Consider the following 227,614-nt stretch of genomic DNA (forward strand, 5'->3'; position numbering starts at 1 on the left):
GTGCAGCATCAGCACGATCTCGCCGTCGCGCGGACCTTCGTCGAGGTAGCTCATCGCGATGCCAGGACGGACATCGAAACGACGCGGCTGGAAGGGATAGTCGGGGAAAGCGTGGGGCTGGGTCATGCGACGACTCGGTGGGGCCCGCGGTCGGGCCGGCCGGGCAAAGGACGCCATTATCCGCTGTGGCGACGCCATGGCGTACGTCAACACGCCGACACGATCGGTCTGCCCGTGACGGGAGGCCCCCGTCGCCGCGCAGGCAGGCGCGGCGGGACCGCGCATCGAGAAAGTCACACGCACTGCGAGACGCTCCGGAACTCGCCCACGCTCTACGCATAACGTAGAGTCTGCCGGAACAACCACGCAGTCGCCATCATCCCGGGGAGCCCGCGACCAGTGACTCGCATTGACCACGCTTCCTGCCATTTCGGTATTCGCCAAGCGCCTGAAGCAGGCCCGCGAAGCGCGCGGGCTGTCGCAGCGCGAACTCGGCGACCACATCGGGCTGGGCAAGCAGGTGGGTAGCACCCGCATCAATCGCTACGAGCAGCAGAAGTCGCGCTGCGACATGGACACGGCGGCGCAGATCGCGAAGGAGCTGGGCGTGCCGCTGGCATTCCTGTTCGCCGAGTCCGACACGCTCGCCGAGATGATCCTGGCGTTCTCCAAGCTCACCAAGGGTGACCAGGGCAAACTGCTGGCCGAGCTCAAGAAGAAGATCGCCGCGAAAGCGGAGAAGTGAGCCACGCCCGTGACGGCCGCGCGCCGGCAAGCGTCACCAGGCAATCGATCGAAGGAGCCGCAGCGATGATCTGTCGCATCTGGCATGGCCGCACCTCACGCCGACAGGCCGACGCATACGCGCGCTTCCTCGAACAGCGCGCGATCCCCGACTACCGCTCGGTCGCCGGCAACCTCGACGTCGCGATCCTGCGCCGCGACGAGGGCGACGTGACGCACTTCCTGACCGTCACGCGATGGATTTCGGAAGACGCGATCCGAGCGTTCGCCGGCGACGACCTGCTCAAGGCGAAGTACTACCCGGAAGACGCGGAGTTCCTGCTGGAGTTCGAGCCGCAGGTCCTGCATTTCGAAATCCTTGCCGAGGCGCACGCGAGCGGCTGAGGGACTGTCACTGTTTTTTGCAGCGCAAAAGAAAAAGCCCGGCAATGCCGGGCTTCTCATTCGATCGATTGCGCGGCCTTACCAGACCACTTCCGCCATCGAGCAGTTCAGGCCGGAGCCGATGCCGAGCAGGGCGATGCGGGTGCCCTTCTTCAGGCGGCCGCCTTCGCGCAGCTTGGACAGCACGATCGGCACCGAGGCCGGACCGATGTTGCCGTGCTCGCCGAAGATGGTCAGCACCTTCTTCGGGTCGATGCGGAACGCCTTGAGGAAGGCCTGCGTGTGCGCCTTGCTGACCTGGTGGATAACGAACTCGTCGAGTTCCTCGACCGCCCAGCCGAGTGCGGCACGTGCGGCGGCGAAGGTCTTCTGGCCGAGCTTGAGGCCTTCGATCAGCAGCATGCGGCCGTCGGCGATCATGCGGTCGTGGTGCAGGTCGCCTCGGCACAGCTGGTTCCACTCGGTGGCCGAGCGGGTGACGCTGCCACGGTAGCGCGGGGCACCTGGGGCGAGTTCGCTGCGCGCCAGCACCATCGCGGCGGCACCGCTGCCCAGCGTCAGCGTCGCCATCTCGTCGCGGAACTGTTCTTCGGTGACGTCGTCACGGCTGAGGCGCTCGAGGGTCTTCTCGTACGCGAGGTCGGCGGTCTCGCCGTTGACGACCAGCGCATAGTCGATCTCGCCGCGCTCGATCATGCGGCTGGCGATGTCCATGCCGTTGAGGAACGCAAGACAGGCGTTGGCCACGTCGAAGTTCTGGCAGGTATCGGGCAGTCGCAGGTTGCCCGACACGATGGAGGCGGTGGACGGCTCCAGGTAGTCGCGGCTGACCGAGGTGCTGACCAGCAGTCCGACGCGGTCGGCATCGATGCCGGCATCGGCCAGCGCCTTCACGCCGGCCAGTGTGGCGGCGTCGGACGCGCGAACTTCGCCGTCCCACAGGCGGCGCTCGCGAACGCCGGCCACTTCTTCCAGCACGTTGTACTTGATGCCCAGGCGGTCGAGCGTGGGCTTCAAGCGCGAATGAATCTCTTCGGACGTGAGTCGCCGCGGCGCGTCGATATGAGCCAGGCCTGCGATGGCGACGTGTTGGAACAGCATGAGGGCAGTCCGGAGACGAAAGAACACGTGATTTTAACGCGTTATGGCCCCCGGCCGCCATTCGGTGGCGTGTGGTTCGCGGGGCGCGGCCGACCAAAAAAGCACGTGACTGCCTCGTCCACGCGCCTCATTCGCGCGGACGGGCTTTTCAATCAAAGGCTTAGAGGCGGCAGGGACGGCCTGATCAGCGACTGACCGGATAGGTCTGGGCCGCGCCCGACGCGGCGCGCGCGGGACCGGCCGGGCCAATTCGCGCGGAGCAGCGCCAGGCGGAGAAGCGCTGCTCGCCGTCCGCGGGTTCGGCCAGCGGCTGGATCGTGTCTGCCTGCAGGCCCGGGGCTTCGTTACGGGCGAGCGTTTCCAGCTCCTCGCGAACGCGCAGCGGATTGCGATCGTAGAACGCGACGCTGTCCTTCACCGACACCACCACTTCGCCACGCTTCTCGCAGCCGGCCGGCGCGCTGCTGCCGTCGATCACGCGCACCGACGATGCGCCGGGCGCCATGTGCACCCACGTGCAGCCTGTCGACACCGACAGCACGGAAACCACGATCACGGCCCACATCGAATGACGCATCACCCTACCCCGCTGTGCTTCGCGGACACGACGCCCGCACGAAGAAATGTCGGGCGCGATTGTAAAGCCACAGGACGTGGGCCCGACCGCCGCAGTTGTGAACGGCGTCGCGTGAACGCCGTCTGAGTTTCTGCAATCAGTGGCTGCCCGCGACCGCCTTGCCGTCGGCGTCGAGCACCTGTACCTCGCCCAGTTTCAGCGCGCGCACCGGCGCTTCGATCTGCTTGAGGTCGCCGACCACCACCCACGTCAGCGCCTGCGGATCGATCGTCGCGGCCGCGGCCTTCACCTGCTCGGTCGTCATCGCTTCGACCTCGGCCTTGCGCTTGAACACGTAGTCATCGGGCCGGTCGTACCTGACGATGCCGCTGATGGTGCCCAGCACCGCTGCGGCGGTCTCGTACGAACCGGGCAGGCCGCGGATCTCGGTGGCCTGGATCTTCGCGACCTCCGCCGCGGTCGGCGGTGCCTTGCCGCTGGCGTAGGCGGTGATTTCGCTCTGCAGTTCCTTCAGCGAATCGGCGGTCTTGTCGATCTGCACCGGCGCGAACGCCATCCACGGCCGCTGGCCCAACGCGTTGGACGTGAAGCTGTAAGCGCCGTAGGCCCAGTGCTTGCTCTCACGCAGGTTCATGTTGAGGCGCGAGGAGAACTCGCCGCCGAGCACGGAGTTGGCGAAGTCGAACTTGACCGCGCCGGCGTCCTTCGTCGACGGCACGACTTCGCCGGCAAAGATGTTCGCCTGCACCGCTCCGGGCTGGTCGATCAGGAACACGCGCGGCTTGGCCGGGCGCGACACCGCGCCGATCTGCGGCTGTGCCGGCGCATCGCCGGTGCCACTCCAGTCGCCGAGGTGCTTGTCGAGCAGCGGCACGATCTCCTTCAGCGTGGTATCGCCGACCACGACCAGCGTCGCGCCCTGCGGTCGCACCCAGTCGCGGTGGAAGGCGACCAGATCTTCGCGCGTCAGCGATCCGATCGAAGCCTCGGTGCCGCTGCCGCTGAACGGCATCGAATAGGCATGGCTGTCGCCGTACAGCAGCGGCGGCAGCACGCGCAGCGCCGCACCGTTGGGACGCGCCTTCTCCTGCTTGATGCCGGCGATCCAGGTCGCCTTGACGCGGTCGATCTCCTTCTGGTCGAAGCGCGGCGAGCGCAGCATCGTCGCGAACAGCTCGATCGAAGGCACCAGGTTTTCCTTCAGCGCCGACAGGTAGGCCTTGCCGCCGTCGAGCGACGCACCGGCACCGAGGCTGGCGCCCAGCGATTCGGCGCGGTCGCCGAACGCGAGCGCATCGAGGCTGCCCGAGCCCTCGTCCATCATGCCCATCGCAAAACTCGACGTGCCGAGCTTGCGTCCCTGGTCGGCACTGAAGCCGCCCTTGAACTCGTAGCTCATCTGCACGACCGGGATGTCGTGGCGCTCGGCCAGGATCAGCTGCGTGCCGTTCTTCAGCATCGCGCGTTGCATCGACGGGAACTTGAGCTCCGGGAAGGTCGTGGTCTGCGGTACGCCCTTGCTGCGGTCGATGGTGGTCGGCGTCGTCGTGTACTTGGCATCGACCGGCGGCAGCGTCAGCGGCGCCGGCGTCACGGAGGGATCTTCCGGAATGACCGTGCGCGGGCCCGGCACCACCACCAGCGTGTGGCTGCCCTTGCCCAGCCACTGGTTGCCGACCGCGCGGATGTCGCCTGCGGTGGCGGTTTCGATGGTCTTCAGGCTGTCGCGGAAGCAACCTGGATTGCCGGTGTAGACCGTGCACTCGGCCAGCACGTCGGCCTTGCCGCCGAAGCCACCGATGCGTTCGATGCCGCGCACGAAGCCGGCCTTGAACACGGTGCGTGCCTGCTCCAGTTCGGTCTTGCCCGGGCCTTCCTTCAGCAGCCGCTGCAATTCCTCGTCGATGACCGCCTCGACCTTCGCCGGGTCGACGCCCTGCTTCACGTCGGCGGTGATGACGAAGTTGGAGCCGAGCTGCATGCCATAGGCGCCGGCGGAGACGCTGTCGACCAGCTTGTCTTCATGCAGCAGGCGGCGGTCCAGGCGCGAGGACCGGCTGCCGCCGAGCACCTGCGCGAACAGCTGCAGCTTGTCGAGCTCGGCGGTACCGGTCTCGGCTACGTTCCACACGCGGTGCACGCGCGACTGCGGCACCTGGTCGGTCATCGTGCTGCGGCTGGACTTGGCCATCGGTGCGACGTCGATCTTCGGCTGCGCCATCGTCGGCGTCGCCGGAATGTCGCCGAAGTAGCGCGCGACCTTGTCCTTCGCCGTGGCGACGTCGATGTCGCCGGCCAGCACCAGCACCGCGTTGTTGGGGCCGTACCAGGTGCGGAACCAGCCCTTCACGTCGTCCAGCGAGGCCGCGTTGAGGTCGGCCATCGAGCCGATGGTGCTGTGGTGGTACGGATGGACCTTCGGGTAGATCGCCTTGTTGAGCTCGTCCCACGCCTGGCCGTACGGCTGGTTCTCGCCTTCGCGCTTTTCGTTCTGGACCACGCCGCGCTGCTCGTCCAGCGTCTTCTGGTCGATCGCGCCGAGCAGGTGGCCCATGCGGTCGGACTCCATCCACAGCGCCATGTCGAGCGCGGTGGTGGGCACGTTCTGGAAGTAGTTGGTGCGGTCGTTGTTGGTCGTGCCGTTCTGGTCGGTGGTGCCGACCAGCTCGAACGGCTCGAAGAACTCGCCGCGGTGGTTCTCGGAGCCGTTGAACATCAGGTGTTCGAACAGGTGCGCGAAACCGGTGCGGCCGGCCGGCTCGTCCTTGCTGCCGACGTGGTACCAGAGGTTCACCGCCACGATCGGCGCCTTGCGGTCGGTGTGCACCACCACGCGCAGGCCGTTGGGCAGCGTGAACTCCTCGTAGGGAATGTCGACCGCGGTCGCCGCGGCGGCCCAGGCGGGCGTGGGCAGGAATGCGGTGCCCTGCGAGCTGGCGAGGGCAAGGGCGAGCAGGGCGGCGCGCGGGCGGTGCAGGGCGGACATGGTCGGGCTCCGGGGTGCTATAGCGGGCGGAACTGCCGAGTCCCAGCCGATCCAGCATCCTAGTCGCGTGCGGCGGCAGCGGCACTAGGCCACAAGTCCCAGCGGGCCGAAGCTGCCGGTTCGCTGCGCCTGATCCGTCCTTACACTGTGCGCCGTCCGGCAACCCAATCCACTATCAGGAGATCCGCGATGAGCCCAGCCCACCGACCGCGCCGCGTTCTGGTGACCGGCGCCAGCCGCGGCATCGGTCTGGAGTTCGTCCGCCAGCTGCTCGCGCGGGGCGACCACGTCATCGCCACCGCCCGCCATCCGGGCCGCGCGCAGGCGCTGAACCACCTGGCCGGCGAGCATCCCGGCCGGCTGCACGTGCTGCCGCTGGACGTGGCCGATCCGAAGTCACACGCCGAACTCGTGCGCGAGCTGCCGCTGGTGCTCGATGGCGACGGGGCGCGCCTGAACCTGCTGATCAACAACGCCGGCGTGCTGCATTCGGGCGAACGCTTCGGGCACGTGCCGTTGGCGCAGATGGACGACAGCCTGCGCACCAACGTCACCGGGCCGTTCCTGCTGACACAGACGCTGGCCGAGCACCTGGCCGATGGCGCGGTGGTGGCGAACCTGTCCTCGATCCTCGGCTCGATCGCGCGCGTCGATGGCTTCCACACGCCCAGCTATGCCATCTCCAAGGCGGCGCAGAACATGGCCACCGTGCTGCTGGCGCAGGGGCTGTCCGAGCGCGGCATCGTCGTGCTCGCGCTGCATCCGGGCTGGGTGCAGACCGACATGGGCGGCGACGGCGCGCAGATCGCAGCGGAACAGTCGGTCGCGGGCCTGCTCAAGGTGATCGGCAACGCCACCCAGGCCGACAGCGGCCATTACATCGACTGGCAGGGCGCGCCGCTGCCATGGTGATCTGACCGCATGTTCGACGTCGTCCTGTTCCAGCCCGAGATTCCGCCCAATACCGGCAACGTGATCCGGCTGTGCGCCAATACCGGCGCGCGCCTGCACCTCGTCCGTCCACTCGGCTTCACGCTGGAGGACCGCCAGCTCAAGCGCGCGGGCCTCGACTATCACGAATACGCCGCGCTGCAGGTGCACGACGACCTCGACACGGCGCTCGCCGCCATCGAACTCGCCAACGGCGTGCCTGCGCGCCTGTTCGCGCTGAGCACGCGCGGCAGCACGCGCTTCGACACGCCCCACTACGCCGCCGGCGATGTGTTCCTGTTCGGCCCGGAAACCCGCGGCCTGCCCGCCGAGGTGCTCGAGCGCGTGCCGCAGGCGCAGCGCCTGCGGCTGCCGATGCGACCCGACAATCGCAGCCTCAACCTGTCCAATGCGGTCGCGGTGGTGGTGTTCGAGGCGTGGCGCCAACACGGCTTCGCGGGTGGTGCCTGAGGCCCTGAGCGTGCATTTGCCGCGGGTCGAAATACGGGAGTACGTTGGCGGCCACAGCCGGGTGGCTCCCGGCGCCGGAGCACCGCATGGTGCATCGCGATACCCGAGCGGACGAGGTGCAGCCGCAATGGCTGTGGCAGGCCAGTCCGGACAGCCTGCTGTTCATCGTCGACGGCAGGATCGCCGACGCCAATGACGCCGCGGCCCGGCTCTTTGGTGCCGCGTCGGGCGCCGCACTGGCCGGGTTTCATATTGCGGATCCGCGGCTGTCTCCTCCGGCGCAGCCGGATGGCGACGACAGCCACACATTGGCCGACCGTGTCCTGGCACTAGTGCTGGGAACGCCGGATCCGCGGGCGCCAGTTGCCTTGCCGGCGGCGATGTCCGCACGCGTCGAGGACGGCGCGCTGCGCTTTCATTGGCTGCACCTGCGCGGCGGATCGCAGCCGTTCCTCGCCGAGATCGTGATGAAGGCGGTGCAGACGCCGGATCGCGAAGGCGTCCTCGCGGTCGTGCGCGACATCACCGAAAGCCGCCTCGCCGAAGAAGCGCTCAAGGAGAGCGAGGCCTACAACAAGCTGCTGTTCCAGGATTCGCGCCGCGCAATGGTGGTCCACGATCCGTCGCGCGAAGGCTTCATCGACTGCAACGATGCTGCGATCCGGATCTACGGCTACACCTGCCGCGAGGAGGTGCTCGGCAAGATGCCGATCGACGTGTCTGCACCGATCCAATACAACGGCGTCGACTCGCGCACGCTGATCGAACAGCACGATACGACCGCCCTGTCGGAAGGCGGCGATACCTTCGAGTGGCGGCACCAGCGCCCCGATGGCGAGATCTGGGACGCGCTGGTGCACCTGATGCGGTTCAATTGGCGCGGCCGCGAGCTGCTGCAGTTCACGCTGGAGGACATCACCGACCGGCGCCGCGCGCAGAAGCGCGTGCTGTTCCACCACAAGGTGGTCGAGAACGCCGGTCCGATGTTCTGGATCGACCCGCGCGATCGCGCCATCGTCTATGCCAATCCCGCCGCGCTCCACCACCTGAACCTGCCGGAGGAGGCTGTCGTCGGACACGACATCCTCGAGTTCGATCCGGACTTCCCACCCGAGCGCCTGACGCCGACGGTCGAGCAACTGCGCGACACGCAGCAGCCCCTTACGTTCGAGACGCGTCACCGGCGCTGCGATGGCAGCCTGCTCGACGTCGAGGTGACCGCATCCCTTGCGGAGGATGAAGAGCGCACGCTCATCGTCACCTCGGTCAAGGACATCACCGGACGCAAGCGCAGCGAGGCGGCGTTGCGATTGAGCGAAGAGCGCAAGAACCTGGCGATCGAAGGCGGCGACCTGGGAACCTGGCAGTTCCAGACGGACACGCGCACGCTGATCTGCTCCGACCGGCAGATCGCGATGCTCGGCCTGCCACCGGGCACGCAGCCGACCCTCGGCCTGTTCTACAGCCTGATCCATCCCGACGATCTCGGCGGCATCCGCGAGGTTATTCGGCAGGCCGCTCCTTCCTATGCCATCGAGTATCGCGTGCAGTGGCCGGACGGCACGCAGCACTGGCTGGTGACGCGCGGGCGCCCCTCGCATGACGCCGGCGGGAGGACCGTGGCGGTAAACGGCACCACGCAGGACATCACCGAGCTGATCCAGGCACGCGAGGCCCTGCAGCAGGCCAAGGCCGACGCCGACGCCGCCAACGCGGCGAAGAGCCAGTTCCTGGCGAACATGAGCCACGAGATCCGCACGCCGATGAACGCCATCATGGGCATGCTGCACCTGGCGATGAAGGGCCGCTCCGAGCAGGAGCAGCGCGATTATCTGGGCAAGATCCAGCGCGCGGGCGAGCACCTGCTCAGCGTGATCAACGACATCCTCGACTTCTCCAGGATCGAGGCGGGCAAGCTGACCGTGGAACGCGCGCCATTCGCGCTGTCGCAACTGCTGGACGACGTCGCCAACGTGGTCGCCGGCAAGGCGGCAGACAAGGGCCTTGGGCTTTCCTTCGACGTCGCCGCCGATGTCCCGGCCGAGCTGGTCGGCGACCGCCTGCGCCTGGGCCAGGTGCTGATCAATTTCGCGACCAATGCGGTGAAGTTCACCGAGCGGGGCGAGATCAGCATCGCCGTCGGGACGCGTGCGCAACAAGGCGACGAGTGGCTGCTGCATTTTTCCGTCCACGACACCGGCATCGGCCTGGACGACGTCCAGATCGGGCAGATCTTCGACTCGTTCGTGCAGGGCGACAGTTCGATGACACGGCGTCATGGCGGCACCGGCCTGGGCCTGGCCATCTCCAAGCATCTTGCGCAGCTGATGGGCGGCGAAGTCGGCGTCGACAGTGCACCCGGACAGGGCAGCACGTTCTGGTTCACCGCACGCGTCAGACGACCGCGAGTTTGGGCGCACCTGGCCGCGATGCCACAGCCGCAACCGCCATCCGCGGAAGCGATCGCGCGCATCGAAGGCGCGCGCGTGCTGCTGGCGGAGGACAACGTATTCAACCAGGAAGTCGTGCTGGCGTTGCTGGGCGATGCCGGCCTGGTGGTCGAGGTCGCCGACGACGGCGAAGCCGCATTGCAGATGGCGCGTTCGCGGCACTACGACGCAGTGCTGATGGACATGCGCATGCCGGTCATGGACGGCCTGGCCGTCACTCGTGAACTGCGCCGCACAACCGGACTCTCCGCGTTGCCGATCATCGCGCTGACCGCCAACGCCATGGACGAGGATCGCCAGCGTTGCATGGAAGCCGGCATGAACGACTTCGTCGCCAAGCCTTTCGATCCCGACGAGTTGTGGCGCGTGCTGCTGAAATGCATCCGCGCAGGCACCGAGCACGCTGGTGGCCGAGACACGTGACAGGGCGCTCAGATGCCTAACGGAAGCGGCCGGAACAGCGCCTCGCAGCCCAGACACATCGGAGGCCCTGTCAGCCGCCCAGCTCCACCTGCTCGCACGCCGCGTTTCGGGCGCGCGCCAGCGCCTGTTCGCGCTTCTTCTTCACCAGGAGGGCGTGCATCATTTCCGTGGACAGACCATGCAGCACCAGCCGGAAACCCGCCCGCAGCGTCGACATGGGAACCAGCGGGTGCCGATTGTTCACAAGCAGCATCGGCGTCGGATCGTTGAGAATCCTGCTTGCGTATATGGCGATGGTCTCGTCCACCTGCAACGAGTTGGTGGCTCGCCAGAAATCGTTGTCGGTGAGGAACAACTGATAGACCGGGGTATACAGCTCGATCGCGGTTTGCAGATCAATGACGTTGGTCCAGCGGTCGGGCATGGACTGCAGCGGCAATGGTCCGTCGGTGATGGCGGAGAAGTCGGGTGCGACCACAGGTTCGACCTGCCTGCCTTGGGCGCGCAACTCGCGATTGAGATAGATCACGAAGTTGAAGAGGTTGAGGTCGTGCTTGAGGAACGCATCGTCCTTGATCTGGTCCAGCCCGGTCAGCCGCATGTCGTTCAGGGGCGGGATCTTCGCGTCGGGGACGTTGGCCGCAACGAAGGCCAGTATCTCGGCCCCAAGGTTGAAGTGGCGCAGGATCAGCCAGTTCGCATTTGGACTGACGAAATGCTTCAGGCTCCAGGCCAGGAAGCGGTGCAGGACGCGGGATGACGTCACCGACGAAGGCATGATGATCTTCAGCAGTTGCACCAGCACGATGCAAGTCCGCGCCAGGGGCCGCACCACGGGCAACAGGAACTGCCGCGATCGCGAGGATGAATCCTCGAGCCATGCGCGCTTTACGTCCTCGTCTATGGGGATGCTGCTGTCCAGATAGATGGCCAGCCACGGATTGGGGTCGCGCGGGTCGTGGGCATCGGCGAGGAAATCGGGAACCTTCTTCAAAGCACGCACTCCATCTGCAACGCATAGAGGTCTGCGACGGCTCGGGCCGTGGCCAGTATGTCGGCGCACGCGTCCTCTCCGCCGATCGCCACCACCATTTCGACCGCCGCCAGCCAGCGCTGCAGATGATGCTCGTCGTTCTCCCCGTGGTAGCGAAGGAAGTTCAGCTGGTGTTCTTCCAGGCCGGCCTGTTGCCGCAGCACCGGGAGCAGTGCGGGGATGATTCGTTGTCCGGTGCCCTCGATGATGTAGATGCCACCCAGCAGTCCGACCGGGTTGAGCATGCCGGCGCGAGCATGCATGTAGGCGTTCAATGCCTCGCCCCCGGAATTGCGGCGCAGCGCTCCGACGTGGCTGGCGGTGCCGCCTGCATTCCGATAGTCGTCGAACAGTACCCGGTAATCGAACTGCTCCTCACCGGCGTGATGGAGGATAAGTTCGCGCAGGCCTGCGTACTGCCCTTCGAGGTTATCCACTGCCCGGCGCATCCACAGCGTCCCCTCCCTGACCTGGGGCGTCCAGCATTCCATCCAGCGGCGATAGTCGTCGATGGTCAGTGTTCCTGCGGATACCTTCTGCACGAACTTCGTCCGCCACATGCGCGAGCGGTAGTGGTGCCAGACCTCCGCCAGATCCCGCAGCAGGCGAGCCGTCGGGCCGGTCTCCGTCTGGGCGGCTTCATGGGGCGGCGGCGCTACCCGCGTTTCGGGCAAACGCAGCGGTTCCGGGTCCGCGTGCGGTGCCGCAGGATCGGTCTCGACCTCGAGCATCAGGAACGACACGGTGAACCGCCCCGACTCCGGAACGAAGCACAGGATCTTCTGCCCGGGTTCGAGCGTGGTCTCCCTGAGAAAGTCGGCCAGCATGATGAAAATGGACGCGGCGCCAGTATTGCCGCGCTTCGTCAGGTTGCTGTACCAGCGATCCTGCGGAATCCTCAGTCCCGCCGCTTCCATCAAGTCGTCGACGACGCCGCGGAACTTCTCCGAGGAGTAGTGGCACAGGAAATGGTCGACCGAGGCGGGATCGATGCTGCCCGCGTTCACCAGTTGCACGTACTCGTGTATGCCGACATCGAACAGGTTTGGCAGCAGCCTGAGGTTCTGCCTCAGCAGGAACGCGCCTTCGCGCTCCGCGTCGGCCAGAGAATCGTAGTCCAGGTAGGAGCGCGTGACGTCATCGTCCGAATGACCGATCTGCATGCAAACCGGGTAGTCGCCGCTGAAGGACTTCATGTGGACCCACTTCAGGCGCAATGCGAGCCCGTTGGCCCCGGGTTTGTCGCCCAGCAGCATCGCGCCGGCGCCGTCGGACAGCATCCAGCGCAGGAAATGCGAGTCGAAATCGGCGTCGTAGCCGTTGGGCGCGAAGCGCGACCGTTTGAACATCCGCGAAGGAAACTCACTGGTCGCCACAAGCGCCTTGCGGTGGTGCCCCAATGCGACGGCCGCGGCAGCATGCTTGAGCGCGGTCACGCCAGCGGCGCACACGCCCTGATGGCTGCTGGTTTCCATGGGCTGCGCCGCCAGCTCCCCCTGCAGCATGTTGGCGAAACCGGGCATGCCGACGTCGCCGCCGGATGTGCCGGTGCACAGCATGGAGACTTCTCCCAGGCCTATGCCTGCCCTGTCCAGGCAATCGCGAACCGCGTGGGCCGCCATCGCCGAGGAGGAATGCCGGGTCTGGCCCTGCTCGTCGATGGCGTAATGCCGTGTCTGGATTCCGTTATCGCCCAACACACGGGCCTTGATCCTCGCCGACTGCCTGTTGAGTGGTGCGATGTAATCGTCGATGCGCTCGTTTCCGACCGGCGCGCCGGGCAGGAAAGCGCCAAGGCCAAGCAGGTAGACATTGTCGTACTCGACGGGCTTGCAGAAGTCGTTGTTCACGAATCGGAATCCAGGTTGGCCGGTTCTGTTGGTTGGCTGCGGAATCGGCGGGCGACCAGCGAAAGAAGAAAGACGCGAATCAGGTACCAGGCAAAGCTTGGCTCGTTCAGGGCGGGCGACATTCTCGACACAAGCGACGCATGGACCGCCGGAAGCTCGCTCCAGTGCACGTCTGGCGAGTGGTGATGCGCGGTGTGGTAGCCGATGTTGAAGAAGAGAGGATTGATCAGGCCGAGGAAGTTTCGCGAGTGGTCGAACTCGGAATCGCCGCGCGCGTGTGCGTGCTGCAGGTAGTTGGAGGCCAGGAGCCAGAACATGGCGGCGAGCTGCGGGAAGAGCACGACGTACAGCGCCGCCTTCCAATCGATAACCAGGGCCAGCACGTCGATGCCGACCAGGAGAGCGTAATGGGCGACGATGCAGGCGAAATCACGCGGATCGTTCCGGAACGATGCCATTACGCGAGCCGCGATGTGGGGACGCGCGGCAATGGCGAACTCGATGGGATGGATCAACAGCCCCCACAGGTTGTTTCCGGCGCGAAAACGATCGGTCCTGGTCACGTCGTCAGGGCCGTTGTGGTAACGATGGTGGTTGTCGACATGCATCGTCTGGAACACGTAACCGGGGTGCCCCTGGAAGAGCGTGAACCACACGTCGGTCGCCGCGTTCAGGGCGCGCATTCGCCAGAGCGGGCGATGGGCATGGTTGTGATGCATCACGCTCACCGTCAAGGACAGCAGCAGGCTCAGGACGAAGAGCCATGGATGGAATGCGCCCAGCGTCCAGTGCGCAACGGCAACCATCGTCACCAACCCCATGCCGGCCAGGGTTCGCATGTCCGCGGGATGCGCGAGCCAGGTCACCGTCTTGCCGCCTCCCTGGCCACTCTATGCAGCGACGCCTGCACCTCGATCAATGCGTTGATCAGTCCGGTGCTGCGGTACGGGATGCCGGCCGCCCGGCATTCGCGCTCGATGGCGGGCTGCATGGCACGCACGGCAGACCGGTCCAGCGCCGGGTAGAGGTGGTGCTCGATCTGCAGGTTGAGCCCACCCAGCAGGTAAGCACCCACTCGATTGGTACGGATGTTACGGGTGTGCGCGATCTGCCACGCCCTGCCGGCTCGGGACTCGGACGCCAGCGGCATTCCCAGATGGTTGGTGCTGAAAGCCAAGCCCATGTAGAGCCCGGACAATGCCTGGCCCGCCGCGATGAACCAGACGGCCTGGGCGCCCAGCACCTCCCACGCCGCTGCCCAGGTAAGCACGTGATGCAGACACAACGTCAGCACTTCGGGGACGCGCTGCCGCCACGGCAGGCGCACGGCAGCCAGCATGCCGAGCCATTGGAAGTAGATACGGGCGAACGCGGTGACCGGCCAGAACAGCCATGCCTGGCACGCGACGAACCATCGCTGCGGGCCTACCAGCGCACGCGCGGTGTCGCGATCGTAGGCGAACAGGGAGTACAGGTCCGGATCGCTGCCCGCGATGTGCGTATGCCGGTGGTGGCGATGGTGCTTTTGTCGCCACCACCTCAGCGAAACGCCCAGCAGGAGGTTCCAGCACAACGATCCGACAGTGCCGCGCCAATGGCGCGGCAGTGGCACCTGCCCATGTTCGAAGTCATGACCGAGGAAGCCGATCTGTACCGAGGCAAAGGCGTATACCGCGGCAGCGGTTAGCCACCAGACGGCATTCTCGAACAGACCGGCCAGACCGATCGACAGGAACAGCAGGCCGGCATGGGCCAGCAGCAGGATCGACCACTGCACGGCTTGGCGATCGGGTCGCCCGGACTTGTGCGACCCAGCCTGCGTCGTCGCCTCGTCGCACTCCATGCGGTTGTCGCCCCATCCATGATCGCCGCGAGCTTACGCAATGGCTTCGCCGTAGAGGAAGAGGAAGCCTGCCACGTCTCGAATCATGGCGCGTGGGAGGCGTGGTTGACAGCAGAGCGCGACGTGCCCGTGGATACACGGGGGGACCCGCACGACGCATCCGAGCACTGCGGCCCTCAGCTACCTGCAAAGCGCCTGGGCGGTGATGAACCGCGACCGGACCATGCCGATTCACAATAGTTCCTGTACTGAGCGGTTCAGACTTCAGGTTAAATTTGGGTTAGCTCCGGATACTGGCCTCCACCGAGCGGCACTCCCCCGAGCCGCCGGAACAAAAAACCAAGAGGCCAAGAACCTTATGAAGCGCTTCCCCGTTCGTTCCACGCTTGCTGCCCTGACCCTGCTTGCCGCCCTGCCGTTCGCCGCCTCCGCGGCCGAGGGCGTGTCCTACACCTACGTCGAAGGCGGCTACGCGGCCACCAACCTCGACGGCGGCGCCGACGCCGACGGCTGGACGATTGGCGGCTCCGGTGCGATCGCGCCGAACTTCCACGTCTTCGGCAGCTACACCGGCCAGGAAGTCGATGGTTTCGCGACCCCGTTCGGCCGTGCCAACGGCTATGACGTCGACCAGTGGCGCCTGGGCCTGGGCTACAACCACGAACTGAACTCGCAGGTCGACCTGCTGACGCGCGTCGCCTACGAGAAGTTCGAATCCGATGCTTTCTCTGTCGGCAACGAGTTCTTCGCTGGCGAAGACGTCGATGGCTGGAGCGTCGAGGCCGGCGTGCGCGCTGCGCTCACCCCGAACTTCGAGGGCTACGCCCTGGCCGGTTACGAGGACTACGACCACGGCATCGACGGCGAGTTTTACGGCCGCCTCGGCGCGCAGGTGAAGTTCAACCAGACCTGGGGCATCTCCGGCGACGTCAAGTTCGTCGACAGCGATACCCAGTACTTCATCGGTCCGCGCGTCAGCTTCTGATACGCACCGACGCTTCGCGATTTCTCTCTCTCCCCCGAATCGCGATGCAGAGCCCGGCTTCGGCCGGGCTCTTTTTTTTGTACCGATACCGCAGACGGCATGCCGCCGATTGATCCAGAATGGGCGCGCCGGCCTTGCCGCCGGCCGCCGCTGCAGCGGATCGCGCACGGCGCGCCACCACAGAATCCAGGGGACACGATGAAGAAGCACCTTGCGCTGGCCGTCGCGCTGGCAGTCGCACCGTTTGCCGTGTACGCCGACGAGATCAGCTACACCTACGTCGAAGGCGGCTACGCGCAGCTGAACCAGGACGCTCCGCTGATCGAGAATGGCGTCGAACTCGACGACATCGAGGCGGCGGGCTTCTTCATCGGCGGATCGGCCGCGGTGAGCGACGACTTCCACGTGTTCGGCGGCTACCGCAGCGGCAACGACGACGTGCGCGTCACCGTGTTCGGCGTGGACGCCGGCGACATCGATACCGACCTGAGCCAGTTCAACATCGGCTTCGGTTACCACCACAGCATCAGCGACCGCACCGACCTGGTGACCGAGCTGAGCTACATCAGCACCGAGGTCGATGCCGAAGGCGGCGGTGAAAGCAGCAGCAGCGACGGCGACGACGTCCGCGTCTCGGTTGGCGTTCGCCACATGATGGCCGACAGCTTCGAAGGCTGGATCAAGGGCCATTACAGCGACGGCGATTTCTACGACGGCACCTTCAGCGCCAGCCTCGGTGGCCAGTTCAAGTTCAACCCGACCTGGGGCGTCGTCGGTGAGCTGGAGTTCGGCGACGACACGTCGATTTTCACGATCGGCGCGCGCGCGAGCTTCTGAGCGACGCGGGCAAGTAAAAAAAAGCCCGGCAAATGCCGGGCTTTTTTTTGTGGCCAGATGCGGCCGGATCAACCGAACAGGCCGCTCGGATATTCCGGCTTCTGCTCGCGCGCCATCAGCAGGCGCAGGCCTTCGGCGGGGGTGATCTCGCCATGCAGCACCTGCTGCACGGCGCTGGAGATCGGCAGTTCGACGCCGTTGCGCTGCGCCTGGCGCATCACCTCGTCGACGGTCTGCACCGATTCGACCACCTGGCCGATCTCGCGCACCGCGTCCTCGATCGACTGGCCACGGCCGAGCGCCAAGCCGAGACGACGGTTGCGCGACAGGTCGCCGGTGCAGGTCAGCACCAGATCGCCGAGCCCGGCCAAGCCCATCAGCGTCTCGGCCTTGCCGCCGATGGCGTGGTTGAGCCGCAGCATCTCGTTGAGTCCGCGCGTGATCAGGCCGGCGCGTGCGTTGAGGCCGAGCTGCATGCCGTCGGCGACGCCGGTGGCGACCGCCAATACGTTCTTCATCGCGCCGCCGAGTTCGGCGCCGAGCATGTCGTTGCCGGTGTAGGCGCGGAACGCGGGGCCGTGCAGCACATCGGCGACGAGCTTGGCGAAGTCGCCTTCGCAACCGTGCACGGTGAGCGCGGTGGGCAGCCCCTGCGCCACTTCCTTGGCGAACGAAGGCCCGGTGACGACGGCCAGCGGCACGTCCTCGCCCAGTACTTCCTCGGCGACTTCGTGCAGGAAGCGGCCGCTTCCGGGCTCGAAGCCCTTGGTCGCCCAGGCCACGCCGGCCCCCGCGGGACGGTGCGGTGCAAGGTCGCGCAGGGTTTCGGCGAACGCATGCGACGGCACCACCACCAGCACCAGGCCGGCGTCCTTCAGGGCGCCGGCGAAGTCGGTGGTGGCGCGCAGCGATGCGGGCAGCGCGATATCCGGCAGGTAGCGCGGATTCTCATGGCGCTGATCGATGGCCGCGACGATGTTGGCGTCGCGGCCCCACAGCACGGTGGGATGACCGTGCCGTGCGATCAGGGCCGCCAGCGCGGTGCCCCAGGAGCCCGCGCCGAGTACGGCCACCTTCACGGGTGCAGTCGCTTCCATGCGGAGGCGATCAGGCGTTGCCGGCGGTCTCGGCGTCGGCCAGCTGGCCCTGCTGCGAGCGCTGGCGCAGGCCTTCGGCGTAGAGCGCGTCGAAGTTGATCGGCTGCAGGAAGAACGGCGGGAAGCCGCCGGCCTGGATCAGGTCGCTGACGAGCTGGCGCGCGTAGGGATACAGCACGTTCGGGCAATGGGTGCCGAGCATGACGTCGAGCGTCTGCGCGTCGAAACCGGCCAGGCCGAACACGCCGGCCTGCTTCACTTCGACCAGGTACATCGACTTGTCGCCGGCGTTGCAGGTCAGGGTGATGCCGAGCACGACTTCGTAGGCGTTGTCGTTGAGACGCTGAACGCTCTGGTTGAGGTTCATCTGCAGCTGCGGCTGCATCTGCTCGTTGAACACCGCCGGAGCGCCGGGCACTTCGAAGGAAACGTCCTTGACGTAGATCTTCTCGACGGTGAATGCCGGGCCGGTGGCTTCAGGCGTGGCGGCAGCGCCGTTGACGTTTTCTTCGGACATCTCTCTGACTCCAGGCAAATACGGAAAGGTTTCGATTATGGCACGCAGCGTTGCGGCGGCCGTCCATTCAGAAAAGCGCGGTCCAGCGCGTCGTGCGGCTGTTTCGCGATCCCCTCATGGACTCAGTTGGGGCACCTCGGCGGCGATCAAGGAGCCCGGCGCACACCGGGCTCCGGCCAACCGGATTCAGGCGCGACCCTTCACCAACGGCAGGTCGGCCTGCTGCCAGGCTTGGACGCCGCCCTCGAGCCAGTAGACCTTCTCGAAGCCGGCCTTCTTCAGGCGCTTGGCGGCATCGCCCGAGGCCTGGCCGTTGCGGCAGACGACCACCACCGGCAGCGATTTGGCGCTGGCGAGCAGCTTGTTTTCCGGGTCGAACTGGCTGGGCTGCACCGACTTGCTGCCGGCGATGTGGCCCTTCTCGAAATCGCCGCTCGCCGACAGGTCGACGACCAGCGCGTTGTCGCGGTTGATCAGGCCGGTCAGCTCGGCCGGGCGCAGGGCCTTGTAGCCACGGAACAGGCGCGCGATCTCGGTATAGACCAGGGCCACGGTCAGACCGGCCAGGGCCAGCGAGAGATAGAGATGGCGCTCGGCGAAAGCCAGCAGGTCTTGAAGGGTCACGGCGTCACGGCTGCGGAAACGGGGGCGGGATTGTCGCCCAGTGCCCGCGGCGGCGCAAAAGGCGCGCCGTCGGAAGGCTTACTGGCCAGCCCAGAGATCGGGCAGGCCGCTGGTCACCCACCAGGTCTTGGCCTCGGCGTCCCAGCGCCAGACCTCCCGGTAGCGCACGGTGCGCTCGGCCTGCGTGTAGCGGTTGATCACGCCGATCTCGATGTCGCGGGCGGCCTGGCCGCCCTTGAGGTCGACGCTGGCGCCGCGGTCGCGGTACGAGGAGATCTGCACCTGGCGGTAGCGCTCGAAATCCAGGTCGGACACCGGGCGTTCGGCGCGGATCTTCGGGTCGACCAGGTTCCAGGCGCCCTCGAAATCGCCCCAGCGCACCGCGCCCGAGAAGTCGTACTGCAGCCGGGTCAGGGCATCGGACTTGCGCCCGGCGACCGCCGAGCCGGCCAGCACCAGCAGGCACAGCAACACGACGAACCTGCGCAACGCAGGGGTCAACAGGCGCATGGCGGTATCCGAATGGACAAGGTCAGCGCCATCCTAGCTCAGGCCTTGGCGATGGCCACGTAACGCGCGGTGAACTCGGTCGCAATGCCGCCATCGGGCAACAGCGCCCGCGCGACCAGGCTGGTACGGGCACGGCCGCGCTCGCGCAGGGTGGCGATGAAGCCGGGCCAGCCCGCGTCCGGCGCCAGTTCGGCATGGACCTCGAGATCGCCGAACAGCGGCGCGAGGTAGCGGATCTGGCTGTCGGCGACGAACACCTCGGCCTGCAACCCGGCCGCCTCGACATGCAGCGACACCAGTCCCCACGAGGCCAGCGTCATCATCGACGCCAGGCTGCCGCCGAACGCGCAGCCTTTGTCGTTGACGTGCAGTGCCAGCGGCGCGCGCAGTTGCAGGCGGTGGCCGTCATACCCGGCGATTTCGACCTGCATCGCCGCTACCGGCGGCATCGACTGGTAATGATGGTGGAGGCGTTCGAGGGCGTCTTCGTGGGTCATGCGGCCGGGACATCGCTGGGGAAGTCGCACGGGGCGGCTATGCTGGAGGCATGCAGGCCCGCGTGACGACACAGCACGGATGGTACGTGATCTCGCTGCGACCGAGCGGCGGGCACGATGCGATGCGCCGCGCGGCGGCACGCCACGGCGCCGGCCTGATCGCGCTGTCGCCGTGGAGACTGCAACACCGCGACGGCCCCGCCGACATCGCGGCACTCGGCACAGCGCTCGCGGCGCCCAAGGTCATCTTCACCAGTCCCAATGCGGTCGCCGCCGCGCGGTCGTTGCGGCCATTGCAAGCACTCTCAGGCCAGCAGTGGTTCGCCGTCGGCGCCGGCACCGCTGCGGCGCTGCGGCGCGCCGGCATTCGCGACGTGCACGCCCCACAACGCATGGACAGCGAAGGCCTGCTCGACCTGCCCGGGCTGTCCGGTCTCGACGGCATCGATGTCGGCTTCGTCAGCGCGCCTGGCGGACGCGGCGTGCTGGTGCCATCGCTGCAGGCGCGCGGTGCGCGCGTCCACCGCGCCGACGTTTACGAGCGCGTCGCGGTGCCGCCCTCGCCGCAGGCCGTGGCGCGACTGCAGTCCCTGCCCGCGCCCGCCGTGCTGGCGTTGTCGAGCGGCGAGGCCTTGCAACACCTGGTCGATACGCTGCCTGCCGTGGCCCTGGCTGCGCTGCGCCAGGCGACCGTCGCCGCGGCCAGCGATCGCCTGGCCGGCCTGGCGCGCGAACTCGGATTCCAGCGGGTCGTGCTCGCGCGCGGCCCGCGTCCGGCCGACCTCGTCGCGGCGGCGGCCAGTACCCGGACGTGACCACGGTCGCATCCGGTAGCATGGGCCCGTCCCGCTCCCCACGTGATGCCGTGTCCACGACACCCGACCCGACCGCTGCGAACGCTTCGGCCTCTTCCTCGCGCCGCTCCGGTGCGGGGCTGTGGCTGATCCTTCTGGTGCTGCTTGCCGGCGCCGGATTCTGGGGATGGAAGCAATGGCAGTCGCGCCACCAGCGCGAAACCGCAGAAGCCGACATCGAGCAGCAACTGGGCGCGATCGACCAGCGCATAGAAGCCCTCCGCCGCGATCAGCGCGCGCAAGGGCAGCGCCTGCAGCAGGCCGACGCCACCAACCGCGTCGTGCGTGACGAACTGCTCGGCATCGGCCAGCGCGCGGCGCTGGTCGAGGACACGGTCAACAAGCTGTCCGATCCCGACCGCCATGGCGCACAGGCGCTGCGGCTGGACGAGACCGAACTGCTGCTGACGATGGCGCAGCAGCGTCTGGCGATCGCCGGCGATCTCGACGGCGCGCGGCGTGCCTACGTGCTGGCCGGACAGGTGCTCGACGGCGTCGACGATCCGGCCTACCTCAGCCTGCGGCAGACGCTGCAGCAGGAACGCGCCGGACTGGACGCACTCGGCAGCGAACCGCGCGTGCAGGCGATGGCGGAACTGGATGCCTTCGCGCGGGAAGTAAGCGCCGCACCCCAGCAACCGGCCACGACCGTGCCTGCGCAGGCGCCCTGGTGGCGCCGTGCGTTCGGCAGCCTGATCGACGTTCGCCCCAGTGATCGCGCCGTCGCGGTGCAGCCTGCCGACCGCATTGCCGCGGTGGCGGGCCTGCAACTGGAGATTTCCCTCGCCCGTGCCGCGGCCGAGCGTCGCGACGACGAGGGGTTTCGCGCCGCGCTCGGCCGCGCCGATGGCTGGCTGACCCGGCTGTCGCCCGAGTCGCCGGAGCTGCAGCGCCAGCGCGCGCGCCTGAAATCGATCGCAGCGCGACCGCTTTCACTGACGATTCCGACCCTGGGAAGCACACTGCAGCAGCTGCGCCAGTTGCGCGCGGCCCACTGACGGAGGCTGCATGAACCTCTTCCGCAACCTGCTGTTCTGGATCGTGCTGGCGCTGGCCGGTGCCCTGCTGGCGCAGTTGCTGCTGCAGGACCCGGGTTATGTGCTGGTCCGCTACGGCGGCAACGACTACACCACCAACGTACCCAAGGCGTTCGCGCTGGTACTGGCCGCGGCGGTCGTTGCATGGCTGCTGTGGAAAGTCTTGAGCCTCCCGTTCGTCGCGCTGCGCCGCCACCGCAAGAAGCAGGCGCGCGCACGCCTGGTCGACGGATTGGATGCCCTGCACCAGGGCCAGTACAGCCGCGCCGAAAAGCAGCTGGCACTGGCTGCCGAGCAACGCGACGTCGCCACCGTCGCGCGCGTCGGCGCAGTGCAGGCGGCGCTGGCACGTGGCGACGACGCCGGTGTGCAACGCCAGCTCGATGCGCTTTCCCGTGATTCCGCTTCGGCGCATGCGGTCGCCGCTGCCGAGGCCGCGCTGGCGCAGGGCCGTGCCGCCGATGCGCTGGCCGCACTCGATGTGCCTGCTGCCTCGCCGCTGCCTCCGCGCGGACTGGCGCTGCGCGCACAGGCGCTGGCCGCGCTCGGCCGCGCCGACGAGGCGTATGGCCTGCTCGGCGCGCTGCGTCAGCAGCAGGCGCTGCCGGCCGCGCGCCTGACCGAACTGGAAGCGCAATGGGCCGCAGCGTCGCTGCGCCAGGCCGCCGATGCCAACGTGCTCGCCGACCGCTGGGAGGCGCTGCCGAAACCGCTGCGCAACGATCCCGCCTCGGTGGCCGCCTACGCCGAACGCGCCGCCGCGATGCGCTGGGAAGAAGCGGCCGCGCGCAGCATCGAGCAGGCACTGGACTCGCGCTGGGACGAATCGCTCGCCGCACTCTATGGCCGCCTGCCGATCGGCCGCCTCGATTCGCGCCGCGCCAATGCCGAGCGCTGGCTGCAGGCGCACCCGGGCAGCCCTGCGCTGCTGGTGACGCTGGCGCAGCTCGCACGCGCGCAGGGGCAGTCGTCGCAGGCGGAGAGCTTCCTGCATCGCGCGGTCGCGCAGGGCGCGCACAGCGAGGCCTGGGAAGAACTCGGCCACGTCTTCGCCCAGGCCGGCGACCAGGCCAATGCCCGCCTGTGCTACCTCAACGCGCTGCGCGCCGCGCGTGGCGAAGCGACGCAGGAACTGCCGGGGCGCGACCTGCGCCAGAAGATCTTCGACGAAGCCGTCGTCGAAGAACGCGACGAGCACGGCGTGCCGCGACTGCGCGGCTGATGCGGCACGTCGCGCCGCTCGACCCGGACGCTCCGGCTGCGCGGGCACTGATCGGCGGCCTCAACGCGCACCTGTCGGCGCTGTACGGAATGCAACGCGATCTCGAGCGCGGCGTCGCGGCATTGAAGCAGGCCGGCGTCTGTTTCCTCGGCGCGTTCGTGGCCGGCCAGCCGGTCGCCTGCGGCGCGGTGCGGATGCGCGACGACGACGGCACCTACGGCGAGATCAAGTCGGTATTCGTCGTGCCGGAGCATCGCGGCCAGGGACATTCGCGGGCGATCATGCATGCGCTGGAAGCACACCTGATCGAGCGCCGCATCGACCTCGCACGCCTGATGACCGGCACCGCGCAACCCGAGGCCATCGCGTTGTACACGCGGCTGGGCTACGCGCTGCGTTCGCCTTACGGCGTTCACACCGCCGACGAGGCGACGGTGTTCATGGAGAAGCGGCTGGTTAGACCCTGCCGCTGATCACCTCGCGCTTGACGCCCCGCCACAGGCGCACGCCTGCGACGAGCCCCGCCAACACCAGCCACAGCGGCCACAGCGTCGCCAGCGCGACCAGGACGGCGAGCAGGCCGTGCCAGCCCGTGCTGAGCGAATGTCCGAGACGGGTGAAGAAGCCAGGCTGATCGCGATGCAGTGCGTCGTCGAGGTCCGGCTGCTGGGTGCGGGTCACCTTCTGTGCCTGATGCATCGACAGCTCGATGGTCGCCAAGGCGATGCGGTCCTCGAGTTGTCGGGTCACGAGGGTGGCTTCGTCGCGCTGGGCCTGGGCATCGGCCACTGCTTCTACGGCGTGGACCTTCGCCCCCGTCTTGCCGGGCTCGGCCGCTACCGTCGTCAGGGCCTGCTGCGCCTGCTGCTGGCGCAGGTAGGCCAGTTGCTGGGCCATCAGCTCAAGCTGGGCATCGACGGCCCGACGATCCAGGAACTCGACGTGGCGCGACAGCGCACGCATGAACTCCTGCGCACGCTCGCTGGGTATGCGCACCTGCAGGTCGCCGCGGGTGGTGTAACTGGACAGCTCGATGCGCCAGCCATCGCCGCTATCGCGCTGGCGCGTGTCCTCGATCTCGTTGCGGATGTCGTTGCGGGCGACATAGCCCCCCAGGCGTGCGACGAGATCTTCGATCTCCAGCGCCGAACGGAACACATCCTGCACGCGGAACTCGACGCGGGCCGTGCGGATGAAGCGCCTGTCCGCGGAGCCCTGCGTCAGCACCGCCGACGCCAGCTGCGAAGCGGCGTCGGGAGCGGGCGCGCCAGCGGAAGGGGCCGCGGCCGGCGATTCCGCCGCAGACTGGGACATGGCGTCGGCTGCCTCCTTGTTGCTGCAGGCTGTCGCAAACAGCAGCAATCCGCAGGCGAGCGTGCCCGTCCAGGTCCTGACTCCCATCCCCACCTCCTGTGTGCGGTCGCGGGCCGAACCCCCTTCAGCCACCGCGCCGTGCCGGTGGACTGTATAGCAGGCCGTCAGGGATGCGGGCGATCGCGCGGCGCGATCAACGCTCCAGGATCGCCACCACGCCCATGCCGCCGGCGGTGCAGATCGACACCAGGCAGCGGCCGCCGCCACGCTGCTTCAGCTCCTTCGCCGCGGTGGCGACAATGCGCGCACCGGTCGCGGCGAACGGATGGCCGGCAGCGAGCGAGGAGCCGTTCGGATTGATCTTGGCGACGTCGATGCGGCCCATCGGCGCGTCGAGGCCGAGACGGTTCTTGCAGTACTCCTCGCTCTCCCACGCGCGCAGCGTGCACAGCACCTGCGCGGCGAAGGCTTCGTGGATCTCGTAGAAGTCGAAGTCCTGCAGCGTCAGGCCGTTGCGCGCGAGCATCTCCGGCACCGCGACGGTTGGCGCCATCAGCAGGCCTTCGCCGTGGACGAAGTCGACCGCCGCGACGTGCGCATCGCGCAGGTAGCAGAGCACTTCGTGGCCGCGCGAGCGCGCCCATTCGTCCGATGCCAGCAGGCAGGCGGATGCGCCATCGGTCAGCGGCGTGGAATTGGCCGCGGTCAGCGTGCCGCGTCCGGAAGTCTTGTCGAACGCGGGCTTCAGCGAGGCCAGCTTCTCCAGCGTGCTGTCGGGGCGCAGGATGTTGTCGCGGGCCACGCCGCGGAAGCTCACCACCAGGTCGTCGAAGAAGCCGCGGTCGTAGGCGGCGGCGAGCTTCTTGTGCGAGGACAGCGCCCACTCGTCCTGCGAGTCGCGCGAGATGTTCCACTGCTTGGCCATGTCCTCGCAGTGGTCGCCCATCGATTTGCCGGTACGCGGTTCGGCCACACCCGGGAACTCGGGCTTCAGCTCGCGGAAATGGAAACCCTTGAACGCAGCCAGCTTGTCGCGCGGCGTCTTGGCGCGGGCGGCTTCGAGGAGGCGGCGGCGCAGCTTCTGGCCGTAGACGATCGGCACGTCGGACGTCGTATCGGAACCGCCGCCGATGCCGACCTCGATCTGGCCGGTCGCGATCTTGTTGCCGATGTGCACGATCGAGTCGAGCGAGGTGCCGCAGGCGCGCTGCAGCGTGATGCCCGGCGTCAGCGGCGACAGGCCCGAGGACAGGGCGGCCTCGCGGCCGAGGTTCCAGTCGCTGGAGTGCTTGATGACCGCGCCCATCGCCACTTCGCCGAGCTGCTGGCCGTGCAGGCCGTACTTCTCGACCAGGGCACCCAGGGTCCGGACCGACATGCCGAGGTTGCCGACATCCGCATAGGCCGTGTTCTGGCGGCAAAACGGAATGCGGACGCCGCCTAGCACGGCGACGGGACGGGCTGGACGCATCAGTGCACCTCGAAGGAACCTGGGGGAGTTGCCGGGACCGTAACGACCGCCGGGCATAATGGACGAAGTGTAGCGCCGCCTTCGCGAGCGACCAAACGCCACCGTATCCATGAGCTTCGCCGACAGCACCGCCCCCGCCCCGACCGCCACGCTGCACGTGCTCGGCGCCCTCGCGCTCGAGCTGCGCGGTGACGCGCCGGTCGACCGCCACGCCCTGTCGCAGGGCGAGGTTGGCGCGCTTGCGGCGCTGATCGCCCGCGATCTTGCCGGCTTCGCGCCGGAAGCCTCCTCGCTGGACCTGGTCACGGTGGGTGCCCACTACGACCCGGTCGAGCTGCTCCGCCCGGGCTGGCCGCTGCACCGCGAGCTGGACCAGCTGGCGGCACGCGCCCCGGGTCGGACCGAGGCGCGGGTCATCGCCTTCGGCGCCCACGAGGAGCGCCTGCCGGGCACTCTCACCCCCTCGCCCGACTACGCCGGTGGCCCGCTGCGGCTGGTGCCGTTCGTGCTCGGCGGCAACGCCGAGGCCGCCGCCCGAGTCGGCGATGTGTTCGAGCGCGAACTGCTCGAGCGCGGCATGGCCGGCGCCGACACCGCGCTCGCCGCGCAGGAGGCGTTCGGCCTGCGAGTCGAGCATGCGCGCTACCTGACGGTGCACGACCTCGCCGCGATGATGGCGATGCAGTACGACCACGCCGGCCTTTCGCCGCTGTGGCCGCTGCTGGAAACCGCGTTGCTGCAACCCGAGGGCGAGGAATGGCTGGACGCGCCGCCCGAGCCGCTGGTGCACTACGTCGCCGGCGAGGCACGCATTGCGATGTTCGAGCCACGCGCATGGAAGGCCCGCTACGCCACCGAGGCGCCCTGCGACACCGCCGAATGCCGGGAGAAGCTGGAGCGCCAGCACCAGCACTTCCAGGCCCGCCAGCGGCAGATCGCCGCGGTGCTCGGCGCGCACGGGATCCCAGTGAACTTCGTGCACGCGATCGACGACAACCGGGCCGTGCTGGATTGACCAACGTCCTCTTCATCTGCAGCCAGAACCGGCTGCGCAGCCCGACTGCGGAACAGGTGTTCGCCGAATGGCCGGGCGTCGAGACCGCGTCGGCCGGGATCAATGTCGGCGCCGACAACCCGGTCACGCCGGAACTGCTGCAGTGGGCCGACCTGATCTTCGTGATGGAACGCGCGCACCGCTCGAAGCTGTCGGCGCGCTTCCAGCCGCACCTTGCCGGCAAGCGCATCGTCTGCCTCGACATCCCCGATGATTACGAGTTCATGGACGCGGAACTGGTCCGGCTGCTCGAAAGCAAGGTGCCGCGGCACCTGCGCTGACCGCCCGTTGCGTCACTTCGAACGATCGAACTCCGCCTCGCGGATGGCATAGCCCGCATCGACCATCCCCAGCGCGTCGTAGGTGCGGTGGGCGTTGTCGTTGTCGCGCTCGACATACAGGCGCAGGCCAACCACACCGCGTGTGCCGCGAGCGAGCGTCTCGACGTGCCGGTACAGCGCGGCGAACACGCCGCGGCGGCGGTGCTCGGGCGGCACGTACACGCTCTGGATCCACCACCACTCGCCGTCGCGCCAGTCGCTCCATTCGCGCGTCAGCATCAGCGTGCCGACCGGCGCCGCGATCGTTTCGCGGCCGGCGACGCCGGCTTCGTCCATCGCGATGAAGTAGCGCGCCCTGGCCGGATCGGCGATGCCTGCGGCGACGCCCCGGCGTACCGTGCCGGGATCGAGCCGCTTGTGCTCGGTCTCCCACGCCATCGCTTCCGCCCACACCGCAAGCATCTCGGTGTCGTGGGCGTGGGCTTCGCGGATGCGCAAATGAGTGGTGGTCATGGACGACATCCTGGTGTTTCACGCTGGGTAGCCCGCTCATCCTTCGACTTCGGCGCTTCGCACCTACGCTCAGGACGAACGGTGAAACGGCTGGTCGCACAGTGCGAGCTGCCGCAGCCTGCAAGTATTGCCGCAAACCAGCACCGTTCGTCCTGAGCGTAGCGCAGCGGAGTCGAAGGATGAGCGGGTGGCGAGAACCGCATCACTGCGTGACAGTGATGACCCCGCATGCCACGCGCCCGCCGGCATTGCCGGTCGGCTGCGTCTTGTAGTCGTCCGGCGAGGCGTGGACGATCACCGCCTTGCCTGCCACGTCGTTGGCTGCACCTCCGCCGAGCGTCACGCCCTGGGCATGCACGCTGACCTTCGCGATGCCATCGGCGTTGGCGCTGATGTTGTCCATGTCGCCGCCGTGGTGCGCACCGCTGTCGACCTTGCCGTGCGGTGCACCGGCCGGATTGAAATGCCCACCGGCGCTGCTGGCATCGGCCGCGCTGCAGTCACCCTTCTCGTGGATGTGGATCGCATGCACGCTGTTCGGTGCCAGGCCGCCGATTTCGCCGGTGAGATGCACGCCATCGCCCATCGGCTTCACGGTGAGCCGTCCGCTGACCAGGCTGGCCGACGCGGAGGAGAGGTTGACGACAGCGGCCTTGGCGGTCGAAGCAGCGGGCGGCGGCGCCTTGGTCTTGGGCGCGGAACTGCAGGCGGACAGGGCCAGGATCGTGGCGGCGGCGAGCAGTGCGGTCTTCATCCGGGATCTCCTTGTGTCCGGCAATGCCTATCGGTTCGGTATACCTGATCGCGAGCGCGCAGGTTATTCCCGTCGTGGTCACACGGCGGTGAACAGTCAGTGGCGCTTGCGACCGGGGCCGAGCTTGCGGGTCAGTGTGTTGCGCCCCAGCCCGAGCCGTGCCGCGGCTTCGCTGCGGCGGCCACCGGTATGTTCCAGGGCCGCCTCGAACAACGCGTGCTCGAAGCGTTCGAGTGCCTGCGCATGCAGGCCGTCGTTGCCCAGTGCCAGCTGCTCGCGCGCCCACGCCGCCAGATGCGCATCCCACTCGCCTTCGCCTGCGGCCACCGCCGCTTGCCGCGACGGCGACACCGTCGTGTCGAGCACATCGTCCAGGTCGGCACGGCCGATGCTGTCGCCGGGCGCGAGCGCAGCCAGGCGCCAACACAGGTTCTCCAACTGGCGCACGTTGCCGGGCCAGTCGTAGGCGAGCAGGCGTTCGATCGCGGGCGGCGACAACCGCTTGGCGGGCGCGTCGAAGCGCACCGCAGCGGCGGCAAGGAAGCGCTCGGCCAGACGGGGAATGTCCTCGCGCCGCTCGCGCAGCGGAGGCAGGCGCAGGCGCACCACGTCGAGCCGATGCAGGAGGTCGGCGCGGAAGCGCCCGTCGGCAACGAGGCTTTCCAGGTCCTGGTGCGTCGCGGCGATCACGCGCACATCGACGCGTATCAGCTCACGTCCACCGACGCGGAAGAACTCGCCTTCGGCCAGCACGCGCAGCAGCCGTGTCTGCAGCGGCAACGGCATGTCGCCGATCTCGTCGAGGAACAGCGTGCCGCCGTCGGCCTGTTCGAAGCGGCCGTGGTGGCGGCGCGTCGCACCGGTGAAGGCACCCGCCTCGTGGCCGAACAGCTCGCTTTCCAGCAGCTCGGCGGGAATCGCCGCGGTGTTCAGCGCGACGAACGGCTTGCGCGAGCGTGGCGACTCGCGATGCAGCGCGCGCGCGACCAGTTCCTTGCCGGTGCCGGTTTCGCCGGTGATGAGCACCGACAGCGGCGCCTGCGCCAGGCGGCCGATCGCACGGAACAGCGTCCGCATCGCAGGCGCGTCACCGATCAGCGCATCGGCCTGCGTCGCGGCCTCCTCGCGCGGCGGTGACGGCGACTGCTGCTGTACTTCGCCCAGCGTGCGCGCGGCCAATGCGACCGCGTCGTCGAGATCGAAGGGCTTGGACAGGAACTCGTGCGCGCCGCCCCGGAATGCGCCCGCGGTGCTGGCGACATCGGTGTAGGCGCTCATCACGATCACCGGCAGGCGCGGCAGCCGCGCCTTGATCCTGTCGAGCAGCGCGAGGCCGCCCGTGTCCGGCATGCGCACGTCGGTGAACAACAGGTCCGGGGGCGCGCGATCGTCTAGCGCGGCCAGCGCATCGCGCGCGCTTTCGAAGCCATCGACGGCATAGCCCGCCTCGCGCAGCGCGGTGGCGAGCACGAAGCGGACGCTGCGGTCGTCGTCGACCACCCAGATGCGGGCCTGCTCAACCGCCATGCGCGATGCCTCCTTCGTCCTGCAGCGCCAGCGGCAGCAGCAGCGTGAATACCGTGTGTCCCGGCCGCGAGCGATAGGCCAGCGAGCCGCGGTGCTCGCGCGCGACCTGCTGCGCCAGCGCTAGACCGAGACCACTGCCCTCGGCGCGGCCCGACACCAGCGGCAGGAACAGCTGTTCGGCCAGTGCATCCGGCACGCCGCGCCCGTCGTCGACGATCTCCAGCCGCAGCGCGATCGGATGCACGACGTCGGCGATGCGCACTGCGTGCTCGGCGCGCGTGCGCAGCGTGATGTGGGTCGCGCCGGCTTCGATGGCGTTTCGCACCAGGTTCCACACTGCCTGCATCAGGCGATCGGCATCGCCGTCGAACTCGGGCAGGCTCGGGTCGTAATCGCGTAGCAGGCGCACAGCCCACCCGGCCTCGCTCTCGGCCAACCGCAACACGCGTTCGAGCACGGCATGGATGTTCAGCGATGCATGCGCGCGCGGCGGCGCCGGCGTCAGCAACTGGTCGACGAGTGCGGTGAGGCGCTCGACTTCGCTGCCGATCATCGACACGAGTTCGCGCGCATCGCCGCCGTCGCGGTCGACGCGGCGCGCGAGCAGTTGCGCGGCGCCCTTCAAGCCAGCCAGCGGATTGCGCAGTTCGTGTGCCAGCCCTTTCAGCGAGGCCGACAGCGCGGACGGAAGCAACAGAGCCGGGTCGTCGCCGGGGAACTCGTCGACCGGATGAGCTTCCATCAGCCAGCCGCCGTCCTCGCGCCGGCTCAGCCACAGGTCGGCGAAGCATTCCTCGCCATCGCTGTAGCGCAACCGGCAGCGGCGCAGCCGCAACGGCGCGCTGCCGTCGGAGGCGCGGGCCAGCGCCTCGGCCAGGCGGCCGTCGCCGGAATCCAGCCCGGCCAGTGGCCAGCCGAGCAGGCGCCGGGCGCTGACGCCGAGCCAGCGCGAAAAAGCGGTGTTGCAGCCCGCGATCACACCCTGACCGTCACTCCAGGCCAGCGGCGTGGTCAGGGTGTCGGCATCGGGCGCGAGCGCGGTCATTGCACCATCGTAGTGCAAAGAACCGTGAGCGCGGCGCTGTACCGCCCCTTTTGGCACCAACTGGATGCATGGCGCCATCAGCGCTGGTCTCGTGAACTCTCCCCGGTCGCGCAGGGTCGGTCCTGCCCGGCCGTTCCGTGTCCGGCCGCGAGGACGCCCGCGATGCCGGCCGCCCCCCTGCTGCACGACCATCCGGCGATCCGCATCAGGCCCAGCGCCGGAATTGGCGGCTTGCATCAGGTGGTGGCCACGGCACGATGCGGGCGTCGACGCTCTCTACGGCTTGGACGAACTCGGCGTCGTGCTTGAGTTGAATCTCGACGGTATTGCGACCTACAGCGCCGGCATCACCCGCACCGCCGCACAGTCGATCGCAACGGGGTGACCTTCACGCGTGCGCCGCTCGTTGACGAGACGGCGCGACGCAAGCCTGCTTCGACGAAGCATCGCGGAACTGCTGAGGAGGTTGCAGCCGAGGCGAAATGTCCGCACCTCCGTTCGCGTACATCGACGTGAACGCGCTGCTGGAGACCTCACCATCCGGAACGATGACCGGCGCGCGCCGCCTGTTCATTCCATTGAACACGCGTGCGTACAACAATTCTTACACGACGCGTGTCGTAACTTGCGTCAAATGCGAATCGCACAAATCTCCCCGCTCTACGAAGCCGTGCCGCCGCTGCTGTACGGCGGCACCGAACGCGTCGTCGCTTACCTGACCGATGCATTGGTGGACGCCGGGCATGACGTGACGTTGTTCGCGTCGGCCGACACGCGCACCCGCGCGACGCTGGTGCCGATGCGCGACCAGGCGATCCGGCTCGATCCCGCACCACTCAAGTCCGACCTCGCCGCGCACCTTACGCTGCTGCACGACGTACGCAGGCGCGCCGATGAGTTCGACATGCTGCACTTCCATGTCGATCTTCTGCACTACCCGTTCTTCGAGAACTGCTGCGGCAAGACCGTCACCACGTTGCACGGCCGCCTGGACCTGAAGGACCTGCCACAGGCCTATCGGCGCTGGCGCAAGTTCCCGCTGGTGTCCATCTCCGACAAGCAGCGCAAGCCGCTCGGCGAGGTCAACTGGGTCGGCACGATCCACCATGGCCTGCCATCGGATCTGCTGAGCTACTCGCCGAGGCCGGCCGGGGGCTATCTCGCTTTCCTGGGCCGCATTTCCCCCGAGAAGCGGGTCGATCGCGCGATCTCCATCGCGCGCCAGGCCGGGCTGCCGCTGCGCATCGCGGCCAAGGTCGATGCGGTCGACAAGGCGTATTTCCACAATGAGATCGAGCCACTGCTCGACGGCGACGGCATCGAGTACATCGGCGAGATCTCCGATGAGGAGAAGAGCGAGTTCCTCGGCAACGCGCTGGCGCTGCTGTTTCCGATCGACTGGCCCGAACCGTTCGGACTGGTGATGATCGAGGCGATGGCCTGCGGCACGCCGGTGGTGGCCTGGAACTGCGGGTCGGTGCCGGAGGTGATCGAACCGGGCGTGACCGGCTGCATCGTCGAATCCGTCCAGCAGGCGGTTGACGCGCTGCCGGGCATGCTGGCACTCAGTCGCCACGCCGTCCGCGAGCGCTTCGAGCGTCGCTTCACGGCGGAGGTCATGGCGGCTTCCTATGTCGATGTCTACCGGCATCTTTTGCGGCAGGAAGATGCCGCGCAGCGCATGATCGCCTGAGCCCACGGACATGGATCCGGCCGCCTCCGCGTCATTGAACACCAGCTACGTTCTGAAGGATGGCGACAGCTTCCTGATCGCAAACCGCTTGGGCGACGTCGAGGGCGGTGCCGACGGCCAGTTCCACAACGACACGCGCATCCTCTCGCGCTTCCGGGTCCTGCTCGGCGACAGCGCTCCGATGCTGCTCAGCTCCTATGTCACCCGCGACAACGTCTTCTTCGTCGCGCACCTGACCAACCGCCAGCTGCCTCCGCTGGGCAACAACGCCAGCTTTGGCCAGGGCCTGGTGTACCTCAAGCGCATGCGCTTCCTGCATGGCGACCGCCTGTACGAACGGCTGCTGCTCGCGAACTACGGCACTGTGCCGGCATTCGTTCCGCTGGTGCTCGAGATCGAGGCGGACTTCAGCGACATGTTCGAGGTGCGCGGCAGCAAGCGTTCGCGCCGTGGCGACACGATGCCGGTGGAACTGTTCGAGCATGGCCAGACGTTCCGCTATCGCGGCCTCGACGCCGAGCTGCGCAGCTCGTCCGTGGCGTTCTCGGCCGCGCCGCACCAGGCTTCGGAGCATCGTGTCGAGTTCCAGGTGGAACTTGCCGCCGGTGGCCGCGAGGTCTTCTACGTCGAGGTCGGTGCGGAGATGGCCCTGCCTTCGCGCGAACGGTTTCGCAGCGCGGCTGCGCTGGCGCGCTCGCGGATGCGGCGGCGTGCACGCAGCAGCGCGCGCCTCCGCAGCTCGGGTCCATTGTTCAACGCATGGATGGATCGCTCGCGCGCCGACCTGGCGATGCTCACCAGCGAACTGGAAACCGGACCTTATCCTTACGCCGGCGTGCCGTGGTTTTCGACACCGTTCGGCCGCGACGCCGTGATCACGGCGCTGCAGACGCTGTGGCTCGATCCGGCGTTGGCACGCGGCGTGCTGAAGTTCCTGGCTAGCCACCAGGCGCAGGAGGAGTCGGCGTTCATGGACTCCTCGCCGGGCAAGATCATGCACGAGACGCGCAAGGGCGAGATGTCCACGCTCGGCGAGTTGCCGTTCGGCCGCTATTACGGCGGCGTCGACACCACGCCGCTGTTCGTCGGACTGGCCGGTGCTTTCCTGCAGCGCACGGGCGACGTGGCCTTCATCGATTCGATCTGGCCGGCACTGATCGCCGCGACGGGATGGATCGAACGCGTCTGCGATGCGAACCGCCACGGCTTCCTCGATTACCAGCGCGGCCAGGAAAGTGGACTGGCGAACCAGGGCTGGAAGGACAGCTCCGATTCGGTGTTCCATGCCGACGGCCGGCCGCCGCAGGGCGCGATCGCGCTGGTCGAAGTGCAGGGTTATGTGTTCGCGGCGCTCAGGGCGATGGCCAGCATGGCCAGCCTGCGAGGGGACGAGGCCGCGTCGTTGCGGTGGCTGGAACGCGCCGAACGCATCCGCGTCGAGGTCGAGCGCCGCTACTGGATGCCGGATCGCGGGTTCTATGGCATCGCCATCGATGCGGCCGGCGAGTTGTGCGCCGTGCGCTCAAGCAATGCCGGGCATCTGCTCTACAGCGGCCTGCCGGAATCATCGCGCGCGGCGCAGGTCACGCAGCAACTGCTGGACGCACCGTTCTTCAACGGATGGGGCATCCGCACGCTGGCGCAGGGAGAGACGCACTTCAACCCGATGTCGTACCACAACGGCTCGGTCTGGCCGCACGATTCGGCGCTGTGCGCGGCCGGCATCGCTGCCTACGGCGAGCGCCAGGCGGCCACACGACTGCTGCGCGGTGCGTTCGAGTCGGCGGTGCATTTCGACATGCGGCTTCCGGAGTTGTTCTGCGGATTCCCGCGCACGCCGGGCAGCGCGCCGGTGGCCTACCCGGTGGCGTGCCTGCCGCAGGCCTGGGCGGCCGGTTCGGCCTTCATGCTGGTGCAGGCATGCCTGGGCATCGCCATCGACGGGCGCAACGGCGAGGTCGCGATCGAGCGCCCGCAGTTGCCGGTCGGCATCGACGAGGTCGTGGTGCGGCATGTGCCGATCGGCGAATACCGGATCCATCTGGTGCTGAAGCGGCTCAACGATCGCGTCGGCGTGTTCGTCGAAGGCCGCGACGCCTGCCGCGTGCCGGTGCGCATCCGCGCCTGAGGCTCAGCCGCCGACCAGCAACCTGTCGAGCACGCCCGCCGCGCGCATGCGCGTGCGCCACCAGTCCAGCGCGGCACCAGTTTCGTCGCTGCGCCACGCGAGGTAGAACGTCTCCGGCGGCTTGGGCTCCTCTACCTTGCGCTCGACCAGCAGGCCGGCGTCGATGCCGGTCCGCGCATAGGGCTCGGGCAGGAAGCCGAATCCGGTGCCAGCCACCTGATAGGCGTATTTGGTGCGCATGTCCGGCACGGTCAGCGCGTCCTGCCCGAACAGCATGCCGACCGTGCGCGTGGGCAGATTGCGTGCCGAATCGGCCACGGCGATCGCGCGGTGTGCGCGCAGGTCGGCCTTGCCCAGCACTTTCTTGCCCTTTGCCAGCGGGTGCGACGGTGCCACCGCGAACACGAACGGCACGGTCCCGATCGGCTCGGCGATGTAGCCGCCGCCCGATGGCCCCTCGCCGGCCGCACCGACGAGCAGGTCCACGCGCCGGTCGAGCAGCGCTTCCCAGGTTCCTGAAAGGGCTTCGCTGGCGATGCGCAGCCGGGTCTGGTCGGCGACGGCATAGAACTCGGCGATGTCCGGCAACAATCCCTGGGCCGACAGCATCGAATCCATCCCGATCGCGAACTCGGTTTCCCAGCCGGAGGCCACGCGCCGCACGCGCTGTTCGAGATCCTGAGCCGCCTTCAGCAGGTAGCGGCCTTCCTTGAGCAGTTCCTGCCCGGCCTGTGTCAGCGCGACGCGCGGCCCGAGCCGCTCGAACAACTGGACGCCGAGCTCCTCTTCCAGCTTGGACACGACGTAGGAAATCGTCGACGGCACGCGATACAGCTCCTTCGCTGCACCCGCGAACGAGCCGCGCCGGTCGATGGCGTCGAGAACCTGCAGGGCGTCGAGACTGATCCGGAGCATTCGATTTTTTCGATGATAGGACGGGAATCTTTCCGTTTTTCAAAGGCTTCCGGTGCGCGGATACTGCGCGTCAACCGAAAGGCAGCCAGTTTTTACCGCTGACCAGCCACACGGCCAAACCATCGAAATATTCGCACATATAGGAGCGCCATCATGCTTCAGGTTCGCAAGAGCGACGAGCGCGGGCTGGCCAACCACGGCTGGCTGAACTCCCGCCACAGCTTCTCCTTCGCCGAGTACATGGACCCCAACCACGTCCACTTCGGCCCGCTGCGCGTGATCAACGAGGACCGCGTCGCGCCGGCCCAGGGCTTCGGCACGCACGGCCACCAGGACATGGAGATCATCTCCTACGTGCTCGGCGGTGCGCTGGAGCACAAGGACAGCCTGGGCACCGGCTCGGTGATCCGCTACGGCGACGTGCAGCGCATGAGCGCCGGCACCGGCGTGCGCCACAGCGAGTTCAACCACTCGCGCAGCGAGCCCGTGCACTTCCTGCAGATCTGGATCATCCCGTCGCAGCGCGGCATCGCGCCGAGCTACGAGGAGAAGCACTTCGCGACGGAAACCAAGCGTGGACAGCTGCGCCTGATCGGTTCGCCCGACGGCCGCGACGGCTCGGTACTGATCCACCAGGACGCGTGGCTCTATGCCTCGATCCTCGATGGCGAGGACCGCGTCGCACACGCGCTGCAGGCCGGGCGCGGCGCTTACGTGCATGTCGTACGCGGCAACGTCACGGTCAACGGCATCGCGCTGTCCGGCGGTGACGCACTGAAGATCAGCGACGAGGCGCAGGTCACGCTGGCCGGCGCGCAGGACGCTGAAGTGCTGCTGTTCGACCTCCCCCTCGAATTCTGATCCACCACTTTCTCAGGCACCCACCATGAATACCCAAAGCAATAACCAGACTCCCCTGTTCGCCATCGGCCGCGCCCTGCTCGGTGCGCTGTTCCTGGTCTCCGGCATCGGCAAGATCTTCGGCTTCGCCGGCGTCGCCGGCTGGATGGCGAGTGCCGGGCTGCCGTTCGCTTCCGCTTTCCTCGTGGCGACGATCGCCATCGAAGTGATCGGCGGCCTGCTGCTGATCATCGGCTGGCAGTCCCGCTGGGCGGCACTGGCCCTGGCCGCCTTCCTGGTGCCGGTCACCGCGGTCTTCCACGGTTTCTGGAGCGCGGACGATGCGCACTTCCAGGAGCAGCTCACTGCCTTCCTGAAGAACGCGGCGATCCTCGGCGGCATGCTGCTGGTGTTCGAGCGCGGCATCCGCAAGCCGCAATAAGCCGGCACCAATCGTGCCAATGCCGCCATCGGCTTACCGATGGCGGCATCGTTTTCTCGCACGCCGGTGCAATCCCTCGCGCGGACCAACCGATAGTCTGCGGCAGTGGGAGAAGCCTTTCTCATGACGCCGGCACACCGCCGGCCGCCTCGTTGAATGCATCCGCCTTCCGGCATGGGCCGCACGCGGATGCGACGCATGCCGTTGTCTCCGATCGGCGGCATGCGACCTGTCGCTGCCCGGATCCCCCTCCCCCTCCCCGGGCAGCGGCTTTTTTCAGCGCACGCCCGACAGCAGCGCGATGACGCCTGCCAGCGCGGCAAGCCCGGTCATCTCGACCAGGATCGACGCCCAGTGAGCGGTGTCATCGAGGTCACGGAAGCCCGTATCGGGAAATCGTCCGAACGTCACGGCGCGCCAGATCGCCCAGCCGATCGACCAGCCGACCGTCCTGACCAGGAACTCCCAGCCGAGCCACCACAGCGCACGGGCGATCCACAGCACCGGGCGAATCAGATCAACGGCATCCAGCATGCGAGCCCCGAGATTGGGAGGGTGAACTGTCGCGAGTCAGTCTCCGCCACCGCCGCCATCCGATCCGCCGCCATCGCAGCTGCCGGAATCGGACGATGTATCGGAGCAGCTGGAGCTGTCCGACGCCATCCATGACGATGCTCCGTCGCCGAAATGTCCCGGGTCACCCTGCGACGTTCCGCCGCGCGATGAGTAGTTGCGCCACCAGTGCGCGAGCACGGCCACGATGACCAGGGCTGCTGCGATCAGGGTTGCAAGCAGGATCATTGCTGTCTACCTCACCACGAACGAGGTGTGCAGGGGAATCGCGACCCCGCGCACGCGATCCTTGACCGTCACGTCAACCTTCCACGTACCACGTGGATCGGACGGCTCGGCGACGTACTTCAGCGATGCCGTGGACAGGAACACGCTCGTCGGTGTGGTGCTGAGATTGCCGTTGAAGCACGGCATGTCGCGCTCTTCGACGGAGGGCTTTCCATCAGGTCGCGAGACCACGAAATCGCAGGCGACGTCGACCATGCCGGCTTCGTCGACCTTCGGGTTGGCAAGGAAGGTCAGGATGTAGAGCTCGCCGCCTTCGGACACTTCGGTTGCGGTGCTGAAATGCGGCACGGTCTCCGGCGGGGTGTTCCACTTTTCCTGCCAGTCCTGGTCCGGAGTCACCAGCAGTGTGGCGCTGAAGCCGTCCTTCGATTTCGACGCTGACGTCTCGGGCAATGCGTTTCCTTCCATGTCGCGCCAGCCGCTTTGCGCGGACGCCGTCAGCGAGAACAGCAGCAACGCGCAAGCCGTGATGTAGCGATGCCTCATGCATCCTCCCTGGATGAGGCCGCGAGTGTGCGGCCCGACAGTCAGCCGCGACGGTACAGCAGCGTTCGATTGGCGGCAAAGGGCGGCATCAGCACGGCGTCGCGCCAGGCGGCGGTGGCCGGGAAGGCCGCGATCATGGCGCGCTCGAACACCTCGAAGCCGGGCTGCTCCTCGCTGATGGTGATGCGTTGCCCGGCCGCGACGAACTCGAGGAAGGCTTCATCCGTGGTGCACCGATCGGCTTTGCAGCCCCATATCTCCGCGACGGATTGCCACGCGACATGACCGTCGCCGGCACTGAAGCCAATGGCGGTGAGCACGATGGCCGGACGCGCTGACGATCTGCGCGAAAGCCAGTCGAACAGGTTCGTGATCGTGCCCATGGACTGAAGATACACGGTCGATCCCGCTTCGCCGACGCCCTCGATAGCGGCACGCGCCGCGCATGCCCGTACGAACTCCACACCGGACAATTGTTCCGTTCGCGGGATTCTTTGTGTCCGATATCCGCCATTGGGTGCACTCGTGTTGGCCATACACAGGGATGGCAGCGACGGAAGTCCAGGCATCGTGCCGGGGCCCGCCGCGCGGCCTGCAGATCTCCCTCCCCCCTCTGCAGTCGTTTGAAGGACCCAAAAGCAATGAGCAAGAACAAGCTGCTGTCCAGCGCACTTCTGGCCGCCGTCCTCGGCGCCTCCGCGCTTTCCGCCCAGGCTGCCGACAAGGGCTTCTACGCCGGTGCCGGCGTCGGCCAGTCGTTCGTCGACGAACAGGCTTACGACGACGAGGACACCGCGTTTTCGGTGTTCGGTGGCTACCAGTTCAATCGCTACTTCGGCCTGGAAGCCGGCTACGCCGACTTCGGCAAGATCGAGCCGCAAGGCGCCGGCCGCGCGCTCGAAGCCGATAGCGCCTACCTGACCGCGGTCGGCACGCTGCCGATCACCGAGAAGTTCTCGGCCTACGCGAAGGCCGGCTTTCACGCCTGGAATCTCGACGACGCGATTCCGGGCCTGACCGGCACCAACGACGACAGCGGCACCGATCCGACCTACGGCGTCGGCGTGCAGTACCGCCTCACCGACCAGGTCGCGCTGCGCGGCGAGTACAGCCGCTTCGAGATCGAAGACCTGGATCAGGACCTGGCCCAGGTGCAGGTGCGCTTCGACTTCTGATCGTCGCGTAGTGACGTTGCGCCGGATGCGCAACGGGAAGAAACGAAAGCCGCCGGTGATGAGCCGGCGGTTTTTTTCATGCCCTTGCAGTGCAGCGATACCTGCACATGGGCGTCGCCGTGAAGCCAGCGGCATGCTCTCTCCCTTCGCCTTTGGCGAAAGGGGGTGCCGAGGGACGTTTGCGCGCCATTGGCGCGCGTCCCGAGGAACGCCGTCGGGCTGCGCCCGGCAGCCGGACGGCTTGGTGAGGGGTTGGCTTTTCAGCGGCGAAGAAGAAGCATCTTCCCGCCCGCAGCAGAACAAGCAGCGAGACAGCGCTCGCGGGATCATCCCGCCTGTGACGACAACGCCACCGCGCGGCCGGCATCGCGCCACGCGGTAAAGCCGCCGGCCAGCGGACGCACGCGGCCAAAGCCGCGCTTCTGCAGTTCGCGCGCCAGTACGGCGGCCGACAGCTCGTTCGGGCAATCGCAGTAGATGATCACCTGCTCCTGCGCGGCGAGCTCGACATCACGCACCGAATTGACGAACACGGCACCCGGAATCCAGCCGGTGCGCTCGCGCTGATCGGCCGCACGCACGTCGAGGATCAGCGGCGAACCGCCGTTCTCGATCATCTCGTGCAGTTCGTCGGGCGTGATCCGCGCCATGCGCAACTGGCGCAATACGCGATGACGGTTGAGCCACTTCCACAGGACGAAGCCAACGATCGCCACCAGCACCAGCATCAGCCCGTAGCGGCCGAGCTCGTCGAGCTGCAACAGCACGCTGCCGACGACATCCTTGAATGCCACGCCAATCGCCACCGCCAGGCCCGACCACAGCACCGCACCGATGCCGTCGAACAGCAGGAACCTGCGCGTGCTGACGCCGGTCTCGCCGGCCATCGTGGTGGCGACCGCGGCGAAACCGGGAACGAATTTGGCGACGGTCAGGGACACGGGCCCCCAGCGGCCGTAGATGCCTCGCGTACGCAGCACGCAGGAATCGGGCGACAGCGACAGCTTGCACATCAGCCGCACCAGCCGGGCACCCAGCCTGCGGCCGCCGATGAACCAGAACCAGTCGGCGGCGACCGCCGCAGCCGTCGCCACTGCCAGGATCGGCAGGACGCTCTCGCCGGCCTGCGCCGCCATCGACGTGGTGACGATGATCGGCGGATAGGCGGGCACCGGAATGCCGCCCTGATCGAAGAACACGCTCACGGCCACCACGAGCAGGCCGTAGGTCGCGATCAGGTACAGCAGCGTGTCCATGGCGTGGGGAGACCAGCGGAGCCGGGGTTGCCATGATACGGCGGCCTTGCGCGGCAGGCATCGCCACTGCCGCGCCACAGCGTTCCACTCGTCCGACGCGTGTGCCCGGCCGCCCGGGCACACGCTCCCCGATCAGCTTTCGTACGCGGATTCACCGTGCGAGGTGATGTCCAGTCCCTCGCGCTCGGAATCCTCGGCCACGCGCAGGCCGACCACCGCCCTGACGACGAGGAACGCGATGACCGATACGACCGCCGACCAGACCACGGTGACGCCCACGCTCAACGCCTGCACACCGAGCTGGTGCGCGATCGAGAAGTCGGCGGCGCCGGTGCCGCCCAGCGAGGGCGCGGTGAACACGCCGGTCAGCAGCGCCCCGATGATGCCGCCCAGACCGTGCACGCCGAACACGTCGAGCGCGTCGTCGGCGCGCAGCAGGCGCTTGAGCCCGGTTACGCCCCACACGCACAGCGCGCCTGCCGTGCCGCCGATCGCGATCGCGCCGAGCGGCCCAACCGTGCCGCAGGCCGGCGTGATCGCGACCAATCCCGCAACGACACCGGAGGCGCCGCCGAGCATCGACGGCTTGCCTTTCACCACCGCCTCCACGAGGCTCCACGCCAGCGCCGCCGCCGCGGTGGCGAGCAGCGTGTTGAGGAAGGCCAATGCCGCGCCTGCGGTGGCCTCGAGGTTGGAGCCCGCATTGAAGCCGAACCAGCCCACCCACAGCAGCGACGCGCCGATCATCGTGAAGGTGACGTTGTGCGGCTTGAGCGCCTCGCGCCCGTAGCCGATGCGTCGCCCGACCAGGTACGCACCGACCAGCCCGGCGACGCCGGCGTTGATGTGCACCACGGTGCCGCCGGCAAAGTCGATCGCGCCCTTCGCGAACAGCCAGCCGTCGGGCCCGTACCAGACCATGTGCGCGATCGGCAGGTAGGCGAAGGTGAACCACAACACCGAGAACAGCAGCACGGCGCGGAACTTGATGCGCTCGGCGAACGCGCCAACGATCAGCGCGCCGGTGATGCCGGCGAACGTCGACTGGAATGCGACGAAGACGTACTCCGGCAGCGAGACGCCTGCGGTGAACGTGGCCGACAGCGTCTCCTTCGTCACGCCAGAAAGGAACAGCTTGTCGAACGTACCGATGAACGCACCACCCCCACCGAACGCCAGTGTGTAGCCGTACGCCACCCACAGCAGCACGATCAGCGAGAACACCGCCAGCACCTGCATCAGCACCGACAGCACGTTCTTGCTGCGCACCAGGCCGCCGTAGAACAAGGCCAAGCCCGGCACCGTCATCAGCAGCACCAGCAGCGTCGAGGTCAGCATCCAGGCGACGTCGCCCTTGTCGACGATCGGTGCGGCCGCTTCCTGTGCGCCCGCGCTGCCCGCAAGCAGGGCCATCGCTGGCCCCGGCGCCAGCGCCAGTGTTCGCAGCATCCGCTCACGTGAGCGGGATCGGATCATGGTCGTTTTCATGGTTCTCTCTCGCGTGAGGGTCACAGGGCGTCGTCGTCGAGTTCACCGGTGCGGATGCGCACCGTGCGCTCGAGCGACTGCACGAAGATCTTTCCGTCGCCGACCTTGCCGGTGCGCGCGGCGTTCTGCAGCGCTTCCAGCGCGGCATCCAGCGAAGCCACCGGCACGGCGCACTCGACCTTGAGCTTGGGCAGGAAGTCGACGACATACTCGGCACCGCGGTACAGCTCGGTGTGGCCCTTCTGGCGCCCGAAACCCTTTACTTCGGTGACGGTGATGCCGGACACGCCGACATCGGTGAGCGCTTCCCTCACCTCGTCGAGCTTGAACGGCCTGATGATCGCGGTGATCAGTTTCATCTCGCAGCTCCGTAAGGTTGAAGGGAATAGCTAGAAGGCTTTGGTCAACGTGAGCACGACTGCATCGCCACCGATGTCATTGCCGTGCGTGTTCGTGTAGAGCGCTTCGTCGGCATCGGTGTCGGTATAGGCCAGCGCGGCGGAGAAGCCGCCGTCGAACGCCTTGGTGACGCCGAGCTTCCAGTCGGCGTACTCGAAGGCCTCGTTGTTCTCGATCCACTGCTTGCCGGCATGGGCGTTGAGCGTCCAGCTGGGGACGAACTCCCAGTTCACGGCCGCGTCGAGATAGCCGCTGCCATCGGAGTCGGCGTAGCCGAACAGATCGGTGAGTGCGTAGGAGTACTTGGCTGTGAACACACCGGCGCTGATGCCGAAGTAGAGCTCGGCCGTGTCGGCGCTGTTGAAGCCGGAAGGAAAGTCGCCCGGATACCAGTAGTACAGCGCGCCGACATCGAAGCCGACACTGTCGGTGAACCTGCCGCGGTAGCCGCCGTAGACGTCGAGCTCTAGACTGCTGGAGATCGGTGCGGCGGGAGTCGACATGTCCGACAGCCAGCTGATGTTGCTGCCCCAGCTGCCGATGTACAGGCCATTGTCGGCGGCGTACTCGATGCCGCCCTGCAACGCGGGGTCCTGGTCGTTCTGCGAGATGCCGCGAAAGATGTAATCGCTGGTCAGCGCCAGCGAGCCGGACGTGCCGGCGTGTGCCCCCGATGCGGCCAGCACCAGCGGCAGGGCGAAAGCAATGCGTGTGAGCGTGGTTCGAACGGCAACGGCTGGATGCGTCATGACACAGGCCTCTCTCATGTGGTTGGCCCCTCCCCGGTCATTGGCTTCGTCGTATTGCCCGCGCGGCGGACACGGAACCAGGCACGCCGAATGGCGACGCCGTGTTCAGGTGTACTTGGTGTCGACTGCGCGTTGTCGCGTGATGCGTCCCGCAGGGATGGCCGCGGCTGGACGTGGTGCGCGCTCGCAGGGATGGCCGCGAGGCGTGGGAAGTGCGCGTCCGCGGCGGTTCGCGGAGCGATTGCAGGTCGCGCTTCGCAGGGCTGGCCACGAAGCGGAGGTGACGCGCGCGCCGCAGGGTTGGCCGCGGGGCGGTGTTGCTGTTGAGCCTTTGCTTGCTTCGCAGCGGCAGGAACGTCGGGGGCTTTGACTTCGCCGCTATCGGTCGCGGCGAGCGCCCTCACCCCAACCCCTCTCCCGCAGGCGGGAGAGGGGCTTTTGGAGCATCAGACCGTGTAGTACATCTGGTACTCGAGCGGATGCGTCGCGGCGCGGAAGCGGGTCACTTCCTGCATCTTCAGCGCGATGTAGCCGTCGATGAAGTCGTCGGTGAACACGCCGCCGGCCTTGAGGAAGTCGCGATCCTTGTCGAGGGCTTCCAGCGCCTGGTCGAGGCTGTGGCACACGGTCGGGATGTTCTTCTCTTCTTCCGGCGGCAGGTCGTACAGGTCCTTGTCGCTCGGTGCACCCGGGTCGATCTGGTTCTTGATGCCGTCCAGGCCGGCCATCATCAGCGCGGCGAAGGTCAGGTAGCCCGACTGGATCGGATCCGGGAAGCGGATCTCGATGCGGCGTGCCTTCGGGTTCGACACGAACGGAATGCGGCAGCTGGCCGAACGGTTGCGGGCCGAGTAGGCCAGCATCACCGGAGCCTCGTAGCCCGGCACCAGGCGCTTGTAGCTGTTGGTGCCCGAGTTGGTGAACGCGTTCAGCGCGCGGGCGTGCTTGAAGATGCCGCCGATGTACCACAGCGCCATCTGCGACAGGCCGCCGTAGCCGTCACCGGTGAACAGGTTGACGCCGCCCTTGGACAGCGACTGGTGCACGTGCATGCCGCTGCCGTTGTCGCCGACGATCGGCTTGGGCATGAAGGTCGCGGTCTTGCCGTTGCGGTGGGCGACGTTCTTGATGATGTACTTCATCGTCATCAGCTCGTCGGCCTTCTTGACCAGCGAGTTGAACTTGGTGCCGATCTCGCACTGGCCGGCGTTGGCCACTTCATGGTGGTGGACTTCCACTTCCATGCCGACCTGCTCCAGCGTCTTGCACATCTCGGCGCGGATGTCGTGCAGCGAGTCCAGCGGAGCGACCGGGAAGTAGCCGCCCTTCACCATCGGACGGTAGCCGGTGTTGCCGCCGTCGTATTCGCGGCCGGAGTTCCAATGCGCTTCTTCCGAGTCGATGTGGAAGAAGGTGTGGCCCATTTCATTGGCGAAGCGGACCGAGTCGAAGATGAAGAACTCGGGCTCCGGACCGAAGAAGGCCTGGTCGGCGATGCCGCTGGACTTCAGGAACGCCTCGGCGCGCTTGGCGACGCCGCGCGGGTCGCGCGAGTAGGCCTGCATGGTGGCCGGATCGAGGATGTCGCAGGTCAGCACCACGGTCGGATCGGCGGTGAACGGATCCAGGAACGCGGTCGACGCGTCGGGCAGCAGCACCATGTCGGACTCGTTGATGCCCTTCCAGCCGCTGATCGACGAGCCGTCGAACATCTTGCCGTCCTCGAACAGGCTCGGCTCGACGATCGACTTCGGGAAGGTCACGTGGTGCTGCACGCCGCGCATGTCGACGAAGCGCAGGTCGACGAACTCGACCTTGTGGTCCTTGATGAGCTTTTCTACGTGTTCGAGGGACATGGGCGGAGGCCTGGGTGGTGAAGGATGCCTCCTATCTAGCAAGCCGCGTGCCAACTTTCTTGGCTTTGTAACTGTTTGATTGAAAAGGAGACAACCCGGTGTACCTCACGCCTTCGCCAAGTCTTGCGCACCATAACGGTGCAATGCGCGATTCTGGTGCGGTCTAAACGACGCATGTTCGGGCGGCCCGCCCGGCGCAGCTTGCAGGGAGGGCCCCCACCCGGTAGACCAGCCCCCCTGCGCGGCTCCCACACGGGGAGCCGCGCTCAGAACGTGACCATCGCCGTGACCATCAGCGGGTCGCCCTCGATGCGGTTCTTCACGTCGAACTCCTGCAGCCACCGCGCGGCGAACTCCACCTGTCCGCCCTTCCAGTGCTTGGTGTAGTTGACCGTGGGGCCCAGCGCGAACGCGCGCCCCTTGAAGCCGTTGAGACGATCGGCCGTCGGACCGTCGTCGTCCTCGATCTGCTCGATCCAGCCGCCGATGCCGCCGACGCCCCAGCCGTTGGCGAAGCGCTTGATCAGCTGCGCGTCGAGGCGGAACACAGTGCCGTTCTCGTAGTCGGTCGCGTCGTTCTTCGTGTAGATGTCGAAGGCGCCGAGCACGCTGAACTCCAGTGTTCCCTTCTGCATCAGCTGCGTGTAGCCCACCGTCGGCGAGAACGTCCAGTTGTTGAGGCTGAGGTTGGCCAACCGGTTCGCGTCGTAGCTTCCCCAGTCGGTGTACACGTACAGCGCCAGCGACATGTGGTGGGTCTTGTCAAAGTGGTAGCTGGCGATCACCGGCGCAAAGAACGGATCGAACAGACCCCATCCGTCCTCGTCGCTGACCCGTCCAGTGCGTGGCCCAAGCGAGACATTGGCGTCCACTTCCACGTTCGCCAGCGGCAATGCGCCCATCGAGGCGAAGTTCCAGCGGCCTTCACCGGTGTCCCAGACGTACACGCCGGTCAACGACAGCATGTCGAACGTCGCATCCACGCCCAGCGACACCACGTTGTTCAACGGCACTTCGCGCGAACCGCCGATGTCGCCCGAGTAATGGACGTAGCCCACTCCGGCCGTGAACCCCGGTGCCGGCGGTATGACGCCGGCGTAGGAGGTGATGTTGGTGCCGGTGATCGTGCGGCCGAGCGCGCCTTCGACGGCATGCGCCGGCATTGCGACCGCCAGCGATGCGGCCAGCCCCAGCAGGCCGGTGTGCAGGAGTACATGCTTCATCGCCTGGAGTCCTCTCTCTTTGCCGGTCAGCGTCGGCGGAATCCGCCACCGCCGCGCATCCCACCACCCATGCTCGGACGGAATCCACCGGCGGGTCGGTTGTAACCACCGGCCGGACGCTGCGGCGGCGGCCGCGATGAACGTTCGAAGCCACTGCCGCCCTGGATGCGCTCGTTGCCGCGTTCGCGCGCGAAGCGGTCCTGGTCGAGGTTGTGGGTCTGTCCGGACAGGTCCTGCGAACGTGCATTGCGATCGGGCTTGTCGACCTGGCTCCAGTTGCCGTCGTCGTACTTGTAGACGTTGCCGTCCTTGCCTGCGTAGATGTTGTCGTTGACCTCGACGACGCCGCCCTTGTGCATCGTCCCGGTGTCGGCGTTGTAATGGAAACCGGCGGCGCCGCGTGCATCGACGCGCTCGCCCTGGCTGTTGAACGCACCCGCACCGGCCGCGCCTTCCGGTCCGGCCACCGCGCCTCCTGCCTTCTGCGTCACGCGGCCGGTGTCGGTGTTGATGGTGGTCCGCCGCCCGCCGGCTGCGGCCTGCCCGGTGTACGGATTGACTGCCACGCCGCCGCTGCCGGCGACGACACGCCCGGTCTGCGGGTTGTAGCGGATGCCTTGCGCACCAGCGCGCGTGGTGCCGGTGTAGATGTTGGTGTTCACACCCGCACGGCCGACACCGCGGCCACCCGTGGCTTCGTTGTAGAAGCCACCACGACCGGCGCGGCCGACGTTGCCGGTCCAGGGATTCGCCCATGCCGCTGCGGTGCCGCGCACGGCGGCGTTGCCCCAGTGGCCATAGACGTTCCAGGCAGCGGCGCCGCCGCCCCACCAACCCCACGGATAGGCCGGGCCGTACCACGGCCCCCACCACGGGCTGTACGGGCCGTACCAGCCGCCATACCAGCCCCAGCCCCAGCCGAAAGACCAGCCGACCCAGGCATTCCAGCCGAAGTACACGCCCATGCCGTAGGTCGGCGGGCAGCCGTACCAGTACGCGCCGACCCACGGCGTGCAGGTGTAGCCGGTGCCATAGACGACCACGTCGTCACTCACGACCGTGCCGTAGTAGCCGGGCGTGTATCCGACATAGACGTCGTCGCCGTACTCGCCGTACACGCGCACGTAGGTGACGTAGTGCAGCGGCGAACTGGTCGGGATCGAATAGATCTCCGCCGGCACGCTGGTGGCCACCTGCCACGGCCCGGTGGCGGCCTTGGCGGTGAACCAGACGCCCTTGTCGACCGCATAGAAGCTGTCCGCCGCGACGCGGATCACCGGGACCGGCGTGTTGATGGCGTACTGGAGCTGCGTGCCGCCGATCGGCTGGAACTGGGGCGCGCCGTCGTACTGCACGCTCAGCTTCGCCTCCTTGCGGTTGACGGTGGCGGTCTGCGGAATGCCGTTGGCGATCAGCGCCTCCTTCGACTCCGGCGTGTTCGGGATCGATGCGAGCACGCCGCTCTTCGGGCTCTCCGGCGGGATCTTCGCGAAGTCTCCCGGCAGCCTCGAAGGCGCGACATAGCTCCACGGGCCCTTGCTGCCCGGCGCGGTGAACCAGCGCCCGGACACCAGCACGTACCACGCATTGTTATTGCCGCCATCGACGATCACGTCGGCTCCGGTGTTGTCGACGTAGCTCAGCTTGGTGCCGGGGATGTCGACGAACTGCGGCTCGCCCTGCACCGAGATCAGCTCTGCCGCCTTGGTGCGTACGTAGATGTCGGGCACGCGGCCGGCGGCGAAGTCCTGCTTGAGCGCATCGGGCTGCTGGTCGAGCGCGTCGACCTGCTTGCTGGCGACCGCCTGGTCCTTCGCCTTGACCAGCGCCGGATCGGGATTTGCCACCTGCGTCCACGGGCCATCCAGGCTCGCCGCACCGGCCCAGTGTCCGCCGACCACGGTGTAGAACTTGCCGTCCTTCTGCAGCAACAGCGAGCGCGTGTTGATCACGCGCTGCACGCCGCCGACGCCGCTCGGCTTCAGCGCGGGCTGGCCATCCACCAGCACGAGCACCGCCGGAGCGGTACTGAAGATGATGTCGGGTGCCTCGTTGCGCACCGGCAGCGACTGCGGCTTCGCCGCATCGACCTGGGCGATCGCCATCGCCGACTCGAGCTGGTCCAGCGAAATGGTCAGCGTCGACTTCTGCTTCATCTGCTCGCGTGCCAGCTCCAGGTACTCCGCCTGTTTCGCGGTCGCGGTCGGGAAGCTTGCGCTGGGCAGCTCGATATCGGTCAGCACCACCGCGCGTGCGTCCTTGTCGACCTGGGTGCGTGCCTGGAACTGCACGACGCCGAAGTCGCTCGTGTCCTGCGCCTTGCCATCCGGCCCGCTGCGGGTGCCGGTCTTCACCGACATCGCGAAGCGCCCCTTGAGCTGGTTGCCTTCCCAGCTCTCGAACTGCGGCTGGTGCACGCTGAAGTTCGTGCCGCGGACGGTGAACTGGCGCGGGAACGGTCGCGCATCGATGTTGACCGCGCTGGCGGCCGCATCCTGGCCTGCCGCGATTACGGCGCCTGTAACACCTCCTGCCATTGCCAGCACCAGCAGTGGAACGGCCAGCAATGAAAAGCGTGATTGGCTGCGCATGGAGACCTCGATGCGAACGATGCGGACTTTCCGTCAGCACCGGCCGCGGACCACGCACTGCGCGCCGCGGCCGGAACCGTTGCCGTGATCACGGCGCGTTGACCACCACGTACTGGACCTGCGTGCCGGCGTACTGCGGCTGGTACCAGGTGCTGCCGCACTGCTGGTAGGCGATGCCGTTCACCACCGTGCTCACGCAACTGGGCGGCACGGAGTACACGATCGAGCCGATCGCAGCCGCGGTAACGGCTACGGCGGTCGTGACGGCCGCAGCGGCAGCGACTGGATGGTCGTCCCAGCCGTGGTTCCAGCCATTGTCGACGTCGATGTCGACTTCGTTGTGGATGTTGACGTCTCGGTTGATGTTGGTATTCCGGTTGACGTTGGTATTGCGGTTGACGTTCGTGGTGTTGCGATTGACGTTGGAACGATTGGCCTGGCCGCCACCGGACGGGCGGCTGGCCGCCGCCTGTCCACCACCGCCGCGCGCGGCGCCCGCATGGTTGACGCTCGTGCGCGCGCCACCGCGTGCCTCGGCATCGCCGCTCAGCGCAAGCAGACCCGCGGTGCCAGCGACGAAACCGGCGACCAGACCCAGCACCGGAATGCAGTAACGAATGTTCATGGCTTGCCCTCCTCGTCACCGGCGGCCGGCACATCCACTGCGACCAGTTGGATCCGCTTGGCGTCCTTGGGCGGCGTGAACGTGAAATTGGCATCGCTGAGCGACGGACTGGTGTTCCAGGTCAGCGTCGACGCGTATTGCGGGTGCGTCGGGTCGTCGGTGGTGGTGATCACCAGCCGGCGCGGCAACGGCTTGCTGCCAGCCTCGATCCAGACCTGCCAGTCCACGCCCTCCTGGCGGAACGCGTATTGCTCGGTGACGGTGCCACCGATGCGCGCGGGACCGACGAAGGTGGCCGACTTCAACGCCGAGGTGGGCGCGCGTTCGGTACCCCACAGGAACAGGTCCGCCAATGGAAACTCGATGTCGTACCGGTCGGCAGCGACGCCGAGCAGTTCCTTGATCGTCGGCGGCGCGTCGACGGTCGCGTAGTAATTGTTCTTGCTGCCGTACACGGTCAACGACTTGCCGTCGTAGAACAGCTGGCGCTCCTTGCGATCGGTCTTGATATCCATGTGCAGGCCGTTCGGCGTCCGCACCTTGTAATCGACGGTGCCCGGGAACTGCAGCTTCTCGCCGTCCTCCATGACGAGGTCGAGTGTCGAGTCGCCGTGCACGGTGAATGTCTTGAGACTGCGCAGGTACTTGCCCATCGCATCGAGCGCGGCCAGTGCCTTGGGTTCGACCGTCGCTGTCGACGTCGATGCCGATGCGTCCTGCGCATGGACGGCGGGCGCGGCCAGCAACGCCGCGCACAGCGCCAGGGTGAGTGGGGTGGAATGCATGGCGGTGGCTCTCCTCAAACGACGATGGTCCAAGGTGCCCGGTGGATGCCGGAGTGCCGCGGGGGCGATCCGGTAGTGCGGCGCGATCGTCTGCTCGCGCCGTGTGCGCCGGGGGATGCGCTGCACAGCGTTCGCGCATGGCGCACGCACTGCGTCGAGGCAATCGGCGACATGGTTGCCCGAGCGGGCGCCACTCCCTTCACCTCCGCTGCACGCCCATCCCTGGCGTCCCCGGCCGCCGATCGGCCGCGTGCCAACGCGCGCCGCCACCGACGAACCTTCACCGGCGAGCGCCGCCTTGCGCGTTCGTTGCTTGGAGTAACATTCGTGAAAGCCCTGTCGATAGGGCGTGAAGCGCGCGGCAAAGCCGCCCAGGCGGCCTTGCGAAGCCGCGGGGCGTATTCAGCCGAGTCGTCGCGCACTGCTTCCATTCAACGCGACGCATACCGCATGACCGATCTCATCGCCGCGCTGCTGCTCGGCATCATCGAAGGCATCACCGAGTTCCTGCCGATCTCCAGCACCGGCCACCTGCTGATCGCCGAGCGCTGGCTCGGTCATCGCTCCGATCTGTTCAACATCTCGATCCAGGCCGGCGCGATCCTCGCGGTCGTGCTGATCTACCGCCAGCGGCTGTGGGACCTGGCGATGTCGTTCACCGGCCGTCCGGCGCCCGCCGAGCACAGCCCGGCGCACATCGCCCTGACCGTGCCGGAGGAGCGCGACTACACGTTCAAGCTCGCGGCTGCGTTCGGCGTCACGGCCGTGCTGGGCGTGGTGGTGAAGAAGCTGGGCTTCGAGCTGCCCGACCAGGTCACTCCGATCGCATGGGCGCTGGTGCTGGGCGGCGTGTGGATGATCGCGGCAGAACATTTCGCCGCCAAGCGCGCCGCCGTGATGGGAGAGCGCACCCGGATCACCTGGACCGTGGCGATCCTGGTCGGCATCGCGCAGGTCGTCGCCGGCGTGTTCCCAGGCACCTCACGGTCGGGCGCGACGATCTTCATCGCGTTACTGGCCGGCACGACCTCGCGCGCCGCCGCGGCGGAGTTCACGTTCCTGGTGGGCATTCCGACCATGTTCGCCGCGACCGCCTACGAGCTGCTCGACGTGGTGCGCAGCGGCGAAGCGGCACACGAGGACTGGACCGCGCTCGCGGTGGCCTTCGCCGCTTCGACGATCACGGCCTTCATCGCCGTGAAGTGGCTGCTGCGCTACATCCAGACGCACCGTTTCACCGTGTTCGCGATCTATCGCTTCTTCCTCGGCGCGGCATTGCTGCTGCTGGTACCGGCGGGCAGCTGAACCACAAACTCCGGCACGACCGCGTCCCGACGCCGGCGCCGATACACTCCGGACCGGCTTCCCCGGGAGAAAGGACATGAAGCGGCTCGCGTTGCTGACCCTTCCGCTGGCTCTGGCGGCCTGCGCCAAGCCGGTGCACGACACGGACACGCCGCCTGCACCGGCAGCTGCAGCTGCGACGGCCGATGCCACCCTGCTCGGCGGCTACCACTGGAAGCTCGCCAACGCGGTCGACGCGCAGGGCCGGCGCATCGACGCCCTGTTCGTCAGGGCCGAACGTCCGGTGCAACTCGACTTCTCCGACGGACGTATCAGCGTGACCAACACATGCAATCGCATGGGCGGTGCCTACACGCTCGAAGGCGGACGACTGGCGATCCCGCGCATGGCCTCGACGATGATGGCGTGCGCCGATCCGAAGCTGATGGCGCTCGACAGGGAGGTCGGCATGCGCCTGGAGTCGCCGCAGGCACTGGCCGTTCAACGCGGCGATGTTCCGCAGCTGACCCTGACCTCGGCCAGCGGCGATGCGTTGACGTTCAACGGCGAGGCGACTGCGCAGACGCGCTACGGCGGCGCGGGCGAAACGGTGTTCATGGAAGTGGCGGCACAGCGCAAGCCGTGCAGCCACCCGCTGATCCGCGACATGCAGTGCCTGCAGGTGAGGGACGTGCACTACGACGAGCGTGGGCTGAAGACCGGCACGCCCGGACCGTGGCAGCCGCTGTACCAGGAGATCGAGGGGTACGAGCACACCGATGGCGTGCGCAACGTGTTGCGGCTGAAGCGCTACGATGTGCGCAACCCGCCAGCCGACGCATCCTCGGTGGCCTACGTGCTCGACATGGTCGTGGAGTCGGAGACGGTCCGCGAAGGCAAGTAATCGCGGTGCCTGAAGCCGGAAGCCCAGCTCGTCGACGCTGGGCTCAGTCCTTCACTGCCGGGTTGAGCGAGTAGGTGCCGTGGATCGCCGCCTCGGCCAGCACATGCCCGTGCATGGCTGCGAACACGTCGGCGGCGCTGAACTTCTCCGGCAGCGGCAGGCGCTCGACGTCGAGCGCAAACAGGCGGAAGAAGTAACGGTGCAGGCGCAGGTCGTTGGGCGGCGGGAACGGGCCGTCGTAGCCCTGCCAGTCGCCCGACATCGATGCATCGCCTGCGAACCAGCCGGTGTAGTCGTTCAGGCCCTGGCGCGAACCTGCCGGACCCGACGGATTGCGCTTGCCGTGAGGCACCACGCCATCGCTGCAGCTGCCGGCGGCGATCTCGCGCACGGCGGCGCCAATGTCGGCCACGGCCCAGTGCACGAAATCGCAGCGCGGCTGGTCGGACGGGATCAGCACGCCCTCCTTGCCGACCATCTCGGGCACCGTCGGCACATCGGGATCGATGCACAGCAGCGCGAACGACTTCGTACCGTCCGGTACGCCATCCCACGCCAGGTGTGGATTGCGGTTCGGTGCGAAACCGAAGCCGTCGGCCGTGGCCTGGCCGGCGGCGAACTCGGCCGGAATGCGGTGGCGATGTTCGAAGCTGTCACTGCGGATCTGCATTGCGATCTCCGACGATGGAACTACCTCACACCAACCCCTCTCCCGGTGGGAGAGGGGCTTCACGTCAAGCGGCCGGATAGCCCATGCGCTGCGCCACCGGGGACAGCAGCGCGAATGCCTCGGCCAGCGGGCCGGCGTACTTGCGCCAGTGGCCGGGCTCGAAGCGCTGCGGACCGAGCGCCTGCTGCGGCGCGGCGGCGATGCTGATCTGCAGCGCATCGGCGATGGCCTGGCCGATACCCATCGGCTGGTCGGCGATCTCGTCGAGCTTGATCAGGCGGTGCGGGTACAGGTTCTGCTCGTGCAGGTCGGCGAGCTGCTCCAGCGACTGCGCCATCCAGCGTGCGGCGACCACCGGCGATTCCAGCGCGAACGGCGCAGGCGCACCGAAGGCGAGCCAGTCCAGCAGCATGTCGCGCGGATCGCGGATCACCGCCATCAGCACCGCGTCGCCCAGATGCGGGCGCAGCGCGCGCAACATCGCGTTGTCCCAGAACAGCAGCCAGTCGAAGATGTTGCCGTCCTGGATCTCGCGCGACGGCAGCAGGTCGCGCCACTGCGAGACCAGGGCTTCGCCGTCGGCCGCGCCCGAATCGAGCATGGTCACGGTGTCGTAGCGCTGGAACAGGTCGTTCGGCGGCCTCGAGGCGAAACGGTCGGCGCGCAGCGGCCCGGCGGCCATGTCGAAGGTGACCGCGACGCGTTCGACCAGCGAACCGGGCAGGCCCCACAGCAGCAGCACGCCCTTCGGCGCGTCCGACAACGGCGCCAGCTCCGGCCAGTCGCCGGTGCGGGTGCTGGTCGGCGGCAGCGGCAGACGGTTCGGTGCCGCTTCGGCCTGCAACTCGACCCACGTTTCCGCGGCGGCGGCGTGGTGCCCGGCGTTGTCGAGCACGCGGCCGAGCAACTGGCGCAGGTTGCGCTTGACGGCTGCGTCCGGTGCGCGGCTGATCAGGCTTTCGACGCGGCTCACGGCACCTTCCGGATCGCGCTGCATCAGGTGGTCGACCACGCGCATCTCGGCCTGGGTGTGGCCCGGCTCGAGTTCGGTGATGCGCCAGGCGATCGCTTCGGCCTGCTCTGCCTCGCCCGCCTGCTGGTGGATCGTCGCCATCGCCTGCATGGCCTGGATCGATTCCGGCATCGCCTGCAGCCAGCGCTCGACCACGTTGCGGGCACCGGCTTCGGCAAACGGCTCGAACAGCAGGCGCGCGTGCCACAGGTCGGCGGCCTGCGGATGCTCGGTCAGCGCGGTATCGAGCGTGTCGCGCGCTTCGTCCTCGGCACCGAGACGGCGCCAGGCCTCGCACAGCGCGACCACCGGACGACGGGCCTCAGGCTGCGCCGCGAATGCCGGACGCAGCACCGCCAGCGCACGCTCGTTGCGGCCGGCGGCGAGTTCGAGCTCACCCACGACCACCTGCAGGGCCGGCGTCGCATGACCGCCTTCGAGCAGCGGCGCGAGTTCGTCCGCGGCTTCGGCGGGGCGGCCTTGGCGCGCGACGATGTCGGCGACCAGCGCGCGCAGCGGACGCGAGGACGGATTGGCTTCGAGCAGACGGCGGAACGCCTGCTCGGCGAAGGCCAGGTGGCCCTTGGCGAGGTAGGCGAAGCCGAGCGAGTGACGCAGCTGCGCGTCGTCCGGCGCACGCTCGGCGGCGCGGCTGAGGATGCCCAGCGCCTTGTCGGCATCGCCGCGGCGCAACGCGAGCGTGCCTTCGACGGCGGACACGTGCGGATGATCCGGCGCGATGCGCGAAGCGATGCGGACGATACGCTCGGCTTCGTCGAGGTCGCCGCGGCCCAGCGCCAGCTGCGCCTGCACGATGTAGGCGGGGAACTGGTTCGGATCGAGACCCACGGCGCGGGCAAGCGCGGCCTGGGCTTCGTCGAGCTGGCGCTCCTGCAGCAGCAGGCCGGCACGTTCCAGGTGCAGGTTGGCATCGTCCGGCGCCAGGGCGATGGCCTGGTCGATGGCGGCGACGGAGCCCTCGCGGTCGCCATCCAGGCGCAGTGCCGCGGCCAGCAGGCGGTGCGAGGTGGCATCTTCTGGCTGGGCGGCGACGGCCTCGCGCGCGGCGGCCAGCGCTTCGGAGGCGGCACCACGACGCAGGGCGTCGATAATCGGTTGATACATGGACGGCTCGAAATACGGACGAAACCGCGATTGTAGCGGTGCCGTGCAGCCGCTGCGGAGGTTCCGGAGCCCGCGCCCTGCTCAGCCGGCCGCGTCTTCCATGCGTTGGGCGATCCAGCGCTCGGCGAAACCGTCCAGGCGGGCGCTTTCCAGGAATCCGCAGTGGCCGCCCCACGGCGAGATCTCCAGCCGCGCCGATTCGGGCAGTCGCAGCGCGCGGAATGCGTCGACCGGAATCACCGGGTCGTCCTGTGCCATCAGGATGCTGGCCGGCACCTGCAGCCCGGCCAGGCGTTCGCCGGCGATCGAATACCCGTCGAAGTAGCGCTCCAGCGAGCCGAAATCGGTGTGGCGCTCGACCATCCACTGGGTCAGCGGCCGCATGCGCAGGCCCAGGACACGGTCGTCGAATGCGTGCGTCTGCGGGAACAGTTCGCGCTTGCGGACCAGCGAGGCCCGCCATTTGCGCTCGAAATACCACATGTAGACGGCCAGCCCCTGCTCCATCGCGTCCATCGTCCGCGAGGGGTCGAGCACCGGGCAGACCGCGGCGACATGCGCCAACGCCAGGCCAGCGCCAGGTGCGCGCAATGCCAGGCGCAGCGCGAAATTGCCGCCGAGCGAATAGCCCGCCACCGACATCGGCCGGTCCGGGAAGCGCCGGGCGACATCGCAGGCCGCATGGACGACCTCGTCGATGCGGTTGGAGTGGAACAGACCCTCGTTCAGGTCGTGGGTGTCGCCGTGGTCGCGGAAGTTCAGCCGGAACACGTCGAAGCCACGCTGCAGCAGCTGCGCCGCGGTCAGGCGCATGTAGCTGGAATCGACGCTGCCCTCCCAGCCGTGCAGCAGCAGCACCATGCCGCGCGCGTTGGTGCCGGGGACGGTGCTGTGCAGACCCTGCAGGCGGACGCCATCGCCGCCATCGATCAGGTACGGCCGGGTCACGGCGCCCAGGCGGCCGAGGATGCGCTCGCCGTGGCGGCGCCGCAGCAGGCTGGTGCCCAGCAGCGACTGCACGTGCGGATTGCGCAGCCAACGCGGCGGACGGTAGTCGGCGGCGGTCAGCGTGCCCGGATTCACCATGGGCGGGACGATAGCCCGTGAAATTCGAGTGGTCGCACTAGCCAACGCCCGGTCCCCACAGTCAGCTGGTCATTGCCTCGACGATGCGCTGGCGGGCCAGCTCGGCGATGCGGCGGCGGCCATCGGTCTCGCCGGGCATGATCGGTTCGAGGAAATGGATCTCGGCGAGGCGCTGCGGTTCTCCGAGCAGTCGCACGAAATTGCCCATGAAGCTCTCGCCCTTCTGGAACGCGACCACCTGCTGTGCGTTGCCGTCCTGGCCGTAGCGCAGCGCGACCGGCTGTACCGGCACACCGGCCTCGACCGCGGCCAGGAAGATGCGCGCATGGAACGGGCCGATCTCGCCGCCACCCCGCGTGCCGCCCTCGGGGAACACGCCGACCGAACGGCCATTGCGCAGCCGCGCCAGCATTTCGTGCAGCACACCGCCGAGCGATTCGGTGCTGCCGCGGTGATGGAAGATCGTCTCGCCGCGCGCGGCCAGCCAGCCGACGACGGGCCAGCTCTCGATTTCGCGCTTGGCGACGAAGCCCATCATGCGCTGGCTGTGCAGCGTCTCGATGTCGATCCAGCTGACGTGGTTGGCGACGAACATCGCCGCACCCGGCAGCGGCTCGCCGTAACGGCGCAGGCGGAAGCCGAACACGCGCAGGAGTCCGGCCGACCAGGCGCGGATGGCGCGGTGCTCCAGGGTCTCGTTGCCGACGCGCAGGTTGCGCGTGACCGGCGTGGTCAGCAGCAGCGTCAGCGGCAGGTCGATGACGACATGCCACAGCAGCAGCGGGACACGGATCAGGTAGCGGAGCGCGCGCGCGACCGGCGCGTCGGCATGCGCGGTCGCGCCGGTGTGGGGTGACGGCGCATTCATTGCGGAAACGATACCGAAGCGCCGGGCGACCGGCCAGCGCGGAATCATGGACGCGGCATGACCGCGAGGGTCAGGCGCGAGATGCAGACCATGCGGCCGCGTTCATCCTCGATGCGGATCTCCCAGACCTGGGTGCGGCCACCGACGTGCAGCGGCCGCGCGGTGCCGGTGACGATGCCTTCGCGCGCGCCGCGCAGGTGGTTGGCATTGATCTCGATACCGACGCAGATCTCGTCTTCGCGGATGCAGAGCATCCCGGACATGCTGCCGAGCGTCTCGGCCAGCAGCACGGAGGCGCCGCCGTGGAGCAGCCCGTACGGCTGCCGGGTGCGAGCGTCGACCGGCATGGTGGCGCGCAGGTAGTCGGGGCCGATCTCGGTGAAGGCGATGCCGAGCGCTTCCATGGCCGTGCCCTTGGCCATCGCATTGACCGCGTCGAGCGTGGTGGGACGGAACAGCGGCTGGGCCGCGTCGGGGGGAGTCGTCGTGGTCATCGCGCCACGATAGCGGAGGCTGCCGGCCGATGCATTCGATGATTCATCCAGTATGGCCTTCGTGCTGCCAATTGCGATGAATGACCGTTAACAGGTGGGCATCGTCCAACAAGAAAGATCCCCGCGGCCGACGCGCCTGAAGCCGGGGTGGCGCGTCGGACCGCGGGGCGGAGGAACTGGTCGGATCAGGCGCAGCGGAAGCGGATCTGCGCCCAGTCGGTGGTGTAGCGGCGGGTGCAGCCATAACCGCTGCTCCGGCCGTAGCCGATGCCGAAGTCACGTTCGCGGCGAACCAGGCGGTCGGCAGCCGGGGCGTTGACCGGGGCGCGAGCGGGAAGCGGCTGGACGGTGGACAGTTCGGTGCGGAGCAGGGCGTTCATGGCGAAATCCTTGGGGCCCTCGGGCCGGTGTTTCAGAGATCCGCCGGACGGCTGGATCTCAGGAGTTGAAGCGGATCAGGCGCAACGGAAGCGGGTCTGGGCCCAGTCGCTGGTGTAGCGGCGGGTGCAGCCATAACCGCTGCTGCGGCCGTAGCCGATGCCGAAGTCACGTTCGCGGCGAACCAGGCGGTTGGCGGCCGGGGCAGCCGGGGCGCGGGCCGGAAGCGGCTTGGCGTTGAAGAGATTGGTGAGGAGCGAGGCGTTCATGTCGGGATCCTTGGGGGGAGAGGACGCAGGGACGAAGATGTGTGGGGTTGCGGACTCAGACGCAGCGGAAACGCGCGGGGGCCCACTGGTCGGTGTAGCGGCGCTGGCTGGCATAGCCACTGCTGTTGCCATAGCCGACGCCGAAATCGCGTTCGCGATGGACGTGGCGGACCGGGGAAGCAGCCACTGCCGCGGCTACCGCGCGACTCGGGCTGGAGTTGGTCGACTGCAGGTTGCGGGAGGCGTTCATGGTGGTGTCCTGGCGGGGTGTGAACTGGTGTGTTGGTAAAGTACAACACCACTTCGATATTGACATGGGCCGGAAGTCACCCCACCGAAGTACTAGTCCTGATTCTGGTCGGCGGGGCGGGCACAACATCGGAACACCCATAGAGATGGGCCCCAAGGGCAATCGGTTGCCATGACTGACGACAGGGGGTGAGGCGAGCCACTGGCTCGCGCATCGCCGAACGCCGCCGCGCCATGCGCGGTGGCCGGGAAAAAGGCGGAGCCGCCTGCGAGCCACTGGCTCGCGCCCCGCCGAACGCCACCGCCACGCGCGGTGGCCGGGAAAAAGGCGGAGCCGCCTGCGAGCCACTGGCTCGCGCCCTGCCGAACGCCGCCGCGCCATGCGCGGTGGCCGGGAAAGGGCGATGCTGCTTGCGAGCCACTGGCTCGCGCCACGCCGAACGCCGCCGCGCCATGCGCGGTGGCCGGGGAAGGATCTGGGCGGAATGCGTGCTTTCGGGACGCGGGCGGCGCCCGGCCTCACGTCGCGGCTGAAGCCGCTCCCACTACAGCGATCAGAGGATCGGTGCCAGTCCCGCGCCGAAGGCGGTGAAGATGCGCGTGGTCAGGCCCTTGAGGCCGAGGTCGACTTCGGGGAAGTCGCCGACCGGGCGGTAGCAGGCACGAAAGCCAGGATCGCTCGGCAGCAACGGCTGCGGGCACGCCGGTCCCGGCACGAACTCGTAGCTGGTGGCATAGCGCACCGGCCAGAAGTCGAACACCGGCATCGCCTCGAACATCTTGCCGACCGAGTAGTCCAGCCCCGAGAACACCGGCGGCTTGTCGCGCCGCGCGATGACCCACGAATTGGCCGGTGCGATGTCGCGGTGGATGCTCGCCGCCAGGGCCTTGGCGAAGGTCTCGTCCTCGATCACGACCGCGCTTTCGGTGTTGTAGTGGTCGCCGCGCGGGTCGAAGTTGTGCGTACCGACGACGCCGATGCGCTCGTCGATCACCAGCGACTTGGCGTGCATGCCGATGCGCACGCCGGCACGCTTCAGCGGCACCGGCCAGTTGGCCTTGCTCGAGCCCGCGCGCAGCACCGTGCCCTCGCGCGACAGCGCGCGGCGGTAGTGGTCGCGGCCGACCACGCTGCGCCGGTCGTACTGCTGGCGCAGCTCGCGATGCGTCTGCTGCCGCGATTCCTGCGACAGTTCCTGCGAGAGTTCCTGCGCCTCCACGGAAGCCTCGGCCGCGGGCGGCTCGGGTTCCGGCAGCGGCGCCCCGGTGGCGGCGATGTCGATCGGCGCGTCGAGCGGGAACGGCTTGTACTCGAAGATGTTGAAGCCGAATTCGCGCAGGTAGCGGCGCTTGTACTTGTAGGACAGCGCGTAGGCGATGAAGGCGTCGGTCGCGGCGAGGCTGTTGGTGGAAATGATCACGCGCGGGCGGTTGGGACGCTGGCGCAGTTGCCGGAACATGTCCTGCGCGGCGTCCGACAGCACCAGGTAAGGCGTCTGCATCAGCACTTCCTGCTGCGCCGACTCGATCAGCCCGCGCAGCGAATCCGACGCCACCGCCGCGCTCTGCGCATCGGCGCGATGCTTCTCGGGCGTGTCGGAGATGTAGCGCACCTCACCGACCTGCAGAGCATGATCGGCGAGGCGGCTGCGCACCAGCGTGGCGTCGTCGGCGTCCCGGCGCATCGCCTCGGCGCGCTGCGGCCGCTCGAACGTCAGCTGCGGCAGCGGCGGCACGCCGTTCTTCAGCAGGCTGCCGCCGACGTCGGTCAGGCGTTCGGCCGGCACGCTGCGACGGTCGTTCCAGAACAGCGTGAAGTCCGCCGCCATTTCGTGCGCCACCGGGCCGGCGACGAGCAGGTCGCGGTCGCGGAAGTTGTACTCGTCGTCCCAGTCGTAATAGTCGTCCTGGTAGTTGCGGCCGCCGGTGATGCCTACCGCACCGTCGACCAGCATCAGCTTGGTGTGCATGCGCTGGTTGAGGCGGCTCCAGCAGCACACCACCGCCCACGCATATTGCGGGTAGGTGATGCGTGCGCGTCCGAGCACGGGGCTGTACAGGCGCATCTCGAAGTTCGCGTGCGCGGCGGACACCGCGGCCAGCGTGTCGACATGCTTGAGCGCGGACAACTGGTCGATCAGCAGGCGCACCCGCACCCCGCGGCGGGCGGCGCTCAACAGTTCGTCGAGCACGAGCCGGCCGGCGTCGTCCTCGTCGAAGATGTAGGTCTGGACATCGATCGTGGTGGTGGCGCTGCGGATCAGGTTGATGCGCGCCAGCAGCGCATCCGGGCCACGGTCGATGATCAGCGCGTAGTGCCGGGGCGCCTCCGGAGTGGATTCGGCGAAGGCCCGGGCGGCGAGTTCGCGCAGCGGCGAAGGCCGGGCACAGGCGTCGGGTTCGTGGCAATCGATCTGCTGCGAACGCGCCTGCGCGACCAGTTCGGTGGCGCGGTCGCGCTTCGCGTTCGAGAACGACGCGCAACCGGACACGGCCAGCAGCGCGACCGCCGCCACGACGGCGCGCGCGGTTGGGCCCCACCTCCCGCTCACGGCGCCTCCTGCCTCACCCGCACCCGCATCGTGAAGCGGACGCGATCGGTCAGCGCGAACTGCCAGCCGTCGAGGGCGTAATCGTTGCGGCGCACGCTGCCGTAGGCGACGACATCGCAGTCGCGGCCGGGACGGGCACAGGTGGCCGGCATCACATTGAAGGTTTCGACGCGGCTGATGCCGTGCATGGTCAGGCGGCCGCGCAGTCGGCCGCCTTCGGTCGCCAGGGCGGCCGGATGCGGATCGGACAGGAACTCCACGACCGGGAAACGCGCCGCATCGAAGAAGCGCTCGCCGCGCGCCATGTGGGTATAGCGCTCGGAATTGCCGACCACGAGCGAATCGACCGCCAGCACGATATGCACCTGGTGGCGTCCGTCCGGCAGCACCCGCAACTCGCCGTCATAACGCGGGAACACGCCGAGCACGCGCTGTCCCCAGCGCGTGCGCATCTCGAAGTTGAACAGGGTGTGGGCCGGATCGAAATGGGACGTTGCGGTCTGCGCGATTCCGGTTCCGGCCAGCAGGCACAGCACCGACAAGGCGATCAGCCGCAGCTTCGCCCTCACGGCCACCAGAAGGCGCTGAGCTGCGCCACGCCCGGCTCCAGGCTCGTCCCGCCCGGCACCGACAGCACGGCGATGCCGCCCGGCGGCATGCCGCGGTAGTCGCCGGACTGGCCGCTGTGCAGCAACGCTGCCAGCCGCTCCATGCCCGGATTGTGGCCGACCAGCATCAGCCGCTCGACCTCGGGGTGGGTGTCGGCGATGGCGATCAGCGTGCCCGGGGTGGCGTCGTAGATGGCCGGCTCGATGCGCTGGTCGACGTAGCCGATCGCGCCCAGCACTGCCTCCAGCGTCTCGCGCGTGCGCCGCGACGGCGAGCACAGGATGCAGTCGGGGACCAGCTTGTTCTCGGCAAGCCATCGGCCGGCGGCCTCCGCTTCAGCCAGCCCTTCAGCCGACAGCGGGCGGTCAAGGTCGGCCTGGCCGTTTCCGGCGGGCTCAGCATGGGCATGGCGCAGCAGGATCAGTTCACGCATTCGCGTACGGCCTCGTCGTCGTTGCGCCATTTTATCGGCTGGGATGCCCTGTGGATCAGCCTTTGTCAGGCCTTGCGCAGCCACTTCAGCAAGGGCTGCCAATCGTCCTGGTGCTCTCGCACCTGCGCCGAGTGGTAGTCGAACAGGCTTTTGCCCAGCGCGGTCAGCATCACGTAGGCCTGGCTGTCGCGCAGCTGCGACACCACCGGATAGGGCCACGCCTTGAGCAGCTCGACCGTCTGCTGCGAGGCGTTGGTCCACGGCTTGAGCTTGTTGCCGACCAGGCCGACGCGCAGCTCGCCCTTGCGAACGCGGGCGTGCCGGGCCAGCGTGTCCAGGAACGGCACGGTCGCCTCGATATCCAGCACCGACGGCTGTACCGGCACCACCACCGCGTCGGCGATCTCGAGGAAGTGTTCGAGGTCGCCCGCCATCGCGCCGGCCGGCGCGTCGATCACCAGGCGCTGGGTGTCTTCGGGCAGGCCCTTGACCCACGCCTTGCGGCGTGTGCCGTCGAGCGGCAGCACCGCCGTTTGCATGCCGGCGCGGCGCTGCGCCCAGCGCGTCGAGGAACCCTGCGGGTCGGCATCGACCAGGGCGGTGTTCAGCCCGTCCACTGCCGACTGCGCCGCGAGATGGGTGGCGATCGTGGTCTTGCCCACGCCCCCCTTGGAACTGGCCACCAGCACGGTCTTCATGCGAGCTCCTTCCAGACGGAGCCTGCAGCCTACACCCGGTTCGTGCAGGCGGTCACCACGGCCTCAATGTCCCGGCATGCGGTGGCCGGTGATCACCAGGGCGCGCTCACCGGGTGCCCGCGGCAGCCAGTCCGGTGGCGCCTGCGTCAGTCCCTCGCGTGCCAGCAGCGATTGCAGCGCCCCAACCTCGCCCTGCGCCCACGTCGAACGCACGAATGCCAGATCCTGCCCCACTCGCGCATAACCCTCTGTTCGCAGCCACAGGAACTGCCGGTACTGCTCGCGCCAGGCCGTATTCGCCGGCGTCCCGGCGGTCATCTGGACGATGCCGCCCAGTGCGAAGCCGCGATCGAGCATGTCGCTTGCGCTTGCCAGTTGCGTCAGCACGGCCCGGCAATCGCCCGACGTGGCCGCGTCGATGCGCGGATTGCCCCAGCAGAGCCTTGCGAGCGGAGCGTAGTAGGGGGCCGCGAGGGCCGCAGCCACGGCGGCGACGTTGAGGACCCGCACGTCGTCATCGCTTGGCGGGCGCTTCAGTTCCAGCTGCTGCCGCTGCGCCTCGGCCACCGCCTGGCTCCTCGGGGGAATGGGCAGATCGCGGACGGCCTGCCACAGCATGGACACGGTCTCTTCGCGGTGGTTGTCATGATGGGACGCCTGCGCAGCGAGGGTCAGGTATTCGGCCGCCGCGGCCATGTCGTCCCGCATCACGGCGCCATCCATCGCCAGCAGCCAGGTCGCGGCGTTGTGCGGATCCAGCCGCTGCAACGTCGCCTGCGTCGCGGCGCTGTCGCAGGAGGACGCCGCCAACGCGCAGTACTTGGTCAGGTGCCAGGCAGCCAGCGCGTTGTCGGGGTGTTCGCGCAGCAACTGCGCCAGCCGCTCGTACGGGGAGCCGCCTTCATCACCGGACAACAGCGTCGCGGCAAGGCGATCGTTCACATCGCCGCTCTGCCACAGCCGCTGCAGGTACTGGCGACGTGCGGACGCCATCGCCAGTTGCCACTGCTCCGCCTCGGCATGCGTCGATGCGCGAGCCGGCCGCGTGCCCGCATGCGTCGCCGCGGCCGAGGCCGCAGCGGCGGGCACCGTGTTCGTCGGATTCCCTGATGCGACGGCGCCTTCCTGTCCGGGCACGCGCTGGCATCCGGCTGACAACGCCGCGACAAGAAGACCCACTACCACCCATTCCCTGGCCATCGCGCCCCCGCTCCATGCATCCCCTGCCCAGCCTACCGTCACTCGCGCCCGCAGGCGTGACCCGTCGCGGCGGCGATCCTGAGCAGCCACGGCGGTCCTCACCGCCGATCGCATTGCCTATCATCGCGACACGAACATGTCCGACACGGATGCCCGGCCCCATGAGTGAACTGCAGGACCTGACGGCGCTGATCCGCGCCAACACTCCGCTCATCGTCATCGAGACCCGCGACGAGGCGCGTGTGGTCGAGCTGTTCCGCCAAGCGCTGATGCACGTGTGGCGCGCCCTGCACCGCTGGTCGATCACCGAGGGCCTGCGCCGCATCGACCTCGACCGCGAGGACGAAGCGGATGTCGCGCCGGACGCGACCACCACGCTGCAGTCCATCCGCGATGCCACCCAGCGCGGCATCTACCTGCTGCTCGATTTCCACCCCTACTTGGGCTACGCCAGCACGCAGCGCATGCTGCGCGACATCCTCCAGCGCCGCGACTGCCAGCCGCATGTGCTGGTGCTGGTCGGACACAAGGTGGAGCTGCCGCCGGAACTCGATTCGCTGGCCGTGCGCTACACGCCGCGGATGCCCGACGCCAATGCCCTGCTCAAGCTGGTGCGCGAGGAAGCGGAAAACTACGCCCGCGAGAACGGCGGACGGCGTGTGGAGGTCGATGGCGAAGCAGTGCAGCAGATCGTGCGCAACCTGCGCGGGCTGGACCCGATCGACGCGCGCCGGATCGCGCGCCACCTGATCTTCGACGACGGTGCGCTCGGGCCGTCCGACCTGCCGCAACTGGCCAAGCTGAAGTTCGAGCTGCTCAACCGCAGCGGCCACCTGCATTACGAGTACGACAGCGCGCGCATGGACGACGTCGCCGGTGCACGCAGGTTCAAGCGCTGGATCGAGCAGCGCCGCGCGGTGTTCGTCAGCGGCGAAGCGCCGGCCGGCCTCGATCCGCCCAAGGGCGTGCTGCTGCTGGGCGTGCAGGGCTGCGGCAAGTCGATGCTGGCCAAGGCGGTCGCCGCCGGTTTCGGCGTGCCGCTGGTGCGGCTCGACTTCGGCACGCTCTACGACAAGTTCCACGGCGAGACCGAAAGGAACCTGCGCGCGGCGCTGGGCTCGGCCGAACAGCTGGAGCCCTGCGTGCTGTGGATCGACGAGATCGAGAAAGGCCTGGCCGGTGACGGCGGCGACAGCGACGGGGGCGTGTCGCGCCGCGTGCTGGGCTACCTGCTGACCTGGATGGCGGAGCGGAAGTCGCGCGTGTTCCTGGTCGCCACCGCCAACCAGATCGACGCGCTGCCGCCGGAGCTGCTGCGCAAGGGTCGCTTCGACGAGATCTTCTTCGTGGACTTGCCAGCAGGCGACGCCCGCGAACAACTGTTCGCGCTGCACCTGAAAAAGCGTGCGCTGGATCCGGCGCGATTCGACCTGCCGGCATTGGCCGCCGCCAGCGAAGGCTTTTCCGGCGCCGAGATCGAACAGGCCATCGTCGCCGCACTCTACGCCGCGCATGCGGCGCAGACCCCGCTCGGCGATTTCACGCTGCGTGCCGAACTGAAGCAGACGCGGCCGTTGTCGGTGCTGATGGGCGAGCAGGTGCAGGCGTTGCGCGAATGGGCGCTATCGCGAACGGTGCCCGCGGACTAGATCGCCGCCAGATCGAACGAGACGCTGATGCGCTCGCCCGCACCGTGATACGGCAGCGTGCGGTGGAACAGGTAGGACGGAAACAACAGCAGCGTACCGACGTGCGGACGGACGCGATGCAGCGCGTCGGGCCAGAACGGCAGGTTGGCGTACGGACGTCCGAACTCGATCCAGCCTGCATGGCCCGGATCGTCGTCGCGGATCGCCGCGGGCAGTTCGACGTAGTAGGCGCCCGACAGCCACGAGTCCTCGTGGATGTGCGTGTCGATGTAGCCCTGCTCGGCAGCCTGCGTCGCCCACACGTGCAGACGGTACCGCTGCGGTACGTTGCGCAGGAACAGGTCGTCGCGCGCCGCGGCCGATTCGCGGCAGCGTGCGATGAAGGCGTCGATCGTCTCGCGCAGGCGCTGTTCGAATCCGATGATCGCCTCGGTGCGGTCGGCCAGCAGGTCGCCGCTGAGATAGGCCTTTCTTGCCGCCAATCCGGCGGGCTCCCAGCGCTGCTGGCTGTGGCGGCGGATGTCGCCGGCGAGCGCCGCGTGGAAGGCATCTGCACTGGCGAAGCCGGGTGGCGCTGGCAACTCGATCGCATGCACATGGCGATGCAGGCCGAGCCGTTCGCTGGCACCGCGCACGTCGCCGGACGCGGCCAGCGCCAGGCCGAGATGGGCAATCGCGCGCTGGTCGGCCGGCCGGTCCTGCAGCATGGCATCGAGCGCATGCTCCGCCGCAGCCGGCTGGCGGTCGTGCAACAACGCGATGCCGTGCTGGCGTCGCAGTTCGGGCGTCACCACGCCGGACGACAGCGCGCGCTCGTAGGTCGCGACGGCCTGCGCGGCATCGCCGTTGAGCAGCAGCTGCTCGCCGAGCGTATCGACGTTGTCCGGGTCGCGCGGTGCCAGCTGCACGGCGCGCAGCGCATGCTCCTGCGCGCGTTGCGACTGGCCGAGCTTGCGCAACAGGATCGCGGCGTTGCGGTGCGCATCGGCCATCTGCGGATCGAGCTGCAACGCGCGTTCGGCGAAACGCAGGCCCTCCTGCAGCGATTCGCGATCGAACAGGTTCGACAGCAGCGCTGCCAGCGCCTGGTGTGCGCTTGCGTCGGGCCGCAACTGCAGCGCGTTTCGCGCCGCCGCGATCGCCTGCGGGTAGTCCTGCAGGCGGCCGTGCGCCGCGGCTAGATTGTTCCAGGCCTCGATCCAGCGTGGATCGCATTGCGTGGCCGCGGCGAATCCGGTCACGGCGTCGTCGAACTCGCCGGCGACGAAGGCGGCGGTGGCGAAGCGGAAGGCCGCGCGCGCCTCCCCGGGCAGCGCCTGCATCGCGATGCGCAAGTGCGGGAGCGCCGCAGCGGCGTCACCCGCCTGGAGGAGCACCGTGCCGAGATCCAGCCGTGCGGCGGCATCGCCGGCGCGCAACGCCACCGACCGTTCGAGTGCGTCGCGGCATCCGCCCACGTCGCCCAGCGCCTGCCTGGCCATGGCGAGCATGCGCCACGCGTCGAACGTGTCCGGCGCCTCGTGCAACAGCGCTTCGCATTCGGCACGAGCCTGCTGTGGCTGGTTCTGCTGCAGCGCCGTCCAGGCCCGTGCCAGCCGTTGCCTGAGATCGGCCGGCATCGTCACGTCAGGAACCAGCCGGTGATGGCGAGGCGGTCATGCTGCGCCCAGGGCGCCACCATCGACACCGTGTGTCCGGCCGGTACGGCGAACAGCGACAGCGTGTTCCAGCGCGGCAGGAACGTGTCGGCCACCTGGCCGTCCTTGTCGATGAACTGCAGCAGCCCGCCCCAATCCGCCTCCCATTCGCGGCTGAGGTTGAGCACGTACGCGTACAGGCGCCCTTCGCTCAGCTCCTCGTCGGTGTGGAAGCGCAGGAAATGCCCGGGACGGTAGCGCGTGGCCTGCGCGTTGACGCGGCGGATGCGCGCATCGCCAGTCAGTGCGCGCACGAAGGCGATGTAGTCGGGCGAGTTGAACAGCTCCAGCACGCGATGCAGCACCAGCCCGGGATCGCGTCCCTCCTGGTAGGCCGTAACCATCATGTAGCTGTCATAGGCGAAGCGGAACTCGCCCTGGCCGGTCAGGGCATTGAGACGGGCGCCCGCCGCGGTCTGCGCCAGCAGCGCAGCACGGATGCCTTCGTCCATCGCCGCGTAGGTGTCATGGCCGATCGTGCGCGCGCCGGATCCATCGCGAAGCGCGAGCGTCCATGGGACCTCGCGCTCGAGGCAATCACGCAATCGTTCCGCCGCGGCAGGCTGCAGGTAGTCCGCGATCTGCACGCGACCATCGCGCTGCAGCCGCTCGCGCCAGAAGGCGGGATCGATGCGCTCGCTGATCATCGGTCAGTAACCGGCGGCCTGCCCGTCCTTGCGCGACTCGCTGGCGCCGACGTAGCCGCCGTTCGGGTTGACCATGATCGCCTGGTAGCCGCCGTAGGGGCCGTCCGCGAAGCGCACGCTGTGGCCCTTGCGCATCAGCGCGCGCACGGTCTCGTACGGATAGCCGGATTCCAGATCGAGCTCGCCGCCGTCGCTCATCGCCTTCGCCTGGCCGTCCGGCTCGGTCGAACCGTCGTGCTGGATGCGCGGCGCGTCGCCGGCTTCCTGCAGGTTCATGCCGAAGTCGATCAGGTTCATCAGGATCTGTGCGTGGCCCTGCGGCTGCATCGCACCGCCCATCACGCCGAAGCTGAGCCACGGCTGGCCGGACTTGGTGACGAAGGCCGGGATGATGGTGTGGAACGGACGCTTGCCCGGCGCGAAGGAGTTGGGATGGCCCTCCTTCAGAACGAACTGCTCGCCGCGGTCCTGGAAGATGAAGCCCAGGCCCGGGGGCGCCATGCCGCTGCCCATGCCGCGGTAGTTGGACTGGATCAGCGAGACCATCATCCCGTCTGCATCGGCGACGGTCATGTAGATCGTGTCGCCTTCGTTGAGCTGCGGGATCACGCCCGGCTCGACCGCCTTGGCGGCGCGGTCCATCGAGATCAGCTTGCCGCGCTCGCGCGCGTATTCCTTCGACACCAGCTTCGCCACCGGCGTCCTGTAGAAATCCGGATCGGCGTAGGACGCGGCGCGGTCGGCGAAGGCGAGCTTCTTGGCCTCGGTGAACAGGTGCACGTGTTCGGGGCTGCCGAAGCCGTACTTCTTCAGGTCGTAGGGTTCGAGCAGGTTGAGGATCTGCAGCGCGGCGATGCCCTGGCCGTTCGGCGGCAGCTCCCACACGTCGTAGCCGCGATAGTTGGTGCTGACCGGCTCGACCCATTCGCCGGTGTGGGCGGCCATGTCCTCGTAGCTGAGGAAGCCGCCGTTGGCCTTGAAGTAGGCGTCGATCGTGCGGGCGATGTCGCCCTTGTAGAACGCGTCGCGGCCGCCCTGGGCGATCTTCTCCAGCGTGTTGGCGAGGTTCGGGTTCTTCCACATCTCGCCGGTGCGCGGGCCACGTCGCTTGCCGTCGCCATCACCGGCGACGGTGAACTGCTCGGTGAAGCCCGGCCATTTCGACAGCGTCGGCACACTGCGATCCCAGTAATAGGCGATCACTTCATGCACCGGATGGCCTTCGCGGGCGTAGCGGATCGCCGGAGCGAGGTCGTCGGCGATGGGCTTGCGGCCGAAGCGGCCGTGCAATGCGAACCAGGCATCGACCGCGCCCGGCACCGTCACCGGCAGCGGGCCGTGCGGCGGGATTTCAGTCAGGCTGCGGCGCTGGAACTCGGCCAGCGACAGCGACTTCGGCGAACGGCCGGAACCGTTGTAGCCATAGAGCTTCTTCGACTTCGGATCCCAGACGATCGCGAACAGGTCGCCGCCGACGCCGTTGCCGGTCGGCTCCATCAGTCCGAGCGCGGCATTGGCCGCGATCGCGGCGTCGACCGCGCTGCCGCCCTGCTTCATCACGTCGAGCGCGATCTGCGTGGCCAGCGGATGCGAGGTCGCGGCGATGGCATGCGGGGCATAGACCTCGCTGCGGGTTGCGAACGGCTTGCCGGTGATGCGGTCGGCACACATGGCGGTCAGGGGCAGGGTGAGAAGAACGGCGGCGAACAGCGATCGCATTGACTCGGGTTCCGCAAAGGTAAACCCGCATCCTAGCGCGAGGCTGCGGGCCGATGCCCCCGCCGGTGGTCACGCTCAGGACGCCTGGCGTTCCATCCACTGCCGTACGCGCGCAGCCGCCGCTTCGAGATCCTCGGCCAACTCCGGTACCGCGTCCCAGCTGCCCTTGCGTCCGGCCGCCTCCAGCGCGCTGGCGGCCTCGGCCAGCTGCATCGTGCCGACCAGGCGCGCGGCGCCTTTGATCTTGTGTGCCTGACGGGAGATTTCGCTCAGGTCGGCCTTCGCCAGCGCCTTGCGCAGCATCGCCAGGTCCTGCGCCATGGCGCCGATGAAGTCATCCATGACCGCGCGCGTTTCTTCCGGCGAGCCTCCGGTGAGTGCGGCGAGCTGCGTTTCGTCCAGCACCTGCGATGCCGCCGATGGTGGAGCCTCCGCGATCGCCGCCGTGTCCGGTTCCGTTGCGGCGGTATGCGGCAGCCAGCGATGCAGGCAGGCGGCCAGCTCCAGCACCGGGACCGGCTTGAACAGGCAGTCGTCCATGCCGGCGGCCAGGCACCGCTCGGCCTCGCCCTTCATCGCCGAGGCGGTCAGCGCGACGATCGGCGTATGCGGCCGGTTCTGCTGCGCCTCGATCGCGCGGATCCTACCCGCCAGCTGGTAGCCGTCGAGCCCGGGCATGTGCACGTCGGTCAGCACCAGCGCGTAGCGGCCGCTGCGCCAGAGCTCCAGCCCGGTCGGTCCATCCTCCGCGGTCTCGCAGGCGAATCCGGCCAGCGCCAATTGCCGCGAGATCACCATGCGATTGGTGGGATGGTCGTCTATCAGCAGCAGCAGCGTCCCGGCCGATTCGGCTTCGGCCACGCTGGGGGCGGTACGCTCCGGCAACGGTGGGGCGTGCGTGGCGTCTTGCGTCACCTGCACCTCTTCGCGCGGCGCGTGTGGCAGGCGCAGGGTCAGGCGGATGGCAGTGCCGCGCCCGGGCGCGCTGTCCATGTCGATGTTGCCGCCCATCAGCTCGGCCAGGCGCCGGCAGATCGCCAGTCCGAGGCCGGTCCCGCCGTAGCGCCGGGTGGTGTCGCTGTCCGCCTGCGAGAACGGTTCGAACAATCGCAGCCGCTGCTCCGGAGTGATGCCGATGCCGGTGTCGCGCACGCTCAGGCGCAACAGGTCGCTGCCGGCCTGGGCGTCCGGTTCGCCGACCCGCTCCAGCGTCACGTCGACGCGGCCGCGTTCGGTGAACTTGATCGCGTTCGACAGGAAGTTGGCCAGGATCTGCCGCAGCCGCAGCGGGTCGACGCGGTAGGCCGGCGCCAATCGCGCGCCGATGTTGGTTTCCAGCACCAGACCCTTGCTCGATGCCGCACCGGCATAGCTGGCGGTCACGTCGCGCACCAGCTGGCCCAGTTCGATGGCAGCCGGAGCGAGTTCCAGTCGGCCGGCCTCGATCTTCGAGAAGTCCAGGATGTCGCCGATGATGCGCAGCAGCGCCTCGGCCGAGGCTTGGATCACGTGGAGCGCGCTGCGCTGCTCGTGGTCCAGCCGGCTGTGCGACAGCACTTCGACCATGCCGGTGACGCCGATCATCGGCGTGCGGATCTCGTGGCTCATCGTCGCCAGGAAGGACGACTTGGCCTCGCTGGCCGCACGTGCCCGCAACTCGCTTTCCCGCAGGTCGCGCTCCAGCTGTTTTTGTTCGGTCAGGTCGATAGCGACGGCGATCACGCCAGCCTGGCGTCCGCGCTCGTCCTGGAACGCCGACAAGGCCATCCATACCGGTACCGGGTCCCCGTCCTTGCGCACCAGGCGCCATTCGGCCGGCGCCTGGCGCAACGCCGCGAGCTCGAACACCGCATGCCAGTCCGGCGGCACGCGGCGGCCCAGCGCGGACTCGAGCATCGACACGGTCGCCTCGATCTGCCCCGCGGTGGCCAGCGGTGGCGCATCGTCCGGCAGCGGCGGATCGTTGTAGCGCATGAACTTGCCCAGCACCTCGTCGGCACGCCAGCCCAGCAGCTGTTCGGCGAACGGGTTGAACACGATCCACCGCCCCTGGTCGTCGATCGCCATGACCGCGGCCTGCGCCGCCGACAGCAGCGAGCTCAGGAAATGCTCGCGGCGCTCGAGCTCGCCGCGCACGCGCTCGTTGCTGGCCAGTTGCTCGGTCAACTCGATTTCGAACGCGCGTACCTCGCTGCGCATGCGAATGAAGCCTTCCATCACCTGGCCCAGCTCCCCATGCGGCCGGTACGAGGGTTCGGCGGTGTACTCGTGGCGGCGCATGCTTTCGGCCAGGCCCGCCAGGCTTTCGATGCCGCGATAGGCGTTGCGCAGGATGTGGTTCGCGACCAGGGCGACGATCAGCAGCGTCAGCGCGGACAGTGCAATGCGAAACGCGCTGAACCGCTCCTGCCGCGACAGGTTGCGCTGCACCACCTGCTCCGCTTCCACCAGTTGCTGGTCGGACAGTTGCTTGAGGCTGTCGATGACCGGGTCGACTGCGGGATACAGGCGGTCGTTGGCGAATACCTGGAGGGCTTCCGTGTCGCGCGAGGCGAGGATGCGGCGCAGTTCCCCGGCGGCAGCGTCGGCACGCTCGCGCGAGCGCTGCGCCTGCGCGAACAGGATCTGCTCGGCCGGTGCGCGCGGCATCCGCTCCAGCTCGTGCCAGGTGGTGTCGATGCGCTTTGTCGCGGCGTCGAGCGTGACGAGACCGCGATCCCACGTCATCAATCCGCTGCGGACACGGAAGGTCGTGTCGACCACGTCCAGGCCGTAGGCGTCGGACACGATGCTGATCCTGCGCAGGGTCAGCAGCGCATCGTCCTTCACCGCATGCAACGCCTGCCGGCTGCGCGACTGTCCGATCTCGTCGAGCACGACCACGCAGATGCCGGTGAACAGGAACAGCGCGAACACGGCCCAGACCTTGCGCCGGAAACTCCACTCGGTGATGTGCAGGTTCATCCTGCCGCTCACATCTCCGGACTTCGCCAGCGCGAGACCACGCCGGTGAGTTCAGTGCCGATGACCGGCGCCGAGATCAGGTAGCCCTGCGCCATGCCGCAGTCCATCTCGGCCAGCATCTGCCATTCGTCCAGCGTTTCCACGCCTTCGGCGACGACCTCGAGTTCCAGCTTGCGGGCAAGGTCGAGGCTGGCTTCGATGACGGCACGCTTGCGCGGCTGGTCGCGCGCGCCGGCGACGAAGCCCTGGTCGATCTTCAGTTCGGTGAAAGGAATCTGCGACAGCTGCGCCAGCGAGGAATAGCCTGTGCCGAAGTCGTCGATCGACAGACCGAAGCCCTTCAGGCGCAGTCGCGCCAGCACGCTCAGGCCGCTCGCCGCATCGGACATCACCGAACTCTCGGTGAGTTCGAGCACGACTTCGCCGGGGTCCACGCCCTGCGATTCCACGATCTTCTGGTAGCGATCGGCAGCGCCCGCATCGGTCAATGTCGATGGCGAGACGTTGACGGAAAGGTTCAGGTGCAGGCCCTGATCGTCCCAGTCGTGCTTCCACCGGCACGCATGCGTGAGGATGTGGTCGGTCAGCGTGTCGACCAGGCCCTCGCGTTCCACCACCGGGATGAAGCGCGATGGCTGCACCATCGTTCCATCAGGACGGCGCCAGCGCGCCAGTGCCTCCACGCCGACCACCTTGCCGCTGCCGAACCGCGCCTGCGGCTGGAACCACGGCATGATCTCGCCGGCGGTCAACGCCTCGCGCACCGTGGCGACGGCGACCTCGATCGCACTGTCGACCGGAAGCTCCTCGACGCGATCATCGAAGGCGGCCAGTGCGTGCGCCAGCTTGTCGCGCGTCAGCGGTTTCTCGACGCAGCCCAGCACGTGCAGGCCGTAGGCACGAGCCATCGTCTGCACCGCGATCAGCAGCGCCGGATCGAGCGCGCTGACCACCAGCACCGAACGCGCCAGCTGGCTCTTGGAGAGGCGGCCGATGAACTCGATGCCGTCCATGCCGGGCATGTCGAGATCGACCATGACGACGTCGACCGGCGCGCTGCGCCGCTCGAGCTGATACAGGGCACTGCCGCCATCGGCAGCCTGGCCGATCTGCGAGACGCCCAGCTCCGACAGCAGCCGCATTGCCATGCGGCGCTGGAAGCCGTGGTCCTCGACCACCATGACGCTGAGTGTCGACGTGGACATCCGTTCACCGTTGCGGGTGCGCGGTATGACAGTCCGTGGCGCCAACGCGCCGGGACCATTCCCCCGCGTGGCACGGCCACTCTAGCCGCGTGCGATCTACAACGGCAACGGCGCCGACGGGCGGTCGCGATGAACGCGCCCGTCGTTAAGGCCTGTTAACGCCGGGACAAGTCCTGGCGCCGTAACAATCGCATCAAGGCCAGGCTGGCGGATTCTCCGCCCAGGCGGCATGCACTTCCGTGAGCGAAGCACGCTCGTCATCGCGCCAGGCCGGCAGCAGCTGTGCGAAACGATCGGCCGACCGCCATTGCTGCGGTTCGCTGCGCACGGCGGCGCCGTACCACTGCACGGCCTCTTCCTTGCGGCCCAGCGTCCACAGCGCCAGCGCGAACGTCGGCGGCATCCACGAGGCGGTCACGCCACGCGTGGTCAGCAGCTTGCGCCACTGGTCCAACGCCGCGGCATCGTCGCCCGAGCGGTACAGGTCCCAGCCGTAGTTCCACACCACGGCACGCCAGACGCCATCGCTGCTGTCGATGCCGGACAGCGCGCGCGCGTAGAGCTGGCGGCCGAGATCGACACGCCCCGCTTCCATCGCCAGATGCGCAAGCTGCGCGGCGGCGTTGTCGGCGTTGTTGTCGCGCTCGACCATCTTGGCGAGCTTCTGCATCGCAGCTTCGCCGGTCTCCTTCACCGCGACCACGGGCCGGGTCGCGTTCGAATCGGCGTCGAAATAGAACTCCGCCGGCTTCGGCAGCGACTGCGACTGCGCGGTACCGGCCACGGCGAGCAGCGCCGCGAACAAAAGGCTGTGCTTGAACATTGGTGAATCCCCCTGTGCCACGAGCCCAATGCTACCGCTTCAGGCCTTGCCTGGCATGGCCGCTCGCGGGTGCGGAGCGGCCGTCGATGCCGTCCCGCCCCGGGCCGCTCCCCAACGGCCCGGGACGGTGCGGCGGCCCGCGAGGGCCAACCGTTGGATCAGTTCGCCCCGGTGACTTCCGCCTTGGGGAGCAGGGTCACCTGGTCGATGACCCACATCGGGTTGTACTCGCCGCTGGCGAAGGTGAAGCAGAGGTCGTGGCGCCCGGTCTGCGGAGGCAGCGCCGCCTGCAGCACCGTCAGTCCGTCGGACTTGCGCGCCGGCGCCAGCGGCAGCGTCGCCACCGGAGCACCCTCGCAGCCGTCGACGCGGACCTCGAGCGCGCCACCCTCGACCTTGGCCGGGCGCGTGACCACCAGCCGCGCGTCCTTCCACAGCTGGAAGTTGTGCGGCAGCTGGCCGACGCGGACCTCCAGCGTGGCGATGCCGTCGAGTTCGGCGCCGTCGTAGACCCAGCACGGGTCGAAGACGTCGGCCAGCAGGAGGGAACGCTCGCCGCCAGGCTGGGCCGGGGCATCGTCCTCCATGCGCAGGGCCAGACCCTTCTTGCATGAACGCAGCGCGTGGCTGCCGCGCGCACGGAGGTTGTGCGCATCGACATTGAAGCTGCGCGTGGCCGCAAGTGGCACGCCATCGGCGAAGGCGTTGGCCTTGATCGTGGCCGGCAGCGGCACCGTCAGCGGCTGCGTGTATGCCTGGGATGCCGGCGTCGGCTCGCTGCCGTCGGTGGTGTAGCGCAACTCGCCGAACCCGGTCTGGTTGGCCAGTGTGACGGTGGCGCCAGCCGCCGCCGGCTGCGCTGCGAAGCGCACGGCAAACGCGCTGTCGGCGGCATGGAAACCTGTCGAGCGGTAGCGCGCCATCTCGGCCGGCATGCGCTTCAGGAAATCATTCCAGTCGTGGCGCGCGGCCGGCGTCCAGGTGTTCTCGGCCAGCGCAGCGGCACGCGGGAACAACGCACGCTGCACGCGGTCGTTGGTGCGCTGGTGCTCGGTCCACAGGTTGGCCTGCGCGCCGAGCACGTGGTGCACCTGGGCCTGGTCGATCTGCGGCGGAATGACCGGGTATTCGTAGACGCTCTTCAGCGCGAACACGTCGAGGCGACCCGGCGTTTCGTCGGCGGCATCGCTCTGGATGTGGTCGAAGTAGAGGTCGGGCGCCGGCGCGAGCACCACGTCGTGGCCTGCGCGCGTGGCTTCGATCGCTCCCTGCGTGCCGCGCCACGACATCACCGTCGCATCGGCGGGCGGCCCGCCTTCGAGGATCTCGTCCCAGCCAATCAGGCGGCGGCCCTTGGATTCGATGTATTTGCCGAGGCGACCCATGAACCAGCTCTGCAGCTGCATGTCGTCCTTCAGGCCGAGCGCTTTGCGCTTGGCCTGCACGGCGGCGGACTGCTGCCACTGATCCTTGGCGGCTTCGTCGCCGCCGAGGTGGATGTACTTCGACGGGAACAGCTCCATCATTTCGCCGAGCACGTTCTCGAGGAAGGTGAAGGTGCTGTCGTCGACGTTGAACAGCCAGGTGTGCACGCCCCAGTCAGGAGACACCGGCGGCGCCTTGCCGGTCACGCCGAGCTGCGGATACGCCGCGATCGCGGCCTGAGCGTGGCCGGGCAGGTCGAGCTCCGGCACCACGGTGATGTAGCGCTGCGCCGCGTACTGCACGACGTCGCGGATCTCGTCCTGCGTGTAGAACGCGCAGTACGGCTTGGGCTGGCCTTTCTCGTCTCGTCCTGCCGCGCCGGCGGGAATGCGGCATCCACCGACTTCCGTCAGCTTCGGGTACTGGCGGATCTGGATGCGCCAGCCCTGGTCGTCGGTCAGGTGCCAATGGAAGGTGTTGAGCTTGTGCAGCGCCATCTGGTCGAGCAGCGCCTTCACCTCGTCGACGCTGCGGAAGTGGCGCGCGACGTCGAGCATCAACCCGCGCCAGACGAAGCGCGGCGCGTCGTCGATGCGCTGCGCGGCGATGCGGGCGTCGCCGCGACCGCCGTCGGCGGTGGCGAGCTGCCACAGCGTCACCGCGCCGTAGAACAGTCCGGCCGGCGCACGCGCACTGATCGTGGCGCCCTGCGCGGTGATGTCGAGCGTGTAGGCCTCGTCGCTGGCGAAAGACGCCTTCGGGTCGAGATTGAAGCGGATCGCGCCGTCGCCGCCGGCGGTGCCGATCTGCGGCTGCAGGCCGCGCGCCTGCTGCAGGCGCGTGGCGAAATCGCGCGCGATGCGGGTGACCTCGGCGTCGCCACCCGGCACCTGCAGGTGCGTGGCAGCGCCCAGCACGAACTCGCCGGAGCGCGGCTCGACCTTGGCCGGACGCGGGATCACCGGCGTCGCCATGACAGGCCCTGCGGTTGCCGGCGCGGCGGACGCTGCGCTGGCCGCCTGCGGACCCTGGCATGCACACAGGAGGGCGGTCAGCAATGCCGCGCCGGTGGAAGCGATGACGCTTTGCGGTTTCATCAAGGGCCTCGTCACGGGATCGGAGCCCGGCACGCGCCGGGCCAAAACAGGCGGGCCCGGAATGACCGGGCCCGCCTTACCTCACTACGTTACTGCACCGTCATCCGCGATCAGAAGTTGATCGTCAGAAATTGAACCGGAAGTTCAGGTAGTACTGGCGGCCGTTCTCGTAGATCGAGCGCGGACGCTCCTTCGACTCGGCGAAGTACTTGGTCTTCGGGTTGTTGAGGTTCATCGCGTCCAGCGTCAACGAGTAGTTGTCGTTGATCTTCCAGCCGAACGATGCCGACACGTTGTCGATGTCGTCCTGCCAGAACGCGGAAGCACGATCCAGGCCGCTGAAGAACTCGGAGCGGTAGGTGTAGTTCACGCGCGCGTTGAACATCTGGTTCTCGAACCACACGCCGACGTTGTAGGTGTTCTCCGAGGTGCCCAGCATCGGCAGGCCGTCGTCGGTGTCGCCTTCAGCGTAGGTGTAGTTGGCGAACGCGCCGAAGTACTCGCCGAAGGTGCCTTCCCACGCCAGCTCGACGCCGTTGACCTCGGCGTGCGAGTTCACCGGCACGACCAGGTCATACGGAACCATCGCGCCCGGAGCCGGGTGCAGCGAGTCGATCGTCAGGTATTCCTGGCGCTCGCGGTCCAGCGACACGTAGTTGTCGATGTCCATGCTGAACACGCCAGCCGAGAACAGCGAGCGCGGTGCGTAGTACCACTCCACCGTCGCATCGAGGTTGGTCGACAGGATCGGCTCGAGGTTCGGGTTGCCGCCGGTGCCGCTGCCGACGCCGTTGACGGTCGCCGGAGGCAGCAGGCTCACCGATCCGGCGAGGGCCGAGAAGTCCGGGCGGGTCAGCGTGCGCGAGGCCGCCAGGCGCAGCACCAGTTCGTCGGTCAGGTCGACCTTCAGGTTGGCGCTGGGCAGGAAGTCGCGGTACGTGTTCTTGGTCAGCACGGTCTTGTACGGACCGAACAGCGAGGTCGTGATCGCGCCCGGATCGGTGGCGCTGGCATTGACGTAGTTGGTGACCTCTTCCTCCGTCTGCACGTAGCGCATGCCGACGTTACCCGTCCACTTCTCGCCCGAGAAGTTCAGCTGCACGTAGCCGGCCGAACTGGTTTCCTCCAGGCCGTACGCACCCGGGAAGAAGAAGCGCGTGACCGGGTTGCGGTTGGTGAAGCGGTTGAAGTCGGCCAGCTGCTCCATCGAGTGGAACCAGATGTTGCGCGGGAAGTTGCCGCCAATGCCGTCGGCGAAGTCGCTCGGATAGTTCTGGAAGCCCTGCGGGAAGTTGGCCGGATCGAACGGCGACTGCGAGCCGGGCGGGCAGGACGGATCGACCTGACCGTTGACGAGGCAGGCCGGGCCCTGGGCGGTGACCTGGTCCAGGTTGCGCTTGTGCTTGGCCTGGCGGACGCCGAACTCAACCGAGTTCAGCAGGCCACCGTCGACGAACCACTGACCGTCGACCTGGCCCCAGTCTTCCTCGTCGACCACGTCGATGTCCTGGAAGCCGAAGATCCAGTCGAGGCGGTAGTCGACATTGGGCGTGCCCGGAACGGAGGTGTTGGCCGAGCCGAGGTTCCAGTCGGCCGCGCCGACGCCGTGCATCGACCAGCCAGCGCCGGTGCCCAGGCCCGTATCCCACTCGGCAACGTCCTGGGTCGGCGTCTTGCCGTGGCCTTCGGAGGTGCCGGCCTGGGCGGTGAAGCGCAGGCTCTCGCTGACATCCCACTTGCCGCCGAGGCTGAAGAACTCGGTGTTCGACTTGGCGCGCGGACGCGAGATTTCGTCGTAGATGCCGTATTGGCGGGTCGGATCGGCGGTGAAGTTGGCCTGCACCAGGGTGTTGTCACGGACCACGTAGCCCGGGTCAGGCGCCTGGCCGGCGCCCTGGCCGAGGATGCGCGCGCCCCACAGCATGTAGTTGCGGTTGTAGTTGTCGGCCTTCATGTCGGAGCGGAAGTAATTCGCTTCCAGCTCGATCGTGTCGGTCGGCTTCCACTGCGCGGTGATCATGCCGCCGGTGCGCTTGCGCTCCTGCTCGAACAGCGCAGAACCGACCAGCGTCGGGTAGAACACGCCGGCGAGGTCCGGGTTGCTGGTGGCGATGGCCGAGCCTGCAGCGATCTGCTCGTAGCCCAGCAGCTCCTGGCCGTCGCGGCGCAGGTGACGCTCTTCGCTGAACGCCTGCACGGTGACGCCGAAGCTGCCGTCGTCGTTCTTCCAGTTGCCCAGAACCGAGATCTGCGGGTCGATCTTGTCCGGCTGCTCGGCGTACACGGCGCCGACCGAGCCGAAGACGCTGAAGCCGGTGTCGAAGTTCAGCGGGTTGCGGGTGACGATGTCGACGCTGCCGACCGCGCCGCCTTCGACCAGCTTGGCCTCGGAAGACTTGCGCACGACGACCTTGTCGACCAGTTCGGCCGGGAGCAGCGAGTAGCTGACGCTGCGGCCGACGGTGCCGGTCTGGTTCAGCACGAACCAGTCGCCGGTGGCGACGTTGTGGCCGTCGATCAGCGTCTGGGTCAGGCTCGGGCTGGTGCCGCGCATGCTGACGCGGTCGTTCTCGTCGAACGCGCCTTCGTTGGCGCTGGCCGCGCTGATGTTGACGCCGGGCACGCGCGCCAGCGAGTCGGCCACGTTCTTGTCCGGCATCTTGCCGATGTCTTCGGACGTGATCACCTCGACGCGGGTCACGTCATCGCGCTTGGTTTCCAGCGATTGCTCGATGGCACCGCGGATGCCCTTCACGACGACGGTGTCGAGGTCCTTGGCCTCCTGCGAGGCCGACGTGGCCGGGGCGGTGGTTTCCTGCGCCGCCGCATTCGCGGCGAAGCCCAGGGCCATCACGATGCTGGCCGACAGTACTGACTTGCGAACTTTCATTGCACTCCCTCCCTCGGGGCTGTTGTTGACGCCGCGCCCGATCTGCGTGGACTTACGGCGCCTTGCTCGCTTTGCCCCGCCGGCGGGTGCCGGTGGGACGGTTTCCTTGTGGACGTCAGGCCGCGTGGGCGGACCTCACGCGCGCTGCTCCGAAACGTTTTCCAGGTACCAGCTGGCGGCGCCGATGACGCCGAGCTGGTCGTTCTCGATCAGGCGCACCGGCACGCGCTCGAGCACGGCGCGCATCGCGCCCTTGTCGAGCAGGCGCGCGTGGAATGCGCTGTGCGGCAGGAAATCCTTCAGCTGCGGCAGGATGCCGCCGGCGATGAACACCGCCTTGGCACTGCTGACCGTGATCAGGTCGCCGATCACGCTGCCCAGCAGAGCGCAGAACGTCAGCACCGCCTCGCGCGCCGGCGCATCGCCGCGACGCGCCGCCTCGGTGATCGCGGCGGGGGCGCGCAGCGACGGCTCGATCCCGTCGAGCGCGCAGATCGCGTCGTAGAGATTGACCAGGCCCGGACCGGACACGAGGTCCTCGGTCGGCACGTGGCTGGCACCGCGCTGCTGCATCCAGCGCAGGATCGCGACTTCGCGAGCGTTGCCCGGCGCGAACGCGGTATGGCCGGCCTCGGTCGGCAGCACCACGGTGCCTCCGCGGTGCGGGATTCGGATCGCGGCGCCGAGCCCGGTGCCCGGACCGACCACCAGCACCGGCCCTGCTGCGGCGTCGCTGATGCCGGGCGTGAGCAGCATCGAATCGACCGGGTCCATGCACTGCGCGGCATGCGCGGCGGCCTGGAAATCGTTGATGAACTGCAGCTCGCTCAGCTGCAGCTCGCTGCGCAGCTGCGACAGCGAGATGCGCCAGGGAAGATTGGAATTGACCACGGCGTCGTCGAGCACGACGCCCGCGCAGGCGATCGCGACGCGGTCGATGCCGGCGCAAGCCGGCTGGCTGGCGATGAAGTCGGCCAGGATCGCGGCCAGGCTCGGGTAGTCGGCGCAGACGTACTTGCGGTGGGCGAGCACGGACACGGCGCGCTCGCCGCTGCCGCCGGCGCGGACCAGGCCCACCCGCGTGTGGGTGCCGCCGACATCGGCAGCGATGAAGCGCGACTCGGGACGAACGAAGGAATGGACCACGGCGCTCACCGGGACCACCGGAAGGCGCGCGAGTGCGCGCGGGCCGGACGACGGTCTCGTTTTGGCGCGGTGTTCGAATCCCACTGCATTGCTCCCTCCCTTCGACCGGCTCCCCGCCAGCCGCGCCGAGATTGCGACTGGCCTGACAACGTTGTCAACTGCCGCCTATCGGTTTTTTAACAAACCCCATGAATCGGCTTTTTGCAGGCGTTTTCTTGCCGCAGCGCAGCATGGACGGCGCGCGCCTGTGTGCGCTGGCCCGGGCTTTTCGACTTGGCGTATGGCTTGCCAGACAAACTTGTGCCAACGTTGGGCCAAAGGGGCTGTCCTGCGAGTCAATCGCGGGCCCCGACGCGGCGGGGCGCTCCCCGCCTTCCTTGGGAGGGGAGTCTCAACGCAATGTCCACGTCCACCACGCCGCGCCAGTACGGCTCAATCGCCATCGTCGGCGCGCTGTTCTTCATCTTCGGCTTCGTCACCTGGCTCAACGGCCCGCTGATCTCGTTCGCCAAGCTCGCCTTCAACGTCAGCGAATCGCTGGCGTTCCTGATCCCGAGCGCGTTCTACATCTCGTATTTCTTCCTGGCCCTGCCCTCGTCCTTCATCCTCAAGAAGACCGGCATGAAGAAGGGCATGGCGCTGGGCCTGTTCCTGATGGCGGTGGGCGCGGTGGTGTTCGGCCAGTACACGACGCAGCGCGTCTACGGCGGCGCCGTCGGCGGCATCTTCGTGATCGGCGCGGGCCTGGCGATCCTGCAGACGGCATCGAACCCGTACATCAGCATCCTCGGCCCGATCGAGGGCGCCGCGCAGCGCATCGCGCTGATGGGCATCTGCAACAAGGTCGCCGGCATCCTCGCGCCGCTGGTCATCGGCACGCTGGTGATGCACGGCATGGGCGATCTCGCCACGCAAGTAGCGGGCGCCGATGCGGCGACCAAGGAGCAGCTGCTCAACGAGTTCGCCTCGCGTATCCACGATCCCTACATGATCATGGCCGGCCTGCTGGCGCTGCTGGCAGTGGGCATCGTGTTCTCGCCCCTTCCCGAAATCCGCGCCGAGGACGTCAACACCGAGCGCGACGCGAGCGGCAAGACCAGCATCTTCCAGTTCCCGCACGTGTGGCTGGGCGCGCTGTGCATCTTCACCTACGTCGGCGTGGAAGTGATGGCCGGCGATGCGATCGGCACCTACGGCCAGGGCTTCGGCCTGCCGCTGGACAGCACCAAGTTCTTCACCTCCTTCACCCTGGGCGGCATGCTGTTGGGCTACGTCGTCGGCCTCATCGCGATCCCGCGCTTCATCTCGCAGGAGCGTTACCTGAGCTTGTCGGCGGTACTGGGCATACTGCTGGCGGTCGGCGCGTTCCTCACCAAGGGTTATGTGTCTGTGGGCTTCGTCGCCGCGCTCGGCTTCGCCAACGCGATGATGTGGCCGGCGATCTTCCCGCTCGCGATCCAGGGCCTTGGCCGCTTCACCGAGTACGGCTCGGCACTGCTGATCATGGGCATCGCCGGCGGCGCGGTGATCCCGCAGCTGTTCGTGCACCTGAAGCAGCAGCACGATTTCCAGCTGGTGTTCGTGCTGCTGATGGTGCCCTGCTACCTCTACATCCTGTACTTCGCGCTGCGTGGCCACAGCGTCGGCCACGGCGCCGCGGTGGCCAGCACGAAGACGGCGTCGCAGCACGGTTGATGAACGCTACGCCTGCGCATGTTTCCCATCGCAGGCGCTGCTCGGTAGGCTAGCCGGCCGCCGCCGCGTCCCGCATGCGGCGGCAAGGCGGCGATTGGCATGTCGACTACATTCGAGAAGGCACTGGTGCGCAGACCCACGATCAAAGACGTTGCCGAGCGCGCCGAGGTGTCGCTGAAGACTGTCTCGCGCGTCATCAACGACGAGCCCGGGGTGCAGTCGCGCACGCGCGAGCGCGTGCAGCAGGCGATCGCCGAACTCGGCTACCAGCCCGATCCGTCGGCGCGCAGCCTGCGCAGCGCGCAGCCGTACGCGCTCGGCCTGGTCTACGACAACCCGAATCCCTATTACGTGATCGCGGTGCAGGCCGGCGTGCTGTCGGTGTGCCGCGAGACCGGATATGGCTTGCAGATCCATCCCTGCGATTCGTCGTCGAAGAAGCTCGCCGCGGAGCTGATCGAGCTGGTGCAGCGTTCGCGCCTGGCCGGCCTGGTGCTGGCTCCGCCGATGTCGGAGCGCAACGAACTGATCACGCAACTGGTCGCGCACGGCATCCGCCTGGTACGGATCGTCTCGTCGGCAGCGGACCCGCAGGACGGCAGCGCCTGCGTCTACGTCGACGACCGCGATGCCGCCTACGAGATCACCGAACACCTGATCCAGCTGGGCCACAGCCGCATCGGATTCCTGTGGGGCGGCAAGTCGCACGGTTCCTCGTGGGAACGCTACAAGGGTTACGAGGATGCGCTGCGCGAGTACGGCATCCAGCTCGACCCGGCGCTGGTGGTGGAAGGCGACTACTCCTTCGACGACGGCTTCCGCGGCGCGCGCCGCCTGCTCGCACTGCCGGACCGGCCGACCGCGATCTTCGGCAGCAACGACGAGATCGCCGCCGGCGTGCTCGCGGCGGCCAAGTCCAGCGGCATGAACGTCCCCTACGACCTGTCGATCGCCGGTTTCGAAGACAGCCCGTTCTCGAAGCAGAGCTGGCCGGCGCTGACCACCGCCAAGCAGGCCACCGAGGAAATCGCCCGCCACGCCGCGCGCCGGCTGCTGCGCGAGATCCGCGAGCAGGAGCCGCACCCGGCACAGCCCAACGAGGGCTTCAGCCCCGAGCTGGTCGTACGCGGCTCGACCGCGCCACCGCGCCCGAAGGCCTGACCGCACCGCGAGCGGGGCCTCTGGCTCCGCCTGCCTTCATCACCTGCCTTTATCGCGCTCCAGCGCAGGGTGTCGGCGCGACGGCCGCAACGGCTCGCGCCAGCGCCGTGCACGCGTACGCCCCTGAGGGCGGCGACGCGACCTCCGGCGCGGGCGGGGAGAGAGCGACATGGCGGCAGTGACCGGCGCGGACAGCACGCCTGATGAGGGCACACCCACCCCGCTCGACGCCCGGCTGATCGCCCTGCTCGAACGCGACCGCGAACTGGTCGCGATTGGACGCAAGATCAAGGTGCTGAAGGCGATCGACTGGCCGGTCGAGTTGGAGGAGCGCTTCCTCGATTCCTGGCGCCGTGGCCAGCCGCAGCTGCCGGAGCCGCCGCTGCGCCCGCAGCCGTTGCAGGAGGAGATCGCCGCACTCGACGACCTGATGACGCGCATCGACCGCGGCCATCCGATTGGACACTGGTTGCACAAGACCGCGTGGAGCTATGCGGTCGCCGCGCGAATGCTGGCCGGGATCGGCACGCCCGAGTTCACGCGCTGCTCGGCGTTGCTCTACGGGCGCCCGGATTTCCGCTACCGCAGCCAGGAGCTCACCAACGCCGACTCCGCCCAGGAGATGCTGGAGATTACCGACGATCTGATCGAATCCGACCGGCTGGCGCCGGTGCCGTTCGACATCCCCGCCGACGTCTTCGCGCAGCGTCTGCGCGAGCGGATCGGGCCGTTCTTCTGCCACGACGACGTCCAGGTCGCACTCGACCCGAACCTGTCGTCGAAGGCAACCGCCGGCAGCAAGTGCGTCAAGCTGCGCGCCACCGCGATGTTTTCCGAGCGCGATCTGGAACAGCTGACGCAGCACGAGGCCTTCATCCACACGCTGACGGTGCTCAACGGAAAGCACCAGCCACACCTGCGCTCGCTCGGCACCGGCGCGCCGCGCACCACGCGCACGCAGGAGGGGCTCGCGACCTTCTCGGAGATCATCACTGGCGCGATCGACATCGCGCGGCTACGCCGCGTCGCGCTGCGCGTGGTGATGGTCAAGCGCGCACTCGAGGGCGCGGATTTCATCGAGGTGTTCCGCGGCTTCCTCGACGCCGGGCAGAGCGAGATCGAGAGCTACCGCAGTGCCGCGCGCGTGTTCCGTGGCGGCGACGTGCGCGGGAAGGTCTGCTTCACCAAGGACGGCGCCTACCTCGAAGGCGTGATGGCGGTGCACGTCTTCATCCGCAAGGCGCTGCAGGAGGGACGCGGCGAGCTGCTCGGCATGCTGTTCTGCGGACGGGTGACCACGGCGGACGTGATCACGCTGGCGCCGTACCGCGACAGCGGACTGATCGCGCGCCCGGTCTACCTGCCGCCGTGGGCGAAAGACCCGCAGCGCGTACTGGCCACGATGGCGTTCTCCTCCGCCACCCAGCGGCTGCGCCTGGACACGTTCGAACTGCAACGCTTCGTCGATTTCGAGGACGAGGTCATCGCCGAGTCGGGCATCGGCGGCTGACGACCCACAGGGCACGCTGCCCGGCTTCTGGCCCCGGACAGTGCGGTCTACGAGGCCAGGCCACCCGGCCCGCGATCGCGTGCCGGTTCGATGCACGCGTCCACCGCGGACGCATTGGAGAATCCGTCATGAAACCCGTACTGGCCATCGTCGCGGCAGGCGTCGTCGCCTGCGCATTCGCAGTTCCGGCCGCCGCCCAGGACCTGGCCAAGACCGCCGGCAAGGACGCCAAAGTCGTGCTCGACAACACGCGGGTTCGCGTGATCGAACTGAACATGGCGCCCGGCGACAGGACCGGAATGCATTCGCACGGCGACAACATCGTCGTCTTCGTCAGCGGCGGCGAAGCCGAGCAGACGATGGCCGACGGCACCACCAAGGCGATGAGCCGCAAGCCTGGCGAAGTGGTCTGGAGCGGACCGGTCACGCACGACACCCTCAACAAGGGCAAGACTCCGGTGCGCACGCTCGTGATCGAGCTGAAGGACAACGGCAAGTAACGCCGGACATTCGCGCGCGAACTCCGGCGCGCGCGGCCCCCGCGAACAGGGTCTTCAGGCGCGCAGCAGTGTGGCAGCGCGCGCCAGGGCTTCGATCGCGCCCCATTCCTCCGTCGCCACCAGGCGCGAAGGCGTCAGCCACGAACCACCGACACAGGCCACGTTGGGCGTGTCCAGGTAGTCGCGCGCGTTGTGCGTGCCGATGCCGCCGGTCGCGCAGAAGCGGATGTCCGGCAGCGGTCCGTGCAGCGAGCGCAGTGCGGCGGCGCCGCCCGCGGCCTCGGCGGGGAAGAACTTCTGGTATTCGAAGCCGTGCTCGGCCAGCGTCATCGCCTCGGTGGCAGTGGCGGCACCGGGCAGCCACGGCAACGGGGAATCCTTCGCCGCGGCGATCAGTGACGGCGTCGAGCCCGGCGAGATCGCGAAGCGCGCGCCGGCCTGCATCGCGTCGGCCAGGTCCTGCGGCTTGCGCACCGTGCCGACGCCGACGATCGCGCCTTCGACTTCAGCGGCGATCGCGCGCACCGCATCGAGCGCCGCGCGCGTACGCAGCGTGACCTCGATCGCCGGGAGCCCGCCGGCGACCAGCGCGCGCGCCAGCGCCACCGCATGTTTCGCATCCTCGATCACCACCACCGGCATCACCGGCGCGGCGTGCAGCACGGATTCCAGCAATCCCATCAGACGCCTCCCATGAAAATGCCGCCGCCGGCTTCGGCGGTGGCTGCGGTGTTCCGGAACACCTCGAACAGTTCCCGGCCCATGCCGACATGGCTGGCCGAGCGATCGATGACGGCGGTCTCGCGCGCCTTCCATTCGGCGTCCGGAACGAGCACATCGAGGGTGCCGGCGCGTGCATCGACGCGGACGACATCGCCATCGCGCAGCCTGGCGATGGCGCCGCCGGCGGCGGCTTCGGGACTGACATGGATCGCCGCCGGCACCTGCCCGGACGCACCGGACATGCGGCCATCGGTGACCAGCGCGACGCGATGACCGCGCTTCTGCAGGACCGACAGCGTCGGCGTCAGCTGGTGCAGTTCCGGCATGCCATTGGCACGCGGCCCCTGGAAACGCACGACGACGACCACGTCGCGGTCAAGCTCGCCACGCTCGAAGGCTTTCTTCACGTCCTGCTGCTCGGTGAAAACGCGGCACGGCGCTTCGATGACGAAGCGGTCCTCGGGCACGGCGGAGACCTTGATCGCCGCCGTGCCGAGCGGGCCGCGCAGCACGCGCAGTCCGCCATCGGCACGGAACGGGTCGGCGACCGGACGCAGGACCGAGGGATCGCCACTGCGCCCGGCCGCCGGCACGTATTCGATTTCGCGCTCATCGTTGACGCGCGCTTCCACGCGGTAACGCGCCAGTCCGTGACCGGCGATGGTTTCGACGTCACCGTGCAGCAGGCCGGCATCGAGCAGTTCGGCGATCAGGAAACCGAGGCCGCCGGCGGCGTGGAAGTGGTTCACGTCGGCGCTGCCATTGGGATACACGCGAGCCAGCAGCGGCACCACCGAGGACAGATCGTCGAAATCCTCCAGGCGCAGGTCGATGCCGGCGGCCGCCGCGATCGCGATGAGATGCAGCAGGTGGTTGGTGGAACCACCGGTTGCATGCAGGCCGACCACGCCGTTGACGATGGCGCGCTCGTCGATGATGCGTCCGACCGGACGGTAGTCGTCGCCGAGAGCCGTGATCGCGGCGGCGCGCTTGGCCGCCTGTGCGGTCAAGGCGTCGCGCAGCACCGTATCCGGGTTGACGAAGCTCGCACCCGGCAGGTGCAGGCCCATCAGCTCCATCAGCATCTGGTTGGAGTTGGCGGTGCCGTAGAACGTGCAGGTGCCGGGGCCGTGGTAACTCTGTGCTTCGGCTTCCAGAAGTTCCTCGCGCGTCGCCTTGCCCTCGGCGTAACGCTGACGCACGCGCGACTTCTCGTCGTTGGGCAGGCCCGAGGTCATCGGCCCTGCGGGCACGAAGATCGCGGGCAGATGACCAAAGCTCAGCGCGCCGATCAGCAGGCCCGGCACGATCTTGTCGCACACGCCCAGGTACAGCGCGGCGTCGAACATGTCGTGCGACAGCGCGACCGCGGTCGACAGCGCGATCACCTCGCGCGAGAACAGCGACAGCTCCATGCCGCTGCGGCCCTGGGTGACGCCGTCGCACATCGCCGGTACGCCGCCGGCGACCTGCGCGGTGGCGCCGACGCTGCGCGCGGCGTTCTTCAGCAGGAAGGGAAAGCGCTCCAGCGGCTGGTGCGCCGAGAGCATGTCGTTGTAGGCGTTGACGATGCCGAGGTTGGGCGCGACGCCGTCGCGCAATGCGGACTTGTCGCTGGCGGAACACGCGGCGAAACCGTGCGCGAGGTTGCCGCACGACAGCGTGGCGCGATGCGGCCCGCGCCCCGCGGCGGCCTCGATGCGCGCCAGGTAGGCGGCGCGCCGCTCGCGGCTGCGCTCGCGGATGCGGTCGGTGACGTTGGCGATGGTGGGATGCAGGGTCATGACTTGGTCAGCGTGTTGAAGCAGACGACCCGGATGTTTCACCGTTCGTCCTGAGCGTAGGCCGAAGGCCGGAGTCGAAGGATGAGCGGGTCGGAGACGCTGCCGCGCATACGTCCTTCGACTCCGCTTCGCTACGCTCAGGACGAACGGTGATGGGCATTGAGGTTACGGACTCCAGTACAGCGACGGCGTGACCGGCGCGCCGGCCAGCACCGAGCGGATCGGCAACGTCGAGCGCGGATCGCGCGCGGCGTTTTCGAGCACTGCGCGTTTTTTCGCACCTTCGATGTGCAGATACAGGGATGGGGCCGTGAAGATCGCGCTCAACGTCAGCGTGATCCGCGGTTCAGGTGCGGAAGCGCTGCGTATCGCCAGCACCGGCGCACGGCCGCTGGACTGCAATCCGATGTCGCGGCGTGCGAGATCGGGGAACAAGGAAGCGACGTGGCCGTCTTCGCCCATGCCGAGCACGGCCACATCGAGCGGCAAGCCTTCGTTCGCGACCTGGGTCAGCACCGGGAGGAGTGCCGACTCCGGGGTCGGCGCCGGGCGCCGCAAGGGAAGTAGTTGCGCCTTCGCGGCGGCGCCCTGGAACAGCGTTTCGCGCAGCAGGCGCTCGTTCGAGCGCGGATGGTCCGGCGCGACCCAGCGGTCGTCGACCGGTACGACGGTGACATGCGCCCAGTCGAGCGTCTGCTTCGACAGTTCGCACAGGAATGCACGCGGCGTGCTGCCGCCCGACACCGCCAGCCGCGCTTTGCCGCGCCGCGCGATCGCGCCGCGCAGGTCGGCCGCCACCGCTTTCGCCAATGCCGTCGCGAGCGATGCGCCGTCGTCGAAGACGTGTTCGCTCAACGGCAAGGGATCGGGTGTCAGCACGGTCAATCGTTCCGCCACTGCAGCCTTAGACGGCATCCTCATGCCAGGTCCTCCCATCGCGTTCGATCAGGGCGACGGCAGCACTGGGTCCCCAGCTGCCGGCGGTATAGGGCTTGGGTGCATCCGAACTGGCTTCCCATGCGTCGCGGATCGGGTCGATCCAGTTCCATGCCGCCTCGACCTCGTCGCGGCGCATGAACAGCATCGGATTGCCGCGCACGACGTCCATCAGCAGCCGCTCGTACGCTTCCGGCTGACGGCCGCCGAAGGTCTCGGCGAAGCTCAGGTCCATCGCGACCTTGCGCAGACGCAGGCCGCCCGGACCCGGCACCTTGTTCATCAGCCACAGCTTCACGCCTTCGTCGGGCTGCAGCCGGATGACGAGCTGGTTCGGCGTAATCGGTTCGGCCAGTTCGCCGAAGATCGAATGCGGCACCTGGCGGAAGGTCACGACGATTTCCGACATGCGCTCGGCCAGTCGCTTGCCGGTGCGCAGGTAGAACGGCACGCCGGCCCAGCGCCAGTTGCGCACTTCAGCCTTCAGCGCGACGAAGGTTTCGGTACGCGAGTCGTCGCGGCCGAGTTCGTCCAGGTAGCCCGGCACCGGGCGCCCCTCGACGGCGCCGGCGCGGTACTGACCGCGCACGGTCAGCTGGGACGTCGCGCCATTCTCGATCGGGCGCAGCGCGCGCAGCACCTTGAGCTTTTCGTCGCGGATCGCATCGGCGGCCAGCGAGCTCGGTGGCTCCATCGCCACCAGACACAGCAGCTGCAGCAGGTGGTTCTGCACCATGTCGCGCAGCGCACCTGACTTGTCGTAGTAGCTGGCGCGGCGCTCCAGGCCGACCGTCTCGGCCGCGGTGATCTGTACGTGGTCGATGTGCTCGGCCTTCCACAGCGGCTCGAACAGCGCGTTGCCGAAGCGCAGCGCGATCAGGTTCTGCACCGTTTCCTTACCGAGGTAATGGTCGATGCGGTAGATCTGCGCTTCGTCGAAGACCTTGCCGAGCGCATCGTTGATCGCGACCGCGCTGGCGCCGTCGTGGCCGAGCGGTTTCTCGACGACGACGCGGGTGTTCGGGCCGGTCAGGCCGTGCGCCTGCAGGCGCGCGCCGACGCTGCCGAACAGGTCCGGGCCGACCGCCAGGTAGAAGACGCGCACACGACTTTCGTCGGCCAGTTCCGCCGCCAGCCCGGCCCAGCCGGTGTCGGCGCTCAGGTCGATGCGGCGGTAGAAGACCATTTCGAGGAACGGCTCGAGTGCACCGGGCGCGCGCGGGTCGTCGGCCAGGCTCTTCTGCAGGGCCTCGCGGACCTTGTTCCGGTAGGCCTCGTCGCTCTGTTCGTCGCGGGCCAGGCCGTAGATGCGGGTGCCGGCGACGATCTGGCCGTCGACGTAGCGGTGGAACAGGGCCGGCAGCAACTTGCGCAGCGAGAGGTCGCCGGTGCCGCCGAAGATGATCAGGTCGAAGGGCGCCATCGGCGCGATGGAGGCTGTCACGGGGCTCTCCGGGGAGGCATGGGGGTTAAGACCAGAACCATACCAGTGACGATACCAGTGCGAGTCCAGCACCGCAAACCCCTGCCGGCATTGACGTCCATGAATACGTATTCTGGTCTTACTTGCCGCTATTGGTATCTCACTGGTATCTTTCCAGCATGGAGACCTACCTGGTCAATGAGTTCCACCGGCAGTCGGCGGCGCGGCGCGCCCCGGCCTACCAGCACCTGCGCCGGACCCTGCAGCACGCGATCGAAAACGGCGAACTGACGCCCGGCCAGGCCCTGCCCGGCGAGCGCGAAATGGCCAAGCTGCTCGACCTGTCGCGGGTGACCGTGCGCAATGCCATCGCCGGCCTGGTCGGCGACGGCTTGCTGGTGCAGCGCCAGGGCGCCGGCACCTTCGTCGCGGAGCGCATCGTCAAGTCGTTCTCCAAGCTCACCAGCTTCACCGACGACCTGCGCGCACGTGGCCTGGATCCGCGCTCGACCTTCCTCGAACGCGGCGTCGGTGAGGTCACGCCCGACGAGGCGATGGCGTTGAACCTGTCGCCCGGCGCGCAGGTCGTGCGCTACTACCGCCTGCGCATCGCAGGCGACATGGCGCTGGCGTTGGAGCGCACCGTGGTGCCGCAGTCGGTGCTGCCCGACCCCAACCTGGTCGAGAACTCGCTGTACGAAACCTTCTCCAAGCTCGGCCTGCGCCCGGCGCGCGCCCTGCAGCGCCTGCGCGCGATCGCGTTCGACGCCGAACAGGCCCGGCTTATGAACCTGCCCGAAGGCAGCCCGGGACTGTTCATCGAACGCCGCACCTTCCTCGAGGACGGTCGCGTCGTCGAGTACACGCGCTCCTTCTATCGCGGCGACGCTTACGACTTCGTCGCCGAACTGCAGACCGAATGACCTTGCGAACGGACTCTCCACCCCCCTTTCCCGGCGCAAGCCGGGATCCTTTTTTCCCGGCTGGTCCGCTCCACGACACGACGAACGGCCCCGCGCTCCTGAGATGACCCGATGATCGATCCCACCTCGACGAAGATGCATGCCGAAGCGCGCGAGACCGGCGACGCCGTCGCCCGCCAGTACGCCGCCAATGCCGATGTGATCGATGCGCTGGTCGCACGCCTGAAGCAGCAGCCGCCGCGATTCATCGTCACCTGCGCGCGCGGCAGCTCCGACCATGCCGCCACCTACGGCAAGTACCTGTTCGAGACGACGCTCGGCCTAGTCACGGCGTCCGCGTCGCCGTCGGTGGGCTCGGTGTACGCCGTGCAGCCGAAACTCGATGGCGCACTGTTCGTGGCCATTTCGCAGTCGGGCAAGAGCCCGGACCTGGTGCGCAATGCCGAGATCGCCAAGGCCGCCGGCGCGCTGGTCGTGGCGATGGTCAACGTCGCCGACTCGCCGCTCGCGCAGATCGCCGACACGGTGATCCCGCTGCACGCCGGCCCGGAAAAGAGCGTCGCCGCGACCAAGAGCTACCTGTGCTCGCTGGCTGCGCTGCTGCAACTGACCGCACGCTGGAGCGGCGATGCCGCATTGCTGTCGGCGACGCAGACGCTGCCGGACGCACTGCGCGAAGCGGCGCAGCAGGACTGGTCGGCGCTGGTCGACGGCCTGAAGAATGCGCACAACCTGTTCGTGATCGGCCGCGGCCTCGGCCTCGGTGCGGCGCAGGAAGCGGCATTGAAGTTCAAGGAAACCTGCGGCCTGCACGCCGAGGCGTTCTCGTCTGCCGAGGTGAAGCACGGCCCGATGGCGATCGTCGGCCCCGGCTTCCCGGTGCTGGCGTTCGCCCAGGACGACGACACCGGCGCCGGCACGGCCGCGGTCGCCGAGGAGTTCCACAAGCGCGGTGCGCCGGTCTGGCTGGCTCGGCCGGGCGCAACAGGCGAAGGCGTGCTGCCGCTGCCGGCGTCACCGCATCCGGCCTGCACGCCGCTACTGACCGTGCAGGCGTTCTACGGCGCGGTGAACGCGCTGGCGGTCGCGCGCGGCCACAACCCGGACGTGCCCCCGCATCTCAACAAGGTCACCGAAACGGTCTGACGCCGCGGAGGACACGATGACCCGCACACTCGCCTTCCATAACGGCCCCGTGCTCACCGAGCGCGGCTTCGAGTACGACCTGTCGGTGCTCGTCGAGGATGGCCACATCGTCGCCGTCGTGCCGGGTGAACCGCCGAAGGGCTGCGAGTCCATAGACCTGCAGGGGCGCTACCTGGTGCCGGGTTTCATCGACACGCAGGTCAACGGCGGCGGCGACGTGCTGTTCAACGACGAGCCCACGGTCGATGGCCTGCGCCGGATCGCCCAGGCCCATCGCAAATACGGCACCACGGGCCTGATGCCGACCCTGATCAGCGACGACGTCGCGGTGATGTGCCGCGCGATCGCCGCCACGCGCGAGGCGATCGCACAGGGCGTGCCGGGCATCCTCGGCATCCACCTGGAAGGCCCGTACCTCAACGCCGCGCGCAAGGGCGTGCACGACCCGAGCAAGTTCCACACGCCCGATGGCGGCGAGCTCGACATGGTCACCGCGCTCGGCCGCGATGGCGTGACGATGCTGACGCTGGCGCCGGAACGTTTCGAGGAAGCAACGCTGCGAGAGTTGACGAAGCGCGGCGTGATCCTCGCCGCCGGCCATACCGCCGCCAGCTACGAGCAGCTGCGCGACGGCTTTGCCGCCGGCATCCGTGGCGTCACCCATCTGTTCAATGCGATGACGCCGATGGGCAGCCGCGAACCCGGCGCGGTCGGCGCGGCGCTGGAGAATCCGGATGCCTGGTGCGGCCTGATCGTCGACGGCTACCACGTCCACGACGCGACGTTGCGCGTGGCGATCGCCGCGCGGCCGCGCGGCAAGATGATGCTGGTCACCGACGCGATGCCGCCGGTGGGCGGCGAACGCGAGAGCTTCGAGCTGTACGGCGTGCCGATGATCTGCCGCGATGGCCAGTGCACCACCGCTGACGGCACGCTCGCCGGCTCGGCGCTGGACATGGCCTCGGCGGTGCGCAACACCGTGCAGCGCCTCGGCCTGCCGCTGGAGGAGGCCTGCCGCATGGCCTCGACCTACCCCGCCGACTTCCTCGGCCTGGGCAGCGAACTGGGCCGCATCGCCCCGGGCTGCCGCGCCGACCTGGTGATGCTGGACGACACCCTGCAGGTGCAGGGCAGCTGGATCGCGGGGGAAGGCCCCGCCGCCTGACCGCCAGACAGGCCTGAACAGGGCATCGCGATGCCCGTCTGAACCAGCCGGACAGGTTGGCCCCCCGGCCGGAACGGGAGGGACTGCTACAATTCCGAGTCTTTGCTCGGCACTTTTCCGCGGCCCGCCAGCCGTGGAGCACGGTGCCGGGCGCCTCGCAGCCACCCCACGCGGCCGCCGCCGCGCCGGAGCCACGCATGACCAGCACCGCCGAACTCAGCTCGCCGTCCTCGGCGAACACCGCGCTCACCAACAGCGTGCTCGATGCCGACTACACGCTCGAGCACAAATACAGCCGCGAGAAGGGCCGCATCTATCTCAGCGGCGTGCAGGCGCTGGTGCGACTGCCGCTGATGCAGCGCCTGCGCGACGAAGCCGCCGGCCTCAACACCGCCGGTTTCATCTCCGGCTACCGCGGTTCGCCGCTGGGTGGCTTCGACCTGGAACTGTGGCGCGCGCGCAAGCACCTCGAAGCCGCGGGCGTGAAGTTCACCCCGGGCCTCAACGAGGACCTCGGCGCGACGATGGTCTGGGGCACGCAGCAGACCAATCTCTTCCCGGGCGCGAAGGTCCAGGGCGTGTACGGCATGTGGTACGGCAAGGGCCCGGGCGTGGACCGCACCGGCGACGTGTTCAAGCACGCCAACGCCGCCGGCACCTCGCAGCATGGCGGCGTGCTCGCGCTCGCAGCCGACGACCATGCCTGCCGTTCCTCGACGCTGCCGCACGGCTCGGAAGACGAGTTCGTCAGCGCAATGATGCCGATCCTCAATCCGGCCGGCGTGCAGGACATCCTCGACATGGGCCTGGTCGGTTGGGCGATGTCGCGCTACACGGGCCGCTGGGTCGGCTTCAAGACGATCGCCGAAACGGTGGAATCGTCGGCCTCGGTCGACGTCGATCCGATGGCCACCCGCATCATCCTGCCGGAAGACTTCGAGATGCCGGAAGGCGGACTCAACATCCGCTGGCCGGATCCGCCGATGAACCAGGAGATGCGCCTGCACAAGTACGCGGTGAAGGCCGCGCAGGCTTTCGCACGCGCCAACCAGATCGACCGCGTCGTCATCGATTCGCCGCGCGCGCGCCTGGGCATCGTCACCACCGGCAAGTCCTACCTCGACGTGCTGCAGGCGCTGGAATACCTGGGCCTGGACGAGCAGGCCTGCGCCGACCTCGGCATCCGCGTCTACAAGGTCGGCATGACCTGGCCGCTGGAGCCGGTGGGCATCGCCAACTTCGCCAAGGGCCTCGAGGACATCGTCGTCGTCGAGGAGAAGCGCGCCTTCATCGAGCGCCAGATGAAGGAGTACATGTACAACTGGAGCGGCCAGCGCCCGTCGATCGTCGGCAAGTACGACGAAGCCGGCGAGTGGATCCTGCCGTCCACCGGCGAGCTGACCCCGGCGACGATCGCCGGCGTGATCGGCCGCCGCATCCAGAAGTTCTATAACAGCGAGCACATCGAGAACGTGCTCAAGTGGATGGCCGAGAAGGAATCCGAGCTGGCCCTGCCGCGCGCGCAGTTCCCGCGCGTGCCGCACTACTGCTCCGGCTGCCCGCACAACACCTCGACCGTGGTGCCGGAAGGCAGCCGCGCGCTCGGCGGCATCGGTTGCCATTACATGGTGACCTGGATGGACCGCAACACCGACACCTTCACGCACATGGGCGGCGAAGGCGTGACGTGGTCGGGCCAGGCGGCATTCACCGAAACCCAGCACGTGTTCCAGAACCTCGGCGACGGCACGTACTTCCACTCCGGTTCGCTGGCGATCCGCCAGTCGGTCGCCACCGGCGTCAACATCACCTACAAGATCCTCTACAACGACGCGGTTGCGATGACCGGCGGCCAGCCGGTCGACGGCACGCTGTCGGTGCCGCAGATCGCCCACCAGGTGCGCAGCGAAGGCGTGCAGACGATCGTGCTGGTGTCGGACGACATCGCCAAGTGGAGCAAGCGCGAGATCTTCCCGGGCGACATGGAGTTCCATGACCGCAAGGAACTGGAGAACGTGCAGAAGCGCCTGCGCGAAGTGAAGGGCACCAGCGTCCTGATCTACGACCAGACCTGCGCCACCGAGAAGCGCCGCCGCCGCAAGCGCGGCAAGATGGTCGACCCGCAGAAGCGCGTGATGGTCAACTCGCTGGTCTGCGAAGGCTGCGGCGACTGCGGCAAGAAGTCGTTCTGCGTGTCGGTGCTGCCGAAGGAAACCGAGTTCGGCCGCAAGCGCGAGATCGACCAGTCGAACTGCAACAAGGATTACAGCTGCGTCAACGGCTTCTGCCCGAGCTTCGTCACGGTGGAAGGCGGTGGCCTGAAGAAGAAGAAGGGTTCCTCCGCCAAGGATCGCCTGGCCGACTTGCCGATGCCGCAGTTCGCCAGCGACCTGTCGCAGCCCTGGAACATCCTGATCACCGGCGTCGGCGGCACCGGCGTCGTCACCATCGGCGCGCTGCTCGGCATGGCCGGCCACCTGGAAGGCAAGGGTTCGTCCGTGCTCGACCAGACCGGCCTGGCGCAGAAGGGCGGCGCGGTCACCACGCACATCCGCATCGCCCGCACGCCGGACGACATCCACGCCGTGCGCATCGCCGCCGGCGAAGCCGACCTGGTACTGGGCTGCGACATGGTCGTGGTCAACGACTACTGGGCGCTGTCGAAGGTGCGCGCCGGCCGTTCGCGCGTCGTGCTCAACAGCTACGAGGCGATGCCGGGCACGTTCACCACGCGTCCGGACATGCAGTTCCCGGCAACCGACATCATCGCCGCGGTCAAGGTCGCGCTGGGCGGCAACGATCCGCACGTGGTCGACGCCACCCAGCTTGCCACCGCGCTGATGGGCGATGCGATCGCGACCAACCTCTTCATCCTCGGCTACGCCTGGCAGCAGGGCCTGGTGCCGCTGTCGCTGGACTCGATCATGCGCGCGGTTGAACTCAACGGCGCCGCGATCGAGATGAACAAGACCGCCTTCGCCTGGGGCCGCCTGGCGGTGATCGACCCGAACGCCGTGGCCGAGGCCGCTGGCCTGATCCGCAACGCCCCGACCGCGGCCGAAGCCACGCCGGGCGCGCTGCCGATGCTGTCGCCGGGCGCCTGGGAAGGCAACGAGTGGGGCGCCACCTCGGCGCCGCGCACGACGCGCAAGGAAGACGAGCTGCGCCACGTGCCGGAGCATGGCGCGAACGGCGACAACGTCGCCTTCCTGCCGCTCGACGACGCTCGCCTGTCGCGTTCGCTGGATGAGGTGATCTCGCGTCGCATCGCGTTCCTGACCGAGTACCAGGACGCCGCCTACGCCAAGCGCTATTCCGACTTCGTCGCCCGCGTGCGCGCGGCCGAGCAGGCCAAGGCGCCGGGCAGCACCGACCTCACCGAGGCGGTGGCTCGCTACGCCTTCAAGCTGATGGCCTACAAGGACGAGTACGAAGTCGCGCGCCTGTACACCAGCGGCGATTTCCAGCGGAAGCTGGAGCAGCAGTTCGACGGCGACTACAAGCTGAAGTTTCACCTCGCTCCGCCGCTGCTGGCGAAGAAGGACGCGCAGGGCCGCCTGATCAAGCAGGAGTTCGGCCCGTGGGTGTTCACCGCGTTCAAGTGGCTGGCCAAGCTGCGCTTCCTGCGCGGCGGTACGTTCGACATCTTCGGCAAGACCGAGGAACGCCGGATGGAGCGCCAGTTGATCGAGGATTACTTCAAGACCGTCGACGGCCTGCTGGGCAAGCTCGACCGCGGCAACGTCGACCTCGCCGCCGAGATCGCCTCGATCCCGGAACACATCCGCGGCTACGGTCACGTCAAGGAATCGCACCTGCACCAGGCCAAGACCCGCGAGGCCGAACTGCTGGCGCAGTGGGACAACCCGCTGCGGATCGTCCAGGTGGCGTGACGCACCCGGCATGGCATCAACAGAAGGCCCCGCATTGCGGGGCTTTTTGTTGGGTTATCTGTTTGCCAGGCTCAGTTCACGCGAGTGTGTTTCCTGCAACCGGCGATCCTGCGTCAGCGCATCGACGATCGCCGCCCCCATCGGTAATCCCGAAGGAAATTCGTACGGAAGGAACGACGGTACCGGGTTCATCTCAAGGCAGTACCAGCGTCCGTCGTCCGTCACGCGGAAGTCAAAACCCGCCAGCACCAGGCCGGCCTCGGCCGCATGCCTGCAGCAACGGCTTGCGAGGTCGGCCGGTACGGAAGTGGCACGGTAGCGGACATGCTCATGCTCGAACCGGTAGTCGATCTGCGACCCGATGACTTCGCACGCAAAAGCCGAGTCTGCAACGGTGTGCACGCGCACATCCCTGCCCGGCACGTATTCCTGCACCACGGTGCAGGTGGTCCTTGCCGCCAGCCTGTCCATGAATGCATCGTCGACCTTGCGCACGCGCGAACGCAGTCCGGAACTGGCCTTGTAGATCGCGCCCACGGGGCACGCATGGACGAACGTCTGCACGGCATCGGCGCAGTTGCTCGCGATCCATCTCGGCACATCGAAGCCGGCGATCTGCAGTTCGCGCATCTGATAAGGCTTGGATGCGTTCGAGCGTCCCGCCGATGGTCGATTGACCACCGTGCAAGGCACCTGTTCGAGGACCTGGTGCAGCGCCTCGCGCCGCTCCCAGATGAAGTGGGTCCGCCCCGCGCCTTCCAGCGCCACGCCGGGTGGCAGCGGCGGATCGGGGTTCAGGCGCACGAAGATGCCGGTGACCGTGGTCCACGGCATCACCTTGCCGGCGACCGTCAGGCGCCCGTGCCCAGCGTCATCCAGGGCAAGGTTCCAGTCCGATCCCAGGCCGGCCTCGGCGAGTTCCAGCACCTCGTGGCCTCGCTCTCGCGCGAGCCAGGCGACATAGACGCAGGCCAGGTCTTCGAGATCACCCAGCACACAGATGCGCATCGAACACCTCCGACAGGCGATGGCTGATCCGTGCGAGGTCGTCGTCGTTGCAGGCTGGCGCGGGATCGACCGCCAGCACGCATTCGTTGTCGTCCACGAGCACTCGCGCCAGGCCGACCCCTTGATCCCACAGGGCAGACGCGGCCGCCTGCAGGTGGGATGACGCCGCATGGCCCAGTACCTGCCCGCACACCGCGAGCGCGCTGGCGGACGGCGTGCATTCGGTAGTGGCAATGGCCAGTGCTTTGGAGACGGCTTCGTCGGGCAATGGATGCATGGCGAATGCGGACAACGGCAACCAGCATGCCTGGCCCGTGGCGCCGGGCTGGCCAAGCCGCATCGGGGAAACCCGCACCTCATGGCGACGCAACAGGTTTCTCCAGACCGGCCACTGTGCACCGCCGTACCAGGCGGTTGCGCTGTACGCATTGACCGCGCAGATGGCCGGTGTCCGCATGGCGCCCAGCCAGACCGCCGCGGTTTCCGTATTGGCGAAGGACTGATCTCCCGGCTCGAATCCGGCGCTCAGCCATGCGCCAGGCATGACCCGCCAGAGCACGGCACCGACGCGCTCGCCTTCCACGACGAAGCTGTCCTGGTCGAGGGTGGTCGCAAGGCTGGCCAGTCGTGAAGGTTCATGGGCTCGTACCGGCAGGCCGCGATCGGCCAACTGCCGGCAGATCGCGTGTCCGATCCGGTCGCCGCTGTCGGCGACGACCATCACGACATCGGTGCGTCGTCTGTCCATCTGCGACTCCAGAATGGCGCCTCGTTCGCGCAACAGGCAGGGATGCATTTGCATCCCTGCAAGCCCCTAGCGGCCCATCGACTTGAGTTGTGCCGCCACTTCGGTGGCGACCTGGCGGATGAACGCCGGGTCATGCAGCCATTCCTTCGGGTTGAACTCGAACTCGCTTGGCGGCTTGGGAATTTCCGGCGTCCAATCCTTGAGAACCTCCGAGCGGAGGGGCTTGTGGATTTCAGGCCGCCAGTCCTTCTCGATCTCGTACTTCTTCTTCTCCGCGAACCGCCCGAGCAGGCCGCCGACGCTGATTCCGCCGCTGAACTCGGGCTCCACGAACAGCTCGTACTTCTTCTTCTCCGGCCACGCACGGAACATCAGCGCCCCCGAATGGCCGCTTCTCCCCAGTGCTTCAAGAAAATCGGCCGCGGAGATGCTGTTCAATGGCTTGTCCTGGATCTGGTCCAGGTCAATGGCGGCTTTGCGTTCGTCGTTCATCTCGATGCTCCTCGTGATGTGCACCGGCACCGGGGTGCTGCAGGCGTGTGCGCACGCACACTCCTCCACGTACGCCCTGTGCCACGCATACAGGCCGTGCGCGGCTCGGTCCTGCGAGGTAAGTGCGCCTTGCAGAGCCGGAGAAGCCGGTACTGCAAATGGATGGCCGATGCGCAGGTAAGGGGCTTTGTCCAAGTTGCGGGCAATCTGGCTTTCCGCGCAGAACCCCTTACCGCGCAGCCCGCCAGTAGCGGGGTGCTGCTCGCAGGTGTCCCGTCTTGAAGGCTGGAACGCATGGCACGCCGTAGCGGACCGACCTCATGCGCGATGCACTCCCGAGTGACCTCCGACAGGGGCCGGGCATGCATCTTCGGCTGGCCTGAACGGCCTTTTTTGACCCGTGGAACGTCGGGTCCCGCACCGGCGGAATGCTTTTGTGCATTTTTTATGCACTTTTAGCCCTTCTACCGCTTGGCGGCGCGCCGGGCATGCCCTACATTCCGCCTTGCCGAGCGGGTTTCAGGCAAACGATCAACCACCGAGTCAACGGGGAACATATGGCAACGAAGAAGAAAGCAGCTGCGAAGAAGGCTCCGAAGGCCGCCGCCAAGCCGGCCGCACCGAAGCCGATCAAGGAAGTCCTGAGCAAGTCGGGCCTGGTCGCCCACATCGCCGAAGCTACCGGCGTGGTGGCCAAGGACGTGCGCGCCGTGCTGGCCTCGCTGGAAGGTGCCGTGCACGCTTCCGTCAGCAAGAAGGGCGCGGGTTCGTTCACGCTGCCGGGCCTGCTGAAGATCAGCGCCGTGAGCGTGCCGGCCAAGCCGAAGCGCAAGGGCATCAACCCCTTCACCAAGGAAGAGCAGTGGTTCGCTGCCAAGCCGGCTTCGGTGAAGGTCAAGGTGCGTCCGCTGAAGAAGCTCAAGGACGCCGCGGCCTGATCCGCAGTTGCGCGCCGGAGTTCGCTCCGGACGACAGAAAAGCCCCGCTCCCGCGGGGCTTTTTTGTTTCTGCTGCAACCCGGTCCGGACGGCCGATGTGCCACGATGCCGGCATCGGGCGATGGGGAATCCCGCATGACCACTTCCAGTGACGAGCGCCGGGCTTCGCGACCGGCAGCGCATGCTCCACACGGCCTGCCTCCTCGATCGCTCGCGCGACGCCTGTTGGCCGCCGTCGCCAGGCTGGCACGCAAGAGCGCGCTCCTCGTGGTGCTGGTGGTGCTGGCGCTGGTGGGCATGCGCGCGTATCTGGCGACCCAGGGTCCCGTGCTGCGCCCCTGGCACACCCTGGTGCCGGACGAGCCCAGTGCGGGTGCCATATCGCGCGACGGCTGGCCGGCGTATGTCGCCGCCGAAGCGCGCATGTTCGAGCAGCTGCACCGGCGCATGCAAAGCAGCTTGGAAGCGGGCGATCGCACGCCGCTGAACCGTTACTACGATCCCAGCCTCGCCTCACCCGCATCGTTCGGTCACGACTGGAACCGTTCGTTCGTACTCGAACCCTCCGGTGCGATCCGGGGCGTGGCCGTGCTCGTGCACGGCCTGACCGACTCTCCGTACAGCATGCGCACGCTGGCCGAGCTGTACCGGCAGCACGGCTTCGTCGCGATCGCGCCACGCATGCCCGGGCACGGCACCGTACCCGCTGCGCTGACGCGCGAAGGCCGCAAGGAATGGATGGCGGCCGTCGACATCGCGATGGATGAAGCACGCAGGCGCGCCGCGGGCCGGCTGCCGGTTCACCTCGTCGGGTATTCGAACGGCGCCGCGCTGTCGCTGTTGCACGTGATGCGGCGCGCCGAGCGCGGCGAACGCCGTGACGTCGACCAGCTCGTGCTGCTTTCGCCGATGATCGAGGTCAACGCCTTCGCCCGCTATGCCGGGCTCGCGGGCCTGCCGGCGCTGTTCCCGCGCTACGCCAAGTCGGCGTGGCTGGACCTGCTGCCGGAGTACAACCCGTTCAAGTACAACTCGTTCCCGGTGCGCGCGGCACGCGAGTCGTACCTGGTCACCGCCGACCTGCAGAAAGCCATGGCATCGGTGGCGGCGCAGCAGCGCATGGACCAGGTGCCGCCTATCCTGGCGTTCCAGTCGGTCGTGGACGACACGGTCGGCGCGCGCGCGGTGGTGACGCGACTGTTCGACACGCTGGGCAGCAACGGCAGCGAACTGGTGCTGTTCGACGTCAACCGCAAGCGCGTGCTCAATCCCCTGCTGTCCCCGCAGGCCACCGACTGGGCGCGGCATGCGCTGCAGGGGCCGCCGCGCCGGTACACGCTCACGCTCGTGGGCACCGCTTCCGACGATGACGCCTCGGTGGTGGCGCGATCGCGGGCCGCCGGCGCGAATGGCATCGAGGTACTGAACACGGGCATGACGTATCCGGCCGACGTGTTCTCGCTGTCGCACGTGGCGCTGCCGTTCCCACCCGACGATCCGCTCTACGGCAATCGCCCGTCCGGCCTGCGGATCGTGCCCCTCGGATCGGTCGCGGTTCGCGGCGAGCGTCGCGCGCTGGTGGTATCGCAGGACAGCCTGAGCCGGCTCAGCTACAACCCGTTCCACGCGTACATGGCCGCGCGCATCAGCGCGAAGATCCCCTCGCAGGAAACCGGCGGCCCGGGGTCGTCACCGTAACGCTCAGACACGCAGGCCGATGGTGCGCATCAGCTGGTCGAACTTCGTCCAGCTGAGCTTGCGCCGGTAGACCTTGTTGGTCGGGCGCCATTCGATCGCGCCCTTGGATACAAGCAAGGTACCGAAGCGCTTGCCGTCCTGTTCGACGACGAACTCGATGTCCTCGCGGCCCAGCTCGCGCCGCGGCAGGTGGAAGATGACCTTGTGCGCCATGGAGCGTGCTCCTGCCGGGTGTCAGCGGGACTCTATGCCGGCGGCGTCAACGCCGCGTCGGCGCCACCGCGGCGCCAGACCAGCGTGCGGTTGTTCGCCGGCATCGCCACGTCCTCGACCAGGCGCAGTCCGATCGCGCGCGCCAGCGCGTCCACTGCTTCGGCGTCGCGGATGCCGGAACGCGGATCGCGCGCTTTCAGCCAGCCATCGAACTCGCGGTTGCTGTAGCTGGTGTATTCGCCGCCGTAATTGAACGGCCCGTACACCGCCACCGTCGCATCGGCGGCGAGGACGCCGTCGAGGCCGGCGAAGAGCCGCTCGACCTCCGGCCAGCCCATGATGTGCAGCGTGTTGGCACTGAAGCACGCATCGAACGTGCTGCCGGATGCGCCGCGTGGCCACGGTCCGGTCGCGACGTCCAGCGGCTGCGGCGCCGGCGTGTTCGGCAGCGACGCCGAGTCGAGCCAGGCACGGATACCGGCCAGCGCATCGTCGCGATCGCTGCACTGCCAGCGCAGCCATGGCATCGCCGCGGCGAAGTACACCGCGTGCTGGCCGGTGCCACTGCCGATCTCCAGCACGTCGCCGCGATCGGCGAAGTGCCGTCTCAGTACGGCCAGGATCGGATCGCGATTGCGATCGCAGGCAGGGGCGTGGGGCAGTGTCGACATGGGTTCGGCGCCGGGTTGTGCGGGCATTGTCACCGTTGTGCCGTGCTGATGCCGTTATTCTCCGCGGCTCTCGCGGCACGACCGTTTACGCGCCGCACACGGTCGCCAGAGCACCGTGCCCCCATCCTTCCAGGAGACCTCCCCATGATCCGCACCGGCCTCGCGCTGACCCTGCTGACGCTCGCCCTCGCCGGCTGCACGACGACTGCGCCTGCCACCGGTGCGCAGCCGCCCACCGGCGGATGCAATGCCGAAGGTGCCCGCTGGGCGATCGGCCAGGGCGTCAATGACGATGTGGTCAACCGCATCCTGCAGGACACCGGCAGCCGCGATGCCCGCGTGCTGCGCCCCGGCCAGCCCGCGACGATGGACTTCCGCCCCGACCGGGTGAACGTCGATGTCAACGATCGCGGCGCGATTACCGGGCTGCGCTGTGGGTGAGGCGACGCGCCCGTGGTCACTCCATGAGCGATAGCGCCCCCTCAGGCGAACTGCTCATACGCACCACCCTGCGCCCGGGTGACATCGGCCGCGTCGTGCAGTTGCATGGGCAGCTGTACGCACGCGAGCGTGGCTACGACCACACCTTCGAGGCCTACGTCGCCAGTCCGCTGGCGCAGTTCGCGCGCAACGATTCGGTGCATGAGCGGATCTGGCTGGCGGAACGCGACGACCGGCTGGTCGGCTGCATCGGGATCGTCGCCGCCAGCCCCGATGTCGCGCAGCTGCGCTGGTTCCTGGTCGACCCGTCCGAACGCGGTGCCGGCCTCGGCCGCCAGCTGATGGATGAGGCGATCGCCTTCAGCCGCGCGCAGGGCTATCGCGCGATCGTGCTGTGGACGGTGACGGGCCTGGATGCCGCCGCGCACCTGTATCGCGCCGCCGGCTTCCGCAAGATCGCCGAGAACCCCGGGCACCTGTGGGGACGCGACATCGTCGAGGAGCAGTACGAACTGTCGCCGATTCCCGCCTCGCGACGTTCGCCGCGCACGCACTCACAGGCCTAGACTGAACCCCCGCATCCGGAAACCTTCGCCATGCGCCGCCGTCATCTCTGGCTGATTGCGATCATCGTCCTGCTGGGCCTGTGGCTGTGGTCCAGGCGGCTGGGCCACGGCGCCACGCCGGACACGTCACCGCCGCAAGGGCCATCGCCGTCGGCACAGGTCGCCGATGCCGGCGTGGCGAATGCGCCCATGCCGGAACGCGGCTCGCGCTATCCGTCCTTCCTTCCGGTCGAGGCGCATGCCGTGCTCGACCGCATCGCCAGCGGCGGCCCACACCCGCATCGCCAGGACGGCAACGTGTTCCAGAACCGCGAGAAGCGCCTGCCGCCGCAGCCGCGCGGTTATTACCACGAGTACACCGTGGACACGCCGGGCTCGGACGACCGCGGCGCGCGCCGCATCGTCACCGGCGGCGATCCGCCGGTGGAGTACTGGTATACGAGCGATCACTACCAGACGTTCCGCCAGTTCGACGTGACCGGGCCGGGGCCGCACCCATCGGAGCAGCGCCAATGAATGCCACCGAGCACAAGTCCGTGCTCGCCGATCCCGGGCACAGCGGCGCGTACTTCATCGACGAACGCGACGCCGATGCGATGGCCGACGCAGGCGCCGCGCTCGATTACGCCGTAATGCGTGTCGATCTGTCCGGCTGCCACGGCAAGGACGAGCTGATGAAGCGGCTCGCTACGGCGGGCAACTTCCCCGACTGGTTCGGCGGGAACTGGGACGCGTTGGCCGATGCGCTGGACGACCTGTCGTGGCTGCCCGCGCCCGGCTACCTCCTGCTGGTCGAGCATGCGGGCGGCTGGCGCGACGCGCACGGCGAGGAGTTCGACACGCTGCTCGACATCCTCAACGAAGCAGCATTCCATTGGGCCGACGACCGCAAGGCGTTCTGGGCACTGCTGCCGTTTCCCGCGGACCAGCTCGAGGCGTTCGAGGAATGACGCGAGTGGCCGCAGCCATTCGCGTCCTCAGATGCGGTCGTCGATGCCCTTGACGCCGGAATGCCTGGCGCAGTTCGCGCAGCAGTAGAAGACCCCGTCGTGCTCGGCGCCGTGGCCGATGATCCTGCACTTGCAGTGCGCGCACGTCGGCGCCAATGCATGGATGGCGCACTCGAACGAGTCGAACGTGCCGCTCGCGTGCGGCATCGTCACCGTGAACGCCTTGTCGTAATCGTTGCCGCAGACATCGCACCTGGCCATGGCGTTTCTCCATCGTGAAACGCAGCCAGTCTGGCGCCTGATACGGTCAGGAGTCGTGAATTTCGGGCGCGGCGCCGTTATTGCGGAGCCGGGGCTCCGGCGACGTCCGGCTGGGCCGCGGGCACGCGGGCGAAACGCCACGCGATGATCACTGCGCAGCCGAGCAGCGCGGCCGCGATGAACCACGGCGCGCCCGGCACGTGCACCGGCGAACGCTTGTCGACGAAGTAGCCGAAGCTGCCCGCGAACAGCACCGGTCCGACGATGCCGGCGAGGCTGACCAGGCTCATCAGCGCACCCTGGATGCGTCCCTGCACATCGGCGCCGACCTGGCGCGTGATCAGCGACTGCGTCGACGGTGCGGCCATCGCCCACAGCGCGCTGATCGGCAGGCCCAGCAGGAATATCCAGCCCACGTCGGCCATGCCGTAGATGACGAACCCCAGCATGCCGCAGCTCAGGCCGAACAGCAGCGTGCGGCGCTCGCCGAAGCGGCGTGCCGCGCGGCCGACCAGGCCGATGTTGACGATGACGTTGAACACGCCGACCACGGCCAGCACGTAACTGACCTCACGCGGGCCCCACGTGTACTGGTAGTCGGCGAACAGCACGAAGATGCTCGGGTAGACGTAGTGCGCGAGGTTGGCCAGGAACACGACCGCCGCCAGGCCGAACACCTGCGGATAGCGCTTGAGCAGGTACAGCGAGCCCAGCGGATTGGCATGCGACCAGTCGAACTTCGGCGAGCGCTTTTCCTTCGGCAGCGACTCCGGCAGCACGAACCAGCCGTAGAGGAAGTTCAGCAGCGCCAGTCCCGCCGCGAACCAGAACGGCAGCCGCAGGTCGATGCTGCCGAGCTGGCCACCGATCAGCGGGCCGATGATGAAGCCCACGCCGAACGCGGCGCCGATCATGCCGAAGCTCTTGGCCCGCTGGTCCGCCGGCGTGACGTCGGCGACATAGGCATTCGCGGTGGTGAAGCTGGCCGAGGTGATCGCGGAAATGATGCGGCCCACCAGCAACCACATCAGCGACGGCGCCAGCGCCATGAACACGAAGTCCAGGCCCAGTCCCAGGCACGACAGCAGGATCACCGGACGCCGGCCGAATCGGTCTGACAGCGCGCCCTGGATCGGCGAGGTGACGAACTGGATCGCCGCGAACACGAAACCGAACGCGGCCACCCAGTAGGCCGCATGCGCGGTGTCGCCGCCGACGAACTGCTCGATCAGGTGCGGCAGCACCGGAATGATCAGGCCGAACGACAGCACGTCGATCAGCACGGTAATGAAGATGAAGACGAGCGCGGCGCGGCGCGCGCCGTTGGGAGCGATGGAAGCCGTCACGTAGTCGCAGCCGGATGAAACAGGAGGCGCAGTTTAGCGTGACGGCATTGCCAGGCAGGCGACCCCTGAACATGAGCAGCGGTGGCGCAGCGCGGCTCGCGGAACAAGGTCTGCATTGGCACCTCTGCTTGCGCCGCGGCGCGTCCTGCTCTTGCGGCTGTGCCGCCATTCATTCCCTTCTCCCGCGCGCGGCGACCGCAGGGAGTGCAGGGAGGAGAAGGTGGCGCGAAGGGCCGGACGAGGGCGCTCCCTGCTTTCGCACAACCCTCACCCCAACCCCTCTCCCGCAGACGCGGGAGAGGGGCTTCTCCCCATGCGCGCCGCATTGGCAAAAACAGTTTCAATTTCAACTATTTGCACGTTTGCCGCAGCGCACAAATTGTGTTTTATTCGAAGCCACACGGGAGGTAAGGCCGGCCGGACCGCGCAAGCGAACCGAGGAGCCCCGTCTTCGTCTTCCAGGTCTGTGCGTGAGGTGTCACCAGGTTTCGTTGTCCACGGTCTCTTTGGAGTAGCGATGGATCAGCCGTACCGCCCCGCCCATCCCCCGCGTCCGAACGGTCTTTACGACCCTCGCGATGAACGCGATGCCTGTGGCTTCGGCCTGATCGCGCAGCTCGACGACCGCGCCAGCCGCGCACTCGTGGATCGGGCGATCGATGCGCTGTCGCGCATGACCCACCGTGGCGGTGTCGCGGCCGACGGGCTCAGCGGCGATGGCTGCGGCCTGCTGATCCGGCAGCCCGACACCTTCCTGCGTGCGCTTGCCGCGGAAGCCGGCATCGCGCTCGGCGCGCACTACGCCGCCGGCCTGGTGTTCCTGCCGCACGACGACGGCGCGGCCGCGCATGCACGCGACACGCTCGGCCAGGCGCTGGCCGACGAACGTATCCGCGTCTGCGGCTGGCGCACCGTGCCGGTGGATGTCGAAGCCTGCGGCGAACTGGCACGGCGGACGATGCCGCGCATCGAGCAGGTATTCGTCGCGCCCGATTTCGCCTTCGACGCCGCGGCGTTCCAGCGTGCGCTGTTCCTCGCCCGCCGCCGTGCCGAACAGCGCCTGCGCGACGACGCATCCTTCGACAGCCGCGATTTCTACGTGGTCAGCCTGTCGGCAGCCAGCATCGGCTACAAGGGCATGGTGTTGCCGGAGCGGCTGGCGCAGCTCTATCCCGACCTGCGCCGCGACGACCTGCACAGCAGCGCGGTGGTGTTCCACCAGCGCTTCTCGACCAACACGACGCCGCGCTGGTCCTTGGCACAGCCGTTCCGGCTGCTCGCCCACAACGGCGAGATCAACACCATCGCCGGCAACCGCGCCTGGGCACAGGCGCGCGCGCACGCCTGGCGCACGCCGTCGCTGGATCTGCGCGAGTTCGACCCGGTCATCGTCACCGATGGCTCCGACTCACAGTCGCTCGACAACATGCTCGAACTGCTGCAGGCCGGCGGCATGGACCTGCTCAAGGCGATGCGGATACTGATCCCGCCCGCGACGCAGTCGCTGGAGTACAAGGACGCCGACCTCGCCGCGTTCTACGAGTACTACGCACTCAACACCGAGCCTTGGGACGGACCGGCCGGCATCGTCACCACCGACGGCCGCTACGCCGCATGCACGCTCGACCGCAACGGCCTGCGCCCGGCGCGCTGGCTGCGCACGCGCGATCGCCACTTCCTGATCGCCTCCGAGGCCGGCGTGTGGGACCTGCCGGCCGGCGAGACCGAAGCCAAGGGCAAGCTCGGCCCGGGCGAGATGATCGCCGCCGACCTGTACTCGGGCGAGCTGCTGGATACCGAAGCAATCGATCGCATCAACCGCGCCCGCGCGCCGTACAAGCGCTGGCTCAAGCAGGGCATGACCTACCTGCACAGCGAGCTGATCGATCCGAACCTTGCTGCGGAGCCTTTTCCGCCGGACACGCTGGCGACATTCCAGAAGCTCTTCCAGCTGACCCGTGAGGAACGCGAGCAGGTGCTGCGCCCGCTCGCCGAGACCGAGCAGGAAGGCATCGGCTCGATGGGCGACGACGTGCCGATGGCGGTGCTGAGTCAACAGGTGCGGCCGCTGTACGACTGCTTCCGCCAGGCCTTCGCGCAGGTGACCAATCCGCCGATCGATCCGCTGCGCGAGGACTGCGTGATGTCGCTGGCGGTGCAGCTCGGCCGCGAAGGCAACGTCTTCGTCGATGGGCCGGACAACGTCCGCCACGTGCACCTGAACTCGCCGGTGCTGGCGCAGCGCAAACTTCGCCAGTTGCTGGCGACCGCACCGTTCGACACCTCGAATCGGCTGATCCACCTGCACTACGCGCCTGAGGAAGGACTGCAGGCCGCGATCCAGCGCATCTGCGCCGAGGCCGAAGCCGCCGCGCGCGAAGGCATCGTGCTGCTGGTGCTGAGCGACCGCTATCCCGAGCGCGACCGGTTGATGGTGCATGCCCTGCTCGCCACCGGCGCGGTGCACCAGCACCTGGTGCGCACCGGCCTGCGCTGCGAGGCCAACCTGATCGTCGAAACGGGCACCGCGCGCGATCCGCACCACTTCGCCTGCCTGATCGGTTTCGGCGCGACCGCGGTGTATCCGTACCTGGCCTACCAGACGCTGCACGACCTGGGCGTGCGCAGCATCCTCAAGACCCGGCACGGCGAAGTCATGCAGATCGGCCGCAGCTACCGGCGCGGCATCAAGAAGGGCCTGCTGAAGATCATCTCGAAGATGGGCATCAGTACCATCGGCAGCTATCGCGGCGCGCAGCTGTTCGAGATCGTCGGCCTCGACCGCGAAGTCGTCGACCTGTGCTTCACCGGCACGCCATCGCGCATCGGCGGTGCGGGCTTCGATGCTCTGCACTCCGACGCCGAACATCTCGCTGCGCAGGCGTGGGACGCCTGCACGCTGCCGGAGATCGGCGGCCTGCTGAAGTACACGCCCGGCGGCGAGTACCACCTGTTCAATCCGGACGTGGTCACGCGCCTGCAGCGCGCGGTCGGCAGCGGCGACTGGAACGACTGGCAGCACTACGCGCAGGCGGTCAACGAACGGCCGACGGCAGCGCTGCGCGATCTTCTCGATCTTGAGGCCGGGGAGAGCGCACCGATTCCGCTGGAGCAGGTGGAACCGGTGGAGGCGATCGTGCGCCGCTTCGATTCGGCTGCGATGAGCCTGGGCGCGCTGTCGCCGGAGGCGCACGAAGCGCTGGCCATTGCGATGAACCGGCTCGGCGGACGCAGCAACTCCGGCGAAGGCGGTGAGGATCCGGTGCGCTACGGCACGGACAAGGTCTCGAAGATCAAGCAGATCGCTTCCGGCCGTTTCGGTGTGACGCCGGAATACCTGGTCAACGCCGAAGTGCTGCAGATCAAGATCGCGCAGGGCGCCAAGCCCGGCGAAGGCGGGCAGCTGCCGGGCCACAAGGTCAACGAACTGATCGCCCGGCTGCGCTACGCGACACCCGGCATCGGCCTGATCTCGCCGCCGCCGCATCACGACATCTATTCGATCGAGGACCTGGCGCAGCTGATCTTCGACCTCAAGCAGGTCAATCCGCAGGCGCTGGTGTCGGTGAAGCTCGTCTCGCACGCGGGCGTCGGCACGATCGCCACCGGCGTCGCCAAGGCCGGCGCCGACCTGATCACGATCTCCGGCCACGATGGTGGAACCGGCGCCAGCCCGCTGTCGTCGATCCGATACGCCGGCACGCCGTGGGAGCTGGGCCTGTCGGAAGCGCGTCAGGCCCTGCTCGCCAACGACCTTCGCGAGCGCGTGATCCTGCAGGCCGATGGCGGCCTCAAGAGCGGCCTGGACGTGGTCAAGGCAGCGCTGCTGGGCGCGGAGAGTTTCGGCTTCGGCACTGCGCCGATGATCGCGCTTGGCTGCAAGTACCTGCGCATCTGCCACCTCAACAACTGCGCCACCGGCGTGGCCACGCAGGACGATGCGCTGCGCCGCGACCACTTCACCGGCCTGCCCGAGCGTGTCGAGAACTTCTTCCGGCTGCTGGCCGAGGAAGTGCGGCATTGGCTGGCGCAACTGGGCGTGCGCACGCTGGGCGAGCTCGTCGGCCGCACCGATCTTCTGGTGCAAGCCGAGGGCGACGGAGCGCGCCAGCGACGCCTGGATCTCGCGCCGCTGCTGGCGGGCGACGGCCTGGCGCATGGCGGCCATTGCGGTGCGCCGCAGCCGGGGCCGGCGGTGGATGGACTCTCCGCGCGACTCGACGCCGAACTGGGCGATGCGATCGCCCGCAAGCAGGGCGGGGAGTTCAGCTATTCGATCCGCAACACCGATCGCAGCATCGGCGCGCGTCTCTCGGGACTGGTGGCGCGCCTGCACGGCGACAGCGGCATGGACGATGCGCCGGTGACGCTGCGCTTCGACGGCACGGCGGGACAGAGCTTCGGCGCGTTCAACGCTGGCGGCCTGCAGTTCGAGCTGCATGGCGAAGCCAACGACTACGTCGGCAAGGGCATGGCGGGCGGACGCATCGTGATCCGTCCGCCGCACGGCGCACGCTATGCCGCGCACGAGACGCCAATCCTCGGCAACACCTGCCTGTACGGCGCCACCGGTGGCGAGCTCTATGCGTCCGGACGCGCCGGCGAGCGGTTCGCCGTGCGCAACTCCGGCGCGACTGCGGTGGTGGAAGGCGCGGGCGACCACTGCTGCGAGTACATGACCGGTGGCGTGGTCGCGGTGCTGGGCCGTACCGGGCTGAACTTCGGCGCTGGCTTCACCGGTGGCATGGCCTACGTGCTCGACACCGAGCGCGACTTCGTCGACCGCTACAACCACGAACTGATCGACATCCTGCGCATCGCCGGCGACGGCTTCGAGCACCATCGTTCGCACCTGCGCGACCTGCTGGAGGCGCACGCGCGGCTCACGGGCAGCGCATGGACGCATCGCATCCTCGACGAGATGCGCGACTTCATGGGCAAGTTCTGGCTGGTGAAGCCGAAGGCGGCCAGCCTGGAGTCGTTGGCGGAGAACCTGAGGAGGGCGGCGTGATCGCGCTGCCCGTGCTCCGCACGAACAGCCCCAGGACTTGCTCCGCAAGTCCCGGGCCCCGCTATGTGCTTCCGATCCCCGCCCCTTCGGGGCGCCCCCTTACCAAGGGGGCGTTCCCCCAGCAGTTCAATCGCGAGGGCGCAGCTGCGTGAGCAAGATGGAAGGCAAGAAGCCCGATGCCAGCAAGCCCGCCTTCGCGTTCCGCGAAACGCCGCGGAAGATGCCGGCGCGCATTCCTCTGGAGTTGCGGCAGCGCGGTGACTGGGGCGAGCTCTACGGCCGCTTCGGCGAGGCCGATGCGAAGCACCAGTCGGGCCGCTGCCTGGATTGCGGGAATCCCTATTGCTCGTGGAAATGCCCACTGCACAACTACATTCCGCGCTGGCTCGAACTGGCGCGCGAAGGCCGCATCCATGAAGCCGCCGCACTCGCGCACGAAACGAATCCGCTGCCGGAGGTGTGCGGCCGCGTATGCCCGCAGGATCGCCTGTGCGAAGGCAGTTGCACGCTCAATGACGGTTTCGGCGCGGTCACGATCGGCGCGGTCGAGAAGTACATCGTCGATCGCGCACTGGACGAAGGCTGGCGTCCGGACCTGTCGCGCGTCACCGCAACGGGAAAGCGCGTGGCGGTGATCGGCGCAGGCCCGGCCGGCCTGTCGTGTGCGGACCGGCTGGCGCGCGCGGGCGTGCAGGCGGTGGTGTACGACCGCTACGAACAGATCGGCGGGCTGCTGCACTTCGGCATTCCCAGCTTCAAGCTGGAGAAGTCCGTGATGGCGCAGCGCCGCGCGGTGCTGGAGGACATGGGCGTGCAGTTCCGCCTTGGCGTCGAGATCGGTCGCGATGTCGGCATGGACGACCTGCTCTCGCAGTACGACGCGGTGTTCCTCGGCCTTGGCAGCTATCGCTACACCGACGGCGGCCTGCCGGGACAGGACCTGCGGAACGTGCTGCCGGCGCTGCCCTTCCTGGTGCAGAACGGCCGCCTCGTGCACGGCGACGACGACGCGTCGTCGCGTGCCATTGCCGGCTGGGAAGACCATGTCGAACTGCCCGACCTGCGCGGCAAGCGCGTGGTCGTGCTCGGTGGTGGCGACACCGGCATGGACTGCGTGCGCAGCGCCGTGCGCCTGGGTGCCGCGCGCGTGACCTGCGCTTACCGCCGCGACGAGGCGAACATGCCCGGCTCGTCACGCGAAGTCGCCAATGCGCGCGAGGAAGGCGTGCAGTTCCTGTTCAACCGCCAGCCGCTGGCGCTGCTCGGAGACGAGTCCGTGACGGGTGTGCGCGTCGCCGAGACGCGATTGAGCGACCCGGATGCGAACGGCCGCCAGCGCGCGGAGGTGGTTCCCGGCAGCGAATCGGTGCTGGCTGCCGACGTGGTGATCATCGCCTTCGGCTTCCAGCCCGATCCGCCCGCATGGCTGGCCGAACACGGCATCGCACTGTCCGATAACGGCCGCATCCGCGTCATGCAGACGGAAGGCTGCGCATCCCGTCGCAAGCCGGCCGCCGATGGCGCGCTGCCGTACCAGACCACGAACCCACGCGTGTTCGCCGGCGGCGACAGTGTGCGCGGCGCCGATCTGGTGGTGACGGCGGCGTACGAGGGCCGCGAAGCAGCGGCGGGGATGGTGCGGTTTCTGGTGGGATAGGTCCCTGGGAGGGGCTTACCGCCCCGGCCCCACATCGATGAACTGCAGGAACTCCGCGCGCGTCCGCGCATCCTCGCGGAAGCTGCCTAGCATCTTCGAGGTGATCATGCTGACGCCGCGCTTGTGCACACCGCGCGTGGTCATGCACTCGTGCGAACCCTCGATCACCACGCCGACGCCGCGCGGTTGCAGTACGTCCTGGATCACCTGGGCGATCTGCGCGGTCAGCTTTTCCTGCACCTGCAGGCGGCGCGCGTAAGTCTCGACGACGCGGGCCAGCTTGCTGATGCCGACGACCTTGCCGTCGGGCAGGTAGCCGACATGCGCCTTGCCGATGATCGGCGCCATGTGGTGCTCGCAATGGCTCTCGAACTCGATGTCGCGCAGCACGATCATCTCGTCGTAACCCTCGACTTCCTCGAAGGTGCGCTTCAGGTACTCGGCCGGGTCGTCGCTGTAGCCGCTGAACCAGTCGCCGAAGGCGTCGACGACGCGCTTGGGGGTGTCCAGCAGGCCTTCACGCTGCGGGTTGTCGCCCGCCCAGCTGAGCAGGGTGCGGACGGCCGCTTCGGCCTGGTCGCGGGATGGCTTGTTCTGGTCGGCCATGGCAGCGGCTCCTTGGGGGATCGGCATCCTACACCCCGCGTCGTGGTACTGAAAAAAAAGCCGCCCGGAGGCGGCCATGAAACCGCGCCTGCGGATGGGGAATCGCGGCAGGCGCAGGGCGGAAAGGTGGGCGGGCCGGGGGCATGCAAGACGAGGGAGGGAACCTTGCCAACCCCGACCCACCCAGACCTGGACCTACTGCCGCGCGATCTCCTCGCGCACCGGCACGCGCGTCGGCCAGCCGCCGGCCATCGCCTTGTACAGCGCGACCGCACCGGTGACGCTGCGGGTGCGGCCGTCGGCGAATGCTTCCTGCGCCACCAGCTGGTTGCGCTCGGCGTCGAGCACCTCCAGCAGGTCGGCGGCGCCGGCCTCGTAACGCACGCGCGCCAACTGCGCGGCGCGGGCGCTGTCGATGGCCGCCTGCTCCAGGTGGCGGTCTTCGACGCGGGCGCGGGCGTAGCGCACCAGCGCGTTCTCGGTTTCTTCCAGCGCCAGCAGCACGGTCTGCTGGTATCGCGCCAGCTCGCCTTCGGCGCTGGCATCGGCGGCGGCGATGCGGGCACGCACCCGGCCGACGTCGAGGAAGGACCAGTCGATGCCCAGCGCGACCAGTCGCGTCTCGCTGTCGCGTTCGAACAGCGCGCTGCTGTCGATCGCCTGGCTGCCGATCAGTCCGCCGAGCGTGAAGCGCGGGAACAGATCCGCGGTCGCCACGCCGATCCGCGCGGTGGCGGCGTGCAGGCGCTGTTCGGCGGCGGCCACGTCGGGACGGCGGCGCAGCAGGTCGCCGGGCGTGCCGGCGTCCAACCGTGCCGGCAACGCAGGCAACGGGTTCTGCGGCGTCAGCTCGGCGATCAGCGCATCGGGCGTCTGTCCGGTGAGGACGGCCAGGCGGTGCATCGTCACCGCCACCTGCGCCTCCAGCGCGGGCACGCGGGCGCGCGTCGTTTCGAGCTGGGCGTTGGCGCGCGAGGTGTCGAACTCGGTGCCGCGGCCGGCATCGAAACGCGCCTGCACCAGGCGCATCGTTTCGCCCTGGTTCTTCTCGTTCTCCTGGGCGACGCGCAGGCGTTCCTGCAGGCCACGCAGTTCGACGTAGCTTCGCGCGACCTCGCCGACGATGGCGACCTGCAACGCGTCCAGGTCGGCGGCGCTGGCCCAGGCTTCGGCACGCTGCGATTCGACGCCGCGGCGAACACGACCGAACAGGTCCAGCTCCCAGCTCAGGTTGGCCTGCACGCCATAGCTCTCGGCATCGCGTGCGTCGCGGTCCACGCCCGGCAGCTGATCGGCGCTGGCGCGCGAATCGCTGGCCGTGGCGCTGGCCGTGACCGTGGGAAAGCGGTCGAACTTGGCGCCGCGCAGCAATGCATTGGCACGGTCGTAGCTCGCCAGCGCGATGCGCAGGTCGTGGTTGGCCGCCAGCGCCTCGTCTACCAGACGCGTCAGCATCGGGTCGTTGAAGCTGTGCCAGAACTCGGCGTCGGCTTCAGGCGACGGCGCCGCCACCTCCGACGCCGTAGCGTCGGCAGGTGCAGGTGCGGTCGCGGCCTCGCCGGTGCTCTCGCTGCGTGCGAAGTGCTCCGGCGTCGCCATCGTCGGCCGCACGTAGTCCGGTCCGACCGCGCATGCGGCGAGCAATGCGGTGGAAAGGGCGACAGTCAGCGCACGGATCACCATGGCATCACCTGCCCCAGGTGAGTGAAGCTGCCATTGGCGCCGTTCGCATCGACCAGCGCCATCTCCACGCTGCTTCGCGCGCCCGTGGCGATATCGAGCTCGCCATTGCCGTTCATGTCGGTCTTCACCGAGCCTGGGTGGATGGTGTTGACCTTGATCGGCGTGTTGCGCAGCTCGTGCGCCAGCTGTGTCGTCCACGCGTTCACCGCCGCCTTGGAGACGTTGTAGGCCGGCACCTTGAAATCGTAGATGGGCGATGCCGGATCGGCGTGCTCCGTTAGCGATCCCAGCAGGCTCGACACGTTGACGATGCGCGCGGCCGGGGCGTTGCGCAGCAACGGAAGGAATGCCTGCGTCACCGCAATCAGGCCAAACACATTGGTATCGAACGTCGTGCGCCAGGTCTCCAGCGATTGCTGCGACGGCGTCCTGGTCATGTCGTCGATGAAGATGCCGGCGTTGTTGACCAGGATGTCGAGCTTGCCGTGGCGCGCGTTCACTGCCGCCACCGCGTCTGCGATGCTGGCCGCATCGGTGACATCAAGCGCAATGGCCTCCACCGGCAGGCCGATGTCCTGCAACTCCAACGCGGCTTCCACCGCTTTCAGGCGATCACGCCCGGCCAGCAGCGTGTGCACGCCCGACGCGGCCAGCTGGCGCACGGTTTCCAGGCCGATGCCGCGGGTGGCGCCGGTGACGAGGGCGATCTTTTCGGTTTGCATGAACTATCTCCAGGAAACGAGTCAGGCTTCGGTGGCGACGTGGGCGGGCGCCTTGTCGTGGCGCACCAGCGGACGCCCGGCCAGCTTGCGCAGCGCGACGTAGAACACCGGGGTGAGGAACAGGCCGAACAGGGTCACGCCGAGCATGCCGGCGAACACGGTGATGCCGGTGACCGAACGCACCTCGGCGCCGGCGCCATGACCGATCACCAGCGGGATCGTGCCGGCGATGAAAGCGATCGAGGTCATCACGATCGGACGCAGGCGCAGACGGCAAGCTTCCAGGGCCGCCTCCACGATTCCCTTGCCCTGCAACTCCAGCTCTCGGGCGAACTCGACGATCAGGATCGCGTTCTTGCACGCCAGGCCCATCAGCACGACCAGGCCGACCTGCACGAACACGTTGTTGTCGCCACCGGTCAGCCACACACCCAACAGGGCGGACAGCAGCGTCATCGGCACGATCAGGATCACGGCCAGCGGCAGCGTCCAGCTTTCGTACAGCGCGGCCAGCACCAGGAAGGCCAGCAGCACCGCCAGCGGGAACACGATCAGCGCGGCATTGCCCTGCGTGGCCTGCTGGTAGCTCAGGTCGGTCCATTCGATGGTCATTCCGTTGGGCAGCACCTTCGACGACATCTCCGTCAGCGTGTCCATGGCCTGCGCCGAGGACAGCATGCGCGGGTCGGCTTCGCCGGCCAGGTCGGCCGCCGGATAGCCGTTGAAGCGCAGTACCGGGTCGGGGCCGTAGGTCTGACGGATCTTCACCATCGAACCGATCGGCACCATCTCGCCGCGGTCATTGCGGGTGCGCAGGTTGGCGATGTCCTCGACGCTGTCGCGGAAGGAACCATCCGCCTGCGCGATCACCTGCCAGGTGCGGCCGAACTGGTTGAAGTCGTTGACGTAGGCCGAACCCAGGTAGGTCTGCAGCGTGTCAAACAGCTCGGTCAGCGGCACGCCCTGCGCCTTGGCCTTGACGCGATCGACCTCGGCGTCGAGCTGCGGCACGTTGGCCTGGTAGCTGCTGATCGGGAAGCCCATGCCCGGCGTCTGCGCGACTGCGCCCTGGAACGACTGCACCGCGTTCTGCAGCGCGCCGTAGCCTAGGTTGCCGCGGTCCTCGATGAACATCTGGTAGCCGTTGCCGTTGCCGAGGCCGAGGATCGGCGGCGGCATGAAGGAGAACGTGAAGCCCTCCTGCAGCCCTGCGATCTTCTGGTTGATCTCGGCGTTGATCTCCGCCGCGCTGCGAGTGCGCTCGCTGAAAGGCTTCAGCGGGAAGAACGCCACACCGGTGTTGGGCGTGTTGGTGAACTGCAGTGCGTTCAGGCCCGGGAACGCGATCGAGTGTGCGACGCCCTCGGTATTCATCGCGATATCGCTGACCTTGCGCAGCAGTTCATCGGTGCGCGCGATCGACGAGCCTTCCGGCAGCTTCACGCCGGCGATCAGGTACAGCTTGTCCTGGGTCGGGATGAAGCCGGCCGGCACCGCCCTGAACATCAGGCCGGTCGCGACCAGCAGCACCGCGTAGACGACGAACACCGTGCCGCGGCGGCCGAGCGTGCGCGACACCGCGCCCTCGTACTTCTCGGAACTGGTGTTGAAGAAACGGTTGAACGGGCGGAAAAGCCAGCCGAACAGGCGGTCGATCAGGCGCGACGGCGCATCCTTGGCCGCGCCGTGAGGCTTGAGCAGGCGCGCGGCCAATGCCGGCGACAGCGTCAGCGAGTTGATCGCCGAGATCACCGTCGAGATGGCGATGGTCACCGCGAACTGCTTGTAGAACGCACCGGTCACGCCCGACAGGAACGCCATCGGCACGAACACGGCGCACAGCACCAGCGCGATCGCGATGATCGGCCCGGACACTTCCTTCATCGCCAAGTGCGCCGCTTCGAGGGGCGTTGCGCCGTGCTCGATGTGGCGCTCGACGTTCTCCACGACCACGATCGCGTCGTCGACGACGATGCCGATCGCCAGCACCAGGCCGAACAGCGTCAGCGTGTTGATCGAGAAGCCGAGCAGGTACAGCGCGGCGAAGGTACCGACGATCGACACCGGCACGGCGATCAGCGGAATGATCGAGGCGCGCCAGGTCTGCAGGAACAGGATCACCACCAGCACGACCAGAAGGACCGCTTCCAGCAGCGTGGTCACCACCGCGTTGATCGAATCGCGCACGAAGATCGTCGTGTCGTAGACCGACTCGTACTTGATGCCTTCCGGGAAGCGCTTGGACGTTTCCTCCATGGTCTTGATGACCGAGTCGCGGATCTCGAGCGCGTTCGCGCCCGGCGCCTGGAAGATGCCGATGCCGACCGCGCTCTTGCCGTCGAGCTGCGAGCGCAGCGTGTAGTCACCGGCGCCCAGTTCCAGCCGGGCGACGTCGGACAGGCGCACGATCTCGCCGCCTTCGCCGCTCTTGAGCACGATGTCACCGAACTCCTGTTCGGTGCGCAGCCGTCCCTGGGCGTTGATCAGGGTCAGGAAGTTGCTGTTGGGCAGCGGCTCGGCGCCGAGCTGGCCGGCGGACACCTGCACGTTCTGTTCGCGCATCGCCCGCACGACGTCGCCGGCGGTCAGGCCGCGCGAGGCGATCTTGTCCGGGTCGAGCCAGGCACGCATGGCGTAGTCGCCACCGCCGAAGATCTGCGCGTCGCCGACACCGGGGAGGCGCGCCAGCGCGTCCTTGACGTGCAGGCGCGCGTAGTTGCGCAGGTACAGCGTGTCGTACTTGCCGTTGGGCGAGGTCAGGTGCACGACCATCAGGAAGGTCGGCGACTGCTTCTGCGTAGTGACGCCCTGCCTTCTCACGTCCTCGGGCAGGCGCGCGAGCGCCTGGCTGACGCGGTTCTGCACGCGCACCGCCGCGTCATCGGCGTCGGTGCCCGGGCGGAAGGTCGCGGTGATCACGAGCACGCCGTCGGAGCCGGCGACGGACTTGATGTACATCATGTCCTCGACGCCGTTGATTGCTTCCTCCAGCGGCGTGGCCACGGTTTCGGCGATCACCTTCGGGTTGGCGCCCGGATACACCGTGCGCACCACTACCGACGGCGGCACGACTTCCGGGTATTCGCTGATCGGCAGCATCGGGATCGAGATCAGGCCCGCGGCGAAGATCACGATCGAGAGCACCGCGGCGAAGATCGGCCGGTCGATGAAGAATTTGGAAAAGTCCATGAGGGTTCCCTCGTACGGCGCGCGGCCGCATGAATCCATTCCTGCGCGTCGACGCGCAGGGACGTAGGTGCTTTCGTTTTGCCCCTCCCCTTCGCGGTCGGCGAAAGGGAGGGAGCGGAGCGCGTTACTTCATCGCAACCTGCGGTGCCGGCGGCGGCGCACCCATCGCGATCTTCTTCGGCGTTACCGGCATGCCGGGGAAGAACACCTTCTGCACGCCGTGCACGATCACCTTGTCGGTCGGCATCAGGCCCGAGCTGACCACGCGCAGGCCATCCACCACGCGACCGAGCACGATGTCCTTGCGGACGGCGGCGTTCTTCGGGCCGAGCACGTAGACGTACTTGCGGTCCTGGTCGGTGAGCACGGCCTTGTCGTCGATCAGCATCGCCTTGAACTCGCCGCTGCCTTCCAGCTGCACGCGGGCGAACAGGCCCGGCGTGAAGATGCGGTCGGGATTGCGCAGCACCGCGCGGGCACGGATCGTGCCGGTGGTGGAGTCGACCTGGTTGTCGATGAAGTCGACGGTGCCTTCGTGCGGATAGCCCTGCTCACTGGCGAGACCGACGCGGACCGGGTTCTTCGATTCGGCGCGCTCGCCCTTGCGGGCCAGTTCCTGGTAGCGCAGGAAGCTCTGCTCGTCGCTTTCGAAATAGACGTACACCGGGTCCTGCGACACGACCGTGGTCAGCATCGTCGCATCGGCCTGGGCGAGGTTGCCCTCGGTCACCAGCGCGCGACCGGCGCGGCCGTCGATCGGTGCGCGCACCTGCGTGAACTGCAGGTCAAGCTGCGCGTTCTGGACGGCGGCCTCGGCAGCGCGTACGGCAGCGTTGCTTTGCGTGGTCGCGGCGCGGCGAGTCTCGAACTCCTCGCGCGAGATCGCCTTGGCTTCGACCAGCGTCTGCGCGCGCTTGTCCTGGGTTTGCGCCAGTCGTGCTTCGGCGCGCGTGCGTTCGAGTTCGGCCTGCGCCTGTGCGAACTGCGCCTGGTAGCGGCGCTGGTCGATCACGAACAGCAGGTCGCCCTTCTTCACTTCCTGGCCTTCCTGGAAGGCGACGCGCTCGACGTAGCCGCTCACGCGCGGACGCAGTTCGACGGTTTCGACCGCGCTGACGCGGCCGGTGAAGTCGTCCCATTCACGGACTTGCTTGTTCAGGACCTGCGCCACGCTGACTTCCGGCGGCGGCGGTGCGGAGCTGGGCTCGGCCTGGCTGGTGCAACCGGCCATGACGAGGACGGCCAGCAGTCCCGCGGTAAGAGCGATCTGGTGCGTCATCCCGGTTCCGGACCGGGCCAATGCTTTGCGGGAGTTCATGGGGAGGAAGGTTCCTGGTTTCGATTGGGGGACATCAGGTTCTTCAGCAGCGTGCGCGCGTCCTGCAGACACCGTGATGGCAGCAGAGCGTCGTCGCCTGCGGCCAATGGCGGATTCGCCTGCTCCTGATGCGACGATTGCAGAGGCGGTGTTTCGACATCGACGGCCGCCGGATCGAAATGCACCACCGGGTCGGCCTTGCCGCGCGGCTTGACGATCAACGACAGCGCCTGCCGGCCGACGGCGAGCGCGCTGGGCCATTGCGGGCAGGCATGGGCGCGGTTGTCCTCGGTGCACAGCGGGCTGTCGATCGCCAGCAGCTGCACGCGTACCGGCAGCGCACGCGCTTCGTCATGCAGCACGCGGGCCAGCATGTTCAGCGCCGCAGCGCTGATCGAGCGGTGGCCGTAACCGGCCCACGGGTGTTCGCTGCCTGGACCGCCGATCAGCAGGTAGCCGCTGCCGCGGTTGTCCTCGGCCAGCAGCGGCAGCAGATTGCGGGCGGCGGCCAGATGCGGCAGCACGTCCTCGTCGAAGCGGCGTTGCAGGTAAGCGGCCGGGTGGTCGAGCAGCCGGCCGCGCGCCATGCCACCACAGACGCTGGCGATCACGCCACCGAGCGGACGACCCTGCTTGCGCAGCGCCTTGGCGAGACGGGCACCGTCCTCGTCGCTGGCCACCGTGGCGGCCAGCACGGTCAGGTCGGCACCGACGTGGCGGGCCTGGAGCTGCTTCAGGCCGTCGGCGTCGCGGGCGACCGCGATCACCGGCCAGCCGGCTTCCACGGCCGCTTCAACGACGCCGCGACCGACACTGCCGGTCGCGCCGAGGACGACGAGGGGGGATTTCACTGTCCCAGCCTCGGGACAGTTACTCCCACATGCGGGACGGTTGCGGGGTGGGTGACCCGCTTGAGCACGGCGCTGAGGATCGGCAGCACCAGCATGGCGGCCGGCAGCGCGATGGTGAAGGCCAGCACCCAGGCCATCATCCAGGCCTCGGCCGGACCGGCCTCCAGGCCCTGGCGGAACACGACCGCCGCCAATCCGATCAAGGCCGACATGGCGATCAGCATCAGCGGTAGGAAGGCGAAGCGGGCTTGGCGGGGGGTCAACATGGCAGCGGGACCGGGGGAGGTTGCGGCAAAGACTAGACCTCGACCCGGCACTTGATTAGCCGGCAATTGAGGGAATAATTGTCCCGGAATCGGTCCAATCCCCGCGGCCACCCCTCCCGCCCGGCCGCTAGACTGGCCCACGAGCGGGACCACCCGCCTCCGGAGACGGCCCTTCCCGTCGCCCCACTGCCAGGAGTCCCCCACCATGGCCCGCGATCTCAACGACACCCTGATCTTCGTCAAGGTGGTCGAGCATGGAAGCTTCATCTCCGCAGCGCGCTCGTTGCGCCTGCCCAAGACCACGGTCAGCCGCAAGGTGCAGGAACTGGAAACGCGCCTGGGCGCGCAGCTGCTGCATCGCACGACGCGCAAGCTCGGCCTCACCGAGGCCGGCAACATCTACTTCGAGCATTGCCAGCGCATCTCGCGAGAACTCGACGAAGCCGAGAGCGCGGTGGGCCAGTTGCAGGGCGGTCCGCGTGGATGGCTGCGCTTCACCGCGCCGTACTCGCTCGGCAACACCTGGATCGCGCCGCTGCTCGGCGAGTTCCACGCGCGCCATCCGGAAGTGCGCGTGGAAATGGTCCTGACCAACGAAGCCGTCGACATCATCGACAAGGAACTCGACGTCGCACTGCGCGTGGGCAACCTGCCCGACTCCAACCTCATCGCCCGCAAGCTCGCCACGTTCCGCACGCAGGTCTACGCCAGCCCGAATTACATCGCGCGCCATGGCGAGCCGCTGCATCCGGACGACCTGCAGCACCATCGCACGGTGGCGATGCCGAAATACCGCCGCAACGGCCAGTACTTCTGGCCGCTGAGCGATGGCACGCGCAGCGTCGACTTCCGCATCGACCCGGTGCTGGTCGCCAACGACCCCGGCCCGCTCAGCGGCGCGCTGCTGTGCGGCGAAGGACTGATGATGGCCGCCGACGTCACCGTGAAGGCCTACGCCGAACAGGGCTACGTGCAGCGCGTGCTGGCCGGCTGGGTCGGCCCGGAGTACGAGTTCAACGCCGTGTTCCCGCGCGGCCGCGTGCAGTCGCCGAAGGTGCGGGCGTTCGTGGACTTCCTGGTCGAGCGGCTCAACTTCGACGCCGACTACATGCAGGTGCTCTGCCCGAACGTGCGCGCCCGCTACGAAGCCGCCGGACGTGCTTCCGCCGATGCGATCAGCGCCGAGCTGGCCAAGGTCGCCAAGCATCCGGTCGCCAAGGCGAAGCGCAAGAAGGTCGCGGAGCCGGCAGTGGAGGAAGCCTTCGGCAGCGACGATCCGGCCGCCCTCGTGTAACCCGCGCCATCGCGTCGTCGCGGCAACCGGTTTCGGCGACGACGCAACCTTCGCGGAGATTTGGTCATGCCGGAGCTGTGGCCTTATCGCCTGCTCGCCGACGCGGTGCTGGTCGTGCACTTCGCGATCGTGCTGTTCGTGATTGGCGGGTTGCTCGCCGTTGTGATCGGCAACCGCCTTGCGTCATGGCCATGGGTGAATAGCTGGTGGTTCCGCGTCGCGCACCTGGTAGCGATCGCGATCGTCGCGGCGCAGGCGTGGTTCGGCGTGCTCTGTCCGCTCACCACGCTCGAGGCGTGGCTGCGCGAGCAGGCCGGCGAGACGACGCACGGCGGCAGCTTTGTCGCCTACTGGCTGCAGCGACTGATGTTCTTCGAGGCACCGCCGTGGGTGTTCACCGCGGCGTATACCGGGTTCGGACTACTGGTCGCGCTGGCATGGTGGCGCTGGCCGCCGCGACGGCGCACGCGCAGCCCGGGCACGGACCAGAAGAAATCACATTTCCCGCCGCGTTGAGGCTCAATGCCCCGCGCTCGGAGCTTTTTGCTCGACGGATGCAGCTCCCGAGCCCCACGGCCGGGACTTTTTGCTCGGACGATGCAGCTCGCGAGCCCCGCGGCCGGGGTTTTTTGCTCCGCCGATGAAGCTCCCGAGCCCCACGCCTGGAGCTTTTTGCTCCGTCGATGAAGCTCCCGAGCCTCGCGCCTGGAGCTTTTTGCTCCGTCGATGAAGCTGCGAGCCCCACGACTGGAGCTTTTTGCTCCGTCGATGGAGCTGCGAGCCCCGCGGTAGGAGCTCCTTGTTTCACCGATGAGGCGCACCGCCTCGATCGTGAGGTACGGCCAGCCGATCGGGCGGCGTTACGGCGTCCGCAGCCGCGAGGCCAGTCCGGACACGCGCGCCGCGTGACGCGCCAGGGCCGCGCGCAGTACGTCCTCGCTGGCGCAGACATGCAGCTCGCGCCGCGCGCGCGTGACCGCGGTGTAGAGCAGCTCGCGCGACAGCGTGCGGGCATCCTGGCGCGGCAGCAGCAGCCACACGGTGTCGAACTCAGAACCCTGCGCCTTGTGCACGGTCATCGCGAACGCGCCGGTGTGTGCTGGCAACGAAGCGGGATGGAACGCGCGCACGCCCTCGCTGCCACCGGCGAACCACGCCACCGGCACACCCGCGGCATCGTGCTGGCACACGCCGATGTCGCCGTTGAACAGGCCGTGGCGGTAGCTGTTCTCGGTGACGAGGAGCAGGCGGCCGTGGAAATAGGGATCGCGCTGCGCGCCGGCGAGCGCTTCCTCGATGCGCTGGTTCAGCACGCCCGCGCCCTGCGCGCCGTCGCGCAGCGCGGTCAGCAGGCGCAGCCGCGCGGCATGCTGCAAAGCCAGCTGCGGCTCCTGCAGCGCCATCATTTCGCGCCACGACGACAACAGCGTCTCGCGCGCCGCACCGGCCAGAGGATCGCTCACGTCCTCGTGGAAGCGCACGCCCCGCAGGCCCTCGCGCAGCAACTGCAATGTGGTGTCCGCGTCGCCACCGCGCATGGCATCGGCCAGCGGGGCGAGGTCGAGTGAGGCCGACTGCCGGAACCCGCGTTGCAGTTGCACGCGATGCCCCGACAGCGGTCCGACACTGGCATCGTCTGCCTGCACTTCGCCCAGCAGCGGCGCCAAGGTTGCTGCGACCGCGGGCGGAAGCGTTTCGCCCTCGCCGGCGGCATCGGTGATCGCGGCCAACACGTCGCCGGCTTCGACCGACGGCAGCTGGTCGCGGTCGCCGAGCAGGATCAGGCGCGCGCCCTCGGGCACCGCCTCGACCAGCTTGCACATCAACGGCAGGTCGACCATCGAGGCTTCGTCGACGACGATCACATCCAGCGGCAGCGGATGATCGGCGTCGTGGCGGAAGCGCGGGCTGTCGGGAATCGTGCCGAGCAGGCGGTGAAGCGTGCTGGCCGAATCCGGAAGGGCGTCGCACAGCGCGGCATCGACACCGGACAGAGTCCGTAACTGCTCCGTGGCCGCGCGCAGGCTTTCGGCCACGCGTTCCGCGGCGCGGCCGGTCGGCGCCGCCAGCGCGATGCGCGGCAGCGGGCGGCCTTCGAGCCTGGCCTGCGCCAACAGCAGCAGGAGCACGCGCGTGATGGTCGTGGTCTTGCCGGTGCCCGGGCCGCCGGTGATCAGCAGCAACGAACGCAGCAACGCCAGCGCGGCCGCGCGCGCCTGTCGGTCGCCGTCGCGCGCGTTCGGGAACAGCGTGGCGAACAGCGGAGCCAGCGCGGCGACTCCGCTGCTTCCGGGAGTCGCGGCCGCGATGCGGCGAAGTCCGCTCGCCAGGCGCCGCTCGTATTCGCGGTAGCGGCGCAGATAGACCATGCCGTTCTCGATGGCCAGCGGCGCCTGTCCGGCGGCGGCATCGGCCGGCGGCTGCGCAACCCATCGCGAACCGCGCAACGCATCCGCCCATTCGGCGGCATCCGGCCATTCAACATTGCCTTCGCACGCCAGCTGCGGACGCGCGAGGTCCACGCCGGCATGCCCCCGCGCCACGGCCGCCGACGCCAGCGCCGCGGCGACCAGCACGCGGTCGTCCGCATTGCCCTCGTCGAGGCGGCGCAGGCTCTGCGCGAGGGCGTGATCGATCGCGCGCAGTGCGCCCTGCCGCAGCAGTGCATCGAGCAGGCTCATGCGGCCACCCCCTCATGCAGTGCGAGGTCCTGGCCGAACAGCGCGTCCAGTCGCTCGATCAACTCCAGCGGCGGGCACCACGCGTGAATGCCGGGCGCGGCGGCATCGGAGGCATCCAGGCCGCGGCAGAACAGGTAACGGATGCCGCCAAAGTGCTTGCCGTAATCGTAGGCATCGCCGATACGGAAGCGCAGCCAGCGATGCAGCGCCAGCGCATACAGCAGCGCCTGCAACGTGTACTCGCTGTCGTCCATCGCCTCGGCAAGCGTGCCGTGGTCGTAGGACGGCAGGCGGTTGGACTTGTAGTCCAGCACATGGAAACGATCCGCGTGTGCATAGACCAGGTCGATCTTGCCCGTCATCAAGCCTTCCAGGCGCTGGCGATTGCCGAAGGCCTGGCGCTGGCGCAGCACGCCGTGCTCATGCAGCAGCGACAGCAGGTCGGCCGTTGCGGTGGCGCGCAGCGCGAAGTGGAACTCCATTTCGGACAGGCGTTGATCGCCCGGCACGGCGCACAGGCGCGTGCCTTCCGGCAGCGGCGCCGTGAGCGTGTGGCCGATCAGCGGCACCAGCACATCGATGCCGTCGTCGAGGTCTTCCTCGACATAGCCTTCCGCCTGCAGCGCCGCGCGCAGGTGCGCGATCTCGCCCGGCGATGGCGATAGCTGTGGCCATTGCGACCACGCGCCGAAATCGACGCGCTCCAGCGCGCCGTGCAGCACGTTGCCGAAGCGGCTGCCGGAGAAGCGCATGTCGCTTTCCGGCAACGTCGGCGCCGGTTCGTCCTGGGCGCCACCCTCATCCGCCACAGCGCGCGGGGCCGCTTCGACAACGCCCGTCGACTCGTTGGCGAGCTGGGTGAAGCTGTAGACCCACCAGTCGCGCGAGACGGCACGCCGCGACGAACGCGCCGCCGGCACCGCTTCGACGTGCTCGGGCGGAAGGGCATCAGGCAGCAACAGTGGCAACTGCGGGTACTGCAGATCGAACGCGTCGCCGAGGTCCGCGGCAAGTGCCTGCGGATCCTGCAGCATAGGCGCCAGCGGGCTGAGGTCCGCCTTGGCGAACGGGCCGCTTGCCAGCCACAGGCTGTGGCGCGCGCGCGTCAGGCCGACATAGAGCAGGCGTGCGTCCTCTCCACGCTCTTCCTCTTCCTGCTTGGCGCTGGCGATTTCCCATGCCGCCTTGTCGGCGTCCGAGGCCTCGCTCCGCATGCGCAGCACCCGGCCCTCGCCGTCGTGGTACTCGCAAAGGTTGCCTTCGCGACTGTCGCGGCCCATCGCCACGAACGGGAGGAATACGAACGGAAACTCGAGACCCTTGCTCTTGTGCAGCGTGAGGATCTGCACGCAGCGCGCGTCCGATTCCAGGCGCAGCTGCTGGGTTTCGTCGTTGTCGTCGGCTTCGGCGATCTGCGTGCGCAGCCAGTCGGCGAGGCCATGTTCGCCTATCGCGCGCGCATCGGCCTCCTGCAGCACTTCGGCGAGTTGCAGGTAGTTGGTCAGCCGCCGTTCGCCGTCGGCCAATGCCAGCAGGCGTGGCGCCTGCTCCGCGCAGACGGCGCCGAGCATGGCCAGCGGTCCGTGCCGCTGCCAGCGGTCGCGCCAGGCCAATGCGCGCAGCTGCCACTGCCGATGCAGCGCGGACTCGGTGTCGAAACGTGCCAGCGTGTCGGCATCGAGCCCGATCAGCAGCATCGCCAGTGCGCCGCGCAGTCGCGCATCGTCGTCGGGCCGAAGCAGGGCCTCCAGCAGCGCGAGTACGTCAGTCGCCTGCTCGGTGGAGAACAGACTGCGACGGCCCGCCGCCACGGCGGGGATGCCGATGCCGGCCAGTTGTTCGCGCATCAGCGTGGCCTGCGCGTGGTCCCGCACCAGCACGGCGATGTCGCCGGCCTGCGGTGCGCGATCGCGGCCTTTCTCGCGCAGCACGGCGCGGCCTTCGTGCGCATCCAACAACAGCTTCTGGATGGCGGTGGTACAGGCCAGCGCCGCCAGCGGACGCGCCTCCCCCACCGACCATTGCGGCTTCTTGCGGCCGTCGTCAGGCGCTGGAAGTGCGCATACCGTAAGCGCGGGCGCGACGGCGCCATTGCGCCGGAAATCGTCGTCGCTCACTTGCCCGCCCGGCTCGACTTCGCGGAAACGGATTCGCTCGTCGATGAAGGCGCCTTCGCCGGCGTTGGCATACAGGGCCGAGATGGTCCGCAGCAGCGATGGCCGCGAACGGAAATTGCGATCCAGCGGCGGCGATGGCAGCGCACGCCCGGCGGCCGCCAGGTAGGTGTGCACGTCGCCGCCGCGGAAGCGATAGATCGCCTGCTTCGGGTCGCCGATCAGGAACAGCGCCGCCGGCCCGGCTTCGTCATGACCGAACACGCGCTCGAAGATGGCCCACTGCCGCGGATCGGTGTCCTGGAACTCGTCGACCAGCGCGAAGGCGTACTGCTTGCGCAGCCGCTGGACCAGGCGCGATCCGTGCACGCCGTCCAGCGCGCGGGCGAGGTCGCCGATCAGGTCATCGAAGGTCTGCTCGCGGCGAAGACGCTTGATGGCGGCCAGCCGGCGCGCCGCTTCCTCGCGCACGCGGTGCACCAGCGCGATGCGGCGTCCGGCGAGCCACTGCGCGCGGGCTTCCACGGCATCGAGATATCGAGCGACGTCCGCAAACAGCGGTGAACTGGGCACGTCGGCCTGGCGCCCCTTGTTGGTCTTGTTCGCGAGCTTCTGCGGCGTCAGCCGGTCGATGCGGTCATCGATGGCCGACGTCGCATCGGCCTGATCGCACCAGGCCTGCAGCGCGCGCCGGAGTTGCGCGGGCAGTCCGGCGCGATAGCTGTTCGCATTGAGCGCCTTCGAGGCAATCGCGGCATCGAGCGCAGTGCAGGCCTCGTCGCCATGCGTGAGGAAAGAAGCGCGCAGGCGTTCGGCGGCCTCTCGCAGCGCCGGGATCGGATCGTTTGTGTCGGTTGCCGGCACCGGCTCCAGGCGCGGCGCGTACAACAGCTTGCCCAGATCGCCGGCGAGTCCCTGCGGCGTACGCCATTGCGCCTGCAGCAGTTCGGCGTCGCCCGCCTGCGCGCCGAGCGAGCGCCACAGATCGGTGGCGACGGCGTCGATCAGTTCTCGCTCACTGCCGATCAGCTCCGGGGCCAGCAACGGCTGGCCGGCTTCGAGGGCGTGCTCGGCCAGCGCGCGCGCGCAGAAGCCATGGATCGTGAACACCGCCGCCAGGTCCATTTCGCGCGCGGCCTGACGCAGCCGTCGTGCGAGGGCGAGCGGATCCTCGATGCGCGCCTGCCGTTCAATCAGTTGCCGCGTCAGCGCGGACTCACCGTCGCTGTCGAGCGTGGACGGCATCAGCGCGACTTCATTGGCAAGCCGGGCGGCAAGTTCGAGTCGCAGGCGCAGGCGCTCGCGCAGTTCCTGCGTGGCGGCTTCGGTATAGGTGACGGCGAGGATCTGGCCGACGCGCAATCCACGCTCGATTACCAGGCGTGTGACCAGCGTTGCCAGCGTGAACGTCTTTCCGGTGCCGGCGCTGGCCTCGATCAGGCGCACGCCGTCCAGCGGCAGATCAGTGAATCCCTGTTGCGGTGGCAATGGCGCGTTCATGCTGCCACCACGGTATTGGTTGCGTGGCCGTATACCACCGCATCGAACAGGCGAGTGGCGAGCGCGCGATAACGGACGCCGTCGGCATCGTCGAGAAACGGATCGCGCCCCCGCAGCGCGAGCTGCACGGCTGCGGAATCAACCTCGCCCCAGCTGCGATCGCTGCCGAACCACTGTTCGCGCGCGGCCTTCCACGCCGCGGCCTCGCCTGCGTCGTCGTCGCGCGGCGCGCTGTACCACAGCCAGGCCGAACGCGGCTGCAGCGGCAATGGTTCGCGCAGGCCTTCGCGCCGCAAGTCGAGCAATGCACGCAATGCGGAACGTGCCTGCGCAGCGGGGATGGGATCGCGCATCCGCACGGCCGGGCCTTCGTCCCACTGCGCCAGTTGTGCCAGTCCGCGCTGGTCATCGAGTGCACACAGCACCAGCCAGTCCAGGCCGTGCGAGATCTGCGCGGGCCCATGCAGTTCATCCAGACGTATGCGCAGTGCGCCGTGCGGATACAGGCGATCCAGATGCCCGTACAGGCGAACGCCGTCCAGGTCGAGCTCGAACGGGCGCGACTGCGGCTCGCCGTCCTTCCAGCGGCGCAAAGCCGTCGCGAACGGCAGGACCTGGGCCCTGATCGCAGCAAGCTGGCGCTCGCCCAACGGGCCGGAGGGAAGCATCGCGCGCGCGCGCAGGCGTCGCGCAAGGTCGCTGGTGTCATCGTTGGCGCAAGCGTCGAACACCGCCTGCTTAAGCTTCCATCCTTCGAGCCCATGCGTCGGCGCGGTCAGCGAATCGAGGTCGTCGCTGGCTTCGACCTCGTCCGGCAGGCGCAGTCCCATGCCCGTGCGAAGGAACTCGCCGGCCGGATCGGTCAGAAAGCGGCGCAACGCGGTGAGCGGCAGCTCCTGTTCCGGCTCGGACTCGCGCAACGCGGTGTTGAACCACGGCGCCAGCACCGTGCGCGGACCGTGCAGGGCATCGGCCGCGGGATGCCAGGCCTGCTGGAAACTGAAATGCCGCGGATCGGACGAATCGCCAAACGCACGCGGCGAGAACGGCTGCAGCGAATGGTGCAATACCAGCTCGCTGCGCGCGTCCGGCCCGTGATGGCAGGCCGCGGCGGCGTCGAGCAGTTCCGACACCAGCACCGACGGCTCGCGTGCGCTGCCATCGCGCGGATCGGCACCAAGCCAACTGACGTAGAACACCTCGCCCGCCGAGGCGAACAATTGCAGGAACAGGAAACGGTCGTCCTCGCGCAACGAACGGTCGCCGAATCGGCGCGCCGGTGTCGTCAGCTCCAGCGCCATCTGGTTGAGGCCGCCGGCCGGATCGCGGCGCGGGTAGTCGCCGTCGTTCATGCCGAGCAGGCAGATCACCCGGAACGGGATCAGGCGCATCGGCACCATGCGCGCGAAGCTGACGCCGCCGGTGAGCAGCGGCGCGCGCGTGTCCGATTCGGACAACGCCTGCTGGAAATAGGCGCGCACCACTTCGGGCGGCACCGGCCGGTCGAAGCCGGCGTCTTCGGCACTGCTGGCAAAGGCGCCGATGTGGCGGCGCAGGCGCTCTAGCGCACGCTGGTCGGCAGCGGCATGCGGACGTTCCGGCAGCAGCGCGTCGAGCAGCGCGAACAGCACGTCGCGCCATTGCGCCGGCGGCATCGCGCGGCCGAGCAGGCGCTCGTGCCGCGCCAGCACGCGCAGCACGCGGATCAGGGCGTCGAGCGCGTCGAGTGCGCTGCCTTCCAGTTCGGTCCAGGGCGCGACCCCGTCGATGTCGGCATCGTCGCCGCTCGCGTGGCCGAGCAGCAGGCGGTCGAGCGCGAAACGCCAGGTGTAGGCGTCGTCGGTGGGGGCGTCGTGGCGCGCGCGGTGGTCGGGGTCCAGGCCCCAGCGTGCGCCGGCGTCCTGCAACCAACCCTGCAGGCGCTCGATTGCGGCGGCGTCCAGGCCGGCGGCTTCGGACAGGGCGGGCGTGGCAAGCAGGTCGAGCACCTCGCGCACGCCGAAACGGGACGACGGCAGCGCGAGCAGATGCAGGAACACCTCGGCCAGCGGTTCGCCGGCGAGCGGGCTCAGGTCGGCCAGCGCATAGGGAATGTAGTCGCGACTGCCGCCCAGGCCGCCGAACACGGCTTCGATGTGCGGGCGGTACGGATCGATGTCCGGCGCCAGCACCGCGATCTCGCGCGCCTGCAGCGGTGGATCGAAGCGTGGGTCGTCCAGCAGCGCGCGCAAGCGGTCGTGCAGCACCTGCACCTCGCGCAGGCGCGTATGGCAGGCGTGCGCCTGCAGGCTCGCGTCCTCACGGTCGACGCCGGCGCGCCAGGGACGTGGTGCGCGCCGGTGCAGCAGGTCGCGCTGCATGCGGCCGAGCAGGCTGTCGCGCTCGGGAGCATCGTCCGGCAATGCTTCCGGATCGGCGTAGCGCTCTTCCTCGTGCGAGGGATGCACGACTTCGTAGCTGCCGAGCACGGCCATGAAATCGCGGCCGGCCGCGCCCCAGTTCGCCAGCAGCGGATTGTCGTCGTCGCCGGCGGCGGGATCCTCGCGCAGGCGCTGCGCGTAGCTCGGCAGGTCGCCCCAGTAACGCCGCGACGGCGTCGGCACATAGAAGTGCAACGTGCCGGCGCGCGCCTGGGTCGAGATCACGCGCAGCACGTCGGGCGAGATGTTGAGCGTGGCGAAGGCGAACAGCCGTGCAGGCATGCCCGCAGGGAGCGGTCCGTCGGGTGTGCCGAAGCGCTCGAGGTAGTCGTCGATGCGGCGCGCGCGATGGCGGCGCCCGGCGGCAACGCGGCGCCACAGCTCCGCCTGCGCGTCGGAGGCATCGCGCGAGGCCTCCCACGACAGCAGCCAGTCGCGGCGCCAGGCCTGGTATTTCTCGAAGATGCCGGACAGCTCGCCGGCCAGCGCCCAGGGTTTGAGCGGATCGCCCACGCCGACGTATTCGCGCAGCGGCGCCAGTGCGCGTCCGCCGAGCAGCGCCGGGTCCGATAGTTGCGCGTACAGGCGCCACTGCATGGCGGCCGCATCCAGATCCTCGCTGGCGCCGGGCACGTTGGCGTCGAGCGCGTCGCGGACGAACTCGCCCGGCGTCAGGAAGCGCAGGTTGGCGGCGATGCCGTGGCGGCGGGCCAGCGTGGACTGAAGCCAGCGGCGCATGGCCACCTGCGGGATCAGCACCACGTCCGGGGTCAGCAGCGCGCGCCCGGGAACCGGCTGGCGCAGCTCCCTGGCAAGCAGCTCGGCCAGCACGTCCAGTGCGTTGGAGTGGTAGAGACGGAAGTCGGGGCGGCCGGGCATCCCGGCTATCTTGCCGGAGCGCGTCGCATACGCCGAGACCGGGCGTGCTGCGGGACTGCGAATCTCTGCCCGGAGCATTCTGGTCCGAACCTGCGACAATGACGGCCCCGGTTCCCGTTCAGCCACCCACGGTCAAGCTTGCCGCCTTTGCGGCCGGCCGCCGCCACACGCATCGCGAATGACGAACGAAGGCCCCATTGTCCGCATCAGCAACCTCCGCCTCGAACGTGGCGGACGCACCGTGCTGAACGACATCAACCTGGACGTGCCGCGCGGCAGCGTCGTCGCCGTGCTCGGCCCGTCGGGCAGCGGCAAGTCGACGCTGCTGGCGGCGCTGACCGGTGAACTTGCGCCGGCAGCGGGCACGGTCGAAGTGCTGGGCCAGCCGGTGCCGCAACGCCGCCGCGCGCTGCTCGAACTGCGCAAGGGCATCGGCGTGCTGCTGCAGGGCAATGGCCTGCTGACCGACCTGACCGCCGCCGAGAACGTGGCGCTGCCGCTGCGCGCGCACACGAAGCTGCCGGATCCGGTGATCCGCCAGCTGGTGATGATGAAGCTGCACGCGGTCGGCCTGCGCGCCGCCGCCGATGCCTACCCGCGCGAGCTGTCCGGCGGCATGGCACGCCGTGTCGCGCTGGCGCGCGCATTGGCGCTGGACCCGCCGCTGATGATCTACGACGAGCCTTTGACCGGCCTCGATCCGATCGCCTCCGGCGTGGTGATGGACCTGATGCGCCGCTTGAACGACACGCTCGGCCTGACCAGCATCGTGGTGACCCATCACGTCCACGAGACGTTGCCGGTGGCCGACCACGCGATCGTGATCGCCAATGGCCGGATCGTGTTTTCCGGCACGCCGGCCGAACTTGAAGCCAGCGACGATCCGTTCGTGCACCAGTTCCTCAAGGGCGAACCGGACGGACCGATCGCGTTCGATGCCGCCGCCCGCACCCCGGAGGCCGCCTGATGCCTTTTGTCGCCGCGACCCGTTCGCTGGGCCGTGCCGGCCTGTTCTCGCTGTCGGTGTTCCGGGCATCGAAGCCCACGCCGGACTTCTTCCGTGAGCTGGTGCGCGAGATTTACAAGATCGGCGCACGATCGCTGCCGATCATTGCCGTTGGCGGCGCGTTCGTCGGCCTTTCGGTGACCCTGCTGGGCTACCGGGCACTCGAGACCTACGGTGCCACGGGCCAGGTCAGCGCCCTGCTCGGCCTCGGCCTGTACCGGGAGCTGGGCCCGGTGCTTACCGCCCTGCTGTTTGTCGGCCGCGCCGGCTCCTCGATCGCGGCGGAGCTTGGCCTGATGCGCGCCACCGACCAGATCACCGCGCTCGGCCTGATGGCGATCGACCCGGTCGGCAAGGCCGTTGCCCCGCGCTTCTGGGCGGCCGTGCTGTGCGTGCCGCTGCTGACCGGCTTCTTCTGCAGCTTCGCCATCAGTGCCAGCTATTTCGAGTCCGTGCACGTGATGGGACTGGACTCGGGCACGTTCTGGCAGGTGCTGAAGGACAGCGTCGATTTCTTCGACGACTTCCTGATGTCGTTCGTGAAGGCTGCCGTGTTCGGTGGCACTTCGGCGCTCGTCGCCGCCTACGTCGGTTTCCATGCTGAACCGACGATCGAGGGCACCTCGGTCGCCACCACCCGCGCGGTGGTGAATGCGTCGCTGCTGGTGCTGATGTTCAATTTCGTGATGTCGGCTTTCCTGTTCCGCTGAGCCGGCCTGATTCCATGGTGACCCGATGATCCGCGCACCCCGTATCGAATTCGCCGTCGGCGCCTTCCTGCTGCTGGCCCTGGCCTCGCTGCTGGTGTTGGCCCTGGCCTCCACCAACGGCCGCTGGGGCGTGGGCGGAGATACCTACGAGTTGAAGGCTCGTTTCTCGACGATCGGCGCCCTCCGACCGAATGCCCCGATCAAGATCGGCGGCGTGGCGATCGGACATGTCGCCAATATCGACGTCGATCCCGTCAAGTTCGACACCGTTGTCACCCTGGCCGTGAACAAGCGCTACGACAAGCTGCCTTCCGACACCGCGGCTGGCATCTTCACCAGCGGCCTGCTGGGTGAAAGCTATGTCGGCCTGACCCCGGGCGGCGATCCGGAGTCGCTGAAGCCCGGCGACGAGATCTACCTGACCCAGTCGGCAGTCGACCTGATCCAGCTGGTGGGCAAATACATGTTCAGCGGCGGTGGCGCCAAGCCCGCCGACAATGCCGGCCAGTCTGCCAACACCCCGGATTACCTCCAGGGCGAGGCCTCCCCCACGGACGAGAACAAGAAATGATGAAGCGCAACCTGAACAGCACGCTGTCCATCGTCATCGCCGCGGCCCTGCTGGCCGCCGCTCCTGCCGCGGTGCTGGCGCAGACCGCCGCACCGGCCGCCGCTGCGACGGCCGCTCCGGCGGGTTCGCCGAGCCAGCTGGTGCTGAGCAACAGCACCCGCATCCTCGCCACGCTGGAATCGCGCCGCCCCGAGTTCACCCAGAACCGCGCCGCGCTTCGCCAGTTCGTCGCCAGCGAGTTCAACAACATCTTCGACCGCGATTACTCCGCCCGCCTGGTGCTCGGCGTGCACGGCCGCGGCGCGTCCGATGCGGACATTGCGGTGTTCGCCGACGCCCTCGCCGACAGCCTGATGCAGCGTTACGGCTCCTCGCTGCTGGACCTCAACACCAAGCTCAAGGTGCGCGTTAAGTCGGAAACCCCGCTGCGCGGCGGCCAGATCGTCAAGGTCTCCAGCGAATACCTGCGCCAGGGCGCCGAAGCGGTGCCGGTCGACTACCTGATGCGCAAGGTCGGCACGCAGTGGAAGGTGTTCGACGTGATGGTCGAGGGCGTGAGCTTCGTGCAGACGTTCCGCAACCAGTTCGACCAGCCGCTCAAGCAGAAGTCGATCCCGCAGGTCGCCGCCGACATCAAGGCCGGCAAGCTGCAGGCCCAGGCCAGCACCAACTGACCATGACCACCGCGACGGTCCGCCAGGACGGTGACACCCTCGCCTTCGGCGGCGCGCTCGAGCGTGCCGCCATCGCTACCCTCTGGCCGCAGTTGCGTTCCGCCGGCAACGGCATCCGCAGACTGGACCTCGGCGCCGTGACGTCGGTCGACAGCGCCGGCCTGGCGCTGCTTGCCGAGCTGTGCGCCCGCACTGGCATCAGCGAGATTGCCGGCGCACCTGCGGGCCTGGCCGAGCTGCGCGCCGCCTATCGGCTCGACCCGCACCTAGCCTTCGCCAGCTGATCGCGGACACAGCGTTCCGTCCGCGGCCGTACGCGCGGCGGGCGTCCCTCGCCCGGGCACCTTAAACTGTGACGATGCGCATTCACGCAACCCTCCTCGCCGCCGTGCTCCTGGCCCTGCCCTTGGCAGGCCAGGCACAGATCCTGGTCCGTCCGCTGTCGGCGCAGCAACGCCTGGAGCTCGACCGTTGCCTCAAGGAAGCCGGCGAGAATCGCGATGCCGCGCGCGCCTGCTGGCGCAAGATGGAGGACGCGGAACCGGAAAAGAACATTCCGGAGCAGCCGCCCGTTCCCGAACAGGTGCCCGAGCCGCTGCCGCCGACGGAGACCACGCCTCCGCCGGTGTCCGAACCCACTCCTGAGATACCCACCGAAACGCCGCCCGCGCAGGAAGGCGATCAGCGCACCCAGGCCGAGCACGACTTCGATGCGATCTACGGCGACTACGGCGATCCCAACCTGCCGACGCCGGCTGCGCCCAGTCCGGTGTACGACCCGTGGGAGCGCTACAACCGGCAGATGCACCGCTTCAACAACGCCGTCGACCGCGGCGTCGCGCGTCCGCTCGCACGCGGCTACGTGAAAGTCGTGCCGCGCCCGTTCCGCCTGGGCGTCAGCAACTTCTTCAACAACCTCAGCCAGCCGGTGTCTGCGGTCAACGCGCTGCTGCAGGGCAAGCCGAAGCAGGCGGGGCAGTCGTTCGGCCGCTTCCTGCTCAACTCCACGCTCGGCATCGGCGGCATCTTCGATCCCGCCAGCGATGCCAAGCTTCCCAACAAGGGCGAGGACTTCGGCCAGACGCTGGGCGTGTGGGGCTGGAGGAAGTCCCGCTACGTCGAGCTGCCGCTGTTCGGCCCGCGCACGCTGCGCGACACCTTCGGCATGGCCGGTGACGCGCCGCTGAGCCCGCTGCGCCAGGTCGAGGCAGACAGCACGCGCATTCCGCTTCAGGGCCTGCAGCTGGTCGACGTGCGTGCGCAGCTGCTGGCGACCGACAGCTTCCGCGAAGGCGCCGAGGACGACTACGCGCTGGTGCGCGACGCCTGGATCCAGCGTCGCAACTACCAGATCGCCGGCGACCGCATGAAGGACCAGGAAGAAGCGCTGCCGGATTACCTGCAGGACGACAGCAATCCGCAGGTGCCGGTGGATGCGATGCCGGTGATGCCGCCCGAAGGCGGCCGCTGATCGAACCCACACGACACCGGGCCGACCCGTCGGCCTGGTGCGCGAATACGGTCAGCCGGCTTCCGCGTCCCCGCTGCGACGGCCTCAGTCCTCGCCGCCGTCCTCGAAGTCGGCGCCCAGCAGCCGCTGGCTGTCTTCCACCGGCAATGCTTCGACCTCGCGCAGTTTGCGCGTGAGCACGCGCGAGCGACGACTGGTTTCATCGATCTTGTTGCTGGCTTCGTCGAGCTTCTTCTTCACCCCGTCCAGCGTGGTGCCGAACTTGGCGAACTCGGTCTTCACCGCACCCAGCGTCTGCCACACCTCGCTGGATCGCTGCTCGATGGCCAGCGTGCGGAAGCCCATCTGGAAGCTGGTCATCAGCGCCAGCAGCGTGGTCGGACCGGCCACCGCGATGCGCTGGTCGCGCTGCAAGGCCTCGACCAGTCCCGGGCGGCGCAGCACCTCGGCATAGAGACCTTCGGTCGGCAGGAACAGGATCGCGAACTCGGTGGTATGCGGCACCGATACGTATTTCTCGCGGATGCGCGCCGCTTCCAGGCGTACGCGACGCTCCAGCGCCTCGCCGGCGGCGCGAGCCAGGTCCGGCTCACCGCGCTCCTGCGCATCGAGCAGGCGTTCGTAATCCTCGCGCGGAAACTTGGCGTCGATCGGCAACCACACCGGTGCCTCGCCGCTGGAACCCGGGAAGCGCACCGCGAACTCGACCCGCTCGCTGCTGGAAGGCACGGTGGCGACGTTGGACGCGTACTGGTCCGGCGCGAACACCTGCTCGAGCAGGCCGGCCAGCTGCACTTCGCCAAACACGCCACGCGACTTCACGTTGGTCAGCACGCGCTGCAGCCCGCCCACATCGGACGCGAGCTTGTTCATGTCGCCCAGGCCCTGGTGCACCTGCGCCAGCATCTGGGTGACGTTGCCGAAACTCTCGGTCAGGCGCGTCTCCAGCGTCGCGTGCAGTTTCTCGTCGACGGTGGCACGCATCTGCTCGAGCTTGGCGGCGTTGTCGGCCTGCAGTTCGCGCAGGCGGCCTTCCAGCGTGGTGCGCATCTCGCCCAGGCGCGCCTCGTTGTTGCGCGTGAGTTCGCCGATGCGATTGTCCAGCGCCGTGGCGAAGTCCTTCAACGCCAGCGCGGTCTCGCTGCGCGCCTTGCGTGCGTCCTCGGTGAGGGCCTCGCGCAGGTCCTCCAGGCGCTGGTCGGTACGCACCGCCGCGTCGTTGAGGCGAGTGGCGAACCCGTCGATGCGATGCTCCTGCTGCGTGGACAGGCTGTCCAGCTGCTGGCGCAACTCACCACGCCCCTGGCGTTGCTCCTCGCGCAGCGAATGCTCGAGCTGCACGCCCAGCGGCCCCAGGTCCGCGGCCGGCTTGCGCATCAGCAGGATGACTAGAAGAGCGATCGCGGCGAACACCGCGATCAGCAGGACGATCAGGAGCAAGGTGGTTTCAGGCATGGCGCCAGTGTATAGGCGCCGATCTCAGCCGGTGAGATGCCTCAGTCCAGCACGCGGCAGAACACCGCCTTGAGGTAACGCGACTCCTGCACCTGCGCAAGCCACGGGTGGTCGGCGCCGGCGCCAGCGACCTTCAGCACCTGCACGGTACGACCGGCGTAGTACGCGGCGCGGCGCAGCATGTCGAGGAACTGCTCCTCGCTGACCAGGCCGGTGCACGAGAACGTCGCGAACAGGCCACCCGGCTTGACCACGCCGAGCGCGAGCTTGTTCATGTCGAGGTACTTCTTCAGCGCGGGGATGACCTGCTCGCGGTCGCGCGTCATCTTCGCGGGGTCGAGGATCACGACGTCGTACTGGTCGCCGCGGATGCCGGCGTCGCGCAGCCACGGGAAGATGTCAGCCTGGATGAAGCGCGGGCGCACGTTGTTGAGGCGCGCGTTGCCCTTGGCGATCTCGATCACGTCGGCATCGATGTCCACGCCGACGACATCGGCGGCGCCGCGCACCGACGAGTACACCGCGAACCCGCCGGTGTTGCAGCACAGGTCGAGCACGGTCTTGCCTTCCACCTGCTGCGACAGCCATTGGCGGTTCTCGCGCTGGTCGGCGAAGAAACCGGTCTTGTGCGCGCCAGCCGGGTCGGCGCGGAACTTGATGCCGTACTCGGTGATGATCGACGGCGGCACCGGCTCGTTGCCACGGAAGTCGAAGCTCTCCTGCTTCTGCACGTGCTCGTCGGCGAAGCTGTAGAAGCGGCAGCCGGGGAACTGCGCCTTCAGCGCGTCGTAGATCCATTCGCGATGGCGGAACGCGCCAGCGCTGAAGAACTCCACGACGAGCAGATCGCCGTAGCGGTCGACGACCAGGCCGGAGATGCCATCGCCTTCGCTGTGCACGACGCGCCAGGCGTCGGACACTTCGTCGAGCTTCAGCACGTCGCGGCGCAGCGACACCGCCGCGGCGATCTTGCGCGCGAACCAGCCGGCATCGACGTCGATGTCGGGATCGGTCTCGAGGATGCGCACCGAGATGCGCGAATGGCCGTTGTAGAAGCCGCGGCCGATCCAGTCGCCCTCGACGCCGATCACATCGACGATGGAGCCGGGCTTGGGCCGCTGCGCGGGTTTCTCGACCAGTCGCTGGAAGATCCACGGATGGGTGGACTTCCAGGCATTCTTGAGGTGCACGACGGGGTAGGGCGTGCCGGGGAAAGACGTGTTCATCGCGCCATTGTAACGGTCGCTTGACACCCGCTTGCCCCGGTCTGGAGAATCCTGCCCTTCAGAAGGGGAGTAGCTCCCGACTTCGCGGTCGTCATTTCGAGTCACCTGAGGTGCATTCAGGTTTCTCCGGCCCGAGGGCAGTCCGGCAACGGGCTGTGAGCGAGACCTTCGCCGTACGGCGAAGGTCTGTCCCGGTCCCACCGAATACAGCCCGAACCCTGCGGTTCGGGCTTTTTTCGTTTGGAGATCAACTAATGGAAACGATCGGCAATCCGATCCTGTGGGCAGGCTTCGCCGGCCTGGTAACCGCGGCACTGCTGGTGGACCTGGTGCTGATGCGCCACGGCGGCGACCACAAGGTCACCTTCCGCGAGGCCGCGCTGTGGAGCGCCGGCTGGGTGGGACTGGCACTGATTTTCAACGGCGGCCTGTGGTGGTACCTGCGAGAGACCGCCGATGTGGTGCTCGCCAACCGCGTCGCCCTGGAGTTCCTGACCGGCTACCTCGTCGAGAAGTCGCTGGCGGTGGACAACATCTTCGTGTTCCTGATGCTCTTCATGTACTTCGCGGTGCCCGAGGAGCAGCGCCAGCGCGCGCTGGTGCTCGGCGTGCTCGGCGCGATCGTGCTGCGCGGCGTGATGATCTTCGCCGGCGCGGTGCTGCTGACGAAGTTCCACTGGCTGCTGTACGTGTTCGGTGCGTTCCTGCTGCTTACGGGCGTCAAGATGTGGATCGCCGCCGGCCAGGAACCGGACCTGGAAAAGAACCCGGTGCTGCGCTGGATGCGCAGGCACCTGCCGCTGACGCCCACCTACCACGGCCACGCGATGACCTGGCGCGAGCATGGCAAGCGCCTGTACACACCGCTGTTCGTGGTGGTGGTGATGATCGGCATCACCGACGTGATCTTCGCCGTCGATAGCATTCCCGCGATCTTCGCCATCACCACCGATCCGTTCATCGTGCTGACCTCGAACGTCTTCGCGGTGCTCGGCCTGCGCGCGATGTACTTCCTGCTGGCCGGCATGGCGGGCCGTTTCCACCTGCTGCCCTACGGTCTGGCGGTCGTGCTGGGTTTCATCGGCGTGAAGATGCTGCTGATCGACGTGGTCAAGATCCCGGTGCTGGCCTCGCTGGCGGTGGTGGCGGCGATCCTGGCCGTCACCGTCGTGCTGAGCCTCAGGCGGCCGGCGCACGTGGAAGCGCAGTAAGCCGTCCGGGCGGGCGTCCCAGGGCTGGGGCGCCCGTGCCGGCCCATCGGTGGGACGCACTGGCCCAGCCCGGACCCGCTTGCAAACCCGCTTCCCGGCAACAATGTCCTGACCATGCACCTGCCGATACCCGAAGCCGTTCCCGACACGCCGGAGCAGCGCAAGGCCGACAAGCGCCGCTGGCTGTCCGCATTCAACCTCAGCCTCGGCTTCGTGCTGCTGCTGACGGCGATCTTCAGCGCCCAGGGTCATTTCGACGTAGGCGCGTGGACCGTCCAGCCGTGGTCGGTCGCTGGCCTGATCGGCGTGCTCACCGCGCCGCTGCTGCACGGCTCGTTCGAACATCTCGCGGCCAACGCGATCGCCTTGCTGATGCTCGGCACGCTCGCCGGCGGCCTGTATCCGCGGGCGACGTTGCGCGCGCTGCCGCTGCTGTGGCTCGGCGCGGGCCTCGGCGCCTGGCTGCTGGGCGATGAGGGCTCGCGCCACCTCGGCGCCAGTGGCGTGACTCACGGCCTGATGTTCCTGGTGTTCGTGCTCGGCCTGCTGCGACGCGACCGCGCCTCGGTCGCCGCGGCGATGCTCGCATTCATGTTCTATGGCGGCATGCTGTTGACGATCCTGCCGCGCGAGATCGGCGTGTCCTGGCAGGCCCACCTGGGCGGGGCGATCGGCGGCGTGGCCGCGGCCTGGTTGTTCCGCCGAGCCGACCCGCTGCCGCCGCGCAAGCGTTACAGCTGGGAAGACGAGGAAGAAAGCATCTCGCCCATCGACGACGAACTCGAACCGCCTGCTCCGCGCGACGTACCGGTGCTGTGGAACCGGCACGAGCTTCAGCGCGGCGGCGTGGTGCAGTTCCCGGGCCGTCGCGAACACCGCGAACACTAGGCGGCTCGCAACACCGCAATACCATTCGCCCGCGCACGGCCGCGCTTTTGCCCGGCCGCGCCGAAATCGCGACAATACCGAGGTTTCGCGCCCGTCCGCCGCGCCGCTTCCGCAAGCGGTCCGCCACGATGGGAAAGCTCCGGCGACGGCGCCTGCCGTCCCTTTTCCGAACACGACACAGCGAGTCCACGCCGAGATGTCCAACGCCCCGACGATCCTCTACACCCTGACCGACGAAGCTCCGTTCCTGGCCACGGCCTCGCTGCTGCCGATCGTGCAGGCTTACGCCGGCACCGCCGGCATCGCCGTGGACACCCGCGACATCTCGCTGGCCGGCCGCATCCTGTCGCAGTTCCCGGACTTTCTGCGCGACGACCAGAAAATCGGCGACCACCTCGCCGAACTCGGCCAGCTCGCCACGACGCCGGATGCCAACATCATCAAGCTGCCCAACGTCAGCGCCTCGGTGCCGCAGCTGAAGGCCGCGATCATCGAACTGCAGAAGCAGGGCTACGCGCTGCCGGACTACCCGGAAGAGCCGAAGGACGAGCGCGAGAACGAGATCAAGGCGCGCTACGACCGCATCAAGGGCAGCGCCGTGAATCCGGTGCTGCGCGAAGGCAACTCCGACCGCCGCGCGCCGGCGTCGGTGAAGGCCTACGCACGCAAGCACCCGCACAAGATGGGCGCATGGAGCGGCGACTCGGTGTCGCATGTCTCGCACATGGCCAGCGGCGATTTCTACGGCAGCGAGCAGTCGAAGGTGATCGACAAGGCCGGCACCGTCTCGATCGAGCTGACCGGCCAGGACGGCCGCCGCAACATGCTCAAGACCAACATCAAGGTGCAGGCCGGCGAAGTCATCGACGCCGCCGCGATGAGCGCGAAGGCGCTGTCGCGCTTCGTCGATACGCAGATCGACGACGCACTCGCCAAGGGCGTGCTGTTCTCGCTGCACCTGAAGGCGACCATGATGAAGGTCTCCGACCCGATCATGTTCGGCATCGTGGTGTCGCGCTTCTACCGCGACACGATCGCCAAGCACGCCGACGTGCTGGCGCAGGCAGGCTTCGATGCCAACAACGGCATCGGCGACCTGTACGCGCGCCTGCCCTCGCTGCCGCCGGAAACCGTGGCTGCCATCGAGGCTGACATCGCGGACGAGTACACGCGCCGTCCGGGCGTGGCGATGGTCAACTCCGACAAGGGCATCACCAACCTGCATGTGCCGAGCGACGTCATCGTCGACGCCTCGATGCCGGCGATGATCCGCGACTCCGGCCGCATGTGGAACACCGACGGCAAGCTGCAGGACACCAAGGCCGTGATCCCGGATCGCTGCTACGCCGGCATCTACCAGGCCGTGGTCGACGACTGCCGCACGCACGGCGCGTTCGACCCGGCGACGATGGGCTCGGTGCCCAACGTCGGCCTGATGGCGCAAAAGGCCGAGGAATACGGCTCGCACGACAAGACCTTCCAGATCCCGGCCGACGGCGTCGTGCGCGTGCTCGACGAGGCCGGCCATGTGTTGATGGAGCACAAGGTCGAAGCCGGCGACATCTGGCGCATGTGCCAGACCAAGGACGCGCCGATCCAGGACTGGGTGAAGCTGACCGTGAACCGTGCCCGCCTCTCGCACACGCCGGCGGTGTTCTGGCTCGACTCGCAGCGCGCGCATGACGCCAACGTCATCGCCAAGGTCGAGCGCTACCTGAAGGACCACGACACGAACGGCCTCGACATCCGCATCATGGCGCCGGTGGACGCGATGAAGCATTCGCTGGCGCGCATCCGCCAGGGCCAGGACACCATCTCGGTGACCGGCAACGTGCTGCGCGACTACCTGACCGACCTGTTCCCGATCATGGAACTGGGCACCAGCGCCAAGATGCTGTCGGTGGTGCCGCTGATGAACGGCGGCGGCCTGTTCGAGACCGGCGCCGGCGGTTCCGCGCCGAAGCACGTGCAGCAGTTCGTGCAGGAGAACTACCTGCGCTGGGATTCGCTGGGCGAGTTCCTCGCCCTCGCCGCATCGCTCGAACATCTGTCCGAGCACACCGGCAATGCCCGCGCGAAGGTGCTGGCCGATACGCTCGACACCGCCAACGCCAAGTTCCTCGATACCGACAAGTCGCCGTCGCGCAAGGTCGGCGGCATCGACAACCGCGGCAGCCACTTCTACCTGGCGATGTACTGGGCGCAGGCGCTGGCCGCGCAGGATGCGGACGCCGCGCTGAAGGCGAAGTTCGCCCCGCTGGCCGAAGCGCTGACCGGCAACGAGGCGAAGATCGTCGAAGAACTCGTCGCGGTGCAGGGCAAGCCGGTCGAGATCGGTGGCTACTACCACCCCGACATGGACCTGGTGTCGAAGGCGATGCGTCCGAGCGCGACCCTCAACGCCGCGCTCGCCGCACTCTGATCCCGGCGTCGTACTGGACAAAAAAAAGCCCGGCGAATGCCGGGCTTTTTTTGGTCTTGGCTGGCCGCGCTATCGGATCAATGGCCGCTTCAGTTGCGAAGGTGGACCGGCGAGGGATGCCTTCTGGTCGTACCTGAGTCCCTCCAGCTCTTTCGACGTGAGGCGGACCAGTTCCTGCGCGGTCATGCCACCCGTTCGCCGGGATTCGCGCCAGTTCTTCACCAGCGCGAAGGTGAAAGCGCCATGCGAGGTCGCGCCATGCTCGTACTCGTACGCTGACTGCTGTTCTCCGCACGCGTACAGCAGCACCGGCATGTACGGGCCCTTGTGCCCCAGTTCCTTTCGGCGTTCCCGCATTGCCTGGATCCTTTGCGTGCGTACCGGCATCGCATAGCCGAGGCGCCCGGTCATGCCCGCCAGCGGCATGTCGGTCTCGTCGACCGTCTTGGCGCGTGTCTTCTGGATATCGAGGTCGCGCTCCACCCACATCTTGTGCTCCTGGTTCCAGCGCAGGCGGCGGTGGCGCACGTCGTCCGGCGGATTGAGCCCGCGTATGCGCAGCGGCCCGCCCTTGGCCATGCCGCCGGAGTGGCAGCAATCGAGGATGATCGTGAAGGCGGAGTCGTACGGCAGCTGCGTGTAGCGCTCGAACAGCCAGTCGTCGGTGATCGCATGGTCCCGCGACCAGTCGAAGTCGTACGGGACCAGCGCCTCGTCGACGCGATCGATGCGGTCGCCCAAGCCGTAGTCCGCCAACTGGGCGCCATGTCCACTGTAGTAGAGGACGCGCTGGTCTCCCGGCCTGCAGTTGTCCAGCAGCCAGTCGATCCTCGACCGGATGTTGTCCGCGGTGGCGCGCTTGTCGAGGACGACGCGGATGTCCTCGGCCGGTATTCCCACTTCCTGCAGCATGGCGCTCATCAGGAACGTGTCGTTGGCGCAGCCGGCCAAGCGATCCTTGGGGTTCGGGTAGTCGTTGATGCCGACCAGCAACGCGCGGTGCGTCGGCGTGGCCACGCGTCCGGCAACGCGGTGCTCCTTGCGCATCGAACGCGAAATGCGGCTGGTCTCGCCGTTGAGCAGGTCGAACCACACGGTCTCGGCCGTCTGCGGGTGCCGCAGGTATTCCGCCGCCGAGTGATCCGCGGCGCCGGGAATGTCGAACGTCGTTTCGATCTGGCGGTAGTTGTCGGCCGTGAGCCTGATCCTGGCCGTGAACACGGAGTCGTGGAGGTTGTACAGGTGATACCAGAACTTCGCCTGTGGGAGGGCACTCAACCTGCCGGCCTGGTACTGGCCGCGCACGAACGGATTGCCTATCTGCGAGCCGAGCGATACGAACATGCGGCCGTTGCAGAGGCTGGACGTATCGCTGTGGGTGAACGTGTCGTAGGCCACCAGGGAACCCAGGCTGTGGCCCAGCACGACGTGAGGCTTGAACGCCGAGATCCGCTCGCTCAGCCGCTCGCGTGTCTCCTTCCGGAAGGTTCCGCTTTCGATCCACTTCACCGTGAGTCCGGCGGTGTAACGCAGGCTCGAATCGCTTCCGCGGGCGGTACGGAACGGTGCGGTCACGCCGTTCACCACCAGGCAGGCCAGCGCCTCGAGGCAGTCCCCCAGGGTGACGTTATGCTTGTCGAAGATGTCGTCGTAGTGGCAGTACTGGATGTCGATGGTACGGCTGGAATCGACGGTCGCACAGGCGCTGCGGATCGCATCGGCCCACTCGGTTTCCCAGGCACCGCCGACCGGATGCTGGCCGACGCCGTGCACGCACAACACTTTCAACACGCTTGCCATGTCGTCATCCTCGTTTCGTGATGTGTGCGAATCGCGCTGCTGCTATGGGCAGCAACCGCCGTCCGATGTGCCTGCCTTCTTCGCGCGCTTGCCGCGTGGAGTTGCGCGGGTCGAAGCGGCCAGCGCCCTGGGCACGTCGTGGCCGTTGCCCGCCAGCACGAGTTGCCGGAACCGGTCCCAGTCGAACGCGGTGCCCGGGTCGCTGCGCCGGCTTGGATCCAATCGCGCGTGGGACACCACGTGCTTGAGGTTCGGATACTTCGCCCAGCAGTACCGCACGATGCGGGCGGTCGCCTCGACCTGCCATGCGGAGAACGGATCGCTCGCCTGTTGCGTGTTGACCACCTCGATGCCGAGCGACCAGTGATTGACCTTGGTGGCGCCGCCCCAGACATCGGCGTGGCTGCAGGTGTTGCGCACATGCCAGGCGGCGCGGGCTTCGGGGATGCAGGCCCACACCAGTTGCCCGTGCTGGGGTTCGTTCTCATCGGGCACCAGCCAGTGGAACGAAGCCTTGCGATCCCTGATCACCGAAACCGCGCCGTCGGAGCTAGCGCCCGCGGTCGCATGGATGACCACGGCGCGCACACCTAGGATGGGATCGTAGATGCGACGCGACGACGCGCCTTCCCAGTACGGACGGATGCCGGGATACCAGGTTTCCTCCAGCATCACATCGTCGGGGCGGCCTGCCGTGGGCAGGTTGAACTGGTACGTGCGGGGTGCGGCCATGCCCGTTCTCCTCGTCGCGGTTCGCGTGGTCGACAGGAAGGGATTCGTTGAACGCGTGCTCGCCCCGGACATCGTTCGCCGACATCCGCTTCGATGACCGGGGAAACGGCGGGCATGCGTTCGACAGGTCGCGCCGGAGCGTGACGCGGCGTTAAGTGCCGCTGTCGGTGGCTGGCACTTGTGTGCTGCCTGTCATGGCGGACGGGCTGCAGGCAGCGGGTACGGCCCGGCCATCGATAGAATCGCTTGCGCGGCAGCGATGCTGCCTTTGCGCGTTACGCGGCCCAGTAGGATGTGCCCCAACGGCCGGGCAGCCTCAGCGCACGTATTGAACGCCGGTATTGCGGTCGCGTTCGCGCTCGCGCTGCTCGAACAGCCGGTTGGCCTTCTCTTCGGTCATCTGGTACTTCGGCGCCACGTACGGCAGCAGCAGGCGCAGCCACGAACGGCTGATGCGACGCGCCTCCTCCGGGCAACCCTTGGCGCGTGCCTCCGGCAGGTCACCATCGGTGACGATGCTGAGGTAGCGCGCGGGATCGCTGCCATAGAGCAGGCATTGCAGGTTGAAGTAGCGCTGCTCGCCCAACGCATGCTGGTCGGCATAGGCGTCGAGGCTGTATTGGCCGGTGCTGCGCACCAGGAACCAGTTCGACGCCATCCGCAGGTTCTCGGTGACCACGCCGGTCGATTCGTCCATGCCGGCGAAACGCTGCATCAGCGTGGTCGCCAGCTGGTCGACCGCATCTTCCTCGCGTCCGGTGATGGGGATCTCGAGCAGGCTGATCAGCGCGTGGCCGGTCTCGTGCAGCAGGATGAAGCGCACGTTGGCGTCGAGATAGCGCTGCGCGTAGGCGTCGCCGCCGCCGTTCTCCTTGGCCAGCTCGGTCCCGCGGTCGAGCAGTGTCTTCATCGTCTCGTAGCACATCACGACTTCGTTGCGCTCGGGCGAATAGAACGCGTTGACCTCGTTGCACTGCGCGGTGACGTAGTTGATCGGCCGGGGCAGCATCAACATGCCGTCGATGGCATGGACTTCCGGCAGCTTGCGCAGCATGTCGCCGTCATGGGCCATCTTGTAGAACGGCTCCAGTTCCGGGCTGCGTGGCTTGATGTACTCGTAGCCGAACTGCACGCCGCCGGCTTTCGTTTCGGAGTTGGCGGCCTTGGCGAACACCACCGGCTTGAGCGCGGCCATCTCGTCGGCCACCGCCTTCTCGGCTTCGGCCCGGCCTTCGGCGCGGGCGATCGACAGCTCGACGGCGCGGCGCTTCTGCGCGACGAGCGAATAGCCGAACGCGCCGCTGACGGCACCGAGGGCCAGCGACAGCAGGATGATCAGGATTCTCTGCGACATGCGCTTCCCCGCGCGCCCACCTGCCCGGATCGTAGCGGCTCCGCAGGCGCTGCGGAACCGCCAAACGCCAGGGTCAGGCGGCGTGGCCTTCGGCGGCGGCCGGCTCCGGACGCACGCGCACCGCCCACATTACGCCGGCGACCAGCAGGCCGATGCCGAGCATCGTTAGCGGCGCCGGTGCCTGCCCGCGCAACATGAATGCGTAGGCGAGCGCGGCCAGCGTTTCGAACACGATGAGCTGGCCGACCAGGGCGGTCGGCATGCGCTGGCTGGCCTCGTTCCAGCACAGCGTGCCGAGCCACGACGCGAACAGGCCGATCGCCGCCATCAGCCCGATGAAAGCCCACGGGCGCGGCCCGAACGGCATCGGGAATGCACTGCCCGACGCCACCATGCCCACCCACAGCACGGCGTATCCAAGCAGCGCCAGCGGCAATGTCGCCACGCCCTGCGCGGTGGCCCAGGTGCGCGGGCTGCGGTCGGGATGGGCGCGCAGCCAGTCGGCATTGCGCAGCGGGTACCAGGTCCAGCAGGCCACGGCGACCAGCGCCAGCAACGCGCCCTGCGCGTAGCGCATCGGGTCCGCGCCGGGCGCGCTGCGCAGCGCCTCCCACTCGACGCGGTTGACGCAGGCGATGCCGGAAACGATCAGCAGCAGTGACGGCGCCAGCTTGCGCCACGGCAGGCGCCCGTCGCGCTGGTGGTTGCGCAGGTTCGCACTGATCGCGATCACCACCGGCAGCGTGCCGATGATCATCGTCGGCAACGGTCCTCCGGCACGCTGGATGGCCGCGGCCAGGCACAGGTAATAGAGCAGGTTGCCGATCGCGGCGAGCTTGAGCGCCTCGATCCAGTCTGCGCGGTGCAGGCGGCGAAGCGCGGCGCGATCCCACCACGCCAGCGGCAGCGTGATCAGGCCGAAGGCGAGGTAGCGGCCGACCGATTGCAGCGCGGCCGGGTATTCGGGCACCAGCAGCGGCCCGACGAACACCAGGCCCCACATCAGTCCCGCGGCGAGTGCGTAGAGGGTTCCGATCCACATGCCGGCAGCGTGCACCGGCGGCGTGGGCGTGTCTTGAACCAGATTGCGGTGCGCGTCCCTGGCAATTCAGTCCGCAGCGTCAGCTGCGCACCTGCTGGCGGTAGCGCGCGGGCGACACGCCGTAGCGGCGCAGGAAAGTGCGGTTGAGGTGCGCCTGGTCGCTGAGTCCGACGGCCGCGGCGACTGCGGCCGGCGTCTCGCCCGCGGCCAGCAGCCGCTTGGCTTCGAACAGGCGCAGCGCCATCAGCATCTGCTGCGGCGTGGCGTCATGCTGCGCGCGGAAACTGCGCAGGAAATGGAACGGGCTCAATCCGGCCACCGCCGCGAGTTCGTCCAGCGTCAGCCGTTGCGCCAGGTTCGTGCGCAGGTATTCGATGACGTGCGCGAATCGCGGCGCCGCTTCCGCCTGCACTGGACGCGGCCTCCGCGCCTGACGGCCGAACGAGTCGAGCAGCGTCAGCAGCAGGCTGTCGAACGCAACCGGCTCCTGCTCCTGCCACAGCGCATCGAGCAACCGCGTGATGCGGCGCGCCTGCGCGGGGTCGTGATGTACGGCGGCGTCGAACCACCAGCCGGATTCGCCGGTCACCGCCTCGACCACGTCGGGGTCGATGTAGGCCATGCGGTAACGCCAGCCGCCTTCGGTTTCGGCGCGGCCGGTGTGCAGTGCGTCGGGATTCATCAGCACCAGCGAATCCGGTGGCGCGACGTGTTCGCTGCCACGATAACGAAAGCGCTCGGCGCCGGACTCGATAGCACCCAGCCCGTAGGCCTCATGCGTATGCGCATCGAATGCGTGGCGCACGATGTGCGCCCGATACAGCTCGATGCCGGGGCGGTGAGCCGGCCGGCGGAACTGTGCCACGTCCTGTGGATGTTCGAACTGGTGGGGAACGCCCTGCATGCGGCGATCTTGCCATGCATCGCCGCGGACCCGTGCCCGCATTCATGCGGGCACGAGGTGCCTGCGTCAGAGCATGCGCAGGTATTCGCGTTCGATGGGCCGCCAATCCAGCACGACCGCATCGTCATCGGTATCGGCTTGCCGTGCGCTCGAAAGCGCGAATGCGCGGGGTGCGCCTGAGCGCCGGGCGTAGCGGGGACCAAAGGCAGGCGTACGGAAGAACTCGAGGTCGAACGCGGCGAAGCCGGTATCGGTCAGGCATTCGTTCTTGAACAACTGCATGGCTGGACTCCTGGGGGAAGGGAGTTGCCGGAGGCTGTTTGTCCGGCGGGATCAGCTTCGCGAACGGCGATGACAAGGCGCCGACACCGGTATTGCGGTTTCATGCCGTTTCCGCTGACCCGGTGGTGGCAGCGCCGCCGGGGCGGCGCTGCTTTCCGTGTTCAGGCGCATCCGCCGAGGGCGGGACTGGCGTCGCTACGTGCTTCATCGCGTTCATCGGCACTGCGGGCGTGGCCCAGCGGCGCGAAGAACTGTTCCGACGCGGCGCGATTGCCGTAACCGCGCGAATAGCGCTCGTCGTCTTCGTCGAACATGTGCGGATCGGCCAGGTGGCCCTGCAGGAAAAGGAGGTTCGTGAAGATGTTCATGACTTGCTCCAGTGCGGTGGATGCCGGCTTGGCGTGGACTACTTCCTTGCATGGGATGCAAGATAGACTTCCGCCAAGCGCTGAAAAAGCGACACTTTTGCAAGACAGCATTGAATCCAGTTCAAGACTAGGCCGCAATTGAAAGGACCCTGCGATGAGCCGTCCGCCGCTGCACGCCCTGCTGGGTTTCATCACTGCCGCGCGCCTGGGCAACCTGACCCGCGCGGCCGAATCGATGCACCTCACCGTCAGCGCGCTTAGCCATCAGATCCGCAGCATCGAAGAGCGCATGGAGCAGCAGCTGTTCGAGCGTGGTGCACGCGGCGTCAAGCTCACCGATGATGGCCGCGCGCTCTACGACAGCATCAAGCCGCATCTGGATGCGATCGAGCACGCGCTGCAGCCGCGCGCACGGCGCCGCGACGACGCGCTGGCGATCACGCTGATGCCATCGTTCGCGTCGAGCTGGCTGGTACCGCGGCTGCCGCGTCTGCTGGCCGCGCATCCGCAACTGGAGATCAGCCTGCAGTCGAATGTCGGCGTGGTCGATTTCGCGCGCGAGGCCACCATCGATGCCGGCATCCGCTTCGGGCCCGGCCACTGGCAGGGCCTGCAGGCGGTGCACCTGTTCGACGACTGGCTGATACCGACGGCGAGTCCCGCGCTGATCGAGCGCCTGGGCCGGCCGACGCTGTCCAACCTCCATGAGTTCCCGCTGCTCGGCGCACCGGGCGGACGCTGGAGCGAGTGGTTCGCCCGCTTCGGCGGTGTGCCGCCCGAGCGCTTCGTGGCGATCTTCGACGACTCGGAGAACCTGCACCGCGCGGCCGCCGAAGGCATGGGCATCGTGCTCGGGCGGGTGACGCTGGCGCGGCCGCTGATCGATGCCGGCCGCCTGATACCGCTATTCGAGGAGCGCCTGAAGGCCGAGTACGCGCACTATCTGGTGTATCCGCCGCGCTCGCAGCACCACCGCGGCCTGGCGGTGTTCCGCGAATGGCTGCTGGAAGAGGCCCAGGCCTACCAGGCCGCCGAAGCCGAAGGCAAACCATCGACCCGGCGTGCGGGTACGGGGACCCGGGCCCCGTCGCGCCGGCGCAGGCCGTGACTGACGTCCATGGCCGCTGAACGGGTTAGGCTTGCGCACCCGATCCGACACCCCTGCCTGGAGGCCATCGAATGAAACGCCTGCTGCTTGCCGCCGTGGTTCCCGTTCTGCTCGCCGCGTGCGTGAGTGCGCCCACCAACGAGGAAGCCCGGGCGGCCGCGGCCGCGCCGACGGCCACCGCCGTGGCCACGACCGACACCGCCGCGCTCGACACCGCGCTGCAGGGTGCATGGCGCGATCCGAAGAACGTCGTTCGCGACCAGTACCGCCACCCGCGCGAGACGTTGTCGTTCTTCGGCGTGGCACCGGGCCAGACCGTCATCGAGATCACGCCGGGCGGTGGCTGGTACTCCGATATCCTCGCGCCGTACCTGAAGGACAACGGCCACTACGTCGCCGCGGTGTGGGATGACGCGATCGCCGGCCAGCCGAAATACCGCTACGACCTCAACAAGACGCTGCGCGGCAAGTTCACCAACACCGCCGTGTATGGCTCGCCCGACGTGCGCGTGTTCGACCCGATGAAGCCGATGTTCGGCCCGGCCGGTTCCGCCGATGCCGTGCTGACCTTCCGCAACGCCCACAACTGGGTCGACGACGGCACCGCCGAGGCCTACTTCAAGGCGTTCTTCGACGTGCTCAAGCCGGGCGGCACGCTCGGCGTGGTCGATCATCGCGCCAAGCCGGGCACCGATCTGGAGAAGATGAAGTCGTCCGGCTACCTCACCGAGGCGCTGGTCATCCAGCTCGCGCAGGGCGCCGGCTTCGTGCTCGAAGCCAGGAGCGAGGTCAACGCCAATGCGAAGGACACCGCCGATCACCCGAACGGCGTGTGGACGCTGCCGCCGGTGAACCGCCACGACGCCAAGGACGACGCGATGTACAAGGCGATCGGCGAAAGCGACCGCATGACGCTGCGCTTCCGCAAGCCCGCCGCCCACTGACTTGATGCTGCGACATCGCAAGGGCCGCGCGCGCGGCTGACAATGGCAAACCACTTCTGTTCTCGTGGCCCTTGCGACAAATCCATGCTGATCGCCTTCAACAAACCCTACGGCGTGCTGTGCCAGTTCACCGATCGCAGCACGCCGCCGCGGCGCACGCTGGCGGAGTTCGGTCTGCCGCCGGACGTGTACGCCGCCGGCCGCCTCGATCACGACAGCGAAGGTCTGCTGCTGCTGACTGACGATGGCGGCCTCGCGCATCGCCTGACCGACCCGCGCCACAAGCAACCCAAGACGTATTGGGTGCAGGTGGAAGGCGATCCCGATGAGTCGCAACTGTCGGCACTGCGCCGCGGTGTCGAACTCAACGACGGCATGACACTCCCGGCGAAGGCGAAGCGCATCGACGCACCGGCGCTGTGGCCGCGCGATCCGCCGGTGCGCTTCCGCAAGACCGTGCCCGATGCATGGCTGGAGATCGCCATCAGCGAAGGCCGCAATCGCCAGGTGCGGCGCATGACCGCCGCGGTCGGCCTGCCGACGTTGCGGCTGGTGCGCGCGGCGATCGGCCCCTACCGGATCGAAGGATTGCAGCCCGGCCAGTGGCGGCGTTGCGACTGACCGGACTGCGCGTCCTCAATCCGCGCCAGCGGCGGCGCCGGCTTCGCCGTGCTGTGCCAAGGCCGTGCGGAATGCCGCATCGAGCTTCTGGGCTTCCTTGTTCTTGTCGCGCGCCTTGACGATGTCCTCGTCGTTGCCCGGCGCGCCCAACGGCGCTCCGAGCGCCGAACGCGAGCGGCTCCACGCGATTCCGCATTGACCCTGGTGCGAGCGCATCACCGGCGTCGCGTCGATGGCGGGCTTGCCGTCGCTGCTGAAGCTGTAGGAGACCGGCTGCGACGGGGTTGCGTTGAGCAGCCCCAGCGACACGTGGTTGGGCAGCGTGTCCCAGGCGCGCACGTCGGCGTCGGGTTTGACCTTCATGCCGATGCCGCCGGACACCAGCGTGATCGCCAGGCCGGCCAGCTGCAGCGGCGGCACGCCCGACTGCGTCAGCAGATAGCCGATCTCGGCACCGCCCTGCAGCCCGTTTCGCAACTGCGCCTTGCCGTTGAGGATCGAGTCGAACGCGCGGCCGCCACGGGTCGTCGCCTGGAAATGGATGTTGCTGTATTCCTGCAGGGTCAGCGGAGCGGCGTTGCCGACGAGCGCGCTGGCGCGTTCGTCGCGGCCGGCGTCGATCGAATCGACGATGGTCAGCAGCTTGTTCTCGCTGCCGCGCGCCATCTTCACCGGGCCACGGCCGAGGTCGGCGATCAGCAGGGTGTTTTCCTTGCCGGGCAGTTGCACGCCGGGGTTCACCTGCTTCGCCACGGCGAAGGCATCGGCGGCCTGCACCGTGTCGCCCATGCAGTAGGAAGACCAGCCCGACAGGTAGTTCATCAGCGCGAAGTCGCCCTGGAACTCCTCGGCCTCCGACAGCGTGTCCTGGAACTCGCCGGCCATGAACGAGGCGCGCGCGTTCTGGTAATCGCCTTCGCGCAGGTACAGCAGGCCGCGGTAGTAATAGGCCATCACCCGCTCGTAGGGCTCGCCCTTGAAGTCCTTGATGCCTTCGCCGGTCCACTTGCTGCGCGCTTCCTTGGCTACCGCGGTCTTTCCGTAGAAGGATTCGATCCGGCGAAGCGCCTCATCGAAGGCCCACTCGGCTTCGTCGTAAGCGCCGATCTCCATCGCCGCCAGGCCAAGGCGTTCGAAGTTCAGCACCGCGTTGTGCTCGCCATCGAGGTAAAGCGTCCTGTACAGCGGACGCAGTTCTTCGCGCTTGGTCTGCGCAAAGGTCTCCGCATCCGGATTCTCCGGCCGCGTGAAGGTCGGTTGCGTGCCGAAGGCCGGGAGGCGTGCGCGTCCCTCCCACGATTTCGCGACCTGCAGCGACGCCGGCTTGCCGGGGCCTGCCATGAACTCCGCTTCGTGCGCCTCCCGCTTGTCGCCGCAGAAACTCTGCGCAGGATGGGCCTTGGACAGGAAGAAGAACTTGTAGGGCACGACCGTCTCGGGTTCCACGGTCGTGATGCGAACCCGGTACTTGCCGTCGTCCGGCGACCGCGAGTAGCCGTAGCAATCCCTGGTCTTCGGGCCAAAGAATCCGCCCATGGCGCTCATCCACTTCCACGAAGTGGCGCCCTTCTTGTCGGTCACCTGCCGGTAGAAGGACACGTACACCTGCTGGTCGGTGACGACGCCGAAGTTCAGGTACTCGTCCTTGTACAGATCGATGTCGTAGTAGGCGACATTGAAGAGCCGCGGCTCCACCTTGAAGAACGACAGCGAATGCATCTGGCGGATGCTGCCGTTCTCAGGCGAGAGGGTTCCCTCGTAACGGTCGCCGAAGAAGATCGGGATCGAGGGCATCGCATGCTGCGCGTCCCTGTCATAGATCGCATCGAAGACAGGGCCGGCTTCCTGTGCGGACGCCTTGAGCGACGTTGCAGCGAAGGCCAGTGAAAGGGCCATGGCCAATGCGGTGCGCGTGGTGTGGTTCATGTTCTTTCCCAACAGTATTGAGGCGGCTTTCTGGCCCGTTCGATGATCAAAGCGCGTTCGTTGCAGCGCCTGCGACTGCGCCATCCCGCAGCGTCGTGCGGAACGCCGCATCGCGTTGCAGCGCTTCCTTGTTCTTGCTGCGCTCCTTGACGGTGTCCTCGTCGTTACCGGGCGCTCCCGGCGGCACGGCGAGGGCCGAACGCGAGCGGCTCCAGGCGATGCCGCACTGGCCGTGATGGGCACGCATGACCGGAGTCGGACCTGGCGCCGCCGATTCGTTGCCATCGAAGCTGAAAGAGATGGCAGCGGTGGGTTCCACCTTCGCCAGCCCCAGGGACACGTGGTCGGGCAACGTATCCCACACGCGTGTGTCGGCCTGCGATTTGACCTGTCCGCCCACGCCGCCGCTGACCACCGCGATGGCCAGGCCGGCGAGCTGCAGCGCTGGCATGCCCGACTGCGTGAGCGCCTCGCCAACGCCGTACGTGCGGACGAGGTTGTTCTTCAGGGACGCCTTGCCGTCGAGGATCGCGTCGAACGCACGGCCGCCGCGGGTCGTCGCCTGGAAGTACACATCGCTGTATTCACTGAGTGGACGTTGCTGCGCGTTGCCGGCAATGGCCGCGTGCGCCTGCTCACCGCGTCCCGCGTCCATGGACTCGGCGAAAGCCAGCAGCTTGTGCTGGGTTCCCCGCGCCATCTTCACCGGGCCACGGCCGAGGTCGGCGATCAGCAGGGTGTTCTCCTTGCCGGGCATTTGCACGGCGGAGTTCACCTGCTTCGCCACGGCGAAAGCATCGCCGGCCTGCACCGTGTCGCCCATGCAGTAGGAAGACCAGCCCGACAGGTAGTTCATCAGCGCGAAGTCGCCCTGGAATTCCTCGGCTTCCGACAGCGTGTCCTGGAACTCGCCGGCCATGAACGAGGCTCGTGCGTTCTGGTAGTCGCCCTCGCGCAGGTACAGCAGGCCCCGGTAGTAGTAGGCCATCACGCGTTCGTAGGGCTCGCCCTTGAAGTCCTTGATGCCTTCGGCGTTCCACTTCGAGCGCGCGTCGCTGGCGATCGACGTCTTCCCGTACACGGCCTCGATGCGCGCCAGGGCTTCATCGAAGGCCCACTCGGCCTCGGCCCACGCCCCGGCTTCCATCGCCGCCAGTCCCAGGCGCTGGAAGTTCAGCACCGCGTTGTGCTCGCCGTCGAGATACAGCGTCTTGTAGAACGGCTGCAGTTCACTGCGCTTGGACTGCGCGTAGGCGATGGCGTCCGGCGTATCCGGTTGTACGAACGGTGCCGGCATGCGGAAGTGTTTCGGACGCTCGCGTCCTTCCCAGCTTCGTGCGAGAGGCAGCGACGCCGGCTGCGCCGGACCGGCCAGGAACTGGCGCGTGTCCTCATCGAGCCTCTTGCCGCATAGCATCGGCTTGGCGACGGGCAGCAGGTGGAAGCGATAGCGGGCCACCGTATCCGGAGCCATCGTCGACAGGCGGATGCGGTACTGGCCAGCCTTGCCGACCGCGCGGCCGACGATGCAGCCGTTGGAGCTGGCGCCGTGGGCCGCGGTAGCCGCCCACACCCACGAAGGATTTCCTTCCTTGTCGGTGTCGAGGTGGAAGAAATCGATCAACAGATCGGCGCCATCGGTCGTCAGGCCGTAGCTGACGATGTCGCCCTCGAGCAGCTCGATGTCGAAGTAGGCGACGTTGAAGTTGCCCTGCCGTTCCGTCCATTGCCGGTAGGTCTGCCTGAGGGCGCCGTTCTCGGGCGACAGCACCCCTTCATAGGCTTCACCGAAGAAGATCGGCAGCGACGGGATGCGATGCTGCGCCTGCCCGTCCTGGACTCCGTCGATCAGCAGCGGTGTTTCCTGCGCGGTAGCCAGGAGGGGCGCAGCGACCAGACTGGTCAAGAGCGCCACGGAGAGGGCGGTGCGTGCGACAACGTGCATCGTGGTGAGTCCCTTGTTACTGATTGGGCACGTCACCACCGGGCACCCTCGGCGATGTGGTCGATGGCTGGACGTGCCGCTTGTTCTGATTACTGCCAATGGCGCGTCAGCGCCGCCATCGTCGCGTTCGCCACGACATCGCCGGCTTCGGCGATCGTCTGCTCGGGCGCGGCTTCGCGCACGTAGCCGTTGCCGCCTGCGACGAAGCGGCCCGGCGCGCGTTTCGACCCCTTGCCGTCACTGACCAGGCTGGCGAGAAGCTCACCGGTCGCCAGGCGCTTCACTTCAACGCGGAACATCACTTCGAAGGGCGCGGAGGCATCATGGGTCTGCAGGACTTCCACCAGCAGATCGGCCTTGTCGTGCAGGGCCTTCAGCTCGATGGTCTGGATGTCCTTGCGCTGCTCGGCCGACTCGGCGGCAGCGCGCGAACGCATCGTCACGGTGCGATCCACCAGCTTCGCGCCGGCACCCTGCAGGCGCGAGTTGAATGCCGTCATCAGCGGCCAGTCGGAGGTCTCGGGCAGCAACTGCCGCGAGCCGTTGTCCTGGGCACTGCGCTCGCCCGAGCGCAACGTCGTGACCGAGGCCACGCCGGCGCCTTGCGTCAGCGTGCGTCCATCGTCGCTGAGCTGCGTGACCGCAGCGCCCTGCGCGACGTGGGTGGCCTGCTGCACCTGGTCGTACTGCGTGGTCAGCGCATCGCCCAGGTCGCGATTCCAGTACACCACCATGCGCGGGCTACCGGCCTTGCGATAGGCCGCGCGGAACGCTTCGACATCGGCGGCCGCGTTGCCGGTCGCGGCGCGCGCCGGCTCCGGCAACACCTCGGGCATGCCTTCGCGGTACTGCGCGATTGCGCCATGGGAGGCCAGCGCCACCAACAGCGCGCTCGCCATCAGACCGGTCTTTCGCAGCATGCGGCTTCCCGGCATCACGGCGCGGCCGTCAGTTCGACGAGGTAGTACTGCACCTCGTCGCGGCCCATGGAGCGCTCGCGGTATACGCCGGTGCCGTAGGCCGGAATGAACACGCGCGACCACACCGACGTCGGCTCGGTCGGAACCTGCGTCGCGTCCATGAAGGAGGAGCGTGCCTGCACCTGCAGCGGCTCGCCGGTGCAGTTGATGAAGCGCGCGGTGACTTCGACCGTGTCGGTCTCCGTGCGGCGCGCGAACAGGCCTTCCACCAGCACCTGGCGCGTCAGCGCCTTGTCAGTGAACTGCACCGCATTGAGGTCGATCGGCGTCATAGCACGCGGAACATTGGCGACCAGCGCGGGACCGGCGTACGGCGCTGACTTCCGCGCCTTGGCGGTCTTGCACTTGACGACCTGGTTCTCGGCGGCGCCGGCGGAACCGCCGGCGAAGCCGGCCGCCAGCAGCAGGATCGAAAGGATGTGCACGGTCTTCATAGAGGCCACCTCAGTGCGCGCCGGCCGGGGCGGGCGCGGCGACCGGCGGCACCTGCGCCTGCGGGTCCACCGCGCGCGGCGTGCGCCCCACGCACGCGGAAAGCATCAGAACGGCGCACACCAAAGCCAGCCGCAGACAGCTCGATCCCATACCCGTTTTTCCCCTGTTTCATTGATCGCCGGCGTTGCCCGCCAGCGGGTGGATCAGCGATAGATGACGTCGTCGGTCGCCGCGCGCTCGATGTCGTAGCTGTTCGACCACTCGATCATTCCCGATTCGAGATCGACCATCTCGAACACGATCTGGGTGTAGCGCTGCATCTGGCCGGTGCGCGGATCGCGCGCTTCGGTCGAGGCGATGTTGCCGGTCAGGCGGTAGTCGGCGCCGGCGACCGCGTGGGTCATGCCGGTGGTGCCGACGTCGGTGACGCCCTCACGCTTGAGCGCGCGTTCCTCTTCGATCATCGCCGCGTTCTGGCGCGCGATGAACGTCATCCGGCCCTGGCTGGCGCGGTTGAGCTGCACGCGCAGGCGGTCGGTGATGAGGTTCTTGTTGATCCGCTGCGAGCTTTCGTTGGTGAAGTACGCGCTGTCGATGATGATGCGCGGCGCCTTGGAGCGACCTGCCAACGTGTCGTTGCCCAGCATGTCGCGGACCATGCGGTCCGCCATGGCGGCGATGTCGTGCGCTTCGATGCCCAGGCCCGACACGGGACCCTTCTGGGTCGGATCGATGTCGACGGCGCCCTGGTTGCGGTCACGCGCGCCGGCCGCAGTGGCGATGGCGAGCGCACAGACGGCCGCGACGACGCGGCCGGTTCGGTTCAATAGCATTGCGTGTTCCCCGCCTCCCGATTGGGAGGCCCCCTGTGGGCCTCAACTTATCATGTGATCGGCAGGGGTGGCCACAACTGAAGTTCCGTTGTGATTAGCCCGTTGCGGAACCGGGCGCCGCTTGCGCCGTCGCGGCCACCGGCACCGAGTTCGCGCCGGGGCGCGTGAGCAGCAACACGCCTCCCAGCACCACGGCGGTACCGGCGAGCTGCACCAGCGTGATCGGTTCGCCGAGCAACCACGCGCCAAGGAACACCAGCGACACCGGGCCGATCACGGACATCTGCGCCGCGGTGCCGGCGCCGAGGCGGGCGACCGCACCCATCGTGAAAGTCACCGGCAGGAACGTGCAGAAGATCGCGTTGATCAACGCCAGGCCGTACACCGGCGCCGGCAGTTGCAGCAGGTGCATGGGGTCGCGCAACAGCAGGTAATGGATGACGGTGGCGGCGGTCGACACGCACATTGCATACGCCACCAGCCGCAGCGATCCGATGCGCTGGATCAGCTGACCCGACATCGCCAGGTATAGCGCATAGCTCAGCGCCGCCAGCAGCACCAAGCCGCTGCCGAGCAGCACGTGCTCGCCCTGCACGCGCAGGTTCTCGACGAATACCAGCGCCACGCCCGCGTAACTCACCGCCATCGCGGTCCATTCGCGGCGCGCGACCTTGCGGCCGAAGGCGAACACGCCGATCAGCAGCACGAAGGTGGGGTTGAGGAACAGGATCAGCCGCTCCAGCGAGACCGGCACGTACTCCAGGCCCCAGAAGTCGAACAGGCTCGACAGGTAATAGCCGAGCACGCCGAGGATGAGGATCAGGCCGAAGTCGCGCCGCGTCATCGGCTCGCGTGCCGGGCGCCGCGATTCGTGGATGCCCAGCGCGACGAACAGCGGCAGCGACAGCAGCATGCGCAGCGCCAGCACGTCGAGCGCATCTATGCCGTGGCGGTACTGGAACTTGGCGAGGATCGCCTTGGCCGAGAACAGCACGGCGCCGGTCGCGGCCAAGGCGAAACCGAACCGCCGCCGGGCGGCTTCATGGTGATGGGTCACGGGATCGGCATGCGGGGCAATGGCCGCCATGATATCGGCCGCGGTGCCGGCCCTTCCTTGCCGCGCGCGGTCATCGCGAGCGCGGGAAGCGGCGGTCACTCCGCGCTGGCGGCGTCTAGTTGGGCGATCTCCGCCGCCGGCAGCGACAGCCTCGCCGCGCCGATCAGCTCCTGCAGTTGCGCCACGCTGGTCGCGCTCGCGATCGGCGCAGTGACCGTCGGCCGCGCCATCAGCCAGGCCAACGCCACTTGTGCCGGCGTGGCGCGATGGCCGGCGGCGACATCGTCCAACGCCTGCAGGATGCGCATGCCACGCGCGGTGAGATAGCGGCCGATCGCACCGGCCCGCGCCGCGCTCCTGCCGATGTCGGCGGCGCTGCGGTACTTGCCGGTCAGGAAGCCGCTGGCCAGCGAGTAGTACCCGATCACGCCGACGCCACGCTCGCGCACCAGCGGCTCCAGCTCCGCTTCGAAGCCGGCGCGGTCATGCAGGTTGTATTCCGGTTGCAGGCTTTCGAAGCGCGGCAGCCGCAGCCGCTCCGACGTGTCCAGCGCCTCGGCCAGGCGGGCCGCGCTGTAGTTGGAGGCACCGAGCACCCGCACCTTGCCCTGTTCGACCAGCCGCGCGAACGCGCCCAGCGTGTCGGCCAGCGGAACCGACGCATCGTCGGCGTGGGCCTGGTAGAGGTCGATCACGTCGGTTTGCAGCCGCCGCAGCGAGTCCTCGACGGCGGCCTGGATGTTGGGTGGCGACAGGCCCGGCCGCTGCGCCCACTTGCCGACCTTCGTCGCCAGCACGACCCGGTCCCGTTTCCCGGTGCGGTGGAACCAGCGGCCGAGGATGCTCTCCGATTCACCGCCCTGGTTGCCCGGCACCCAGTGTGAATAGGAGTCCGCGGTATCGACCAGGTTGAAGCCGGCCTCGACGAAAGCGTCCAGCAAGGCGAACGAGGTGGCCTCGTCGGCGCTCCAGCCGAACACGTTGCCGCCGAAGGCCAGCGGTGCGACAGACAGGGGGGAATGACCAATGGGCCTGGAATCCATGGGTTGTCCTGTTCATGTTCGTGGGCGCGAGGGCCGGGTTCAGGGGCACCCGGCTCCGCAGGAAGTGGGATTCTGTTAACGTTTTCTCGACGGCAGCAGGCCGCCGGGGCGCTGCCGGAGGTGCGGCGTCCTTTCGGGGACTACAGGACGTATGAGCGCAACGATACCCTCGACATTGTCGGGCAAGATCCTCCTCGTCGACGACCAGTCGGCCAACCTGCGCGTGGTTGGCACACTGCTGAGCCGGCAGGGTTACGAGGTGATCACCGCGGCCAACGGCGACGAAGCGCTGCAGCGCTACGCCGAGATCCTCCCTGACCTGATCCTGCTCGACATGATGATGCCGGGCATGGACGGCTTCGAAGTCCTGGCCGCGCTGCGTGCGCATGAGATCCCGTTGCGCGCGCCTGTCGTGTTCGTTACGGCCGCGCAGGACCGGGACCTGCTGTTGCGGGCCTTCGATGCCGGCGTCGTCGACTACGTCACCAAGCCGTTCCTGCCTGAGGAACTGCTGGCGCGCGTCAATACGCACATCGGGCTCAAGCTCACCCGCGACCGCCTGGAGCGGGTCGCGCGCGAGCGCGAGGCTCTGGTCAGCCTGGTTGCGCACGACCTCAAGAACCCGCTCAGCAGCGTGCTGTTCGCCAGCGAGCTGCTGCAGAGCGATGCGTGCAAGCCGGAGCGCGTGCCGCGCTACCTGGAAATGATTCATGAGAGCGCGAATGACGCGCTCGGCTACATCCGCCACTACCTGGAAACCCGCGCCGGCATGGCCGACGCCTCGCGCACGCATGCCTGCGCCAATCTGGGCGAGGCCATCGGCTGGCTGGTGCAGCGCTACGAGTACCAGCTCGACGCGCGCGGCATCACGGTAAGGCTGGCGATGCCGCCGGCGTCGGCGCGGGTGGCGATCGACCCGCGCGTGCTGCGCCAGGTCGGCGAGAACCTGATCACCAATGCGATCAAGTACGCGCCGGGTTGCGAAGTGCTGCTGGCGGCACGCAGCGGCGGCCCCGGCTACTGGCAGCTGATCGTGGCCGACCGCGGCGCCGGCATTCCGCCGGAGCGCCAGCGCGAACTGTTCAAGCCTTTCGTCCGCCTGCACGAAGGCGACGACGATGGACTGTCGAGCGGACTGGGCCTGTCGCTGGCCAAGCAGATCATCGTCAATGCCGGCGGCCAGCTCTGGTACGAGCGCCGCAAGCACGGCGGCTCGCGCTTCATCATCGAACTGCCCGAGTCCGCCGCCGAACCGGTGCCGGAAACCGCGTCGAAGTCACCGGCAGAAACCCCGGCCGCGTCCTGAACTGGCCGGTCAGTCAATCGGCCATCGTCGTGCGGTGCCGTGGCTGCGGCGCTCGTGTCGAGCGGCGCGCCTCGACGCGCCTTGCGCGGCCTTCGATCGCCGCGCCGTTGCCTTCCTCCTCGGCGCGCTTCTTTTTGCGATAGGCCGCGTACCAGAGCAAACCTGCACCTGCCACCGATGCGGCGACCAGCGCCGGATGGCGGCGCACGAAGCCGCCCGCGACGCGCGCGCCGCCTTTCAGCGCACCGAGCTTGGCACCCGTTTCCAGCCACTTGCCGGCGTGCTGTCCCACCGACGGCACCGCTTGCCTGAGGTTGTCGCCGAAGACGCTGGCCAGTTCCAGCGCGCGCTCGGGCAATGAAGTCAGTCTGCTCATCGGGTTGGTTCCTCGCGAGGGAATGCAGATCAGTGTCGTCGCCGCGGCGTTGAGCCCGCGTGAGCGGTTGCCGCGCCGCGCCTGAATGCCGATCATGAGCCTCCTGTCCGGCCTCACCGCGTGCCCACATGATTCGCGTGCTGCCCAACGTGCTGTCCTCCGCCGAGTTGCAGGCGGTCCGCGATCTGCTGCCGCAGGTGCGTTTCGGCGACGGCCGCGTCACCAATCCCGATTCATCGGTCAAACAGAACCTGCAGGCACCGCAGGAAGATCCGGCCAATGCCCGCATCGCCCAGATCGCACGCGACGCCCTGATCCGCAACGCCGACCTGCGCACATTCGCGCAGCCGCGCACCATGGCGCGGACGACCGTCGTCCGCTACGAGCCCGGGATGACCTATGGCTGGCACGTCGACGAGGCGTTGTTCCCGTCGACGCCGCCGATGCGCAGCGACCTGTCCTGCACGATGTTCCTCAACTCGCCGTCCGAGTACGACGGCGGCGAGCTGACGATCCAGCTTGGCGCGCAGGAACTGTCCTACCGGCTCGAGCCGGGTAGCGCGATCCTGTATCCGTCAACCACTATCCACCGCGTCAGCCCGGTCACGCGCGGCGTGCGGCTGGCGGCGATCACGTGGCTGCAGAGCTGGGTGGCCGATGCCGGCCAGCGCGAGCTGCTGGTGCAGATCGAGGAAGCGCGAGCCCTCGCGACCGGCGGCGGCGACCGCGATCGCCTGCTGGTGCTGCTGGAGTCGCTGCGCACCAACCTGTTCCGGATGTGGGCCGATACCTGAGCCTTCACCGCATGCTGCGCGGGGCCTGGCTCCGCGCGAGGAAACCCATGAAGAGATCCACCCTCCTGCTCATCGCCAGCACGCTGCTGCTGTGCGCCTGCAACCGCGGTCCGTCGCCGGACGAGCTCAAACAGAGTTGCGGCCGCCGCCTCGGCAATTCGACGGCGCTGACCTCCACGCAGATCCAGCGCTTCTGCTCGTGCTTCATCGACGCCGGGCTGGAGAAGTACCCTGCGTCGAAGATCGCGCAGGATTTCAAGACCGGCACCGGCGACATGTTCAACGAAGCCATGCGCACCGAGTTCAACCAGTGCAAGGCGGTTGCGCGCTGACGATCTGCGTGGCGCGCTCCGCGCCGCGTGTGTGCGGGAGTTCCGGTCAGCCGGTGACGGCGGCATGGAGCTGCGGATGGCGCTGCAGGAAAGCCTCCACCCACGCCTCGCCCTCGGCGATCCGCGCGCCGTGGCGCTGCATCGCCAGCGCCAGGTCGTGGGCACGGTCGTCGCGGCCATAGCCGTGTGACTGCGCTTTCGAGTAGCGGCCCCACGCAGGCGCGGCGAGTGCGGCGGACACGCCTGCCGGATCCAGCGCCAGGTGCGAAGCCAGACGCTGCAACTCGTGCTCCGGCTGCACGAGCAGGTTCTCGAAATCCATGCGCAGCACGCGGCCGCCCTGTTGGCGCGCGATCGCGTCGAAGCGCACGCGCTCGGCCAGCCAGCCCATCGCGCATTGCTGCGGCAACGACATGGCGTGCAGCGCCAGGCCATAGGCCAGGCCTCGCGCGTGCAGGTCGGCCAGCCGCTCGCCGGCGGCATGGGCGGCGTCGTGCGTCGATCCCGGCGACTTCAGCAGCGTCGCCAGGTAAGGACGCAGCGGCATGTCGAGCAGCACGACGCGTCCCGTGTGCTGCGAAAGCAGCGGATGGATCAAGCCGTTGCAGCTGCTGGTGGCCTTCACGACGGAACGCGAGTACGGCGGAAGCGGCTGCGACCAGCGGGACCACAACGAATGCAGCAGGCGCGGCGCCTCGTCCGGCGACAGCCGCGACTGCGGTTGTCCCAGCATCGGCCAGGCCTCGGCGAGCGTGCGCAGCGGCAACGGCTCGCGCAACGCCTGCACACTCGGCCAGCTTTCGACCAGGCGGCTCAGCAAAGTCGAGCCACAGTGTCCGATGTGGAAGATCGCGTCCGCCGGCGATGTGGCTTCCGGCGCGTGCGCCAGCAGCGACTCCAGCGGCAGCCAGCCACCGTCCGCCTGTGCCGGCAGCGCGCGATCGTCGAGGAAGGCCGCGTCGCGGCGTTGCTCCATCGTGAAGCGCAGCCAGAGCACGCGCCGGCCGACCGTGTCGAGCTTGAAAGGCAGGAACTGCGGATCGTCCGGCGGCGCGTAGGTCATGCGGAAGGAGGGCTGGTCGTTGGGGCGAGTGTAGCGGGTGCGCTCATACGTTCCATGGACCGCGCGGATGCCGCCCCGCCAATATGCGGCGAACTACGTACCCCTTGGCTTCGCCCGGTGCGTGGCCGTTGCGCTCCATGGATCGTCGGGCCAAGGATGCTTCGGATACCGCCCCTTCATCTCCTTCTTCACTTCCGGATACGTGCGATCCCAGAAGCCCTTCAGGTCCTGCGTGATCTGCAGCGGCTTGCCGCCCGGCGACAACAGGTGCAGCGTCAGCGGCACGCGGCCGTCGGCGATGCGCGGCGTGTCGGCCAGCCCGAACAGTTCCTGCAGCTTCACCGCCAGCACCGGTGCGACCGGTGCATCGGTCTCGTCGTCGAAGCCGTACTCGATGCGCCGCTCCATTCCCGACGGCACGGTGATACGGGTGGGCGCGAGTGCATCGATCTTCTGCCGCATCGACCAGTCCAGCGTCGAGCGCAGCGCCTCGCCCAGATCCTGTTCGTCCAGCGCGTCCAGGCGCGTCTTGCCGGTCAGTGCCGGCTTGAGCCAGGCGTCGAGCGAGGCGAGCAGCGCGGTATCGGACAGGTCCGGCAGCGCGGCGTCGCCCTGCGCCAGCTCCGGCATCCATGCGCGCAGGCAGCGCACGCGCGCACGCCACTGCGCCAGCGATTCGGTCCACGGTAGTGCCTGCAGGCCGAGCTGTCGCACCGCGTCCACCAGCGCGTCGGCATAGCGCGACGGGTCGGGCTTCGCCAGCGGCCGGCTGTCGATGACGATGCGGTCGTAGCGCGTTTCGCGCACGGCCGCGATGCCGCGCACGGCCGCGTCCCAGATCACGCGATCCTCGGTGACGAAGCGGCCGGGAAACTCGCGGCGCAGGCGTTGCTCGTCCAGCGGCGCACCGCGTAGCACACGTGCATCGCGGGGATCGTCGCGCAGTTCGCTGATGACGATCCACGGTTCGCCGTACAACGCACTCTCGTCGAACAGCTTTGCGCTGCGTCCGTTGGCGAGCTGGTAGCGGTACGGATCGCCCGGATGCTGGCGCGCGATGCGGTCGGGAAACGCATGCAGCAGCAGGTCGCCGAGCAGGTGCGCCGGCGCTTCGCGCGGTGGCGGTGCATCGAGGCGCAGGCGGCGCCGCCATTGCTTGGCGGCCTGGTCCAGCGCGGCCAGCGACGAGCGCGAGGCCTCCGGCGCGACGCGCCCGTTGCGGAACGCCGCCAGCGCCTGCCAACGCTCGGCCAGCGCGTCGCTGCGCTGTCGGCCGGGCCCGGGACGCAGCGCATCGCGTGCTTCCAGCAACGCGGCGAGGTCGCAGGCCAGCGCCTGTTCGGTGGCATCGCGCGGTGCCAGCAGCATGGCCGCCAGTCTGGGATGCGTGCCGAGTGCGAGCATGCGGCGCCCCAGCGCGGTGATCACGGCTCCGTCGAGCGCGCCCAGGCGCTGCAGCAGTTCGCGCGCCGCGGCGAGCGCGCCACCCGGCGGGGTGTCGACGAAGCGCAGGTTGGCATCGCCCCACGCCGCCAGCTCCAGTGCCAGCCCGGCGAGTTCGACCTGGGCGATCTCGGGACGGCGTTGCGGCTCAAGCCGCTGCGATTCCGGCCAAAGCCGCAGCGCCACGCCTTCGGCGACGCGGCCGGCGCGGCCGGCACGCTGGTCCGCCGAGGCCTGCGCGATGTTGACGACGTCGAGCCGCGCGAATCCGCTGTTGGGGTCGTAGCGCGGTTCGCGCGCCAATCCGGAATCGATGACCACGCGCACACCGGGCAGCGTGACGCTGGATTCGGCGACGTTGGTGGCGAGCACGACGCGGCGATGGCCGTCAGGATCGGGCTGCAGCACGCGCGACTGCTGTTCCACCGGCAGTTCGCCGTGCAGCGTCAACACATCGGCCACGCGCGTGGCGTCGCTGTTGTCGAGCGCCGCCTGCGTGCGCGCAATCTCGCGCTGGCCCGGCAGGAACACCAGCACGTCGCCCGGATGCTGCGTGAGGGCCTGTTCGATGGCGCGCCGTGTCTGGTGCTCCAGCGCTTCCTCGCGTCGCGCCGGGAAATGCGAAACCGCCACCGGATAGCTGCGGCCGGCGCTGCTCAGCCGGGGCGCGTCGAGGAACTTCGCCAGCCGCTCGCCATCCAGCGTGGCCGACATCACGACGATGCGCAGGTCCTCGCGCAATCCGGCCTGCACGTCCAGCGCGAGCGCGAGGCCGAGGTCGGCCGATAGATGGCGTTCGTGGAACTCGTCGAACAGCAGCGCGCCGACGCTCTCCAGCATCGGGTCGTCCTGCAGCATCCGCGTGAGGATGCCCTCGGTGACAACTTCTATCCGTGTCGCCGACGACACCTTGTTCTCGAAGCGGATGCGGTAGCCCACCGTCTCGCCCGCGGCTTCGCCGCGCTGGCGCGCCATGAAGCCTGCGGCGGCGCGCGCGGCGACGCGGCGCGGTTCCAGCATCACAATCCTGCGGCCGGCCAGCCACGGCTCGTCGAGCAGGGCGGGAGGCACCTGCGTGGTCTTGCCGGCACCGGGCGGTGCTTCCAGCACCAGTCGCGGATGCACGGCCAGCGATGCGCGGATTTCCGGCAGCAGCGGATCGATCGGGAATGCAGGGGAGGCGGGGCGAGTCACGCCGCACAGTCTAAAGGGCGTGCTCGGCTAAACTTCACCGATGCAACTGATCGATATCGGCGCCAACCTCACCCACGACTCCTTCGACCACGACCGCGACGCGGTGCTGGAGCGCGCACGCGCGGCCGGCGTCGTGCAGATGGTGATCACCGGCGCCAGCCGCGAACATTCGCCGATGGCGCTGGCGCTGGCGCGGAAGCATCCGGGGGAGCTGTTCGCGACCGCCGGCGTGCACCCGCACCATGCCAGCGAGTACACCGCCGAGTGCGATGCCGAGATGCGCGAGCTGCACACGCATCCGGAAGTCGTGGCCGTCGGCGAATGCGGGCTCGATTACTTCCGGGATTTTTCGCCGCGTCCGGCGCAGCGCCGGGCGTTCGAACAGCAGCTGCAGATCGGTGGCGAGACCGGCAAGCCGCTGTTCCTGCACCAGCGCGACGCGCACGCCGACTTCATGGCGATGATGAAGAACTTCGAGGGCAGACTGGGGCCGGCGGTGGTGCACTGCTTCACCGGCACCCGCGAGGAACTGTTCGACTACCTCGATCGCGACTGGTACGTCGGCATCACCGGCTGGCTGTGCGACGAACGTCGCGGCCAGCATCTGCGCGAACTGGTCCGCCACATCCCGGCCAACCGGCTGCTGATCGAGACCGACGCCCCCTACCTGCTGCCGCGCACGATCAAGCCCGCGCCGTCGCACCGGCGAAACGAGCCGATGTTCCTGGCCCACATCGTGGAAGAACTGGCTCGCGACCGTGGCGAGGACGTCGCCACAGTCGCGGCCAGCAGCACCGAGGCCGCGCGTACCTTTTTCCGACTGCCTCCGCGCTGAACGGGAGGCACGCGGGCCGTCGGCGGTTCGGTCAAACTCAACGCTTGGCGAGACGGGTATTGGTGTCGCGCCGGTCGTTATCGGACTTGTTCTGCAAGTCGATCACCAGCTGGAACTGTCCGCCACCACGGCGATGGCACATGTGGTCGATCTCGACCATCAGGCGGTTGCGCAGGTCGTAGGCCTGGCTGAAGTTGTCGGCGCCGGTCAGGCCGGCGACCTCCTGCTGTGTCGGCCGTTGCTGGTCGTCGCAGTCCACGTAGACGCTGGCCTGGTGCGGCGGCGAAGCGAGCGCGGCCGCCGGCGAGAGGGCCAAGGCGAGAAGAAGAATCCTGGCGTTCATGGCGTGACTCCTGGCAGTCCCGGGTCCTTCCCGGCAGGACCAGACTCGCGCTGTCGCCGCCCTCAGTCTTGAGGCCGCGCTGAGGAAGGCGTGACGAACCTCTGAGGACCGTCGCCAAAGCTTGGGAAAACCTTAGGCCGCGTCGTCGTCCCCCTCGCGTAATCGTTAATGGGCCTTCCCGCGACACCGCGATGAGCCAACCGAACCCCACCGTGCTCACCTTCGACGATTTCGTCCTCGACCTGTCCGGCCGCCGGTTGCTGCGCGCGGGCGAGTTGCAGCCGCTGGAACCCAAGGCCTTCGCCGTGCTCAGCCTGCTCGCGGCGTCCCCCGGACAGGTGTTCTCACGGGAGGAAATCCTCGACGCGGTGTGGGGCCATCGCCACGTCACGCCCGGCGTGCTGAACCGGATCATGACGCTGCTGCGCCACGCCCTCGGCGAGGACGCGCACACGGCGCGCTACCTGCACACGGTGCATGGCTACGGCTACCGCTTCGACCTGCCCGATCCGGCAGCGTCGGGTATCGAAGCCCCTGCGAGCCCGCAAGTTCGGCCCGAACCCGAGGATCCCGATGACGCCACGGTGCGGTTGCGCACCGCGGATCGCGACGGGATCTTCCCGCGCCCGGCGCGCTCATGGTTGCTGTTCGGCGTGCTGGCCATCGTGCTGCTCGGGGCATTCACGGCGTGGCGGATGCTGGCGCCCGCCGATTCCGCAAGTGCGCCGGTGGCTTCCGGCGCCGTGGCGACACCGGTGCTGGCGGTGCTGCCGCTGCGCGCGACCGGCGACGATCCTCGCGGGCAGGCGTTCGCCGACGGCCTCAGCGAGGAACTGATCGGCCAGCTCTCGCGGATCGACGGCCTGCGCGTCACGTCGCGAACATCGTCGTTCCAGTTCCGCGATACCAGATTGCCGCTGAGCGACATCGCCAAACGCCTGCACGCGACCCATCTGCTTGAAGGCGGCGTGCGACAGGACGGGGATCGCCTGCGCATCAGCCTTCGCCTGGTCGAAGCCGGCAGTGACCGCACCGTGTGGGCGCAGGACTTCGACCGCCAGCTCGGCGACATTTTCGTGCTGCAACGAAACATCGCCTACGCCATCGCCAGCGCCTTGCAGCTGCACCTGGGCAAGCCGGTCGCGCTGCCATCTCGTGAGGATCCGGCGCTGTACCGGCGCTACCTGCTTGCGCGGCATCCCGCCCGCGACAACCTCGACCCGGGTTCGATGCGCGAGGCCGAGTCGGAGATACGCGACCTGTTGCGCGAGCATCCGGACTACGCACGTGCCTGGGGCGGACTGGCGTCGATCCTGTGGGTGCGGTCGCTGGCGGCGGCGCTGGGCCGCGACGAACTGCGCGCCGAGGCGGAAGCAGCAGCGGCACGGGCACTGGAACTCGATCCACACCAGCCGGATGCGCACTCGGTGCTGGCCCGCCGCGCCTGCCGCCTGCAGGAGTGGGCCGAGTGCATGACGCTGTCTCGACGCGCGATCGAGCTGGCGCCCTCGGACCCGATGTTCCGTGGCTGGCATGCGGCCAGCCTGGCGACGATGGGCTATGTCGACCAGGCGCTGCGCGAGGCCGACGAGGCGCTCGCGGTGGCGCCCTTCGATTCGAACACGCATTTCCTGCGCGGGCGCCTGCTCGACACGCTAGGCCGGCATGACGAAGCGGAGAAACACCTGCTGATGTCCGACCCGGAACGCGCGCAGACCGCGCTGTACTTCAACGCGATCTGGCGCAAGGACTACGACGTCGCCGAGCGTGTCGCCGCCTCGCTGCCGAACGAGATGCCGTGGCGCGGTTCCGAACTCGCCGCCGTCGCCGCGCTGAAAGGCCGGCGCCCCTGGGACGACGTGACCGCGGCGATCGCGACCAGCGAGAGCCATCCGCTCTATGGCCAGGTGCCCTACGACTTCACCCGCCTGCTGTTGCCGGTGCGCGATTACCGGCGCGACATCGAGGCCCTGGACGGCGTGCAGCGCTCCGGCTATGCGTCCTACCAGCTGGTGTTCTGGCAACCGGAGTCACGCGCGCTCCGTCAGGATCCGGCGTTCCAGGATTACCTGAGCCGCAGCGGCCTGCTCGCGTACTGGCGCGAGCACGGCTTCCCGACGCAGTGCGTGGCCTCTGGAGCTCGCGTCAACTGCGACTGAGCGCAGCGCATGGGCGCGGTCACGACCTCGCGGTCATGGATAGCGTCTGGCCACCATTGCCTGCGTGTCGGCGTCCGGTTCGAGTACGACCTGCAACTGGTCGCCGCCACGCCTGCAAGCCCGCAGGGCTTTGATGATCATGCGCTGGCGGACCCGATATGCCGGGTCGAATGCATCGAACCCGAATTGTTCGGCGAACTCGCGCAACGAAGGCCACTCGGGATGACCGCAGTCGACTGTCAGCATGCTGGTGGACGCCGGAGGCGACGCCTGCGCTGCGAATGGATTCGCCAACACGAGCGTGAGAAGAAGGGGACGAACGTTCATGGCGTACTCCCTGCCGGCGTCGATACTCGGACGCCGTCATTAAAGGTTACGCCGGACGCGGCTCGCGATTACCGCCGCCACCCTCTCGGGTGGTGCTTAATGGCGACCGCAAGAAAACGTTGCGGCTGACCCGTTCAGCTGCGCAGCCCGACACCGCGCTTGAGCAGCCACAGGCCGAGCGAGGCCAGCAGCACCACGAAGCCGATCATCAGCGCGTACGCGACCCACAGCGGCACGTCGCTGACGCCGAGCAGGCCATAGCGGAACGCATTGACCATGTAGAAGATCGGATTGGCGTGCGTCATCGCCTCGGCCCACGGCGGCAGCAGCTTCACCGAATAGAACACGCCGCCCAGGTAGGTCAGCGGGGTCAGGATGAAGGTCGGCACGATCGCGATGTCGTCGAACTTCTTCGCGTAGACCGCGTTGACGAATCCGGCCAGCGAGAAGATCGTCGCGCCCAGCAGCACCGTCGTCAGCGTCACCAGCGGATGCGGCAGGCGCACCTTGGTGAACAGCATCGAGATCAACAGCACGATGACGCCGACCATCAGGCCGCGCAGCACCGCGCCGGCCACGTAGCCGGTGAGGATCACCCAGTTCGGCATCGGGCTGACCAGCAGCTCCTCGACGTGGCGTCCGAACTTGGCACCGAAGAAGCTCGATGAGATGTTGCCGTAGCTGTTCTGGATCACGCTCATCATCACCAGGCCGGGGACGATGAAATCCATGTAGCGGATGCCGTCCATCTCGCCGACGCGCGAGCCGATCAGGCCGCCGAAGATCAGGAAGTACAGCGTCATCGTGATCGCCGGCGGCACCAGCGTCTGGCCCCAGATGCGCAGGATGCGGTTGACTTCGCGGCGCACGATCGTGCCGAGCGCGACGAGGTTGCGCTGCATGTCGGTGGGTTCGCGCGTGGCGGAGGTGCTGACCTGGTTCATGCGACCTGCTCCGGCGTCGTCTGTACGGTGCTGTCCTGTGCGTTCTCGCCGGTCAGGCGCACGAACAGTTCTTCCAGCCGATTGGACTTGGTGCGCATCGAGCGCACGCGGATACCGGCCTCGTTGAGGCTGGCGAAGACGCGGTTGAGGTCCATCGCGCGCGGCATCTCGATGTCGAGCGTGTGATCGTCTGCGGCCATCAGCGTGGTGCCTTCGATGACCGGCAGCGACGGCGGCAGGTGGCCGTCGATGTCGAGCAGGAAGCCTTCGACGTCGAGCTTGGCCAGCAGCGCCTTCATCGGACCCTGCTCGACGATGCGGCCGCGGTCGATGATGGCGAGGTTGCGGCACAGGCTCTCGGCTTCCTCGAGATAGTGCGTGGTCAGGATGATCGTGGTGCCGGCGGCGTTGATCTCCTTCAGCGTCTTCCACATGCCACGGCGGATCTCGATGTCGACGCCGGCGGTGGGCTCGTCGAGGATCAGCAGGCGCGGCTGCGTCATCATCGCCCGCGCGATCATCAGCCGGCGCTTCATGCCGCCCGAGAGCGTGCGGCTCATCATCGTGGCCTTCTCCCACAGGTGCGCGCGCTTGAGCTCGACCTCGGCGCGGCGGATCGCCTCCTCGCGCGGCACGCCGTAGAAGCCGGCGTAATTGACCAGGATGTCGAGCGGCTTCTCGAACATGTTGAAGTTCAGCTCCTGCGGCACCAGGCCGATCATGCGCATCGCGGCGTCGCGCTGGCGGGCAAGGTCGATGCCGAAGATCGAGACCGAGCCGGCCGACAGGTTGACCAGCGAGCTGACGATGCCGATCAGCGTGGACTTGCCGGCACCGTTGGGACCCAGCAGGGCGAAGAAGTCGCCCGGTGCCACGTCGAGCGAGACGCCCTTGAGCGCCTGGACGCCCGCCTTGTTGGGGCCGCCGTCGTAGGTCTTGCGCAGATCGCGCACGGACAAGGCGGGGACGGACAGGGTGGGAGCGGCGGCCGGGACCGCGGCGGTCTGGTTCATGTCGGGGGTGCCTGCGCCGCGGGGCACGCGGCCATCATCGGTTCGTTGCCGTTAGTATAGGCGGCCTCACGGTGGCACTCCGGCCACACTCTGTTGCAGCCCTGTCGGTACCCTCGTGGCCATCCAGCACTTCCCTCTCAAGCTCGTCTCGCGTCGCATGCTGGCCCCCACCGTGGGCCACTACACGTTCGTCCGCGATGACGGCCAGCCGCTCGATTACATCCCGGGCCAGTTCATCCAGGTCCATTTCCAGTACGCCGACGGCACCGCGACCAAGCGCAGCTATTCGCTTGCGACGATCCACGACCACGCGCTCGGTCCGGGCGAGGCGGTCGAGATCGCGGTGAGCTACGTGCCTGGCGGTGCCGCGACGGCGCTGTTCGAGGGCCTGGACATCGGCGGCACGGTCGATGCCAGCGGCCCGTTCGGCCGCTTCTGCCTGATGCCGGCCGATTCCAACAAGCGCTACCTGCTGATCGGCACCGGCACCGGCGTGACGCCGTACCGGGCCATGCTGCCGCAACTGGAAACGCTGATGCGCCAGCGCGGCGTCGAAGTCGTGCTGCTGTTCGGCGCACGCACGCCGGTGGAGCTGTTGTACGGCGACGAGTTCCGCGCCTTCGCCGACAAGCACCCGAACTTCCGCTTTGTCCCGTGCTTCTCGCGCGAACTGCCCGAGAACGCGCACCCGGACGTGCGCCGCGGCTATGTGCAGCAGCACCTGGCCGAGTTCGCGCCGGACCTCGCACACGACATCGCTTACCTGTGCGGCAACCCGAACATGGTCGATGCCTGCTTCGAGACGCTGAAGGAGTGCGGCCTGCCGGTGCCGCAGATCCGTCGCGAGAAGTACGTCAGCAGCAAGTAAGCGGCGGATCCCCCGCCACGCATGCGTCAGCTGGCGGCGCATGCCGCGCACGGCACAGTTCCTGCTGCCGACGCTGCACTGGCCTCATGGGGTCATGCTAGATTCCCGTCCGGGGAAGGGGACGGGGCAGTTCATGGATGCGAGCCTTGCGGCAGCAGGCGGGCAGCGATCGACGGCGGGCGCGACGGGCATGATCCGGTCACTGATCCGGCACATGGCCGGCTTGGCCCTGCTCGCGCTTATCGTTCCGGCCCTCCCAGCCCGCGCGCATGAGTTCGACGAGCCCATCGACCTGTACGTCGATTCCGGACTCGCCAACGGCATCGAGCAGCTCGCCATCGGCGACGTCAACGGCGACGGCCTCGACGATATCGTCACCTTGCATCGGGCCACCACCGGTCAGACCTCCATGTCCGGGCGCATCGGCATCATGCTGCAACGCCGCGGCGGCGGTTTCGAGTTTCCACGCTTCCATGCGTGCAACTGCAGCCCGGACCAGTTGAAGCTGTTCAATTTCGACAGCGATCCGGCGCAGGAGATCCTCTACAAGAGTGTGATCGACGACTACTCGTTGCCCGCCGGCGGCTTCGAGGTGCTCGAAATCCTGCCCGACGGCCAGGAACTGACCCAACGCTACGTCGAAGGCTATCTGCGCGATGAAGCCTTCAGCCTGGTGGACGTCAACCAGGACGGCTACGACGACCTGTTCTTCGCCTATTACGACGACGACAACACGACGCCGCAACTCGAGTATCGCTACGCAATCTGGTACCACGTGGTCCACGACACCGATTCGCAGCGGGGACGCCACGGGTTCACGCGCTATCAGGGCGACCGTTTCGTCTTCAGCGGCATCGACGACTCGCGTTATGTCTCGACGCCGCCCGTGCGCCAGCAGATCGACCTGGATGGCGATGGGTATTACGACGCCATCGAAGGCCGCTGCACCACGCTGTGCCTGTTCCGCCAGGAGCCCTGGCGCCAGCTGGTGACCGCTCCCATCACCGATTCCACGCCTGGCGACGCCCAGTACGGCGACATCGATGGCGACGGCCTGCCCGATCGCCTGAGCAGTATTCAGCTGATGTCGCATGCCGAAGTCCTGGTCGAGCTGCAGACCACGCCGACGCAGTTCGCCGAAGCCGGCTCCTTTGCTCCGCTGTCTTTGCCGGGACCGCCGTTGATCGGGGACTTCGACAACAACGGATTGACGGACTTCGCCGTCCTCTCCGAGAAGATCACCACGTTTGGTGGGCAGGGGTGGCTCAGCGTCGCGTTGCAGACGGCCCCGGGCCAGTTCGCCACGGACAACAAGACCGTCGCGTCCAACCTGGATTACGGACGACTGTTTGCCGGCGACTTAAATGCCGATGGCTGCCGCGACCTCATCGCGATGCGTTCAGCCGGTCCGCAGGGCGCCGGCCTGCTGTATTTCCGTGGCCGCGGCTGCGAACCCGCATCCGACCTCCTCGTGTCGGCAAGCTTCGCCCATGGCCAAGCCAAGGCGTCCATCGACTATCTCGCCGGCTCCGCCCCGTCGCACGAGCGCTTCGTGCGGGTGGTCGTGGCACCGGCCATCCTTGACGACAGCGCGCTCGACCTCGTCGTGCAGGCGCCTCCGGAGTGCGCAGCGCAGCAGGCCCGCGCGCCGCGCCGCATCTTTGACTGTTACCTGCCCGCACTGTCGCCGGGCGACCGCTACACGTATGCGTTCCCGGTGCGCGCCGTGCCCGGGAAATCGGCTGAGCTCCAGGTCACCGCTTTCCTCCAGGACGATGCTGGGGATTCCAACACCAGGAACAACCGCAGCCAGGTCCGTGCGCAGTACACGGCGCCGCCTCCGCCCGCCCCGCGCGGCGAGTGATCGCGGCGCTCGCCCTATCCGGTCTGACTCCGACACCCTATGAGCCCTAGGTCACCCAGACATTCGTTGCTCGCCGCATGCCTGCTGCTGGGTGCATGCGCAAGCGTGCATGCCGCGCAGTTCGCCAAGGGCGTGAAACTGCCGATGGAGCAGAACGCCAACTACAACCGTAATGTCGAGTACTCGGCGGTCGGCGACGCCAACGGCGACGGCCGGATGGATGTCGTGTTCTTCACCGATGGCTTCGGCGCTGCGGTCAGCGAGGACTACCAGTTCTACGTGTACGTACAGCAAGCGGACGGCACGATGTCGCTGGCCACGCGGCAAACCTATGCGCCGGGCAACAAGGTCAAGTACTACACCGAAGGCGCACTGTTCACGGACCTCGACCAGGACGGCAAGGCGGAGCTGGTCCTGGGCGTGGGCGGCAGCCGTGATCTGGCCGTACTCAAGCGTGGCAACGATGGCCAGTACCAGGAAGCCGCGCGGATCACTTCGCCGATCCAGGCCGGCATGAAACGCGCTCAGGACCTGGACGGCGATGGCCAGCTGGAACTGATGGTCAAGAGCTACAACGCGCTGGCCGTGTTCAAGGGCAAGGGCCAGCTTGCCTTTGAAAATCCCGTCTACGTGCTCGACTACGGTAGGCCCGGCGTGGGCGGCACCAGTCCGGGCGGCGGCTTCGTGCTCGACGATATCGACGCGGACGGCCGCACCGACATGTTTACGGTTGACCCCTGGGGCTTTGGCCACCTCGGATTCAATCGCGGCGCGAAGGAGTTCTTCTTCGGCGAACCGTTGCACGTCGATAATGCACCGCAGTGGCCGGATGCCGTCGCCGTGGGCCGGTTCGACTCGCAACGCGGCGAACGTGAGATCGCGGTGACGAATCAGGAGAAGGAATACCCGACGCCCAATAGCGTGAGGGTCTACCAGGCGATCAGGATCTACGGCCTGACCGACGAAGGATTCAGGCTCAGGTCCAGCAAGCGCTACGAAATCCTTTACTCCGTGCGGCACAACAGCATGCTGGCGTCCGACCTGGATGACGATGGCGACGACGATCTGGTGATCTTCGGCGGCGATCACGTCTATGTGCTCTTCAGCACCGAAGGCGGCGTCCTTTCCGAGCCGTTGCTGGTCCGGGCCGAACCGAGCAACTCGTCGGGCCAACAGCCGGTCATGAGCTCGACCCACATCGCCGACTTCAACGGCGACGGCTGCAAGGACATCGGTCACTCCAGTCGCAGCTATGCCATCTACTACCGCACGGATTGTCCGTCCGGCGCGGCCAAGCAAGTCGCGGCGGATCTGGTCGGGGCCCCGCGTCCAGCAGTCTCTGGCTCCAGTAGTTCTTCCCGCCAGAGATCCGGATCCACCAGGCTCCTGGAACCGTTGAAGCAGAGGGCCAGGGCGAAGGTGACGCGCGATGCGCCCGGCGCACAACCGCCGAAGGGTGTTCGGCGGCAGGAGCGCTAGACCTCCGTTGCCTTATCGGCCGGGCACCCGGCAGCAACGGGCACTGAAGGTGAAGTCCTTGGCGCTGGCACCGCTATTGAGTACCGAGGAGAACCACTCGTTGCCGTCCGGCTGGTTGGGACCGGAAGCCTGTAGCACCTGGTTGGCGTTGTCGGGGCTGCGCACGCCACCACCTGTCGCCGTGTAGCCCGTCGGGCAGGTCAGGGCCGCATATCCGCGTTCGCCCGCCGCGATATTGACGACCTGGCTGATGTCGGTGCACTCCAGCGGCGTGGCCTTGGGTGCATCGAAATAACCAACGATATCGACGACGTAATCCGCCTGCGCATAGGAATACAGCGTGAAATCGAACGATGGCGTACCGGCTGCGAGCTTGGCGATCATCGAGTTGCCGACGATATCGCCGGTTTTGTAGTTCAGGCTCGATGCGTTTGGCCGGGACTCGCCATAGGGATACACGGTCGCGTAGCCCGCCCCTTGGGGGGTGACCGTCGTCAGGTTCACCACGACGGCCGCCGGGCTGGCAGTGGCAAGCCCGCAGTCGGTAGGACTGCCGCCCTGCGCGGCATAGCTCTGCATGCCCCAGGCGACGAAGTTTCTGCTTGCATTGGCGGCAATCGGGCCCGCCGCAACGTTGCGGGTATCGGCGATGCGGCAAGGCTGCAGCGGCGTGTAGACGAGGTCGCCCTCGGCATCTCCCAGTGCCATCGGCATCACATTGCTCGTTTGCACGGTGAGCGGCACCATCGAAGCCTTGGCCAGCATCGTGATGGCGGCATCGTCCGTCAGTTGCTGGCCGCGGCCGCTGAGTTCGGCCATGGCACCCTCGAAGGTGTCGCGACGCACGGCACGACGCAGGTTGGCAGAGTCGCCGTGCGCGAACTGCGGCACGAGACGCTGTGACCAGACACCAGCATCGAGTCCATAGATCTGCTCGACATAGCTGCCCCATTTCGTGACGAACTGATGGATCAGGGCACCGCGTTCCGCTGGCGATGCCGGGGTTATGGAAACGCGTAGGGCGGGGTTGGCCGCCACGGCATAACCCTCGCCCGCGTGGGCGGTGCCGACCGCGGCCATGGCAAAAGCCAGCGTGCAGACTCGAACTGCGTGCATCAGGTAGTCCCTTCCCCAAGGAACCGCAAGCCTAGCCAAATTCAGCGCACGGTCAACAACACTCCGGTGTCGCATTCGATCTGGCGCTCGTCATCGCCCACCCAAACGATCACGTTGTAGGCGCCGGGGACGGCCGGCAGTTTGCCGCGCGCCGAATAACCTGCCGCGATCAGGCGCGGGTTGCCGTTTGCGATGTCAGGCCGCCGAATGCGCACCGCCGGCAGAAACTGGTCCGCGGCCCCGACGACCTGCGACCGGATCACGATGTGCAGGAGCGGTGGCGTCGGCCTTTCCGCATCCGCAACCGTGCTCCAGCCCGTGAACTCGGCCACGGATCCAGGGACGAGCGGCGTCAGCCTGCGCGTACCGACGCCATTGACCGACTCGAGCGGACAGATCACGCCTTGCCTGGACAGTGTTGCGGAGGCCAGCGCCGCCGGCAGCTCCTCCGAGAATGCAGGCTCTTCAGGCGTGCGTGCGCACGACGCCATGCCCAACAGGCAGGTCAGGGCCAGTCCAGATGAAATCGCCTGCTTCATACCCTTCATTGCCCGGCCGGGCGCGGTCGAATGCCGCGCAGGTTATCAGCGCCGTTCCCTCTGTTGTGAACGCAGCACGGGCTCGCGGTGCGGGCGATCGACACTGCGTGCAGCACCCCCCGTCTTCGGTCACATTTTTTCGTCTGCCCCCGTCTGTCATGCTCAGGGCGCTTTGCCTTAAGGACGAGAGGGAGACATGCGCAATACCCGGATAGGAATCGCCGCGCTGGCCGCGGTGTGGCTGTTGTCGGCCTGCGACGGCAGCAACGGCGCGAACGGCCAGGACCTGGCGGTACGCACTTTCGGCTCGATCGCGTTCGAGCCATGCACATTGTCCAGCCCGATGGCACCGTCGAGCATCGACGCCCAGTGCGCGAAGTTCGAAGTCGCCGAAAACCCGGCCCAGCCGAAGGGCCGCAAGATCCCGCTCAACATCGCGTGGCTGCCGGCGAGGGACCAGGCCGGCGGCACGTCTGACCCGGTGTTCTTCCTTGCCGGTGGCCCCGGCCAGGCAGCGACGGAGTACGCCGCGCAAGTCGACATGGCGCTGCGCGACGTACGCAAGCAGCGCGACATCGTGCTGATCGACCAGCGCGGCACCGGCAAGCTCAGTCCGCTGCAGTGCCGCGACGCGCAGGGCAAGGACCTGGCGCTGCAGGAGACCGACGAAGCCAATGCCGATGCGATCTCGGGATTCGCTGGCCGTTGCGCGCAGGCGCTCGCCGGCAAGGCCGATCCGCGCTTCTACACGACCACCGAAGCGATCGGCGACCTGGACCAGGTGCGGCGCGCGCTCGGCGTGCAGAAGATCAACCTGGTCGGCGTGTCCTACGGCACGCGCGTGGCGCAGCAGTACGCGGCGCGCTTCCCGGAACACACGCGCGCGATCGTGCTCGACGGCGTCGCGCCGAACACGCTGGTGGTCGGCGGCGAGTTCGCGCGTACGTTCGAGCGCGCGCTTGGCTTGCAGGTCGCTCAATGCCGCCAGCTGGCAAGCTGCCGGGACCGTTTCCCGCAGGACCTGCGCACCCAGCTGCGCACGCTCAAGGATCGCCTGCAGAAAGCGCCGGTCGAGGTCGAGTATCGCGACCCCTCCAGCGCCGAGATCCGTCGCGACACCTTGACTGCCGATACGGTCGTCGGCCTGACCCACATGTTCTCGTACATGCCGCAGATGGCGTCGCTGCTGCCGGTGGTCATCGATGAGGCCGACCGCGGCCGCTACGCGCCGTTGATGGCGCTGGCGCAGATGATGACGCGCGAGATGGGCGGGCAGATGAACCGTGGCATGCAGTGGTCGGTCATCTGCGCGGAGGATGCCGATCGCTACCGTCCAGATCCTGACGACGCAGGCACGGTGCTCGGCGGCGACATGGCCAATGCGTTCTTCGCCGCCTGCCAGCAGTGGCCGCATGGCACGCGTCCGGCAGCCTTCAGCGAGCCGCTGCGATCAAAGGTGCCGGCGCTGCTGATGTCCGGCGAAATCGACCCGGTGACGCCGCCCGCCTATGCCGAAGCGGTGCTGAAAGGCCTGCCCAACGGCCGCCACCTGGTGCTGCGCGGACAGGGTCACAACGTCGGCGGCACCGGCTGCATGCCCAAGCTGGTGGGTCAGTTCCTCGAGACCACGGATGCGCGGAAGCTCGATGCGCAGTGCCTCGACGCCATCGGCTACGTGCCGCCTTTCACCGGCTTCAACGGATGGGAACCGTGAGCGCGCCGCGCGCGACACGACAAGGACCGACTCCATGATCATCGCCAAAGATTTGCACAAGAGTTTCAAGACCAAGACCGGCACGGTGCGAGCCGTCGACGGCGTCCACTTCGAGGCGCGCGACGGCGAGATCACCGGCCTGCTCGGCCCCAACGGCGCCGGCAAGACCACGACGCTGCGCATGCTCTACACGTTGATGAAGCCCGACGCCGGCGAAGTGCTGGTGGACGGCGTCGACGCCGCACGCGATCCAGCTGCCGTGCGTCGCGCGCTCGGCGTGTTGCCCGATGCGCGCGGCGTGTACAAGCGCCTCACCGCCCGCGAGAACATCGCCTACTTCGGCGAGCTTCACGGCATGGCGCAGGCCGCCATCGCGCAACGCACGCAGGTCCTGTCGGCGGCGCTGCAGATGGACGACATCCTCGATCGGCAGACGGAAGGCTTCTCGCAGGGCCAGCGCACCAAGACCGCGATCGCCCGTGCGCTGGTGCACGACCCGAGGAACGTCATCCTCGACGAGCCGACCAACGGCCTGGACGTGATGACCACGCGCGCGATGCGCGGGTTCCTGCAGCAGCTGCGTTCGGAGGGACGCTGCGTGATCTTCTCCAGCCACATCATGCAGGAGGTTGCGGCACTGTGTGACCGCATCGTCATCATCGCGCAGGGACGCGTGGTCGCTTCCGGCACCGCCGATGAACTGCGCGCACAAACCGGCGAGGCCAACCTCGAGGATGCGTTCGTCAAGGCCATCGGCTCGGAGGAGGGCCTGCACGCATGATGCGCACGGACAAGCAACCCAATGCTTTCGCCACCGCGTGGTCGGTGCTGCGCAAGGAACTTCGCGACATCTCCCGCGACCGCCGTACGCTGGCGCTCGCGTTGCTGCTCGGCCCTCTGTTGTATCCGGTGTTGATGATCGGCATCGGTTACCTGGCCGAGAGCCGCGCCAAGACCCAGCTGGACCAGGTGCTGGAAGTCCCGACCGCGGGCATCGAACGCGCGCCGAATCTCGTCGCGTTCCTTGCCACGCAGGGCATCAAGGCCACCAAGGCGCCTGCGGATCTCGACGCCACCATCGTCAACCAGGAGGTCGACGTCGGCCTGCGCATCGGCGCGGAGTTCGCGAAGGACTGGCATGACGGCCGTCCGGCGCTGGTCGAAGTGGTGCAGGACAGCACGCGCCGCAATACCGACATCCCGGGTGCGCGCGTGCGCGCGGCGCTGTCGGCCTATCGCGACCAGGTGGGTGCGTTGCGCCTGCTCGCGCGCGGCATCGATCCGTCGGTGACACGAGCGCTCAACGTCGGCAGCCGCGACCTGGCGACCGAGGATGCCAAGCGCGGCTCGATGCTGTCGGCGATCCTGCCGTACCTGCTGATCCTGATGTCGTTCCTCGGCGGCGCTTACCTGATCATGGACGCCACCGCAGGCGAGCGCGAACGGCAATCGCTGGAACCGTTGCTCGCAACGCCGGCCAAGCGCGGCGCGATCGTCAGCGGCAAGATCGCGGCGGCGTGCATGCTCGGGCTGGCGTCGCTGCTGCTGACGCTGCTGGCGTTCAAGCTCAGCGCGCAACTGGCCGGCGGCACCGCGAAGATGATGGACGTGCGCTTCGCCGCGATCGGCAAGATGCTGCTGGTGCTGTTGCCGATGCTGTTCATCGGTACGACGCTGCTGACGTATCTGTCGGCGGCCGCCAAGAGCATGAAGGAGGCGCAGAGCCACATGACCTGGCTGATGCTGCTGCCGATGATCCCGACGATCGCACTGGCGGTGAATCCGATCCGCACGCAACTGTGGCAGTTCGCGGTGCCGTTCCTGGCGCAGAATCAGTTGCTGCTGAAGATCATCCGCGGCGAGGCGATCACCTCGCAGGTGTGGATGATCTACCTGGCGGCCGGTTTCGGATTGGCTGCGCTGCTGTGGATCGCCGCGGTGCGGCGTTATCACCAGGAGCGGTTGGCGATCTCGGGCTGATGGCGCGATCACCGGGCGCGCCCGGTGAGCATCCGGTGGCATTGTGTTCACCCAAAGAAAAAGCCCGGCTCGCGCCGGGCTTTTTCATGCTTCGGTGACCTGGGATCAGCCGCCCGGGTTGAAGCTGATCGTGCGGCGCGTGGTGACCGGTGCGGGCACCGGCTGGAAGCGCCACTTGCGCACGGCGGCGACGGCTTCGCGATCGAAGATGCGTGCCGGGTTGGAACGCACCACGCGAGCGGCCGTGACCGAGCCGTCGCTGGCGACCGTGAACTCGACCTGCACCTCGCCCGACTGGTTCGCGCGCAGCGCGTCAGGCGGGTAGCGCGGGGCCGGGGTCGACAACGCACGCAGGTCCGCGCTCGCGGTTGCGGCAGCCGGAACAGCGGCAGCCTGCTGGCGCTGCTGGGCTGCCGTGCGATCGGCGGCGGCCTTGTCGGCTGCCGCCTTTTCCGCAGCCGCCTGGGCAGCGGCCTTGTCCGCCGCTGCCTTGTCGGAGGCCTGCTGGGTCGCCAGTTGCTTGGCGGCCGAATCCTGCTGCTTCTTCTGGTCCTCGAGGCGCTTCTTCTCGAGCTCGGCCTGCTTCTTGGCCTGCTCTTCCGCGGTCAGCGCCTGCTGTTCGGCACGCTTGGCGACGGCGGCCTGCTGTGCGCCGATGCTCGCCTTCAGGCGGGCCAGCGCCGGATGCTGGGAGTCTGCCTTCTCAAGCAGGGCGGCCAGGCGCTGTGCCTCGGCGAAGTCCTCGCGATTGACGCTCTGCTCGGTGGCGATGACGGTCATCGGCAGAAGGTCGGTCAGGGCGCTGGCGACGGCGGCATCCCCGGGTGCCTTGTCGCGCAGGGCCAGGTAGTACTCGACCGCGTTGTCGCCGGCCGGGGCGTACAGGCGGTTTTCGCCGTAGGCCTTGCTGCCGGCTTCGCGCAGCTGGTCGGCGGTCATGGCCGAGACCTTGGCGGAGACGGCGGTATCGGCGGTCACGGCCGGCGCAGCGGTGCTGGCGGCGGTGGTGGTGGCCGCTTCCGGTGCGGCTTCCTGCTTGCTGCAAGCCGCCAGCGCGCAGCCCAGCGCCAGCGCGGCGGTCAACTTCGATACGACAGACAACCGGCGCACAGGCCGGCCGTTGGAATGGACGACAGTCATTGGCAAAACTCCCCTGAAGTGCGCCAGAGCGGGCACACGGCTATAAGGACGCGACAGAGCGCCGTTTTTGTCAAGTCGAAGTTGCATGAACAGCGCAGGTTTGGGAGCGGCCTGCAAGGCCGGAGTTCCGTGCGCGCGGTCTCATTTGCCTATGCAGAAGCTGGCGAAGATGTGGCCCAGCAGGTCGTCGGCGCGGACCTTGCCGGTGATCTCGCCCAACTGGTCGTGCGCCAGGCGCAACCCTTCCGCGGCCAGGTCGAGGGCCTCGAGATCGAGGTGGACGCGTGCCGCGGCCAGTTCCTCGCGCGCCTGCATCAGCGCGTCTACGTGCCGCGCCCGCGCGGTGAACTCGCCCTCGCCTGCCGTGTCATCGCCGCCGGCCAGCTCGCGCAGGCGCGCATGCAACGCATCCAGGCCCAGGCCGGTGCGGGCGGAGACGTGGACGACGTCGGCCAGCGGCTCCGGGATGGCCGCCAGCAGGTCGGCCTTGTTGTGCAGCCACAGCCGGGCCGGCACCGCCGCGATCGATTCCGCCACCGCCGCGGTGCCGCTGTCGGGGTCGCGCGCATCGAGCACGACGATGGCGAGGTCGGCGCGTTCAAGTTCTCCGCGCGCACGACGCATGCCTTCGCGCTCGATCGCATCGCCGCCTTCACGCAATCCGGCGGTATCGACCAGGGTCAGCTCGACGCCGTCGATGCGCACGACCTCATGCAGCAGGTCGCGGGTGGTGCCGGCGATATCGGTGACGATGGCGCGATCGCGGCCGGCCAGCGCATTGAGCAGCGAACTCTTGCCGGCGTTCGGCGGCCCGACGATCACCGCGTGCAGACCTTCGCGCAAACGGCGGCCGCGCTCGGCCGCGCGCAGCAGATCGTCCAGCGCCGTGGCCGTGCTGGCGAGGCGTGCGCGCAGTTGCGCGCCGCCGAGCGTATCGATCGGTTCGTCGGCAAAGTCGATCGCGGCCTCGACATGCACGCGGATCGCCAGCAGTTCGTCAGCCAGGGCTTCGACCCGGCGCGAGAACTCGCCATCGAGCGCGCGCCGGGCGGCGCGCGCGGCGCGCGTATCGGCCGCGGCGATGAGATCGGCCACCGCTTCGGCCTGGGCCAAGTCGAGGCGTCCTTCGAGGAATGCGCGTTCGCTGAACTCGCCGGGTCGGGCACGACGTGCGCCGAGTGCGACGCATCGTGCGACCAGTTCGTGCAGGACCGCCGGACTGCCGTGCGCCTGAAGCTCGACCACGTCCTCGCCCGTGTAGCTGGCCGGTGCTGCGAAGTACAGGGCGATGCCGTCGTCGATCGCCTCGCCGTCCGCATCTCGGAAGCGGACGTGATGGGCATGGCGCGCCTTGAGCCGGCGATCGCACAGCGCCTGCGCGATGGCGAGCGATTGCGGGCCCGACAGGCGCACGATGCCGACACCGCCGGCACCCGGCGCAGTCGCGATGGCGGCGATGGTGTCGCGGGCGGGCTCGGTCATGCGGCTATGGTCGCAGAAGGACGGGAGCGGAGCTAAGCCGGTGGCTTGAGGCGTCCGGAAAAACAAAGCCCGCCGGTGGGCGGGCTTTGTCGTGTCAGCGGGCGCGATGGGCTCAGGCCTTCGCGGGCTCCTCGCTGTAGCGCTTGACCATCCTCCACTGCTGCAGCAGGCCGAGCGCGCCGTTGGTGACCCAGTACAGCACCAGGCCGGCCGGGAAGAAGGCGAACATCACGCCGAACACCAGCGGCATGAACTGCATCATCTTGGCCTGCATGGGATCCATGCCGGTGGTCGGGTTGAGCTTCTGCGTGAACCACATCACCGCCACGTTGATCAGCGGCAGCACGAAGTACGGATCGCGCGACGTCAGGTCGGTGATCCAGCCGATCCACGGCGCGTGGCGCAGTTCGACCGACTCCGACAGCATCCAGTACAGCGCCAGGAACACCGGCATCTGCAGCAGGATCGGGAAGCAGCCGCCGACCGGATTGATCTTCTCCTTCTTGTACAGCTCCATCATCGCCATCTGGAACTTCTGCTTGTCGTCCCCGTAGCGCTCCTTGAGTTGGGCGATACGCGGCTGGAACTTGCGCATCTTCGCCATCGACTTGTACTGCGCGGCCGACAGCGGATACATCGCCAGCTTGATCAGCACCACCAGGCCGACGATGGCCCAGCCCCAGTTGCGAACTAGGCCGTAGATCTTCTCCAGCACCCAGAACAGCCAGCCGGCGAGCGTCGCCATCAGGCTGTAGCTGCTGAAGTCGACGGCACGGTCCAGGCCCGGGACGTTCTGCGCTTCGATCGCCTTGACCAGCTTCGGGCCAACCCACAGGCGCGCTTCGGTCGCAGCCTTCGCGCCCGGCGCAACATTGACGCCGGGGCCGAGTTCGCGGATCAGGTACTGCGTGCCGCCGGGGCCGGGCGGAGTGGCCAGCGAGAACGTGCTGGCATCGTTGGAGCCCGGAATCCACGCGGCAAAGAAGTGATGCTGCAGCATGCCGATCCAGCCGCCGGTGACCTGCTTGTCGAGCGGGCCGTCCTCGACGAAGGCGTCGTACTTGCGCTTCTCGTACTTGTCGGCGGCGCTGTACCACGCGGCGCCCTGGAAGCTGTACTGCTCGGCGCTCATCGGGCCCTTCTTCACCAGCGCGCGCGGCACGCGGCTGAGCTGGCGATAGACGTAGCCCTGCCACGGCGCGCTGCCGGCGTTGATGATCTCGTCGCGCACCTTCACCACGTAATTCGCGCGACCGAACGTGTAGGTACGGCGGATCGTCACGCCGTTCGCACCAGTCCAGACGAAGGGTACGTCGACGGTGTTGCTCCCGTCGGCCAGCTTGTATTCGGTGGCGTTGCCTTCGACGCGGAAGCCCTGCTCGTGGCTCGGCGCGGCGCCGCCCTGGCTGACCCAGCCGCTCTGCGCGACGAAGTAGCGGCCAGCGACGTCATCGAACAGGCGAACCGGCGCGCTGTTGTCGTCGCTCGTGCTCGGATAGTGCAGCAGATCGGCGCGATGCATCTCGCCGCCGTCGAGCGTGACCTTCAGGACGTCGGTGGTGACCGTGACCACCGGTCCCTTGCCGGCAGCCGGAGCCTGCGCGCCCGCGGCGCCCATCTGCGCCAGCGGAACCGCCGGTACGCCGGAGGCATTGGCGGCACTCGGCACCGAGCCGTTGTTCGGCGTGGTGGCGGTCGTTGCCGACGTGGTCGCGGCGGGGGCTTGGGCAGCGCTCTTCTCCTTGCCCCATTCCATCCACAGCAGGGTCGCCACCATCAGCCAGGCGAAGATCAGGAAGACACGGGTCTGGTTCATGGGCGACAGGCGGGCTCAGCCGGTACGAATGTCCGGCGTGGATGGGGAAGAAGGAGGGGCGGGCGGCATTGTGCCCACCGCGGCTGGCGCGGGCAACGCGCCGGCACGGCGCAACAGACCCTGCAGGGCCTCGACGAGTTCCGCGCCGGAGCGGCGCGCAGCGCCGGGGCGCGCGACGACGACGTAATCACCGGGTGCGAGTTCGCCACGGATATGGCGGAAGTATTCGCGCAACGCCCGCTTGATGCGGTTGCGGCCGACGGCATGCGAATCGACCTTGCGCGAGACGGCAAGGCCCAGGCGCGGTTCGCCGTCACCGGACTGCCAATGCAAGGCAAGCACGGGCAGCGCCACGCGCCGGCCGTGCTGGAAGATGCGATCGAAATCTGGGCGCGCGCGAACCCGCGCATGGCGCGGGAAGCGGTTCGACGTCATGTGTCGGTACCGGCGAGCGCCGGTCGGCCCATCAGGCCGGCGGCTTTCTGCGCTTAGGCGCAGAGACGCTTGCGGCCCTTGGCGCGGCGACGGGCAAGAATCTTGCGGCCATCGGCGGTCGCCATACGGGCACGGAAGCCGTGGTCGCGCTTGCGCTTGAGGTTGCTGGGCTGGTAGGTGCGCTTGGTGGCCATGGTCCGGCTCTGCGTAAACGATTGACAAGACCGGCGATTCTAGCGGGCCCGCGGGCGCCGGGTCAACCCGCCTTTCGCCCGGCAATGGCTCGGGGCCAAGGTTTTGGCGCCAGCCTGCCACGCGTTCCGAATGCCGGCATGGTGCTGGCAGGCGTATCCGTGCTGTGGACTAACCTGTAGAGCGGCCTGTGGACAAGTCCTGTTCCGCGCCGGGTCGCAGTGATAGTCTGGCCTACCCCCAGAACACGCCCGCCGCGATGCGCGCATCGTGCGGCGGCCGCTTTGTCTGCCATCTCCGGCAGGCTGCAACACAGCAAGAAGAAGACCCGACGAACACATGGAAGCCTGGCCCCGCTGCCTCGAACGCCTCGAAGCCGAATATCCGGCAGAGGACGTCCACACCTGGCTGAAGCCCCTGCAGGCCACGCAACGCGACGACATCACCGTTCTCTACGCGCCGAACGCCTTCGTCGTCGAGCACGTACGCGAGCGTTACCTGGCAAGAATCCGCGAACTGCTGCTGCACTTTGCAGGCACGCAGGAAGTCAGCCTGGAAGTGGGTTCGCTGCCGCGTGCCGCCAAGCCCGCCAACGACATCCCCGCGCCACGTCCGGTGCCGGTGTCCGGTGCGGCCGCCGAGCCCTTCCAGGGCAATCTCGACAACCATTACACCTTTGAGAACTTCGTCGAGGGCCGCAGCAACCAGCTCGGCCGCGCCGCGGCGTGGCAGGCTGCGCAGAAGCCAGGCGAACGTGCACACAACCCGTTGCTGCTGTACGGCGGCACCGGTCTGGGCAAGACGCATCTGATGTTCGCCGCCGGCAACGCGATGCGCACGAACAATCCGGGCATGCGCGTGATGTACCTGCGCTCGGAACAGTTCTTCAGCGCGATGATGAAGGCGCTGCAGGACAAGGCGATGGATCAGTTCAAGCGCCAGTTCCAGCAGGTCGACGCGCTGCTGATCGACGACATCCAGTTCTTCGCCGGCAAGGACCGCACGCAGGAGGAGTTCTTCCACACCTTCAACGCGCTGTTCGACGGCAAGCAGCAGATCATCCTGACCTGCGACCGCTATCCGCGCGAAGTGGAAGGCCTGGAGCCGCGCCTGAAGTCGCGCCTGGCCTGGGGCCTGTCGGTGGCGATCGAGCCGCCGGACTTCGAGACGCGCGCTCAGATCGTGCTGTCGAAGGCGCGCGAGCGCGGCGCCAACATTCCCGAGGAAGTCGCGTTCCTGCTGGCCAAGAAGATGCGCAGCAACGTGCGTGACCTGGAAGGCGCGCTCAACACGCTGACCGCCCGCGCCAACTTCACCGGTCGTGCCATTACGCCGGAGTTCGCCCAGGAAACCCTGCGCGACCTGCTGCGTGCCCAGCAGCAGGCCATCGGCATCCCCAACATCCAGAAGACCGTGGCAGACTACTACGGCCTTCAGATCAAGGACTTGCTGTCGAAGCGGCGGACCCGTTCGCTGGCCCGGCCTCGCCAGATGGCGATGGCGCTGACCAAGGAACTGACCGAGCACAGCCTGCCCGAGATCGGCGACGCCTTTGCCGGACGCGATCACACCACCGTGCTGCATGCCTGCCGGCAGATCCGCACGCTGATGGAAACCGACGGCAAGCTGCGCGAGGACTGGGACAAGCTGATCCGCAAGCTCAGCGAATGACGGCATCCAGCCGGGCGTTCGTGTCGAGTGCGGCGTGTGTGGGGATAGCCTAGCGGGACAGCAGCACGTCCCGCAAAGGACAAAAATGGGGATCGTCGACGTACAAACTGTGGACAACTCGGCGCCCGGCGCCGGCGCTCAAAATTATCCACAGCTTGTTCCGACCTTCCACAGCAAGTTCCACCAGGGTTTTGCGTCCGATAAAAGTCTTTAAAAACAAAAACCTAGACGTGTTTTCCCGGGTTTTTGGCTGCTCCATCACCACCATGCTTTTGATTTATTCCACTTATTAGTTTTGGGTTTGCCGCCCATATCGAAACGGGGTCAAAGGGGTCCGCATGCGTTTCAGCCTGCAACGCGAAGTGTTCCTGAAGCCGTTGGCGCAAGTCGTCAATGTCGTAGAACGCCGGCAAACCCTGCCGGTCCTCGCCAATCTCCTGGTCCAGGTGAAGAACGGACAGTTGTCCCTGACCGGCACCGACCTCGAAGTCGAGATGGTCTCGCGCATCCTTGTCGATGACCCGCAGGACGGCGAAACCACGATCCCGGCACGCAAGCTGTTCGAGATCGTTCGTGCCCTGCCCGACGGCAGCAAGGTCACCGTCAGTCAGACCGCCGAGAAGATCACCGTGCAGGCCGGACGCTCCCGCTTCACGCTGTCGAGCCTGCCTGCGAACGACTTCCCGTCGATCGACGAAGTCGAAGCCACCGAGCGCGTACGCGTGCCGGAAGCCGCCTTGAAGGAGCTAATCGAACGCACGGCGTTCGCGATGGCCCAGCAGGACGTGCGCTATTACCTCAATGGCCTGCTGTTCGACCTGCGCGAGAACAGCCTGCGCTGCGTCGCCACCGACGGTCATCGCCTGGCGCTCTGCGAAGCCGAGTTCGAAGGCGGTGCGCAGACCAAGCGCCAGATCATCGTGCCTCGCAAGGGCGTGCAGGAACTTCAGCGACTCCTCGAAGGTGGCGATCGCGAGCTCGAGCTGGAAATGGGCCGTGGCCACATCCGGGTCAAGCGCGATGACGTGACCTTTACCAGCAAGCTGATCGATGGTCGCTTCCCCGATTACGAAGCCGTGATCCCGATTGGCGCGGATCGCGAAGTGAAGATCGACCGTGAAATCCTGCGTGCCGCACTGCAGCGCGCCGCGATTCTGTCCAACGAGAAGTACCGCGGCGTGCGCGTCGAGGTGTCTCCGGGCCAGCTGAAGATCAGCGCGCACAATCCGGAGCAGGAAGAAGCGCAGGAAGAGGTCGAGGCCGACACGAAGGTCGACGACCTGGCGATCGGCTTCAACGTGAACTACCTCCTCGACGCACTGACCGCGCTGAAGGACGAGCACGTGGTTATTGCCCTCCGTGATGCGAATTCGTCTGCCCTGGTCCGCGAGGCGGCCAACGAGCGTTGTCGCCACGTGGTGATGCCGCTCCGGCTTTGATGTTTCACGTGGAACAGAACCAGCAGAGCGCCCGGCACACGCCGGGCGTTTTGTTTTGCTGGTTCAAACGTCCCGTCTCGCATCCCGGGCTGTACTTGCAGTCCCCATTAAACTGACCGGATGCACGTAACCCGACTCGATATCCGCGGCCTGCGGCGCTTCGCCGACATCCGGCTGGATCCCGCGCCAGGCATCAACCTGATCACTGGCGAGAACGGCGCCGGCAAGACCAGTGTGCTCGAGGCCCTGCACCTGATGGCTTACGGGCGCAGCTTCCGTGGGCGGGTTCGCGACGGCCTGATCCGTGTGGGGGATCCTGCGCTGGAGATATTCGTCGAGTGGCAGGACGGATCCAGCGGTACCGCCCAGGGCCCGGGCAACGGGGGCACCGGTCGCCTGCGTCGCGCAGGCCTGCGCCACAGCGGGCAGGATTGGACGGGACGCCTGGATGGTCGCGAGGTAGACCAGCTCGGTGACTTGTGCGCTGCCCTCGCCGTCGTGAGCTTCGAGCCCGGAAGCCATGCTTTGATCACTGGAGGCAGCGAGTCCCGCCGGCGCTACCTGGATTGGGGCTTGTTCCACGTGGAACCTGAGTTTCTGGCGCTGTGGCGCCGCTACGCCCGTGCCTTGAAGCAACGAAACGCCCTGCTCAAACGGCACGCACGGGCCGGTGAAGTCGAAGCCTGGGACAGAGAACTGGCCGAAGCAGGCGAACCGCTTGGTCGCTACCGTCAGTTGTACCTGGAATCCCTGCAGCCGCATGTTGCTGGACTGGCGAGGGACCTGGCGCCGGCCTTGGGCGAGGTAACCCTGGAGTATCTGCCCGGATGGCGACGGGACCAGCTCTCGCTGGCGGATGCCCTCCTGGTGGCGCGGGATCGCGATCTGGCGGCCGGGCATACCTCGGTCGGGCCTCATCGAGCCGACTGGCGCATCGCGTTTACCGGAATTCCGGGCCGCGAAGCGTTATCTCGCGGCCAGGCGAAGCTCACGGCCCTGGCAACCCTGCTGGGTCAGGCGGAACACCATGCCGCGGCGCGCCAGGACTGGCCCGTGGTGGCGCTGGACGACCTGGCCTCGGAGCTGGACCGCAATCATCAGCAACGAGTCCTAGAACGGCTCCGTGCGAGCGGTGCCCAGGTACTCATCACCGGGACGGAGCTCCCCGCTGGACTGGGAGCGGCAAATGCGGGGTTCCGGAGGTTCCACGTGGAACATGGGCTTATGGGTAACCCTGAAGATCTCGCTCCGTCGGTACCGACTGCCCGGTCAGCGCCCTGACTGCCCCCTTGGCAACCGCCTGGAGCCTTCAGAAAGGCGGCTCCGGCCTGGTGGACGCGCCCTGTTATACTCCCGGGAACACTTTAGCTAATGTGTCTTAGACGCGCCCGGCTTCGCCCGGTCGCGTCCCGGAGCCTGTTGCCGCATGACCCAGACCGAGCACGATCCCTCGCAGAGCCAGGAAGGCACGAACCCGTCGTCCGCCACCGCCCCATCCCAGACTTACGACTCCAGCAAGATCACAGTGCTGCGTGGTCTGGAGGCTGTGCGCAAGCGTCCGGGCATGTACATCGGCGACGTCCATGACGGCACCGGTCTGCACCACATGGTGTTCGAGGTGGTCGACAACTCGATCGACGAGGCCCTCGCCGGCCACGCGACCGAGGTCAATGTCATCCTGCACGAGGATGGCTCGGTTTCCGTGTCCGACAACGGCCGCGGCATCCCTGTCGACATCCACAAGGAAGAAGGCGTTTCCGCGGCCGAGGTGATCCTCACCGTGCTGCACGCCGGCGGCAAGTTCGACGACAACAGCTACAAGGTTTCCGGCGGCCTGCACGGCGTCGGCGTGTCGGTGGTCAACGCCCTGTCCGAGCATCTGTGGCTGGACATCTGGCGCGACGGTCACCACCACCAGCAGGAGTACGCCCTCGGCGAGCCAATCTACCCGCTGAAGCAGCTGGAAGATTCGACCAAGCGCGGCACCACCCTGCGCTTCAAGCCGGCAGTCGACATCTTCACGGATGTCGAATTCCATTACGACATCCTCGCCCGTCGCCTGCGCGAGCTGTCGTTCCTCAATTCCGGCGTGCGCATCACCCTGACCGACATGCGCCCGCAGGATGGCGGCGGTGAGGGCAAGCGCGATGTGTTCGAGTACGAGGGCGGCATCCGCTCCTTCGTCGAGCACCTGGCCCAGCTCAAGAACCCGCTGCACCCGAATGTAATCTCAGTCTCTGGTGAGATGAATGGCATCACTGTGGACGTCGCCCTGCAATGGACCGACGCCTATCAGGAAACGATGTTCTGCTTCACCAACAACATCCCTCAGAAGGATGGCGGTACCCATTTGATTGGCTTCCGCGCTGCGCTCACCCGCACGCTGACCAACTACATCGAGCAGAACGGCATCGCCAAGCAGGCCAAGGTGGCGCTGTCGGGCGACGACATGCGCGAAGGCATGATCGCGGTGTTGTCGGTGAAGGTGCCGGACCCGAGCTTCTCCTCGCAGACCAAGGAAAAGCTGGTCAGTTCGGAAGTGCGTCCGGTCGTGGAGAACACGTTCGGTGCGCGCCTTGAGGAGTTCCTGCAGGAACACCCGAACGAAGCGCGCGCGATCGCCGGCAAGATCGTCGATGCCGCCCGCGCTCGCGAAGCCGCGCGCAAGGCGCGCGACCTGACGCGCCGCAAGGGTGCGCTCGATATCGCCGGCCTGCCCGGCAAGCTCGCCGACTGCCAGGAGAAGGACCCGGCGCTGTCCGAACTCTTCATCGTCGAGGGTGACTCGGCAGGTGGCTCGGCCAAGCAGGGCCGCAACCGCAAGACGCAGGCGATCCTTCCGCTGAAGGGCAAGATCCTCAATGTCGAGCGTGCGCGTTTCGATCGCATGCTGGGCAGCGCCGAGGTCGGTACGCTGATCACCGCGCTCGGTACCGGCATCGGCAAGGACGAGTACAACCCGGACAAGCTGCGCTACCACCGCATCATCCTGATGACCGACGCCGACGTCGACGGCAGCCACATCCGCACGCTGCTGCTGACGTTCTTCTACCGGCAGATGCCGGAGTTGATCGAGCGCGGCCACGTCTACATCGGCCTGCCGCCGCTGTACAAGATCAAGCAGGGCAAGAACGAGCTGTACCTCAAGGACGATGCAGCGCTCGATGCCTACCTCGCCAACAGCGCGGTCGAAGGCGCGTCGCTGGTGCCCGCCACCAACGAACCTGCGATCGAAGGCACGCAGCTGGAGAAGCTGCTGCTGGCCTATGCCGGCGCGCGCGAAACCATCTCGCGCAACGCGCACCGTTACGATCCCAGCGTGCTCGAAGCGCTGATCGATGCGATCCCGCTCGATGCGACTGCGCTTGCCGACCATGCCGCACTGCGCCGCGAGTTCGACGCGCTGGAAGCGCGCCTCAACCGCACCGGTCTGGGCAAGCCGCGCTACAAGCTGGAACTGCACGACGGCGGTGAAGCCCATGCGGGCCATGCGGCGCTGCTGGTCAAGCGCATGCACATGGGCGAAGAGCTGACCCAGGTGCTGCCGTTGTCTGCGTTCGACACCGGCGAGTTGCGTGGTGTGCGTGAAGCCGCGTCGCTGCTGCATGGCCTGGTGCGCGAAGGCGCGCAGATCGTGCGCGGCAACCGCGCCCAGCCCATCGCGAGCTTCGCCGAAGCCCAGGCATGGCTGCTCGAGGAGGCCAAGAAGGGCCGCCAGATCCAGCGCTTCAAGGGCCTGGGTGAAATGAATCCCGAGCAGCTGTGGGACACCACGGTGAATCCGGAGACGCGACGCCTGTTGCAGGTGCGCATCGAAGATGCCGTCGCCGCCGACCAGATCTTCTCGACGCTGATGGGTGATGTGGTCGAACCGCGCCGCGAGTTCATCGAGGACAACGCGCTCAAGGTCGCCAACCTCGACGTCTGAGGCTGCGCGACTACCAATGGCTCCGCTCGAACGGCCCCGCGGGCGGGGCCGGCTGCCGACGTCACATTGACGGTCCATTAATCCGGCGCGGGCTACAAACGCATATCTGAATCCGGGACTTCAAGAATGAAGCCACTCCTGCTCGGGCTTTCCATGGCGGCCGTGCTGGTCGCCTGCGCCACCACCACCTCGCCCACCGGTCGCAAGCAATACGTCGGCGCGGTTCCCCAAGGGCAGCTCGATCAGCTCGGGGTGCAGGAGTTCGAAAAGGCCAAGCAGCAGAAGCCGCTGAGCAACGATGCGCGCCTGAACGCCTACGTGCGTTGCGTCGTCAATGACATCACGCGGGAACTGCCGCCGGGCTGGCAGGCGCAATGGGAAACCGCGCTGTTCGTCGATGAGTCGCCGAACGCGTTCGCGCTGCCGGGAGGCAAGGTCGGCGTGAACACCGGCATCTTCACGGTGGCCAAGAACCAGGACCAGCTGGCGACGGTCATCGCCCACGAGATTGGGCACGTGGTTTCGCGTCACCACGACGAACGCATCACCCGTCAGCAGGGCACCTCGACGCTGCTCGGCATCGGCAGCGCGATCCTTGGCTCGGCCTACGGTTCCGGTGCGGGCAATGCGGCCGGCCAGATCGGCGGCGCGGCGGCGCAGACCTTCTACCTGCTGCCGAACTCACGCGAACAGGAGAGCGAGGCCGATGTCGTCGGTCAGAAACTGGCTGCCGAGGCCGGCTTCGATCCGCGCCAGGCCGTCAACCTCTGGCAGAACATGATTGCGGCGGGTGGAAGCCGCCCTCCCCAGTGGCTTTCGACGCACCCGGACCCGCAGTCGCGCATCAATGAACTGAGTGGCCGCGCCGCGGCGCTCATGCCGGTATACGAACAGGCCCGCGCAGCCGGCCATACGCCGAAGTGTGGTTGAAACCGCCAGATTTCACCTAGTAAACCCGTTTCGCACGGCCGTACGTTCTGATAGCGTGACGACCCTTTCGCCCATACAGCTTCGTCACCTGGCGTGACTGCAGAATCAATTTTCGAGGTATGCACATGAGCCACTCTTCCGCCCGGAACCGGTCCTTCCTCGCTGCCGCCATCGGTGCCGTGCTGGCGTTTGGTGCGCTGAGCCAGGTGCATGCCCAGACTGCCCAGGACCGCGCGCAGGAACGCCGCGATCGTCAGGCGCAGAAGAACCAGGGCAAGGCGGCGGCGCCCGCGGCAAACCAGTACCCCAATGCCACGCGCCAGGAACCGCCTGCCAAGGCCTCGGCCAAGGTCACGCCGAAGCTCCAGAAGATGATGAAGGCCTATGACGACGACAAGGGCGCAGACGCCCGCGCCATCGCCGACGAAATCCTCGCCAACGAAGCCGCCAACGCCTATGACAAGTCTTTCTCGGCGCAGATCGCTGGTCAGATCGCCTACGAGGCCGACGACGCGGCCGCCGCGCTGAACTATTGGAACAAGGCGCTGGAATCCAACGGCCTGGACAACAACAGCCACTTCAACCTGATGTTCACCGTGGCCCAGGTGCAGCTGCAGGAAGACAAGTACACCGAGTCGCTGGCGACGGTCGACCGCTTCCTCAAGGAGTCGGGCAGCCAGAAGCCGGAGCAGCTGATCGTCAAGGGCAACGCCCTGTATCGCCTGGAGCGTTATCCGGAAGCCGCGGCCGTGCTGAAGCAGGCCATCGACGCCAGCCCCGAGCCCAAGGCCGAGTGGCAGCAGTTGCTGATGGCTGCCTACGCCGAAGCCGGCCAGGGCGGCGAAGCCACCAAGATGGCCGAGGCCGTTGCCGCCAAGAACCCGAACGACAAGCGTGCCCAGCTCAACCTGGCCGTGATCTACCAGCAGAATGACCAGTTCGACAAGGCCGCGGCCGTGCTGGAGAAGATGCGTGCTTCCGGCCAGCTGACCGAAGACAAGGAATACCGCCAGCTCTACGCCTCCTACCTGAATATGGACGGCAAGGAGAAGGAAGCGGTGACGGTCATCAACGACGGCCTGCAGAAGGGCATCCTGAAGCCGGATTACCAGACCTATCTGGCGATGGCGCAGGCGTATTATTTCTCCGACCAGGTGGCACCGGCGATCGACGCCTACAAGAAGGCTGCCCCCCTGGGTCCGGACGGCGAGACCTACCTCAATCTCGCCCGCGTGCTGTGGCAGGAAGACCGCATTCCCGAGGCCAAGGAAGCCGCAAAGCAGGCGATCGCCAAGGGCGTTAAGAAGCCCGACGACGCCAAGAAGATTCTGGCACTGCCGGCGAAGTAACCGGCATCACGGAATTGCTGCAACCGGCTTGGAACTACGCCGCCGGTTTGGTATATCCTAGGAGGTTCCCGCGACCACGTTCGGCCGCGGGGATCGTTTGACGGCCCCGCGGCGCCTCGGCGTCCGGAGACACTTCCTGAGCTACGGCGCATGACGCAAGACTTCGAAATCCATAAGAAAGATGACGACCGCGAAGGGCTGAACTGGGCGCGCATCGCCGGTATCACCATGGCGATCGCCGTGCATGCCGCAGCACTGCTTCTGCTGCTGGCTCCGATGGCGCCGCCGGCGCAGGACCAGCAGGAAGAAGAAGTCACCTTCGTAAACATTATCAAGCCGCCGCGTCCGTCCCCGGTTCCGCCGCCGCCGGAAGAGCCGCCGATCGTGGTCGACGAGCCGTCGCCGGTCGACGTGGCCGCTCCGCCGCCGTCGCCGCCGTCGCCGCCCGCCGCGGTGGCTGACATCGGTTCGAGCGTGGACCCCTCGTCCAAGCGCCTGAATCCGCCCAAGTATCCGCCGACCGAGGCCCGCCAGGGCGTGGGTGGCACGGTTGTGCTGGTGATTACCCTCGACGGACAGGGCAACGTGCTCAACGTCGAAGTCGAGAAGTCCAGCCGCAACCGCAACCTGGACCGCGCCGCAATGGAAGCCGCTCGGAAATGGAAGTTCAACCCGGAAATGCGTAACGGCGTCGGTGTACAGAGCCGCGTCCGCGTCCCGGTCGATTTCGTCCCGCCGACCTGATCGGGGTCACGGAACGAGTTCTAAGCAACAAGCACTAACTTTTATTCCTTTCCACGATATCCAAAGGTAAGCGTCATGCTGCAGGAAACCACCACCGCCGCTGCTACCGGGGGCTCGAACGCTGAAGCCCTCCAGCAGATGAGCTTCTCGCATCTGTTGCAAAACTTTGACTTCGTCGGCTGGGTCGTGTTCATCACGCTCGCCATCATGTCGGTTCTGTCGGTCTACTGGATCGTCGTGAACTTCATCAAGAACATGCGTCTGCGCGCCAATTCGGACCGCGTCGTCAGCACGTTCTGGGAAACGCCGAACGCGCAGGACGCCATCCGCTTCATGGAAGAGCAGGGCCGCAGCGAGCCGTTCTCGAAGATCGCGCTCGACGCCGCCCAGGCTGCCGCTCACCACCAGCGCCACGAAGGTTCGCGCCTGGTCGAGTCGCTGAACCGTTCGGAGTTCGTGGACCGCGCCCTGCGCCAGGCCGTGACCCGCGAGTCGATGAAGCTCGAGAGCGGCCTGACCGTGCTCGCCACCGTCGGTTCGACCGCTCCGTTCGTCGGTCTGCTCGGTACCGTGTGGGGCATCTACCACGCCCTGCTGCGCCTCGGCGCCAGCGGTGAGTCGTCGATCCAGGCCGTTGCCGGCCCGGTGGGTGAAGCGCTGATCATGACCGCCATCGGTCTGTTCGTCGCCATCCCGGCGGTGCTGTCGTACAACTTCTTCGTGCGCCTGAACCGCGTCACGAACAACAAGTTCGACACCTTCGCCCACGACCTGCACGACTTCTTCGCCACCGGTTCGCGCGTTGGCGAGCAGGCCGGCAAGCGCTAATCCGCAGTAACGTCTTCATCTTCGTGTAGTTGGAGTTCGGAAATGGCCTTCAGTTCAGGCAACGATAGCGGCGGCCCGATGGCCGAAATCAACGTCACCCCCCTCGTGGACGTGATGTTGGTGCTGCTGATCATCTTCATGATCACGGCACCGCTGATGACGCATAAGATCCAGGTCAAGCTGCCTGAGGCCAATCTGGACGAGAAGGCCAAGGAGACGAAGACGCCGCCGATTACCGTCGCGGTGCAGGAGAACGGCTCGTTGTATTGGAACGACGAGCCGATCACCCGCGACCTCCTCGAGAGCCGTCTCTCGATCGAGGCGCAGAAGACCCCGCAGCCGCAGCTCAACATCCGTGGCGACCAGACCACCAAGTACCGCGTCATCGCGGAGGTGGCGAAGGTTGCCCAGACGCAGGGCATGCGCAAGGTCGGCTTCGTGGCCAAGAAAGAACACTGATTGGAGATTTGACTCATGGCTTTCGCTTCAGGCTCCAGCAGTGGCGCGATGTCCGACATCAACGTCACGCCCCTCGTGGACGTGCTGTTGGTGCTGCTGATCATCTTCATGGTGACGGCGCCGACGTTGACCTACCCGATCGACGTCAACCTGCCCCAGAAGTCGCTTAACCCGCCGCCCCAGGTGAAGGAGCCGCCGCCGCCGATCAGGCTGCGCATCGACGCCACGGGCCAGGTGTACTGGAACGACGCACCGCAGCCGATGTCTGTGATCCAGAATCTGATGGAAGTCGAGGTCAACCGCGACCCGACCAACCAGCCGATGCTGGAGATCGACACGAACCCGGATGCGAATTACGGCGTGCTGGCCAAGGTTCTGGCCCATGCCAAGAACGCAAAGATGGAAAAGATCGGCTTCGTCCAGAACGACTGATCCACGGACAAGGTCGATCGACAAAAAAATATTGTCGTGATGCTTACCTGTCGTGAAAACGCCGCCTTCGGGCGGCGTTTTTTTTTGCCCTCTTGCCGACCGGCTCGGTGCAGGCGTAGCGTGGAGTCGGGCATGGGGCCCCAGGAGGTTGCGCTATGGCCGTCTCCGCTTTCCCGTCCGACTCCCGCCAACGCCGCGACGTCGCGGAAATCAACATCACTCCACTGGTCGATGTATTGCTGGTCCTGCTGGTGATCTTCATGGTTACCGCCCCCGCCATGACCGGGCGCATGGACCTCAGGCTTCCACAAGCGGCGCCGCCGGATCAACGTGAACCACCGCCGCGTGTCGAGTTGCGCGTGCAGGCTCATGGCGGATATCTGCTCGACGGCCGCGCGATTGCCGCAGATGAACTACCCGATGCCTTGAACACCGTGGCACGCGCGGAACCTTCGAGCATCCTGCAGATCTCGGCCGCGGATGACGCCGACTACCAGGCGTTCGCAAGCGCTTTAGCGCAGGCGCAGCGCAGTGGCCTCAGCAACATCTCGATGCAATGACGCCCTGCGTCAACGAGAAGCCGTGAGTATCTGGAGGTAATGGCGAATGGTCGCGTCGAGGCCCTCGTACAGGGCCTCGCCGATCAGGGCGTGTCCGATCGAGACCTCGAGGACCGAGGGCACTTCGCGCACGAACACAGCGAGGTTGTCCTGACTCAAGTCGTGACCGGCATTGATGCCGAGGCCCGCAGCAGACGCACGGCGGGCGGCATCCGCATAACGCGCTACGGCCTGTGGCTGCGAAGGCGTGCCGTAGGCTTCGGCATACGGACCGGTGTAAAGCTCGATGCGATCGGCGCCCACTTCGGCGGCGACATTGAAATCGCCGGATTCCGCATCGGCAAACAAGCTCACCCGGCAGCCCAGCGATTTCAGCTCCGCCACGAGCGGACGCAGCGCCTCGCCGTCGCGGCGGAAATCGAAACCATGGTCCGACGTGATCTGTCCGTCGCTGTCGGGAACCAGGGTGGCCTGTGCGGGACGCACGCGCCGGCAAAGCTCGATGAAGCCGGGGTATCCCTGTCGCGCCGGCGCGAACGGATTGCCTTCGAGGTTGTACTCGACGCCGCGCTCGCGCGTGAGTTCGCCCAGTGCAAGTACGTCGTCGGAACGTATGTGGCGCGCGTCCGGACGCGGGTGCACGGTGATGCCATGCGCACCGGCATCCAGGCAGGTGCGTGCGGCATGGACCACGTCCGGCTCCAGGCCCCCGCGCGAGTTGCGCAACACCGCAATCTTGTTGACGTTGACGCTGAGGAACGTCATCGGTGCATCCGGCCGCGTCGAAGATCGCGCGAGTTTACCGGCATGCCTCGGTGCTTTGGTGATAGACCACCGGCTCCCAGTACTTCTTGTCGTACAGGCTGGCGCTCTTCAGATCGAGCAGATGCGCCGCGATCATGTACGTCGTGTTGGGCTTCACGTCGATCTCGAGCGTCTTCGACAGGTCGCGGCCGGAGCCGCGCTGGCGCAGCTGCAGATCGTTGAACTCGATCGGGTCGATCAGCTCGATGACCGTCAGCGTGTGCGGTCCGGCCGTGACGCGGTAGCCGGGCTGGGTCGGGCCGGCCAGCTTGCCGTCGATCTCGAGCACGCGGGCACGGAACAGGTCGTTGCTGCGCGAGGCGGCATTGAAGGTGCTGATCCTGCCGCACCCCGCCGAAGCTGCGGGCGTGTCGGCCTGGCCGGCGGGCGGCGAACCGGGTTCCTGGCTGCCCGCCTGGGCGATGCCGGCACCAGCGGCCAGGCACACCAGGGACAGCGCAAGGCGGACCATCGGAGGGGCTTTCATGGGCGATCTCCGGACACGCGTCTGATGCGCCGGATGCTAGCGCGGCCGCCGGGGCGCTCCGCGTGAACGCCGGAGATTCAGGCGGCCGGCGGAGCCGGCGGCTGCCCGGAATTGCGGCGTGCTTCGGCTTGCGCGCGCAGCCGGCGCAGTTCCTCGGGATCGATCATGGCGGCGGTGTCGCGGCTGCGGCTGCCGACACGCTGGGCCACCAGCGACAGCACCCAGGCCAGCAGCAGGCCGAGTGCCAGCAGCAGGCTGATCACGAGGACAGCGACCGAGGTCGTCTTGAACGCGACCGCGAACGCGGCGAGGGCAAGTAGCAGATAGAGCCAAGGCATCGCGACGATGCTCCAGAAACGGTCGGACAGGCACCAGAAGTGTAACGCGGGTCAGCGCTGCGGGAACTATCCAACCACCCGTCCGGGCGTTGCGTCACAACAGCGGGGATACCAGGCGGGCGAGCGCTTCGGGCAGGCGGGTCCGCCACAGCGGTTGCGGGCGATGCTCGTGCACCCGCGGCGCCAGGCTGCACTCGCTCTGGATCAGTCGGGCGAGTTCGCCGACCAGTGGCTTGTCGCGGAACATCACCGACATCTCGAAGTTCAGGCGGAAGCTGCGATGGTCGAAATTGGCGCTGCCGATGATGGCCAGGTCGTCGTCGCAGAGCAGTGCCTTGCTATGCATCATGCGCGGACCGTACTCGTGGACCTTCACCCCGGCTTCCAGCAGCTCGTCGAAGTAGGAGCGCGCGGCCAGCGTGACCAGCAGGCTGTCGCAGCGCCGCGGCACCAGCAGGCGTACGTCCAGGCCACCCAGCGCCGCCGAGGTGAGTGCCATCCGCGCGGCCTCGCCGGGCACGAAGTAGGGAGTCACCAGCCAGACCCGGCGCTGCGCCGAATAGATCGCCCCCACGTGCAGGCGGTGAATGGCTTCCCAGCTCGAATCCGGGCCCGACACCAGCACCTGCGTGGCGATCGTTCCGGCACGCGGTGCCGGGTGCTGCAGCTTCAATGGAGGCTGGCCGGTCGCATAGGCCCAGTCCTCGACGAACACCAGCTGCAGCTCCCGCACCACGTCGCCCTCCAGGCGCAGGTGCAGGTCGCGGTAGGCGTCCGCGCGCAGGCGTTCGTCTTCCTCGTCGGTGATGTTGATGCCACCGGTGAAGCCGATCTTGCCGTCGATGATCACCACCTTGCGGTGCGTGCGCAGGTTCAGCCAGGGCCGTTTCCAGAACCAGTGCAGCTTCATCGGATGGAACCAGGCCACCTCGCCGCCGGCATCGACCAGGGGTTGCAGGAACCGTTGCTTGGTCTTGCCCGAACCGACCGCATCGAGCAGTAGCCGAACATGCACGCCCGCGCGCGCCCGCTCGATGAGCGCTTTAAGCAGCGCCGTGCCGGTGCGGTCGGGCAGGAAGATGTAGTACTCGAGATGGACATGCTCGCGCGCCGTGGCGACGGCTTCGAGCAGCGCGGTGTACTTGGCCGCTCCGTCGACCAGCAGCCGGGCGCGGGTGGCGGTCGTCGGCGGTAGCCCGGTCGTGGCCTGGGCGATCTTGGCCAGCTCTATCGCGTCGGGTCCGGGCTGCAGGCCCGGCGGGGGCGCCGGCAGCGCGGCGCGGGCGCGGACACGCCGCATGCGATGGCGCTCGATGCGCTGTGGCCCCAGGAAGTAATAGACCACGAAGCCGACGAAGGGCAGCGCCGCCAGGCTGATGAGCCAGCTCAGCGTCGCCACCGGCTCGCGCTTCTGCAGGACGATCCACAGGCCCAGCCAGATCACATAGCCCAGCCAGGCCAGCGCCAGGTACAGCCCCACGTTCGGGATCGAAGTGATCGCGTGCCACGTGTCCTGCAGGGCTTGGGGCATGCGCTGGGACTCCTTGTCGGACAGGACGGACTGGTGTTGGCCGTCTCATGGGATGCGATGGCGACGGCGTAGGCTAAGCCGCATGGAGGACGCCCGCAAAGCCCAGGCACCGATCAAAGGCCGCGGCGCCGCCTCGCGCGTCGACGGCCGCTACGCCGTGACAGTGGCCTGCGGCGAGGACGATGGCTGGGGCTCGGTCTACGAGGGGATGGAAGCACCGCCCCGCCTGGACACGCACGTCACCGAAGAGCGCGCGCGTTCGATCATCAGCCGCAACGACTCGCCGGACATCGGCTTCGCGCAGTCGATCAATCCGTACCGCGGTTGCGAGCACGGCTGTGTGTACTGTTTCGCGCGGCCGTCACACGCCTACCTCGATCTCTCGCCCGGGCTCGACTTCGAGACCCGTTTGTTCGCCAAGACCAACGCGGCCGAGCGCCTGCAGGCAGAACTCGCGCGCCCCCGCTATCAATGCGCGCCGATCGCGCTGGGCATCAACACCGATGCCTACCAGCCGATCGAACGCCGCTACCGCATCACGCGTTCGCTGATCGAGGTGCTCGATGCGTGCTCGCATCCTTTCAGCCTGATCACCAAGAACTCGGCGGTGCTGCGTGACATCGACCTGCTCGCATCGATGGCGCGACGTCAGTTGGTGACGGTCTACTTCTCGGTAACCACGCTCGACAACCGGCTCTCTGCGCGCATGGAGCCCCGGGCGGCGGCGCCCCATTCGCGGTTGAAGGCGATGCAGGCCTTGTCCGACGCGGGCGTGCCGGTCGGTGTCATGGTCGCGCCGGTGATACCGATGATCAACGACAGCGAGATCGAACAGATCCTCGAGGCCGCATGTGCGCATGGCGCACGTTCGGCAGGCTATGTGCTGCTGCGCCTGCCGCACGAGCTCAAACAGGTTTGGCGCGAATGGCTGCAGTTGCACTATCCGGACCGGGCCGAACACGTGATGAGCCTGATCCAGCAGATGCGCGGCGGCAAGGATTACGACAGCGCCTTCGGCACGCGAATGCGCGGCACTGGCCCGTTCGCGCAGCTGATCGAGCAGCGCTTCGCCAAGGCGCACCGTCGCCTTGGTTTTGGGCGCCTGCCGCCCTTGGATACGAGCCGCTTCGTAGCGCCACGCAGCCCCTCGCCACAGGGCGAGCTGTTCTGATGCCTCTCCTGGCTGAACGTGCAGGCGGGGGGATCAGCCAGGGCCACGCGATATGCAAGGGCCGCATTCCCCCGCAGAGAGCTGCTCACCCGCGCCAGTTCATTCAGGGCCCCTGCACCGACCCGTCACACCGCGATTGGCTACACTTCATTGCAGGCATCAAACGGCCGGCATATCCATGGCGGTAATCCACGAACCCGAGAATGATCGCTTTCGGCTGGCGATGGCCGCTTCAGGCATCGGTATGGCCATCGTCGATCTCCAGGGGCGTTGGGTCGAGGTCAATCCTGCCTTCGAACGCATGCTCGGCTATAGCGCGTCGGAAGTAGTCGGGCGCCCCACTACGGCATTCACGCATCCCGACGACATCGACATCTCGCGCCGCTACCTGAAGGGGCTGATCGACGGCAGCATCCCCATGCTCGATGCGCGCAAGCGCTACCTGCACCGCAGTGGCGCCACGGTTTGGGCGCAGGCCAACGTCGCGGTGATGCGAGATGAAGATGCCGAACCGCTGTACCTGCTCGTGCAACTGCGCGACATCGGTGCCGAGCTGGCCGTCGAGGAAACGCTGAAGCATCGCGCAGACGAGCGCGCTGTCGCACTGAACGCTTCCAACCGGCAACTGCAGCTGTTCGCCGACGCCGTCGCGCACGACCTGCGCGCGCCGCTGCGTTCGATCGAAAGCTTCTCCGGCCTGCTCGCCGACCACGCCCACGATCGACTGGACGAAACCGATCGCGAATACCTGGCTCGCATCCGCGCCGCCGCGGAACGCATGACCAGTCTTCTCGATGCGCTGAACGAGCTTTCACGCGCCACCGGTGCCGAGCTCAAGTCCAGCCCGGTGGACCTGAGCCTGCTGGCCGACTGGGTGTGCGCGGAACTCCAGGATTTCGACCCGCAGCGCCCGGCCCGCATCGAAGTTCAGCCGCGCCTGATGTGCGAGGGCGACGAGCGCCTGCTCAAGCTGATGCTGTCGCAGGTGCTGCAGAACGCCTGGAAGTTCGCGCGCCCGTCCGAACCGGTGAGGATAGAAGTGGGCGGTGAACGCGTCGGCGACGTGCTGCGGCTGGTGATCCGCGACCATGGTGTCGGCTTCGACATGCGCTACGCCCACAAGCTGTTCCAGCCCTTCCAGCGCCTGCATGGCCCCGAACAGGGCGGCGGTCATGGCCTCGGCCTGGCCATCGCGCAGCGGGTCGTCGAGCGTCACCACGGGCGCATCCTCGCCGACTCGCAACTCGACGCGGGCAGTACTTTTGTTATTGAATTGCCTGCCGTTGCGCCCGACGAGGACTTGCGTTGATGCACAAGGAAATACTGCTGGTCGAGGACAACCCCGACGACGTCGAGTTGACCCGGCTTGCTTTCGACGAAGCCAAGATCGCCAATCGCCTGGTGGTGGTGGGCGACGGCGCCGAAGCGCTCGATTACCTGTTCGCACGGGGCCGCCACAGCGACCGCGATCAGGCCGACCTGCCCTCGATCGTGCTGCTCGACCTGAACCTGCCCAAGATCGACGGCCGCGAAGTGCTGCAGGCGATCCGCGCCAACGAAGCCACGCGCACGCTGCCGGTGGTAGTGCTGACCACCAGCGCCGAACCCTTCGACGTCGAGGCCAGCTACGCGCTGGGCGTCAACAGCTACATCCAGAAGCCGGTCGACTTCGAGCAGTTCGTCTGGGCGGTGAAGCAGGTCGGCCTGTACTGGCTGGTGCTCAACCACCCGCGCCACGTTGCCGCGACGTAAGCGGGCCTTTCCTGGCAGCAACGATGCCCGGCTGAAAGGCTGTGCCGGGCGAAAGCATCGAATGACGGGCCGAACGCGCTTTTACTGCGGGGACCCGAACAGCTGTTCAGCACGCTGGAACAGCACCCAGCTGGTCGCGATGTACTTATCCCCGCCCTTGGGCCGATTGCCCCGATGCGTATGCGTGAACGCCGCGGGCGCGATCAGCAGCGCACCGGTGCCCGGTGAAATCTTGCGCTGCTGGTAGAGGAATTCGGTCTCGCCCTCGTCGAACCCGTCGTTGAGGTAGATCGTCCACAGCAGGTGGCGGTGCAGCGTCTCGGCACGCGGGTCGCGCGGATACAGTTCGCAGTGCCAATAGGGATACCCGCCACGGCCAGCGGTGTAATGCTGCAGGTTGATCGCACCGGGGCGCAGCACGGTCTGCACGATCGGTGAGAGTTCGGCATCGTCCATCGCCGCCAGCCGCTCGGGCGTCAGACGATGGCGCTTGCCGTCCTGGGTCGGGACCTCCAGCATCAGCGGCGCGATCAGTGTGTGCGGGTAGCGGCGCAGATAGCGCAGCACGCCACCGAATACGGCGGTGTTGAGTTGCGCTTCGGCATCGCGCCACTCGGCGCGGCCACTGATGGTCAGGTCGCGGCTGTCCTTCAGGTCGGGCATCACGCCGCCGCCGACGCGGCCGGGCTGGATGTCGCGGCTGGCGTTGAAGCGTTCGATCAGCGCGGCGCAGGCGCCGGCATCCAGCGCAACCGGGTAAACCTCGATGAAGTCGGCCCCGGAACCGGGCTGGCTGGAACTGGGCTGGCCGGAATCAGGATGAAGCACGGCCGCCGGGGCCTGGGGTGCTGCAGGTGCTGTCACGTCGTCCTCTCGGCGCTCGGGTCCGGGGACGCGCGCGCTCACTGCTGCGGAGACGACATCCTCGCATGCACGGGCGGAGCCGCCGAGAGGGCATCGCCGGCGGGCAGATTGCGCTCCCCTGCGGCGTGGCCACTGACGCCGTCGCCGTCCGGTGCCCGCAGGTTGAGCCGGCTCATCAGGCGGTAGAGGGTCACGCGCGAAACACCGAGTTCGCGCGCCGCATCGACCAGGCGGTGCCGGTTGCGGTGAAGGGCCCGCTCGATGGCCTCGCGCGTGGCCGCGTCGCGCACCTCCTCGAGCGTCGGCGGCGGCAGCGCCGAGGCGCCGTCGATGTGCAGGTCGGCGGCCGTGATGAGGCGCCCTTCGGCCATCACCACGGCCTGGCGCACGCGGTTGATCAGCTCGCGCACGTTGCCGGGCCAGGGATGCGTATGCAGCGCGTGGCGCGCGCACGGCGCGAATCCCTTCAGCGAACGACGGCCCTCCTGCGAATAGCGTTGCAGCGCGTAGTCGGCGAGGCGGTCGATGTCGCTGCCGCGCTCGCGCAGTGGCGGCTGCTGCAGCCGCAGCACGCACAGGCGGTGGTAGAGGTCGGAACGGAAACGACCATCAGCGATGGCGGCATCGAGGTCATGGTGCGTGGCCGAGACTATGCGCACGTCGATCGGGATCTGCTCGTGCCCGCCCAGCCGTTCGATGCTGCCTTGCTGCAGGAAGCGCAGCAGCGATGCCTGGCTCTCGAGTGGCAGGTCGCCGATTTCGTCCAGGAACAGCGTCCCGCCGTTGGCCATCTCGAAGCGGCCCAGCTTCCTCTGTTGCGCGCCGGTGAACGCGCCGCGCTCGTAGCCGAACAGTTCCGACTGCACCAGGTTGTGCGGGATCGCGCCGCAGTTGATGGCGATGAACGGATGAGCGTGCCGCCGCGAGTGCCGGTGCAGCGCCATCGCCGCGAGTTCCTTCCCGGTGCCGGTCTCGCCGGCGATGAATACTGGTGCCTCCGTCAGCGCGGCCTTGCGCAGCGTGCGGATCAGCGTCTGCATGGCCTGGCTCTCGCCGATCATGCCGTCGAAGTCGGTATCGTGCGGCTCGTCTTCGTCGCATGTCAGCGCCGCCATCCCGTGGGCGTGGCCGATCACGGTGTGAAGGACATCCTCGGGGCAAGGCAGCGTGACGTAGTCGTAGCAGTAGTCGCGGATCAGCCGGCGCACCGGCTCCGCGTCTATGCGTCCCGCGTCGACGCCCGCCACCCAACCAACGTTGTGCGCCGACAACGCGGCACCGAACTCGGCCAGGTCGTACTCGGTGAAACCTTCGCGCAGGTCGAGCAGCGCGGCGTGCGGCTGGTGCGGTTCCCGCTGGAGGATGCGCACCACGGTGCGCGGATCGGGTGCGCGCCGCACGCTCCAGCCGCGGCGCTGCAGGCCCGCCAGCGCGAGCACGCGCCCCGCGCCGCCGCGGGTGACGTAGATCAGCTCACGGCTGCCAGCAGCACGCGGTCCGTCGTTCGACATGCCTGCTCCCATGCCCGGCGCGCCTGTGCTGCACGCGCATCTCCAAGCAAAAGAATCAACGTCGTACGTGTCCGCATGCGGTCAGCGCGATGACGTTGTCATCGCGCATGATCCGCTTTCAGCCGTGTTGGCTGCTTCACTTACTTGAATGGGACGTGTCGTGCTCGGCGTGGTACCGCACCGCGGCTTCGACTTCCTTCTTCGAACCGATGAAGACCGGCACGCGCTGGTGCAGGCCCGTGGGCTGTACTTCCATCATGCGCTGGCGACCGGTGCTTGCCGCGCCGCCCGCCTGCTCCACCAGGAAGCTCATCGGATTGGCTTCGTACATCAGGCGCAGCTTGCCGCCCTTCGGCGCGCACTTGCTGTCCAGCGGATAGCTGAAGATGCCGCCGCGGGTCAGGATGCGATGCACGTCGGCGACCATCGAGGCGACCCAGCGCATGTTGAAGTCCTTGCCGCGCGGGCCTTCCTTGCCGGACAGCAGGTCGCCGACATAGCGCTGCATCGGCGGCTCCCAGAAGCGCTGGTTGGACATATTGACCGCGAACTCCTTCGTTTCCTCCGGAATCGACATGCCGCGCGTGGTCATCATGAAGCTGCCGACTTCACGGTCGAGCGTGAAGGCGTGCGTGCCGTTGCCGACGGTCAGCACCAGCATCGTGCTCGGGCCGTAGGTGGTGTAGCCGGCGCAGACCTGCTGCGTACCCGGCTGCAGGAAGTGTTCGTCGGCGGCGTTGGTGACGCCGTCCGGGCAGCGCAGCACCGAGAAGATCGTGCCGACCGAGATGTTCACGTCGATGTTGGACGAACCATCGAGGGGATCGAACAGCAACAGGTAGTTGCCGCGCGGGTAGACGTCAGGGATCGGGTGTGAGGTGTCCATTTCCTCGGACGCCAGGCCGGCGAGGTGGCCGCCCCAGGCGTTGGCTTCGAGCAGGATCTCGTTGGACAGCACGTCCAGCTTCTTCTGAGCCTCGCCCTGGATGTTCATGCTGGCAACACCTGGGGTACCGGCATCGCCCAGGACGCCGCCGAGCGCACCCTTGCCGACCGCGATGGAGATCGTCTTGCAGGCGCGGGCGACGACCTCGATCAGCAGGCGCAGGTCGGCGTTGATGCGGCCGGCCCGCTGTTCCTCGATCAGGTAGCGGGTCAGGGAGATGGACTGCGTCGGTGAACTGGACATGGCGCGGCGGCAGGCGGACAAAAGGGCCGCCATTGTCGCCGATGCCGCCCGCTCCGGGCAGCAGCAGGGACCTCACCGCTGCTGACATCAGGCTGGCAGCAGGCCCGGCGCACGCTCTCCGGCATGGAAAACACCGGAGGAGCAGACGATGGACCTGATGCAACTGACTGCCGGCTTCAATGCGGCCGCCCTGGCGATGGCCGAGGGGGCGCACGCCGCTGTACCGGCCCGACCCGGGCCGGCCGCGACTGAGGCGGACGACGGCCGCCACGACTTCGATTTCCTCCATGGCCACTGGCGGATCCGAAACGAGCGCCTGCGCGAGCGCATGGCCGGCGCCCAGGATTGGGAGGTATTCCACGCCACCCAGGTCTGCCGGCCGTTGCTGGGAGGCCTGGGCAACGTCGACGACTTCGTCAGCGACTGGCAGCGCCCGGGTACCGACGGACGATTCCTGGGCATGACCCTGCGGCTGTTCCGGCCCGAGTCGCGGCAGTGGCACATCTATTGGGCGGGCAGCCACGACGGCGTGCTGGAAGCGCCGATGGTCGGCGCGTTCGCGGACGAGGTGGGCACCTTCCACGGCGTGCTGGGGCACGCAGGCCACCCGGTGCAGGTGCGTTTCACGTGGGAGCACAGCAGCGCCCATGCCGCCCATTGGCAGCAGGCGTTCTCCGGCGATGGCGGCCGTAGCTGGGAGACGAACTGGCACATGTGGTTCCGCCGCACCGACGAACACGGCGCACTGCTGCATGACGATGCCGTGATCGAACTGCGCCAGTACACGATGCAGCCCGGTCGCCGCGACGAGTTCATCGCGCTGTTCGAACGCGAGTTCGTCGAAACCCAGGAAGCGGTCGGCATGCATGTCATCGGCCAGTTCCGCGACCTCGATGCCGACAACCGGGTCGTGTGGCTGCGCGGGTTTCCGGGCATGCCGGCGCGCAGGCATGCACTGGATTCGTTCTATTCCGGGATGCACTGGCAACGGCATCGCGACGCCGCCAACGCAACGCTGATCGACAACGACGACGTGCTGTTGCTGCGCCCGGCGCGACCAGGATCGGGTTTTGCCGCATCGGCGCCGCGTCCACCGATCGGCGCGAAGGGGCAGGACGGGGCGTTGATCGAGGCCGGCATCTGCCTGCTCGATGCACCGGCCGCACAAGGTTTTCTCGATACGTTCGATCGCGAACTGGCGCCGCGCCTGCGTGCAGCCGGCGCCGCGCTGATCGGCGTGTACGTGACCGAATCCAGCGAGAACACCTACCCGCGCCTGCCAGTTCGCGAAGGCGAGCAGGCGCTGGTGTGGTTCGCGCGGTTCGACGACGTCGAGGCGCACCACCGCTACGAAGCAGCGCTGCTGGCTGATGAAAGCTGGCGCGCTGCCTTGTCGCGCCGGCTCGGGCAGGGATTGAAGCACCTCCCGCAACGGCTGCGGCTGTCGCCGACGTCGCGCTCGGAGTTGAGAGGGTGATGCACTTCCCATTCGAAGCGAGGGCATGCATTGAGCGGCGCCGCGCGCCGCGCGATCATGCCGCATGCGTCGAGCCGACCGACTTTTCCTGCTGATCCATGCGCTGCGTGGCCGCCGTTCCGCCCTCACCGCGCAACGCCTGGCCGAGACGCTCGAGGTCTCGCTGCGGACCGTCTATCGCGACGTCGCCGACCTCCAGCGCTCGGGCGTGCCGATCGAGGGCGAGGCCGGCGTCGGCTACATGCTGCGCAAGGGCTCGGACATCCCGCCGCTGATGTTCACGCCCGGCGAGCTCGAAGCCCTGGTCGTCGGCACGCGCTTCGTGCGTGCCTTCGGTGGCGTGCGCCTGGGCCGCGAGGCCGCCGCCGCGCTGCTGAAGATCGAGGCCGTGCTTCCGCCGGAGCTGCGCGAACGCAGCCAGCGCACGCGCATCTTCGCGCCAGAAGTCGAGCGGATGGAGAACAGCGGCCTGATCGACGAGCTGCACGCCGCGGTGACTGCATCGCGCGTGCTGCGGCTCGACTACCGTGACAACGACTCGCGTATCACCCAGCGGGAGATCGAACCGTTGTGCCTGGCGTTCTGGGGTGGATCGTGGACGCTCGGCGCGTGGTGCCGCCTGCGTTGCGACTTCCGCAACTTCCGTCCCGATCGCATCGTCGCGTACGTGCCTACCGGCGAGGTCTTTGTCGAGGACGCCGAGCGCGGCCTCGATGCCTACCTTCGGGCTGTCAGTTCGCCGCGCACGGAGCCCTGACGCTGTGCATCGGCTGCCGCTGCCGTAACCTTCGCCAGTACCCGCCCGGAGATTGCCGTCCATGCATGCCCTGATCGCGATTGCCATCGGCGCCACGCTCGGTGCATGGGCGCGCTGGGGCCTGGGCCTGTGGCTCAATCCGCTCAATGGTTCGCTGCCGCTGGGCACGCTCGCCGCCAACCTCACGGGCGGTTACGCGATCGGCCTGGCCGTGGCCTGGTTCGCCGCCAGTCCCGGCGTCGCGCCGGAATGGCGGCTGTTCGTCATCACCGGCCTGCTGGGCGGGCTGACGACGTTCTCGACGTTCTCCGGCGAAGCCGTGCAACTGCTGCAGCGCGGCCAGTACGGCTGGGCGCTGGCCCACGTCTCGCTGCACCTGTTCGGCTCGCTGGCGATGACGATGCTTGGGTTGCTGACGGTGCGCGGCCTGCGCGCCGCATTCGCGTGAGGACACGGCCATGGCGCATGCACTCGAATCCGAACACGACGACGCCCAGGCGGGTGTCTGCCTGAGTCTGTACGTGCAGGAGAGCCGGAGACACGAAGGACGGCTGCTGCACGAATGGATCATCGAGCAGGCGCGCGCCATGGAGCTGCCCGGTGCGTCGGTGTTCCGGGCGATCGCCGGATACGGCCACCATGGCCGCATGCACCGGCAGTCGTACCTGGAGCTGCAGGGCGAGCTGCCGCTGGAAGTCGTGTTCGTGTTGAGTGTGGCGCAGTCCGACGCATTGCTGGCGAAACTGCGCGAGGCCGGCGTCGGCGCGTTCTGGGTGCGTACCGCAGCCGACTACGGCTTGCTGCCGGACGGCGGCTGAGGTCAGATCACCCGCAGCGCGGTTGCCTTTCAGATCACGCGCAGCGTGATTGCCTTGAGTACCGCGCGCGTGCGGTCGCGGGTCTCCAGCTTTTCGAGGATGGCCGACACGTAGTTCTTGACCGTGCCTTCGGCGAGGAACATCGCGCGCGCGATCTCCTTGTTCGAATAGCCGCCGGCGAGCAGGCGCAGGATCGCCACTTCGCGTTCGCTGAAACGTTCGCGTGGCGCATCGGCTGCGTGGTACTGGTACCTCGCGCGCACCGGACCGGTGCTGACCGGCTGCAGCAGCGTTTCGCCCCGCGCCACCCGCGCGATGGCCTCGCGCAGGTCTTCCGGCGCGGCATCCTTGAGCAGGAAGCCCTGCGCACCGGCTTCGGTCGCGCGCAGCAGCAGTTCACTGTCGTCGAACGTGGTCAGCAGCAGCACCGGCGTGGCATCGCCGCGTTCGCGCAATCGGCGCAGCGCTTCGATGCCATCCACGCCAGGCATGCGCACGTCGCTGAGCACCACATCTACCGGCGTAGCGTCCAGCAGGTCGAGCAGTTCGGCTCCGTCCTGCGCTTCCAGCGCCACGGAGATGCCCTGCCGCTCGAGCAGGGCACGCAGACCCGCGCGCACGATGGCCTGGTCGTCGGCGAGGGCGATGCGCAGCTGGGCATTCATGCAGGCAGATCCGCCTCGATGCGCAGGGAGCCACGCGGCGATGTCGACAACGACAGGCTTCCGCCGGCCGCGGCAATGCGCTCGCGCATGCCGGCCAGACCGTTGCCCTCGCGCAGCGAACCGCGAACCCGGCCATCGTCGTCGACGCGCACCAGCAGGCGACCGCCGGTGCATGCGAGCGCGACCTGCACCGTGTCGGCATCGGCATGGCGGGCGCTGTTGGTCAGCGCTTCCTGCACCAGACGCAGTACCGCTTCGGCGACGATGGGATCGGTCACATGCACGTCGTCGGCGACGGTGAGGCGAAGCGCCGGACGCGGCAGCGGTGCGGCGAGGGCGCGCAACGCGGTCGCCAGATCGAGGCCGCGCTCGTCGCGCATGGCCTGGACGATGCCGCGGATGTCGGACAGCAGCTCGCTCGACAGCTGCTGCGCCAGCGCCAGTTCCTGGCGGCCGTGGTAGGCCGGGTCGGCGGCGAGCGCGCGCAGGTTCAGCGTCATCGCGGTGAGCTTGTGGCCGGCGACGTCGTGCAGTTCGCGTGCCACGCGCAGGCGCTCGTTGTCGCGCACGGTGTCTGCAAGCAGTGCGCGCGTCGCCAGCAGGTCGGCGTTGACGTGGGCCAGGGCATCGCGGGCGCGTTCGGCGCTGACCGCGTACCACGCACACAGCGCAGCGAAAGCCTGGAATCCGGTGTTGACCATCACCACCGTCAGCGGCGCGCTGATCCCCGTGCGCCGGACCAGCAGGTAATACATGACGTCTGCGGCCAGTACCGCCAGCAGCGTGACGCGCGGCGGTGCGTGCCCGGCGAGCACGGCGACCCACACCACCAGCAGCACCTGCGAGATGCCGGGCCGGGCATCGAGCGCGATCAGCACCAGAGCGATCACGGGCATCACCACCAGCGTCGCCGGCCGCAGCCAGGGGCGACGTGGCCACAGGTCGTTGGCGAACAGCAGCAGCGTGAACAAGGCCAGCAGCGCGATGCCCCACGGCAGTCGCTCGGCCGGCATCCAGCGCAGGCCCATGCCGACCGCGGCCAGCGTGAACAGGCCGGCCAGGTTCAGCGGTTGCAGCAGGTTGCGCAGGCGTTCGGACATGCGTTCATGCTGCGCGGCCCGGGCAGGACAGGCAATGCCGCCGGTGCAGAAAGTTACTTCCGGCAGGTCGAAGCGATGACGCCGGGCACTGCATCGCAAGGAAGCCGACGGACACGCTGGCGCCACACCGTTCCGTCGGGAGTCGCGCCATGAATGCCTATGCCCTGCTCGTTGCCGGCCATGTGCTCGCCGGCACCCTCGCCCTGGTCACCTTCTGGATGGCGGCGCTGCTGCGCAAGGGCAGTCCCTCGCACCGCCGCACCGGCCAGGTCTACCTGTTGGCGATGTGCGCCATCGTCGCCACCGGCGCGCCGATGGCGGTGGCGCGCCTGCTCGACGGCCATCCGGTGACAGCGGCCTTCCTTGGTTACCTGGTGGTGATCACGGCGACGGGCATGTGGGGCGCGTGGCGCGCGATCCGCGATCGCGCCTCGGTGCAGCGCTATACCGGCCCGGTGTTCGTCGTCCTGGCGGCATTGTCGCTGGCCAGCGGCTGCGCAGTGTTCGCCCTTGGCGTGAACGTGCAGTCGCCGCTGCTGACCGGCTTCTCGCTGGTGGGCGTGGCCGGCGGCCTCGGCATGATCGGCAAGCGCTTGCGCCGCGAACGGCTCGCATCGGATCCGCGCTGGTGGATGCGTGAGCACTACACATCGATGCTCGGCAACGGCATCGCCACCCACATCGCGTTCCTCGGCATCGGCCTGCCGCGACTGCTGCCATCGGTGAGCGGTACCGCCTTGCAGTACGTGGCGTGGTTCGCGCCGATCGGCGTGGCGATCATCGCCAAGCTCATCCTCGACCGGCGCTGGGGTTCGCGCCCGCGGCACGGCATCGCTGTCGTCGCCAGTCGACCATGAGTCTCATGGCAATCGGTTATTTCGCTCTGCAGATTCGTTTCAGCGGCACGCCGCGAAAATAACCCGCGCTTTACCCGGCCGCGCGCGCGTTCGCTTAGTAATGGACGCCCGACGACTGGAGACGGGCCATGCGGATCAGCATCATCGGTGCGGGTTTCAGCGGTTGTGCATTGGCTACCGAGCTGGCACGTGTTGCCGGGCGCGGTATCGACGTACGCCTGATCGGCGCGCGCGACAGTCATGGTCGCGGTGTCGCCTATGGCGAGGCGCGACCGGAGCACCTGCTGAACGTGCGCGCGCGCGACCTGGGCGCGACGGCAGATCATCCCGGCGAGTTCGCCGACTGGCTCAACCTGACCGAGCGCGCACGGCACAGCTTCCTGCCGAGGCTGGTGTACGGCGAATACCTGCACTCGCGGTTGCAGACGGCCACGCAGTTGTCGTTGGCAGCGCTGAGCCACGTCGGCCAGGAAGCGATCGCGATCGAGCGGGAGGCCGGTGCTTTCCGCGTGTACCTTGCCGATGGCAGCGACTTCGCCAGCGACGTGGTGGTGCTCGCGGTAGGCGCCCTGCCCCCGCAGCCACTGAGCGGCGTGGGCCCGCGCCTGGCCGTGGATCCCGCGTACCTCGGCTGGCCGTGGCAGAACGGCCTCGACGGCAGTGGCGCGATCGACCGGGTTCCCACACAGGCGCGCGTGCTGGTCATCGGCACCGGACTGACCATGGTCGATGTGGTGGCCACTTTGCAAAGGCGTGGCCATCGCGGGCCCATCACGGCGTTGTCGCGGCACGGCCTGCTGCCGCAGCCACACGCCGAACTGCCTTCAGCGCCCACCGCGCTGCCGCCAACGGTGCTGCAGGCCCTGCATGCGCACGACCTGCGCCAGCTGGTGCGTACGCTGCGTTCGCTGACGCCCATCGTCCCCGACTGGCGCAGCCCGGTCGACGCCCTGCGGCCGCACCTGCAGGCCTTCTGGCGTGGTCTGCCGGAAGCGCAGCGAGCCACGTTCCTGCGGCACCTGCGTTCGTACTGGGAAGTGCTGCGGCATCGTCTCGCGCCATCGCTGTCCAACGAATTGGAAGCGTTGCGCGAACGCGGCCGGCTGCGCATCCGCGCCGGACGCATGCTGCGTGCACGGCGCGGTGCGGACGCAGTCGAGGTATCGATACGCGACCGGGGCTTCTCGCATGTCAGCAACGAAAGCTTCGACGTGCTGATCCGGGCGACCGGTTTCGACACCGACCTGGAGCGCACCACGCACCCGTTGATGGCGCACCTGCGCGAAGCCGGACTGGTCACCGCCGATGGGCACGGACTCGGAGTGAAGGCATCGCCGCGCTTCGAGGCGCTCGATCGTCATGGTGTTCCGGTGCGCGGCCTGTACTGCCTCGGGCCATTGCTGCGTGGCCAGTTGTGGGAGATCACCGCCGTGCCCGAACTGCGCGTGGCAGCGAAGCAGCTGGCGGCACAATTGCTGGCGCCGGCGGAGCGGGCTCAGGCCTTTGCGGAGCCGGCCAGAGCGATCATCGGCAGGACGCAGTGATGACGAATGCCACAAACGACAATCCCCGCTCGCGCGGGGATTGCATGCTCGGTGCCAGAAAGACCGCGAGGTTCAGACGTCGCCGTCGCTCAGCCAGCCTTCGCCGGTGCCGCGGTTGAACACCACGTCGGTGTCGAGGACGTTGCCGGCCGGGATCGACTCCTGCTGCGCCAGCTTCGCGTAGAGCGGCGTGAAGTCCGGCGTCGTGGCTTCCATCAACTGCTCGTAGCTGTCGATGACGAAGTAGGTCTTCTGGTAGGTATCGATGCGGTAGCGCGTGCGCATGATCCGCTCGAGGTCGAAACCGATGCGGTTGGGCGCCTTCGATTCCAGGCAGTGGATCGACTCGCCCTTCGACGACACGATGCCGCTGCCGTAGATGCGCAGGCCGTCGTCCTGCTTGATCAGGCCAAACTCCACCGTGTACCAGTACAGGCGCGTCAGGTTGACCAGCGCCTCCGGGCCGATGCCGTGCGCCTTCACGCCGCCCTTTCCGTAGGCCTGCATGTAGTCGGCGAAGACCGGGTTCATCAGCAGCGGCACGTGGCCGAACAGGTCGTGGAACAGGTCCGGCTCGGACAGGTAGTCCAGCTGTTCGGGGCGACGGATCCACCACGTCACCGGGAAACGGCGGTTGGCGAGGTGATCGAAGAAGGTCAGCTCCGGCAGCAGGCCCTCGACGCCGACCAGTTCCCAGCCCGTCGCCTTGCGCAGCATGCGGTTGAGGTCGTCGAACTTCGGGATGCGGTCGGACGACATGCCCATCGCTTCCTGCGTGCGCAGGAATTCGTCCGAGGCACGGCCGACCAGCACTTCGCGCTGGCGCTTGAACAGCGTCGCCCAGACCTCGTGGTCGGTCGACGAATAGCTCGCCCAGGGCTGCTCGACCACGGCCGTCGTATACACCGGCACATAGCCCTTGTCGGTGAGCTGGTGTTCGACGCGGGTGGGGGTATTGAGGTTCATGGGGCGCCTGGGGGTGGGCTTTGTGACCATCGTCAATGTATCCGGCGAATCACGCAACAGGCTTGCGTTATTGCGGGTTTCACCGGGGCGAGTGCATGATTGTTGCGCATTAAGCTGAACAGGCACACGAATATGCCGGCCATCGAACTCGACCGCACCGACCTGCAGTTGCTGGCCGAGCTGCAGCGCAGCGGCCGCCAGACCAACGCCGAACTGGCCGAACGCGTGCACCTGTCGGCCTCCGCCTGCCTGCGCCGGGTGCAGCGCCTCGAGCGTGAAGGCGTGATCGCCGGCTACCGCGCCGAGGTCGATCCCGACCGGCTGGGCCTCGGCCTGCAGGCGTTTGTGCGCGTCCAGCTGGCCCGCCACGATGCCGACGCGATCACCGCGTTCGGCGAGTTCGTCAACGCCTGGGACGAAGTCGTCGCCTGCCACGCCCTCACCGGCGACATGGACTACCTGCTGCAGATCGTCGTGAAGGACCTCGACCACTTCTCGCACTTCCTGCTCGACCGCCTGCTCAACCAGGCCGGCGTCGCCGACGTGAACTCCAGCTTCGTGCTGCGCACGGTCAAGGCATTCCGCGGCATGCCGCTGCCCTGGTGACGAAGGCGCCGCTCAGGGCCGCTGTGCCGGAATGCCGAAGCCCGACTTCATTTCGGCCAGGTCCAGGTTGCCGTCCCGACTGCTGTCGAGCCAGTCGAACCGCATCTCACCCGCGCGCCGCAACTCCTCGTCGTTGAGTTCGCCGTCTTCATTGCGGTCGGCGACGCGGATCCGGTCGGCGGCGGATGCCATGCCGTCCTCCTGCGGGCCCAGGACCGCCTCGAGCTCATCGGCGGTGATGCGGTAGTTGCGGTCGCTGTCGAGCACCTTGAACAGCATGTTGCTGTCGTACTCGGCCTTGCTGACGAGACCGTCACGATTGGTGTCGAGCGCTTCGAAGCGATCGGTGGCGGTGCCGGGGATCGTCTGCGCGAAGCACATGCCGGCGGCGGCGAGGCCGATGGCGAGCATCGCGGAAACACGAAGGGAGGAAACGGTCATGGCCGGACTCCTGGGCGAGGTGCCCTGCTTCAGGGAACGCATCTCCACGCAACGCCGCAGGAGCAGCAAAGCGGTCACCTTCACGGACAATGAACGCGGGAAGCCTGAAACGGAAACGCCCGCACGATGGCGGGCGCTTCATGACGGAGTTCCAGGACGGCGGTGGCGGCTTAGTTGCTCACGCCCGCGCACGCCGGATCGTCGCGCTTGATCACGCGCGTCCAGCTCTTCTGCGACTCCTCGCATTGCGCCTTCAGTCGCGCGGCTTCCTCGGCGCGCGCCCTGGCCGTGGCGGCCGCGGTGACGGCATCGAGTCGCGACTTCTGCAGTTGCGCGATCTTCGCCCGGATCTGTGGCATCGCCGCGAGCGCGGCCTTCTCGCCCTGCAGGATCGCGTTGTGGCGCTGCTCGAAATCGGCCGCACCGATCTCCAGCACCTGCGGGCGGATCACGATGTCGGCGCGCGCGAGTTCCTGCTGGCCGAGCTTCTGGCCCATGATCGTGATCGACTGGTTGATGTTGCCGAGCACGCTGCCCGGATTCTTGCCGCTGGCCTTGCTGGAGATGTCGACCGCGATGACGAAGTCGGCGCCGAGCTGTCGCGCGGCATCCACCGGCACCGGGCTGACCACACCGCCGTCGACGTAATGCGACTTGCCGATCGCGACCGCCTCGAACACGCCCGGGATGCTGCTCGATGCGCGCACGGCCTGGCCGGTGTTGCCGCGCACGAAGAACGTGCGCTTGCCGGTCTCCAGTTCCGTCGCCACCGCCGCGAACGGTTTGCGCAGGCCTTCGATCTTGCGATCACCGACCAGCTGGTTGACGTAGTCCTGCAGCTTCTGGCCCTTCACCACGCCGCCGGAGAACAGGCTGACGTCGCGGATGCTGTCCTCGTCGAGCGCGACGGCGTGCTGCTGCATCTGGAACGCGTCCATGCCACTGGCGTACAGCGCGCCGACGACGCTGCCCGCACTGGTACCGGCCACGACCACGGGCTGGAAGCCGTTGGCTTCCAGCATCTTGATCACGCCGATGTGGGCGAACCCCTTGGCCGCGCCACCGCCGAGGGCGAGGCCGATGCGGACCTTCGGCGGCGCTGCCACCGGGGCCACGGGCGCCACCACGGTGGGCTGAGGCGGTGCGGTCTTGACGGTTTCACCGCCGCCGCACGCGGCGAGCAGCAGGGCGGTGGCGGACAGCAGCGGCAGGCGCAGCCGGCGGAACGGATTCATGGTCGTGCGGCGGAAGGGAGCGAGCGAGGCGCGCAGCATAGCCGGTCCCGGGCGCCGGGTCGGTCCCGGCAGGCGCAGATGTGCGGGGACGATTCATGCCGGGTGACCGGTGCCGCAAAAACGGCGACGGCCACCCGGAGGCAGCCGTCGCAGCTTGCAGCGAAATGCCACCCTGGACCGATCAGAAGCGGTATTCGCCGCTGACCGACAGGACGTCGGCGTCGATGTCCGCGTCGTCGAGATCAGCCTGATAACGGGTGTAGTTCAGACCCAGGCCGAAATGGCGGTTGATGTCATAGCCGGCGTTCACGCCGAAGTACGGACCGAACGAGCTTTCGTCGTCCTCGACGTCGAAGCCGTCGCGAACCTGCGCGGTGACGTAGGCAAGACCGGCGCGGCCGCCGATGTAGAAACCGTTGCCGTCAGCGCCGAAGTTCTTCTTCGCCACCACGCCACCGGCGAGGCTGAACACGTCGAAGTCGAGGTCGCGATCGAGTTCCTGGTTGTACAGCAGCGTGTAGTTGCCTTCGACGCCGAAGTTGGCGTTGAACCAGTAGCCGCCGCCCGCGCCGATCGCGGTGTCGTCGTCGCTGACGGAGAATCCGCCGGCCGAAACCTCGAAGTCGGTCGAGCCGATCTCGCCGCGGACGAAGGCCTGATGGCCCTGGCCCTCGGCCGCGAACACGGGCATGGACAGCGCGGCCAGCGCCACGGCGCACGCCAGCGAAACAGCATTCTTCATTGCAAGCTCCCTTCGGATTGGTGCCCGTCACTGGGCGCGCTGCACCTTGCCCGCGCTGCGTATCCGCGTCAACGGAAAGCGCGCCATCCAGGTGCTCCGATGGAGCAAAGGGGGAACCGCGTCGCGGTTCCCCGTGCACTCACAGCGCAATCAAGATCGCGAAACCCTTTTCAGCCGCGGGCTCGTCAGAAGTTGTTGTCGCCGTCGAGGATGCGGCCGAGGCCGCCGAGCACCGAGCCTTCGCCGCGGTTCTGGCCACCGCCCTGTGGTGCCGCGGCCAGCATGCGGCCGGCCATGCGCGAGAACGGCAGCGACTGCAGCCAGACCTTGCCGGGACCGGACAGTGTCGCCAGGAACACGCCTTCGCCGCCGAACAGCATGCTCTTGATGCCACCGACCGGACGCACGTCCATCGACACGGTGTCGTGGAATGCCATCACGCAGCCGGTGTCGACGTCGATGCGTTCGCCGGCGCGCAGCTCGCGCTCGACCACGGTGCCGCCCGCGTGCACGAACACCCAGCCATCGCCTTCGAGCTTCTGCATGACGAAGCCCTCGCCACCGAACAGGCCGGTGAGGATCTTGCGCTGGAAGAAGATGCCGACCGTCACGCCACGCGCGCCTGCCAGGAAGCTGTCCTTCTGGCAGATCAGGCGGCCGCCGTGCTCGTCGAGCTTCATCGCCAGCACGGTGCCGGGATACGGCGCGGCGAAGGCGACCTTGGCCTTGCCGCTGCCGGTGTGGGTGAACATCGTCGTGAAAAGACTTTCACCGGTCAGCACGCGCTTGCCCGCCGACAGCAGCTTGTCCATGAAGCCGCCGCCCTGACCGGTATGGCGGCCATCGCCGAACACCGTGTCCATCTGCACGCTGGCGTCCTTGAACATCAGCGCGCCGGCTTCGGCAATCGCGCTTTCGCCCGGGTCGAGTTCGACTTCGACGAACTGCATGTCGTTGCCGACGATGCGGTAGTCGATGTCGTCGCTGCGGCGGCTCGCCGGCGACGGCAGCGGCGGAAGCACCGGCGGCGTGGTGTCGACCGCGTCGGCGAACTCCGGCATCGACTTGACCACCTGCCAGCCCGACAGGCCCTCGCGCCAGCACAGGTCGTTGGGATGGGCGCGTGCGTGCGCCTGCGCGGCGTCAGCGTCGAATGGGCCGACGCGCTGGCTGCTGCCGGCGGAAACGAAATACCACTGGGTCATGGCGGCGTCCTTGGGGGAGTTGGAACTGGAGCGGCGAGTGTAATGGCGCAGTGCCCGGCGGCATGCGCCGGAGGTCATTGGTGCGCGGACGTGGGCCGGCCGAACTTCTCGCCGAAGAAATCGCCGGCGTTCCAGCGCGGGCGCTCCGGCGCGTCGGCGATGCCGCGGCCGATGCGGGCGTTGAGCAGGGCCAGGCGCGCGGCGTCGCCGTACTGGATCGGCTGCGATACGTCGTCGCCCGGCTGGTGATAGTGGTGGTGCAGGAAGCCCTGGTAGCTCTTCTTCGCATCGCCACCGTCGCGACCGCGATACCCGCCGGTGAGGTACACCGCCGGAACGCCGGCGCGGATGAAGGCGTACTGGTCGCTGCGCACGAACACCGTTTCTTCCGGCGCGGGATCCGGCGACAGCTCCACGCCCGCTTCCCTCGCCGCCGCCTGCACCAGCGGCTGCAGCGTCGAGTGCTCCAGCCCGATCGGCACGACGTCGAGTGTCGGCACCAGCATCACCGGCATGTCCATGTTGACGTTGGCGACCATCGATTCGCGCGGCACTGTCGGATGCTGCGCGAACCAGGCCGCGCCGAGCAGCCCCTTCTCCTCGGCGGTGACCGCGACGAACAGCAGCGAGCGCTTCGGCGGCGTCGGCTCGTGGGCGAGGCGGTTGGCCGCTTCCAGCATCACCGCGATGCCGAGCGCGTTGTCGAGCGCGCCGTTGTAGATCGCATCGCCGTTAACCGGTGCGCCGATGCCGACATGGTCGAGGTGGGCGGTGAAGACCACGTTCTCGTCCTTGCGTTCCGTGCCTTCCAGGCGCGCGACGACGTTGCGCGATTCCACCGGCGTGATCGTGGTGCGCGCCGACAGCCGCACGGTGCCCGGGAGATCGAACGCGCGCAGCTTGCCGTCGCGCAGTTGCTGGAACAGCGTCGCGGCATCGTGGCCTGCCATCGACAGCAGCGCCGCCGCTGCCGCTGCGCTCACGCTCGCGCTGACGCGCAATTCGGGGAACGTATCCAGACCCTTGCCGTCCGCGCCGCGCAGCCGCATCGACGGCCGCGCCCAGTTGCCGGCGCTGCGTTCCCACGGCGACTGCTTCTGCTCGTCGTCGGTCTGTACCTGGATCACGCCGACCGCACCGCGCCGCACCAGTTCCTCGTTCTTGGTGCGCGTGGACGAATAGAACGCCCGGCGATCGTTGTCGAAGCGCGCCGGCGCGCCGCCGAGCAGCACCGCGATCTTGCCTTTGACATCGACGCCGGCGAAATCGTCCTGGCCGAGTTCCGGAGCGTGCACGCCCTGTGCGACGAACACCGCCGGCGCCTCGATGCGTGCGTCGGCCTCATTGAAGTTGACGCCCGGCAGGAACTGCTCGCGGAACGCCAGCGAGCGCGATGCGCCGTCGCGCACGATCGTCAGCTCGCCGCCGTTGTCCACGCGCACGCCGCGCAGCATCGGAACGCGCTGGTAGTAGCTGCCGTCGTCGCCGGCCGGCGCCAGGCCGATTGCGCGCATGCGCTGGGCGACATACAGCGCCGCCAGATCGTAGCCGCGCGTGCCGGCCTCGCGGCCCTCGAGCAGATCGTCGGCGAGGAAGCGCACGTCCGCCTCGATCCGGCGCGCATCGGCGCGTGCGGTCGCATCGTAGGCCTCGCGCTGCGGAGCGGCCGGTGGCGTTGCAGGCTTGCACGAAACAAGCAGGACAAGGAGTACGGGCAGCACGGCGTTGCGCATCGGCGGGATTCCGGTCGGCAGGACGCAGGCGACGCTATCACCGCGGTGCGGTGGCACCAACTGCCGGATCGGCCATGAATGCCGGACTATGCTCGCATCGCCCCCATGCCAGGAGTCCTCGTGGCCATCGCATCGATCGCTCGTCCGCCGTCGCGTCATGAGGCCTGGCTGCTGCTCGCCATCGTCATTGCCGCGCTGATCGCATCGGGCATCGCGCCGAAGGACCGGCTGACCTGGTTCATGGAAGTGGTCTGGGTGATCGCCGCCCTGCCGCTGGTCGTGCTGGCGTGGCGCCGATTCCCGCTGACGCGGCTGCTGTGCTGGCTGCTCGCGGCGCACGCGCTGGTGCTGATCTACGGCGGGGCCTACACCTACTCCGAGACGCCATTGGGCTTCTGGCTGCGCGATACCTTGGGTCTGATGCGCAATCCGTGGGATCGCGTCGGGCACTTCATGCAGGGCTTCGTTCCGGCGATCCTGGCGCGCGAGCTGCTACTGCGCCTTACGCCGCTGCAGCGCGGTGGCTGGCTGGTTTACCTGGTGCTGGCCGCGGCGCTGAGCTTCAGCGCGCTGTTCGAGCTGATCGAGTGGTGGGCGGCGTTGTTCTACGGCGCGCAGGCGGACGCATTCCTCGCCACGCAGGGCGATGTCTGGGACACGCAGTGGGACATGTTCCTGTGCCTGTGCGGCGCGGCGCTGTCACTGCTGGTGTGGTCGCGCATGCACGACCGCCAGCTCGGGCTTCAGTAGGCCCAGCCCAGGCCGTCGTCCACCAGGTCGAGCAGGTCGCCGAAGCTGGCCACGTGATGCCACTGGCCATCGTCTTCGTCCACCAGCACCTCGCAGGCGACGCGTTCCTGCGTCCACAGGTCCTGCGCCGCGATCCTGGCGTTCTGCAGGGCGGAGAAACGGTTGGGATAACGGATGGTGGGATGGCCGCGCAGGGTGCAGGCGACTTCCCAGTGGTCGCCTACCGGGGCGACGAAAAACTTGGTACGTAGCATCGGTTCGAGGATTTCTGCGGACGGCCCCGGGACACCGCCGGCCGGAGCTGGCGGAATGGATCGACGCGGGGGTGGCGCAAGATCGCACGGATCCGGCCTCAAGGCCAGATCTGTGACCGGTTACACGCTTCTTGGGGACTTAACCGTTCAGCCAAGGCGCCGTCTGGGCGCTCCGCTCACGCGCCGCAGCACTTCTTGTACTTCTTGCCGCTGCCGCAGGGGCAGGGCTCGTTGCGGTCCGGCGTCGCCTCGCGACGGATCGGCTCGCGCGGGGTCAGGGCGTGGATCCGGTGCTGGTGCAGGTCGGCCAGCATGTCCGGCAGCGAGGCGATGATCTCCAGGCGTTCGCGGTAGCTGACTGGCGTGCCCGGCTGCTCGGGGTCCTCGCCGACGACCTCACCGCTGGCGAGGCGGTCGAAGCGTAGGAAGATCTCGTCGATCCACTCTTCCTCGTCGAGCCACTGGTCCCAGGCCATCTCGGCCAGCTCGACGCCGCGGAAGAAGCCGAACGCCCAGTCGCGGCCAACGTCGAGCTCGTCGTCCTGCTCCTCCTCCGGGTCCTCGGGCAGCCACAGCAGCGGTGCGAGATGGTCGGGCAGGTCGTCATCGCCGTGGCGCACGCGCTGGCTGACCATGTTCCAGTGGCCCTGCAGCAGCGCCTCGACCTCGGCGCGCTCCTCGTCGTCCTTCCAGCGCGGTGGCGTGCCCCACACGGCGCCCTGCCACTGCTCGAACGGAACCGTCTCCGGCGATACCGCCAGTGCCGACAGGTAGCCATCCAGGGCTTCCAGGTTGAA

Annotated in this window: 206 protein-coding genes and 1 pseudogene (2 of these 207 running past the window's edge); 84 read left to right on the forward strand and 123 right to left on the reverse strand. The window is 67.8% G+C overall.

All coding sequences use genetic code 11. The features are described 5' to 3' along the window. Positions 1 to 126, reverse strand: the 5' portion of a protein-coding gene (locus IU514_RS03505) for an alpha/beta fold hydrolase (protein ID WP_194929691.1). The gene continues 789 nt to the left of window position 1, outside the view; 126 of the gene's 915 nt are visible here — the first part of the coding sequence; it begins with the start codon at positions 124 to 126; its stop codon lies off the left edge, out of view. Positions 127 to 409: 283 nt separating this feature from the next. Here IU514_RS03505 and IU514_RS03510 point away from each other — a divergent pair, with 283 nt between their 5' ends. Together IU514_RS03510 and IU514_RS03515 are read left to right on the forward strand one after the other, a co-directional pair. Next, positions 410 to 745, forward strand: a complete 336-nt coding sequence (locus tag IU514_RS03510) for a helix-turn-helix domain-containing protein (RefSeq protein ID WP_194929692.1) — start codon at positions 410 to 412, stop codon at positions 743 to 745. A gap of 65 nt (positions 746 to 810) precedes the next feature. Then, positions 811 to 1,128, forward strand: coding sequence for an antibiotic biosynthesis monooxygenase (locus tag IU514_RS03515; RefSeq protein ID WP_194929693.1), 318 nt, complete (start codon positions 811 to 813; stop codon positions 1,126 to 1,128). A 78-nt stretch (positions 1,129 to 1,206) separates the two neighbouring features. Here IU514_RS03515 and IU514_RS03520 read toward each other — a convergent pair whose 3' ends face one another. The 3 genes and pseudogenes from IU514_RS03520 to IU514_RS03530 all read right to left on the reverse strand — a co-directional run bounded on the left by IU514_RS03520 (position 1,207) and on the right by IU514_RS03530 (position 5,792). After that, a complete protein-coding gene (locus IU514_RS03520; RefSeq protein WP_194929694.1) occupies positions 1,207 to 2,229 on the reverse strand; it encodes a 3-oxoacyl-ACP synthase III in 1,023 nt (340 codons plus the stop codon). Positions 2,230 to 2,479: 250 nt separating this feature from the next. Continuing rightward, positions 2,480 to 2,794: pseudogene (locus tag IU514_RS03525) on the reverse strand (DUF4156 domain-containing protein); the annotation flags it as partial. Between the two features lie 148 nt (positions 2,795 to 2,942). Continuing rightward, positions 2,943 to 5,792 carry a M16 family metallopeptidase gene (locus IU514_RS03530; protein WP_194929695.1) on the reverse strand — a complete coding sequence of 950 codons (2,850 nt, stop codon included), beginning with the start codon at positions 5,790 to 5,792 and terminating at the stop codon, positions 2,943 to 2,945. Positions 5,793 to 5,981: 189 nt separating this feature from the next. Here IU514_RS03530 and IU514_RS03535 point away from each other — a divergent pair, with 189 nt between their 5' ends. The 3 genes from IU514_RS03535 to IU514_RS03545 all read left to right on the forward strand — a co-directional run bounded on the left by IU514_RS03535 (position 5,982) and on the right by IU514_RS03545 (position 10,066). Continuing rightward, on the forward strand, positions 5,982 to 6,704 hold the full coding sequence (locus IU514_RS03535) for an SDR family oxidoreductase (protein ID WP_194929696.1): 723 nt from the start codon (positions 5,982 to 5,984) through the stop codon (positions 6,702 to 6,704). A gap of 9 nt (positions 6,705 to 6,713) precedes the next feature. Next, the gene (locus tag IU514_RS03540) at positions 6,714 to 7,193 is read left to right on the forward strand and encodes a tRNA (cytidine(34)-2'-O)-methyltransferase (protein ID WP_194929697.1); all 480 of its coding nucleotides are present in this window, start codon (positions 6,714 to 6,716) and stop codon (positions 7,191 to 7,193) included. A gap of 86 nt (positions 7,194 to 7,279) precedes the next feature. Continuing rightward, on the forward strand, positions 7,280 to 10,066 hold the full coding sequence (locus tag IU514_RS03545) for a PAS domain-containing hybrid sensor histidine kinase/response regulator (RefSeq protein ID WP_194929698.1): 2,787 nt from the start codon (positions 7,280 to 7,282) through the stop codon (positions 10,064 to 10,066). Positions 10,067 to 10,136: 70 nt separating this feature from the next. On the opposite strand, the gene IU514_RS03550 is transcribed toward IU514_RS03545, so the two are convergent. Genes IU514_RS03550 through IU514_RS03565 form a run of 4 tightly spaced genes read right to left on the reverse strand, consistent with a single transcriptional unit; the run spans position 10,137 to position 14,726 of the window. After that, positions 10,137 to 11,129 carry a DUF6999 family protein gene (locus IU514_RS03550; protein WP_386760306.1) on the reverse strand — a complete coding sequence of 331 codons (993 nt, stop codon included), beginning with the start codon at positions 11,127 to 11,129 and terminating at the stop codon, positions 10,137 to 10,139. After that, on the reverse strand, positions 11,057 to 12,949 hold the full coding sequence (locus IU514_RS03555) for a 3-oxoacyl-[acyl-carrier-protein] synthase III C-terminal domain-containing protein (RefSeq protein WP_194929700.1): 1,893 nt from the start codon (positions 12,947 to 12,949) through the stop codon (positions 11,057 to 11,059). Before IU514_RS03555 ends, IU514_RS03550 begins: the two co-directional genes overlap by 73 nt. Further along, entirely contained in the window at positions 12,946 to 13,815 is an 870-nt protein-coding gene (locus IU514_RS03560; RefSeq protein WP_194929701.1) for a fatty acid desaturase family protein, read from the reverse strand. The genes IU514_RS03555 and IU514_RS03560 overlap by 4 nt, the downstream gene beginning before the upstream one ends. Continuing rightward, positions 13,812 to 14,726: a fatty acid desaturase family protein gene (locus IU514_RS03565; RefSeq protein WP_194929702.1), complete on the reverse strand. Its 915-nt coding sequence runs from the start codon at positions 14,724 to 14,726 to the stop codon at positions 13,812 to 13,814. The genes IU514_RS03560 and IU514_RS03565 overlap by 4 nt, the downstream gene beginning before the upstream one ends. Before the next feature lie 424 nt (positions 14,727 to 15,150). Between IU514_RS03565 and IU514_RS03570 the strand changes: the two genes are divergently transcribed. Beyond that, positions 15,151 to 15,777 carry an outer membrane beta-barrel protein gene (locus IU514_RS03570; protein ID WP_194929703.1) on the forward strand — a complete coding sequence of 209 codons (627 nt, stop codon included), beginning with the start codon at positions 15,151 to 15,153 and terminating at the stop codon, positions 15,775 to 15,777. Between the two features lie 198 nt (positions 15,778 to 15,975). Continuing rightward, a complete protein-coding gene (locus tag IU514_RS03575) occupies positions 15,976 to 16,614 on the forward strand; it encodes an outer membrane beta-barrel protein (RefSeq protein ID WP_194929704.1) in 639 nt (212 codons plus the stop codon). A 68-nt stretch (positions 16,615 to 16,682) separates the two neighbouring features. Here the strand turns inward: IU514_RS03575 and IU514_RS03580 are convergent, their stop codons facing one another. From IU514_RS03580 to IU514_RS03600, 5 genes are all read right to left on the reverse strand, one after another. Then, positions 16,683 to 17,711, reverse strand: a complete 1,029-nt coding sequence (locus IU514_RS03580; protein WP_194929705.1) for an NAD(P)H-dependent glycerol-3-phosphate dehydrogenase — start codon at positions 17,709 to 17,711, stop codon at positions 16,683 to 16,685. Positions 17,712 to 17,721: 10 nt separating this feature from the next. Continuing rightward, positions 17,722 to 18,228, reverse strand: a complete 507-nt coding sequence (secB, locus tag IU514_RS03585) for a protein-export chaperone SecB (RefSeq protein WP_194929706.1) — start codon at positions 18,226 to 18,228, stop codon at positions 17,722 to 17,724. A gap of 186 nt (positions 18,229 to 18,414) precedes the next feature. After that, entirely contained in the window at positions 18,415 to 18,852 is a 438-nt protein-coding gene (locus tag IU514_RS03590; RefSeq protein WP_194929707.1) for a rhodanese-like domain-containing protein, read from the reverse strand. A 78-nt stretch (positions 18,853 to 18,930) separates the two neighbouring features. Continuing rightward, on the reverse strand, positions 18,931 to 19,362 hold the full coding sequence (locus IU514_RS03595) for a hypothetical protein (protein WP_194929708.1): 432 nt from the start codon (positions 19,360 to 19,362) through the stop codon (positions 18,931 to 18,933). 38 nt (positions 19,363 to 19,400) lie between these two features. Beyond that, positions 19,401 to 19,859, reverse strand: a complete 459-nt coding sequence (locus tag IU514_RS03600; protein ID WP_194929709.1) for a YiiD C-terminal domain-containing protein — start codon at positions 19,857 to 19,859, stop codon at positions 19,401 to 19,403. Between the two features lie 50 nt (positions 19,860 to 19,909). Between IU514_RS03600 and IU514_RS03605 the strand changes: the two genes are divergently transcribed. The 4 genes from IU514_RS03605 (at position 19,910) to IU514_RS03620 (ending at position 23,445) form a co-directional block, all read left to right on the forward strand. Further along, positions 19,910 to 20,674 (forward strand): uroporphyrinogen-III synthase, encoded by a 765-nt coding sequence (locus IU514_RS03605; protein WP_194929710.1) that lies wholly within the window; start codon positions 19,910 to 19,912, stop codon positions 20,672 to 20,674. Positions 20,675 to 20,793: 119 nt separating this feature from the next. Further along, on the forward strand, positions 20,794 to 21,711 hold the full coding sequence (locus tag IU514_RS03610; protein WP_228760494.1) for a uroporphyrinogen-III C-methyltransferase: 918 nt from the start codon (positions 20,794 to 20,796) through the stop codon (positions 21,709 to 21,711). Positions 21,712 to 21,721: 10 nt separating this feature from the next. Further along, a complete protein-coding gene (locus IU514_RS03615) occupies positions 21,722 to 22,972 on the forward strand; it encodes a heme biosynthesis protein HemY (protein WP_194929712.1) in 1,251 nt (416 codons plus the stop codon). Further along, positions 22,972 to 23,445 (forward strand): GNAT family N-acetyltransferase, encoded by a 474-nt coding sequence (locus IU514_RS03620; RefSeq protein WP_194929713.1) that lies wholly within the window; start codon positions 22,972 to 22,974, stop codon positions 23,443 to 23,445. Before IU514_RS03615 ends, IU514_RS03620 begins: the two co-directional genes overlap by 1 nt. On the opposite strand, the gene IU514_RS03625 is transcribed toward IU514_RS03620, so the two are convergent. Continuing rightward, the gene (locus IU514_RS03625) at positions 23,429 to 24,286 is read right to left on the reverse strand and encodes a DUF4349 domain-containing protein (RefSeq protein ID WP_194929714.1); all 858 of its coding nucleotides are present in this window, start codon (positions 24,284 to 24,286) and stop codon (positions 23,429 to 23,431) included. The genes IU514_RS03620 and IU514_RS03625 overlap by 17 nt on opposite strands. A 193-nt stretch (positions 24,287 to 24,479) precedes the next feature. Then, positions 24,480 to 25,757 carry an acetyl-CoA C-acetyltransferase gene (locus IU514_RS03630; RefSeq protein WP_194929715.1) on the reverse strand — a complete coding sequence of 426 codons (1,278 nt, stop codon included), beginning with the start codon at positions 25,755 to 25,757 and terminating at the stop codon, positions 24,480 to 24,482. Positions 25,758 to 25,866: 109 nt separating this feature from the next. Between IU514_RS03630 and IU514_RS03635 the strand changes: the two genes are divergently transcribed. Further along, complete coding sequence (locus IU514_RS03635; RefSeq protein WP_194929716.1) at positions 25,867 to 26,772, forward strand: hypothetical protein; 906 nt, start codon at positions 25,867 to 25,869, stop codon at positions 26,770 to 26,772. Then, entirely contained in the window at positions 26,769 to 27,092 is a 324-nt protein-coding gene (locus IU514_RS03640; RefSeq protein WP_194929717.1) for a low molecular weight protein tyrosine phosphatase family protein, read from the forward strand. Before IU514_RS03635 ends, IU514_RS03640 begins: the two co-directional genes overlap by 4 nt. Before the next feature lie 12 nt (positions 27,093 to 27,104). On the opposite strand, the gene IU514_RS03645 is transcribed toward IU514_RS03640, so the two are convergent. The 4 genes from IU514_RS03645 to IU514_RS03660 form a co-directional block, all read right to left on the reverse strand. Next, positions 27,105 to 27,605, reverse strand: coding sequence for a GNAT family N-acetyltransferase (locus IU514_RS03645; protein ID WP_194929718.1), 501 nt, complete (start codon positions 27,603 to 27,605; stop codon positions 27,105 to 27,107). A gap of 202 nt (positions 27,606 to 27,807) precedes the next feature. Next, positions 27,808 to 28,359 carry a superoxide dismutase family protein gene (locus IU514_RS03650; RefSeq protein WP_194929719.1) on the reverse strand — a complete coding sequence of 184 codons (552 nt, stop codon included), beginning with the start codon at positions 28,357 to 28,359 and terminating at the stop codon, positions 27,808 to 27,810. A 96-nt stretch (positions 28,360 to 28,455) separates the two neighbouring features. Beyond that, positions 28,456 to 29,886, reverse strand: a complete 1,431-nt coding sequence (gene ntrC / locus IU514_RS03655) for a nitrogen regulation protein NR(I) (protein ID WP_194929720.1) — start codon at positions 29,884 to 29,886, stop codon at positions 28,456 to 28,458. Beyond that, positions 29,876 to 30,931 (reverse strand): two-component system sensor histidine kinase NtrB, encoded by a 1,056-nt coding sequence (locus IU514_RS03660; RefSeq protein ID WP_194929721.1) that lies wholly within the window; start codon positions 30,929 to 30,931, stop codon positions 29,876 to 29,878. Before IU514_RS03660 ends, ntrC begins: the two co-directional genes overlap by 11 nt. A 634-nt stretch (positions 30,932 to 31,565) precedes the next feature. Between IU514_RS03660 and IU514_RS03665 the strand changes: the two genes are divergently transcribed. After that, the gene (locus tag IU514_RS03665; RefSeq protein ID WP_194929722.1) at positions 31,566 to 32,624 is read left to right on the forward strand and encodes a glycosyltransferase family 4 protein; all 1,059 of its coding nucleotides are present in this window, start codon (positions 31,566 to 31,568) and stop codon (positions 32,622 to 32,624) included. Positions 32,625 to 32,634: 10 nt separating this feature from the next. Continuing rightward, positions 32,635 to 34,752: an amylo-alpha-1,6-glucosidase gene (locus IU514_RS03670; protein WP_194929723.1), complete on the forward strand. Its 2,118-nt coding sequence runs from the start codon at positions 32,635 to 32,637 to the stop codon at positions 34,750 to 34,752. A 3-nt stretch (positions 34,753 to 34,755) separates the two neighbouring features. Here the strand turns inward: IU514_RS03670 and IU514_RS03675 are convergent, their stop codons facing one another. Continuing rightward, the gene (locus IU514_RS03675) at positions 34,756 to 35,667 is read right to left on the reverse strand and encodes a LysR substrate-binding domain-containing protein (RefSeq protein ID WP_194929724.1); all 912 of its coding nucleotides are present in this window, start codon (positions 35,665 to 35,667) and stop codon (positions 34,756 to 34,758) included. A 153-nt stretch (positions 35,668 to 35,820) separates the two neighbouring features. Here IU514_RS03675 and IU514_RS03680 point away from each other — a divergent pair, with 153 nt between their 5' ends. Beyond that, entirely contained in the window at positions 35,821 to 36,528 is a 708-nt protein-coding gene (locus IU514_RS03680) for a pirin family protein (protein ID WP_194929725.1), read from the forward strand. 25 nt (positions 36,529 to 36,553) lie between these two features. Next, the gene (locus tag IU514_RS03685; protein WP_194929726.1) at positions 36,554 to 36,949 is read left to right on the forward strand and encodes a DoxX family protein; all 396 of its coding nucleotides are present in this window, start codon (positions 36,554 to 36,556) and stop codon (positions 36,947 to 36,949) included. A 276-nt stretch (positions 36,950 to 37,225) separates the two neighbouring features. Here the strand turns inward: IU514_RS03685 and IU514_RS03690 are convergent, their stop codons facing one another. The 4 genes from IU514_RS03690 to IU514_RS03705 are packed head-to-tail and all read right to left on the reverse strand — an operon-like array spanning position 37,226 to position 38,694. Then, entirely contained in the window at positions 37,226 to 37,483 is a 258-nt protein-coding gene (locus IU514_RS03690; RefSeq protein WP_194929727.1) for a hypothetical protein, read from the reverse strand. A 36-nt stretch (positions 37,484 to 37,519) separates the two neighbouring features. Beyond that, on the reverse strand, positions 37,520 to 37,750 hold the full coding sequence (locus IU514_RS03695; RefSeq protein ID WP_194929728.1) for a hypothetical protein: 231 nt from the start codon (positions 37,748 to 37,750) through the stop codon (positions 37,520 to 37,522). A 6-nt stretch (positions 37,751 to 37,756) separates the two neighbouring features. Further along, on the reverse strand, positions 37,757 to 38,296 hold the full coding sequence (locus IU514_RS03700) for a hypothetical protein (RefSeq protein WP_194929729.1): 540 nt from the start codon (positions 38,294 to 38,296) through the stop codon (positions 37,757 to 37,759). A 41-nt stretch (positions 38,297 to 38,337) separates the two neighbouring features. Beyond that, complete coding sequence (locus tag IU514_RS03705) at positions 38,338 to 38,694, reverse strand: hypothetical protein (RefSeq protein WP_194929730.1); 357 nt, start codon at positions 38,692 to 38,694, stop codon at positions 38,338 to 38,340. Between the two features lie 243 nt (positions 38,695 to 38,937). Here IU514_RS03705 and IU514_RS03710 point away from each other — a divergent pair, with 243 nt between their 5' ends. Further along, positions 38,938 to 39,471 carry an outer membrane beta-barrel protein gene (locus IU514_RS03710; RefSeq protein ID WP_194929731.1) on the forward strand — a complete coding sequence of 178 codons (534 nt, stop codon included), beginning with the start codon at positions 38,938 to 38,940 and terminating at the stop codon, positions 39,469 to 39,471. A 326-nt stretch (positions 39,472 to 39,797) separates the two neighbouring features. Here IU514_RS03710 and IU514_RS03715 read toward each other — a convergent pair whose 3' ends face one another. The 9 genes from IU514_RS03715 to IU514_RS03755 form a co-directional block, all read right to left on the reverse strand. Further along, positions 39,798 to 40,727 carry a rhodanese-like domain-containing protein gene (locus IU514_RS03715; RefSeq protein ID WP_194929732.1) on the reverse strand — a complete coding sequence of 310 codons (930 nt, stop codon included), beginning with the start codon at positions 40,725 to 40,727 and terminating at the stop codon, positions 39,798 to 39,800. 132 nt (positions 40,728 to 40,859) lie between these two features. After that, on the reverse strand, positions 40,860 to 42,140 hold the full coding sequence (locus IU514_RS03720) for an ammonium transporter (protein ID WP_386760551.1): 1,281 nt from the start codon (positions 42,138 to 42,140) through the stop codon (positions 40,860 to 40,862). Between the two features lie 95 nt (positions 42,141 to 42,235). Beyond that, positions 42,236 to 42,574 (reverse strand): P-II family nitrogen regulator, encoded by a 339-nt coding sequence (locus IU514_RS03725; protein ID WP_194929733.1) that lies wholly within the window; start codon positions 42,572 to 42,574, stop codon positions 42,236 to 42,238. A gap of 30 nt (positions 42,575 to 42,604) precedes the next feature. After that, positions 42,605 to 43,363 (reverse strand): TorF family putative porin, encoded by a 759-nt coding sequence (locus IU514_RS03730; RefSeq protein ID WP_194929734.1) that lies wholly within the window; start codon positions 43,361 to 43,363, stop codon positions 42,605 to 42,607. Positions 43,364 to 43,809: 446 nt separating this feature from the next. Next, a complete protein-coding gene (gene glnA / locus IU514_RS03735) occupies positions 43,810 to 45,219 on the reverse strand; it encodes a type I glutamate--ammonia ligase (protein WP_194929735.1) in 1,410 nt (469 codons plus the stop codon). Positions 45,220 to 45,485: 266 nt separating this feature from the next. Then, entirely contained in the window at positions 45,486 to 46,442 is a 957-nt protein-coding gene (locus IU514_RS03740; RefSeq protein ID WP_194929736.1) for a SphA family protein, read from the reverse strand. Positions 46,443 to 46,468: 26 nt separating this feature from the next. After that, entirely contained in the window at positions 46,469 to 49,033 is a 2,565-nt protein-coding gene (locus tag IU514_RS03745) for a hypothetical protein (RefSeq protein ID WP_194929737.1), read from the reverse strand. A gap of 88 nt (positions 49,034 to 49,121) precedes the next feature. Further along, positions 49,122 to 49,658: a hypothetical protein gene (locus IU514_RS03750; protein WP_194929738.1), complete on the reverse strand. Its 537-nt coding sequence runs from the start codon at positions 49,656 to 49,658 to the stop codon at positions 49,122 to 49,124. After that, positions 49,655 to 50,443: a DUF2092 domain-containing protein gene (locus IU514_RS03755; protein WP_194929739.1), complete on the reverse strand. Its 789-nt coding sequence runs from the start codon at positions 50,441 to 50,443 to the stop codon at positions 49,655 to 49,657. The genes IU514_RS03750 and IU514_RS03755 overlap by 4 nt, the downstream gene beginning before the upstream one ends. Positions 50,444 to 50,893: 450 nt before the next feature. On the opposite strand from IU514_RS03755, the gene IU514_RS03760 reads away from it, so the two are divergent. Both IU514_RS03760 and IU514_RS03765 read left to right on the forward strand, forming a co-directional pair. After that, a complete protein-coding gene (locus IU514_RS03760) occupies positions 50,894 to 51,748 on the forward strand; it encodes an undecaprenyl-diphosphate phosphatase (protein WP_194929740.1) in 855 nt (284 codons plus the stop codon). A gap of 76 nt (positions 51,749 to 51,824) precedes the next feature. Further along, entirely contained in the window at positions 51,825 to 52,631 is an 807-nt protein-coding gene (locus IU514_RS03765) for an META and DUF4377 domain-containing protein (RefSeq protein ID WP_194929741.1), read from the forward strand. A 43-nt stretch (positions 52,632 to 52,674) separates the two neighbouring features. Here IU514_RS03765 and IU514_RS03770 read toward each other — a convergent pair whose 3' ends face one another. The 13 genes from IU514_RS03770 to IU514_RS03830 form a co-directional block, all read right to left on the reverse strand. Beyond that, positions 52,675 to 53,301: a YbhB/YbcL family Raf kinase inhibitor-like protein gene (locus IU514_RS03770; RefSeq protein ID WP_194929742.1), complete on the reverse strand. Its 627-nt coding sequence runs from the start codon at positions 53,299 to 53,301 to the stop codon at positions 52,675 to 52,677. Positions 53,302 to 53,365: 64 nt separating this feature from the next. Continuing rightward, positions 53,366 to 55,438, reverse strand: coding sequence for a tetratricopeptide repeat protein (locus IU514_RS03775; protein ID WP_194929743.1), 2,073 nt, complete (start codon positions 55,436 to 55,438; stop codon positions 53,366 to 53,368). 81 nt (positions 55,439 to 55,519) lie between these two features. Next, positions 55,520 to 56,524, reverse strand: coding sequence for a YheT family hydrolase (locus IU514_RS03780; RefSeq protein WP_194929744.1), 1,005 nt, complete (start codon positions 56,522 to 56,524; stop codon positions 55,520 to 55,522). Between the two features lie 61 nt (positions 56,525 to 56,585). Then, positions 56,586 to 57,440 (reverse strand): lysophospholipid acyltransferase family protein, encoded by an 855-nt coding sequence (locus IU514_RS03785; protein WP_386760308.1) that lies wholly within the window; start codon positions 57,438 to 57,440, stop codon positions 56,586 to 56,588. Next, complete coding sequence (locus tag IU514_RS03790; protein WP_228760495.1) at positions 57,437 to 57,814, reverse strand: hotdog fold thioesterase; 378 nt, start codon at positions 57,812 to 57,814, stop codon at positions 57,437 to 57,439. Before IU514_RS03790 ends, IU514_RS03785 begins: the two co-directional genes overlap by 4 nt. A gap of 257 nt (positions 57,815 to 58,071) precedes the next feature. Then, complete coding sequence (locus tag IU514_RS03795; protein WP_194929746.1) at positions 58,072 to 58,266, reverse strand: hypothetical protein; 195 nt, start codon at positions 58,264 to 58,266, stop codon at positions 58,072 to 58,074. Positions 58,267 to 58,341: 75 nt separating this feature from the next. After that, a complete protein-coding gene (locus IU514_RS03800) occupies positions 58,342 to 58,533 on the reverse strand; it encodes a hypothetical protein (protein WP_194929747.1) in 192 nt (63 codons plus the stop codon). A gap of 55 nt (positions 58,534 to 58,588) precedes the next feature. After that, positions 58,589 to 58,783 (reverse strand): hypothetical protein, encoded by a 195-nt coding sequence (locus tag IU514_RS03805; RefSeq protein WP_194929748.1) that lies wholly within the window; start codon positions 58,781 to 58,783, stop codon positions 58,589 to 58,591. A 553-nt stretch (positions 58,784 to 59,336) separates the two neighbouring features. After that, a complete protein-coding gene (locus tag IU514_RS03810; RefSeq protein WP_324187775.1) occupies positions 59,337 to 61,334 on the reverse strand; it encodes a phospholipase D family protein in 1,998 nt (665 codons plus the stop codon). Next, complete coding sequence (locus IU514_RS03815; RefSeq protein ID WP_324187776.1) at positions 61,331 to 61,903, reverse strand: YceI family protein; 573 nt, start codon at positions 61,901 to 61,903, stop codon at positions 61,331 to 61,333. Before IU514_RS03815 ends, IU514_RS03810 begins: the two co-directional genes overlap by 4 nt. Beyond that, positions 61,900 to 62,376 (reverse strand): SixA phosphatase family protein, encoded by a 477-nt coding sequence (locus IU514_RS03820; protein ID WP_194929749.1) that lies wholly within the window; start codon positions 62,374 to 62,376, stop codon positions 61,900 to 61,902. The genes IU514_RS03815 and IU514_RS03820 overlap by 4 nt, the downstream gene beginning before the upstream one ends. A gap of 65 nt (positions 62,377 to 62,441) precedes the next feature. Next, positions 62,442 to 63,074 carry a ParA family protein gene (locus tag IU514_RS03825; protein ID WP_194929750.1) on the reverse strand — a complete coding sequence of 211 codons (633 nt, stop codon included), beginning with the start codon at positions 63,072 to 63,074 and terminating at the stop codon, positions 62,442 to 62,444. A gap of 63 nt (positions 63,075 to 63,137) precedes the next feature. Next, complete coding sequence (locus tag IU514_RS03830; protein WP_194929751.1) at positions 63,138 to 64,274, reverse strand: hypothetical protein; 1,137 nt, start codon at positions 64,272 to 64,274, stop codon at positions 63,138 to 63,140. A 161-nt stretch (positions 64,275 to 64,435) separates the two neighbouring features. On the opposite strand from IU514_RS03830, the gene IU514_RS03835 reads away from it, so the two are divergent. Then, positions 64,436 to 65,923 (forward strand): AAA family ATPase, encoded by a 1,488-nt coding sequence (locus IU514_RS03835; protein ID WP_194929752.1) that lies wholly within the window; start codon positions 64,436 to 64,438, stop codon positions 65,921 to 65,923. Here the strand turns inward: IU514_RS03835 and IU514_RS03840 are convergent. The 9 genes from IU514_RS03840 to IU514_RS03880 form a co-directional block, all read right to left on the reverse strand. Next, entirely contained in the window at positions 65,920 to 67,542 is a 1,623-nt protein-coding gene (locus IU514_RS03840) for a putative 2OG-Fe(II) oxygenase (protein ID WP_228760498.1), read from the reverse strand. The genes IU514_RS03835 and IU514_RS03840 overlap by 4 nt on opposite strands. 2 nt (positions 67,543 to 67,544) lie before the next feature. Next, positions 67,545 to 68,267, reverse strand: a complete 723-nt coding sequence (locus IU514_RS03845) for a 2OG-Fe(II) oxygenase (RefSeq protein WP_194929754.1) — start codon at positions 68,265 to 68,267, stop codon at positions 67,545 to 67,547. A gap of 3 nt (positions 68,268 to 68,270) precedes the next feature. Then, positions 68,271 to 69,986, reverse strand: a complete 1,716-nt coding sequence (gene ggt, locus IU514_RS03850) for a gamma-glutamyltransferase (protein WP_194929755.1) — start codon at positions 69,984 to 69,986, stop codon at positions 68,271 to 68,273. A 75-nt stretch (positions 69,987 to 70,061) separates the two neighbouring features. Further along, a complete protein-coding gene (locus IU514_RS03855; protein ID WP_194929756.1) occupies positions 70,062 to 72,950 on the reverse strand; it encodes an ATP-binding protein in 2,889 nt (962 codons plus the stop codon). An 8-nt stretch (positions 72,951 to 72,958) separates the two neighbouring features. Further along, the gene (locus tag IU514_RS03860; RefSeq protein ID WP_194929757.1) at positions 72,959 to 74,155 is read right to left on the reverse strand and encodes an EAL domain-containing response regulator; all 1,197 of its coding nucleotides are present in this window, start codon (positions 74,153 to 74,155) and stop codon (positions 72,959 to 72,961) included. A gap of 193 nt (positions 74,156 to 74,348) precedes the next feature. Further along, positions 74,349 to 74,978: a tetratricopeptide repeat protein gene (locus IU514_RS03865; RefSeq protein ID WP_194929758.1), complete on the reverse strand. Its 630-nt coding sequence runs from the start codon at positions 74,976 to 74,978 to the stop codon at positions 74,349 to 74,351. A 158-nt stretch (positions 74,979 to 75,136) separates the two neighbouring features. Then, a complete protein-coding gene (locus IU514_RS03870; RefSeq protein ID WP_194929759.1) occupies positions 75,137 to 77,500 on the reverse strand; it encodes a family 20 glycosylhydrolase in 2,364 nt (787 codons plus the stop codon). A 124-nt stretch (positions 77,501 to 77,624) separates the two neighbouring features. Further along, positions 77,625 to 80,390 (reverse strand): TonB-dependent receptor, encoded by a 2,766-nt coding sequence (locus IU514_RS03875; protein ID WP_194929760.1) that lies wholly within the window; start codon positions 80,388 to 80,390, stop codon positions 77,625 to 77,627. Positions 80,391 to 80,525: 135 nt separating this feature from the next. Beyond that, a complete protein-coding gene (locus IU514_RS03880) occupies positions 80,526 to 81,545 on the reverse strand; it encodes a glucokinase (protein ID WP_194929761.1) in 1,020 nt (339 codons plus the stop codon). A gap of 390 nt (positions 81,546 to 81,935) precedes the next feature. On the opposite strand from IU514_RS03880, the gene IU514_RS03885 reads away from it, so the two are divergent. The 4 genes from IU514_RS03885 (at position 81,936) to IU514_RS03900 (ending at position 86,402) form a co-directional block, all read left to right on the forward strand. Beyond that, positions 81,936 to 83,231, forward strand: a complete 1,296-nt coding sequence (locus IU514_RS03885) for a sugar MFS transporter (RefSeq protein WP_194929762.1) — start codon at positions 81,936 to 81,938, stop codon at positions 83,229 to 83,231. A gap of 126 nt (positions 83,232 to 83,357) precedes the next feature. Beyond that, positions 83,358 to 84,392 carry a LacI family DNA-binding transcriptional regulator gene (locus IU514_RS03890; RefSeq protein WP_194929993.1) on the forward strand — a complete coding sequence of 345 codons (1,035 nt, stop codon included), beginning with the start codon at positions 83,358 to 83,360 and terminating at the stop codon, positions 84,390 to 84,392. Positions 84,393 to 84,561: 169 nt separating this feature from the next. Beyond that, positions 84,562 to 85,902 (forward strand): peptidase MATCAP family protein, encoded by a 1,341-nt coding sequence (locus tag IU514_RS03895; RefSeq protein ID WP_194929763.1) that lies wholly within the window; start codon positions 84,562 to 84,564, stop codon positions 85,900 to 85,902. 128 nt (positions 85,903 to 86,030) lie between these two features. Beyond that, positions 86,031 to 86,402 carry a cupin domain-containing protein gene (locus IU514_RS03900; protein WP_194929764.1) on the forward strand — a complete coding sequence of 124 codons (372 nt, stop codon included), beginning with the start codon at positions 86,031 to 86,033 and terminating at the stop codon, positions 86,400 to 86,402. 54 nt (positions 86,403 to 86,456) lie between these two features. Here IU514_RS03900 and eda read toward each other — a convergent pair whose 3' ends face one another. The 4 genes from eda to zwf form a co-directional block, all read right to left on the reverse strand. Further along, positions 86,457 to 87,083, reverse strand: coding sequence for a bifunctional 4-hydroxy-2-oxoglutarate aldolase/2-dehydro-3-deoxy-phosphogluconate aldolase (gene eda / locus IU514_RS03905; RefSeq protein ID WP_194929765.1), 627 nt, complete (start codon positions 87,081 to 87,083; stop codon positions 86,457 to 86,459). After that, positions 87,083 to 88,909, reverse strand: coding sequence for a phosphogluconate dehydratase (gene edd / locus IU514_RS03910; RefSeq protein ID WP_194929766.1), 1,827 nt, complete (start codon positions 88,907 to 88,909; stop codon positions 87,083 to 87,085). Before edd ends, eda begins: the two co-directional genes overlap by 1 nt. Before the next feature lie 165 nt (positions 88,910 to 89,074). Continuing rightward, a complete protein-coding gene (gene pgl / locus IU514_RS03915) occupies positions 89,075 to 89,830 on the reverse strand; it encodes a 6-phosphogluconolactonase (protein ID WP_228760470.1) in 756 nt (251 codons plus the stop codon). After that, positions 89,814 to 91,289, reverse strand: coding sequence for a glucose-6-phosphate dehydrogenase (gene zwf / locus IU514_RS03920; protein WP_194929767.1), 1,476 nt, complete (start codon positions 91,287 to 91,289; stop codon positions 89,814 to 89,816). The genes pgl and zwf overlap by 17 nt, the downstream gene beginning before the upstream one ends. A 158-nt stretch (positions 91,290 to 91,447) precedes the next feature. Here zwf and IU514_RS03925 point away from each other — a divergent pair, with 158 nt between their 5' ends. The 4 genes from IU514_RS03925 to IU514_RS03940 all read left to right on the forward strand — a co-directional run bounded on the left by IU514_RS03925 (position 91,448) and on the right by IU514_RS03940 (position 98,395). Beyond that, complete coding sequence (locus IU514_RS03925; protein WP_194929768.1) at positions 91,448 to 92,191, forward strand: GntR family transcriptional regulator; 744 nt, start codon at positions 91,448 to 91,450, stop codon at positions 92,189 to 92,191. A gap of 111 nt (positions 92,192 to 92,302) precedes the next feature. After that, the gene (locus tag IU514_RS03930; RefSeq protein WP_194929769.1) at positions 92,303 to 93,337 is read left to right on the forward strand and encodes an SIS domain-containing protein; all 1,035 of its coding nucleotides are present in this window, start codon (positions 92,303 to 92,305) and stop codon (positions 93,335 to 93,337) included. 16 nt (positions 93,338 to 93,353) lie between these two features. Continuing rightward, positions 93,354 to 94,502, forward strand: a complete 1,149-nt coding sequence (nagA, locus tag IU514_RS03935; protein ID WP_194929770.1) for an N-acetylglucosamine-6-phosphate deacetylase — start codon at positions 93,354 to 93,356, stop codon at positions 94,500 to 94,502. A 197-nt stretch (positions 94,503 to 94,699) separates the two neighbouring features. Then, complete coding sequence (locus IU514_RS03940) at positions 94,700 to 98,395, forward strand: indolepyruvate ferredoxin oxidoreductase family protein (protein WP_194929771.1); 3,696 nt, start codon at positions 94,700 to 94,702, stop codon at positions 98,393 to 98,395. Positions 98,396 to 98,449: 54 nt separating this feature from the next. Here IU514_RS03940 and IU514_RS03945 read toward each other — a convergent pair whose 3' ends face one another. The 3 genes from IU514_RS03945 to IU514_RS03955 form a co-directional block, all read right to left on the reverse strand. Next, positions 98,450 to 99,391 carry an MvdC/MvdD family ATP grasp protein gene (locus tag IU514_RS03945; RefSeq protein ID WP_194929772.1) on the reverse strand — a complete coding sequence of 314 codons (942 nt, stop codon included), beginning with the start codon at positions 99,389 to 99,391 and terminating at the stop codon, positions 98,450 to 98,452. Next, the gene (locus IU514_RS03950; protein WP_194929773.1) at positions 99,381 to 100,124 is read right to left on the reverse strand and encodes a hypothetical protein; all 744 of its coding nucleotides are present in this window, start codon (positions 100,122 to 100,124) and stop codon (positions 99,381 to 99,383) included. The genes IU514_RS03945 and IU514_RS03950 overlap by 11 nt, the downstream gene beginning before the upstream one ends. 93 nt (positions 100,125 to 100,217) lie before the next feature. After that, positions 100,218 to 100,643 carry a hypothetical protein gene (locus IU514_RS03955; RefSeq protein WP_194929774.1) on the reverse strand — a complete coding sequence of 142 codons (426 nt, stop codon included), beginning with the start codon at positions 100,641 to 100,643 and terminating at the stop codon, positions 100,218 to 100,220. 557 nt (positions 100,644 to 101,200) lie between these two features. Between IU514_RS03955 and IU514_RS03960 the strand changes: the two genes are divergently transcribed. After that, positions 101,201 to 101,581, forward strand: a complete 381-nt coding sequence (locus tag IU514_RS03960) for an HU family DNA-binding protein (protein WP_194929775.1) — start codon at positions 101,201 to 101,203, stop codon at positions 101,579 to 101,581. 135 nt (positions 101,582 to 101,716) lie between these two features. Next, the gene (locus IU514_RS03965) at positions 101,717 to 103,279 is read left to right on the forward strand and encodes an alpha/beta hydrolase (protein WP_194929776.1); all 1,563 of its coding nucleotides are present in this window, start codon (positions 101,717 to 101,719) and stop codon (positions 103,277 to 103,279) included. Positions 103,280 to 103,282: 3 nt separating this feature from the next. Here IU514_RS03965 and IU514_RS03970 read toward each other — a convergent pair whose 3' ends face one another. Further along, the gene (locus tag IU514_RS03970) at positions 103,283 to 103,492 is read right to left on the reverse strand and encodes a hypothetical protein (RefSeq protein ID WP_194929777.1); all 210 of its coding nucleotides are present in this window, start codon (positions 103,490 to 103,492) and stop codon (positions 103,283 to 103,285) included. Between the two features lie 32 nt (positions 103,493 to 103,524). Beyond that, the gene (locus IU514_RS03975; RefSeq protein ID WP_194929778.1) at positions 103,525 to 104,163 is read right to left on the reverse strand and encodes a DUF938 domain-containing protein; all 639 of its coding nucleotides are present in this window, start codon (positions 104,161 to 104,163) and stop codon (positions 103,525 to 103,527) included. A gap of 144 nt (positions 104,164 to 104,307) precedes the next feature. Between IU514_RS03975 and IU514_RS03980 the strand changes: the two genes are divergently transcribed. The 4 genes from IU514_RS03980 to IU514_RS03995 are packed head-to-tail and all read left to right on the forward strand — an operon-like array spanning position 104,308 to position 106,120. Then, the gene (locus IU514_RS03980) at positions 104,308 to 104,604 is read left to right on the forward strand and encodes an I78 family peptidase inhibitor (RefSeq protein WP_194929779.1); all 297 of its coding nucleotides are present in this window, start codon (positions 104,308 to 104,310) and stop codon (positions 104,602 to 104,604) included. Between the two features lie 23 nt (positions 104,605 to 104,627). Next, positions 104,628 to 105,170 (forward strand): GNAT family N-acetyltransferase, encoded by a 543-nt coding sequence (locus tag IU514_RS03985; protein WP_228760471.1) that lies wholly within the window; start codon positions 104,628 to 104,630, stop codon positions 105,168 to 105,170. A gap of 30 nt (positions 105,171 to 105,200) precedes the next feature. Then, the gene (locus tag IU514_RS03990) at positions 105,201 to 105,686 is read left to right on the forward strand and encodes a guanyl-specific ribonuclease (RefSeq protein WP_194929780.1); all 486 of its coding nucleotides are present in this window, start codon (positions 105,201 to 105,203) and stop codon (positions 105,684 to 105,686) included. After that, positions 105,683 to 106,120, forward strand: a complete 438-nt coding sequence (locus IU514_RS03995) for a barstar family protein (protein ID WP_194929781.1) — start codon at positions 105,683 to 105,685, stop codon at positions 106,118 to 106,120. The genes IU514_RS03990 and IU514_RS03995 overlap by 4 nt, the downstream gene beginning before the upstream one ends. 27 nt (positions 106,121 to 106,147) lie before the next feature. Here the strand turns inward: IU514_RS03995 and IU514_RS04000 are convergent, their stop codons facing one another. Continuing rightward, entirely contained in the window at positions 106,148 to 106,381 is a 234-nt protein-coding gene (locus tag IU514_RS04000; RefSeq protein ID WP_194929782.1) for a hypothetical protein, read from the reverse strand. A 77-nt stretch (positions 106,382 to 106,458) separates the two neighbouring features. After that, positions 106,459 to 107,727 (reverse strand): TCR/Tet family MFS transporter, encoded by a 1,269-nt coding sequence (locus tag IU514_RS04005; protein WP_194929783.1) that lies wholly within the window; start codon positions 107,725 to 107,727, stop codon positions 106,459 to 106,461. Positions 107,728 to 108,244: 517 nt separating this feature from the next. Here IU514_RS04005 and gltB point away from each other — a divergent pair. Both gltB and IU514_RS04015 read left to right on the forward strand, forming a co-directional pair. Next, a complete protein-coding gene (gene gltB, locus IU514_RS04010; RefSeq protein WP_194929784.1) occupies positions 108,245 to 112,738 on the forward strand; it encodes a glutamate synthase large subunit in 4,494 nt (1,497 codons plus the stop codon). A gap of 157 nt (positions 112,739 to 112,895) precedes the next feature. Beyond that, positions 112,896 to 114,395: an FAD-dependent oxidoreductase gene (locus IU514_RS04015; protein WP_194929996.1), complete on the forward strand. Its 1,500-nt coding sequence runs from the start codon at positions 112,896 to 112,898 to the stop codon at positions 114,393 to 114,395. 15 nt (positions 114,396 to 114,410) lie between these two features. Here the strand turns inward: IU514_RS04015 and folE are convergent, their stop codons facing one another. From folE to IU514_RS04050, 7 genes are all read right to left on the reverse strand, one after another. Then, positions 114,411 to 115,001, reverse strand: coding sequence for a GTP cyclohydrolase I FolE (gene folE / locus IU514_RS04020; protein WP_194929785.1), 591 nt, complete (start codon positions 114,999 to 115,001; stop codon positions 114,411 to 114,413). Between the two features lie 195 nt (positions 115,002 to 115,196). After that, entirely contained in the window at positions 115,197 to 116,684 is a 1,488-nt protein-coding gene (locus IU514_RS04025; RefSeq protein ID WP_194929786.1) for an efflux transporter outer membrane subunit, read from the reverse strand. After that, positions 116,678 to 117,406, reverse strand: a complete 729-nt coding sequence (locus IU514_RS04030; protein WP_194929787.1) for an SDR family oxidoreductase — start codon at positions 117,404 to 117,406, stop codon at positions 116,678 to 116,680. The genes IU514_RS04025 and IU514_RS04030 overlap by 7 nt, the downstream gene beginning before the upstream one ends. A gap of 21 nt (positions 117,407 to 117,427) precedes the next feature. Beyond that, the gene (locus IU514_RS04035) at positions 117,428 to 120,595 is read right to left on the reverse strand and encodes an efflux RND transporter permease subunit (protein ID WP_194929788.1); all 3,168 of its coding nucleotides are present in this window, start codon (positions 120,593 to 120,595) and stop codon (positions 117,428 to 117,430) included. 124 nt (positions 120,596 to 120,719) lie between these two features. Continuing rightward, complete coding sequence (locus IU514_RS04040; RefSeq protein ID WP_194929789.1) at positions 120,720 to 121,874, reverse strand: efflux RND transporter periplasmic adaptor subunit; 1,155 nt, start codon at positions 121,872 to 121,874, stop codon at positions 120,720 to 120,722. A 35-nt stretch (positions 121,875 to 121,909) separates the two neighbouring features. Beyond that, entirely contained in the window at positions 121,910 to 122,764 is an 855-nt protein-coding gene (locus IU514_RS04045; RefSeq protein ID WP_194929790.1) for an SDR family NAD(P)-dependent oxidoreductase, read from the reverse strand. Continuing rightward, positions 122,761 to 123,030 (reverse strand): DUF2798 domain-containing protein, encoded by a 270-nt coding sequence (locus IU514_RS04050; protein ID WP_194929791.1) that lies wholly within the window; start codon positions 123,028 to 123,030, stop codon positions 122,761 to 122,763. Before IU514_RS04050 ends, IU514_RS04045 begins: the two co-directional genes overlap by 4 nt. 205 nt (positions 123,031 to 123,235) lie before the next feature. On the opposite strand from IU514_RS04050, the gene IU514_RS04055 reads away from it, so the two are divergent. Both IU514_RS04055 and IU514_RS04060 read left to right on the forward strand, forming a co-directional pair. Then, positions 123,236 to 124,324 carry a LysR family transcriptional regulator gene (locus IU514_RS04055; protein ID WP_194929792.1) on the forward strand — a complete coding sequence of 363 codons (1,089 nt, stop codon included), beginning with the start codon at positions 123,236 to 123,238 and terminating at the stop codon, positions 124,322 to 124,324. Between the two features lie 66 nt (positions 124,325 to 124,390). Further along, positions 124,391 to 124,840, forward strand: a complete 450-nt coding sequence (locus IU514_RS04060; RefSeq protein ID WP_194929793.1) for a DUF2784 domain-containing protein — start codon at positions 124,391 to 124,393, stop codon at positions 124,838 to 124,840. Between the two features lie 344 nt (positions 124,841 to 125,184). On the opposite strand, the gene recD is transcribed toward IU514_RS04060, so the two are convergent. The 3 genes from recD to recC are packed head-to-tail and all read right to left on the reverse strand — an operon-like array spanning position 125,185 to position 133,918. Beyond that, positions 125,185 to 127,005 carry an exodeoxyribonuclease V subunit alpha gene (gene recD / locus IU514_RS04065; protein ID WP_194929794.1) on the reverse strand — a complete coding sequence of 607 codons (1,821 nt, stop codon included), beginning with the start codon at positions 127,003 to 127,005 and terminating at the stop codon, positions 125,185 to 125,187. Beyond that, positions 127,002 to 130,619 (reverse strand): exodeoxyribonuclease V subunit beta, encoded by a 3,618-nt coding sequence (recB, locus tag IU514_RS04070; protein ID WP_194929795.1) that lies wholly within the window; start codon positions 130,617 to 130,619, stop codon positions 127,002 to 127,004. Before recB ends, recD begins: the two co-directional genes overlap by 4 nt. Next, positions 130,616 to 133,918, reverse strand: coding sequence for an exodeoxyribonuclease V subunit gamma (gene recC, locus IU514_RS04075; protein WP_194929796.1), 3,303 nt, complete (start codon positions 133,916 to 133,918; stop codon positions 130,616 to 130,618). Before recC ends, recB begins: the two co-directional genes overlap by 4 nt. A 178-nt stretch (positions 133,919 to 134,096) precedes the next feature. Here recC and IU514_RS04080 point away from each other — a divergent pair, with 178 nt between their 5' ends. The 6 genes from IU514_RS04080 (at position 134,097) to IU514_RS04105 (ending at position 138,350) form a co-directional block, all read left to right on the forward strand. Further along, positions 134,097 to 134,885 (forward strand): ABC transporter ATP-binding protein, encoded by a 789-nt coding sequence (locus tag IU514_RS04080; RefSeq protein ID WP_194929797.1) that lies wholly within the window; start codon positions 134,097 to 134,099, stop codon positions 134,883 to 134,885. Then, positions 134,885 to 135,634, forward strand: a complete 750-nt coding sequence (locus IU514_RS04085; protein ID WP_194929798.1) for an MlaE family lipid ABC transporter permease subunit — start codon at positions 134,885 to 134,887, stop codon at positions 135,632 to 135,634. Before IU514_RS04080 ends, IU514_RS04085 begins: the two co-directional genes overlap by 1 nt. A 25-nt stretch (positions 135,635 to 135,659) precedes the next feature. Further along, positions 135,660 to 136,205, forward strand: coding sequence for an outer membrane lipid asymmetry maintenance protein MlaD (gene mlaD / locus IU514_RS04090; protein ID WP_194929799.1), 546 nt, complete (start codon positions 135,660 to 135,662; stop codon positions 136,203 to 136,205). After that, the gene (locus IU514_RS04095) at positions 136,205 to 136,879 is read left to right on the forward strand and encodes an MlaC/ttg2D family ABC transporter substrate-binding protein (RefSeq protein WP_194929800.1); all 675 of its coding nucleotides are present in this window, start codon (positions 136,205 to 136,207) and stop codon (positions 136,877 to 136,879) included. Before mlaD ends, IU514_RS04095 begins: the two co-directional genes overlap by 1 nt. 2 nt (positions 136,880 to 136,881) lie before the next feature. Beyond that, the gene (locus tag IU514_RS04100; protein ID WP_194929801.1) at positions 136,882 to 137,163 is read left to right on the forward strand and encodes an STAS domain-containing protein; all 282 of its coding nucleotides are present in this window, start codon (positions 136,882 to 136,884) and stop codon (positions 137,161 to 137,163) included. A gap of 242 nt (positions 137,164 to 137,405) precedes the next feature. Continuing rightward, positions 137,406 to 138,350, forward strand: coding sequence for an MlaA family lipoprotein (locus IU514_RS04105; protein WP_194929997.1), 945 nt, complete (start codon positions 137,406 to 137,408; stop codon positions 138,348 to 138,350). Between the two features lie 84 nt (positions 138,351 to 138,434). On the opposite strand, the gene IU514_RS04110 is transcribed toward IU514_RS04105, so the two are convergent. Together IU514_RS04110 and IU514_RS04115 are read right to left on the reverse strand one after the other, a co-directional pair. Continuing rightward, the gene (locus IU514_RS04110; RefSeq protein ID WP_194929802.1) at positions 138,435 to 139,805 is read right to left on the reverse strand and encodes a DNA recombination protein RmuC; all 1,371 of its coding nucleotides are present in this window, start codon (positions 139,803 to 139,805) and stop codon (positions 138,435 to 138,437) included. Positions 139,806 to 139,846: 41 nt separating this feature from the next. Then, entirely contained in the window at positions 139,847 to 141,031 is a 1,185-nt protein-coding gene (locus IU514_RS04115) for a class I SAM-dependent rRNA methyltransferase (RefSeq protein WP_194929803.1), read from the reverse strand. 254 nt (positions 141,032 to 141,285) lie between these two features. On the opposite strand from IU514_RS04115, the gene IU514_RS04120 reads away from it, so the two are divergent. The 3 genes from IU514_RS04120 to IU514_RS04130 all read left to right on the forward strand — a co-directional run bounded on the left by IU514_RS04120 (position 141,286) and on the right by IU514_RS04130 (position 145,552). Further along, positions 141,286 to 142,242, forward strand: a complete 957-nt coding sequence (locus IU514_RS04120) for a TerC family protein (RefSeq protein WP_194929804.1) — start codon at positions 141,286 to 141,288, stop codon at positions 142,240 to 142,242. 114 nt (positions 142,243 to 142,356) lie between these two features. Then, positions 142,357 to 143,130, forward strand: a complete 774-nt coding sequence (locus tag IU514_RS04125) for a rhomboid family intramembrane serine protease (RefSeq protein ID WP_194929805.1) — start codon at positions 142,357 to 142,359, stop codon at positions 143,128 to 143,130. 196 nt (positions 143,131 to 143,326) lie between these two features. Further along, entirely contained in the window at positions 143,327 to 145,552 is a 2,226-nt protein-coding gene (locus IU514_RS04130) for an NADP-dependent isocitrate dehydrogenase (RefSeq protein ID WP_194929806.1), read from the forward strand. Between the two features lie 69 nt (positions 145,553 to 145,621). On the opposite strand, the gene IU514_RS04135 is transcribed toward IU514_RS04130, so the two are convergent. From IU514_RS04135 to IU514_RS04165, 7 genes are all read right to left on the reverse strand, one after another. Beyond that, positions 145,622 to 147,352 carry a caspase family protein gene (locus IU514_RS04135; protein WP_194929807.1) on the reverse strand — a complete coding sequence of 577 codons (1,731 nt, stop codon included), beginning with the start codon at positions 147,350 to 147,352 and terminating at the stop codon, positions 145,622 to 145,624. 42 nt (positions 147,353 to 147,394) lie between these two features. Further along, entirely contained in the window at positions 147,395 to 148,084 is a 690-nt protein-coding gene (locus IU514_RS04140) for an N-acetylmuramoyl-L-alanine amidase (protein ID WP_194929808.1), read from the reverse strand. A 316-nt stretch (positions 148,085 to 148,400) separates the two neighbouring features. Next, the gene (locus IU514_RS04145) at positions 148,401 to 149,438 is read right to left on the reverse strand and encodes a DUF4344 domain-containing metallopeptidase (RefSeq protein WP_194929809.1); all 1,038 of its coding nucleotides are present in this window, start codon (positions 149,436 to 149,438) and stop codon (positions 148,401 to 148,403) included. A 73-nt stretch (positions 149,439 to 149,511) separates the two neighbouring features. Then, positions 149,512 to 150,480 carry a DMT family transporter gene (locus tag IU514_RS04150; RefSeq protein ID WP_194929810.1) on the reverse strand — a complete coding sequence of 323 codons (969 nt, stop codon included), beginning with the start codon at positions 150,478 to 150,480 and terminating at the stop codon, positions 149,512 to 149,514. Positions 150,481 to 150,559: 79 nt separating this feature from the next. Beyond that, the gene (locus IU514_RS04155; RefSeq protein WP_194929811.1) at positions 150,560 to 151,384 is read right to left on the reverse strand and encodes an AraC family transcriptional regulator; all 825 of its coding nucleotides are present in this window, start codon (positions 151,382 to 151,384) and stop codon (positions 150,560 to 150,562) included. Between the two features lie 66 nt (positions 151,385 to 151,450). Continuing rightward, entirely contained in the window at positions 151,451 to 151,666 is a 216-nt protein-coding gene (locus IU514_RS04160) for a hypothetical protein (protein WP_194929812.1), read from the reverse strand. A 161-nt stretch (positions 151,667 to 151,827) separates the two neighbouring features. Beyond that, complete coding sequence (locus IU514_RS04165; protein WP_194929813.1) at positions 151,828 to 152,034, reverse strand: hypothetical protein; 207 nt, start codon at positions 152,032 to 152,034, stop codon at positions 151,828 to 151,830. A 154-nt stretch (positions 152,035 to 152,188) separates the two neighbouring features. Here IU514_RS04165 and IU514_RS04170 point away from each other — a divergent pair, with 154 nt between their 5' ends. The 3 genes from IU514_RS04170 (at position 152,189) to IU514_RS04180 (ending at position 154,707) form a co-directional block, all read left to right on the forward strand. Beyond that, positions 152,189 to 153,142 (forward strand): LysR substrate-binding domain-containing protein, encoded by a 954-nt coding sequence (locus IU514_RS04170; protein WP_194929814.1) that lies wholly within the window; start codon positions 152,189 to 152,191, stop codon positions 153,140 to 153,142. A 71-nt stretch (positions 153,143 to 153,213) separates the two neighbouring features. Further along, complete coding sequence (locus tag IU514_RS04175) at positions 153,214 to 154,086, forward strand: class I SAM-dependent methyltransferase (protein WP_194929815.1); 873 nt, start codon at positions 153,214 to 153,216, stop codon at positions 154,084 to 154,086. Positions 154,087 to 154,170: 84 nt separating this feature from the next. After that, the gene (locus IU514_RS04180) at positions 154,171 to 154,707 is read left to right on the forward strand and encodes a pseudouridine synthase (RefSeq protein WP_194929816.1); all 537 of its coding nucleotides are present in this window, start codon (positions 154,171 to 154,173) and stop codon (positions 154,705 to 154,707) included. Between the two features lie 15 nt (positions 154,708 to 154,722). Here the strand turns inward: IU514_RS04180 and IU514_RS04185 are convergent, their stop codons facing one another. The 7 genes from IU514_RS04185 to IU514_RS04215 form a co-directional block, all read right to left on the reverse strand. Further along, a complete protein-coding gene (locus IU514_RS04185) occupies positions 154,723 to 156,633 on the reverse strand; it encodes a COG3014 family protein (protein ID WP_194929817.1) in 1,911 nt (636 codons plus the stop codon). 46 nt (positions 156,634 to 156,679) lie between these two features. After that, entirely contained in the window at positions 156,680 to 158,578 is a 1,899-nt protein-coding gene (locus tag IU514_RS04190; RefSeq protein ID WP_194929818.1) for a hypothetical protein, read from the reverse strand. An 89-nt stretch (positions 158,579 to 158,667) separates the two neighbouring features. Continuing rightward, complete coding sequence (locus IU514_RS04195; protein ID WP_194929819.1) at positions 158,668 to 159,498, reverse strand: hypothetical protein; 831 nt, start codon at positions 159,496 to 159,498, stop codon at positions 158,668 to 158,670. 14 nt (positions 159,499 to 159,512) lie between these two features. After that, positions 159,513 to 159,992, reverse strand: a complete 480-nt coding sequence (locus IU514_RS04200) for a putative periplasmic lipoprotein (protein WP_194929820.1) — start codon at positions 159,990 to 159,992, stop codon at positions 159,513 to 159,515. Positions 159,993 to 160,196: 204 nt separating this feature from the next. Next, positions 160,197 to 160,826, reverse strand: a complete 630-nt coding sequence (locus IU514_RS04205; protein ID WP_194929821.1) for a penicillin-binding protein activator LpoB — start codon at positions 160,824 to 160,826, stop codon at positions 160,197 to 160,199. A gap of 94 nt (positions 160,827 to 160,920) precedes the next feature. Next, positions 160,921 to 161,913: a DMT family transporter gene (locus IU514_RS04210; protein WP_194929822.1), complete on the reverse strand. Its 993-nt coding sequence runs from the start codon at positions 161,911 to 161,913 to the stop codon at positions 160,921 to 160,923. A 65-nt stretch (positions 161,914 to 161,978) separates the two neighbouring features. Continuing rightward, complete coding sequence (locus tag IU514_RS04215) at positions 161,979 to 162,926, reverse strand: aldo/keto reductase (protein WP_194929823.1); 948 nt, start codon at positions 162,924 to 162,926, stop codon at positions 161,979 to 161,981. A gap of 151 nt (positions 162,927 to 163,077) precedes the next feature. Between IU514_RS04215 and IU514_RS04220 the strand changes: the two genes are divergently transcribed. Then, the gene (locus tag IU514_RS04220) at positions 163,078 to 164,232 is read left to right on the forward strand and encodes a hybrid sensor histidine kinase/response regulator (protein ID WP_194929824.1); all 1,155 of its coding nucleotides are present in this window, start codon (positions 163,078 to 163,080) and stop codon (positions 164,230 to 164,232) included. 13 nt (positions 164,233 to 164,245) lie between these two features. Here the strand turns inward: IU514_RS04220 and IU514_RS04225 are convergent, their stop codons facing one another. Next, complete coding sequence (locus IU514_RS04225) at positions 164,246 to 164,608, reverse strand: hypothetical protein (protein ID WP_194929825.1); 363 nt, start codon at positions 164,606 to 164,608, stop codon at positions 164,246 to 164,248. 128 nt (positions 164,609 to 164,736) lie between these two features. Here IU514_RS04225 and IU514_RS04230 point away from each other — a divergent pair, with 128 nt between their 5' ends. Further along, on the forward strand, positions 164,737 to 165,402 hold the full coding sequence (locus tag IU514_RS04230; RefSeq protein WP_194929826.1) for a Fe2+-dependent dioxygenase: 666 nt from the start codon (positions 164,737 to 164,739) through the stop codon (positions 165,400 to 165,402). Positions 165,403 to 165,449: 47 nt separating this feature from the next. Beyond that, complete coding sequence (locus IU514_RS04235; RefSeq protein WP_194929827.1) at positions 165,450 to 165,734, forward strand: hypothetical protein; 285 nt, start codon at positions 165,450 to 165,452, stop codon at positions 165,732 to 165,734. 46 nt (positions 165,735 to 165,780) lie between these two features. Here IU514_RS04235 and IU514_RS04240 read toward each other — a convergent pair whose 3' ends face one another. Together IU514_RS04240 and hrpB are read right to left on the reverse strand one after the other, a co-directional pair. Continuing rightward, positions 165,781 to 166,797: a hypothetical protein gene (locus IU514_RS04240; protein ID WP_194929828.1), complete on the reverse strand. Its 1,017-nt coding sequence runs from the start codon at positions 166,795 to 166,797 to the stop codon at positions 165,781 to 165,783. A gap of 93 nt (positions 166,798 to 166,890) precedes the next feature. Beyond that, positions 166,891 to 169,434: an ATP-dependent helicase HrpB gene (gene hrpB / locus IU514_RS04245; protein WP_194929829.1), complete on the reverse strand. Its 2,544-nt coding sequence runs from the start codon at positions 169,432 to 169,434 to the stop codon at positions 166,891 to 166,893. A 40-nt stretch (positions 169,435 to 169,474) separates the two neighbouring features. Here hrpB and IU514_RS04250 point away from each other — a divergent pair, with 40 nt between their 5' ends. Beyond that, positions 169,475 to 170,269 (forward strand): TatD family hydrolase, encoded by a 795-nt coding sequence (locus IU514_RS04250; protein WP_194929830.1) that lies wholly within the window; start codon positions 169,475 to 169,477, stop codon positions 170,267 to 170,269. Positions 170,270 to 170,306: 37 nt separating this feature from the next. On the opposite strand, the gene IU514_RS04255 is transcribed toward IU514_RS04250, so the two are convergent. Next, on the reverse strand, positions 170,307 to 170,612 hold the full coding sequence (locus IU514_RS04255; protein WP_194929831.1) for a hypothetical protein: 306 nt from the start codon (positions 170,610 to 170,612) through the stop codon (positions 170,307 to 170,309). Between the two features lie 191 nt (positions 170,613 to 170,803). Between IU514_RS04255 and IU514_RS04260 the strand changes: the two genes are divergently transcribed. Next, a complete protein-coding gene (locus IU514_RS04260) occupies positions 170,804 to 172,771 on the forward strand; it encodes a winged helix-turn-helix domain-containing protein (RefSeq protein WP_194929832.1) in 1,968 nt (655 codons plus the stop codon). A gap of 33 nt (positions 172,772 to 172,804) precedes the next feature. On the opposite strand, the gene IU514_RS04265 is transcribed toward IU514_RS04260, so the two are convergent. From IU514_RS04265 to IU514_RS04275, 3 genes are all read right to left on the reverse strand, one after another. Beyond that, the gene (locus IU514_RS04265) at positions 172,805 to 173,098 is read right to left on the reverse strand and encodes a hypothetical protein (RefSeq protein ID WP_194929833.1); all 294 of its coding nucleotides are present in this window, start codon (positions 173,096 to 173,098) and stop codon (positions 172,805 to 172,807) included. Between the two features lie 134 nt (positions 173,099 to 173,232). After that, positions 173,233 to 174,042 carry an ABC transporter permease gene (locus IU514_RS04270; protein ID WP_194929834.1) on the reverse strand — a complete coding sequence of 270 codons (810 nt, stop codon included), beginning with the start codon at positions 174,040 to 174,042 and terminating at the stop codon, positions 173,233 to 173,235. Further along, positions 174,039 to 175,055 carry an ABC transporter ATP-binding protein gene (locus tag IU514_RS04275; protein ID WP_194929835.1) on the reverse strand — a complete coding sequence of 339 codons (1,017 nt, stop codon included), beginning with the start codon at positions 175,053 to 175,055 and terminating at the stop codon, positions 174,039 to 174,041. The genes IU514_RS04270 and IU514_RS04275 overlap by 4 nt, the downstream gene beginning before the upstream one ends. 115 nt (positions 175,056 to 175,170) lie before the next feature. On the opposite strand from IU514_RS04275, the gene IU514_RS04280 reads away from it, so the two are divergent. From IU514_RS04280 to IU514_RS04290, 3 genes are all read left to right on the forward strand, one after another. Continuing rightward, positions 175,171 to 175,923 carry a ferredoxin--NADP reductase gene (locus IU514_RS04280; RefSeq protein ID WP_194929836.1) on the forward strand — a complete coding sequence of 251 codons (753 nt, stop codon included), beginning with the start codon at positions 175,171 to 175,173 and terminating at the stop codon, positions 175,921 to 175,923. Between the two features lie 190 nt (positions 175,924 to 176,113). Continuing rightward, on the forward strand, positions 176,114 to 177,787 hold the full coding sequence (locus IU514_RS04285) for a VCBS repeat-containing protein (RefSeq protein WP_194929837.1): 1,674 nt from the start codon (positions 176,114 to 176,116) through the stop codon (positions 177,785 to 177,787). Positions 177,788 to 177,931: 144 nt separating this feature from the next. After that, entirely contained in the window at positions 177,932 to 179,266 is a 1,335-nt protein-coding gene (locus IU514_RS04290) for an FG-GAP repeat domain-containing protein (protein ID WP_194929838.1), read from the forward strand. Positions 179,267 to 179,278: 12 nt separating this feature from the next. Here IU514_RS04290 and IU514_RS04295 read toward each other — a convergent pair whose 3' ends face one another. Both IU514_RS04295 and IU514_RS04300 read right to left on the reverse strand, forming a co-directional pair. Further along, complete coding sequence (locus IU514_RS04295) at positions 179,279 to 180,346, reverse strand: hypothetical protein (RefSeq protein ID WP_194929839.1); 1,068 nt, start codon at positions 180,344 to 180,346, stop codon at positions 179,279 to 179,281. Positions 180,347 to 180,423: 77 nt separating this feature from the next. Beyond that, the gene (locus IU514_RS04300; protein ID WP_194929840.1) at positions 180,424 to 180,921 is read right to left on the reverse strand and encodes a hypothetical protein; all 498 of its coding nucleotides are present in this window, start codon (positions 180,919 to 180,921) and stop codon (positions 180,424 to 180,426) included. Positions 180,922 to 181,117: 196 nt separating this feature from the next. Here IU514_RS04300 and IU514_RS04305 point away from each other — a divergent pair, with 196 nt between their 5' ends. Genes IU514_RS04305 through IU514_RS04315 form a run of 3 tightly spaced genes read left to right on the forward strand, consistent with a single transcriptional unit; the run spans position 181,118 to position 184,615 of the window. Next, positions 181,118 to 182,635, forward strand: coding sequence for an alpha/beta hydrolase (locus IU514_RS04305; protein ID WP_194929841.1), 1,518 nt, complete (start codon positions 181,118 to 181,120; stop codon positions 182,633 to 182,635). Positions 182,636 to 182,669: 34 nt separating this feature from the next. Next, the gene (locus IU514_RS04310) at positions 182,670 to 183,416 is read left to right on the forward strand and encodes an ABC transporter ATP-binding protein (RefSeq protein ID WP_194929842.1); all 747 of its coding nucleotides are present in this window, start codon (positions 182,670 to 182,672) and stop codon (positions 183,414 to 183,416) included. After that, a complete protein-coding gene (locus IU514_RS04315) occupies positions 183,416 to 184,615 on the forward strand; it encodes an ABC transporter permease (RefSeq protein ID WP_194929998.1) in 1,200 nt (399 codons plus the stop codon). Before IU514_RS04310 ends, IU514_RS04315 begins: the two co-directional genes overlap by 1 nt. 105 nt (positions 184,616 to 184,720) lie before the next feature. On the opposite strand, the gene IU514_RS04320 is transcribed toward IU514_RS04315, so the two are convergent. The 5 genes from IU514_RS04320 to rpmH all read right to left on the reverse strand — a co-directional run bounded on the left by IU514_RS04320 (position 184,721) and on the right by rpmH (position 189,682). Beyond that, positions 184,721 to 185,755, reverse strand: coding sequence for an energy transducer TonB (locus tag IU514_RS04320; RefSeq protein WP_194929843.1), 1,035 nt, complete (start codon positions 185,753 to 185,755; stop codon positions 184,721 to 184,723). A gap of 141 nt (positions 185,756 to 185,896) precedes the next feature. Continuing rightward, the gene (mnmE, locus tag IU514_RS04325) at positions 185,897 to 187,237 is read right to left on the reverse strand and encodes a tRNA uridine-5-carboxymethylaminomethyl(34) synthesis GTPase MnmE (protein ID WP_194929844.1); all 1,341 of its coding nucleotides are present in this window, start codon (positions 187,235 to 187,237) and stop codon (positions 185,897 to 185,899) included. A gap of 112 nt (positions 187,238 to 187,349) precedes the next feature. Then, positions 187,350 to 189,053, reverse strand: coding sequence for a membrane protein insertase YidC (yidC, locus tag IU514_RS04330; RefSeq protein WP_194929845.1), 1,704 nt, complete (start codon positions 189,051 to 189,053; stop codon positions 187,350 to 187,352). Positions 189,054 to 189,068: 15 nt separating this feature from the next. Then, positions 189,069 to 189,488, reverse strand: coding sequence for a ribonuclease P protein component (rnpA, locus tag IU514_RS04335; protein WP_194929846.1), 420 nt, complete (start codon positions 189,486 to 189,488; stop codon positions 189,069 to 189,071). Positions 189,489 to 189,541: 53 nt separating this feature from the next. Then, positions 189,542 to 189,682 carry a 50S ribosomal protein L34 gene (gene rpmH / locus IU514_RS04340; protein ID WP_031374044.1) on the reverse strand — a complete coding sequence of 47 codons (141 nt, stop codon included), beginning with the start codon at positions 189,680 to 189,682 and terminating at the stop codon, positions 189,542 to 189,544. 337 nt (positions 189,683 to 190,019) lie between these two features. On the opposite strand from rpmH, the gene dnaA reads away from it, so the two are divergent. From dnaA to IU514_RS04395, 11 genes are all read left to right on the forward strand, one after another. After that, a complete protein-coding gene (gene dnaA / locus IU514_RS04345; RefSeq protein WP_194929847.1) occupies positions 190,020 to 191,351 on the forward strand; it encodes a chromosomal replication initiator protein DnaA in 1,332 nt (443 codons plus the stop codon). A gap of 338 nt (positions 191,352 to 191,689) precedes the next feature. Then, complete coding sequence (gene dnaN, locus IU514_RS04350) at positions 191,690 to 192,790, forward strand: DNA polymerase III subunit beta (RefSeq protein ID WP_194929848.1); 1,101 nt, start codon at positions 191,690 to 191,692, stop codon at positions 192,788 to 192,790. Between the two features lie 120 nt (positions 192,791 to 192,910). Continuing rightward, on the forward strand, positions 192,911 to 194,071 hold the full coding sequence (gene recF, locus IU514_RS04355) for a DNA replication/repair protein RecF (protein ID WP_194929849.1): 1,161 nt from the start codon (positions 192,911 to 192,913) through the stop codon (positions 194,069 to 194,071). A gap of 145 nt (positions 194,072 to 194,216) precedes the next feature. Next, entirely contained in the window at positions 194,217 to 196,718 is a 2,502-nt protein-coding gene (gene gyrB, locus IU514_RS04360; protein WP_194929850.1) for a DNA topoisomerase (ATP-hydrolyzing) subunit B, read from the forward strand. Positions 196,719 to 196,844: 126 nt separating this feature from the next. Then, on the forward strand, positions 196,845 to 197,648 hold the full coding sequence (locus IU514_RS04365) for a M48 family metallopeptidase (protein ID WP_194929851.1): 804 nt from the start codon (positions 196,845 to 196,847) through the stop codon (positions 197,646 to 197,648). 119 nt (positions 197,649 to 197,767) lie between these two features. Next, complete coding sequence (locus tag IU514_RS04370; RefSeq protein ID WP_194929852.1) at positions 197,768 to 198,997, forward strand: tetratricopeptide repeat protein; 1,230 nt, start codon at positions 197,768 to 197,770, stop codon at positions 198,995 to 198,997. 150 nt (positions 198,998 to 199,147) lie between these two features. Continuing rightward, positions 199,148 to 199,741, forward strand: coding sequence for an energy transducer TonB (locus tag IU514_RS04375; RefSeq protein WP_194929853.1), 594 nt, complete (start codon positions 199,148 to 199,150; stop codon positions 199,739 to 199,741). A gap of 75 nt (positions 199,742 to 199,816) precedes the next feature. After that, positions 199,817 to 200,569: a MotA/TolQ/ExbB proton channel family protein gene (locus IU514_RS04380; protein WP_194929854.1), complete on the forward strand. Its 753-nt coding sequence runs from the start codon at positions 199,817 to 199,819 to the stop codon at positions 200,567 to 200,569. A 42-nt stretch (positions 200,570 to 200,611) separates the two neighbouring features. Then, entirely contained in the window at positions 200,612 to 201,028 is a 417-nt protein-coding gene (locus tag IU514_RS04385; protein ID WP_194929855.1) for an ExbD/TolR family protein, read from the forward strand. A 15-nt stretch (positions 201,029 to 201,043) separates the two neighbouring features. Continuing rightward, positions 201,044 to 201,460, forward strand: a complete 417-nt coding sequence (locus tag IU514_RS04390) for an ExbD/TolR family protein (protein WP_194929856.1) — start codon at positions 201,044 to 201,046, stop codon at positions 201,458 to 201,460. 155 nt (positions 201,461 to 201,615) lie between these two features. Then, on the forward strand, positions 201,616 to 202,020 hold the full coding sequence (locus IU514_RS04395) for an ExbD/TolR family protein (protein WP_194929857.1): 405 nt from the start codon (positions 201,616 to 201,618) through the stop codon (positions 202,018 to 202,020). A gap of 9 nt (positions 202,021 to 202,029) precedes the next feature. Here IU514_RS04395 and IU514_RS04400 read toward each other — a convergent pair whose 3' ends face one another. From IU514_RS04400 to cls, 4 genes are all read right to left on the reverse strand, one after another. Continuing rightward, positions 202,030 to 202,785, reverse strand: coding sequence for a pyridoxine 5'-phosphate synthase (locus IU514_RS04400; RefSeq protein WP_194929858.1), 756 nt, complete (start codon positions 202,783 to 202,785; stop codon positions 202,030 to 202,032). A gap of 34 nt (positions 202,786 to 202,819) precedes the next feature. After that, positions 202,820 to 203,311 carry a hypothetical protein gene (locus IU514_RS04405; RefSeq protein ID WP_194929859.1) on the reverse strand — a complete coding sequence of 164 codons (492 nt, stop codon included), beginning with the start codon at positions 203,309 to 203,311 and terminating at the stop codon, positions 202,820 to 202,822. 77 nt (positions 203,312 to 203,388) lie between these two features. Next, on the reverse strand, positions 203,389 to 203,649 hold the full coding sequence (locus IU514_RS04410; RefSeq protein WP_194929860.1) for a hypothetical protein: 261 nt from the start codon (positions 203,647 to 203,649) through the stop codon (positions 203,389 to 203,391). Between the two features lie 94 nt (positions 203,650 to 203,743). Beyond that, on the reverse strand, positions 203,744 to 205,180 hold the full coding sequence (gene cls / locus IU514_RS04415; RefSeq protein WP_194929861.1) for a cardiolipin synthase: 1,437 nt from the start codon (positions 205,178 to 205,180) through the stop codon (positions 203,744 to 203,746). An 82-nt stretch (positions 205,181 to 205,262) separates the two neighbouring features. Here cls and IU514_RS04420 point away from each other — a divergent pair, with 82 nt between their 5' ends. From IU514_RS04420 to IU514_RS04430, 3 genes are all read left to right on the forward strand, one after another. Next, complete coding sequence (locus IU514_RS04420; RefSeq protein WP_386760310.1) at positions 205,263 to 206,351, forward strand: PA0069 family radical SAM protein; 1,089 nt, start codon at positions 205,263 to 205,265, stop codon at positions 206,349 to 206,351. Between the two features lie 178 nt (positions 206,352 to 206,529). Beyond that, positions 206,530 to 207,660, forward strand: coding sequence for a sensor histidine kinase (locus IU514_RS04425; protein WP_194929863.1), 1,131 nt, complete (start codon positions 206,530 to 206,532; stop codon positions 207,658 to 207,660). Beyond that, positions 207,660 to 208,103, forward strand: a complete 444-nt coding sequence (locus IU514_RS04430) for a response regulator (protein WP_194929864.1) — start codon at positions 207,660 to 207,662, stop codon at positions 208,101 to 208,103. The genes IU514_RS04425 and IU514_RS04430 overlap by 1 nt, the downstream gene beginning before the upstream one ends. 81 nt (positions 208,104 to 208,184) lie before the next feature. On the opposite strand, the gene IU514_RS04435 is transcribed toward IU514_RS04430, so the two are convergent. The 3 genes from IU514_RS04435 to IU514_RS04445 all read right to left on the reverse strand — a co-directional run bounded on the left by IU514_RS04435 (position 208,185) and on the right by IU514_RS04445 (position 211,667). Then, positions 208,185 to 208,931: a 2OG-Fe(II) oxygenase gene (locus IU514_RS04435; protein WP_194929865.1), complete on the reverse strand. Its 747-nt coding sequence runs from the start codon at positions 208,929 to 208,931 to the stop codon at positions 208,185 to 208,187. 74 nt (positions 208,932 to 209,005) lie between these two features. Then, a complete protein-coding gene (locus IU514_RS04440; RefSeq protein WP_194929866.1) occupies positions 209,006 to 210,478 on the reverse strand; it encodes a sigma-54 dependent transcriptional regulator in 1,473 nt (490 codons plus the stop codon). A gap of 136 nt (positions 210,479 to 210,614) precedes the next feature. Further along, on the reverse strand, positions 210,615 to 211,667 hold the full coding sequence (locus IU514_RS04445) for a class 1 fructose-bisphosphatase (protein WP_194929867.1): 1,053 nt from the start codon (positions 211,665 to 211,667) through the stop codon (positions 210,615 to 210,617). A gap of 148 nt (positions 211,668 to 211,815) precedes the next feature. Between IU514_RS04445 and IU514_RS18905 the strand changes: the two genes are divergently transcribed. The 4 genes from IU514_RS18905 (at position 211,816) to IU514_RS04465 (ending at position 214,719) form a co-directional block, all read left to right on the forward strand. Further along, entirely contained in the window at positions 211,816 to 213,144 is a 1,329-nt protein-coding gene (locus IU514_RS18905) for an NIPSNAP family protein (RefSeq protein WP_228760474.1), read from the forward strand. 64 nt (positions 213,145 to 213,208) lie between these two features. After that, the gene (locus IU514_RS04455) at positions 213,209 to 213,901 is read left to right on the forward strand and encodes a helix-turn-helix transcriptional regulator (RefSeq protein ID WP_194929868.1); all 693 of its coding nucleotides are present in this window, start codon (positions 213,209 to 213,211) and stop codon (positions 213,899 to 213,901) included. 61 nt (positions 213,902 to 213,962) lie between these two features. Next, complete coding sequence (gene crcB, locus IU514_RS04460; RefSeq protein WP_194929869.1) at positions 213,963 to 214,349, forward strand: fluoride efflux transporter CrcB; 387 nt, start codon at positions 213,963 to 213,965, stop codon at positions 214,347 to 214,349. A gap of 10 nt (positions 214,350 to 214,359) precedes the next feature. Further along, a complete protein-coding gene (locus IU514_RS04465) occupies positions 214,360 to 214,719 on the forward strand; it encodes a DUF190 domain-containing protein (RefSeq protein ID WP_194929870.1) in 360 nt (119 codons plus the stop codon). A gap of 29 nt (positions 214,720 to 214,748) precedes the next feature. Here the strand turns inward: IU514_RS04465 and IU514_RS04470 are convergent, their stop codons facing one another. Together IU514_RS04470 and IU514_RS04475 are read right to left on the reverse strand one after the other, a co-directional pair. Continuing rightward, complete coding sequence (locus tag IU514_RS04470) at positions 214,749 to 215,384, reverse strand: response regulator transcription factor (protein ID WP_194929871.1); 636 nt, start codon at positions 215,382 to 215,384, stop codon at positions 214,749 to 214,751. Further along, on the reverse strand, positions 215,381 to 216,484 hold the full coding sequence (locus IU514_RS04475) for a sensor histidine kinase (protein WP_194929872.1): 1,104 nt from the start codon (positions 216,482 to 216,484) through the stop codon (positions 215,381 to 215,383). The genes IU514_RS04470 and IU514_RS04475 overlap by 4 nt, the downstream gene beginning before the upstream one ends. A gap of 149 nt (positions 216,485 to 216,633) precedes the next feature. On the opposite strand from IU514_RS04475, the gene IU514_RS04480 reads away from it, so the two are divergent. Beyond that, positions 216,634 to 217,341, forward strand: a complete 708-nt coding sequence (locus IU514_RS04480) for a DUF2306 domain-containing protein (RefSeq protein WP_194929873.1) — start codon at positions 216,634 to 216,636, stop codon at positions 217,339 to 217,341. A gap of 128 nt (positions 217,342 to 217,469) precedes the next feature. After that, positions 217,470 to 218,885 (forward strand): FAD/NAD(P)-binding protein, encoded by a 1,416-nt coding sequence (locus IU514_RS04485; protein ID WP_194929874.1) that lies wholly within the window; start codon positions 217,470 to 217,472, stop codon positions 218,883 to 218,885. A 72-nt stretch (positions 218,886 to 218,957) separates the two neighbouring features. On the opposite strand, the gene phhA is transcribed toward IU514_RS04485, so the two are convergent. Continuing rightward, positions 218,958 to 219,851, reverse strand: a complete 894-nt coding sequence (gene phhA, locus IU514_RS04490) for a phenylalanine 4-monooxygenase (protein ID WP_194929875.1) — start codon at positions 219,849 to 219,851, stop codon at positions 218,958 to 218,960. A 132-nt stretch (positions 219,852 to 219,983) separates the two neighbouring features. On the opposite strand from phhA, the gene IU514_RS04495 reads away from it, so the two are divergent. Further along, complete coding sequence (locus IU514_RS04495) at positions 219,984 to 220,457, forward strand: Lrp/AsnC family transcriptional regulator (RefSeq protein WP_194929876.1); 474 nt, start codon at positions 219,984 to 219,986, stop codon at positions 220,455 to 220,457. A 12-nt stretch (positions 220,458 to 220,469) separates the two neighbouring features. Here the strand turns inward: IU514_RS04495 and IU514_RS04500 are convergent, their stop codons facing one another. The 5 genes from IU514_RS04500 to IU514_RS04520 all read right to left on the reverse strand — a co-directional run bounded on the left by IU514_RS04500 (position 220,470) and on the right by IU514_RS04520 (position 225,813). After that, positions 220,470 to 220,898 (reverse strand): EF-hand domain-containing protein, encoded by a 429-nt coding sequence (locus IU514_RS04500; protein WP_194929877.1) that lies wholly within the window; start codon positions 220,896 to 220,898, stop codon positions 220,470 to 220,472. Between the two features lie 170 nt (positions 220,899 to 221,068). Then, complete coding sequence (locus IU514_RS04505) at positions 221,069 to 222,133, reverse strand: patatin-like phospholipase family protein (RefSeq protein ID WP_194929878.1); 1,065 nt, start codon at positions 222,131 to 222,133, stop codon at positions 221,069 to 221,071. A gap of 181 nt (positions 222,134 to 222,314) precedes the next feature. After that, positions 222,315 to 222,875 (reverse strand): outer membrane beta-barrel protein, encoded by a 561-nt coding sequence (locus IU514_RS04510; RefSeq protein WP_194929879.1) that lies wholly within the window; start codon positions 222,873 to 222,875, stop codon positions 222,315 to 222,317. 185 nt (positions 222,876 to 223,060) lie between these two features. Further along, the gene (locus IU514_RS04515) at positions 223,061 to 224,080 is read right to left on the reverse strand and encodes a TIGR00266 family protein (RefSeq protein WP_194929880.1); all 1,020 of its coding nucleotides are present in this window, start codon (positions 224,078 to 224,080) and stop codon (positions 223,061 to 223,063) included. A gap of 74 nt (positions 224,081 to 224,154) precedes the next feature. Beyond that, positions 224,155 to 225,813, reverse strand: coding sequence for a M28 family metallopeptidase (locus IU514_RS04520; protein WP_194929881.1), 1,659 nt, complete (start codon positions 225,811 to 225,813; stop codon positions 224,155 to 224,157). Between the two features lie 120 nt (positions 225,814 to 225,933). Between IU514_RS04520 and IU514_RS04525 the strand changes: the two genes are divergently transcribed. Next, positions 225,934 to 226,563 (forward strand): DUF2238 domain-containing protein, encoded by a 630-nt coding sequence (locus IU514_RS04525; protein ID WP_324187778.1) that lies wholly within the window; start codon positions 225,934 to 225,936, stop codon positions 226,561 to 226,563. Here IU514_RS04525 and IU514_RS04530 read toward each other — a convergent pair. Together IU514_RS04530 and IU514_RS04535 are read right to left on the reverse strand one after the other, a co-directional pair. Next, a complete protein-coding gene (locus IU514_RS04530) occupies positions 226,557 to 226,817 on the reverse strand; it encodes a hypothetical protein (RefSeq protein WP_194929883.1) in 261 nt (86 codons plus the stop codon). The two genes, IU514_RS04525 and IU514_RS04530, sit on opposite strands and share 7 nt — an antisense overlap. Before the next feature lie 176 nt (positions 226,818 to 226,993). Further along, a protein-coding gene (locus IU514_RS04535) for a UPF0149 family protein (protein WP_194929884.1) crosses the window boundary here: on the reverse strand, positions 226,994 to 227,614 show its 3' portion. The gene runs 84 nt beyond the window's last position; 621 of the gene's 705 nt are visible here — the last part of the coding sequence; its start codon lies beyond the right edge, outside the window; its stop codon occupies positions 226,994 to 226,996.

The organism is Lysobacter niastensis, from assembly GCF_015453285.1.
Taxonomy (GTDB): domain Bacteria; phylum Pseudomonadota; class Gammaproteobacteria; order Xanthomonadales; family Xanthomonadaceae; genus Lysobacter_J; species Lysobacter_J niastensis.

Coding starts and splice junctions, on each gene's coding strand:
- IU514_RS03875 (WP_194929760.1), bottom strand. CDS start 80,390: ATGAAAGTTCGCAAGTCAGTACTGTCGGCCAGCATCGTGATGGCCCTG.
- IU514_RS03830 (WP_194929751.1), bottom strand. CDS start 64,274: ATGGCCAGGGAATGGGTGGTAGTGGGTCTTCTTGTCGCGGCGTTGTCA.
- IU514_RS04220 (WP_194929824.1), top strand. CDS start 163,078: ATGAGCGCAACGATACCCTCGACATTGTCGGGCAAGATCCTCCTCGTC.
- IU514_RS03685 (WP_194929726.1), top strand. CDS start 36,554: ATGAATACCCAAAGCAATAACCAGACTCCCCTGTTCGCCATCGGCCGC.
- IU514_RS03955 (WP_194929774.1), bottom strand. CDS start 100,643: ATGAACGACGAACGCAAAGCCGCCATTGACCTGGACCAGATCCAGGAC.
- IU514_RS03865 (WP_194929758.1), bottom strand. CDS start 74,978: ATGTTCAAGCACAGCCTTTTGTTCGCGGCGCTGCTCGCCGTGGCCGGT.
- IU514_RS04515 (WP_194929880.1), bottom strand. CDS start 224,080: ATGACCCAGTGGTATTTCGTTTCCGCCGGCAGCAGCCAGCGCGTCGGC.
- IU514_RS03950 (WP_194929773.1), bottom strand. CDS start 100,124: ATGGTCGTCGCCGACAGCGGCGACCGGATCGGACACGCGATCTGCCGG.
- IU514_RS04295 (WP_194929839.1), bottom strand. CDS start 180,346: ATGGCCGCGGTCGGCACCGCCCACGCGGGCGAGGGTTATGCCGTGGCG.
- IU514_RS04165 (WP_194929813.1), bottom strand. CDS start 152,034: ATGAACATCTTCACGAACCTCCTTTTCCTGCAGGGCCACCTGGCCGAT.
- IU514_RS03695 (WP_194929728.1), bottom strand. CDS start 37,750: ATGATCCTGCTTGCAACCCTGATCGCAGCAGCCCTGGTCATCGTGGCC.
- IU514_RS04105 (WP_194929997.1), top strand. CDS start 137,406: ATGGAGGACGCGGAACCGGAAAAGAACATTCCGGAGCAGCCGCCCGTT.
- IU514_RS04320 (WP_194929843.1), bottom strand. CDS start 185,755: ATGACTGTCGTCCATTCCAACGGCCGGCCTGTGCGCCGGTTGTCTGTC.
- IU514_RS04440 (WP_194929866.1), bottom strand. CDS start 210,478: ATGTCGAACGACGGACCGCGTGCTGCTGGCAGCCGTGAGCTGATCTAC.
- IU514_RS03885 (WP_194929762.1), top strand. CDS start 81,936: ATGTCCACGTCCACCACGCCGCGCCAGTACGGCTCAATCGCCATCGTC.
- ntrC (WP_194929720.1), bottom strand. CDS start 29,886: ATGGCGGTTGAGCAGGCCCGCATCTGGGTGGTCGACGACGACCGCAGC.
- IU514_RS04475 (WP_194929872.1), bottom strand. CDS start 216,484: ATGTCCGAACGCCTGCGCAACCTGCTGCAACCGCTGAACCTGGCCGGC.
- IU514_RS04365 (WP_194929851.1), top strand. CDS start 196,845: ATGAAGCCACTCCTGCTCGGGCTTTCCATGGCGGCCGTGCTGGTCGCC.
- IU514_RS03545 (WP_194929698.1), top strand. CDS start 7,280: ATGGTGCATCGCGATACCCGAGCGGACGAGGTGCAGCCGCAATGGCTG.
- IU514_RS04015 (WP_194929996.1), top strand. CDS start 112,896: ATGGAAGGCAAGAAGCCCGATGCCAGCAAGCCCGCCTTCGCGTTCCGC.
- IU514_RS04505 (WP_194929878.1), bottom strand. CDS start 222,133: ATGAATCCGTTCCGCCGGCTGCGCCTGCCGCTGCTGTCCGCCACCGCC.
- IU514_RS04300 (WP_194929840.1), bottom strand. CDS start 180,921: ATGAAGCAGGCGATTTCATCTGGACTGGCCCTGACCTGCCTGTTGGGC.
- mlaD (WP_194929799.1), top strand. CDS start 135,660: ATGATCCGCGCACCCCGTATCGAATTCGCCGTCGGCGCCTTCCTGCTG.
- IU514_RS03715 (WP_194929732.1), bottom strand. CDS start 40,727: ATGGACACGCTGCTGTACCTGATCGCGACCTACGGCCTGCTCGTGGTG.
- IU514_RS04275 (WP_194929835.1), bottom strand. CDS start 175,055: ATGAACCAGACCGCCGCGGTCCCGGCCGCCGCTCCCACCCTGTCCGTC.
- recC (WP_194929796.1), bottom strand. CDS start 133,918: ATGCCCGGCCGCCCCGACTTCCGTCTCTACCACTCCAACGCACTGGAC.
- IU514_RS03760 (WP_194929740.1), top strand. CDS start 50,894: ATGACCGATCTCATCGCCGCGCTGCTGCTCGGCATCATCGAAGGCATC.
- nagA (WP_194929770.1), top strand. CDS start 93,354: ATGACCCGCACACTCGCCTTCCATAACGGCCCCGTGCTCACCGAGCGC.
- secB (WP_194929706.1), bottom strand. CDS start 18,228: ATGTCCGAAGAAAACGTCAACGGCGCTGCCGCCACGCCTGAAGCCACC.
- IU514_RS03750 (WP_194929738.1), bottom strand. CDS start 49,658: ATGAACATTCGTTACTGCATTCCGGTGCTGGGTCTGGTCGCCGGTTTC.
- eda (WP_194929765.1), bottom strand. CDS start 87,083: ATGGGATTGCTGGAATCCGTGCTGCACGCCGCGCCGGTGATGCCGGTG.
- IU514_RS04115 (WP_194929803.1), bottom strand. CDS start 141,031: ATGAACACGTCTTTCCCCGGCACGCCCTACCCCGTCGTGCACCTCAAG.
- IU514_RS03790 (WP_228760495.1), bottom strand. CDS start 57,814: ATGGCCAAGGGCACGGCCATGGAAGCGCTCGGCATCGCCTTCACCGAG.
- IU514_RS04185 (WP_194929817.1), bottom strand. CDS start 156,633: ATGAACCACACCACGCGCACCGCATTGGCCATGGCCCTTTCACTGGCC.
- IU514_RS04155 (WP_194929811.1), bottom strand. CDS start 151,384: ATGCAGGGCGTTCCCCACCAGTTCGAACATCCACAGGACGTGGCACAG.
- IU514_RS03895 (WP_194929763.1), top strand. CDS start 84,562: ATGGCGGCAGTGACCGGCGCGGACAGCACGCCTGATGAGGGCACACCC.
- IU514_RS04110 (WP_194929802.1), bottom strand. CDS start 139,805: ATGCCTGAAACCACCTTGCTCCTGATCGTCCTGCTGATCGCGGTGTTC.
- IU514_RS04405 (WP_194929859.1), bottom strand. CDS start 203,311: ATGAAAGCCCCTCCGATGGTCCGCCTTGCGCTGTCCCTGGTGTGCCTG.
- IU514_RS04285 (WP_194929837.1), top strand. CDS start 176,114: ATGATCCGGTCACTGATCCGGCACATGGCCGGCTTGGCCCTGCTCGCG.
- IU514_RS04195 (WP_194929819.1), bottom strand. CDS start 159,498: ATGCTGCGAAAGACCGGTCTGATGGCGAGCGCGCTGTTGGTGGCGCTG.
- IU514_RS04470 (WP_194929871.1), bottom strand. CDS start 215,384: ATGAATGCCCAGCTGCGCATCGCCCTCGCCGACGACCAGGCCATCGTG.
- IU514_RS03670 (WP_194929723.1), top strand. CDS start 32,635: ATGGATCCGGCCGCCTCCGCGTCATTGAACACCAGCTACGTTCTGAAG.
- IU514_RS03900 (WP_194929764.1), top strand. CDS start 86,031: ATGAAACCCGTACTGGCCATCGTCGCGGCAGGCGTCGTCGCCTGCGCA.
- IU514_RS04255 (WP_194929831.1), bottom strand. CDS start 170,612: ATGAACGCCAGGATTCTTCTTCTCGCCTTGGCCCTCTCGCCGGCGGCC.
- IU514_RS04420 (WP_386760310.1), top strand. CDS start 205,263: ATGGAGGACGCCCGCAAAGCCCAGGCACCGATCAAAGGCCGCGGCGCC.
- IU514_RS04410 (WP_194929860.1), bottom strand. CDS start 203,649: ATGCCTTGGCTCTATCTGCTACTTGCCCTCGCCGCGTTCGCGGTCGCG.
- IU514_RS04375 (WP_194929853.1), top strand. CDS start 199,148: ATGACGCAAGACTTCGAAATCCATAAGAAAGATGACGACCGCGAAGGG.
- IU514_RS04140 (WP_194929808.1), bottom strand. CDS start 148,084: ATGGCCGCACCCCGCACGTACCAGTTCAACCTGCCCACGGCAGGCCGC.
- IU514_RS04235 (WP_194929827.1), top strand. CDS start 165,450: ATGAAGAGATCCACCCTCCTGCTCATCGCCAGCACGCTGCTGCTGTGC.
- IU514_RS03720 (WP_386760551.1), bottom strand. CDS start 42,140: ATGGCCCTGCTTGCGGGCAGCGCGGGCGCACAGGAAGCGGCCGCACCG.
- IU514_RS03615 (WP_194929712.1), top strand. CDS start 21,722: ATGAACCTCTTCCGCAACCTGCTGTTCTGGATCGTGCTGGCGCTGGCC.
- IU514_RS03960 (WP_194929775.1), top strand. CDS start 101,201: ATGGCAACGAAGAAGAAAGCAGCTGCGAAGAAGGCTCCGAAGGCCGCC.
- recF (WP_194929849.1), top strand. CDS start 192,911: ATGCACGTAACCCGACTCGATATCCGCGGCCTGCGGCGCTTCGCCGAC.
- IU514_RS03745 (WP_194929737.1), bottom strand. CDS start 49,033: ATGCGCAGCCAATCACGCTTTTCATTGCTGGCCGTTCCACTGCTGGTG.
- IU514_RS04430 (WP_194929864.1), top strand. CDS start 207,660: ATGCACAAGGAAATACTGCTGGTCGAGGACAACCCCGACGACGTCGAG.
- IU514_RS03930 (WP_194929769.1), top strand. CDS start 92,303: ATGATCGATCCCACCTCGACGAAGATGCATGCCGAAGCGCGCGAGACC.
- IU514_RS04035 (WP_194929788.1), bottom strand. CDS start 120,595: ATGGACTTTTCCAAATTCTTCATCGACCGGCCGATCTTCGCCGCGGTG.
- phhA (WP_194929875.1), bottom strand. CDS start 219,851: ATGAACCTCAATACCCCCACCCGCGTCGAACACCAGCTCACCGACAAG.
- IU514_RS03940 (WP_194929771.1), top strand. CDS start 94,700: ATGACCAGCACCGCCGAACTCAGCTCGCCGTCCTCGGCGAACACCGCG.
- IU514_RS04060 (WP_194929793.1), top strand. CDS start 124,391: ATGCCGGAGCTGTGGCCTTATCGCCTGCTCGCCGACGCGGTGCTGGTC.
- IU514_RS03710 (WP_194929731.1), top strand. CDS start 38,938: ATGAGCAAGAACAAGCTGCTGTCCAGCGCACTTCTGGCCGCCGTCCTC.
- IU514_RS03975 (WP_194929778.1), bottom strand. CDS start 104,163: ATGTCGACACTGCCCCACGCCCCTGCCTGCGATCGCAATCGCGATCCG.
- IU514_RS04530 (WP_194929883.1), bottom strand. CDS start 226,817: ATGCTACGTACCAAGTTTTTCGTCGCCCCGGTAGGCGACCACTGGGAA.
- IU514_RS03820 (WP_194929749.1), bottom strand. CDS start 62,376: ATGCGTGAACTGATCCTGCTGCGCCATGCCCATGCTGAGCCCGCCGGA.
- IU514_RS03755 (WP_194929739.1), bottom strand. CDS start 50,443: ATGCATTCCACCCCACTCACCCTGGCGCTGTGCGCGGCGTTGCTGGCC.
- IU514_RS03740 (WP_194929736.1), bottom strand. CDS start 46,442: ATGAAGCATGTACTCCTGCACACCGGCCTGCTGGGGCTGGCCGCATCG.
- IU514_RS04390 (WP_194929856.1), top strand. CDS start 201,044: ATGGCTTTCGCTTCAGGCTCCAGCAGTGGCGCGATGTCCGACATCAAC.
- IU514_RS04215 (WP_194929823.1), bottom strand. CDS start 162,926: ATGGATTCCAGGCCCATTGGTCATTCCCCCCTGTCTGTCGCACCGCTG.
- IU514_RS03600 (WP_194929709.1), bottom strand. CDS start 19,859: ATGACCCACGAAGACGCCCTCGAACGCCTCCACCATCATTACCAGTCG.
- IU514_RS03825 (WP_194929750.1), bottom strand. CDS start 63,074: ATGAAGACCGTGCTGGTGGCCAGTTCCAAGGGGGGCGTGGGCAAGACC.
- IU514_RS03980 (WP_194929779.1), top strand. CDS start 104,308: ATGATCCGCACCGGCCTCGCGCTGACCCTGCTGACGCTCGCCCTCGCC.
- IU514_RS03965 (WP_194929776.1), top strand. CDS start 101,717: ATGACCACTTCCAGTGACGAGCGCCGGGCTTCGCGACCGGCAGCGCAT.
- IU514_RS03855 (WP_194929756.1), bottom strand. CDS start 72,950: ATGAACCTGCACATCACCGAGTGGAGTTTCCGGCGCAAGGTCTGGGCC.
- IU514_RS04370 (WP_194929852.1), top strand. CDS start 197,768: ATGCACATGAGCCACTCTTCCGCCCGGAACCGGTCCTTCCTCGCTGCC.
- IU514_RS04025 (WP_194929786.1), bottom strand. CDS start 116,684: ATGGTGATCCGTGCGCTGACTGTCGCCCTTTCCACCGCATTGCTCGCC.
- IU514_RS03780 (WP_194929744.1), bottom strand. CDS start 56,524: ATGGTGAATCCGGGCACGCTGACCGCCGCCGACTACCGTCCGCCGCGT.
- IU514_RS04380 (WP_194929854.1), top strand. CDS start 199,817: ATGCTGCAGGAAACCACCACCGCCGCTGCTACCGGGGGCTCGAACGCT.
- IU514_RS04480 (WP_194929873.1), top strand. CDS start 216,634: ATGAATGCCTATGCCCTGCTCGTTGCCGGCCATGTGCTCGCCGGCACC.
- IU514_RS04230 (WP_194929826.1), top strand. CDS start 164,737: ATGATTCGCGTGCTGCCCAACGTGCTGTCCTCCGCCGAGTTGCAGGCG.
- IU514_RS03660 (WP_194929721.1), bottom strand. CDS start 30,931: ATGACCGCGCTCGCGCCCGATGCCGACACCCTGACCACGCCGCTGGCC.
- IU514_RS04265 (WP_194929833.1), bottom strand. CDS start 173,098: ATGAACGTTCGTCCCCTTCTTCTCACGCTCGTGTTGGCGAATCCATTC.
- IU514_RS03520 (WP_194929694.1), bottom strand. CDS start 2,229: ATGCTGTTCCAACACGTCGCCATCGCAGGCCTGGCTCATATCGACGCG.
- IU514_RS03650 (WP_194929719.1), bottom strand. CDS start 28,359: ATGAAGACCGCACTGCTCGCCGCCGCCACGATCCTGGCCCTGTCCGCC.
- IU514_RS03840 (WP_228760498.1), bottom strand. CDS start 67,542: ATGCCGGCCGATCTCAGGCAACGGCTGGCACGGGCCTGGACGGCGCTG.
- edd (WP_194929766.1), bottom strand. CDS start 88,909: ATGACCCTGCATCCCACCATCGCCAACGTCACCGACCGCATCCGCGAG.
- rpmH (WP_031374044.1), bottom strand. CDS start 189,682: ATGGCCACCAAGCGCACCTACCAGCCCAGCAACCTCAAGCGCAAGCGC.
- IU514_RS04455 (WP_194929868.1), top strand. CDS start 213,209: ATGCGTCGAGCCGACCGACTTTTCCTGCTGATCCATGCGCTGCGTGGC.
- IU514_RS03700 (WP_194929729.1), bottom strand. CDS start 38,296: ATGAGGCATCGCTACATCACGGCTTGCGCGTTGCTGCTGTTCTCGCTG.
- IU514_RS04310 (WP_194929842.1), top strand. CDS start 182,670: ATGATCATCGCCAAAGATTTGCACAAGAGTTTCAAGACCAAGACCGGC.
- IU514_RS03605 (WP_194929710.1), top strand. CDS start 19,910: ATGCAGGCCCGCGTGACGACACAGCACGGATGGTACGTGATCTCGCTG.
- IU514_RS04395 (WP_194929857.1), top strand. CDS start 201,616: ATGGCCGTCTCCGCTTTCCCGTCCGACTCCCGCCAACGCCGCGACGTC.
- IU514_RS04150 (WP_194929810.1), bottom strand. CDS start 150,480: ATGTGGATCGGAACCCTCTACGCACTCGCCGCGGGACTGATGTGGGGC.
- IU514_RS04130 (WP_194929806.1), top strand. CDS start 143,327: ATGTCCAACGCCCCGACGATCCTCTACACCCTGACCGACGAAGCTCCG.
- IU514_RS03765 (WP_194929741.1), top strand. CDS start 51,825: ATGAAGCGGCTCGCGTTGCTGACCCTTCCGCTGGCTCTGGCGGCCTGC.
- IU514_RS03595 (WP_194929708.1), bottom strand. CDS start 19,362: ATGCGCCTGTTGACCCCTGCGTTGCGCAGGTTCGTCGTGTTGCTGTGC.
- recD (WP_194929794.1), bottom strand. CDS start 127,005: ATGAGCCTGCTCGATGCACTGCTGCGGCAGGGCGCACTGCGCGCGATC.
- IU514_RS04145 (WP_194929809.1), bottom strand. CDS start 149,438: ATGTCGCAGAGAATCCTGATCATCCTGCTGTCGCTGGCCCTCGGTGCC.
- IU514_RS03770 (WP_194929742.1), bottom strand. CDS start 53,301: ATGCAGATCCGCAGTGACAGCTTCGAACATCGCCACCGCATTCCGGCC.
- IU514_RS03795 (WP_194929746.1), bottom strand. CDS start 58,266: ATGAACGCCCTGCTCCGCACCGAACTGTCCACCGTCCAGCCGCTTCCC.
- IU514_RS04205 (WP_194929821.1), bottom strand. CDS start 160,826: ATGCTATTGAACCGAACCGGCCGCGTCGTCGCGGCCGTCTGTGCGCTC.
- IU514_RS04445 (WP_194929867.1), bottom strand. CDS start 211,667: ATGTCCAGTTCACCGACGCAGTCCATCTCCCTGACCCGCTACCTGATC.
- IU514_RS03985 (WP_228760471.1), top strand. CDS start 104,628: ATGAGCGATAGCGCCCCCTCAGGCGAACTGCTCATACGCACCACCCTG.
- IU514_RS03680 (WP_194929725.1), top strand. CDS start 35,821: ATGCTTCAGGTTCGCAAGAGCGACGAGCGCGGGCTGGCCAACCACGGC.
- IU514_RS03580 (WP_194929705.1), bottom strand. CDS start 17,711: ATGGAAGCGACTGCACCCGTGAAGGTGGCCGTACTCGGCGCGGGCTCC.
- IU514_RS03845 (WP_194929754.1), bottom strand. CDS start 68,267: ATGATCAGCGAGCGCATCGATCCCGCCTTCTGGCGCGAGCGGCTGCAG.
- IU514_RS03620 (WP_194929713.1), top strand. CDS start 22,972: ATGCGGCACGTCGCGCCGCTCGACCCGGACGCTCCGGCTGCGCGGGCA.
- IU514_RS03970 (WP_194929777.1), bottom strand. CDS start 103,492: ATGGCGCACAAGGTCATCTTCCACCTGCCGCGGCGCGAGCTGGGCCGC.
- IU514_RS03690 (WP_194929727.1), bottom strand. CDS start 37,483: ATGCTGGATGCCGTTGATCTGATTCGCCCGGTGCTGTGGATCGCCCGT.
- IU514_RS03835 (WP_194929752.1), top strand. CDS start 64,436: ATGAGTGAACTGCAGGACCTGACGGCGCTGATCCGCGCCAACACTCCG.
- IU514_RS04180 (WP_194929816.1), top strand. CDS start 154,171: ATGCTGATCGCCTTCAACAAACCCTACGGCGTGCTGTGCCAGTTCACC.
- IU514_RS03575 (WP_194929704.1), top strand. CDS start 15,976: ATGAAGAAGCACCTTGCGCTGGCCGTCGCGCTGGCAGTCGCACCGTTT.
- IU514_RS04250 (WP_194929830.1), top strand. CDS start 169,475: ATGCAACTGATCGATATCGGCGCCAACCTCACCCACGACTCCTTCGAC.
- IU514_RS04190 (WP_194929818.1), bottom strand. CDS start 158,578: ATGCACGTTGTCGCACGCACCGCCCTCTCCGTGGCGCTCTTGACCAGT.
- IU514_RS04225 (WP_194929825.1), bottom strand. CDS start 164,608: ATGAGCAGACTGACTTCATTGCCCGAGCGCGCGCTGGAACTGGCCAGC.
- IU514_RS18905 (WP_228760474.1), top strand. CDS start 211,816: ATGGACCTGATGCAACTGACTGCCGGCTTCAATGCGGCCGCCCTGGCG.
- yidC (WP_194929845.1), bottom strand. CDS start 189,053: ATGAACCAGACCCGTGTCTTCCTGATCTTCGCCTGGCTGATGGTGGCG.
- ggt (WP_194929755.1), bottom strand. CDS start 69,986: ATGCGATCGCTGTTCGCCGCCGTTCTTCTCACCCTGCCCCTGACCGCC.
- IU514_RS04465 (WP_194929870.1), top strand. CDS start 214,360: ATGGCGCATGCACTCGAATCCGAACACGACGACGCCCAGGCGGGTGTC.
- IU514_RS04175 (WP_194929815.1), top strand. CDS start 153,214: ATGAAACGCCTGCTGCTTGCCGCCGTGGTTCCCGTTCTGCTCGCCGCG.
- IU514_RS04120 (WP_194929804.1), top strand. CDS start 141,286: ATGGAAACGATCGGCAATCCGATCCTGTGGGCAGGCTTCGCCGGCCTG.
- IU514_RS03995 (WP_194929781.1), top strand. CDS start 105,683: ATGAATGCCACCGAGCACAAGTCCGTGCTCGCCGATCCCGGGCACAGC.
- IU514_RS03675 (WP_194929724.1), bottom strand. CDS start 35,667: ATGCTCCGGATCAGTCTCGACGCCCTGCAGGTTCTCGACGCCATCGAC.
- IU514_RS03730 (WP_194929734.1), bottom strand. CDS start 43,363: ATGACGCATCCAGCCGTTGCCGTTCGAACCACGCTCACACGCATTGCT.
- gyrB (WP_194929850.1), top strand. CDS start 194,217: ATGACCCAGACCGAGCACGATCCCTCGCAGAGCCAGGAAGGCACGAAC.
- IU514_RS03800 (WP_194929747.1), bottom strand. CDS start 58,533: ATGAACGCCTCGCTCCTCACCAATCTCTTCAACGCCAAGCCGCTTCCG.
- IU514_RS04085 (WP_194929798.1), top strand. CDS start 134,885: ATGCCTTTTGTCGCCGCGACCCGTTCGCTGGGCCGTGCCGGCCTGTTC.
- recB (WP_194929795.1), bottom strand. CDS start 130,619: ATGAACGCGCCATTGCCACCGCAACAGGGATTCACTGATCTGCCGCTG.
- IU514_RS03870 (WP_194929759.1), bottom strand. CDS start 77,500: ATGAAACCGCAAAGCGTCATCGCTTCCACCGGCGCGGCATTGCTGACC.
- IU514_RS04080 (WP_194929797.1), top strand. CDS start 134,097: ATGACGAACGAAGGCCCCATTGTCCGCATCAGCAACCTCCGCCTCGAA.
- IU514_RS04210 (WP_194929822.1), bottom strand. CDS start 161,913: ATGGCGGCCATTGCCCCGCATGCCGATCCCGTGACCCATCACCATGAA.
- IU514_RS04290 (WP_194929838.1), top strand. CDS start 177,932: ATGGAGCAGAACGCCAACTACAACCGTAATGTCGAGTACTCGGCGGTC.
- IU514_RS04240 (WP_194929828.1), bottom strand. CDS start 166,797: ATGACCTACGCGCCGCCGGACGATCCGCAGTTCCTGCCTTTCAAGCTC.
- IU514_RS04055 (WP_194929792.1), top strand. CDS start 123,236: ATGGCCCGCGATCTCAACGACACCCTGATCTTCGTCAAGGTGGTCGAG.
- dnaN (WP_194929848.1), top strand. CDS start 191,690: ATGCGTTTCAGCCTGCAACGCGAAGTGTTCCTGAAGCCGTTGGCGCAA.
- IU514_RS04000 (WP_194929782.1), bottom strand. CDS start 106,381: ATGGCCAGGTGCGATGTCTGCGGCAACGATTACGACAAGGCGTTCACG.
- IU514_RS03630 (WP_194929715.1), bottom strand. CDS start 25,757: ATGCGTCCAGCCCGTCCCGTCGCCGTGCTAGGCGGCGTCCGCATTCCG.
- IU514_RS04520 (WP_194929881.1), bottom strand. CDS start 225,813: ATGCGCAACGCCGTGCTGCCCGTACTCCTTGTCCTGCTTGTTTCGTGC.
- IU514_RS04400 (WP_194929858.1), bottom strand. CDS start 202,785: ATGACGTTCCTCAGCGTCAACGTCAACAAGATTGCGGTGTTGCGCAAC.
- IU514_RS03625 (WP_194929714.1), bottom strand. CDS start 24,286: ATGTCCCAGTCTGCGGCGGAATCGCCGGCCGCGGCCCCTTCCGCTGGC.
- IU514_RS03990 (WP_194929780.1), top strand. CDS start 105,201: ATGCGCCGCCGTCATCTCTGGCTGATTGCGATCATCGTCCTGCTGGGC.
- gltB (WP_194929784.1), top strand. CDS start 108,245: ATGGATCAGCCGTACCGCCCCGCCCATCCCCCGCGTCCGAACGGTCTT.
- IU514_RS03530 (WP_194929695.1), bottom strand. CDS start 5,792: ATGTCCGCCCTGCACCGCCCGCGCGCCGCCCTGCTCGCCCTTGCCCTC.
- IU514_RS04125 (WP_194929805.1), top strand. CDS start 142,357: ATGCACCTGCCGATACCCGAAGCCGTTCCCGACACGCCGGAGCAGCGC.
- IU514_RS04305 (WP_194929841.1), top strand. CDS start 181,118: ATGCGCAATACCCGGATAGGAATCGCCGCGCTGGCCGCGGTGTGGCTG.
- IU514_RS04030 (WP_194929787.1), bottom strand. CDS start 117,406: ATGCAAACCGAAAAGATCGCCCTCGTCACCGGCGCCACCCGCGGCATC.
- IU514_RS03805 (WP_194929748.1), bottom strand. CDS start 58,783: ATGAACGCCTCCCGCAACCTGCAGTCGACCAACTCCAGCCCGAGTCGC.
- glnA (WP_194929735.1), bottom strand. CDS start 45,219: ATGTCCCTCGAACACGTAGAAAAGCTCATCAAGGACCACAAGGTCGAG.
- IU514_RS04040 (WP_194929789.1), bottom strand. CDS start 121,874: ATGACGCACCAGATCGCTCTTACCGCGGGACTGCTGGCCGTCCTCGTC.
- IU514_RS03515 (WP_194929693.1), top strand. CDS start 811: ATGATCTGTCGCATCTGGCATGGCCGCACCTCACGCCGACAGGCCGAC.
- IU514_RS03785 (WP_386760308.1), bottom strand. CDS start 57,440: ATGATTCCGCGCTGGCCGGTCGCCCGGCGCTTCGGTATCGTTTCCGCA.
- IU514_RS04050 (WP_194929791.1), bottom strand. CDS start 123,030: ATGTTGACCCCCCGCCAAGCCCGCTTCGCCTTCCTACCGCTGATGCTG.
- IU514_RS04200 (WP_194929820.1), bottom strand. CDS start 159,992: ATGAAGACCGTGCACATCCTTTCGATCCTGCTGCTGGCGGCCGGCTTC.
- crcB (WP_194929869.1), top strand. CDS start 213,963: ATGCATGCCCTGATCGCGATTGCCATCGGCGCCACGCTCGGTGCATGG.
- IU514_RS03540 (WP_194929697.1), top strand. CDS start 6,714: ATGTTCGACGTCGTCCTGTTCCAGCCCGAGATTCCGCCCAATACCGGC.
- dnaA (WP_194929847.1), top strand. CDS start 190,020: ATGGAAGCCTGGCCCCGCTGCCTCGAACGCCTCGAAGCCGAATATCCG.
- IU514_RS03635 (WP_194929716.1), top strand. CDS start 25,867: ATGAGCTTCGCCGACAGCACCGCCCCCGCCCCGACCGCCACGCTGCAC.
- IU514_RS04260 (WP_194929832.1), top strand. CDS start 170,804: ATGAGCCAACCGAACCCCACCGTGCTCACCTTCGACGATTTCGTCCTC.
- IU514_RS03665 (WP_194929722.1), top strand. CDS start 31,566: ATGCGAATCGCACAAATCTCCCCGCTCTACGAAGCCGTGCCGCCGCTG.
- IU514_RS04385 (WP_194929855.1), top strand. CDS start 200,612: ATGGCCTTCAGTTCAGGCAACGATAGCGGCGGCCCGATGGCCGAAATC.
- IU514_RS04495 (WP_194929876.1), top strand. CDS start 219,984: ATGCCGGCCATCGAACTCGACCGCACCGACCTGCAGTTGCTGGCCGAG.
- IU514_RS03570 (WP_194929703.1), top strand. CDS start 15,151: ATGAAGCGCTTCCCCGTTCGTTCCACGCTTGCTGCCCTGACCCTGCTT.
- IU514_RS04485 (WP_194929874.1), top strand. CDS start 217,470: ATGCGGATCAGCATCATCGGTGCGGGTTTCAGCGGTTGTGCATTGGCT.
- IU514_RS04170 (WP_194929814.1), top strand. CDS start 152,189: ATGAGCCGTCCGCCGCTGCACGCCCTGCTGGGTTTCATCACTGCCGCG.
- cls (WP_194929861.1), bottom strand. CDS start 205,180: ATGCCCCAAGCCCTGCAGGACACGTGGCACGCGATCACTTCGATCCCG.
- IU514_RS04425 (WP_194929863.1), top strand. CDS start 206,530: ATGGCGGTAATCCACGAACCCGAGAATGATCGCTTTCGGCTGGCGATG.
- IU514_RS03860 (WP_194929757.1), bottom strand. CDS start 74,155: ATGTCCACGTCGACACTCAGCGTCATGGTGGTCGAGGACCACGGCTTC.
- IU514_RS04095 (WP_194929800.1), top strand. CDS start 136,205: ATGAAGCGCAACCTGAACAGCACGCTGTCCATCGTCATCGCCGCGGCC.
- IU514_RS04135 (WP_194929807.1), bottom strand. CDS start 147,352: ATGGCAAGCGTGTTGAAAGTGTTGTGCGTGCACGGCGTCGGCCAGCAT.
- folE (WP_194929785.1), bottom strand. CDS start 115,001: ATGGCCGACCAGAACAAGCCATCCCGCGACCAGGCCGAAGCGGCCGTC.
- IU514_RS04500 (WP_194929877.1), bottom strand. CDS start 220,898: ATGACCGTTTCCTCCCTTCGTGTTTCCGCGATGCTCGCCATCGGCCTC.
- IU514_RS04510 (WP_194929879.1), bottom strand. CDS start 222,875: ATGAAGAATGCTGTTTCGCTGGCGTGCGCCGTGGCGCTGGCCGCGCTG.
- rnpA (WP_194929846.1), bottom strand. CDS start 189,488: ATGACGTCGAACCGCTTCCCGCGCCATGCGCGGGTTCGCGCGCGCCCA.
- IU514_RS04160 (WP_194929812.1), bottom strand. CDS start 151,666: ATGCAGTTGTTCAAGAACGAATGCCTGACCGATACCGGCTTCGCCGCG.
- IU514_RS03535 (WP_194929696.1), top strand. CDS start 5,982: ATGAGCCCAGCCCACCGACCGCGCCGCGTTCTGGTGACCGGCGCCAGC.
- IU514_RS03775 (WP_194929743.1), bottom strand. CDS start 55,438: ATGTATCAACCGATTATCGACGCCCTGCGTCGTGGTGCCGCCTCCGAA.
- IU514_RS03725 (WP_194929733.1), bottom strand. CDS start 42,574: ATGAAACTGATCACCGCGATCATCAGGCCGTTCAAGCTCGACGAGGTG.
- pgl (WP_228760470.1), bottom strand. CDS start 89,830: ATGAGGATGCCGTCTAAGGCTGCAGTGGCGGAACGATTGACCGTGCTG.
- IU514_RS03925 (WP_194929768.1), top strand. CDS start 91,448: ATGGAGACCTACCTGGTCAATGAGTTCCACCGGCAGTCGGCGGCGCGG.
- IU514_RS04100 (WP_194929801.1), top strand. CDS start 136,882: ATGACCACCGCGACGGTCCGCCAGGACGGTGACACCCTCGCCTTCGGC.
- IU514_RS04270 (WP_194929834.1), bottom strand. CDS start 174,042: ATGAACCAGGTCAGCACCTCCGCCACGCGCGAACCCACCGACATGCAG.
- IU514_RS03645 (WP_194929718.1), bottom strand. CDS start 27,605: ATGACCACCACTCATTTGCGCATCCGCGAAGCCCACGCCCACGACACC.
- mnmE (WP_194929844.1), bottom strand. CDS start 187,237: ATGACCGAGCCCGCCCGCGACACCATCGCCGCCATCGCGACTGCGCCG.
- IU514_RS04315 (WP_194929998.1), top strand. CDS start 183,416: ATGCGCACGGACAAGCAACCCAATGCTTTCGCCACCGCGTGGTCGGTG.